244 protein-coding genes, 1 tRNA gene and 7 pseudogenes (1 of these 252 only partly in view) are annotated in these 230686 nt (G+C 37.8%); 131 read left to right on the top strand and 121 right to left on the bottom strand.

Features of this window, described 5'->3' with window-relative positions:
- From Q9M50_05195 to Q9M50_05155, 9 genes are all read right to left on the bottom strand, one after another.
- Nucleotides 1-197 carry the 5' portion of a glycosyltransferase family 1 protein gene (locus Q9M50_05195; protein MDQ7090024.1) on the bottom strand. Its footprint begins 1036 nt before the window's first position, so the window shows 197 of its 1233 coding nt (coding positions 1-197); the start codon lies at nt 195-197; its stop codon lies beyond the left edge, outside the window.
- The gene (locus tag Q9M50_05190; GenBank protein ID MDQ7090023.1) at nt 197-1084 is read right to left on the bottom strand and encodes a GDP-mannose 4,6-dehydratase; all 888 of its coding nucleotides are present in this window, start codon (nt 1082-1084) and stop codon (nt 197-199) included. The genes Q9M50_05195 and Q9M50_05190 overlap by 1 nt, the downstream gene beginning before the upstream one ends.
- 16 nt (nt 1085-1100) lie before the next feature.
- Nucleotides 1101-2135, bottom strand: a complete 1035-nt coding sequence (gene gmd / locus Q9M50_05185; protein ID MDQ7090022.1) for a GDP-mannose 4,6-dehydratase — start codon at nt 2133-2135, stop codon at nt 1101-1103.
- 153 nt (nt 2136-2288) lie between these two features.
- Complete coding sequence (locus Q9M50_05180) at nt 2289-3869, bottom strand: ABC-F family ATPase (GenBank protein ID MDQ7090021.1); 1581 nt, start codon at nt 3867-3869, stop codon at nt 2289-2291.
- Between the two features lie 187 nt (nt 3870-4056).
- Nucleotides 4057-6375: a hypothetical protein gene (locus Q9M50_05175; protein MDQ7090020.1), complete on the bottom strand. Its 2319-nt coding sequence runs from the start codon at nt 6373-6375 to the stop codon at nt 4057-4059.
- 192 nt (nt 6376-6567) lie between these two features.
- Nucleotides 6568-7968 (bottom strand): hypothetical protein, encoded by a 1401-nt coding sequence (locus Q9M50_05170; GenBank protein MDQ7090019.1) that lies wholly within the window; start codon nt 7966-7968, stop codon nt 6568-6570.
- A gap of 104 nt (nt 7969-8072) precedes the next feature.
- Nucleotides 8073-8270 (bottom strand): DUF6447 family protein, encoded by a 198-nt coding sequence (locus Q9M50_05165; GenBank protein MDQ7090018.1) that lies wholly within the window; start codon nt 8268-8270, stop codon nt 8073-8075.
- Between the two features lie 74 nt (nt 8271-8344).
- On the bottom strand, nt 8345-9070 hold the full coding sequence (pqqC, locus tag Q9M50_05160; GenBank protein MDQ7090017.1) for a pyrroloquinoline-quinone synthase PqqC: 726 nt from the start codon (nt 9068-9070) through the stop codon (nt 8345-8347).
- Nucleotides 9071-9129: 59 nt separating this feature from the next.
- Complete coding sequence (locus tag Q9M50_05155) at nt 9130-9363, bottom strand: sulfurtransferase TusA family protein (protein ID MDQ7090016.1); 234 nt, start codon at nt 9361-9363, stop codon at nt 9130-9132.
- A gap of 69 nt (nt 9364-9432) precedes the next feature.
- Here Q9M50_05155 and cysG point away from each other — a divergent pair, with 69 nt between their 5' ends.
- The 9 genes from cysG to Q9M50_05110 all read left to right on the top strand — a co-directional run bounded on the left by cysG (nt 9433) and on the right by Q9M50_05110 (nt 19437).
- Nucleotides 9433-10812 (top strand): siroheme synthase CysG, encoded by a 1380-nt coding sequence (gene cysG, locus Q9M50_05150; protein MDQ7090015.1) that lies wholly within the window; start codon nt 9433-9435, stop codon nt 10810-10812.
- Between the two features lie 195 nt (nt 10813-11007).
- Nucleotides 11008-11352 carry a cytochrome c gene (locus tag Q9M50_05145; GenBank protein ID MDQ7090014.1) on the top strand — a complete coding sequence of 115 codons (345 nt, stop codon included), beginning with the start codon at nt 11008-11010 and terminating at the stop codon, nt 11350-11352.
- A 94-nt stretch (nt 11353-11446) separates the two neighbouring features.
- Nucleotides 11447-12025 (top strand): YqaA family protein, encoded by a 579-nt coding sequence (locus Q9M50_05140; protein MDQ7090013.1) that lies wholly within the window; start codon nt 11447-11449, stop codon nt 12023-12025.
- Between the two features lie 386 nt (nt 12026-12411).
- A complete protein-coding gene (tsaB, locus tag Q9M50_05135) occupies nt 12412-13095 on the top strand; it encodes a tRNA (adenosine(37)-N6)-threonylcarbamoyltransferase complex dimerization subunit type 1 TsaB (GenBank protein MDQ7090012.1) in 684 nt (227 codons plus the stop codon).
- Nucleotides 13096-13141: 46 nt separating this feature from the next.
- On the top strand, nt 13142-13762 hold the full coding sequence (locus tag Q9M50_05130; GenBank protein ID MDQ7090011.1) for an L-threonylcarbamoyladenylate synthase: 621 nt from the start codon (nt 13142-13144) through the stop codon (nt 13760-13762).
- Nucleotides 13763-13774: 12 nt separating this feature from the next.
- Entirely contained in the window at nt 13775-14434 is a 660-nt protein-coding gene (locus Q9M50_05125) for a site-2 protease family protein (GenBank protein ID MDQ7090010.1), read from the top strand.
- Nucleotides 14431-15573, top strand: a complete 1143-nt coding sequence (lpxB, locus tag Q9M50_05120) for a lipid-A-disaccharide synthase (GenBank protein MDQ7090009.1) — start codon at nt 14431-14433, stop codon at nt 15571-15573. The genes Q9M50_05125 and lpxB overlap by 4 nt, the downstream gene beginning before the upstream one ends.
- A 44-nt stretch (nt 15574-15617) precedes the next feature.
- Nucleotides 15618-16895 carry a tRNA (N(6)-L-threonylcarbamoyladenosine(37)-C(2))-methylthiotransferase MtaB gene (mtaB, locus tag Q9M50_05115; GenBank protein ID MDQ7090008.1) on the top strand — a complete coding sequence of 426 codons (1278 nt, stop codon included), beginning with the start codon at nt 15618-15620 and terminating at the stop codon, nt 16893-16895.
- 205 nt (nt 16896-17100) lie between these two features.
- On the top strand, nt 17101-19437 hold the full coding sequence (locus tag Q9M50_05110) for a TonB-dependent receptor (protein MDQ7090007.1): 2337 nt from the start codon (nt 17101-17103) through the stop codon (nt 19435-19437).
- 489 nt (nt 19438-19926) lie between these two features.
- Here the strand turns inward: Q9M50_05110 and Q9M50_05105 are convergent, their stop codons facing one another.
- Nucleotides 19927-20406 carry a cytochrome P460 family protein gene (locus Q9M50_05105; protein ID MDQ7090006.1) on the bottom strand — a complete coding sequence of 160 codons (480 nt, stop codon included), beginning with the start codon at nt 20404-20406 and terminating at the stop codon, nt 19927-19929.
- Between the two features lie 125 nt (nt 20407-20531).
- On the opposite strand from Q9M50_05105, the gene Q9M50_05100 reads away from it, so the two are divergent.
- The 3 genes from Q9M50_05100 to Q9M50_05090 all read left to right on the top strand — a co-directional run bounded on the left by Q9M50_05100 (nt 20532) and on the right by Q9M50_05090 (nt 23283).
- Entirely contained in the window at nt 20532-21107 is a 576-nt protein-coding gene (locus Q9M50_05100; protein ID MDQ7090005.1) for a YceI family protein, read from the top strand.
- Nucleotides 21108-21559: 452 nt separating this feature from the next.
- Entirely contained in the window at nt 21560-22333 is a 774-nt protein-coding gene (locus Q9M50_05095; protein MDQ7090004.1) for a helix-turn-helix domain-containing protein, read from the top strand.
- Nucleotides 22334-22686: 353 nt separating this feature from the next.
- Nucleotides 22687-23283 (top strand): hypothetical protein, encoded by a 597-nt coding sequence (locus tag Q9M50_05090; GenBank protein ID MDQ7090003.1) that lies wholly within the window; start codon nt 22687-22689, stop codon nt 23281-23283.
- Nucleotides 23284-23326: 43 nt separating this feature from the next.
- Here Q9M50_05090 and Q9M50_05085 read toward each other — a convergent pair whose 3' ends face one another.
- On the bottom strand, nt 23327-24529 hold the full coding sequence (locus Q9M50_05085; protein MDQ7090002.1) for an acyltransferase: 1203 nt from the start codon (nt 24527-24529) through the stop codon (nt 23327-23329).
- A gap of 551 nt (nt 24530-25080) precedes the next feature.
- Between Q9M50_05085 and Q9M50_05080 the strand changes: the two genes are divergently transcribed.
- Nucleotides 25081-25314, top strand: a complete 234-nt coding sequence (locus Q9M50_05080; protein ID MDQ7090001.1) for a hypothetical protein — start codon at nt 25081-25083, stop codon at nt 25312-25314.
- Nucleotides 25315-25334: 20 nt separating this feature from the next.
- On the opposite strand, the gene Q9M50_05075 is transcribed toward Q9M50_05080, so the two are convergent.
- The 3 genes from Q9M50_05075 to Q9M50_05065 all read right to left on the bottom strand — a co-directional run bounded on the left by Q9M50_05075 (nt 25335) and on the right by Q9M50_05065 (nt 28471).
- The gene (locus Q9M50_05075) at nt 25335-25607 is read right to left on the bottom strand and encodes a transposase family protein (GenBank protein MDQ7090000.1); all 273 of its coding nucleotides are present in this window, start codon (nt 25605-25607) and stop codon (nt 25335-25337) included.
- 149 nt (nt 25608-25756) lie between these two features.
- Complete coding sequence (locus Q9M50_05070) at nt 25757-26260, bottom strand: transposase family protein (protein MDQ7089999.1); 504 nt, start codon at nt 26258-26260, stop codon at nt 25757-25759.
- A 315-nt stretch (nt 26261-26575) separates the two neighbouring features.
- Nucleotides 26576-28471: an adenylate/guanylate cyclase domain-containing protein gene (locus Q9M50_05065; GenBank protein ID MDQ7089998.1), complete on the bottom strand. Its 1896-nt coding sequence runs from the start codon at nt 28469-28471 to the stop codon at nt 26576-26578.
- Between the two features lie 30 nt (nt 28472-28501).
- Between Q9M50_05065 and Q9M50_05060 the strand changes: the two genes are divergently transcribed.
- The 11 genes from Q9M50_05060 (at nt 28502) to Q9M50_05010 (ending at nt 38517) form a co-directional block, all read left to right on the top strand.
- Nucleotides 28502-29107, top strand: coding sequence for a hypothetical protein (locus Q9M50_05060; GenBank protein MDQ7089997.1), 606 nt, complete (start codon nt 28502-28504; stop codon nt 29105-29107).
- A complete protein-coding gene (locus Q9M50_05055; protein ID MDQ7089996.1) occupies nt 29104-29823 on the top strand; it encodes a hypothetical protein in 720 nt (239 codons plus the stop codon). Before Q9M50_05060 ends, Q9M50_05055 begins: the two co-directional genes overlap by 4 nt.
- 97 nt (nt 29824-29920) lie before the next feature.
- A complete protein-coding gene (locus Q9M50_05050; protein MDQ7089995.1) occupies nt 29921-30463 on the top strand; it encodes a CAP domain-containing protein in 543 nt (180 codons plus the stop codon).
- 171 nt (nt 30464-30634) lie between these two features.
- Nucleotides 30635-31531: an NAD(P)-dependent oxidoreductase gene (locus Q9M50_05045; GenBank protein MDQ7089994.1), complete on the top strand. Its 897-nt coding sequence runs from the start codon at nt 30635-30637 to the stop codon at nt 31529-31531.
- Nucleotides 31518-32306: a TIM barrel protein gene (locus Q9M50_05040; GenBank protein MDQ7089993.1), complete on the top strand. Its 789-nt coding sequence runs from the start codon at nt 31518-31520 to the stop codon at nt 32304-32306. The genes Q9M50_05045 and Q9M50_05040 overlap by 14 nt, the downstream gene beginning before the upstream one ends.
- A 2-nt stretch (nt 32307-32308) precedes the next feature.
- Nucleotides 32309-32686 (top strand): peptide-methionine (R)-S-oxide reductase MsrB, encoded by a 378-nt coding sequence (msrB, locus tag Q9M50_05035; GenBank protein ID MDQ7089992.1) that lies wholly within the window; start codon nt 32309-32311, stop codon nt 32684-32686.
- Nucleotides 32683-33984 carry a M18 family aminopeptidase gene (locus Q9M50_05030; GenBank protein MDQ7089991.1) on the top strand — a complete coding sequence of 434 codons (1302 nt, stop codon included), beginning with the start codon at nt 32683-32685 and terminating at the stop codon, nt 33982-33984. Before msrB ends, Q9M50_05030 begins: the two co-directional genes overlap by 4 nt.
- Before the next feature lie 7 nt (nt 33985-33991).
- The gene (locus tag Q9M50_05025; GenBank protein MDQ7089990.1) at nt 33992-35251 is read left to right on the top strand and encodes a restriction endonuclease subunit S; all 1260 of its coding nucleotides are present in this window, start codon (nt 33992-33994) and stop codon (nt 35249-35251) included.
- A 239-nt stretch (nt 35252-35490) separates the two neighbouring features.
- On the top strand, nt 35491-35814 hold the full coding sequence (locus Q9M50_05020) for a replication/maintenance protein RepL (protein ID MDQ7089989.1): 324 nt from the start codon (nt 35491-35493) through the stop codon (nt 35812-35814).
- Nucleotides 35815-36301: 487 nt separating this feature from the next.
- Complete coding sequence (locus Q9M50_05015) at nt 36302-37387, top strand: hypothetical protein (protein MDQ7089988.1); 1086 nt, start codon at nt 36302-36304, stop codon at nt 37385-37387.
- A 380-nt stretch (nt 37388-37767) separates the two neighbouring features.
- Nucleotides 37768-38517 carry a DUF5765 domain-containing protein gene (locus Q9M50_05010; protein MDQ7089987.1) on the top strand — a complete coding sequence of 250 codons (750 nt, stop codon included), beginning with the start codon at nt 37768-37770 and terminating at the stop codon, nt 38515-38517.
- Between the two features lie 38 nt (nt 38518-38555).
- On the opposite strand, the gene Q9M50_05005 is transcribed toward Q9M50_05010, so the two are convergent.
- The 5 genes from Q9M50_05005 to Q9M50_04985 all read right to left on the bottom strand — a co-directional run bounded on the left by Q9M50_05005 (nt 38556) and on the right by Q9M50_04985 (nt 43523).
- A complete protein-coding gene (locus Q9M50_05005) occupies nt 38556-38879 on the bottom strand; it encodes an antibiotic biosynthesis monooxygenase (GenBank protein ID MDQ7089986.1) in 324 nt (107 codons plus the stop codon).
- 110 nt (nt 38880-38989) lie between these two features.
- Complete coding sequence (gene cobO / locus Q9M50_05000) at nt 38990-39526, bottom strand: cob(I)yrinic acid a,c-diamide adenosyltransferase (protein ID MDQ7089985.1); 537 nt, start codon at nt 39524-39526, stop codon at nt 38990-38992.
- Nucleotides 39523-40797: a cobyrinate a,c-diamide synthase gene (locus tag Q9M50_04995; protein ID MDQ7089984.1), complete on the bottom strand. Its 1275-nt coding sequence runs from the start codon at nt 40795-40797 to the stop codon at nt 39523-39525. Before Q9M50_04995 ends, cobO begins: the two co-directional genes overlap by 4 nt.
- A gap of 268 nt (nt 40798-41065) precedes the next feature.
- Nucleotides 41066-42160 carry an anhydro-N-acetylmuramic acid kinase gene (locus Q9M50_04990; protein ID MDQ7089983.1) on the bottom strand — a complete coding sequence of 365 codons (1095 nt, stop codon included), beginning with the start codon at nt 42158-42160 and terminating at the stop codon, nt 41066-41068.
- A 10-nt stretch (nt 42161-42170) separates the two neighbouring features.
- The gene (locus Q9M50_04985; GenBank protein MDQ7089982.1) at nt 42171-43523 is read right to left on the bottom strand and encodes a peptidoglycan DD-metalloendopeptidase family protein; all 1353 of its coding nucleotides are present in this window, start codon (nt 43521-43523) and stop codon (nt 42171-42173) included.
- Between the two features lie 159 nt (nt 43524-43682).
- Here Q9M50_04985 and tyrS point away from each other — a divergent pair, with 159 nt between their 5' ends.
- Nucleotides 43683-44882 (top strand): tyrosine--tRNA ligase, encoded by a 1200-nt coding sequence (tyrS, locus tag Q9M50_04980; protein ID MDQ7089981.1) that lies wholly within the window; start codon nt 43683-43685, stop codon nt 44880-44882.
- 67 nt (nt 44883-44949) lie between these two features.
- Here tyrS and Q9M50_04975 read toward each other — a convergent pair whose 3' ends face one another.
- The 12 genes and pseudogenes from Q9M50_04975 to Q9M50_04920 form a co-directional block, all read right to left on the bottom strand.
- Nucleotides 44950-46479 (bottom strand): alpha-isopropylmalate synthase regulatory domain-containing protein, encoded by a 1530-nt coding sequence (locus Q9M50_04975; GenBank protein MDQ7089980.1) that lies wholly within the window; start codon nt 46477-46479, stop codon nt 44950-44952.
- A gap of 65 nt (nt 46480-46544) precedes the next feature.
- Nucleotides 46545-47450, bottom strand: a complete 906-nt coding sequence (locus tag Q9M50_04970) for a hypothetical protein (GenBank protein MDQ7089979.1) — start codon at nt 47448-47450, stop codon at nt 46545-46547.
- 107 nt (nt 47451-47557) lie between these two features.
- Nucleotides 47558-48277, bottom strand: coding sequence for a formate dehydrogenase accessory sulfurtransferase FdhD (locus tag Q9M50_04965; protein MDQ7089978.1), 720 nt, complete (start codon nt 48275-48277; stop codon nt 47558-47560).
- Between the two features lie 102 nt (nt 48278-48379).
- A pseudogene (mobA, locus tag Q9M50_04960) lies at nt 48380-48967 on the bottom strand (molybdenum cofactor guanylyltransferase MobA).
- Between the two features lie 148 nt (nt 48968-49115).
- Nucleotides 49116-49192: transfer RNA gene (locus Q9M50_04955), tRNA-Pro, on the bottom strand.
- Nucleotides 49193-49279: 87 nt separating this feature from the next.
- Nucleotides 49280-49633: a MerR family transcriptional regulator gene (locus tag Q9M50_04950; protein MDQ7089977.1), complete on the bottom strand. Its 354-nt coding sequence runs from the start codon at nt 49631-49633 to the stop codon at nt 49280-49282.
- Nucleotides 49617-49913, bottom strand: coding sequence for an integration host factor subunit alpha (locus Q9M50_04945; protein ID MDQ7089976.1), 297 nt, complete (start codon nt 49911-49913; stop codon nt 49617-49619). Before Q9M50_04945 ends, Q9M50_04950 begins: the two co-directional genes overlap by 17 nt.
- Nucleotides 49914-49917: 4 nt before the next feature.
- On the bottom strand, nt 49918-52293 hold the full coding sequence (gene pheT / locus Q9M50_04940) for a phenylalanine--tRNA ligase subunit beta (GenBank protein ID MDQ7089975.1): 2376 nt from the start codon (nt 52291-52293) through the stop codon (nt 49918-49920).
- A gap of 95 nt (nt 52294-52388) precedes the next feature.
- Nucleotides 52389-52982, bottom strand: coding sequence for a hypothetical protein (locus Q9M50_04935; GenBank protein ID MDQ7089974.1), 594 nt, complete (start codon nt 52980-52982; stop codon nt 52389-52391).
- A 42-nt stretch (nt 52983-53024) separates the two neighbouring features.
- Nucleotides 53025-53288: a type II toxin-antitoxin system YafQ family toxin gene (locus Q9M50_04930; protein ID MDQ7089973.1), complete on the bottom strand. Its 264-nt coding sequence runs from the start codon at nt 53286-53288 to the stop codon at nt 53025-53027.
- Nucleotides 53289-53291: 3 nt separating this feature from the next.
- A complete protein-coding gene (locus tag Q9M50_04925) occupies nt 53292-53546 on the bottom strand; it encodes a type II toxin-antitoxin system RelB/DinJ family antitoxin (GenBank protein ID MDQ7089972.1) in 255 nt (84 codons plus the stop codon).
- Between the two features lie 136 nt (nt 53547-53682).
- Entirely contained in the window at nt 53683-54108 is a 426-nt protein-coding gene (locus Q9M50_04920) for a DUF29 domain-containing protein (protein ID MDQ7089971.1), read from the bottom strand.
- Between the two features lie 280 nt (nt 54109-54388).
- On the opposite strand from Q9M50_04920, the gene Q9M50_04915 reads away from it, so the two are divergent.
- Nucleotides 54389-55429, top strand: coding sequence for an IS110 family transposase (locus Q9M50_04915; protein MDQ7089970.1), 1041 nt, complete (start codon nt 54389-54391; stop codon nt 55427-55429).
- A 398-nt stretch (nt 55430-55827) separates the two neighbouring features.
- Here Q9M50_04915 and Q9M50_04910 read toward each other — a convergent pair whose 3' ends face one another.
- The 7 genes from Q9M50_04910 to Q9M50_04880 form a co-directional block, all read right to left on the bottom strand.
- Nucleotides 55828-56226: a type II toxin-antitoxin system VapC family toxin gene (locus Q9M50_04910; protein MDQ7089969.1), complete on the bottom strand. Its 399-nt coding sequence runs from the start codon at nt 56224-56226 to the stop codon at nt 55828-55830.
- 5 nt (nt 56227-56231) lie between these two features.
- Nucleotides 56232-56489 carry an AbrB/MazE/SpoVT family DNA-binding domain-containing protein gene (locus Q9M50_04905; GenBank protein MDQ7089968.1) on the bottom strand — a complete coding sequence of 86 codons (258 nt, stop codon included), beginning with the start codon at nt 56487-56489 and terminating at the stop codon, nt 56232-56234.
- A 99-nt stretch (nt 56490-56588) separates the two neighbouring features.
- Nucleotides 56589-57185: a hypothetical protein gene (locus Q9M50_04900; GenBank protein MDQ7089967.1), complete on the bottom strand. Its 597-nt coding sequence runs from the start codon at nt 57183-57185 to the stop codon at nt 56589-56591.
- Between the two features lies 1 nt (nt 57186).
- A complete protein-coding gene (locus tag Q9M50_04895; protein ID MDQ7089966.1) occupies nt 57187-57792 on the bottom strand; it encodes a hypothetical protein in 606 nt (201 codons plus the stop codon).
- A 19-nt stretch (nt 57793-57811) separates the two neighbouring features.
- Entirely contained in the window at nt 57812-58831 is a 1020-nt protein-coding gene (gene pheS, locus Q9M50_04890; GenBank protein MDQ7089965.1) for a phenylalanine--tRNA ligase subunit alpha, read from the bottom strand.
- Nucleotides 58832-59312: 481 nt separating this feature from the next.
- On the bottom strand, nt 59313-59684 hold the full coding sequence (locus tag Q9M50_04885; GenBank protein MDQ7089964.1) for a transposase family protein: 372 nt from the start codon (nt 59682-59684) through the stop codon (nt 59313-59315).
- A 26-nt stretch (nt 59685-59710) separates the two neighbouring features.
- The gene (locus Q9M50_04880) at nt 59711-60229 is read right to left on the bottom strand and encodes a transposase family protein (protein ID MDQ7089963.1); all 519 of its coding nucleotides are present in this window, start codon (nt 60227-60229) and stop codon (nt 59711-59713) included.
- A gap of 469 nt (nt 60230-60698) precedes the next feature.
- On the opposite strand from Q9M50_04880, the gene Q9M50_04875 reads away from it, so the two are divergent.
- Both Q9M50_04875 and Q9M50_04870 read left to right on the top strand, forming a co-directional pair.
- On the top strand, nt 60699-61217 hold the full coding sequence (locus tag Q9M50_04875) for a transposase family protein (GenBank protein ID MDQ7089962.1): 519 nt from the start codon (nt 60699-60701) through the stop codon (nt 61215-61217).
- A gap of 26 nt (nt 61218-61243) precedes the next feature.
- Nucleotides 61244-61615, top strand: a complete 372-nt coding sequence (locus Q9M50_04870; protein ID MDQ7089961.1) for a transposase family protein — start codon at nt 61244-61246, stop codon at nt 61613-61615.
- A 177-nt stretch (nt 61616-61792) separates the two neighbouring features.
- Here the strand turns inward: Q9M50_04870 and Q9M50_04865 are convergent, their stop codons facing one another.
- Entirely contained in the window at nt 61793-62173 is a 381-nt protein-coding gene (locus Q9M50_04865; protein ID MDQ7089960.1) for an ankyrin repeat domain-containing protein, read from the bottom strand.
- A 505-nt stretch (nt 62174-62678) separates the two neighbouring features.
- Here Q9M50_04865 and Q9M50_04860 point away from each other — a divergent pair.
- A complete protein-coding gene (locus tag Q9M50_04860) occupies nt 62679-63107 on the top strand; it encodes a bacteriohemerythrin (protein MDQ7089959.1) in 429 nt (142 codons plus the stop codon).
- A 60-nt stretch (nt 63108-63167) separates the two neighbouring features.
- On the opposite strand, the gene Q9M50_04855 is transcribed toward Q9M50_04860, so the two are convergent.
- Nucleotides 63168-64136: a HAMP domain-containing sensor histidine kinase gene (locus tag Q9M50_04855; GenBank protein ID MDQ7089958.1), complete on the bottom strand. Its 969-nt coding sequence runs from the start codon at nt 64134-64136 to the stop codon at nt 63168-63170.
- 196 nt (nt 64137-64332) lie between these two features.
- Between Q9M50_04855 and Q9M50_04850 the strand changes: the two genes are divergently transcribed.
- Complete coding sequence (locus Q9M50_04850; GenBank protein MDQ7089957.1) at nt 64333-64611, top strand: hypothetical protein; 279 nt, start codon at nt 64333-64335, stop codon at nt 64609-64611.
- The gene (locus Q9M50_04845; protein MDQ7089956.1) at nt 64608-65834 is read left to right on the top strand and encodes a DUF6399 domain-containing protein; all 1227 of its coding nucleotides are present in this window, start codon (nt 64608-64610) and stop codon (nt 65832-65834) included. Before Q9M50_04850 ends, Q9M50_04845 begins: the two co-directional genes overlap by 4 nt.
- Here the strand turns inward: Q9M50_04845 and Q9M50_04840 are convergent.
- Nucleotides 65800-66021: a response regulator gene (locus tag Q9M50_04840; GenBank protein ID MDQ7089955.1), complete on the bottom strand. Its 222-nt coding sequence runs from the start codon at nt 66019-66021 to the stop codon at nt 65800-65802. The two genes, Q9M50_04845 and Q9M50_04840, sit on opposite strands and share 35 nt — an antisense overlap.
- Before the next feature lie 335 nt (nt 66022-66356).
- Nucleotides 66357-66797, bottom strand: coding sequence for an LEA type 2 family protein (locus Q9M50_04835; protein ID MDQ7089954.1), 441 nt, complete (start codon nt 66795-66797; stop codon nt 66357-66359).
- Between the two features lie 180 nt (nt 66798-66977).
- On the opposite strand from Q9M50_04835, the gene Q9M50_04830 reads away from it, so the two are divergent.
- From Q9M50_04830 to Q9M50_04820, 3 genes are all read left to right on the top strand, one after another.
- Nucleotides 66978-67496 (top strand): transposase family protein, encoded by a 519-nt coding sequence (locus tag Q9M50_04830; GenBank protein ID MDQ7089953.1) that lies wholly within the window; start codon nt 66978-66980, stop codon nt 67494-67496.
- A 65-nt stretch (nt 67497-67561) separates the two neighbouring features.
- On the top strand, nt 67562-67744 hold the full coding sequence (locus tag Q9M50_04825; protein MDQ7089952.1) for a hypothetical protein: 183 nt from the start codon (nt 67562-67564) through the stop codon (nt 67742-67744).
- 9 nt (nt 67745-67753) lie between these two features.
- The gene (locus Q9M50_04820; protein MDQ7089951.1) at nt 67754-67906 is read left to right on the top strand and encodes a hypothetical protein; all 153 of its coding nucleotides are present in this window, start codon (nt 67754-67756) and stop codon (nt 67904-67906) included.
- Nucleotides 67907-67989: 83 nt separating this feature from the next.
- On the opposite strand, the gene Q9M50_04815 is transcribed toward Q9M50_04820, so the two are convergent.
- Nucleotides 67990-68826 (bottom strand): SDR family NAD(P)-dependent oxidoreductase, encoded by an 837-nt coding sequence (locus Q9M50_04815; protein MDQ7089950.1) that lies wholly within the window; start codon nt 68824-68826, stop codon nt 67990-67992.
- Between the two features lie 308 nt (nt 68827-69134).
- On the opposite strand from Q9M50_04815, the gene Q9M50_04810 reads away from it, so the two are divergent.
- The 4 genes from Q9M50_04810 (at nt 69135) to Q9M50_04795 (ending at nt 72516) form a co-directional block, all read left to right on the top strand.
- A complete protein-coding gene (locus Q9M50_04810; GenBank protein MDQ7089949.1) occupies nt 69135-70115 on the top strand; it encodes a MoxR family ATPase in 981 nt (326 codons plus the stop codon).
- 66 nt (nt 70116-70181) lie between these two features.
- Nucleotides 70182-71060, top strand: coding sequence for a DUF58 domain-containing protein (locus tag Q9M50_04805; GenBank protein MDQ7089948.1), 879 nt, complete (start codon nt 70182-70184; stop codon nt 71058-71060).
- A complete protein-coding gene (locus Q9M50_04800; protein ID MDQ7089947.1) occupies nt 71060-71524 on the top strand; it encodes a DUF4381 domain-containing protein in 465 nt (154 codons plus the stop codon). Before Q9M50_04805 ends, Q9M50_04800 begins: the two co-directional genes overlap by 1 nt.
- Nucleotides 71521-72516, top strand: coding sequence for a VWA domain-containing protein (locus Q9M50_04795; protein MDQ7089946.1), 996 nt, complete (start codon nt 71521-71523; stop codon nt 72514-72516). The genes Q9M50_04800 and Q9M50_04795 overlap by 4 nt, the downstream gene beginning before the upstream one ends.
- On the opposite strand, the gene Q9M50_04790 is transcribed toward Q9M50_04795, so the two are convergent.
- Nucleotides 72513-72857, bottom strand: coding sequence for a hypothetical protein (locus tag Q9M50_04790; protein ID MDQ7089945.1), 345 nt, complete (start codon nt 72855-72857; stop codon nt 72513-72515). The genes Q9M50_04795 and Q9M50_04790 overlap by 4 nt on opposite strands.
- A 94-nt stretch (nt 72858-72951) precedes the next feature.
- Here Q9M50_04790 and Q9M50_04785 point away from each other — a divergent pair, with 94 nt between their 5' ends.
- Both Q9M50_04785 and Q9M50_04780 read left to right on the top strand, forming a co-directional pair.
- Complete coding sequence (locus tag Q9M50_04785) at nt 72952-73149, top strand: hypothetical protein (protein MDQ7089944.1); 198 nt, start codon at nt 72952-72954, stop codon at nt 73147-73149.
- Nucleotides 73150-73671: 522 nt separating this feature from the next.
- Nucleotides 73672-74562 carry an Rpn family recombination-promoting nuclease/putative transposase gene (locus tag Q9M50_04780; GenBank protein MDQ7089943.1) on the top strand — a complete coding sequence of 297 codons (891 nt, stop codon included), beginning with the start codon at nt 73672-73674 and terminating at the stop codon, nt 74560-74562.
- A 52-nt stretch (nt 74563-74614) separates the two neighbouring features.
- Here Q9M50_04780 and Q9M50_04775 read toward each other — a convergent pair whose 3' ends face one another.
- Nucleotides 74615-75379, bottom strand: a complete 765-nt coding sequence (locus Q9M50_04775) for a DUF4214 domain-containing protein (GenBank protein ID MDQ7089942.1) — start codon at nt 75377-75379, stop codon at nt 74615-74617.
- A gap of 369 nt (nt 75380-75748) precedes the next feature.
- Between Q9M50_04775 and Q9M50_04770 the strand changes: the two genes are divergently transcribed.
- Nucleotides 75749-76267 (top strand): transposase family protein, encoded by a 519-nt coding sequence (locus Q9M50_04770; protein MDQ7089941.1) that lies wholly within the window; start codon nt 75749-75751, stop codon nt 76265-76267.
- A gap of 26 nt (nt 76268-76293) precedes the next feature.
- On the top strand, nt 76294-76659 hold the full coding sequence (locus tag Q9M50_04765; protein ID MDQ7089940.1) for a transposase family protein: 366 nt from the start codon (nt 76294-76296) through the stop codon (nt 76657-76659).
- 146 nt (nt 76660-76805) lie between these two features.
- Here Q9M50_04765 and Q9M50_04760 read toward each other — a convergent pair whose 3' ends face one another.
- The 5 genes from Q9M50_04760 to Q9M50_04740 form a co-directional block, all read right to left on the bottom strand.
- Nucleotides 76806-78266, bottom strand: a complete 1461-nt coding sequence (locus tag Q9M50_04760) for an Ig-like domain-containing protein (protein ID MDQ7089939.1) — start codon at nt 78264-78266, stop codon at nt 76806-76808.
- Nucleotides 78267-78886: 620 nt separating this feature from the next.
- The gene (locus Q9M50_04755) at nt 78887-79531 is read right to left on the bottom strand and encodes a hypothetical protein (protein ID MDQ7089938.1); all 645 of its coding nucleotides are present in this window, start codon (nt 79529-79531) and stop codon (nt 78887-78889) included.
- A 1061-nt stretch (nt 79532-80592) separates the two neighbouring features.
- A complete protein-coding gene (gene lgt / locus Q9M50_04750) occupies nt 80593-81375 on the bottom strand; it encodes a prolipoprotein diacylglyceryl transferase (protein MDQ7089937.1) in 783 nt (260 codons plus the stop codon).
- Nucleotides 81376-81377: 2 nt separating this feature from the next.
- Nucleotides 81378-83795, bottom strand: a complete 2418-nt coding sequence (gene gyrB, locus Q9M50_04745; GenBank protein ID MDQ7089936.1) for a DNA topoisomerase (ATP-hydrolyzing) subunit B — start codon at nt 83793-83795, stop codon at nt 81378-81380.
- Nucleotides 83796-84250: 455 nt separating this feature from the next.
- On the bottom strand, nt 84251-84478 hold the full coding sequence (locus Q9M50_04740; GenBank protein ID MDQ7089935.1) for an addiction module antitoxin RelB: 228 nt from the start codon (nt 84476-84478) through the stop codon (nt 84251-84253).
- 222 nt (nt 84479-84700) lie between these two features.
- Here Q9M50_04740 and Q9M50_04735 point away from each other — a divergent pair, with 222 nt between their 5' ends.
- From Q9M50_04735 to pstA, 3 genes are all read left to right on the top strand, one after another.
- The gene (locus Q9M50_04735; GenBank protein ID MDQ7089934.1) at nt 84701-85684 is read left to right on the top strand and encodes a phosphate ABC transporter substrate-binding protein PstS family protein; all 984 of its coding nucleotides are present in this window, start codon (nt 84701-84703) and stop codon (nt 85682-85684) included.
- An 89-nt stretch (nt 85685-85773) separates the two neighbouring features.
- Nucleotides 85774-88029 carry an ABC transporter permease subunit gene (locus Q9M50_04730; GenBank protein MDQ7089933.1) on the top strand — a complete coding sequence of 752 codons (2256 nt, stop codon included), beginning with the start codon at nt 85774-85776 and terminating at the stop codon, nt 88027-88029.
- Entirely contained in the window at nt 88029-89681 is a 1653-nt protein-coding gene (gene pstA, locus Q9M50_04725; protein ID MDQ7089932.1) for a phosphate ABC transporter permease PstA, read from the top strand. The genes Q9M50_04730 and pstA overlap by 1 nt, the downstream gene beginning before the upstream one ends.
- A 7-nt stretch (nt 89682-89688) precedes the next feature.
- Here the strand turns inward: pstA and Q9M50_04720 are convergent, their stop codons facing one another.
- Nucleotides 89689-90555 carry a TraB/GumN family protein gene (locus Q9M50_04720; protein ID MDQ7089931.1) on the bottom strand — a complete coding sequence of 289 codons (867 nt, stop codon included), beginning with the start codon at nt 90553-90555 and terminating at the stop codon, nt 89689-89691.
- 115 nt (nt 90556-90670) lie between these two features.
- Here Q9M50_04720 and Q9M50_04715 point away from each other — a divergent pair.
- Nucleotides 90671-90880, top strand: a pseudogene (locus Q9M50_04715) (hypothetical protein).
- Here Q9M50_04715 and Q9M50_04710 read toward each other — a convergent pair.
- Both Q9M50_04710 and Q9M50_04705 read right to left on the bottom strand, forming a co-directional pair.
- The gene (locus Q9M50_04710; protein MDQ7089930.1) at nt 90798-91826 is read right to left on the bottom strand and encodes an IS481 family transposase; all 1029 of its coding nucleotides are present in this window, start codon (nt 91824-91826) and stop codon (nt 90798-90800) included. The pseudogene Q9M50_04715 and the gene Q9M50_04710 sit on opposite strands and share 83 nt — an antisense overlap.
- 192 nt (nt 91827-92018) lie before the next feature.
- Nucleotides 92019-93059, bottom strand: coding sequence for an IS110 family transposase (locus Q9M50_04705; protein MDQ7089929.1), 1041 nt, complete (start codon nt 93057-93059; stop codon nt 92019-92021).
- Nucleotides 93060-93246: 187 nt separating this feature from the next.
- On the opposite strand from Q9M50_04705, the gene Q9M50_04700 reads away from it, so the two are divergent.
- Entirely contained in the window at nt 93247-93828 is a 582-nt protein-coding gene (locus Q9M50_04700) for a hypothetical protein (GenBank protein MDQ7089928.1), read from the top strand.
- Nucleotides 93818-94150: a toxin-antitoxin system HicB family antitoxin gene (locus Q9M50_04695; GenBank protein MDQ7089927.1), complete on the top strand. Its 333-nt coding sequence runs from the start codon at nt 93818-93820 to the stop codon at nt 94148-94150. The genes Q9M50_04700 and Q9M50_04695 overlap by 11 nt, the downstream gene beginning before the upstream one ends.
- A 79-nt stretch (nt 94151-94229) precedes the next feature.
- Here the strand turns inward: Q9M50_04695 and Q9M50_04690 are convergent, their stop codons facing one another.
- Complete coding sequence (locus tag Q9M50_04690) at nt 94230-94451, bottom strand: hypothetical protein (protein MDQ7089926.1); 222 nt, start codon at nt 94449-94451, stop codon at nt 94230-94232.
- Between the two features lie 94 nt (nt 94452-94545).
- Here Q9M50_04690 and Q9M50_04685 point away from each other — a divergent pair, with 94 nt between their 5' ends.
- On the top strand, nt 94546-94827 hold the full coding sequence (locus Q9M50_04685; GenBank protein MDQ7089925.1) for a hypothetical protein: 282 nt from the start codon (nt 94546-94548) through the stop codon (nt 94825-94827).
- 59 nt (nt 94828-94886) lie between these two features.
- Here Q9M50_04685 and argA read toward each other — a convergent pair whose 3' ends face one another.
- The 3 genes from argA to Q9M50_04670 form a co-directional block, all read right to left on the bottom strand.
- The gene (argA, locus tag Q9M50_04680) at nt 94887-96176 is read right to left on the bottom strand and encodes an amino-acid N-acetyltransferase (GenBank protein ID MDQ7089924.1); all 1290 of its coding nucleotides are present in this window, start codon (nt 96174-96176) and stop codon (nt 94887-94889) included.
- Between the two features lie 98 nt (nt 96177-96274).
- On the bottom strand, nt 96275-96574 hold the full coding sequence (locus Q9M50_04675; GenBank protein MDQ7089923.1) for a hypothetical protein: 300 nt from the start codon (nt 96572-96574) through the stop codon (nt 96275-96277).
- A gap of 190 nt (nt 96575-96764) precedes the next feature.
- Nucleotides 96765-97580, bottom strand: coding sequence for a hypothetical protein (locus Q9M50_04670; GenBank protein MDQ7089922.1), 816 nt, complete (start codon nt 97578-97580; stop codon nt 96765-96767).
- 185 nt (nt 97581-97765) lie between these two features.
- On the opposite strand from Q9M50_04670, the gene Q9M50_04665 reads away from it, so the two are divergent.
- Nucleotides 97766-98209 carry a hypothetical protein gene (locus Q9M50_04665; GenBank protein ID MDQ7089921.1) on the top strand — a complete coding sequence of 148 codons (444 nt, stop codon included), beginning with the start codon at nt 97766-97768 and terminating at the stop codon, nt 98207-98209.
- 5 nt (nt 98210-98214) lie between these two features.
- Complete coding sequence (locus Q9M50_04660; protein ID MDQ7089920.1) at nt 98215-98559, top strand: hypothetical protein; 345 nt, start codon at nt 98215-98217, stop codon at nt 98557-98559.
- Nucleotides 98560-98633: 74 nt separating this feature from the next.
- Here the strand turns inward: Q9M50_04660 and Q9M50_04655 are convergent, their stop codons facing one another.
- A complete protein-coding gene (locus Q9M50_04655; GenBank protein MDQ7089919.1) occupies nt 98634-99131 on the bottom strand; it encodes a transposase family protein in 498 nt (165 codons plus the stop codon).
- A gap of 219 nt (nt 99132-99350) precedes the next feature.
- Here Q9M50_04655 and Q9M50_04650 point away from each other — a divergent pair, with 219 nt between their 5' ends.
- The 5 genes and pseudogenes from Q9M50_04650 to Q9M50_04630 all read left to right on the top strand — a co-directional run bounded on the left by Q9M50_04650 (nt 99351) and on the right by Q9M50_04630 (nt 101769).
- Nucleotides 99351-99869 (top strand): transposase family protein, encoded by a 519-nt coding sequence (locus Q9M50_04650; GenBank protein MDQ7089918.1) that lies wholly within the window; start codon nt 99351-99353, stop codon nt 99867-99869.
- A 66-nt stretch (nt 99870-99935) separates the two neighbouring features.
- Nucleotides 99936-100196, top strand: a complete 261-nt coding sequence (locus Q9M50_04645; protein MDQ7089917.1) for a transposase family protein — start codon at nt 99936-99938, stop codon at nt 100194-100196.
- A 644-nt stretch (nt 100197-100840) separates the two neighbouring features.
- Nucleotides 100841-100972, top strand: coding sequence for a hypothetical protein (locus tag Q9M50_04640; protein ID MDQ7089916.1), 132 nt, complete (start codon nt 100841-100843; stop codon nt 100970-100972).
- Between the two features lie 57 nt (nt 100973-101029).
- Nucleotides 101030-101359: pseudogene (locus Q9M50_04635) on the top strand (transposase family protein).
- Between the two features lie 26 nt (nt 101360-101385).
- The gene (locus Q9M50_04630; GenBank protein MDQ7089915.1) at nt 101386-101769 is read left to right on the top strand and encodes a transposase family protein; all 384 of its coding nucleotides are present in this window, start codon (nt 101386-101388) and stop codon (nt 101767-101769) included.
- On the opposite strand, the gene Q9M50_04625 is transcribed toward Q9M50_04630, so the two are convergent.
- From Q9M50_04625 to rpmH, 11 genes are all read right to left on the bottom strand, one after another.
- A complete protein-coding gene (locus tag Q9M50_04625) occupies nt 101743-102423 on the bottom strand; it encodes an Arm DNA-binding domain-containing protein (protein MDQ7089914.1) in 681 nt (226 codons plus the stop codon). The two genes, Q9M50_04630 and Q9M50_04625, sit on opposite strands and share 27 nt — an antisense overlap.
- 250 nt (nt 102424-102673) lie before the next feature.
- A complete protein-coding gene (gene mnmE / locus Q9M50_04620; protein ID MDQ7089913.1) occupies nt 102674-104014 on the bottom strand; it encodes a tRNA uridine-5-carboxymethylaminomethyl(34) synthesis GTPase MnmE in 1341 nt (446 codons plus the stop codon).
- The gene (locus Q9M50_04615) at nt 104007-104459 is read right to left on the bottom strand and encodes a hypothetical protein (protein MDQ7089912.1); all 453 of its coding nucleotides are present in this window, start codon (nt 104457-104459) and stop codon (nt 104007-104009) included. The genes mnmE and Q9M50_04615 overlap by 8 nt, the downstream gene beginning before the upstream one ends.
- A gap of 120 nt (nt 104460-104579) precedes the next feature.
- Nucleotides 104580-104852: a transposase family protein gene (locus Q9M50_04610; protein MDQ7089911.1), complete on the bottom strand. Its 273-nt coding sequence runs from the start codon at nt 104850-104852 to the stop codon at nt 104580-104582.
- Nucleotides 104853-105001: 149 nt separating this feature from the next.
- The gene (locus tag Q9M50_04605; protein MDQ7089910.1) at nt 105002-105280 is read right to left on the bottom strand and encodes a hypothetical protein; all 279 of its coding nucleotides are present in this window, start codon (nt 105278-105280) and stop codon (nt 105002-105004) included.
- Nucleotides 105253-105507, bottom strand: coding sequence for a hypothetical protein (locus tag Q9M50_04600; GenBank protein MDQ7089909.1), 255 nt, complete (start codon nt 105505-105507; stop codon nt 105253-105255). The genes Q9M50_04605 and Q9M50_04600 overlap by 28 nt, the downstream gene beginning before the upstream one ends.
- 234 nt (nt 105508-105741) lie before the next feature.
- The gene (locus Q9M50_04595) at nt 105742-106788 is read right to left on the bottom strand and encodes an AAA family ATPase (GenBank protein ID MDQ7089908.1); all 1047 of its coding nucleotides are present in this window, start codon (nt 106786-106788) and stop codon (nt 105742-105744) included.
- Between the two features lie 97 nt (nt 106789-106885).
- Entirely contained in the window at nt 106886-108586 is a 1701-nt protein-coding gene (yidC, locus tag Q9M50_04590) for a membrane protein insertase YidC (GenBank protein MDQ7089907.1), read from the bottom strand.
- Nucleotides 108579-108812, bottom strand: a complete 234-nt coding sequence (yidD, locus tag Q9M50_04585; protein ID MDQ7089906.1) for a membrane protein insertion efficiency factor YidD — start codon at nt 108810-108812, stop codon at nt 108579-108581. The genes yidC and yidD overlap by 8 nt, the downstream gene beginning before the upstream one ends.
- Nucleotides 108797-109162, bottom strand: a complete 366-nt coding sequence (rnpA, locus tag Q9M50_04580) for a ribonuclease P protein component (GenBank protein ID MDQ7089905.1) — start codon at nt 109160-109162, stop codon at nt 108797-108799. Before rnpA ends, yidD begins: the two co-directional genes overlap by 16 nt.
- A 7-nt stretch (nt 109163-109169) precedes the next feature.
- Nucleotides 109170-109304, bottom strand: a complete 135-nt coding sequence (gene rpmH, locus Q9M50_04575; GenBank protein MDQ7089904.1) for a 50S ribosomal protein L34 — start codon at nt 109302-109304, stop codon at nt 109170-109172.
- Between the two features lie 227 nt (nt 109305-109531).
- Between rpmH and dnaA the strand changes: the two genes are divergently transcribed.
- Together dnaA and dnaN are read left to right on the top strand one after the other, a co-directional pair.
- Complete coding sequence (gene dnaA / locus Q9M50_04570) at nt 109532-110857, top strand: chromosomal replication initiator protein DnaA (GenBank protein ID MDQ7089903.1); 1326 nt, start codon at nt 109532-109534, stop codon at nt 110855-110857.
- A gap of 76 nt (nt 110858-110933) precedes the next feature.
- Complete coding sequence (gene dnaN / locus Q9M50_04565; protein ID MDQ7089902.1) at nt 110934-112034, top strand: DNA polymerase III subunit beta; 1101 nt, start codon at nt 110934-110936, stop codon at nt 112032-112034.
- A 249-nt stretch (nt 112035-112283) separates the two neighbouring features.
- Here dnaN and Q9M50_04560 read toward each other — a convergent pair whose 3' ends face one another.
- The 8 genes from Q9M50_04560 to Q9M50_04525 all read right to left on the bottom strand — a co-directional run bounded on the left by Q9M50_04560 (nt 112284) and on the right by Q9M50_04525 (nt 120360).
- On the bottom strand, nt 112284-112604 hold the full coding sequence (locus Q9M50_04560) for a hypothetical protein (protein MDQ7089901.1): 321 nt from the start codon (nt 112602-112604) through the stop codon (nt 112284-112286).
- Between the two features lie 37 nt (nt 112605-112641).
- Nucleotides 112642-113379, bottom strand: a complete 738-nt coding sequence (locus Q9M50_04555) for a 16S rRNA (uracil(1498)-N(3))-methyltransferase (protein ID MDQ7089900.1) — start codon at nt 113377-113379, stop codon at nt 112642-112644.
- Nucleotides 113379-114728, bottom strand: a complete 1350-nt coding sequence (locus tag Q9M50_04550; GenBank protein ID MDQ7089899.1) for an adenosylmethionine--8-amino-7-oxononanoate transaminase — start codon at nt 114726-114728, stop codon at nt 113379-113381. The genes Q9M50_04555 and Q9M50_04550 overlap by 1 nt, the downstream gene beginning before the upstream one ends.
- A gap of 62 nt (nt 114729-114790) precedes the next feature.
- The gene (gmk, locus tag Q9M50_04545; protein MDQ7089898.1) at nt 114791-115411 is read right to left on the bottom strand and encodes a guanylate kinase; all 621 of its coding nucleotides are present in this window, start codon (nt 115409-115411) and stop codon (nt 114791-114793) included.
- Between the two features lie 123 nt (nt 115412-115534).
- A complete protein-coding gene (locus Q9M50_04540; protein MDQ7089897.1) occupies nt 115535-115996 on the bottom strand; it encodes a transposase family protein in 462 nt (153 codons plus the stop codon).
- A complete protein-coding gene (locus tag Q9M50_04535; GenBank protein MDQ7089896.1) occupies nt 115959-116462 on the bottom strand; it encodes a transposase family protein in 504 nt (167 codons plus the stop codon). The genes Q9M50_04540 and Q9M50_04535 overlap by 38 nt, the downstream gene beginning before the upstream one ends.
- 166 nt (nt 116463-116628) lie before the next feature.
- Nucleotides 116629-119424 carry a hypothetical protein gene (locus Q9M50_04530; protein ID MDQ7089895.1) on the bottom strand — a complete coding sequence of 932 codons (2796 nt, stop codon included), beginning with the start codon at nt 119422-119424 and terminating at the stop codon, nt 116629-116631.
- Between the two features lie 594 nt (nt 119425-120018).
- A complete protein-coding gene (locus tag Q9M50_04525) occupies nt 120019-120360 on the bottom strand; it encodes a hypothetical protein (GenBank protein ID MDQ7089894.1) in 342 nt (113 codons plus the stop codon).
- Nucleotides 120361-120445: 85 nt separating this feature from the next.
- Here Q9M50_04525 and Q9M50_04520 point away from each other — a divergent pair, with 85 nt between their 5' ends.
- The 4 genes from Q9M50_04520 to Q9M50_04505 all read left to right on the top strand — a co-directional run bounded on the left by Q9M50_04520 (nt 120446) and on the right by Q9M50_04505 (nt 122036).
- The gene (locus tag Q9M50_04520; protein ID MDQ7089893.1) at nt 120446-120922 is read left to right on the top strand and encodes a hypothetical protein; all 477 of its coding nucleotides are present in this window, start codon (nt 120446-120448) and stop codon (nt 120920-120922) included.
- A gap of 139 nt (nt 120923-121061) precedes the next feature.
- Complete coding sequence (locus Q9M50_04515) at nt 121062-121505, top strand: hypothetical protein (protein MDQ7089892.1); 444 nt, start codon at nt 121062-121064, stop codon at nt 121503-121505.
- A gap of 118 nt (nt 121506-121623) precedes the next feature.
- Entirely contained in the window at nt 121624-121854 is a 231-nt protein-coding gene (locus tag Q9M50_04510; GenBank protein ID MDQ7089891.1) for a hypothetical protein, read from the top strand.
- Between the two features lie 47 nt (nt 121855-121901).
- A complete protein-coding gene (locus Q9M50_04505; GenBank protein ID MDQ7089890.1) occupies nt 121902-122036 on the top strand; it encodes a hypothetical protein in 135 nt (44 codons plus the stop codon).
- A 62-nt stretch (nt 122037-122098) separates the two neighbouring features.
- Here Q9M50_04505 and lspA read toward each other — a convergent pair whose 3' ends face one another.
- Both lspA and ileS read right to left on the bottom strand, forming a co-directional pair.
- A complete protein-coding gene (gene lspA / locus Q9M50_04500) occupies nt 122099-122572 on the bottom strand; it encodes a signal peptidase II (protein ID MDQ7089889.1) in 474 nt (157 codons plus the stop codon).
- A complete protein-coding gene (gene ileS / locus Q9M50_04495) occupies nt 122565-125390 on the bottom strand; it encodes an isoleucine--tRNA ligase (protein ID MDQ7089888.1) in 2826 nt (941 codons plus the stop codon). Before ileS ends, lspA begins: the two co-directional genes overlap by 8 nt.
- 155 nt (nt 125391-125545) lie before the next feature.
- On the opposite strand from ileS, the gene Q9M50_04490 reads away from it, so the two are divergent.
- Both Q9M50_04490 and Q9M50_04485 read left to right on the top strand, forming a co-directional pair.
- Nucleotides 125546-125884 carry a type II toxin-antitoxin system HigB family toxin gene (locus tag Q9M50_04490; GenBank protein MDQ7089887.1) on the top strand — a complete coding sequence of 113 codons (339 nt, stop codon included), beginning with the start codon at nt 125546-125548 and terminating at the stop codon, nt 125882-125884.
- Nucleotides 125847-126137: a transcriptional regulator gene (locus tag Q9M50_04485; GenBank protein ID MDQ7089886.1), complete on the top strand. Its 291-nt coding sequence runs from the start codon at nt 125847-125849 to the stop codon at nt 126135-126137. Before Q9M50_04490 ends, Q9M50_04485 begins: the two co-directional genes overlap by 38 nt.
- Nucleotides 126138-126281: 144 nt before the next feature.
- Here Q9M50_04485 and Q9M50_04480 read toward each other — a convergent pair whose 3' ends face one another.
- Both Q9M50_04480 and purT read right to left on the bottom strand, forming a co-directional pair.
- Nucleotides 126282-126953, bottom strand: coding sequence for a lytic transglycosylase domain-containing protein (locus Q9M50_04480; GenBank protein MDQ7089885.1), 672 nt, complete (start codon nt 126951-126953; stop codon nt 126282-126284).
- A gap of 11 nt (nt 126954-126964) precedes the next feature.
- Nucleotides 126965-128164, bottom strand: coding sequence for a formate-dependent phosphoribosylglycinamide formyltransferase (purT, locus tag Q9M50_04475; protein MDQ7089884.1), 1200 nt, complete (start codon nt 128162-128164; stop codon nt 126965-126967).
- A 506-nt stretch (nt 128165-128670) separates the two neighbouring features.
- Between purT and Q9M50_04470 the strand changes: the two genes are divergently transcribed.
- The 5 genes from Q9M50_04470 to Q9M50_04450 all read left to right on the top strand — a co-directional run bounded on the left by Q9M50_04470 (nt 128671) and on the right by Q9M50_04450 (nt 132359).
- Entirely contained in the window at nt 128671-129399 is a 729-nt protein-coding gene (locus Q9M50_04470) for a hypothetical protein (GenBank protein MDQ7089883.1), read from the top strand.
- A gap of 187 nt (nt 129400-129586) precedes the next feature.
- Nucleotides 129587-130075 (top strand): dihydrofolate reductase, encoded by a 489-nt coding sequence (locus tag Q9M50_04465; protein MDQ7089882.1) that lies wholly within the window; start codon nt 129587-129589, stop codon nt 130073-130075.
- On the top strand, nt 130075-130680 hold the full coding sequence (locus Q9M50_04460) for a 5-formyltetrahydrofolate cyclo-ligase (GenBank protein ID MDQ7089881.1): 606 nt from the start codon (nt 130075-130077) through the stop codon (nt 130678-130680). The genes Q9M50_04465 and Q9M50_04460 overlap by 1 nt, the downstream gene beginning before the upstream one ends.
- 36 nt (nt 130681-130716) lie before the next feature.
- On the top strand, nt 130717-131889 hold the full coding sequence (locus Q9M50_04455) for a M20 aminoacylase family protein (GenBank protein ID MDQ7089880.1): 1173 nt from the start codon (nt 130717-130719) through the stop codon (nt 131887-131889).
- The gene (locus Q9M50_04450) at nt 131889-132359 is read left to right on the top strand and encodes a hypothetical protein (protein ID MDQ7089879.1); all 471 of its coding nucleotides are present in this window, start codon (nt 131889-131891) and stop codon (nt 132357-132359) included. Before Q9M50_04455 ends, Q9M50_04450 begins: the two co-directional genes overlap by 1 nt.
- Nucleotides 132360-132384: 25 nt before the next feature.
- Here the strand turns inward: Q9M50_04450 and Q9M50_04445 are convergent, their stop codons facing one another.
- From Q9M50_04445 to mrcB, 3 genes are all read right to left on the bottom strand, one after another.
- Nucleotides 132385-133422, bottom strand: coding sequence for an RnfABCDGE type electron transport complex subunit D (locus Q9M50_04445; protein ID MDQ7089878.1), 1038 nt, complete (start codon nt 133420-133422; stop codon nt 132385-132387).
- A gap of 1 nt (nt 133423) precedes the next feature.
- Complete coding sequence (rsxC, locus tag Q9M50_04440; protein ID MDQ7089877.1) at nt 133424-134758, bottom strand: electron transport complex subunit RsxC; 1335 nt, start codon at nt 134756-134758, stop codon at nt 133424-133426.
- Nucleotides 134759-134860: 102 nt separating this feature from the next.
- Complete coding sequence (gene mrcB / locus Q9M50_04435; GenBank protein ID MDQ7089876.1) at nt 134861-137200, bottom strand: penicillin-binding protein 1B; 2340 nt, start codon at nt 137198-137200, stop codon at nt 134861-134863.
- Nucleotides 137201-137383: 183 nt separating this feature from the next.
- Between mrcB and Q9M50_04430 the strand changes: the two genes are divergently transcribed.
- Entirely contained in the window at nt 137384-138232 is an 849-nt protein-coding gene (locus Q9M50_04430; protein ID MDQ7089875.1) for a quinoprotein dehydrogenase-associated putative ABC transporter substrate-binding protein, read from the top strand.
- 75 nt (nt 138233-138307) lie between these two features.
- Here Q9M50_04430 and Q9M50_04425 read toward each other — a convergent pair whose 3' ends face one another.
- Both Q9M50_04425 and Q9M50_04420 read right to left on the bottom strand, forming a co-directional pair.
- Nucleotides 138308-139006: a dihydrodipicolinate reductase C-terminal domain-containing protein gene (locus Q9M50_04425; protein MDQ7089874.1), complete on the bottom strand. Its 699-nt coding sequence runs from the start codon at nt 139004-139006 to the stop codon at nt 138308-138310.
- Nucleotides 139007-139181: 175 nt separating this feature from the next.
- On the bottom strand, nt 139182-139652 hold the full coding sequence (locus tag Q9M50_04420; GenBank protein MDQ7089873.1) for a flavin reductase family protein: 471 nt from the start codon (nt 139650-139652) through the stop codon (nt 139182-139184).
- A gap of 522 nt (nt 139653-140174) precedes the next feature.
- On the opposite strand from Q9M50_04420, the gene nagZ reads away from it, so the two are divergent.
- From nagZ to Q9M50_04395, 5 genes are all read left to right on the top strand, one after another.
- Entirely contained in the window at nt 140175-141158 is a 984-nt protein-coding gene (gene nagZ, locus Q9M50_04415; GenBank protein ID MDQ7089872.1) for a beta-N-acetylhexosaminidase, read from the top strand.
- Complete coding sequence (locus Q9M50_04410; protein ID MDQ7089871.1) at nt 141151-141699, top strand: hypoxanthine-guanine phosphoribosyltransferase; 549 nt, start codon at nt 141151-141153, stop codon at nt 141697-141699. Before nagZ ends, Q9M50_04410 begins: the two co-directional genes overlap by 8 nt.
- Nucleotides 141696-142433: an S-methyl-5'-thioinosine phosphorylase gene (locus tag Q9M50_04405; GenBank protein ID MDQ7089870.1), complete on the top strand. Its 738-nt coding sequence runs from the start codon at nt 141696-141698 to the stop codon at nt 142431-142433. The genes Q9M50_04410 and Q9M50_04405 overlap by 4 nt, the downstream gene beginning before the upstream one ends.
- A gap of 32 nt (nt 142434-142465) precedes the next feature.
- Entirely contained in the window at nt 142466-143314 is an 849-nt protein-coding gene (locus tag Q9M50_04400) for an ATP-grasp domain-containing protein (protein ID MDQ7089869.1), read from the top strand.
- A 69-nt stretch (nt 143315-143383) separates the two neighbouring features.
- Nucleotides 143384-143845, top strand: coding sequence for a chemotaxis protein CheW (locus Q9M50_04395; GenBank protein ID MDQ7089868.1), 462 nt, complete (start codon nt 143384-143386; stop codon nt 143843-143845).
- A 314-nt stretch (nt 143846-144159) separates the two neighbouring features.
- On the opposite strand, the gene Q9M50_04390 is transcribed toward Q9M50_04395, so the two are convergent.
- The gene (locus tag Q9M50_04390) at nt 144160-145104 is read right to left on the bottom strand and encodes a MoxR family ATPase (protein MDQ7089867.1); all 945 of its coding nucleotides are present in this window, start codon (nt 145102-145104) and stop codon (nt 144160-144162) included.
- Nucleotides 145105-145127: 23 nt separating this feature from the next.
- Nucleotides 145128-146804 carry a BatD family protein gene (locus tag Q9M50_04385; protein ID MDQ7089866.1) on the bottom strand — a complete coding sequence of 559 codons (1677 nt, stop codon included), beginning with the start codon at nt 146802-146804 and terminating at the stop codon, nt 145128-145130.
- Between the two features lie 236 nt (nt 146805-147040).
- On the opposite strand from Q9M50_04385, the gene Q9M50_04380 reads away from it, so the two are divergent.
- The 7 genes and pseudogenes from Q9M50_04380 to Q9M50_04350 all read left to right on the top strand — a co-directional run bounded on the left by Q9M50_04380 (nt 147041) and on the right by Q9M50_04350 (nt 153346).
- Nucleotides 147041-147421: a hypothetical protein gene (locus Q9M50_04380; protein MDQ7089865.1), complete on the top strand. Its 381-nt coding sequence runs from the start codon at nt 147041-147043 to the stop codon at nt 147419-147421.
- A 374-nt stretch (nt 147422-147795) separates the two neighbouring features.
- A pseudogene (locus Q9M50_04375) lies at nt 147796-148356 on the top strand (alginate export family protein).
- A 32-nt stretch (nt 148357-148388) separates the two neighbouring features.
- Nucleotides 148389-148940 (top strand): 16S rRNA (guanine(966)-N(2))-methyltransferase RsmD, encoded by a 552-nt coding sequence (rsmD, locus tag Q9M50_04370; GenBank protein MDQ7089864.1) that lies wholly within the window; start codon nt 148389-148391, stop codon nt 148938-148940.
- Nucleotides 148941-148975: 35 nt separating this feature from the next.
- On the top strand, nt 148976-150025 hold the full coding sequence (argC, locus tag Q9M50_04365; GenBank protein MDQ7089863.1) for an N-acetyl-gamma-glutamyl-phosphate reductase: 1050 nt from the start codon (nt 148976-148978) through the stop codon (nt 150023-150025).
- A gap of 27 nt (nt 150026-150052) precedes the next feature.
- Nucleotides 150053-151327: a phosphoribosylamine--glycine ligase gene (gene purD, locus Q9M50_04360; GenBank protein MDQ7089862.1), complete on the top strand. Its 1275-nt coding sequence runs from the start codon at nt 150053-150055 to the stop codon at nt 151325-151327.
- 178 nt (nt 151328-151505) lie between these two features.
- Nucleotides 151506-152252: a hypothetical protein gene (locus Q9M50_04355; GenBank protein ID MDQ7089861.1), complete on the top strand. Its 747-nt coding sequence runs from the start codon at nt 151506-151508 to the stop codon at nt 152250-152252.
- Entirely contained in the window at nt 152252-153346 is a 1095-nt protein-coding gene (locus Q9M50_04350; GenBank protein MDQ7089860.1) for an amidoligase family protein, read from the top strand. Before Q9M50_04355 ends, Q9M50_04350 begins: the two co-directional genes overlap by 1 nt.
- Before the next feature lie 24 nt (nt 153347-153370).
- On the opposite strand, the gene cobD is transcribed toward Q9M50_04350, so the two are convergent.
- The 3 genes from cobD to Q9M50_04335 form a co-directional block, all read right to left on the bottom strand.
- Entirely contained in the window at nt 153371-154354 is a 984-nt protein-coding gene (gene cobD / locus Q9M50_04345) for a threonine-phosphate decarboxylase CobD (GenBank protein MDQ7089859.1), read from the bottom strand.
- A 45-nt stretch (nt 154355-154399) separates the two neighbouring features.
- Nucleotides 154400-155575: a phosphoglycerate kinase gene (locus Q9M50_04340; GenBank protein MDQ7089858.1), complete on the bottom strand. Its 1176-nt coding sequence runs from the start codon at nt 155573-155575 to the stop codon at nt 154400-154402.
- 488 nt (nt 155576-156063) lie between these two features.
- Nucleotides 156064-156573, bottom strand: a complete 510-nt coding sequence (locus Q9M50_04335; GenBank protein MDQ7089857.1) for a hypothetical protein — start codon at nt 156571-156573, stop codon at nt 156064-156066.
- Nucleotides 156574-156859: 286 nt separating this feature from the next.
- Here Q9M50_04335 and Q9M50_04330 point away from each other — a divergent pair, with 286 nt between their 5' ends.
- Entirely contained in the window at nt 156860-157465 is a 606-nt protein-coding gene (locus Q9M50_04330) for a peroxiredoxin C (GenBank protein MDQ7089856.1), read from the top strand.
- A gap of 63 nt (nt 157466-157528) precedes the next feature.
- Here the strand turns inward: Q9M50_04330 and Q9M50_04325 are convergent, their stop codons facing one another.
- Complete coding sequence (locus Q9M50_04325; GenBank protein MDQ7089855.1) at nt 157529-157777, bottom strand: hypothetical protein; 249 nt, start codon at nt 157775-157777, stop codon at nt 157529-157531.
- Between the two features lie 161 nt (nt 157778-157938).
- Here Q9M50_04325 and Q9M50_04320 point away from each other — a divergent pair, with 161 nt between their 5' ends.
- The 5 genes from Q9M50_04320 (at nt 157939) to Q9M50_04300 (ending at nt 164035) form a co-directional block, all read left to right on the top strand.
- A complete protein-coding gene (locus Q9M50_04320) occupies nt 157939-160002 on the top strand; it encodes an AsmA family protein (protein ID MDQ7089854.1) in 2064 nt (687 codons plus the stop codon).
- Between the two features lie 37 nt (nt 160003-160039).
- Entirely contained in the window at nt 160040-160978 is a 939-nt protein-coding gene (locus tag Q9M50_04315; protein ID MDQ7089853.1) for a hypothetical protein, read from the top strand.
- 89 nt (nt 160979-161067) lie between these two features.
- Nucleotides 161068-161454 (top strand): VOC family protein, encoded by a 387-nt coding sequence (locus Q9M50_04310; GenBank protein ID MDQ7089852.1) that lies wholly within the window; start codon nt 161068-161070, stop codon nt 161452-161454.
- 48 nt (nt 161455-161502) lie between these two features.
- A complete protein-coding gene (zwf, locus tag Q9M50_04305; protein ID MDQ7089851.1) occupies nt 161503-162987 on the top strand; it encodes a glucose-6-phosphate dehydrogenase in 1485 nt (494 codons plus the stop codon).
- Between the two features lie 241 nt (nt 162988-163228).
- Nucleotides 163229-164035 carry a hypothetical protein gene (locus Q9M50_04300; protein MDQ7089850.1) on the top strand — a complete coding sequence of 269 codons (807 nt, stop codon included), beginning with the start codon at nt 163229-163231 and terminating at the stop codon, nt 164033-164035.
- 4 nt (nt 164036-164039) lie between these two features.
- Here the strand turns inward: Q9M50_04300 and Q9M50_04295 are convergent, their stop codons facing one another.
- The 7 genes from Q9M50_04295 to alaC all read right to left on the bottom strand — a co-directional run bounded on the left by Q9M50_04295 (nt 164040) and on the right by alaC (nt 171441).
- Nucleotides 164040-164687 carry a DUF4126 domain-containing protein gene (locus Q9M50_04295; protein ID MDQ7089849.1) on the bottom strand — a complete coding sequence of 216 codons (648 nt, stop codon included), beginning with the start codon at nt 164685-164687 and terminating at the stop codon, nt 164040-164042.
- Between the two features lie 171 nt (nt 164688-164858).
- Nucleotides 164859-166256, bottom strand: coding sequence for a redoxin domain-containing protein (locus Q9M50_04290; GenBank protein ID MDQ7089848.1), 1398 nt, complete (start codon nt 166254-166256; stop codon nt 164859-164861).
- A 58-nt stretch (nt 166257-166314) separates the two neighbouring features.
- Entirely contained in the window at nt 166315-166914 is a 600-nt protein-coding gene (locus Q9M50_04285; GenBank protein MDQ7089847.1) for a DoxX family protein, read from the bottom strand.
- A 69-nt stretch (nt 166915-166983) separates the two neighbouring features.
- A complete protein-coding gene (locus tag Q9M50_04280; protein MDQ7089846.1) occupies nt 166984-167520 on the bottom strand; it encodes a hypothetical protein in 537 nt (178 codons plus the stop codon).
- 264 nt (nt 167521-167784) lie between these two features.
- Nucleotides 167785-168855 (bottom strand): threonine synthase, encoded by a 1071-nt coding sequence (gene thrC / locus Q9M50_04275; protein ID MDQ7089845.1) that lies wholly within the window; start codon nt 168853-168855, stop codon nt 167785-167787.
- 51 nt (nt 168856-168906) lie between these two features.
- A complete protein-coding gene (locus Q9M50_04270; protein MDQ7089844.1) occupies nt 168907-170217 on the bottom strand; it encodes a homoserine dehydrogenase in 1311 nt (436 codons plus the stop codon).
- A gap of 39 nt (nt 170218-170256) precedes the next feature.
- Complete coding sequence (gene alaC / locus Q9M50_04265; protein ID MDQ7089843.1) at nt 170257-171441, bottom strand: alanine transaminase; 1185 nt, start codon at nt 171439-171441, stop codon at nt 170257-170259.
- Between the two features lie 439 nt (nt 171442-171880).
- Between alaC and lepA the strand changes: the two genes are divergently transcribed.
- The 6 genes from lepA to Q9M50_04235 all read left to right on the top strand — a co-directional run bounded on the left by lepA (nt 171881) and on the right by Q9M50_04235 (nt 177580).
- Nucleotides 171881-173683 (top strand): translation elongation factor 4, encoded by a 1803-nt coding sequence (lepA, locus tag Q9M50_04260; protein ID MDQ7089842.1) that lies wholly within the window; start codon nt 171881-171883, stop codon nt 173681-173683.
- A gap of 34 nt (nt 173684-173717) precedes the next feature.
- Nucleotides 173718-174494: a signal peptidase I gene (lepB, locus tag Q9M50_04255; GenBank protein MDQ7089841.1), complete on the top strand. Its 777-nt coding sequence runs from the start codon at nt 173718-173720 to the stop codon at nt 174492-174494.
- Nucleotides 174495-174533: 39 nt separating this feature from the next.
- Nucleotides 174534-174911, top strand: coding sequence for a DUF4845 domain-containing protein (locus Q9M50_04250; GenBank protein ID MDQ7089840.1), 378 nt, complete (start codon nt 174534-174536; stop codon nt 174909-174911).
- The gene (gene rnc / locus Q9M50_04245) at nt 174908-175588 is read left to right on the top strand and encodes a ribonuclease III (protein MDQ7089839.1); all 681 of its coding nucleotides are present in this window, start codon (nt 174908-174910) and stop codon (nt 175586-175588) included. Before Q9M50_04250 ends, rnc begins: the two co-directional genes overlap by 4 nt.
- Nucleotides 175585-176466, top strand: coding sequence for a GTPase Era (gene era / locus Q9M50_04240; protein ID MDQ7089838.1), 882 nt, complete (start codon nt 175585-175587; stop codon nt 176464-176466). Before rnc ends, era begins: the two co-directional genes overlap by 4 nt.
- Before the next feature lie 205 nt (nt 176467-176671).
- Nucleotides 176672-177580: a hypothetical protein gene (locus Q9M50_04235; protein MDQ7089837.1), complete on the top strand. Its 909-nt coding sequence runs from the start codon at nt 176672-176674 to the stop codon at nt 177578-177580.
- Between the two features lie 547 nt (nt 177581-178127).
- On the opposite strand, the gene Q9M50_04230 is transcribed toward Q9M50_04235, so the two are convergent.
- Together Q9M50_04230 and Q9M50_04225 are read right to left on the bottom strand one after the other, a co-directional pair.
- Nucleotides 178128-178784, bottom strand: a complete 657-nt coding sequence (locus Q9M50_04230; GenBank protein ID MDQ7089836.1) for a reverse transcriptase domain-containing protein — start codon at nt 178782-178784, stop codon at nt 178128-178130.
- Nucleotides 178771-179046: a hypothetical protein gene (locus tag Q9M50_04225; GenBank protein MDQ7089835.1), complete on the bottom strand. Its 276-nt coding sequence runs from the start codon at nt 179044-179046 to the stop codon at nt 178771-178773. The genes Q9M50_04230 and Q9M50_04225 overlap by 14 nt, the downstream gene beginning before the upstream one ends.
- Before the next feature lie 1029 nt (nt 179047-180075).
- Between Q9M50_04225 and Q9M50_04220 the strand changes: the two genes are divergently transcribed.
- The 6 genes and pseudogenes from Q9M50_04220 to Q9M50_04195 all read left to right on the top strand — a co-directional run bounded on the left by Q9M50_04220 (nt 180076) and on the right by Q9M50_04195 (nt 184217).
- Nucleotides 180076-180555, top strand: a complete 480-nt coding sequence (locus Q9M50_04220) for a hypothetical protein (GenBank protein MDQ7089834.1) — start codon at nt 180076-180078, stop codon at nt 180553-180555.
- 414 nt (nt 180556-180969) lie between these two features.
- The gene (locus Q9M50_04215; protein ID MDQ7089833.1) at nt 180970-181374 is read left to right on the top strand and encodes a reverse transcriptase domain-containing protein; all 405 of its coding nucleotides are present in this window, start codon (nt 180970-180972) and stop codon (nt 181372-181374) included.
- A 625-nt stretch (nt 181375-181999) separates the two neighbouring features.
- Nucleotides 182000-182548 (top strand): transposase, encoded by a 549-nt coding sequence (locus Q9M50_04210; protein MDQ7089832.1) that lies wholly within the window; start codon nt 182000-182002, stop codon nt 182546-182548.
- A gap of 138 nt (nt 182549-182686) precedes the next feature.
- On the top strand, nt 182687-183157 hold the full coding sequence (locus Q9M50_04205; protein MDQ7089831.1) for a transposase family protein: 471 nt from the start codon (nt 182687-182689) through the stop codon (nt 183155-183157).
- Between the two features lie 26 nt (nt 183158-183183).
- A pseudogene (locus Q9M50_04200) lies at nt 183184-183615 on the top strand (transposase family protein).
- A gap of 227 nt (nt 183616-183842) precedes the next feature.
- A pseudogene (locus Q9M50_04195) lies at nt 183843-184217 on the top strand (transposase).
- Between the two features lie 27 nt (nt 184218-184244).
- Here Q9M50_04195 and Q9M50_04190 read toward each other — a convergent pair.
- Nucleotides 184245-184445 carry a hypothetical protein gene (locus Q9M50_04190; GenBank protein ID MDQ7089830.1) on the bottom strand — a complete coding sequence of 67 codons (201 nt, stop codon included), beginning with the start codon at nt 184443-184445 and terminating at the stop codon, nt 184245-184247.
- A 106-nt stretch (nt 184446-184551) separates the two neighbouring features.
- Between Q9M50_04190 and Q9M50_04185 the strand changes: the two genes are divergently transcribed.
- Genes Q9M50_04185 through Q9M50_04170 form a run of 4 tightly spaced genes read left to right on the top strand, consistent with a single transcriptional unit; the run spans nt 184552 to nt 190602 of the window.
- A complete protein-coding gene (locus tag Q9M50_04185; protein MDQ7089829.1) occupies nt 184552-185163 on the top strand; it encodes a TetR/AcrR family transcriptional regulator in 612 nt (203 codons plus the stop codon).
- Nucleotides 185153-186430 carry a TolC family protein gene (locus tag Q9M50_04180; GenBank protein MDQ7089828.1) on the top strand — a complete coding sequence of 426 codons (1278 nt, stop codon included), beginning with the start codon at nt 185153-185155 and terminating at the stop codon, nt 186428-186430. The genes Q9M50_04185 and Q9M50_04180 overlap by 11 nt, the downstream gene beginning before the upstream one ends.
- A 54-nt stretch (nt 186431-186484) precedes the next feature.
- Nucleotides 186485-187531 (top strand): efflux RND transporter periplasmic adaptor subunit, encoded by a 1047-nt coding sequence (locus tag Q9M50_04175; GenBank protein MDQ7089827.1) that lies wholly within the window; start codon nt 186485-186487, stop codon nt 187529-187531.
- Between the two features lie 11 nt (nt 187532-187542).
- Entirely contained in the window at nt 187543-190602 is a 3060-nt protein-coding gene (locus Q9M50_04170) for an efflux RND transporter permease subunit (protein MDQ7089826.1), read from the top strand.
- 22 nt (nt 190603-190624) lie between these two features.
- Here Q9M50_04170 and Q9M50_04165 read toward each other — a convergent pair whose 3' ends face one another.
- The gene (locus tag Q9M50_04165) at nt 190625-190783 is read right to left on the bottom strand and encodes a hypothetical protein (protein ID MDQ7089825.1); all 159 of its coding nucleotides are present in this window, start codon (nt 190781-190783) and stop codon (nt 190625-190627) included.
- A 306-nt stretch (nt 190784-191089) separates the two neighbouring features.
- On the opposite strand from Q9M50_04165, the gene Q9M50_04160 reads away from it, so the two are divergent.
- The 5 genes and pseudogenes from Q9M50_04160 to Q9M50_04140 all read left to right on the top strand — a co-directional run bounded on the left by Q9M50_04160 (nt 191090) and on the right by Q9M50_04140 (nt 197193).
- Nucleotides 191090-191221 (top strand): hypothetical protein, encoded by a 132-nt coding sequence (locus tag Q9M50_04160; GenBank protein ID MDQ7089824.1) that lies wholly within the window; start codon nt 191090-191092, stop codon nt 191219-191221.
- A gap of 57 nt (nt 191222-191278) precedes the next feature.
- Nucleotides 191279-191608 (top strand): annotated as a pseudogene (locus Q9M50_04155) (transposase family protein).
- 26 nt (nt 191609-191634) lie between these two features.
- The gene (locus Q9M50_04150) at nt 191635-192018 is read left to right on the top strand and encodes a transposase family protein (GenBank protein MDQ7089823.1); all 384 of its coding nucleotides are present in this window, start codon (nt 191635-191637) and stop codon (nt 192016-192018) included.
- 31 nt (nt 192019-192049) lie between these two features.
- A complete protein-coding gene (locus Q9M50_04145; GenBank protein MDQ7089822.1) occupies nt 192050-194086 on the top strand; it encodes a type I polyketide synthase in 2037 nt (678 codons plus the stop codon).
- On the top strand, nt 194029-197193 hold the full coding sequence (locus Q9M50_04140) for an SDR family NAD(P)-dependent oxidoreductase (protein MDQ7089821.1): 3165 nt from the start codon (nt 194029-194031) through the stop codon (nt 197191-197193). The genes Q9M50_04145 and Q9M50_04140 overlap by 58 nt, the downstream gene beginning before the upstream one ends.
- On the opposite strand, the gene Q9M50_04135 is transcribed toward Q9M50_04140, so the two are convergent.
- Complete coding sequence (locus Q9M50_04135) at nt 197086-198267, bottom strand: transposase (GenBank protein ID MDQ7089820.1); 1182 nt, start codon at nt 198265-198267, stop codon at nt 197086-197088. The genes Q9M50_04140 and Q9M50_04135 overlap by 108 nt on opposite strands.
- Complete coding sequence (locus tag Q9M50_04130; GenBank protein ID MDQ7089819.1) at nt 198213-198800, bottom strand: hypothetical protein; 588 nt, start codon at nt 198798-198800, stop codon at nt 198213-198215. Before Q9M50_04130 ends, Q9M50_04135 begins: the two co-directional genes overlap by 55 nt.
- Before the next feature lie 141 nt (nt 198801-198941).
- On the opposite strand from Q9M50_04130, the gene Q9M50_04125 reads away from it, so the two are divergent.
- The 3 genes from Q9M50_04125 (at nt 198942) to Q9M50_04115 (ending at nt 203091) form a co-directional block, all read left to right on the top strand.
- Nucleotides 198942-201011 carry a sulfotransferase gene (locus Q9M50_04125; GenBank protein MDQ7089818.1) on the top strand — a complete coding sequence of 690 codons (2070 nt, stop codon included), beginning with the start codon at nt 198942-198944 and terminating at the stop codon, nt 201009-201011.
- Entirely contained in the window at nt 201008-202150 is a 1143-nt protein-coding gene (locus Q9M50_04120) for an iron-containing alcohol dehydrogenase (protein ID MDQ7089817.1), read from the top strand. The genes Q9M50_04125 and Q9M50_04120 overlap by 4 nt, the downstream gene beginning before the upstream one ends.
- A gap of 125 nt (nt 202151-202275) precedes the next feature.
- A complete protein-coding gene (locus Q9M50_04115; protein ID MDQ7089816.1) occupies nt 202276-203091 on the top strand; it encodes a phytanoyl-CoA dioxygenase family protein in 816 nt (271 codons plus the stop codon).
- Between the two features lie 84 nt (nt 203092-203175).
- On the opposite strand, the gene Q9M50_04110 is transcribed toward Q9M50_04115, so the two are convergent.
- The 3 genes from Q9M50_04110 to Q9M50_04100 all read right to left on the bottom strand — a co-directional run bounded on the left by Q9M50_04110 (nt 203176) and on the right by Q9M50_04100 (nt 205504).
- The gene (locus Q9M50_04110) at nt 203176-204231 is read right to left on the bottom strand and encodes a transposase (GenBank protein ID MDQ7089815.1); all 1056 of its coding nucleotides are present in this window, start codon (nt 204229-204231) and stop codon (nt 203176-203178) included.
- Nucleotides 204232-204549: 318 nt separating this feature from the next.
- The gene (locus Q9M50_04105) at nt 204550-204888 is read right to left on the bottom strand and encodes a hypothetical protein (GenBank protein ID MDQ7089814.1); all 339 of its coding nucleotides are present in this window, start codon (nt 204886-204888) and stop codon (nt 204550-204552) included.
- A 139-nt stretch (nt 204889-205027) separates the two neighbouring features.
- Nucleotides 205028-205504 carry a hypothetical protein gene (locus tag Q9M50_04100; protein MDQ7089813.1) on the bottom strand — a complete coding sequence of 159 codons (477 nt, stop codon included), beginning with the start codon at nt 205502-205504 and terminating at the stop codon, nt 205028-205030.
- 85 nt (nt 205505-205589) lie between these two features.
- Here Q9M50_04100 and Q9M50_04095 point away from each other — a divergent pair, with 85 nt between their 5' ends.
- Complete coding sequence (locus Q9M50_04095) at nt 205590-205931, top strand: hypothetical protein (protein MDQ7089812.1); 342 nt, start codon at nt 205590-205592, stop codon at nt 205929-205931.
- Between the two features lie 334 nt (nt 205932-206265).
- Here the strand turns inward: Q9M50_04095 and Q9M50_04090 are convergent, their stop codons facing one another.
- Nucleotides 206266-206424, bottom strand: a complete 159-nt coding sequence (locus Q9M50_04090; GenBank protein MDQ7089811.1) for a hypothetical protein — start codon at nt 206422-206424, stop codon at nt 206266-206268.
- 70 nt (nt 206425-206494) lie between these two features.
- Here Q9M50_04090 and Q9M50_04085 point away from each other — a divergent pair, with 70 nt between their 5' ends.
- The 7 genes from Q9M50_04085 (at nt 206495) to Q9M50_04055 (ending at nt 209829) form a co-directional block, all read left to right on the top strand.
- On the top strand, nt 206495-206632 hold the full coding sequence (locus Q9M50_04085; protein MDQ7089810.1) for a hypothetical protein: 138 nt from the start codon (nt 206495-206497) through the stop codon (nt 206630-206632).
- A 150-nt stretch (nt 206633-206782) separates the two neighbouring features.
- A complete protein-coding gene (locus Q9M50_04080; protein MDQ7089809.1) occupies nt 206783-207013 on the top strand; it encodes a helix-turn-helix transcriptional regulator in 231 nt (76 codons plus the stop codon).
- A 5-nt stretch (nt 207014-207018) separates the two neighbouring features.
- Nucleotides 207019-208056, top strand: a complete 1038-nt coding sequence (locus tag Q9M50_04075) for a hypothetical protein (protein ID MDQ7089808.1) — start codon at nt 207019-207021, stop codon at nt 208054-208056.
- Nucleotides 208057-208085: 29 nt separating this feature from the next.
- On the top strand, nt 208086-208526 hold the full coding sequence (locus Q9M50_04070; protein MDQ7089807.1) for a hypothetical protein: 441 nt from the start codon (nt 208086-208088) through the stop codon (nt 208524-208526).
- A gap of 59 nt (nt 208527-208585) precedes the next feature.
- Nucleotides 208586-208927, top strand: coding sequence for a hypothetical protein (locus tag Q9M50_04065; GenBank protein ID MDQ7089806.1), 342 nt, complete (start codon nt 208586-208588; stop codon nt 208925-208927).
- Entirely contained in the window at nt 208921-209586 is a 666-nt protein-coding gene (locus tag Q9M50_04060) for a DUF6399 domain-containing protein (protein ID MDQ7089805.1), read from the top strand. Before Q9M50_04065 ends, Q9M50_04060 begins: the two co-directional genes overlap by 7 nt.
- Nucleotides 209587-209646: 60 nt before the next feature.
- A complete protein-coding gene (locus tag Q9M50_04055; protein ID MDQ7089804.1) occupies nt 209647-209829 on the top strand; it encodes a hypothetical protein in 183 nt (60 codons plus the stop codon).
- A gap of 10 nt (nt 209830-209839) precedes the next feature.
- Here the strand turns inward: Q9M50_04055 and Q9M50_04050 are convergent, their stop codons facing one another.
- The 3 genes from Q9M50_04050 to Q9M50_04040 all read right to left on the bottom strand — a co-directional run bounded on the left by Q9M50_04050 (nt 209840) and on the right by Q9M50_04040 (nt 215249).
- A complete protein-coding gene (locus Q9M50_04050) occupies nt 209840-211546 on the bottom strand; it encodes an N-6 DNA methylase (GenBank protein ID MDQ7089803.1) in 1707 nt (568 codons plus the stop codon).
- 490 nt (nt 211547-212036) lie between these two features.
- Nucleotides 212037-213539, bottom strand: a complete 1503-nt coding sequence (locus Q9M50_04045; protein ID MDQ7089802.1) for a DUF6399 domain-containing protein — start codon at nt 213537-213539, stop codon at nt 212037-212039.
- Nucleotides 213540-213746: 207 nt separating this feature from the next.
- Nucleotides 213747-215249: a DUF6399 domain-containing protein gene (locus tag Q9M50_04040; GenBank protein ID MDQ7089801.1), complete on the bottom strand. Its 1503-nt coding sequence runs from the start codon at nt 215247-215249 to the stop codon at nt 213747-213749.
- 235 nt (nt 215250-215484) lie between these two features.
- Here Q9M50_04040 and Q9M50_04035 point away from each other — a divergent pair, with 235 nt between their 5' ends.
- From Q9M50_04035 to Q9M50_04000, 8 genes are all read left to right on the top strand, one after another.
- Nucleotides 215485-216270, top strand: coding sequence for a hypothetical protein (locus tag Q9M50_04035; GenBank protein MDQ7089800.1), 786 nt, complete (start codon nt 215485-215487; stop codon nt 216268-216270).
- A 221-nt stretch (nt 216271-216491) separates the two neighbouring features.
- Nucleotides 216492-216638, top strand: a complete 147-nt coding sequence (locus Q9M50_04030) for a hypothetical protein (GenBank protein ID MDQ7089799.1) — start codon at nt 216492-216494, stop codon at nt 216636-216638.
- A gap of 138 nt (nt 216639-216776) precedes the next feature.
- Nucleotides 216777-217295, top strand: coding sequence for a transposase family protein (locus tag Q9M50_04025; GenBank protein MDQ7089798.1), 519 nt, complete (start codon nt 216777-216779; stop codon nt 217293-217295).
- Between the two features lie 65 nt (nt 217296-217360).
- A complete protein-coding gene (locus tag Q9M50_04020; GenBank protein ID MDQ7089797.1) occupies nt 217361-217555 on the top strand; it encodes a hypothetical protein in 195 nt (64 codons plus the stop codon).
- The gene (locus Q9M50_04015; protein MDQ7089796.1) at nt 217552-217704 is read left to right on the top strand and encodes a hypothetical protein; all 153 of its coding nucleotides are present in this window, start codon (nt 217552-217554) and stop codon (nt 217702-217704) included. Before Q9M50_04020 ends, Q9M50_04015 begins: the two co-directional genes overlap by 4 nt.
- Nucleotides 217705-217726: 22 nt before the next feature.
- Entirely contained in the window at nt 217727-218131 is a 405-nt protein-coding gene (locus tag Q9M50_04010; GenBank protein MDQ7089795.1) for a transposase family protein, read from the top strand.
- Between the two features lie 135 nt (nt 218132-218266).
- Nucleotides 218267-218539, top strand: coding sequence for a transposase family protein (locus Q9M50_04005; protein ID MDQ7089794.1), 273 nt, complete (start codon nt 218267-218269; stop codon nt 218537-218539).
- Nucleotides 218540-218741: 202 nt separating this feature from the next.
- On the top strand, nt 218742-219578 hold the full coding sequence (locus tag Q9M50_04000) for a hypothetical protein (protein ID MDQ7089793.1): 837 nt from the start codon (nt 218742-218744) through the stop codon (nt 219576-219578).
- A gap of 149 nt (nt 219579-219727) precedes the next feature.
- Here the strand turns inward: Q9M50_04000 and Q9M50_03995 are convergent, their stop codons facing one another.
- From Q9M50_03995 to aroE, 8 genes are all read right to left on the bottom strand, one after another.
- Entirely contained in the window at nt 219728-220090 is a 363-nt protein-coding gene (locus Q9M50_03995) for a helix-turn-helix transcriptional regulator (protein MDQ7089792.1), read from the bottom strand.
- 664 nt (nt 220091-220754) lie between these two features.
- Nucleotides 220755-221051 carry a hypothetical protein gene (locus tag Q9M50_03990; GenBank protein MDQ7089791.1) on the bottom strand — a complete coding sequence of 99 codons (297 nt, stop codon included), beginning with the start codon at nt 221049-221051 and terminating at the stop codon, nt 220755-220757.
- 480 nt (nt 221052-221531) lie between these two features.
- Entirely contained in the window at nt 221532-222578 is a 1047-nt protein-coding gene (purM, locus tag Q9M50_03985; protein ID MDQ7089790.1) for a phosphoribosylformylglycinamidine cyclo-ligase, read from the bottom strand.
- Nucleotides 222579-222640: 62 nt separating this feature from the next.
- Nucleotides 222641-223891 carry a heme biosynthesis HemY N-terminal domain-containing protein gene (locus Q9M50_03980; protein ID MDQ7089789.1) on the bottom strand — a complete coding sequence of 417 codons (1251 nt, stop codon included), beginning with the start codon at nt 223889-223891 and terminating at the stop codon, nt 222641-222643.
- A gap of 18 nt (nt 223892-223909) precedes the next feature.
- Complete coding sequence (locus Q9M50_03975; protein MDQ7089788.1) at nt 223910-225247, bottom strand: uroporphyrinogen-III C-methyltransferase; 1338 nt, start codon at nt 225245-225247, stop codon at nt 223910-223912.
- Nucleotides 225216-226013 carry a uroporphyrinogen-III synthase gene (locus Q9M50_03970; protein MDQ7089787.1) on the bottom strand — a complete coding sequence of 266 codons (798 nt, stop codon included), beginning with the start codon at nt 226011-226013 and terminating at the stop codon, nt 225216-225218. Before Q9M50_03970 ends, Q9M50_03975 begins: the two co-directional genes overlap by 32 nt.
- Before the next feature lie 9 nt (nt 226014-226022).
- Complete coding sequence (gene hemC, locus Q9M50_03965; protein MDQ7089786.1) at nt 226023-226949, bottom strand: hydroxymethylbilane synthase; 927 nt, start codon at nt 226947-226949, stop codon at nt 226023-226025.
- A gap of 87 nt (nt 226950-227036) precedes the next feature.
- The gene (gene aroE / locus Q9M50_03960; protein MDQ7089785.1) at nt 227037-227870 is read right to left on the bottom strand and encodes a shikimate dehydrogenase; all 834 of its coding nucleotides are present in this window, start codon (nt 227868-227870) and stop codon (nt 227037-227039) included.
- Between the two features lie 88 nt (nt 227871-227958).
- Between aroE and birA the strand changes: the two genes are divergently transcribed.
- Genes birA through Q9M50_03945 form a run of 3 tightly spaced genes read left to right on the top strand, consistent with a single transcriptional unit; the run spans nt 227959 to nt 229859 of the window.
- Entirely contained in the window at nt 227959-228948 is a 990-nt protein-coding gene (birA, locus tag Q9M50_03955; protein MDQ7089784.1) for a bifunctional biotin--[acetyl-CoA-carboxylase] ligase/biotin operon repressor BirA, read from the top strand.
- Complete coding sequence (locus Q9M50_03950) at nt 228949-229683, top strand: type III pantothenate kinase (protein MDQ7089783.1); 735 nt, start codon at nt 228949-228951, stop codon at nt 229681-229683.
- Complete coding sequence (locus Q9M50_03945; GenBank protein ID MDQ7089782.1) at nt 229680-229859, top strand: hypothetical protein; 180 nt, start codon at nt 229680-229682, stop codon at nt 229857-229859. Before Q9M50_03950 ends, Q9M50_03945 begins: the two co-directional genes overlap by 4 nt.
- A gap of 12 nt (nt 229860-229871) precedes the next feature.
- On the opposite strand, the gene Q9M50_03940 is transcribed toward Q9M50_03945, so the two are convergent.
- Nucleotides 229872-230534 carry a hypothetical protein gene (locus tag Q9M50_03940; GenBank protein MDQ7089781.1) on the bottom strand — a complete coding sequence of 221 codons (663 nt, stop codon included), beginning with the start codon at nt 230532-230534 and terminating at the stop codon, nt 229872-229874.
- Between the last annotated feature and the right edge of the window lie 152 nt (nt 230535-230686).

Here is a 230686-nt window from a genome sequence, read left to right as displayed (position 1 = left end):
CTAGTTTCAGCTGTTTGCTCATTAGCAACAGATTTTGTTTTAACAAATTCAGAGCTATCAATCCACCGAAGTCCGCCAAAACATGAAACCTTATCAACGTCATCACTTTTTAACAAACCTTCTAATAAGTATTGGGTATAACGTCCAATCCCGCCACTGGGCTTTAATAAACTTTCAACATTGAGAATAATGTGCATTAATCGTTCCCTGCTAAATACATCCCGCGTAAGGTTTCAACAAAAGGAATGGAAGGAACTACTCTTAATAAGTCCTGCATTTTTCGATTATCCCCACAGAGTATTTTAATTTCATTTTTACGTACAAAATCAGGATTAACCGTTACCTCAATTTCATAACCTGCAAGGGTATTCATCCACTGAATCATATCGGCTAATGTCACCGTATTGCCCGAACAAAAATTAACCACATCCGATTGCACGGAGGATTCAAACAAATTGAAATAGGCGGTGGCTATATCACGCACATCAGAAAAATCACGCGCAACGTCTAAATTTCCCAGTTCAATGGTTTTTTTATTTTGAGCATAATGACTAACAATCTTAGGAACCAGAAATTTTTTATCCTGCCCGACTCCCGTGTAATTAAAGGGTCTGACGACGGCAATAGGAAAACGTTCGTACCATGTTTTTACCATTGCCTCCATCGCCAATTTACTTGCCGCGTAATGACTAATCGGGTTTAAGGGCATGGTTTCCGAAACAACATCAACCGTTGGATTGCCATAAACATTCGCACTGCTGGCAATAATGATTTTTTCAGGATTTAATCCAGCGGTATCAACCGCTTGTAATAGATTAGTTGTGCCAACAGTATTAATTTGATAAAACGCACTTTCATCCCCATGCGCGACAAATGACATCGCGGCTAAATGGATAATTCCTGTTGGTTTTGTTTGTACCATTAAATCATTAACGGCTGTTTTATCGGTTAAATCACATTGTACCTCATTTGCGTGAGGTTGGGTTGTGACACTACGAATGACCTTATAACCCGCATTTTCAAAATGATTCGCGACATACACCCCTGTAAACCCACGGCTTCCCGTAATTAAAACTGTTTTCACACTTTATCCCTTAATTTTAGAAAGAAAAACCTTGTTTGTTACGACGTAAATCCGCCTCAACCATCATTTTACAAAGCTGCTCTAACGTGGTTGTCGGTTCCCACCCTAGTTTCTCTTTAGCTTTGGCTGGATTACCAATTAATAACTCAACTTCCGCAGGACGGTAAAATTTTGGATTCACTTGGACTAAGGTTTTACCCGTGGCGGTATTCACGCCAATTTCTTGCTCATTCTCACCTTGCCATTCAATATTAATATCGACCGCTTGACAGGACATCGTAACAAAATCACGGACAGTTTCAGTTCGGTTAGTCGCTAACACATAAGTATCAGGCTCATCGGCTTGAAGCATTAAATACATGCCTTCAACGTAATCTTTGGCAAAGCCCCAGTCACGTTTCGCATTCATATTGCCCAATTCTAATAAGTCGTGTTGACCTAATTTAATTTTAGCCATCGTATCGGTGATTTTACGGGTAACAAATTCTTGTCCCCGCAATGGCGATTCATGGTTAAACAAAATACCGCTGGTGGCAAAAATATCGTAAGACTCACGGTAATTAATCGTCATCCAATGAGCATATAATTTGGCCACCCCGTAAGGACTACGCGGATAAAAAGGAGTCGATTCTTTTTGTGGAATTTCTTGAACATTACCAAACATCTCAGAGGTTGAGGCTTGATAAAAACGACACTGTGGATTAACAATCCGAATCGCTTCTAATAAATGCACAGGCCCTAAGCCTGTGATTTCTGCAGTTGCTAATGGTTGATCGAAGGAAACCCCGACAAAACTTTGGGCTGCTAAGTTATAAACTTCGCTGGCTTCCGTATTTTCAAGTAAACGAATGCTTGAACTTAAGTCCGTTAAATCATATTCGACTAAATGTAAATTAGGGTGATTTTTAACGCCTAATTCTTCAATACGCCAAAAATTAACCGAACTGGTCCGTCTGTAAGTTCCATAAACTGTATGCCCCTTATTTAAGAGTAACTCCGCCAAATAAGCGCCATCTTGCCCTGTAATTCCCGTTATGATTATATTTTTCACGCAATAAAACCTGTTTGTTAAACAATAAAATGGTTGACATTGTAACATGGTTTAAAAATTTAACGGTTTTCGAGCAATGCGGTGCTTATGTTAAAAATCGCCAAAAAGACGATTTTAGTCTGCTAAGTTATTAATTTTACGCTTTATTTCGGGTTACTGTGAAAGTAAGTAGTCATCATAACGGCCCTTAAAATCAATAATTTCTGTGGGGGTAATCTCAATAATACGTGTCGCCAGTGAGGAAACAAATTCGCGGTCATGGCTGACAAAAATTAAGGTTCCAGGGTAATTTTCAAGGGCTAAGTTTAATGACTCAATCGACTCCATGTCTAAATGATTTGTAGGCTCGTCTAATAGCATCATATTGGTACGCTGTAGCATTAACTTACCAAAAATCATCCGACCTTTTTCACCCCCTGATAAAACGCTCACCTTTTTATGAATATCATCTTGAGAAAATAATAATCGCCCTAATGTTCCTCGAATCGCCTGATCGTCATCACTTTTTGATCGCCATTGCTCCATCCAGTCAAATAAGGACATATCAGTGGCAAAATCAGCCCCATGATCTTGCGCACAGTAGCCTAGTTCTGAGTTTTCAGACCATTTAATCTGTCCTGAATCCGATTCAAGATCCCCTGCGAGACATTTTAATAAGGTCGTCTTACCCACACCATTTTGCCCAATAACCGCAACGCGTTCGCCAACTTCAATGGTTAAATTAACGTTTTTAAGTAAATCAGATTCATAACCTTTAGTCAGCCCCTCGACTTCTAAGGCTAATCGATGCAGTTTTTTAGATTGTTCAAAACGAATAAACGGGTTTTGACGACTCGAAGGCTTTATTTCAGCCAAATCAATTTTAGCGAGTTTTTTAGCACGGGAGGTCGCTTGTTTCGATTTTGAAGCATTGGCTGAAAACCGACTGACAAAGGCTTTTAAATCCGCTATTTGAACTTGTTTTTTAGCATTTTCAGACTGTAATTGCTCAATAACCATCGTTGAGGCGGTCATATAATCATCATACGACCCTGGGTAAAGGCGAATTTCCCCGTAATCTAAATCGGCCATGTGCGTACAAACACTGTTTAAAAAATGCCGATCATGCGAGACAATCACCATCGTACAATTACGCTCGTTTAAAATCCCCTCTAACCATTGAATGGCATGAATATCAAGGTTATTGGTCGGCTCATCCAGTAACATGATATCGGGATTTGAAAATAAAACCTGCGCTAATAACACCCGTAATTTCCAACCGGGGGCCACTTGACTCATTAAACCGTAATGTTGCGCTTCAAGAATACCCAATCCCGCTAATAACTCACTGGCTCGCGCCTCCGCCGTATAGCCATCCATTTCCGCGTATTCCGACTCTAACTCACCCGCTCGCATTCCTTCTTCTTCGGTCATTTCAGGATTGGCATAAATAGCGTCCCGCTCCGATTGTATCGCCCATAATTCTTCATAACCCATGATGACCGTATCAATAACACGACAGTCTTCATAAGCAAATTGATTTTGGTTTAATTTACCTATCCGTTGATTAGGGTCTTTGGCAACATTTCCCGAGGTGGCCTCTAAATCACCGCCTAATATTTTGATAAAGGTTGATTTTCCGCACCCATTCGCGCCAATCAAGCCATAGCGATTACCATTACCAAATTTAACTGAAACGTTTTCAAACAAAGGTTTTACGCCAAATTGGATCGTGATATTTGCAGTTGTGAGCATGTTTTATTCCAAATAGAGAATCAAGCGATTGTAAGCGTACAATCGTTAAAAAGGGGGATAATTATACGCGTTTTCAATAACATTCGTTGACTATTGTCGTTAAATTTAAACGTTAAAAAAACAACGAAGAATTCAAGCGCGGTTCTTCTAGCCATTAAGACTCTTTAGATCCCGCGCTTCCAACTCATTATTGACGGGAAGGAACCAACGATTTAGGCTTATTTTTTTCAGCCGCTCGACGCAATAGTTTATTCAGCATTTCTGAGTGCATTGTGTCATTCAGCACTTTTTCTGAGCTCACTTTTTGCCATAACTCGGCATTACTCATTTCTTTATGACAAGCCATACAGACTTGAGTCCGTTCCATTTTGTCGCGCTGTGCTTGGGATAAAGGCCCCGTTAATGGCCAATGCGAACCCACGGTAACGAGCTGTTTACCTTCGCGAGTAATAATTTGTGATAAATCCCATTGTAAATCAGGAATCGCGGGCATTTGTACTTGAGCATTCGCAGGAATTATTTGGCCTGTTGCGGTTTCTAACTCAATGTAACGCGGCTGACTCATACTTGTAAAACGTCCGCCCTCAATCCCATAACCCAACGTTTTTGGATTATTATGACAACTTTCACAGCTTCGGGCTTTTCGTCCAGTCGTATGCGGTTGAACAGCGGCCATATCTAACCCAGGCCCTTCCGGTGTATTCCATATTTTGTTTTTAACAACGGTTTTACCGTCTTTATCAATTACCGTGGTAATCACCTGACAACCTGGCATCATCGGGGTCACGCGCCCTTCCCCATTAATGCCTAAAATAGGCGTTTCCCAGCGTAAATAAGATCTTGTTTCAGAAACTTTCCCTTCACTGTGATTCTTTTTGAGATTGGGGTCTTGAACTAAACCGTCGTCACCCAATGAATTAGCGGTTTTAATCCAATCAACACTGGTTTTTCCTTTTGAATAATCAACGGTAATATGGCAGCCGTAACATTGAGGAACCCAATCGGCATGACACGCATAACATTCCATATTCTCTAAATGCCCTTTTACTTGTGCCATCGCAACATGACCGTCTACGGACTTCCAGCTCTTATCCTTACTGATTTGTTTCAATATCGGTATTTTAAAATCTAACCCCGATGCGGAGTGAATAATAACCTCTTTACCTTTTTTAACGACATTTCCGAATGGGTTTCCACGAGCGGTTAATAAATATCCCTGTTCAGGTTCATAAACCGTTCCCCATTTCATATAATCAGGAAGTTTTTGAGCCAAACCCCGTGCTTTAGTGGTTAGTTTTTTATCAAACTCCTCACCATAACCCAACGGTAATTCCCATGGGAATTTATCAGGGGTGCCATGACAATCGGAGCACTCAATTTCAACTTGCGCGAGTGTGGTTCCTGCAATGTTACCATCGCCGTGTATATCAATTGAAGTATGACAATCCTGACATAATAATCCCCCTTGAGGATTTCCTTCACGACTGACCATTTGATGATGTAAATCATCTTTGATGAATAAATATTTTTTAGTATGCAAGGGCGGTTGTTTTTCACCTTTATCATTATAAGGACCACCATAAGGAAACTCCATTAAGCCTTGATAACTCACACCAATCCGCTTACCTCGGTTATGACAAGTATTACAGGTTTCGGAAGGAATCCCTGAATAATTAACCTTTCCGACCTTAACTTTAGATTTTCGCGTCGCCTGAAGTTTATGAACTAAAAGATGTCCTGCTTCCTTTTTATTAATCGTTGGATCATTACCTTCATATAAGCCTTCATTACTGTAGGGAACATGACACGCACTGCAACCTGCTCCGCGATAATCACCCCGCCGTTTACGTCCATTTGAGCCGACATGACAACGCTGACATTCTTGTCTGGAATAGGTAATACCCGCCCGATTCGGATGTTTTGAAATAGCATTAACATCCACATCAGGGACTTGTTTAAGTTCATTGGGAAATTGGTCAGGATGGGCGGCGATCATGTCTACCATATACGCTTTATAAGCATCCGTTCCAATTTCAGGAATAGAGCCATCTTCATCCTTAAGGTTGTAATTACCCCATACGACTTTCATGTCATTTTGAATCCCCCAACTCCAAAAATTTCCCTGTAATTTCCCTGCTTCGGTGTTCATTAACGATTTTTTAAGGCGATTAGCAACCCCTTGATGACACTGCCCACAGGTAAACTCATTAATCCATATACTTCCTGGATCAGGATAAAATAGTTGAGGGCCAGCGGATTCTTTCAAGCGTGCAGGTGAACCTTGATGAGCTTGTTTTTTAGTGGTGGCTTGAGGTGTTCCGCCATGACAAATAACACAACCTCCAGGGTCTCCATAAGGTTTTGCCATCCCTTTAATCGTGGTCATCATTAAACCATCGGTAAAGGCTTCAATGCCTTGATGACAAGAAAGACACCCTTGTTGATTTTTAGGCGGTGTTTTTAGGGGGAGATCATTGGCTGCTAAGACGGGGTTAAAGCAAACCAAAATGAACCCTACGATTAAATAAAGAAGAAGTTTTTTCATGGTGACTATGTTAACGCAGTCCTTATGCCGATAAAAATAATAAAATAATTAAGGTATAAGAATTTAAGACCTCAACTCACCCAACCCGTTTTTATTTTACAGACTATTTTCAGACATTTTTCATCACTTACGTTTAAGGTAAGATGAAATAGTTTAGTGATTCGAGCTAACGGTTATCATTGTTTTAAAGGGTTCAAATCCATTTTCTTCAAACCAACAAATATTTTCTTTAACCAAGGTTAAAATTAAATAATAAGACCCTACCTCCAAAGGGGCGGATACCTGCATAGTCGCGGTTAATGATTGCCCATGAGGTAGACCTAAGGTAGAAAAAGAGCTTCGTAACCCTTCAAAAATAAGCATCTCGCCTGATTTTTGTTGCCAATGATAGGATAAATAACTGGGGTTAAGTCCTTGTGATAGCCAATTAAAATCACTGTCATTGAATAATTCAATGGTTAATAACGTTTCCTTCCCCGCAATCAGGGTGTCAGGAATCGCCACGCCTTCAAGCCTTCCGATAAACGGAGGACAGGTTAATTCATCATCCGTTTTAACTTCGGGTACAAGCGGGGGGGTAAATTCACGCGGGTTACAAATAACCTCAGCGATCGAATCCATAAAATCGGATGAAAATGTAGGGCTTATCTCGGTAGCTTGATTTTTTTCAGCGGCTATAAACGCAATTGAAAAATTTTCCCGTAAATAATCACTATGCTCATTTGCATTAGAATAAACATCCCTTAATTGTTCAGAATTTAGGGTATACGGTACCCCTTTAATTTTTTGTAAAATAGAGGCATATCGCCAACTAAATTCCGCTTCAGGAATCTGCTCTTGTTGACAACGTGTGCGTAACGCTTGCGCAATGCTAATCGCTTCATAACAGAGCGATCTATTTTCACCAGCGGTCGATAAATTTAAAGCCTTTGGATCATTAAACTTAATTTGTTCAAAAAAATCCTGTCGAACATCGCCAGCGACTAATTTATTTTTGGAAAAATCACGAACAATCATGTTTTCTTTTCCAAAAATAGAAACAAATTTTTCACAAATAGGCTTGTAAAGCTGAATCGGCGCATTTCCCCACAACGCACTCATACTAATTGCTCGCTGACTCACCGCACTGATCGCATAAGACACGGGTTCACGACAATAAAGAATAATTTTAACTTGCTTGCTAATACCCTGTAAGTAATCGCGCATTTTTTCAAGAGTTTCACCCTCTAAAAAGGCAAAACCTTCATAGGATAACACCATCGTTTTAGCATTTGTTTGTTGAATTTTTTGTTCTAAATTACGAATATAATTTCTATCTTCGGATTGAATAACCGCCAATGCCTTCTGACTGCGACCAATGGCTTGATTATAGGCATAAGTTTTTGGATCCTGATGAAAAAAAGAAGCAAATTCAGCGTGCCAAACCGTATCAGGCGTAACAGGATAAAAAATACGAGCTGAACTTAAATGGGCCGCATTTTCACAGCAAGCAAATTGAATCGCTTTAGAACCTGTTTTATCAAGTCCTATATGCAAATAAATAACATCGAACATAAAAAATTATCAGGTTAAAGGATCAGAAGGGATTAAGGGCGAGAACTCGCCCCCGAATTAGGCCACATAAGGGGGTATTTACCCGCCTTATGTGATTATTAGCATTACTCAGGAAGTAAGTCTTTTAACGCGTTTTGATACGCTAATTTAGCCGTATTGGTAATCGCTAATTTTGCATTTAATCGTGCAATTTCAGTTTCAACAAATTGTAAGCTTTGAATTTGTGCTTTCGCATCATCACTTAAATCACTAAAAAGATAGTCTTTACCATCAATATTTACTTTTGCGGGGGCCTCTGCCATGGTGAATCCTTACAGTTATAATTAAAATATGAACTTCTAATATTGGAGCATACCTTTGATTTTTCAATAGGGATTTAGTTTTCAACGTTAAAATAAGGCGGCTTATTGTTAATGTACGCCATATACATCGCATCGGCCATTGACCATAAGACATCTAATTTAAACTGTAAAATTTCAACCATTCGCTGTTGTTGTTTACGCGTTTGATACCAATCTAGCGTAATTTCTAACCCATGCTCAACATCTCGACGGGCTTCTGATAACCGTTTTTTAAAATAAATATAGCCTTCATCATTAACCCACGGATACATTTCTGGCCAATAACTTAAACGTTGTTGATGAATTTTAGGGGCAAACATTTCGGTTAACGACGAACTGGCCGCCTCATGCCATTCTGCCCGTCGAGCAAAATTAACATAGGCATCCACCGCAAAACGTACCGCAGGTAAAACATGCTCTAAAGACGTGACTTCTTCACGGGTTAAACCGACGGCAATTCCTAATTGTATCCACGCTTCAATACCACCTTCATCATCAGGATGGCCATCATGATCTAAAATTCGTTGAGTCCAAAGAGACCGCGTTTTACGGTCAGGGCAATTGGCTAAAATATTAGCATCTTTAATCGGAATCATAACTTGATAATAAAAACGATTCGCCACCCACCCTTGTAATTGCTTTTTAGTGAGTTTACCCTCATTCATCAACGTATGATAAGGATGGTGGATATGATAATATTTTTCCATACTGCGTAATTCGGCTTCAAATTCTTCGCGTGTCCAAGCGGGTTGTTCACTCATGGTATAAACCTTTCGTAATTTGTGCGTTTAAAGATAAATTTTTTAACAGGGCAAGTCTCTTATTTTTTTTTAATATAAAAAACTTGCCGGCCGTCCTCTTTTTTTAAAAATTCAAGTAAGTGATGACCCGATTGCTCGCTATAAACCCCAATATCCAAATGAGCCGCAGGATCGGTTGCTGTCATTTTAATCACCTCTCCTTGTTCAATCTCAAGCAATGCTTTTTTCAGGCGTAATAAAGGCAGCGGGCAATGTAATCCGATCGCATCCACTTCTAAATTAAATTCAATCATATTTTTTCTCAACGCTTAAAACAAGGCTTATAATAGCATTCTCAGTAAAAATTAAAAATGATAACAACAATGGACTATTTCCCTATTTTTTTAAGCTTAAAGCAACAACCTTGCCTTGTTATTGGCGGAGGTGAAATTGCAGCGCGTAAAATAAAATTACTCGTAAAAGCCGAGGCTAAGATTACCGTCATTGCTGAACAATTCTGCGATACCGTAATGGCAATGGAAAAAAAACAAAACCTCACCTTGTTAAAAAAAACATTTGCTGCAACGGATATAGAGACCTATCGTCTGGTGATTTCCGCAACCAATAATAAATCATTAAATCAAACCATCGAAAAAATTTGTACTCAAAAAAATATCCTCGTTAATGTCGTTGATAACCCTAAATTATGTAGTTTTATTTTTCCCGCTATTATTGATCGCTCACCCGTAATTGCAGCGGTTTCTACTGGAGGGGCCTCCCCTGTTTTAGCCCGCTTATTAAGGGCAAAAATAGAAACCGTTATTCCCACTCAATTTGGACAACTGGCTCAATTAGCTGAAAAATTTAGAGAAACGGTTAAACAACACATTACCCACGCGCCTCAACGACGAATTTTTTGGGAAAAAATATTACAAGGGGCAGTCGCTGAATTAGTGTTTACAGGTAATACAAAACAAGCCGAAACGTTGTTTCAACAACAGTTAAAAAATTGTGATAACGCAAAAGAAAAAGGAGAGGTTTACCTTGTCGGCGCAGGCCCAGGTGATCCCGATTTATTAACGTTTAGAGCCTTACGTTTAATGCAGCAGGCGGATGTGGTTGTTTACGACCGCTTAGTTTCTCCTGAAATTTTAGAACTCGTTCGTCGTGATTCCCAACAAATTTATGTCGGCAAACAGCGTGATAATCATAGTTTACCGCAAGCGTCCATTAACGAACTCCTCGCAAAATTAGCAAAACAAGGGAAGCGAGTTGTGCGTTTAAAAGGAGGGGATCCGTTTATCTTTGGTCGGGGGGGGGAAGAAATTGAAACGCTCATGGCACAAGATATTAGCTTTCAAGTGGTTCCAGGGATTACAGCCGCCTCTGGCTGTGCAACCTATGCGGGAATCCCACTGACCCATCGAGATCATGCTCAATCCTGTACCTTTGTCACAGGTCACCTTAAAGACGGATCAATTAACCTAAATTGGCAACAACTGGCGGCCCCCAATCAAACGGTTGTTATTTATATGGGATTAATGGGATTAGCACAAATTTGTGACCAATTAATTAAACACGGTGCTTCCAAAGATCACCCCATTGCGTTAGTTCAACAAGGGACAACCCCGCATCAACACGTTATTACAGGAACGCTAGAAAGCTTACCCGAAATGATTAAAAATAAAGAAATAAAACCGCCGACCTTGATTATTATCGGAACCGTGGTCAGTTTGCAACAAAAACTTGCGTGGTTTAAATAGACTAAAATTCAGTAAGGGTTCAGCTTTATTTAGTAAAAATAGCCCTGTATTACACAGTAAAATCAATTAAATTTAAGCGACAACAACAAATTAATTATGAAAGCTGTTGAATTTATTTGCTAAATTATCTATTATTGATCGGTTTATGCTAGAACGGGGCTATCCCCCATTTAACACTATAAAAGAGAGAATAAAATGAAAAAAATATTAATTACCGCAGCGATGATTACTTTAATCGGTTTAAGCTCACCTTCATTCGCAGCATCTGATGCTGATTTAGAAAAAATAGGTAAAAAAATCTATGATCGTGCGTTCGGTCGGGGTTGTGGTACGTGTCATGATATTGCATCAAACCCTCAGTTAGCGGCTCTCATTAAAGGGGGTAATTTAGATAAAGCTAAATTTGCAAAAATTCTTAGAGAAGGCAAAAACGGAATGCCTGCTGCATTGAAAAATATCATGGGAATAAAACCTGTCATTAAAGCAGGTTTAAGCGAAGATGAAGCGATTGATGCGGTTTATAAATTTTTAAGCAAATAATCGTTATAAACACAAATACGTTTTTATAAGGCTGTGTTGAGTGGGAAACCCCCATCCTACACGGCTTTTTTTATTTAAGACTGGGCTTTTTACCATGTTTCAAAAACTTTATGATAAAGCTCTAACCTGGGCTAAACATCGTCATGCAACTAAATACTTATTTGCCTTAAGCTTTGCTGAATCGTCTTTTTTTCCCATTCCTCCTGATGTGATGCTGGCCCCTATGGCCTTAGCACAGCCTAATAAAGCATTTTCGTTTGCACTCTGGACGACGATTGCCTCCGTTTTAGGCGGAATGCTGGGCTATGGCATCGGTTATTTTTTATTTGATTCCTTTGCACCTTGGTTACAAGAAACGCATTATTGGGGAAAATATTTACAAGCGAAAGAATGGTTTGAAAACTGGGGATTTTGGGCCGTTTTTATTGCAGGATTTTCACCCATCCCCTATAAAGTTTTTACGATTGCAGCGGGGGCCTTACACATGTTTTTTTTGCCCTTTATTGCCGCCTCTATTGTCGGTCGGGGCGCTCGATTTTTTTTAGTGGCGATGTTACTCGCGGCTGGCGGTGAAAAACTGGAATCAAAGCTGCGTCAATATATGGACATCATTGGCTGGGTAACGGTTTCTTTAGTCGTTATAGGTGTTTGTATTTATAAATATTATCCCTAAAAAATAAATTTAAGTGAGCTTTCCTTATAATTTAAAAATAATAATTTCTGGTTGTTAGAGAGCGGTATTTTATCTATATTTATGGCTGTCTTTTCTTATCGTTACCCTCTTCTTAATTTTTCTATTTCAAAATCCTAACCCGCCTTTACTTTAAATAAAAAAAAGACTATTATAATTCGCAATAAGACCCTTCAAACCTCTCTAGGACACTCAAACCTGAAAGGTTTATTTTTTACAGAGCAAGTAATAAGCCGCCTCGTAACTATCAAAAAACACCCTTATCAATTTCTGAACAAGCAACGCGAGACTAATAAAGAGCGATCTTGTTTGTAATCACAAAAATGTTTCGTTCAATATGCGCAATTAACCCAAATAGCAGTGAAAAAATGAAACTACTCGCCATAGAAACCTCGACCGAAGCCTGTTCAGCCGCGCTTTATCTTGATAATGAAATTCATGAATCGTTTGAACTTGCCCCACGCGAACATACCAAACGCATTTTGCCGATGATAGATAAACTGATGGCAGAAGCCCAATTAACGCCCCACCAATTAGATGGCATCGCCTTTAGTTGTGGCCCAGGCTCTTTTACAGGCGTGAGAATTGCCACAGGCATTACGCATGGAATTGCGCTAGGGGCTGATTTACCCGTTGTTCCCGTTTCAACCCTAGCCGCCATCGCTCAAACATTTTTTAATCAAAATCCTGAAACCCTCGCTTTTACAGCAATGGATGCTCGAATGAGCGAAATTTTTTGGGGGGTTTATCAAAAAGATCATGAGGGTTATGCCCAATTAATCAATAAAGAGGCAGTAACTCCCGCAACGGACATTAAATTTCCAATCGAGTCAGGGGTCGGAATAGGCACGGGATTTTCTCTTTATCATACCGAACTCAATCATGCGCTAGGTGAATTGCTTCAACGCTATGAAACCGATAATTTACCTCGAGCCAGTGCAATTGCCCAACTCGGTGCTTTAGGTTTAAAAAATAACCAAGGCGTGTCTGTTGAATTAGCACAACCCACCTATTTACGTGATAAAGTCGCAAAAAAAGAATCCGAACGATAATCAGTTATATAATGATGTTATTATTTAATTTTATCTCCCGTCTACTATGGCTCAATATTTTGAAATTCACCCCGAATCACCTCAAGCCCGTTTAATTCATCAAGCGGTTGAAATTATTCGTAAAGGCGGGGTTATCGTTTACCCAACGGATTCTTCTTATGCTATTGGCTGTCATATAGGGGATAAACAGGCCGCTGATACTATTCGTCGTCTTCGTCAATTAGATGCTAAGCATGACTTCACCTTAGTTTGCAAAGATTTAACCCAAGTCTCCACCTTTAGTAAAATGGCCAATGATGCCTACCGACTGATTAAAAACTTAACTCCGGGAGCCTTCACCTTTATTTTAGATGCCACCCGCGAAGTCCCCAAACGTTTACAACATCCTAAGAAAAAAACCATTGGCATTCGGATTCCTGATAATGCCATTGTTCATGCTTTATTGACCGAATTAGGGGAACCGTTACTTTCATCAACCTTAATTCTACCTGATGACGAACGCCCTTTATCCGATCCTTATGACATTAGAGCGCGTTTAGAACATGAACTCGCCCTCGTTATTGATGGTGGAATTATTGGGGATGAACCCACGACTGTGATTAATTTAGTCAACGGTCAAACAGAAATTACCCGACAAGGCAAAGGGCTTGCCCCCATGCTAACTTAAGGACGCTTAATTATGATGGATGAATTAACCCTAATCCAACGCATTGTTGTTTGGATATTACCCGTTATATTTGCTATTACGGTTCATGAAGTCGCCCATGGGTGGGTCGCTAAAAAACTGGGCGACAATACCGCCTCTGATTTAGGTCGCTTAACCTTGAATCCGATAAAACATGTGGATTTAGTCGGAACTATTATTCTACCTGCCTTATTACTGATGTCCTTCACAGGTTATATTTTTGGCTGGGCAAAACCTGTCCCTGTCGTTCCTCAAAATTTTAAAAGTCCACGGAAGATGATGGCACTAGTGGCCTTAGCGGGTCCCGTTTCTAATTTATTGATGGCGACGGCATGGGCTTTAATTATGCGTTTAGGAACGATCGTTTCTGTTCATAGCGAAGTCATTGCACTGCCCTTAATTTATACAGGGGTTGCAGGGGTTAGCATTAATTTAGTGCTTGCCTTGATTAACCTCATTCCCTTACCGCCCCTTGATGGTGGACGTATTGTTGCGGGAATTTTGCCTGAAAAACTCGCCTTTTATTATAATTATTTAGAACGCTTTGGGTTTATCATTTTATTGGTCTTATTGTTTACAGGTGGACTCAATATTATCTTAGGCTACCCTTTATTTGTTCTTCAGAAAGTTTTTTTTAGCTTGGGGGGAATATGAGTTCACCCCGAACTATTTTATTCAGTGCGGGCGAATCCTCTGGCGATCAACATGCCGCGAATATGTTTCTCGCCCTAAAAAAACGGGACTCCACACTAAAAGGCATTGGCATGGGAGGGGTGAAAATGCGTCAAGTCGGTATTCAGACGCATTATGACTCGACAAATATAGGGGTTATTGGCGTTGTTGAAGTCTTAAAACAGTATACTGAAATACGCCGCGCCTTAAAAAAAATACAACAACTCATCCTTAATCAACAACCTGATTTAATTGTTTGTGTCGATTATAAAGAATTCAATTTAAAATTAGCTCAATTTGCCAAACATCATGGATTTAAAGTCCTATTCTATGTAAGTCCCCAAGTTTGGGCATGGCGACCCAAGCGCGTTATCACCTATGGAAAAGCCATTGACATGATGGCGGTTATCTTCCCTTTTGAAACCGCTTATTATGAGGCAGAAAACGTTCCTGTACGTTATGTCGGTCATCCATCTGTTGATAAAGTCCAGCCCCTACGCACTCAAGCTGATGACCTGAAATTATTTAAATTAAACCCAAATGCGCCTATTGTTGGCATTCTACCGGGTAGCCGTACCGATGAAATTAAGCGCATCCTACCCGTCATGGTGGCCGCTGCAAAAAAAATACGCCATAACCACCCGACCGTGCAATTTATTTTACCTCAAGCAGATTCCATCAGCGATGCGTTATTAGCGCCCTATGTTGAAAATACCGACATTCAGGTTATCAAAAATCAACCCTATGATGTTATTCAATGCTGTGATGCCATTATCACCACATCAGGAACAGCTACTCTTGAAATTGCCTTACTGACGATTCCAATGGTGATTGTTTACAAACTATCACCACTCACTTATTTTTTAGGGCGATTACTGGTTAATATTAAAATGATCGGTTTACCAAATATTATTGCCGATAAAAAAATTGTCCGAGAATTAATCCAACATCAAGCAACCTGCGAAAACATAGCCGCTGAAATTAATAAAATTTTAACCGATCATTCCTATACTCAATCCATTCGCACTGAATTAACCCAGATAAAAGAAAAGCTAGGAAATGGTGGGGGATCTGAAAATATGGCCACCCTCGCCTTAGAAATGTTAGCTGAAACCCATTAATATTTATGGGATAATGCTCTATTTTGTAGAGTTTATAGTTACTAATGTTGATACATCTTAGAGCTTTAGGTTGCCGTCTTAACGAAGCTGAGCTTGAAATATGGGCGCAATCGTTCCAAAAAGCAGGTCATCAAATCAGCCCCGAATTACATCACGCCAATGTCATTATTCTCAATTCATGCGCGGTCACTCAAGAGGCCGCTCGTAAATCACGCCAACTTATTCGCCGATTACATCACCAAAACCCAACCGCAAAATTAGTGGTCAGTGGCTGTTATGCGACTTTAAATGAAACCGAGGTCGCTCAACTATTAGGCGTTGATTTAGTGATTAGTAACGCCGATAAATCTCAACTGGTTGAAAAAACACTCTCAGAATTAAATTTTGATACCATGCCTGCGATGTCAACAGAAGCGGGGGCGCATTCCTTATTTACACGCGGTCGGCAACGTGCTTTTGTAAAAGTGCAAGATGGCTGTCGTTATCGCTGTACATTCTGCATTGTCACCATCGCTCGCGGGGAAGAAGTGAGTCGGCCCCTCACCGCGATTATTGATGAAATTAATCAACTTCATCAACAAGGCATTAATGAGGTTATTTTAACAGGGGTTCATTTAGGCGGTTACGGTACCGAAATTCAATTAGATTTATCCACACTCATTGAATCTATTTTGCAAGAAACAACGATTCTTCGCTTACGGCTAGGCTCATTAGAACCGTGGGATTTACCTGACGATTTTTTTAACCTGTTTCAAAACCCAAGACTCATGCCGCATTTACATTTACCGTTACAAAGTGGCTGTGACCGTGTTCTTAAACGGATGGCTAGACGCTGTAAAACACAGGAATTTGCAGACATTGTGACAAAAGCTCGTCAAAAAAATGCTGATTTCAATATCACAACCGATATTATTGTCGGCTTTCCTGATGAAAGTGAGGAGGAATGGCAACAGAGTTTTGATTTTATTAAAAAAATTGGCTTTGGCGGCATTCATATTTTTAGCTACTCCCATCGTGAAGGCACAAAAGCGGCCACGCTTGCGAACCCTATTCGTAAAGAAATTAAAAAACAACGCAGCAAGCAATTACATCAATTAGCAGCGGTTATGAAACAGCAATTTATTGAAACTCAATTAAATAAACAAGTTTCTGTTCTTTGGGAAACCCCTCAAACTGACTCACTAACGGGCAATTTATTAAATGTGGGTTATACGCCCAATTATTTACGCGTAGCCTGTGAGCATTCCCTCGATAATCCACTTGAAAACACCCTTTCATCGGTCACCTTAAAAACAATCGCGCCGAATTACATACACGCTTAAGAAATAAAAACCTGAGATGCAACTTATTTGCATCTCTACTTTTTATTTAATAATCACATGAGCTTATCTTTACCGTTAAAGGCGTTCGACTCATATTCAACGTCATGACTCAGGAAAAATTCCTTTTTTTCTCAAGGTCACCAATCGTCTTATAAAAAATGCTATCTTACTGTGCTTATTAGAAACAAAGAATATGAGATTTTCAATGAAAAAAATTCGACTGGGTTGGTCTCCCTTACTGTTCATTCTCTCATTCAATACGGTGAATGCCGAAAATGCACCTGTTGAACTAAAGGACTTTGACGTAATTGGGGTCACACCGCTATCAACGAATGGACTTCCTTTAAAAAAAATACCCGCCAATGTGCAAACGGTCTCCTCAGACGAATTGCAAGCGGCACAAAGCATTTCCCTTGCTGATTATATGAATCGTTACTTAGGCAGCGTACATATTAACGAGGCGCAAAATAACCCCTTGCAACCTGATATTTATTATCGCGGCTTTGTGGCCTCACCACTATTAGGACTCCCCCAAGGTTTATCCGTTTATCTGAATGGGGTTCGATTTAATGAACCGTTTGGCGATACGGTTAACTGGGATTTAATTCCTCAAGGGGCGATTGATTCCATGAGCCTAATTCCTGGGTCGAATCCTTTATTTGGTTTAAATACGCTCGGCGGGGCTGTTTCATTACAAACCAAAACAGGATTTTCAGCACCAGGGCATCAATTAGAAGTCTCAGGCGGTTCATGGGAACGCCATTCCGAAGAATTAACCAGCGGCTGGAATGATGGAACATGGGGTTACTTTATTGATTTACATCATTTTGAAGAAAATGGCTGGCGTGATTTTTCACCAACCGAAGCCAATCAAGTCATGGGAACCTTAAGCTGGCGTGGCGATCGCGGTGAACTGGATTTAACCCTTGCGGCAAATGATAATAATATGCGAGGAAATGGTGCCGTTCCGACTCAACTTCATGACCAACAACGTAAAGCCATTTTTACCCATCCCGATCAAACCGTTACACGACTATTTTTCTCGGAACTGTCAGGCGCATTTGATTTAACCGATAGTGTCGAATTAAGCGGTAATGTTTATTTTCGTCAAAATCGAATCAAATCTCTTAATGGCGATGACAGTGATTTTGAGCCTTGTTTTTTTAATGACAGCTTACTTTGTGATGAAGAAAACGAAACCGTGGCTAACCTCAGTAATAATGAAATTTTAACTACCGATGTTTATGGTAATCAAGATCCTGAAAATGTATTGGGAGCCACTAATAATACCAGTCAAACCCACATGAGAAGCACAGGCGGAACCTTACAAACGCTATTTAGTGAGAATTTATTCGGCCATGAAAATAATCTTATCGTTGGAATTTCCTATGATAATGCCAATGTTCATTTTGAATCCGATACCGAACTGGGTTTATTAACCGACAAGCGCGGCGCAACGGCGAGTGGTGCATTTGTTGAAGAAGCTCATGTAAGATTGAATACTTTAACAAAAACCTATGGCATTTATCTTAGTGAAAGTTTTTCTGTCACTGATGATTTAACGATTACTTTAGCAGGGCGTTATAATTACAGCACCATCATCATGCAAAATCAATACTATAATGGGGAAGATAAGCTCAGTGGTAAGCATCGTTTTAATCGTTTTAACCCGTCCGCAGGCTTTACCTATCAAATCATGGACAATCTAGGCATGTATGGAAATTACAGCGAATCGTCTCGAATTCCAACGCCTATGGAATTAAGCTGTGCCGATGAAAATGATCCCTGTAAATTACCCAATGCGTTTCTCGCTGATCCGCCTTTAAATCAAGTGGTTGCCAAAACATGGGAAGGCGGATTTAGAGGAAATTTAGATAACCTAATGAGTCAAGGGGATTTGAAATGGAATGTCGGCTTTTTTCATACCACCAATCATGATGATATTATTTTTAACCGTGGCGGAACCAGTGTTAGTGAAGGTTTTTTCAGTAATATTGGTAAAACCTTACGTTATGGCGTTGAAGCGGGAGTAAGCGGGCATATTCCTCAACTCTTTAGTTCCATTGATGATTGGCATTTCTCCACCAACTACACTTATTTAAATGCCCGTTTTCAAGATGGCTTTACGATTCAAAACCCGTTAGATTTAGAAGGTGACAATGGGGTTAATGTTGAACGAGGGGATCGGATTCCTGGTTTACCTGAACATATTTATAAAGCGTCATTAGGCGTGGATTTATGGAAACGTTGGACAATTGGAATAGATGCTCAATACAGTGGCGATCAATTTCTTCGCGGCGATGAAGCCAATATAACGAATCCTTTAGGCGGTTACTGGACTTTTAGTGCTAAAACAGAATTAAAAGTCACTGAAAATATTGCATTTTTTGGACGTATTGATAATATTTTTGATCGTGACTATAAATCGTTTGGAGTTTATGGGGATGCAACAGAGGTATTAGGTGAATCATACAATGATGGTCGCTTTGTCGCACCAGGCGCACCGAGAGCGGGCTGGATAGGTATTCGACTTTCTATATAAACCATAATAAGGCGTGAGTTTTACCGTTGCAAAACTCACACTATCCTGTATTTTTAAAATTATTTGTGAGTGAGCGCGTAATTAGTTAACTGATGATGTTACGCAAAAATTAGGTGACCGACTTAAGACGGGGCAAGTTGAGGTTAAACCGTTCGTGCTGAGTATGAACAGCTTAACCGTCCGCCCTTCGACTAGGCTCAGGACGAACGGTTAAGCCTCGCTCCCTAGGAGTTTGTCAGACTTAGGTTTATGTAGAAAAAATAACTTACAAACAAATCATTTTACTTTGAAAGTTAGGGTTGGTAATTGTTCTTCTTTCAAACATTAATTAGAATTTTTTAAAATATAATTAATTTATTATTCAATAACTTATAAGACCAACAAGCTCCTAGTATCCTGTCTTAAGTTGGTCGCCAAAAATTATAAATAGCCAACGAATAGGCCATAACTATTTTTCACTCCTCTGCGAAACATCGCTTACGTCTAACTTTATTTTACAGTCATCGCAGGTAACAAGGTATAGACATAATCATTCGCTTTCATCGGAGAATGACAGCTAAAACATGTTTTTGTTGTTTCTGCCGAGTGCATTTCAAGCTTACCTTTAACCCAATGCCCAAAACCCCAGCCCCCTGTTTTTGCATATTTTTTACTGTCTTTAATCATCGCTTCTGCCGCTGCAAATTCCGCAGGAACAATAGCCGCCGCCCAATTAGGATGCGCTCGTTCTTTCCAAACAACTTTAGCAATCATCGTTCCATCAGGCCAAGGGGTTACTTTATTGGCACGGGCGGCTTTAATCGCAACATCATTCCCTAAAATAGCGCGTAATGTTTTTTTATCCGTACGATGTGAAACCGATATTAATCGCCAATCTAAATACTCATTATCTACTTTTTTTTCTGCAAAGGCAGCAGGAGCAACAAAGCTCGCGGCTAAAATAAGGGCTAGGCTGTGTGTTTTTTTCATTGTAAATCCTTAAGGCTATGGTTGTTATTTTAAATCCATGTTTCATCTTAATTTTACTTGAACCCTTAATCAGAAAAGGGGTCTTATCGCTTTCATATTATCAATTACACCCAAGGAAAACAAATATGCGTAAATTTCTTTCAATTCTAGTGATCACTCTATGCACCTCCTCTTATGCGATGGCCGATTGGTCACTGGTTAATGATGAGTCAACCTTGAGTTTTATTTCAACCAAAAAATCAGCCGTTAGTGAAGTTCATCACTTTAAAACAATGAGTGGAACGCTTGATGAAAAGGGCGGTTTAAAACTGTCCGTTGATTTAAGTAGTGTTGAAACTAATATTCCTATTCGTAATCAACGCATGATGGAACTGCTTTTTGAAGTCAGTCAATATGCGAATGCAACGCTAACAAGCACACTTGATTTTCAAAAAATAATGAATCTGAAAGAAGGCGATACTTATCTTGAGACACTCACTTTTGATGCGTCATTACATGGAATTGCACAAAAAATTAAGACCCCTGTAAAGTTTATTAAGTTATCTAATAATAAATTAATGCTGATGTTAGAGAAGCCTGTGGTGATTAATGCCAGTCAATTTGGTTTAGGTAAAGGCCTTGAGAAATTACAAGCGATTGCAAAGTTACCGTCGATTAGTACCGCCGCCCCTGTTACGTTTAGCTTAACTTTTACGCAATAAAAAGATCTAAGTTACCCTACGAGCTATTCTTCATCCGAAGGAATAACTCGCCATCGAACAAAACAAAATCACAGCAATCTTAAAATTTATTTATTATACTTTTAACCCCGTTATACAGAACCCTACATTATTAATTTATCCTATTGATATTAAACCTAAAATAACGTATGTGTTCGACCTATAATGGGGTTGCAAGGGAAACAAAAAAATTGACAAGCCCCACCAAAAAAGGTAATCTTATTAGTTCAGCTTCAAATAACTTTGAAGTTACTGTTTTAGAACTACAGTTAAAAAAGATGCATTGTAAGCGCACCGTTCGGTTACGCGCTTTTTTTATGCCTAAAATCTACCCTTATGGTGGGTTGTCTTGGAGACCTTAGGGTCGCTGATTCCTTTTTTTCGGTAGTTCTAATCCAATTCAACCTACCACCCGTATTTAGAACTTACGGCTGGTGGATTACAATTTAAAAAAGGTAAACACCATGAGCTTTAAAGCTATCACATGGGCATTCAACCAAAGCCCTAATAAACCCATTCAAAAACACCTTCTTTTTATCCTAGCCTATCGAGCGGATAAGAATTATCAATGTTACCCATCCATTTCATGCTTGATAAGAGACACAGGCATGGGACGTAGAACGATTCAAGAGCATTTACGTGAACTCTTAGCCCAAGAATTAATCACCATTACTGAGCGCATTGGTTCATCAAATATCTATACTTTAATCCTATCTAATGAAGGGGAAAAGGGTGACAAAATAAAGCCATTTTTTCAGCACCACCGTAAGAAATCTGCACTCCCCTTGTGCGAAACCCGCATACAGAATCAGTCAATTAAAACCTCTTCTCTCTCTACGGAGGAAGTTAAACAAATAATGATCCCTGTGGATAACTTGACTGCCGAAATGAAAGCCGCTTACAACTGGGCAAAAAAAGAACCTTTTTGGTCACCCAGAATTGAACAAATAAATAACTTCATTCGCTTTTACACCACAGGCGATCTGAAAAACCAATACCTTCATACTTTAAATAAAAAAAATAAAGCCACAAAACCGATAAGTTACAGCAAACCGTCAGAACCTGAAGCTCACCCTTGGAATCAAAAATCGAAACCCATTGATAAAATAGAAAATATCATTCATTTCAAAAATTTATTAAAAAAATTCGGCGAAACAGCTTTAACCAGTATCCCCGTTGAATATCATTCACAATTGCAGGGTATTTAAAAAATTTCATTCCCAAATTCTGTTTGGTTTATCCATAAACACGCAAGCTGGACTAAGGTTTGTAGGCTGGATTGGAGCTAAATTTTTTTCGCTAACGCTCTACCCAACCTTGTATCTATAAATACTAAAAAAGAAAGTAAATTATTGCTGAGTTATGAAAGCAGAGTATGATTGAGCAGACATGAAAAGTAGGAAGAATCCTTTTTCTGCACAGTTAAAGCAGCAAAGTATTGAGTGACAAGTAGCTGCAGATCTTTGATGTTTTGAAAACCTCAACGGTTTTTATCGGTTTGGTATTTGATTAAAGTGACTATGTGGTTAGAAAACCCAAGTTACTCCGACCCCTTTGGTCTTTGGTCTTTGGTCTTTGGTCTTTGGTCTTTGGTCTTTGGTCTTTGGTCTTTGGTCTTTGGTCTTTGGTCTTTGGTCTTTGGTCTTTGGTCTTTGGTCTTTGGTCTTTGGTCTTTGGTCTTTGGTCTTTGGTCTTTGGTCTTTGGTCTTTGGTCTTTGGTCTTTGGTCTTTGGTCTTTGGTCTTTGGTCTTTGGTCTCTTGGTCTCTTGGTCTCTTGGTCTCTTGGTCTCTTGGTCTCTTGGTCTCTTGGTCTCTTGGTCTCTTGGTCTCTTGGTCTCTTGGTCTCTTGGTCTCTTTGGTCTCTTTGGTCTCTTTGGTCTGCTTTGGTCTCTTTGGTCTGCTTTGGTCTCTTTGGTCTGCTTTGGTCTGCTTTGGTCTGCTTTGGTCCTCGACCCCTTTGGTCCCGACCCCTTTGGTCCTGTTATCTATTCCTGAAAACATTCGTGAACGGGTGCTTGAGAGCCATTTAATTACCCAAGAAGCATTTAAAGCATTAGAAGCAGATCAGCCAGAAGAATTTATTAAACTCAGAGCGGCTGAAATGGAGCGTAAAGAGATAGAGTTTATGAAAAAATTTGGAGGAATTATAAATGATTAGTCATGTAAATACTCTCTTAAAACATACCATTAGCCCCTGCGTTTTATTTACGCGAAAACTGATTATTCCTAAGCTCAAGCGCAGGCTTTTCTACCCAGAGATAAAGCAGCAATGAAATGATTAATGTTAAGATAATCATTAAAGCGATTAAGCTTAAAAGTGGCCATAAATCTAAGCTCATTGTGGCATATAAAAAGTCTGCATACAGTCCAATAACCATCAAATGTAATAAATAAGCCGAATAAGAAAGCTGTGCGATAGGGTACCAAAAAGCACTGCTTAAAAATCGGACGATCAAACTCTCCCGCCCCATACTTAAGCTATATAAAACCAAAAACCCTATGGCTAATGAAAAAATATTTCTAACCCCTGCAATTAAATAAGCGGTTTGTATAACATTCGCATTAAGTTTTGATACGGGTATAAAAATATAAATCAGCAATAATAATAAACTGAGACTCCATAAACTGCGGCGCAAAGTATGATGATGCTTTAAAAACTCAACCGCCTTGGTATAAACACTTAAATACGCCGCAATCACTCCCACCATTAATCCCCCATAACGGGTGTAACTTTTATCGTAGATTAAATTAAAATAAGAATACATCTTCTCTTTATCAACCACACCATGCGTTACTATAGGTAATTGAATTTGATGTGAGTAAGACAATACGAAACGAATCACAAATGAGATTAAAAAAAGCATTACCAAAATCGACAACATGCGTTTAGTTTTGCCCATTAAAAGTATTAAACAAGGAAAAATCGTATAAAATTGCTCTTCTATGGCTAAGGACCAAGTCCATCCCATGAATTGCTGTTGTAGGGGTAAGAAATTATTGACGTAGACTATATTTGCCCAAATTGTGTTTAAATTATGCGGGTAGGCCACAGCAACAATCAGCATGACCACAAAATATGCGGGTAATAAACGCAAAGCGCGACGAAAATAAAATTGTTTTAGATTAATGGTTTGATGTTGTTGGTATTCACTGAATAAATAATAACCTATTAGAAATCCGCTGATCACAAAAAAAGTATCTACCGCAAGATGTCCTTGAAAAAAAGGGGATAATTCTATGCGAGAACTGAGCTTTATATAAGTCTGTTTATCCAGATGATAACCAAACATCCATAGCGTATGCATTGAAATAATCCATAAAATAGACAGAGCGCGTAAGCCATCAATAAAGGGGAATAAGGGGCGTTTTTCTGGTTTAAAAAGTTTTTTTAATGAGGATGACATAAATCAATTTATCTTTTTGGTGGCGTATAAAGTCTCGTAGGGTCGGCATAGCATACCAAAAACCGCATAAAACGTAGGATGGTATGCGAATAACTGGCGGAATAACGGGGGATAAGAAAATTTAAATTTACGCTGATTTCAGTTATTTCTACTGCGATACGTTAACGATCAATTTAAGACGGAACACTATGAAGCGAGGCTTAACCTTAATTTGTCCTAATCTTAAGTTGATAGCTAAAATCTCGAAGATCTGAATTCAACTGTCCGCCTTAAATTGGTAGCTGATAAGTTGATGCGATGAACAAACTCAAAATGATAAAATAAGGTCTCAATTTAAAAACTATTCTCATTTTAATATCGTACAATGAGTGAACCTATGATTAAAGTCACGGGTTATAAACATCAATCTAAACTCTCTTCTAAATGCGAAATAATCAAAAATAGGATTACTTGTTATGACTTCATCTCATCAGGCTACCAACTTAAGGCGGGACAGCTGTAAATACAACTACTGCGGAGACATTATCTTTCATTGAACTACGATGTTAAAAGTGTCCCGTCTTAAACTGGTAGCCCAAATCAGGCGCATTAATTATTCATATTATCTTATCTTAGCGCATACCATGCTTTTAAGCAGTATAGAACTAGGCGCGCGATTTTATTTGGTGGGCGTTTTTTTATTTGCGACAGCGGCGGAAACAATTCTTTTAGAAGGCGCATTTGCTATAGATTTAGCCATCATGATTCCTGTAATTTGGATTGGGATATATATAGAAAAACAATAGACTTGTTCTTTAAGAAGAAGTTAATATATCATGTTAAAATTCCATAGGATAGCCGCTAAAAAAGAAAATAAATCTTTTACACCTTCTTTTTTATTTCTAAACTTGTCAACTAGACATCTATATCTTTTCATTCCACCGATTACATGCTCAACAATGACTCTTTCACGACTCATCTCTTTGTTTTCTTTTTTTTGTTTTTCAGTTAATGTTGGGTTTGGATTATGCTTAGATTTATTTGGTTTTTTATGAGGAATATTTACCGAATTAGTTTTATATTCATTATTAAACCCCAAATAACCTAAATCAATAAATATATTAAAATTACTAAACCAATTTAATTCTGGATTAAATTCTTTTTAAACATTCCATAATCATGATTTTTACCGGAAAACTAACCCCAATATATAAAATTAAATGACCTAAAGAAGCTATAGTGGTATTTTTAATTGTATGCTGTTTTTTTACCACTGTAAAATTCATTTTGTTCTTCATAGTCACTAGGGCGTTGTACAGCACGCTCTGTAGCATCTATTATCAATGTTTGAACTCCGCCAAAAGCCTGCTGCATTTCTTCAGGGGTTGAAAAACTTGTTGCAGGTAAAACATTAAATATATCTAACGTCTTTATTAAAATTGGAAATAATTTGTATACATGAGTATGAGCGCATGATTTATTCATATTAAAAGAAAACCCTAAGTGATCGAAAGTAGAATAACACTTCATATAATTTAATATAAATAATAATTTGTCTGCGGGTGTTTTTAATGTGCTATCTAAACCACTACCGTATTTTCTTTCTTTATTTTCATGTTTTTCTTTTTGATCTTCAATAAGGGTCTTTTCAAATAGAGATAATAGTAAAATAAAATGTTCTGTTTTTAATCCTGTTAAAGCTCTTAACTGTCTATCATCATAAATTCTTGGTAAAATTTCTTTTATTTTCATGTTATACTTTGATTTTTATTTTTTATAGAAATTTATTATAAAGCTTATTTATTATTTTTAATAATTTAATTTAAAGTTTATTTATTAGGCTGTATCAACTGATTGTGAATGTTATCAAGTATATATAAGCAATTGATTTTAATATATTTTATTTAGAAGAACAAGTCTAATATTTATTCCCTGTTTTAAGAAAAACGCATCAATCTAACAATAATAAATAACGAGAATCAGAGTCAATGCCAATATGAATACACCCCCATAAACAGAAGTCATAACAATATTTTTGGTGGATGACACTATCGCTTATCCACCCGACTATTTATCGAGCATCGAATGAATCCCCTCCCAGTTTTCGGGGGGATACTGTTGTAAATATAGACAACGTTTAAGCATTATTTGACTGGGGGCATCCTCATTCAACGCGGTAAAAATAGTTGCAGCCGCCCTAAACTTTGCTTGGCGATAATACGTAAGTCCTTGATGATACGCGCTCAGGGTTTCACGCCTTAATAAATCGACTTCCCCATCAACCCCCACTAACTCATAAATATTTTCACCCTCTTTACGGCCCTTAACTCTAACCGTATCTAACTCCCTAATCACAAATCCCTCAATATTTTCAACCGTTTCCTGATCTATCATAATTTGAGTGCGATAATGCTTATTTAAACTTTCAAGACGTGAACTGTAATTCACCTTATCCCCGATACAAGTATAGCTTCGAGCTTGTTCAGAACCAATATTACCGACAATCATTTCACCTGTCGCAATCCCAATACGAATCGTTATGTGAGGCCCATAGTGTTCTTCCCATAATGGCCGCAAATGAATCAAACTTTTCTGCATATTTAAAGCCGTTTGACAGGCTCTCTGGGCATGTTGATAATCACACAATTGAGGACTCCAAAAGGCCATAATCGCATCCCCAATAAACTTATCCAAAATGCCCTGCTGTAAACTAATTTCTTGCGTCATCGCGGTTAAATAATTATTTAACACCTTCACCAAAATTTCAGCGGGTAATTTTTCACTAAAACCTGTAAAACCTGCAATATCTGAAAATAAAACACTTTGCTGTTTACGCACCCCACCTAATTTATGATCATCGGGGTTATTCAATAGTTCTGACACAATCGTCGGATCAACATATTGATTAAACGTACGCCGAATCCGTTCTTTTTCTTCTAATCCTTCAGACATAATATTAAAGGCGGTGGCTAATTGCCCAACTTCATCCTCACTTTTATAATCAATACGGTGTTGGTAATCGCCTTTTTCAATCGCTAACGTTCCTCTGGTTATTAAGCGTAACGGCTGGGTAATTCGTCGAGAAACCCATAAAAATAAAAGTGAACCCAGTAATAATATCCCTCCCCCTGTGATTAAAATTTGTTGCTGCAATTGTTTAAATGCGGCCAACGTCTGATCCAAATTAGCACTTAAAATATAGCCTGCATCAGAATCACCTGCGTTAAATAAAACTTGTTTACCAATGAACCGTTGCTGATCAAATAAAAATTGTCCTGAGTCTAAAATCGTTTGCCGATTCGCTAAAATAGTCGTCGCTAATTCAGCCGTCGTATTACTAGCAACCACCTGCTTATCACTAAAAAAAACCGCTTGAAAGAAAGCGTTTGTGGTTAAAAAGGTGGTCATCCACGCATTATTCACTTGATTAATCACAATAATTAACCCAACCGCATAATCATCCATACGATTTTCTTTTAGTGGAATAAAGTGACTACTATAGACCTCCGTTTCCAGATGAATCATTTTGGACTTTTTTAAACCCGACTCTAAATAGGCTTCGATTTCAAACTCAGCGAAATGCGGTTTTAAAGCTAAAGTTATGGAATCATGCTTGGAATAAACCGCCCTAATTGAGGGAGCATCATCAATCATAAAAACAAAATCAGCGCGGGTATCCCGACCAATTTCAGCGGTGAAGGGGTAAAAATTATCTTTAATCTGCGATAAGAAAGAGCGAAATTTTTGATCTGAGGTAATAATGTGACTTAAGGTTTGAATATGTTGTTGCCGTGTTTCTAAATCATGCTGAAATTTTGCTTGAGTTTTATTGAGATCCGCAATAATTCGATCAATTTCTAGTTTTTCAGCTTGTGTATCAATTAGATACAAAGTAGTGCATAATAAAGTGGTGACTGAAATAAAGAAGGTTATAAATATTTTTTGATTAAGCGTCATACGCATTCATTTATCGAACTTAGCACTGACAAGAAGATGAAAAAAAAGACATCAACAGGATTATTAATTAGTTTAGTTTATTTCCTATTGCTTACCCCTTTATCAGCAAACTCGTTATCTGGAAATATTGAAGCCCCCGCGCGGGTTAAAAAATTAATTATTTACCTCACCCACGAATCCAGTATTCAAAAAAATAAAACCCCAATAGTCCATCACGTTTCACAAAAAAACACACGCTTTAGCGAGCCTTTACTGATTGTTAGATCGGGTGATACCATCGAATGGTTAAACAATGAAGCCAAAGAAATTGACCATAATATTTTTTCACTCAGTCCGTTAAACCGTTTTGACTTAGGACTTGGGGTTAAAGGTTCAACGCTGTCACACGTTTTTAAAAAAACGGGGGTTCTCAATTATTACTGCTCCGTTCATAAAGAAATGGAGGGAAAAATTGTTATTTTACCCAGTCGCCATTATCAACTTTTAACCCAACCCGGTCATTTTAAAATAGATAATATTCCTGAAGGTCAATGGACATTGAAGGTGATTGTTTTTCACCGTCGCTATCAAGTTAAAACCATGCAGATAACCGTTGTTAACAATCAGCCGAACACCGTCAATCTGAAGGTGATAAAACGATGAACTATTTATATTTATTACCCCTATTTTTATTAAGTGCCTGTGTTCAGCAACCTAAAATTATTGCAGGAAAAGGAGCTGTTTATGGGGTTCTATCGGCGGATGCTCACCCTGCGTTTAAAAATAAAATTCAAAATGCAACGAATGACACTGCATCTGCCTACGGTGACAGTACTTATAATGAGATAAATTATAAAAACAACATGGTTAATTACCCAAGCCTTAAAGCCTTATATGTGGGCTTAGTCACCCCTGACCACAGCCCCCAGTCGCATCATTTATCGGTTAATCCACAAGGTATATCGCCTTATTCATTGGCCTTATCCCCTGATGATACCTTACATATTCATAATAAGACCCCCAATACGCAACATTTTTTTATTACAGCAACCTTGGGAAAAGAAGGTTTTCAAAGTTTCCCCGCGCTTAAGGCAGGTGAAAAGGCGGGGTTCACGGTAAAACTTGAAGGAAATTTAGACTTATTATCGTCTGACAATGACAAACTGAAAGTTCATCTTTTTCCAAAAAAAAATATGCAGAGTAAACCACTCTCAAGTGGTCAATCTTATCAATTTGAATTACTCAATCCAGGCGATTATCAATTGATTTTTTGGTATTGGCGACTAGGTAAGATTCAACAGCACATTCATATTAACGCAGAAGAAAACCGTCAAGTAAACCAAGTCTTAACCGTTAAAAGCGTTATGCAGGCCGATTAAATTTTTCGTATCAAATAATGATTATTGCTGAAAACTGTGTATTTCGTTAGACTATTTTAATTTAAACCTCTAATTTTTTAACCAAATTTATACCCCTATGAACAAACTATTTTTAATTCCTGCCCTCTTAATCTCAATGACAGCGACCGCCAATGACCTTGTCACACAGGATATGCTTGATGCTCATAACACATGGCGGAAAAAGGTGGGAACCCCTGCTCTAGCATGGTCAGCTCATTTACAAACGCAAGCACAAGCGTGGGCCAATGAATTAAAAAATAAAGGCTGTGCCATGAAACACAGCGATTCAAAATCAACGGGCGAAAATATATTTTGGGCAAGCTCTAAAAAAACCGCGAACAGTAAAGATGCAAATGGGGAATGGATTTGGAATAATACGGTACAAACCATAAGTCCATTGAATGTGATCGATATCTGGGGCAGTGAACAGCAATGGTATACCCTTGAAACCAATGAATGTAATGCTCCGTCAGGAGACGCTTGCGGACATTACACCCAAGTTGTTTGGAAAAAAACCACCGAAGTCGGCTGCGCTAAGGCCATTTGTGATGATTCCTCTCAAGTTTGGGTCTGTAATTATTCGCCCGCAGGTAATTTTATCGGTGAAAAACCTTATTAATTGATGTTACTCAAAAAGTGTCAATAGCCAAATAACGACTCCCCATTTAAGGCTTAACCTCACGTTGTCTCGGCTTATGTTGGACTCCGCTTTTATATAAAAATGTGAAAAAACGGTTTTTTTCACTCCAGATCCCCTGTTATTTAAACTTTATTCCTTAGATTACTTATTATGACCCAACTCAATGAACAAAAACGCCTTGGATTTATCGGTATTGGTTTAATGGGGAAACCCTTAACCTTACGGTTATTACAAGCGGGGTTTCAAGTTAATGTTTGGAATCGTAGCGTTGAAAAGCTTACCGCAGTAACCGATCAAGGCGCGGTTGCTTGTGACTCCATTACTGACTTAGTTCAGGCTTCGGAGGTAATTATTTTATGTCTTGCCGATAATCAAGCTGTGCGTGAGGTTATCGAACACGGTATTTTAAACAGCACGGCTTCCCATAAATTAATTATTGATTTATCCAGTATTCATCCTGAAACCACGCGTGAATTAGCCTTAAAATTACAGAAAAAATGTGCTATTTCTTGGGTCGATGCGCCTGTTTCGGGGGGAACCATCGGTGCAGAACAAGGCACATTAGCGATTATGGCGGGGGGACGTGAAGAGGATATTGCGATTGCCCGTGCGGTGTTAAAACCGTTATATCAACAATTAACCCACATGGGTGAACTGGGAACGGGACAAATCACTAAAATTTGCAATCAAATGATTGTCAGTTGCAATGTCTTGGTGATTGCTGAAATGATTGCCTTGGCGAAAAAAGCAGGCGTTGATGCCGCAAAAATACCTCTCGCTTTAGCGGGGGGCTTTGCGGATTCTATCCCCTTGCAAAGAGTGGCTCCTGAAATGGTTGCTGAAAAATTTGAACCTGTAAAATGGCGGGTCAAAACCTTATTAAAAGACTTAACAATGGCCGTAGATATTTCCTCTCAGCAAGGAAATTCGATTCCAATGTCAGCTCTGGCCGCACAACTGATGCAGCTACATGGCTCACAGGGATTTTTAGAGCAGGACCCCTCAACACTGATTAAATTATTTACCGAAAACAATGCTGAAATTTAGTGCTAATTTAAGTTTATTATTTACCGAACTGAGTTTTATGGATCGCTTTGAAGCCGCTAAAACCTGTGGTTTCGAGGCGGTCGAGATTCAATTTCCTTATGAATTATCGGCGGAAGCGATTCAACAGCAGCTCGAACAGCATCATTTAAAACTGGTTTTATTTAATGTCGATGCGGGTGATTTAATGCTCGGCGGTGAAGGATTAGCCGCTGTTCCTGAAAAAAAAGATGACTTTAAACAGGCGGTGAAACAAGCGGCTCACTATGCTAAAATTTTGAAACCTGAGATGATTAATGTGCTTGCGGGGCGTTGTTTTGATGACACGAAAAAATCACTTTATTTAGAAACCTTTAAAGAGAATCTTGAATACACGTTATCCATACTTTCACCGTTAGGGGTGAATACTGTTTTTGAAGCGATTAATGGCTATGATATGCCTCACTTTATCGTTGACAATAGCCCACAAATGCGAGCGATACAGCTTGCCATCAACCATCCTGATTTGTTGATGCAGTATGATATTTATCACATGCACCGTATGGGGGAAACCTGTGCGGAAATGATTCGTGCCTACGCCCCTTATATGGGTCATATTCAATTTGCCGATTCACCGAAACGAGGACAACCCGATACGGGTGAAATTAATTTCAAAGAACTTTTTGACGCGATTGAGCAGTCTACTTATCAACATTGGTTAGGGGCTGAATATAATCCCATTGGAACCACACAAGAAAGTTTAGGGTGGTATCCCCCTGCAAAATACAAGGAAAAATAATAATGACGTTAGATGATTGGCAAAAAAAATTAACCCCTGAGCAATTTAATATCTGTTGGAATCAAGGGACTGAGCCTGCTTTTTCAGGCGACTATCTGAATAATAAACAAACGGGAGTTTATGCCTGTGTTTGTTGTGAGCAAGCTTTGTTTGATTCCAGTACTAAATATGATTCAGGCAGTGGTTGGCCGAGTTTTTGGGATGTGATTGCTAAAGCCCATGTTAATGAAATCGTGGATAGTCGTCATGGAATGCGTCGTGTTGAAGTGGTTTGTCAGCATTGTGAGGCTCATTTAGGTCATGTTTTTGAGGATGGTCCGCAACCGACGGGGTTACGTTATTGTATTAATTCTACCGCCTTACGGTTTAAAGCCTTATGAAAACGGCTCATCAACACGTTTCTGATTTATTAACTTTTATTGATGAAAGTCCAAGTCCTTGGCACGCAGGTCATTCGGTTAAGAAACGATTATTAGCCGAAAATTTTAAAGAATTGAAAGAAACCGAGCCGTGGCAATTAGAAAAAAATGGACGTTATTATATTCTGCGTGATGATTCGTCCATTATCGCGTTTATCATTGGTCATCAGCCGTTATCGACAACGGGTTATAAGATTATTGGTGCGCATACCGATTCCCCAAGTCTTCGAGTCAAGCCGAAAGCGGCGCATTATGAATCGGGGCTGTTACGTTTGGGTGTTGAGGTTTATGGCGGGCCGATTCTTGCTACCTTTAGTGATCGTGATTTAAGTTTAGCAGGGCGATTAAGTTATAAAGATAATAACGGGGTGATTACAACGCGGCTCATTGATTTTAAACAGCCCTTATTGCGCTTACCCAATTTGGCTATTCACATGAATAGAAAGGTGAATGAGGAGGGGTTAACGTTTCATAAGCAAAACGAGTTGCCGTTATTGTTAGCGTCTGCGAATGAGCAGTTACCTGAACAACGTTTTTATCATTTATTAGAGCAGGCGAGTGGTTTAGAGGCGAAGCAAATTTTATCATGGGAGTTGAGTGTTTATGATACGCAAAAGGGCGCGTTTTGGGGAGCGGAGAGTGAGTTTTATGCGAATAGTCAGTTAGATAATTTGACCTCGTGTCATGCGGGAATCACGGCGTTATTAGATAACGAAGTCGATCAACCTGAAGCTACTTTAGTGTGTGCTTTTTTCGATCATGAGGAAATTGGCAGTGAAAGTTATAAGGGCGCTGATGGGCGTTTTTTGAGTGATTCATTAGCGCGTATTGCCTTTAGTTTGGGGCAGGATACGGAGGATTATCAACGGGCGTTAGCTCAGAGTTTTATGATGAGTGTGGATATGGCTCATGCGTATCAGCCTAATTTTTCTGCGGCTTATGAGCCTAATCATAAGGTGATGGTGAATCAAGGGCCGGTAATTAAGGTGAATGCGAATCATCGTTATACCAGTGAGAGTATTTCTGAGGCGATTTTTATTAATCATTGTCAGCAAGCGGGTGTGCCGTATCAATTTTATAGTCATCGTTCGGATATTCCTTGTGGGAGTACGCTGGGGCCGATGAGTTCGGCTAATTTGGGGGTTCGATCGGTGGATGTGGGGAATCCGATGTGGGCGATGCACAGTATTCGTGAGAGTGCGGGGGTTGAGGATCATCTTTTTATGATTAAGGTGTTGCAGAATTTTTTTGTGTCTTAAGATGATGGTGAATAGAGAAGTACCCGTGTTGCGGTTTCCTGAGTTTTCGGGGGAGTGGGCGGTTAGGAAGTTAAGTAGTTTCATTGAAAGTCTTGATGCTGGTGTTAGTGTTAATTCTATTGATAGAAAAGCAAAGTCAAATGAGAAAGGTATATTGAAAACAAGTAGTGTTTCTTTTGATGTCTTTAAAACTGAAGAAAATAAAGCTGTTATAGAAAATATAGAAATTCAGCGACTTAAAGAACCAGTACAAGGAAATACTATAATTATTAGTCGAATGAATACTCCCGCATTAGTTGGTGCTAATGCTATTGTTTATCAGGATATGCCTAATATATTTTTGCCTGATAGGCTTTGGTCTGCAAAAATTAACCCAGATTATTCAGTTTTTTGGCTTGGAAAATTGATGTCATCAAAAAAATTTAGAACGTTGTTATCTTCAAGGGCAACAGGAACAAGTGCTTCTATGAAAAATATCACTAAAACAGATGTTTTATCATTGCTGATTGCCTCACCTTTGCTGAGAGAACAACAAAAAATAGCGAATTTTTTAACCCAAATTGACCGAAAAATAGAGCTACTAACTAAGAAAAAACAGCTTTTAGAATGTTATAAAAAAGGGGTTATGCAGCAGCTTTTTTCTCAAAAATTGAGATTTAAAGATGATAATGGCAATGCTTACCCTGATTGGGAAGTTAAGAAGTTGGGGGACTTCAAAAATTTAATTCATGGTGATGGAGACTGGATTTTATCAAAAGATATTTCCAAGAAGGGAATGTATAAAATTGTCCAGCTTGGAAGTATAGGAGTTGGAAAATATATTTATAAAAATTTAAAAACTATATCTAAAGATAAGTTTAAAGAATTAAAAGGAACTCAAATAAAAAAAGGTGATTTACTTATAAATAGAATGGTTGATAAAAATATAAATAGTTGTATTTTCCCATGCAATGGAGATTTTATTACAAGTGTAGATGTTTGTTGGGTAAGGGAAAACTCTTATTTCAATAACTATTTTTTTATGGCATTGATTAATGTAGAAATAAGTCAAAATAAACTCTTAAGTTTATCAAGTGGTTCAGGTAGAGTAAGAATAAGTAAAAAAAATTTATTTGAAAAATTTAAGTTTTTACTCCCATCCCTTGAAGAACAAACCAAAATCGCCAATTTTCTAAGTGAAATAGATAACAAAATAAACCAAGTTGAAGAACAGCTAAACGGTACAAAGGATTATAAAAAAGGATTACTGCAACAGATGTTTGTGTAACTTTAAATAGTAATACTAAGGGGTGTATGAAAATACAAGTAAAATCAGCTTGTTACTTAATAGTCATGTAACACTCTAAGAAGTTACATGTATGAACATCCTATAGTGTTATAAGCATGTAACATCATAGTAAGTTACACATATGTAACTTTAAAGGTTATAATGCAATTTATTACTTTTTCGCTGGAGTAACTAAAATTGCAAATGACAACAAATATATTTTTAGGAGCTTTCATATTGTGAATAATGAAATTGAAAACCCACTCTTGGGATTTACCCGACCTAATGCAAAAATGAAACTTTGGGATTATCTGGTTAGAAATATGACGGGGTGGAATAAAATTACCTTGATTCAGTCCCAATTATGTAAACAGTTAGGTATGACTAGACAGCATTTAGGGCGAACACTTAACTATTTTGAAGAAAACCTATTAATTGTTAAAAACGGGAAAAGTCAAAGTAACAATATTTATATGATTAACCCGTTAAAAGTCTGGAATGGTTCGGCTGAAGATCATATAAAAGCGAATGCTAAATTTTGCGCCTTGCGTGACAAGAAATAAATTTCTCGTACCCAAACTCCAGAGGCTGTGAAAGTACTAAACGGTACAAAAGACTATAAAAAAGGACTCCTTCAGAAGATGTTTATTTAACCCCCTATAAAAGATAAGAAGGGGAATGTTTCTATAAGCCAGTAAACACAAGCTATCTTGATTATTTTTTTACTCATAGAACGCGATTTTTACTTGTAGGTAGTTATTTTTACTCACAGAACCCTACTTTTTACTTAAATATGAGTAAAAACAGCCATGTAGGTCGGGTTACGTTATCTCGCTACGCTCAATAAGCTAACCCGACCTACCTAGCTATTAAATCTTCAAATGCGTCGCCACTCCACGTTGTTTCCTATCCCGATAAAATAGAAAAATATGGATATTAAGACATACAAATAAATAACAACTAAATCTTAATAAATTTAAATGAGGTAACTCTTAAACTTAATAAACAAAAAACTTACTACTTAAAAAAAACAATATTATAGGTACATTTATGCGTAAACATCTCATCCTACTTTTAACCTCAATAGTATTACTATCAGGTTGCCAATCCAGCTTTGGTCCAAGCGGCTTATCCAATACACACCCCGCTTACAACCAAACCATCATCAATACCTTAAACCAACAAATGCTCCTTAATTTGGTGCGTTTAAAGTATCGTGATGAATCCTACTTCTTAACCATTAGCAGTGTCACTTCATCGTTAAATTTTACAGGTAACATCGGCGTGAATGCGTCAATGAACCTACTCGGAAGTAACTCAATCAGCCCACAATTAGGCGTTTCTTACAGTGATTCCCCTACAATTTCATACCAACCGTTACAAGGTGAAGACTTTCTAAAAGGAATTTTATCCCCTATTTCATTAGAATCAATCTTAGTCATGTCTCAATCAGGGTGGGATATTAAACGTATTTTTGGCATCTGTATTGAACGTATTAATAATATTTTAAATGCGCCAAGAGCATCAGGCCCAGCTCCTGCTATTGAACCCGAATACAAAAAATTTAAAGCCTTATTAGATTTATTTAAAGAATTTCAGTACAAAGGTCGTATCGAAATAGGACCGAGTGCGTTTGATAATAAAAAATTGGTGATGATGTTTAAAACAAACACCGCAAATAAAAACATGTTAAGCCGACTTGCCAACTTATTAAATTTTACCATCACCGATAATGGGAAAGTGTATATCGAATTAACCAATAATTTCATCAATACCGATACCGATAAAATGGCCATTCGGACACGTTCAATTTCCAGTGTTTTATTCTATTTATCACAAGGTATTGATATTCCTGAAGATCATATTGAAGAGGGCCTAGTCACCATAACTAAAACAAAATCAGGCTCAAACTTTAATTGGGCAAATACACCCGCAGGCTCCGCATTCAAAGTAAAAGTAAGCTATTTTTACCCTGACAATGCCTTTATTGCCGTTAACTATCGTAACCATTGGTTTTATATTGAAGACAGTGATTTAAACTCTAAATCAACCTTCATGTTATTAACCCAATTATTTGATTTACAAGCAGGACAATCAAGCTATTCAGCACCAACTTTAACCTTGCCTGTTCGTTAATATTAAATGACTTAGAAATAGAGGCATCCTTCACTTAGCTCAAAAATAGTTTACACTTTATTCTTAAAAAAGAGGACGGCGTAAAATAGCTTTAGCTATTTTCGTAACTCGCCAATAGCTAAAGCTATCGAAAGGGCTAATTTAAACCCTTTATCATTAAGAAACAACCTCGCATTGTCACAAGGTTAGCTCCATTATTAACAGGGCCTATTAGGGGGAATGTTGACGAATATTGTGCAATTATAATCGTCATTATACAATAAGCTCGCAGAACATCTAAACAGCGTCATCTAATGTAGATCCGTTGCTTAAAAAATAACCGCGTTAAGCATAACCATGTTTAAGGCGATAAAAAATAATAAAAATAGGAAGATTAATTTATGTGTTGGAGTGGAGAAGCATCAGGGGTTCTCGCCGTTGCGGGGCTGGGAACAGCTCTTTATGTCGCGATCAAAGGAGAGTCTAAAGAATTATGGATTCCATTAACCTATTTTGCCTTAATGGAACTATTGCAAGCGGCAACGTATGTTTATATTGATTTATGTGATAACCCCAATAATCAAATACTGACCCTGTTTGGGTATTTACATATTGCCTTTCAGCCCTTTTTTGTCAATATGGTGGCCATGTACTTTGTTCCCGAACCGATTAAAAAGAAAATAAGCACCACAGTTTACACCATTGCGGCCATGGGATCAATCGCAATGTTGGTGAAAATGTTTCCTTTTGATTGGGCAGGCTCATGTAATATCGGCATTGAAGGGTTTTGTGGAACGCAAACCTGTTCGGTTTCAGGTGCTTGGCATATCGCGTGGCAAATGCCTCTCAATGGAATTATGTCGGAACCTGTTGCATGGTTATTTAATTTTAACTGGGGCTTACATGCACTGGTTTATATCTTAGTCGCGTTTGTGATGCCTTTAATTTATGGCTCATGGCGATTTGTGGGCTTTCATTATTTAATAGGCCCTTTAATTTCAGACCTTCTAACCGATGACCCGAATGAATACGCCGCCGTATGGTGCTTATTCTCAATTGCCTTATGTGTTTCGGTGATTAAAACCCCCATTAGGAAACATTTGCATGTTGAGAAATGGCCCTTTTACCCCAAAGCTGTAACCCGCGAATAAAAATGAATCGACAGGGGCTGCGCCGCCCGTATCCCCTGTCATTTACCCTCTGATTTTTCTTGTAAAACCACAGTAAGCCCTTCAAAAACAGGTTGACTGGCAAATAAAGCACTAATATCACCAAACTGCGTATGGGCTTTAACAAAAGAATCCGATTGCGTCCAACGATCAAAATCGTCTTTACTGTTCCAAATAAAATGTGAAATGTATAAGGTATGCACCTCTTCCGTTTCACCGCGCAATAAATACAATCCACGATAACCGTTCACACAACCCAAATAGCTTTTACGCTTTTTCCAAGCCGATTCAAATAATAATTCTTGCCCTAATGAAACCTGAAAACGTGTCATTGCCATATACATGAGAATTAAAACCCTAGACTAGAAAATATAATGCGGTTAAAAACAAAAAAATAAAGTCGAAAAACGATCATTTTTTAAGCAACAAAGCGTCATTAATCGAATCGTACTCTTTAAAATTCGATACCTTGAGTGGCTTTTATTCCCTGACTAAAGGCGTGTTTAATTGGTTGCATTTCCGTGACTGTATGAGCGATATTAATAAGTTCTTCAGGGGCATTCCGACCTGTTAACACTAAGTGCATCCATGCTGGTTTTTTATCGTTTATAAATTCTGCAATTTCTTCGCCTGAAATCCAATCATAACCACAACAATAGTTAATTTCATCAAGTAACACGAAATCAAATTCTTCCGAGGTAATTTTTTGTTGAGCAAATTCCCATATTTCACGACTGGTTTTAATGTCTTGTTCTGGGTTTTTAGTGTCCCACGTAAAGCCGTCACCCAAAGTATGCCATTCAATATTTTCAAATTTTTCAGCCGCTTTTTGTTCGCCTGTTTGCCATTGTCCTTTGATAAATTGAATCACACAAACTTTCATCCCCCAACCCGCCGCTCTAAAAACCATGCCAAATGCACTGGATGATTTTCCTTTGCCTTTACCTGTGTGAACTAAAACCAACCCTTGCCGATTCTCTCTTGCTTTCATGATAACCATCCTGCGATAACGTTAGGCGCACTAGCAAAATACCAGTGAATATAAGATGCACGTACCTTTTTATAGCGGATTCCCTTATCCCCTCGATTCAGCTCAAAACACGAGGGTAAGTTTTCTGCATTAATACGTGCGGAATGATGAAATTCATGCCCCCTAATCCCGCTGTTTTCTTGTCGATAACCCAACGAAACTAAGCGATCTTTCATCACGGAACCATAGGGTAAACTGTTCGCCATCGGCCATGATTTGCCATCAAGATCAATAATAAATTCACCTAAAAGCATGGCTCCACCACATTCCGCTAATACGGGTTTATCCGCCGCAATGAATTGATTAATGGATACCCAACTAGAGGATTCCGAGAGGGCTTGTGTATATAATTCAGGATAGCCTCCTGGTAACCAAAGTGCATCACTATCAGGGGGAAGGTCATCCCCTTTTATTGGCGAGAAAAAATGAAGTTTAGCCCCTTGGGCGATTAACCAATCAAGGTTAGCAGGATAAATAAAACAACAAGCGGCATCGTTGGCAATGGCGATGGTTTTTCCCGCTAATAAGGCGGGCGATTGATTCGGTGTGATCGTGGGCGAATTAAAAGGGGCTAATGCTTTTAATAAATCTCTTTTTTTAAGTGTAAACTCTGCTGAAAAATCAGGAACATTGGTTTCTTCAGGTGGCGTTAATCCTAAATGCCGCTCAGGTAACACAGGCGCATTTTTTTTCATCCAGCCTAATAGCGGTGATAACTGATGATCGCTTAATAACCCATCCAATAAGGTGGCATGATGGTCACTGCCCACCCGATTAGCGATAATGCCTGAAATCTGAAAGCCGAGTTTATCCGCATAATCACAAAAACCAGCCACTAAAGGTACGATTGACCCTGACATACCTTTCGCATCGACAACAAGAATCACGGGAACGCTTAAAGTCGCCGCAAGATGCGCGCTTGACCCCAGTTCACCCACCCCTGTCGCCCCATCAAACAAACCCATCGCCCCTTCAATTAAGGCCACATCAACCGTTTCTGTTTGTGTGCTGAGTTGATGACGACAGGCTTCAACGCCCATCATTTTGGTATCTAAATTATAAGAGGGGGATTGGGTTATCACTTGATGCCAGAAAGGATCGAGAAAATCAGGCCCTGCTTTAAAAGCTTGAATCGTTAAATTTTGATTTTTTAAGGTCTGTAGAAGAGCGAGCATCACCGTGGTTTTTCCACATCCTGATTGCGTCCCAACAATAAATGCTGTTTTTAACATGGTTTTTAAAGACTACATGAGTGAAAAGGGGAAGTCACAAGGTAAGAGGGTTATGGTCATTAATAATTCATTTCAAATGACGACTAATCTTAAGCTTTAAGAAAATATACCCATAATTCGGAGTGAAAAACACGTTTTTTCATGTTTTTTTTCACTCCATTTGGGTGATTATATTTTTCAATTTTCTAGCTACCAACTTAAGACAGGACACTATGGTGCAAGGCTTAACCTCAACTTGTCCCATCTTTAAGTGGGTCGTCAATTTTCTTTACGCTAAATAAATTCCACCCAAAATAACAGGTGAACTTGCGCCTGTCACTTTAGTAAGATTTCCTGCCAAATGATTCATGGTTTGTTTAGCCAACCATGCAAACGCCGTGGCTTCAACATAATCAGGATGCACCCCTTCTGTTAAGGTTGACTCGACTTGATAACCCTCTGCCGCCAATAAAGATAATAAATAATGATTATGGACCCCCCCCCCACAAATTAATAACGTCTCAATTTGTTCACCATGTTGTCGAATGGCATCAATAATACTATCGGCTGTCAATTGGCATAATGTTGCTTGAATGTCTTCAGCAGGCGAGGAAGTAAAGCCATCTAAATGCTGCATTAACCAATCCCTTGAAAAATATTCTTTTCCCGTACTTTTAGGCGGTAACTGTTTAAAATAATTAGCGCGTTTAAAATTTTTCAGTAAAGCAGGAATCACATGGCCACTTTTTGCCCAATTCCCCTTGTTATCATAAGGTTTATTCAAGTGCTGTTGACACCAATAATCCATTAAAGTGTTGCCTGTTCCCGTATCAAACGCAATCAACTCTTGATTAGACAATAGGGTAATATTAGCAATTCCACCAATATTAACCACACAGGTTTTTTTTTGTAGGGATTTAAAAATAGCTTGATGAAAAGCAGGTGCAAGCGGCGCACCTTGACCATTGACCGCTATATCACGACGACGAAAATCCGCCACGGTGGTAATCTGCGTTTTCTCTGCAATAATATTAGGGTCGCCAATCTGTAAAGAAAAAGGGTGTTGACTCTCAGGATAATGAAGTAAGGTTTGCCCATGACTCCCGATCGCTCTAATATCAGAATGCGAAACTCCTGATTGCTTAAGCAACCGATTAGCCGCTTGGGAAAATAAATGCCCGAGCTGACAATCCAGCTCACCATAATCTTTGAGCAATAACGATTTATTTGTGCTTAAGGTTTCAATTTGATCTTTAAGTTTCGCCGAAAAAGGCGTGCATTCCGAGGCTATTAAGGTAGGGTGTTGCTGACTAAAGTCAACTAAACCGGCATCAATACCATCAACGCTGGTTCCAGACATGAGTCCGATATAAAGTTCTGCCATCAAAAAAGTACTAAAGTTTTTTAGTTTTTTTACTAAATAGTTTATTAACGTTAATTTTTGCAGTATCACTCATTGCGCTATTAAGCTGATCCACATACGGCTGGGCTTGCTTTTTAAAACGCGCAATAAAAACATTATTGCTCTTAATTTGTGTACGCGGTAATTTTACGGTGAGTGGGTTTTTATGAACCCCATTAACTAAAAATTCATAATGTAAATGCGCGCCTGTCGCGAGTCCTGTTTTTCCAACGTAACCAACCACCGTGCCTTGTTTAATGGTACTGCCTAATTTGTATTTACCATTAAATTTAGACATGTGGGCATAAAGGGATTTATATTTTTTACTGTGTTGAACAATAACTACATTACCATAACCGCCTTTACGACCTCTAAAGATAATTTTACCATCCCCAGTCGATTTTATCGGTGTGCCGCTTCTTGCTGCATAATCAACGCCTTTATGCGCGCGAATACGGTTTAAGACGGGGTGTTTTCGATGAAGGTTAAAGTGAGAGCTGATTCGCGCAAAGGCAATCGGGCTACGTAAAAATGTTTTACGTAGTCGGCGAGCAACATTTTTGCCTTGAGGGGAATAATACTCAACATTTCCCTCTTTATCTTTGTAGCGAATAGCCGAGTAGGACTTTCCACTAATTACAAATTCTGCGGCTAAAACTTCGCCTGTTTTTACGCGTTCGCCTTCAACAAGGGTTTCTTCATAAATAACGGTAAATTTATCATTGGGTTGAAGGTCTTTATTAAAATCTATATCCCAAGCAAAGATTTTATCTGCAAGCTTATTAATAATACCAACAGATAACCCAGCTTTTGCACCATCGGCGGAAAGACTGGTTTTAATCGTTCCTTTTGCTAAGGCTTCATGTTGTTTTAGTGGACGGCTTTCTTTACGAACATCAAAGCTATCGCCATTACGCGTTGCAATAATCGTGTTAACAATATCTTGTTTATACGATAATTGTTGAAGTTGATAGGTTTCATCAAGCTCAATCATTAAGATTTTATTGACGGTCAATTTTGCAAATTGCGCGCCAATATCATTGGATTTGGTAATTTTTTCCAGCGTTGCGCTATTAATCTTATACAGTGGAAAAATGGATGATAGGGTTTGAGCCGGTAAAATCTTATGTTCAATACTACGTTGACGTACTGGTTTTTCTAATTCTGCAGTTTGTCCTAAAAAATTTGCAGTAGTTTCATACAGCGAGGGGAGTGCAATCGTGGGAGCCAAGTTTTCCATACTAGCCTGTGTCTCATTTTGTGGCGTAATCAGGGCGTAACTAGCACTGGCTGCGATTGCGGAGGTAATTCCTAAAAATAAAGATTGGTACAGTCTATTTTTCACGAGTTTTTTTAGGTAGTTAAAAAAAATAGGCACAAACAAAAATATAACAAATCGTCCAGCCTTATCGAATTATAGACTATTAACAAGTTATTTTCCCAGCAATTAACCCTAACTCACTTTATAATAACGCTATTATTGATTAATTTATGGGAAAAAATAATGTCAGATGATGTTCTGAAAACCTTGATGAGAGGGACGGATGAGGTTTTAATTGAAAAAGAATTGATTGAAAAATTACAACTTAATCGTCCATTGCGAATTAAGGCAGGTTTTGACCCTACTGCTCCTGATTTACACCTAGGACATACCGTTTTAATTAATAAATTAAAGCAGTTTCAGGACTTAGGCCATCAAGTTTTATTTTTAATTGGTGACTTTACGGGCATGATTGGTGATCCAACGGGAAAAAATGCGACGCGTAAACCCTTAACCCGTGAGCAGGTTTTAGACAATGCCAAAAGTTATCAAGATCAAGTTTTTAAGATTTTAGATCCCGATAAAACACAGGTGATGTTTAATTCAACATGGATGAGTGCGATGTCTTCTGCGGATTTAATTCAATTAGCCGCGAAACATACCGTGGCTAGAATGTTAGAACGCGATGATTTTAGTAAACGTTTTAAAGGCAGTCAGCCGATTGCTATTCATGAATTTTTATATCCTTTAATACAAGGGTATGATTCGGTAGAAATGCAAGCCGATGTGGAATTAGGCGGAACCGACCAAAAATTTAATCTCTTAGTCGGACGGCAATTACAATCCGTTTATGGACAAAAACCTCAAGTCGTTATCACGATGCCTATTTTAGAAGGCTTAGATGGGGTTCAGAAAATGTCAAAATCACTTAATAATTACATTGGTATTTCAGAACCAGCGGATGAAATATTTGGTAAAATCATGTCAATTTCAGATGAATTGATGTGGCGTTATTTTGAGTTGTTAAGTTTTAGACCGATGACTGAAATTGAGCAATGGCACGATGAATGTAATCAAGGGGCGAATCCTCGGGGCTATAAAGTATTATTAGCCCAAGAAATTATTGAGCGTTTTCATGATAAGCAAGCCGCTATAAAAGCCTTGGAAAATTTTGAAGCTCGCTTTCAACGGGGCGCGATTCCTGATGAAATGGATGAAGTCACTCTAAAGACTGATCTTGATGGGTTGGCAATTGCCAATATTTTAAAAGAGGCGGGGTTGGTCAAGGGAACCTCGGACGGGATGCGAATGATTAAACAAGGCGCGGTCAAAATTGATGGTGAAAAAGTGACTGACCCTAAATTAATCATTGCGGTTAACACTCAACAGGTTTATCAAGTCGGTAAACGAAAATTTGCTCGTATTGAAATTATTAAAAACTAATTTTTAAATTTACCTCATCAATCAACAGGCTTTCGTGATGATCAATAAAATCATTACGAAAGCTTTATTAACGCTCGTGTAATTGAATATTAATAATTCTAAGGGCCGCTAATACGGCGGCAAAAACCTGATTAGAATGCACGCCCCGCGTTTTTCTTAATTTATTTTTACAATCCCACGTAATCACACATTCAGTAATCGCATTGGTGTGGCCGCCCCTAGGAATTCTCACTTCATAATCTAATAATGCAGGTAAGGTATAGTCATGCAATTTCATGACTTTATTAATCGCGTCAATAAATGCATCAAAGCCGCCATTTCCTGAACCCGATGACACGTGCATTTCACCTTTGACTTCAACACGTAAACTCACGGTAGCCTCTAAATTAAACCCACTGGTAATCGTGCAATTTAACAGTTTAATATGTTTATATTTTTTACTTTCTAAAACATCCGCAATAATAAAAGGCAAATCATCGGTTGTAATCGTTTGTTTTAAATCACCCAGCTTTACGATGCGCGCCAAGACCTTTTTTTGATTTTCTTCCGATAACTCCAGTTCGAGTAATTCTAGATTCTTTTTTAAGGAAGCCTTGCCACTCATTTTACCTAACGCGTAACTGTGTATTCGTGAAAAACGTTCAGGAACCAACTTACTTTTATATAAGCCGCCTTTTTGATCACCATCCGCATGAATCCCTGCGGTTTGAGTAAACACATCACTTCCAATAATTGGGGTATTAGCCGCCACGCGTTTACCTGAAAAATTTTTCACCATGTCACTTAATCGCATTAAATGACTTTCATCAATGGATAATTTTTTATTCATTTTATCGCGCAAAACCACGCTCACTTCGGCTAACGAGGCATTTCCTGCTCGTTCACCTAAACAATTGATCGTACAGTGAATTGACTTAACCCCCGCACGAACGGCTGCCATCACATTCGCCGTTGCCAGCCCATAGTCATTATGTGGATGAAAATCAAACTCAAGTTCAGGATAACGCGAACACATATCATCCAAACTGTTAAAAACTTCCTCGGGCGACATCACCCCTAACGTATCAGGTAACATAAAATGACTAATACCCGTTCGCTGTAAACTATCCATCAATTCAAAAACATAATCACGATTATCTCGATAACCATTTGACCAGTCTTCTAAATAAACATTCACCGATAAACCTTTACTCAAGGCATAACTAACCGTTTTAAGAATATCATTTAAATGTTGATCCAACGTTTTTCTCAGTTGTTCACGGCAATGTTTTTCACTCCCTTTAGTCAGAAGATTAATAACACTGCCACCTGTTTCCAAAATCCAATCAACACTCCGCGTATGATCGACAAAGCCTAAAACTTCAACCCGACCATCAAATCCTTCTTGACGCGCCCATGTGTTAATGCGACTCACAGCTTGTTTTTCACCCTTGGAAACCCGTGCAGAAGCCACTTCAATGCGATCGACTTGTAACGATTGTAATAAAGCTTTCGCGATATTAACTTTTTCATCAGGTGAGTACGAAACCCCTTGTGTTTGTTCACCATCGCGTAGCGTGGTGTCCATTAATTGAATGTAATTTTCTTGATTGGACATAATGTATAAATAACGTTAAAAAGTAATCGTTTAGAGCGTTTAATGATAAACGGGAATTAGAGGCGTTAATTATTCGATAAATAGGCTTTAATTTCTTCTTTTGATAAGCCCGCTAATATTTTTTTATGGTCAACTTCTGATAATATAGCATCAACTTCTAATCCCTCTAAACGTTCTTTTGCATCTAACCCCACCATACGCTCTTTTGCATTCAATCCTGCTAACTTATCCACTGGGTTAATTTTATCTAAAAGTTCTTGTGCATTGAAATAAGGTAAAATATCTTCAACTTCTAATGAAGTTAAAAAAGTATCTCCCCAAAAATCACTCATGGCGGCTAAATCTTTTTCTGTCAATTCGATACGCATTTTACTTTCCTCTCGGTCTTTAAACCAATATCCCCATAAACTTGATAAAAATAACTTTAATCGTAACGAGGCTAAATTGAGTCCTGTTTGATTTAATAATGCAAAGGCTTTTTGTTTCTCTAATCGTCTACTAGCAAAACATTTTATCCACGCATTATGTTCTTTTCCTGACAATTCATTTAAAACAATCAAGACCACTTGCCGTAAAACCCGTGTTTGAGTGATATAAATTCCTTTATATTGACTTTGTTGATACGAAAATTGAGCTAACGTATCTGCTTTCGGGGTTCGAGCACTGATTAAAAAACTTTGTACTTGGGAATCATTTAAATGATGACTTTTTTTATAAAAATAATCATAACCCAAGGTTTGTTGCATGGCCTTTTCGTTAACCGATTCGCTGTATTTAAATTCTAATAAAATATGACTTGCCGTACTATCACGAATTCCATCAGGAAGACGTAATCGTTGCTCATCAGTCCAGTACTTAGTTTTTCGTCGCAACAACAGAATATCAGCTTCGGGTGGGTTCGCCATAATTTTAACATCACATAAGACAGTGATGCCCACAGACGTTAATAATTGTTCTAGCAAGGTTCCCAATAAACGATGCCAACGTGTTTTAGGGGGTTTTTATATTTTTGTCATCGTTAAAACAATAACAAACCTAACGTGATTCTTCAAGCAAAATTTTTACGGTGGGAGGGCTATTATTCCAATGCGTCAAAGATCATCGACTTAACCCCATTAAGCACTAAAAAATGCCGACCTTTCGCTCTTGAAATTAAAATAACCCCCGACTGTTTGGCCATTTCTAAACCCATTTGAGTCGCCCCTGAACGCGATAATAAAATAGGAATCCCCATTTGCGACACTTTAATAACCATCTCAGAGGTTAATCGGCCTGTGGTATAAAAAATTTTATCATCGCCTTTAATTTTATTAAGCCACATGTAGCCTGCAATCGCATCAACCGCATTATGTCGCCCGACATCTTCAATAAAAAAATCTATCGTCGCGCCTGAACACAACGCACAGCCATGAACGGCCCCTGCTTTTTTATACACTTCATTGTGTTCTTTTAACGAGGTGAGCATGGCATAAAGAATCGACTGTTTTATATGCGTCTCGGGAAGATTAATTTTTTTTAATTTATCCATTAATCGCCCAAAAACAGTGCCTTGTCCACACCCTGTTGTCACTGTTCGCCGTGCCATTTGTTCTGAAAAATCACTTTTTTCATGATGGGTCACAACGGCAACAGCCTCGGTTTCCCAATCAACTTGTACCGCTTTAATCTCAGTCAAGTTTTCAAAAAAACCTTGATTCTTTAAATAACCTAACGTTAACAACTCAGGATGTGTTCCCATCGTCATTAACGTTACAATTTCTTGTTTATCAACATAGAGCGTTAAAGCGCGTTCACCCACCAATTGTATTTCTCGTGACAGCCCTCTTTCATCGGTCACCACCACAGAATTTGAAAGTTCGATACCTTCATGACTCAATTCAGGCAGATAAGTCGATGAATTTTCCAACGCCAATAATTCATCTAAGGTATTAATATTTAAAAAAATCTCAGCTTGCTGACTAAAATCCACCTTAACTAACTTATGTTGTTGTAACCAGCGATCAATTTTACGTTCACCTGCGTTTAAATACGCCTCTAAACTCGTTTTTAAATGTGTTTTTAACGCTAAAAAAACAGGATGCAAACGTTCACCATCAAAGGCCACTGCAATTTCAGCTTGATTTTCTTCTAACGACGTTAATAGCTTTCTTAAATGCTCAGGCGTAATTAAAGGCGAATCACAAGGAATGACTAATAAAGTAGCGTTGTCTGTTGCCAGCATAGCGGTTAAAACCCCCGCCAAAGGCCCGTCAAACTGTTCGGTTTGATCGGCAATAACAGGAAAACCCCAGGCTGAATAACGCGCATGATTACGATTAGCATTAATTAACACCGTGCTAACTGTCGTCTTCATCGCCTGAATGGCATAGGAAATTAAAGGCTGCCCCTTATAAGAAACTAAGCCTTTATCTTGATGATTCATTCGTCGCGCTAATCCGCCCGAAAGAATGACCCCTGTTACGTCTGTTACGTCTGTGAACAATTCCATAATTAATTTTGAAATAGGCAGGAAAGTATCTGTATTATCGCGATAAAGCGGACCGCATAAAGACGAATACAGGAAAAAAAGCTGAATACTTAAAGAGGAGGGTCACGATAACGTATAAGAAACGCATTATCTGAATGACTATTTCAACTGGTCGGGGCGAGAGGATTTGAACCTCCGACCCCTACAACCCCATTGTAGTGCGCTACCAAGCTGCGCTACGCCCCGACAATTGAATAAACACGGATAAGAACCGAAAGACTCAGTTCTAAAATAAGAGAGCGAATTATACGTTATTCGCTCATCAAATTATAGTTATTTTAACAGTAATAACATTTCTTCTAGCTCACCAATCATTTGATGGATAAGTTGATGACGTTGATTTGAGTCATCTTTATTATCATCACTTTCAAGATGCGCCCTTGCCCCCCCGATGGTGTAACCTTTTTCATATAATAAGGCACGAATCTGGCGAATAATCAAAATATCCTGTCGCTGATACGAACGACGATTTCCTCGCCGCTTAACGGGATCTATTTGACTAAATTCCTGCTCCCAATAGCGAAGCACATGAGGCTTTACCCCACATAACTCACTGACTTCACCAATCGTAAAGTACTTTTTTGCAGGAATGGCTGGCAATTCATTATTATTACTCGGCTCCAACATACGCTTCGACTCTTCCTCTTAATTTTTGACCCGAACGAAAGGTCACTACCCGTCTTGCTGTAATAGATACCTCCTCTCCCGTTTTAGGGTTTCGACCAGGACGTGGGCTTTTATCTCGTAATTCAAACTTACCAAAACCCGATAATTTAACTTCATTACCCGCTTCAAGAGAACTTTTAATTTCTTCAAAAAATAATTCGACCATTTCTTTTGCTTCGCGTTTATTTAATCCTAATTCATCAAATAATTTTTCAGAAAAGTCAGCTTTTGTTAATGCCATTTAATTAATCTCTCAGTTTTGCACCGATTTTATCGGTTAATGTCGTTAATACAGTGCTAAATATAGCATCTATTTCAAACTCTGCTAGCGTTTGTGCAGAATCTTGCAATTGTAAGCTTAAAGCCACGCTTTTATAGCCTACGTCTACGCCTTGGCCTCGATAAATATCAAATAAATGAATTTCTATTATCGCGGCTTGTTCGCATTGTTCAATACACTGTGTAATTTGTTTCGCCGTAATCTCTTCCTTAACTAATATCGCCATATCACGACGAACAGAAGGGAATTTAGAGAGTGAACGAAAACTCGGAATCATTTTATTGAGTACTTTTTCAAGCTCAAGTTCAAATAAAAAAACCTGCGTTTCAAAGCCTAATTTTTTTTCTAATGTGGGGTGTAACATCCCCAGCCAACCTATCAATTCACCCCGCTCATTACTAATCTTAGCACTTTGCCCTGGATGTAAAGCGGCGTGTTGTTCTGCTGTGAATTCAAGGCTTAAGTTTGATAATGAAAACAAGGCTTCTAAATCCGCTTTCACATCAAAAAAATCCACTTTACGAATTTTTTCACCCCATTGTTCAGCTTGAACCGAACCTAAAGCTAATCCAGATAAGCGTTTAGTTTGTATCGTTTCACCTTCAATCTCCACAAACGATAAGCCTGTTTCAAATAAACGCACTCGATTTTGTTGACGATTGGTATTATACAAAGCCGCTCGTAATAAGCCGCCCCATAAGGTGCTGCGCATCACTGATAATTCAGATGAAATTGGATTTTTAAGTTTAATAACTTTATCATTAGGCGCGATTAATTGCTGAATTTCCTCATCAACAAAACTATAGGTAATGGCTTCTTGATAACCTTTAGCGACCAATAAATCTTGCGCTTGTTCTAAAGGCAATAAAGCTTCGGGGGCCTTACCTAATTCGGACCGCATCAACAGGCTGCTTTGAGGTAAATTGTTATAGCCATAGATTCGAGCAATTTCTTCAATTAAATCGGCTTCAATGGCAATATCAAAACGCGCCCCTGTTGGCGTGACCGCCCAACTTTCTGTTGAGGTTTCAACGCTCATTCCTAAACGCTTGAAAATAGCCGTGACCTCGTCATCCACCATTTCAATGCCAAGCATTTTGTTAATACGTTGTTTTCTTAAGGTAACCGCAGGACGTGTGGGTAAACATTCATCACTAGCCACTTCATTAATAGGCCCGACCGACCCTCCTGCCATCTCAACAATTAATTGCGTTGCTCGTTCAATGGCTTTCTGTTGTAGAAAAGGATCAACGCCCCGTTCAAAACGATGCGATGAATCCGTATGTAAACCATATTTTCGAGCCTTACCCGCAATCGCCGTTGGGATAAAAAAAGCACATTCTAGGAAAACATCGGTCGTTGTTTCACTCACCGCTGTTTCACTTCCGCCTATAATTCCAGCTAAAGCCAAGGCTTGTTTATCATCGGTAATCACTAAAGAATCGGTTTCTAACTTAATCTTTTGGTCATTCAGTAACGCCAGTTCTTCTTTATCTTTAGCATAACGAATGGTAATTCCATCGGTTAATTTTGTTGCATCAAACGCATGTAAAGGCTGTCCTAATTCTAATAAGACATAATTAGTGACATCGACTAAGACACTTAAACTTCGTAAACCGCCACGTCTTAAACGTTCTTGCATCCATAACGGCGTTACCGCTTGTGGATTGATCCCTTTAATTAATCGACCTAAATAACGAGGACAGGCTTCTGGCACATCGACGTTAATACTTAAAGTTTCATCATGACTTATTTTAACGTTTTCAAAAGCAAGCGGCTCAAAATCCATTTGATTCAGCACCGCAACTTCTCGCGCAACACCTTCAACACTCAAACAATCGGCTCGATTTGGGGTTAAGTCCAATTCGATAATATGATCATCTAAACTTAAATACTCTCGAACATCGGTACCGACAGGTGCATCATCGGCTAATTCCATTAAGCCATCCGCACTGTCTGCAAGTCCGAGTTCCGTCTCTGAACACAACATTCCAAATGATAATACGCCGCGTAATTTGGATTTTTTAATTTTAAAATTTCGAGGTAAAATTGCACCGATTAAAGCGGCTGGAATTTTTAAACCGACACGAACATTATTTGCCCCACAAACAATTTGTAATGGCTCATCCTCGCCTACTTCAACGGTACAAACGTTTAATTTGTCAGCATCAGGATGTTTTTCAATGGTTAAAATTTCACCGACCACGATTTTAGAAAATTCAGCCGCCGCAGGTTCAACTGAATCGACTTCTAATCCAGCCATTGTTAATTGTTCAACTAATTCATTGGTAGAAACCGCAGGATTAACGCGTTCTCTTAACCATGCTTCACTTATTTGCATAATTTAATTTTAAAAAAGGTTTTTGTTAAGGTTTTAGTTACACGCATCTTTATCTGTGCGGATTAGTATTCTTTTTTTATGATTTTAACGTTTATTTAAGAGACCGTTTTAGATAGTACACCGAGTAATAAGTCGATTGAGTCAATAAAATAAGTTTTTTTATCAATATAAATTTTATTTTTTTCTAACTTTAAGAAATGCCAAATACTACCCGTAGAAACGATTCCATAAATAGTCCGTTCAACATTTTCTTGTTGGTTAAAAATTTGTGCGGCAACCATTTCTGCCATACATTGCCCTAAGCCACTATTAATATTATCATTTTTTGCTTCGACAAGGGCTAAAACAGGCGCGGTTAAACTGTATTGAATCGGTGATGCACTAATTAAAAAATCACAACGTCCTGATAAGCCATGTTGTTTATCGACTGTAAAATTAATCCCCGAAAACAAACTAATAGAATGATTGGTTATTTCAGTTAATTCAGCCAATAAAGGCGCGATAATAAACTCAGAGCGTGCTTTTTCTGTGCCAATCGCGTGAGCTAATGGCAAATACTTTTCCATTAATTCAATTAAAAATGGACTAGGTTCAATGTGTTTAACATCTTTAAATAAAACTTCATTGTCAATTAAGTCTAAATTAAAAGTTTTTATGACCTTTTGTACGGTGAATTTATTGTATGCCATATTTTTTGATTAGACTTATAGTTTGTGTGTATTTCTTAATATTTAAAGACCTAATTTGGAGTGAGAACCTAGCCTTACTAGTTGGAGACAGTCTATATTTTGTTTTCGATAGATTAAAATCAAATCAGGTTGAATATGACAGTCTCGAAAATCTTTCCATTCACCTGTTAAAGAATGATCACAAAAATTTTCTGGCAAGGACTCATCATTGGCTAGTTTCCATAAAGCTTCGATAAAATTTGATTCAAACGTGCCTATTTTTTTAAAATCCCGTTTAAAGGCTGTTGTCCACTCTATTTTTCTCATGGACTATTGAATTACCTGCATAAATTGCTCTATAGTTTGAGCAGATTGCAATTGACCTATTCGTGCCTCTTCCATTGCGGCAATGGTTTCTGCATTAGGAAGCAGGGGGTCAAAAGGGAGTTTATGCTCACGAGCGACTTTAATCAACATGAGGCGAATAGCATCGGGAATAGTTAGTCCCATTGTTGCCAGCACAGTAGCCGCTTCTTTTTTTACCGTATCATCAATTTGAGTTTGTATTAAAACATTAGTTGTCATTTCAAAACCTCGAAGAAATTATGTAAAATTTTATTTAATTGGTTCTAAATCGCTTGCAGAAAAATTTGCAGACCTACGCATTACATCCACTTAAAACTGATTCTAGTTAGTTATTTTTGTGAGTTACCTTAAAACCCTAATTAGGATAAAACTCAGAATCCATAATTTCTTCCCAGTTCCAAGGGCAAATACTTGGAAAGTCTTTTTTACTCAGTTTTGTTTCTTTAGCGGCTTTAACAATAGCTAAACGATAAGCATCTTCTAAAATATCATTTAAGCGTGGTTTTAAGCTGGGGTTTTCTTTTAACACATCTAAAAACTGAATCCGTTGCTCATCAATACTTAATCTCCAACTTCTACTTTTTTTTGAGGGTTGGAATTTCCATTTCAATAAATGCAGTAATAATATTGTTAATCGACTTTGTAGCTCGCGCTTTTCCGACCGCCCCATGCTCTCAATTTCCTCAATAATATTAGTCAAATCAAGCAAATTCAATCGACCGTCTTTAAGTAACGCCGCTTGTTGTTGTGTCCAACCATAAAAGTCTGTTTCGTAAATCATATTCATTTTCAATCACCCAGCTAAATAAAATGTACAAATTAGTCACTCATTTTAAATTTTATAGCCTCAATATCCAAAGGTGTCGCCTTACCACTATCTATACCTTGTTGAATTTCTTTTAAGTTGCAACTTATAAAGTTGGTCGCGTTCCTCTAATAAAGATAAGGCTTCTTGAATAATGTCATTAGCTAATGGAATGGTTCGTCCCACTTTTACAACCGCCCTAAAAGGGATGATAATAACCGTTATTCATTTTCAGCACAAGTGTGAGGTCATAGTCATGAGCAAAGTTAATTCAAACAAAAATATCGCCGTCTTAGGGATTGATTTGGCGAAGAATAGTTTTCAGCTACATGGCGTGGATGAAGACGATAACGTGTGTCTGAAAAAGAAACTCACACGCAACAAGCTGAGTGCCTTTATCGCTAATCTGCCGCCGTGTTTAATTGGCATTGAAGCCTGCGGCGGCGCGAATTATTGGAAGCGCATTTTCTCTCAATTTGGGCATACGGTCAAAATTATGGCTCCACAATTTGTGAAGCCGTATGTGAAATCAAACAAAAGCGATGCCTTGGATGCGGAAGGAATTTGCGAAGCTGTGCAACGGAAGTCGATGCGCTTTGTCCCCAGTAAAAGTGTTGAGCAGCAGGATATTCAATGTATGCATCGCATTCGTAGCCAGTTGATTGGGCGACGCACTGCGCAAGCGAATCAAATTCGCGGCTTGCTGATGGAATATGGCATCATCATTGCGCAAGGCATTCACTCGGTCAGTAAGATTATTCCTGAGTTGCTAGAGGATGCAGAAAACCAACTTTCACCGATATTTCGAGAATTATTGCAAGAGCTTTACGATGAAATGAAGCACCTCAATGAGCGGATTGATTCGATCGAAATCAAGTTAAAACAGGTCTGCGCTCAGAATGAAAACTGCCAACGATTACTCACTATTCCCGGTGTCGGACTGTTAACTGCCACGGCTTTAATCGCTGCGATTGGCGACATCAATGTGTTTAAAAATGGACGCGAACTCGCGGCATGGCTAGGGCTGGTGCCGAGGCAACATTCCACAGGCGGCAAGCCGACATTATTAGGGATTAGCAAACGCGGCGACACTTATCTGCGCACCTTGCTGATTCACGGTGGACGCTCGATGTTACGGGTAGCGCATAAATACGAAGACAAGCGTAATAAATGGATTGTCAGTTTAAAGGAACGACGCGGCGAAAATATTTCCACAGTTGCCATCGCCAACAAAAACGCGCGTATCGCATGGGCGGTATTGAGCAAGCAAGAAGATTACTGCATCAAGAGTACTTAGGATTTTAGTTAGGAAAAATCGAATCCACTTTTTAAAGACGAGCAACAGAACAAACGATCAGTTTACAACGAATTGCGTAGATAAAGTTTAAGTGATGGCATAAAAGGTAACACCTGCATTTCCAGCAACCTGTAGCGGACGGAGACCTTCGAGGTCGTTTAGCTGATGAGGAGAAAATGCGCGGATTCCATCAGGGCTAGAGGGCTTTCAGCGCCTCATTTAAAAGCCGGATATATGGCTGCACTATTTTTTTATGTCACGAAAAAACTTTACTTGCAATACGGGACGAACCATATATGTCTCATAAAGTCCACTCGCAAGCTTGTTTTTAAGCACCGCTTCATAATGTGTATTTAATGTAACTTGCATAATCTACCTCTTTAAAAATTTACTTTTATTTAATCAACCCAATTCTCAATTTTTAAACCAGAAACTCTTTTAAATTCACGAACATTATTAGTCACCAAAACAGCCTGACAAGCCAATGCATGACAGGCAATCCATAAATCATTTCCACCAATCGGCGTTCCTGCTAATTTTAATTTTGTAAAATGAATCGCGTAGTAATGACAAATATCAGCCTTTAAATCAAATTTAACGGGAATAATACGAATTAACTGCTCAATTTGTTTTAATACTCGTTCTTTGCGAGTGCTACGTTCTGCTCCTTTTAGCAATTCGGCATAAGTCACAAAAGACATACACAACTCCGCACCTGCATCCAATTCATTAACACGTTGCGCCACTTCAGGTGGTTTATTTTTAAGTAGATAAATAAGGATATTAGTATCCAACATATAAATCATAAATTGACTCTATCTTGCATAAGTAACGATTCTTGCTGATTTTTTTCCAATTCATTAATAAATATTTCATCATCAAAGCTTGTCAAAACCGATAATAAAGCATCACCACGTTTATTAAAAACAGGGTGAATCAAGAGGTCGCCATTTTCAGTGCGACTAATTTCAACTTCCGTGGTATTTAATTTAAAAACATTAGGAATATTAATGGCTTGAATATTATTACTATTTAAAACAGAGGACATTAAAGCAGACATAATTTTATCTCCTAATTATATTAGTGAATTGAAAAATTTTCTCGTTTGTATCATTAATACACCTGATGAATTTAATTTTTTAAGTTCAAGAACTCCATTTTATTCAAGCATAGATAAAATAATCTCCAAAATAATATTAATATCTTTAATATAATACTCTTCAAGATCAATAAACACTTGGCTTTGTTCTAGCTTAAGAAATTTCCAAACCGTTCCCGAGGTTACAATGCCATAAATAACAGGGGTAACATTACTTTCTTGTAAATTGAATTGCTGTGCCGCCACCATTTCAGCAATACATTGACCTAAGCCAGCCATGATATTCTCATTTTTAGCTTCAACTAATGCAATAACAGGTGAATCAATAAATAACTGTTCAGGCGATGCACTAATCATAAAATCACAAAAGCCTGTTAAATTTCGCTCCGCATCAACATCAAACTTAACGCCTGAAAATAAACTGATTTGATGCTTTAATTTTTTACGAATTTCAATTAATACATTCACAATAATTAATTCAGAACGGGCTTTTTCAGTTCCAATTGCCAAGGCTAATGGTATATTTTCTGCCAACGCTTCTTTTAAAAAAATACTTGCTTCAACAGGTGATTCTGAAACAAACAAATTTTGTTGTTCAATATGCTTTAAATCAAAGGTTTGTAAAACTGTTTTGAGAGTAAAATCGCTATAAGCCATCTTAATTTTGTATCTGTAAATCTGCAATAAAAATACCCAAAATTTTAGACACAGAATCTAAATAATATTCTTGAGTATCAACATAAATAACATCGTCAACTAATTGCATAAAACGCCAAATACTTCCTGTGGTCACACAACCATAAACCACTTTTAAAGGTTTTTGTTGCTGCTGATTATAAAGCTGTGCGGCAACCATTTCCGCCATACATTGTCCAAAGCCTGAATTAATATTATCATTTTTTGCTTCTACCACTGCGATTACAGGGGCAGATAAAGATAACTGATTACTGGAAAGAGAAAACATAAAATCACAAAAACCATTTAAGCCTTTTTCTTTATCGACATCAAAACGCGTGCCTGAAAATAAACTGACTTGATTCCCTAATCGTTTTTTTATCTCTGCTAAAATCGGCGCAATAATAAATTCAGAACGGGCTTTTTCCGTACCAATCGCACTGGCTAAAGGAGTCAAATCTTCAAGCAGTGAAGTTAATCTCTCCGATGGTTCTATGGATGAAATTTCAGAAAATAAATCTTTTTGGCTTTGAATAGTCACCGCAAAATCTTTTTCAATCGCTTCAATGGTAAAACTTTCGTAACTCATTTATTTTGCAATCCAAAAATTAATTAAACTGCTGTAAAAACTTCAAATCATTTTCAAAAAATAAACGTAAATCATTAATTCCATAACGCAACATGGCTAAACGCTCAACGCCCATTCCAAAAGCAAAGCCTGTAAATTGATCGCCATCAATATCGACTGACTTAAAAACTTCAGGATGAATCATTCCACAGCCCATAACTTCTAACCAACCCGTTTGACCACAAATACGACAGCCTTTACCTTCACACATCACACATTCAATATCGACTTCGGCAGAAGGTTCTGTGAACGGAAAATAAGAAGGGCGAAAACGTACGCCTATATCTTTTTCAAAAAAGGCACGCAGAAATTCATAAATCACGCCTTTTAAATCTGCAAAACTGACATCCGTATCCACTAAAAACCCCTCGACTTGATGAAACATCGGGGTATGAGTAATATCGGAATCACAACGATAAACACGACCCGGTGCAATCACTTTCAATGGTGGCTTTTCAGCTTCCATTGCGCGAATTTGCACGGGTGAGGTGTGGGTTCTTAAGACCGTATGCGCGTCAAAATAAAAGGTATCGTGCATTGCGCGAGCAGGATGATGTTCTGGAATATTTAACGCTTCAAAATTGTGATAATCATCTTCAATTTCAGGGCCTTCAACCACGTTAAAGCCCACACTCGCAAAAATCTTGTTGATACGTCTTAACGTTAAAGTAACAGGATGCAAACCAGCGGGGGATTGCCCTCGTCCAGATAAGCTAACATCAATAGCTTCACTGGCTAAACGCTCATCTAAGGCCGCTTGCTGCATTGCGTTTTTACGTTGCTCCAATTGCTGTTGAAACTCAGCTTTAGCAGTGTTAATCGCTTGCCCAACACTGCGGCGTTGATCGGGTTCAAGTTTTCCAAGTTGTTTCATCTGTAGGGTAAAAGCCCCTTTTTTTCCCAGATAGGAAACACGTACTTGGTCAAGTTGATTTAAGTCGGTTGTCGCCGTAAGCTCTTTTAAAGCCTCGGCTAAAATTTCATCTAAAGTTGTGGACACAGGTTAGTTTGGTTATCGTTAATAAAAAATAAAATCTATCTTAGCCCACTATTATACGGTATTCGTTTGCTAGATAAAACACTCATTAATACACGACCCCTTTTTATTTTTATTTAAAATCAAGGTATTAATGCGATTAAAAGGTGATCTTTACACTTTAGAGTAAGTAAACGTCAAAAAATGAAGGTTAGAGAGGTCACCACGGTTTCTATTTTAGAATAATGCTAAGTCTCGAAATGCAAGGCTACCAACTTAAGACGAGACAAGTTGAGGTTAGCTGAGCTTATCGAAGTATGAACGGTTAAGCCTCGCTCCATAATCTCCCGTCTTAAGTGGGTAGCCAGATGCAAAACAGGGTCTATTTTCCAATTATTTATGGTAGGTTACCCCACCCCAGTTTAAAATTGATCGCTATAAAATTCATTTATTTAACAAATAATTTTAATAGACTTGTTCTTTAAGAAGAAGTTAATATATCATGTTAAAATTCCATAGGATAGCCGCTAAAAAAGAAAATAAATCTTTTACACCTTCTTTTTTTATTTCTAAACTTGTCAACTAGGCATCTATATCTTTTCATTCCACCGATTACATGCTCAACAATGACTCTTTCACGACTCATATCTTTGTTTTCTTTTTTTTTATTTTCTGTTAATGTTGGGTTTGGATTATGCTTAGATTTATTTGGTTTTTTATGAGGAATATTTACCGAATTAGTTTTATATTCATTATTAAACCCCAAATAACCTAAATCAATAAATATATTAAAATTACTAAACCAATTTAATTCTGGATTAAATTCTTTTTTAAACATTCCATAATCATGATTTTTACCTGGAAAACTAACCCCAATATATAAAATTAAATGACCTAAAGAAGCTATAGTGGTATTTTTAATTGTATGCTGTTTTTTTTACCACTGTAAAATTCATTTTGTTCTTCATAGTCACTAGGGCGTTGTACAGCACGCTCTGTAGCATCTATTATCAATGTTTGAACTCCGCCAAAAGCCTGCTGCATTTCTTCAGGGGTTGAAAAACTTGTTGCAGGTAAAACATTAAATATATCTAACGTCTTTATTAAAATTGGAAATAATTTGTATACATGAGTATGGGCGCATGATTTATTCATATTAAAAGAAAACCCTAAGTGATCGAAAGTAGAATAGCACTTCATATAATTTAATATAAATAATAATTTGTCTGCGGGTGTTTTTAATGTGCTATCTAAACCACTACCGTATTTTCTTTCTTTATTTTCATGTTTTTCTTTTTGATCTTCAATAAGGCTCTTTTCAAATAGAGATAATAGTAAAATAAAATGTTCTGTTTTTAATCCTGTTAAAGCTCTTAACTGTCTATCATCATAAATTCTTGGTAAAATTTCTTTTATTTTCATGTTATACTTTGATTTTTATTTTTTATAGAAATTTATTATAAAGCTTATTTATTATTTTTAATAATTTAATTTAAAGTTTATTTATTAGGCTGTATCAACTGATTGTGAATGTTATCAAGTATATATAAGCAATTGATTTTAATATATTTTATTTAGAAGAACAAGTCTAATATAATGAAAATGAAGGAATCATTGAAGAGTTAATACATTTAGGGGCTAATATTAATGATAAAAATAAACAAGGAAAAACAGCCCTTGATTTAGCAATTAGAAATAATAATTTTGTAGCTGAAAAATCATTAGACTTGTTCTTCTAAATAAAATATATTAAAATCAATTGCTTATATATACTTGATAACATTCACAATCAGTTGATACAGCCTAATAAATAAACTTTAAATTAAATTATTAAAAATAATAAATAAGCTTTATAATAAATTTCTATAAAAAATAAAAATCAAAGTATAACATGAAAATAAAAGAAATTTTACCAAGAATTTATGATGATAGACAGTTAAGAGCTTTAACAGGATTAAAAACAGAACATTTTATTTTACTATTATCTCTATTTGAAAAGACCCTTATTGAAGATCAAAAAGAAAAACATGAAAATAAAGAAAGAAAATACGGTAGTGGTTTAGATAGCACATTAAAAACACCCGCAGACAAATTATTATTTATATTAAATTATATGAAGTGCTATTCTACTTTCGATCACTTAGGGTTTTCTTTTAATATGAATAAATCATGCGCCCATACTCATGTATACAAATTATTTCCAATTTTAATAAAGACGTTAGATATATTTAATGTTTTACCTGCAACAAGTTTTTCAACCCCTGAAGAAATGCAGCAGGCTTTTGGCGGAGTTCAAACATTGATAATAGATGCTACAGAGCGTGCTGTACAACGCCCTAGTGACTATGAAGAACAAAATGAATTTTACAGTGGTAAAAAAAACAGCATACAATTAAAAATACCACTATAGCTTCTTTAGGTCATTTAATTTTATATATTGGGGTTAGTTTTCCAGGTAAAAATCATGATTATGGAATGTTTAAAAAAGAATTTAATCCAGAATTAAATTGGTTTAGTAATTTTAATATATTTATTGATTTAGGTTATTTGGGGTTTAATAATGAATATAAAACTAATTCGGTAAATATTCCTCATAAAAAACCAAATAAATCTAAGCATAATCCAAACCCAACATTAACAGAAAATAAAAAAAAAGAAAACAAAGATATGAGTCGTGAAAGAGTCATTGTTGAGCATGTAATCGGTGGAATGAAAAGATATAGATGCCTAGTTGACAAGTTTAGAAATAAAAAAGAAGGTGTAAAAGATTTATTTTCTTTTTTTAGCGGCTATCCTATGGAATTTTAACATGATATATTAACTTCTTCTTAAAGAACAAGTCTATTGAGCGGCAATGATTAAAGCCGTTTCATTATTATTTACTTTCTTATTAATCGGCTACCAGTTTAAGACGGGACACTTTTAACATCGTAGTTCAATGAAAGCTAATGTCTCCGCAGTGGTTGGATTTACTGCTGTCCCGCCTTAAGTTGATAGCCTATTAATCTGAGCTCCCAGAGAAACTAATTCCCGAAGTATTTTGGGGTGTTTACTATAACCCGCCGCCCCTGTTAATGCCGTTCCTGAAAAAAGTAAATCCGCCTCTGTTACATCGGCACCTCGTTCGACTAATGCTTTAATAATAGCGATATCCGATACACTCATTGCCGCCCACATTAAAACAGGCCCATTTTTATTCCCAATTTTTAAAGCGTCGTCTGGAATATCGTTAACACTTGCTAATGTTGATTTTTCCCAATACTCAGAAGAGCTGTATTTACGATAAGGATTATTTATTTTTAAAAAAGCAACAAATAACAGAGTACAAATAAGCACAGCAATATATATTGGATTAATCGACTTCATAACATCCCTTAATTTATTTTTATATTTTGATAATAGAAACCAGTCTATAGTACTAGACTATTAATACTCCCTTAAGGTTGAATACACGACCTATTATCACATTCTAGCATTTAACTATGTATGTGACAAAACTTAAACATTGCCTCGAATAGGTGATAAAAAATGTTAAGATGACCTTGTTTGCTTCCTAATAGTTATTTGTAGACCCAATAGATAAGGTTCTAAATAATAATTTTAAGATCTTTTCGGAATTCAAAAACATGCTTTATACGCTAACATTTATCGCAAATATGAAACATCTAAAAATTTATGCACAGCGACTTATTTACTTTAAAAGTATAAATTTATAACCGAAAAAACCTATTTTATAATAGATAACGTGCTTATCTTAAACCACGGCTATAACTAACCATCATTTTGCTAAATTTTTTCAAACTCATAAACACTTATTAAATATCTATAAACTGTAAACGTTAAAAAAATAATTAAATTAATGGTGATGTAAATGGATGAAATGAAAATATGTGCGTGGAATCAAAACTATACTGTCGGTGTCCCTGTACTGGATAGGCATCATCAAAAGCTTTTTGATATATTAAATGATCTTTATGTTTTAATGCGAGATGGGTCTGAAGATCAAGCAATTATTCGTGTTATTGATGAGTTGCTGGATTATACCCACTACCATTTTGATGAAGAAGAGAAAGTGATGGAACAAATAAAGTACCCTGAGTTAATCTCTCATCGACAATTGCATCAGAAATTTGTTACGGTGGTCAAAGAATTACACGCTAAATCACATAATGGTATGGCTATTTTTTTAGCCACTAAAGTTTCTAATGCGAGGCTAGGATGGTTAAAAACACACATTCGAGGGGTCGATAAAAAATATCACGACTATATGAAATTACGGGGGGTTGATTTAGACCATTAAAAAATAAAACTTAGCAATAAAACTAAATATGGAGACTATTAACCTATCCTCCATATTTAATTAACTTCCCATTAATTCAGGGGCAAATCGAGGTAATTTCACGATAAACTCAGCCCCTTCATCTAACACACTCTTTACACTCAATGTCCCCCCCAGAAGTTGAACCAGCCTTAATGAAATACTTAAACCCAAACCTGTCCCCTGCGGATTAAGATGCTGTGACTTTTGAATTTGAAAAAAATCACTAAAAAGTTTCTGTTGATTTGCTTCCGAAATCCCAATACCCGTATCTTTAATAGAAAACATAAGCCATTGATCATTATCAAAAGTATCAACACTAATATTAATTACACCATGATCTGTAAAGTTTGCCGCATTAGTAATTAAATTAATGAGTATTTGAGTTAAACCCGCTTTATCTGAAAGCATATCCCCTGCATTAGCCAAATAAGAAACATCTAAATGATTGCTATTCTTAGTGACCAACTCAGTACAATCACCCACTATTTCATCCAACATTTCTGTGACTGAAAAATGGTCAATCACCGTTTCCACTTTACCCGATTCAATTTGTGAAAGTATCTGTAATTTATTAATGATATTTAATAAATGATGGCTAGAATGAACAATTTGATTAACGGAGTCTAAAACGCTTTGATTACCTTGAAAATCCATTTCCAATAACTGAGAAAACCCTAAAATAGAATTTAAGGGCGTTTTTAATTCATGGCTCATGGATGAAATAAAAATTGATTTATCTTGATTGGTTTTTTCAGCTTTTTCTTTAGCCAATTGCAGCTCACGTTCAAGCTTTCGTCGGTCTAATTGTAATTGAACCCGTGCTAAAATAACATTAGGATCAACAGGTTTTGTTACATAATCATTTGCTCCATTTTGCAATGCAATCGTAATGTTTTCAGCATCATATAATGCCGTAATAATAATAATTGGAAGTTCAATCTGAGAAAAATCTTCTCGTAATTTAATTAATGTTTGATAACCCGTCAAGCCTGGCATTAACTGGTCCAGTAACAGGCTACCAACTTAAGACGGGACAAAATAAAGAACTAACTGCGATATTCTTGTATCATAGGTTAATGACTAAAAAAACAGAACAACACAGAAAATACGCGCAGCTAGTCACGCAATTATCGCTGAAATTACAACAACAGGCAAGCAAACTGTTCGTAACTTAGCTTCAATTGTTGGTCGCTCAAAAAGCAGTGTGCATCGTCATCGTCAAGCGCAAACAAAGCGAAATCGACATCCTGAATCATCATTATGGGAAACCGAGGCAGGTAGTTCTTGGCAAAGATTAATGGTGTTTTCCGCCTTGTATGTCTTTGGATTAAAGGCAGGCGTAGGTGCAGAGACTTTATCGCTGTTTTTTAAAATGATACGGATTGACACCCATGTGGGCGTATCACCCGACGCACTACGGACTCAAATCAATAAAATGGAAGTCTTATTGCCGCAGTTTCAGCAAGAATGCGAAAAAGTGTGAAAAAACAAACACGTAAAGTTGTTGCTGGGCTGGATGAGACTTTTTTCGGCAACTTTATGATTTTAGTTTTAATGGACTTACGTTCTGGCTATCTTTTGTTGGAAGATATTAGCGATGATAGGTGCTACGATACTTGGTATAAAAAGGTTTCGCCACGATTAGAATCATTAGGCATTGAGGTTAATCATGCGATTAGTGATCGCGCTAAGGCGTTGATAAAAATGGCAGTGACGGGGTTTAAGTGCGAATCGGGGGCAGATATTTTTCATGCTCAACAAGATATGAGTCGCTGGTTAGGCGCGAAAATCGGCAGGCGTGCAGCAAGGGCTGAAAAACAGCGGCAAGCAGCGCAAACCGCAGAGTCTACTGTTTCTAAAACGGCAACGATGCAGAAAATTATTGGACTTAAAACAACACGGATAACGGCTGAAAAAGAGCTTGAAGAAGCCAAAAAAATACAAACAGATTATCACGAAAACTTACAAGGGATTGCGGATGAAGTTCATCCTTTTTCACTCAATGATAGTCGTAGAAACGATGCGGAACAGGTTGAGAAGTTGCTAGAGTTAAGAGCGCGAGCCTTTGAAAAAATAGCGGAAAAACAAGGGATTAACGATCATAAAGGCGTGATGAAAAAGTTTCGTAATCAAATAAAACCGTTAGCGGTATCCATCAGTTTTTGGTGGCTTTGGGTACGCGAAACCTTGCAAAATTTGGGGCTTGATGCGGATACCGAATATTGGTTGACCACAACATTATTACCCGTTGTTTATTGGCATCAGAAAATGGAACAAACTAAAAGCCGCAGGTCAAAGGAAAACTATCGAAAAGCTTGGGAAACCGCGTCTGATAAGCTCAAATCAGACCCATTTAGTGCAAAGTTATCAATCAGTGAAATGCAGCGATGGCTAACATTGGCGGAGCATATGGCAAGGCAGTTTCAACGCAGTTCATCTGCGGTGGAAGGGCGAAATGGCTGTTTATCGCAAATGTATCGCAATGGGCGAGGTTTGAATAAAAAGCGATTAAACGCGTTGACGGTCATTCATAACTACGGAATCAAACGTGAGGATGGCACAACCGCCGCCATGCGTTTATTTGATACCGAGTTTCCAGACTTGTTTTCATGGCTACTGAATGAAATGGGCGAGTTACCGCTTCCTAGAAATAGTCGAAAGCGTGTGTTTTCTAACCCTTTGAAATTGCTGGATGTCCCGTCTTAAATTGGTAGCCCAGTAACAAACAATCAAACGGTTGCACCTTAACCAATTCAAGAACCTCTTCACCCGTCCCCGCTTGAACAATTTCAAAATCGGGCGATCGAAATGCAAAGGCCAGCATTGCTCTATTGGTTGCCATATCATCAGCAATTAAAATACGTGAAATGCTCGCCTGTTTTGATAATACCATTTTTATTATTGAATAAATAACTAGATTAATAGTTGTTAAATTAAATACCACAAATAAAATTTTGGGTAACTTTTCAGTGTATAAAATAGAGATTTTATACTCCTATACTCATCATAAAGTTTGTTTTTTAACAACTAAATCATTATACTTAACGCAATAAAAATGTAAGTAAAAGCGTAAGAAAAGTAAATTATATTTTCATTATAAACTGTAAGTAAAAAAATAAAAATAAAATAAATATAAAAGTATCGATTTATAACAATACTTACGTTTTAAACTGAAAATTAGGCTAGAAATTTAATGATTCTGACATAAAAATGTGATCTTTATCATGCTTACTTTGTTAGCTTTAAATCCACCTTATCAGCGTACTGAAACGGAAAAGGAATTGCAAAGCTAGTCACTCCAATATCGCCTGTAATTTTATAATCTAATGTACGCTTGGCCAGTGAAAACCATTGTCCCCAGCCATCAATAACGTCTGCCAAATTACTACTAACATCCGTTTCTAAAAACCCTTCTCCCCCTGCTGGAATGGTTACTGCATCATTACTTGTTCCCTTAGCAAATTCTTGATCATTGATAAAAAGTTGATAGTTTAAATTCTGTATCGGCAAAGGAAAAGAATTGGGGTTTTTTATTAATAAACGTAAGCGATAAACTTGTTTAGTAATTCCCATTTTAACCAATTGAACCTTGTCTAAATTAACTTTCGGAGCAATGGCTTGAATTCCTGAAAAAGAATTCCCTGTTGATGAGCAGGCGGTTAAGGTCAATAAAGCAATAATAGACTTGTTCTTCTAAATAAAATATATTAAAATCAATTGCTTATATATACTTGATAACATTCACAATCAGTTGATACAGCCTAATAAATAAACTTTAAATTAAATTATTAAAAATAATAAATAAGCTTTATAATAAATTTCTATAAAAAATAAAAATCAAAGTATAACATGAAAATAAAAGAAATTTTACCAAGAATTTATGATGATAGACAGTTAAGAGCTTTAACAGGATTAAAAACAGAACATTTTATTTTACTATTATCTCTATTTGAAAAGACCCTTATTGAAGATCAAAAAGAAAAACATGAAAATAAAGAAAGAAAATACGGTAGTGGTTTAGATAGCACATTAAAAACACCCGCAGACAAATTATTATTTATATTAAATTATATGAAGTGCTATTCTACTTTCGATCACTTAGGGTTTTCTTTTAATATGAATAAATCATGCGCCCATACTCATGTATACAAATTATTTCCAATTTTAATAAAGACGTTAGATATATTTAATGTTTTACCTGCAACAAGTTTTTCAACCCCTGAAGAAATGCAGCAGGCTTTTGGCGGAGTTCAAACATTGATAATAGATGCTACAGAGCGTGCTGTACAACGCCCTAGTGACTATGAAGAACAAAATGAATTTTACAGTGGTAAAAAAAACAGCATACAATTAAAAATACCACTATAGCTTCTTTAGGTCATTTAATTTTATATATTGGGGTTAATTTTCCAGGTAAAAATCATGATTATGGAATGTTTAAAAAAGAATTTAATCCAGAATTAAATTGGTTTAGTAATTTTAATATATTTATTGATTTAGGTTATTTGGGGTTTAATAATGAATATAAAACTAATTCGGTAAATATTCCTCATAAAAAACCAAATAAATCTAAGCATAATCCAAACCCAACATTAACAGAAAATCAAAAAAAATAAAACAAAGAGATGAGTCGTGAAAGAGTCATTGTTGAGCATGTAATCGGTGGAATGAAAAGATATAGATGCCTAGTTGACAAGTTTAGAAATAAAAAAGAAGGTGTAAAAGATTTATTTTCTTTTTTAGCGGCTATCCTATGGAATTTTAACATGATATATTAACTTCTTCTTAAAGAACAAGTCTAATAAAAAGAATTAGTTTCATAATAAATAGATAAAATTAATGGATTAATCGGTTAGTTAAATTAAATTTTTATAAGTAAATAATCTAACCATGTTGTCGGTAAAATACGTTTTAAATAACCAAATAAATACGTTGGAAAAGTTACATAGTAACGAGCTTTCGGTTTTGTTGATTCTAAAGCATGTAGAACTTTTTTAGCAACCGCATCAGCGGGTAATGTAAAAGGAACCGCATCCCCTTCTTTTTTTAATCGTTTTTCTATTTCTAAATAAGCCTCTTTATGAAAACTAATCTTAGAATTAATATTCGTTTGATACATTAAAAAAGAATTTTTTCTAAAGTTACTTTGGATTGGCCCTGGTTCTATTAACGAAATATAAATTTTTGTTTCCCTTAATTCTAACCTTAATGTATCCGCTAGACCTTCTATTGCATATTTACTTGCATTGTAAGCCCCTCTGTATTTTAAAGCCACCAAGCCTAAAATAGAACTGTTATAAATAATCCGACCATAACCTTGTTGACGCATTATCGGTAAAATAAGGTTAGTTAATTCATGGGTTCCAAAAAAATTAGTTTGGAATTGCTGAATTAAAACATCTCGACTTAAATCTTCTACGGCACCAGGTTGACCATAAGCCGCATTGTTGAATAAAGCATCCAGTTTTCCATCGGTTAATTTAATTAACAACGTCACGGCGTGTTGAATACTTTCGCTATTATTCAAATCCAATTGCAAGGTTTCAAATCCTTCCGCTTCTAATTTCAAAACATCGGATTTTTTTCGTGCTGAGGCAATCACTCGATGACCTGTATTTTTTAAGACATGGGCGGTTCTATAGCCTATACCAGAAGAACATCCTGTAATCAAGACAATTTTATTTTTTTTACTTTTCATTCAAAATTCCTAAGAAATCAATAATAGATAATAATATATATTATTATTATTAAGGGACGCATTTTCTGTGGATAACTCAATATTCCTTTTTAAAATCATTAGCTTATCCTGTGGATAACCCTGTGGATAACCTGTTGACAAATTGTGGATAACTTTTTCCGAATAACTTACCCACAGGTTATCCACAGGGTTATCCACAGGGTTATCCACAGGCTATATTGCAAATTTTACGGCACTTCTTGTACAATATTTATTGCAATTTACCTAAAATATTCGATAATCGCAACCTCAAGGAGAGCTTTTCACTCATGCCTGCTAAGAATAAATCCCTTTTTTCTCTACAAGAGCTTCAAAATCATATTAACCAACAAATCATTGGCCAAGAGGTTTTGGTTGAGCGAATGTTGATTACGTTATTGGCTGATGGCCATCTTTTGGTTGAAGGTGCGCCTGGATTGGCTAAGACTCGAGCGGTGAATGTTTTAAGCCGTGGAATTGAAGCTGACTTTCACCGTGTTCAATTTACGCCCGATTTACTGCCTGCTGATTTGACTGGTACAGAAATTTATCGACCCCAACAAAGTGCCTTTGAATTTCAAAAAGGGCCTTTGTTTCATAATATTATTCTTGCCGATGAAATTAATCGCTCGCCTGCTAAAGTTCAAGCGGCCTTGCTGGAGGCAATGGGGGAGCGACAAATTACGGTTGGGGCCTATACGTACCCTCTGACCCCCTTGTTCATGGTGATGGCCACTCAAAATCCTATTGAGCAAGAAGGCACTTACCCATTACCCGAAGCCCAGCTTGATCGTTTTTTGCTGCATGTGAAAATTGATTACCCTCATGCCGAACATGAAAAATCTATTTTGCATTTAGCGCGAGAAGAGGCGAAAAAAGAATTAAAAGCCGATAGTCCTATCGTGGATCGGGTGTCTCAAGAAACATTGTTTGAAGCCCGCGCTCAAGTGTTGAATGTCCATTTGGCGGATAGTTTGGAAGATTATTTATTACAAATTATTTTAGCCACCCGTGAGCCTAAAGTTTACGGTCAAGATTTAGCGGGTTGGTTGCAGTACGGGGCCAGTCCACGGGCAAGTATTGCGTTGGATCGTTGTTCGCGTGCTAGAGCATGGCTTGCGGGACGTGATTTTGTAACGCCTGAAGATATTCAAGCCTTGGCGTTTGATGTGTTACGTCATCGCATTATTTTGTCCTATGAAGCCGAGGCAGAAGGCATTACCAGTGATTATTTCATTGAGCAATTAATTGCTAGAATTGCTGTTCCGTAGATGTTTTTTAAGAAAATAAACCGAAATCTGCCTGTGGATAACATTGTGGATAACTGGGGGGGGGCTGTGGATAACTCTGACCTGGTGTCGGTAAAATTATCCACTTTGGTTGGTTTAGCCCCGTTTTCAAAAGCGATTAATTTACGTCATCGTCGGATTCGTTCTCTGCAAAGTGGGGGTTATTTATCCCCGTTCAAAGGGCGTGGAATGGAGTTTGAAGAGGTGCGTCCCTATCAGTCAGGAGATGATATTCGGAGCATTGACTGGAAAGTCACCGCACGCACCGATAAACCGCATACTAAAATTTTTCGTGAAGAACGAGAGCGTCCTGTGTTTATTTCTGTCGATAACCGAAAGACAATGCACTTTGCAACACGAGGCGTTTTTAAATCCGTTCAAGCCGCAAAGTTGGCAGGATTAATTGCATGGGCGGCAAAGAATCACGGGGATCGTGTGGGTGGGCAGTTGTTTTCGGATAATTATTGTCAGGAAATTAAACCGCAAAATGGAAAACACGGCGTATTGCGATTTTTAAACACGCTGGTGAATCCTGCAACAACCCCTGCGCATGAATTTTCATTTGAGCGCGTATTATCGCGCCTACAGCATCATATCAAACCAGGCAGCCTGATCTACCTCGTGAGTGATTTTCGAGGCATGAGCGCGAACACAGAGGCGTATATGACGAAATTAGCACGGCATTGTCAGGTGGTCTTGATTTTTATTTATGATCCATTGGAAAAAGCCTTACCTGAGCAAGGTCGTTATCGCTTCACGGATCATCAGCGCGATGTGGTGATCGACAGTAGCGACACGCAAAAATTATCCAGTTATCAGCAGCGTTTTGAAATTCATTATCAAAAATTGGAAGCGTTGGCTAAAAAATTGGGGTTGTTATTAATTCAATGCGATACCACCGCAGATCCACTGGAGTGTTTACGATAATGGCTGAAACTGAACTTGCTTTGCGTGACATCCATCTTCCCGAAGCTCTTAGCAACGCGTCTTTTGCTATCGGCTGGTGGATGTTGTTGATTTTAATTCCGCTGCTTTGCTTTTCTGGCTACTGGTTGTTTAAACGCATTACGCGCAAAACAGCGATTAAAGCGGCTCGAAAATTATTGAAAAATTTAAAAGTCGATGATTCACAAACAAAACGTGAAAAATTAGAAATTGTTTCCGCCTTGTTGCGTCGCGTCGCAATTAGCCTTAATTCGCGCTCAGATTGCGCTGGTTTGACAGGGAAGGCTTGGTTGTCATATCTGGATAGCTTGTGGAAAGAAAACGCCTTCAGCGAAGGCTCAGGACAAATTTTAATTTCAGGCCGATTTCAAAAGCAATCGGATGATTTTGATATGGAGGGCTTAATTGCCATGACAGAACGTTGGCTAAAGGCTCAAAAATTATGATTCATTTTTTCTGGCCGTGGATATTTTTAATACTCCCGTTGCCTTATCTGCTTAGAATTTTATTACCTGCTGAGGTTCACAGTGAACAAGCGGCCCTGAAAGTGCCTTTTTTGGATGATTTTTCCACAGAAGGAGCAAACGTGGTCAGTCAGCCGAATAAGTGGGCCTTATGGCTGGCAATGATTGCGTGGCTTTTGTTGGTTATTGCCTCAGCGAGGCCGCAATGGTTAGGTGAGCCGATTGAGCAAGCGATGAGTGGGCGGGATTTAATGCTCGCTGTCGATTTATCAGGCAGTATGGATGAGCAGGATTTTTTGCTGAATGATAAGCCTGTGAATCGTTTGTTAGCGACCAAAGTGGTGGCCACTGATTTTATTCGTCGACGTATTGGCGATAGAATTGGCTTGATTTTATTTGGTACTCATGCTTATCTTCAAACTCCCTTGACCTTTGATCGTGAGACGGTGATTAAATTACTCAATGAATCATTTATTGGAATCACGGATGATGAGCCTGCAACCTCGATTGGGGACGCAATTGGGTTGGCGGTTAAACGCTTGACGAAGGAAGCTATTAATAGCCGAGTATTAATTTTATTAACCGATGGTGCGAATACCGCAGGGGAGGTAAGTCCTTTAAAAGCGGCAGAACTTGCCGCCAATGAAGACTTAAAAATTTATACAATTGGGGTCGGTGCGGATGAAATGTTAATCCGTAGTTTGTTTGGCTCTCGCAAAGTAAATCCATCAAAAGATTTGGATGAAAAGACGTTAAAAGCGATTGCAGAAAAAACGGGTGGGCGTTATTTTCGGGCGCGAAATACCGAAGAGTTAGGGCAAATTTATCAAATTTTGGACGCGTTAGAGCCTGTGGAAAAAGATAAGCAATATTTTAGACCTCGGAAGGAGTTATATTTTTATCCTTTAGCGTGGGCCTTATTATTGACAGCGGTTATTTGTGGGTATCGGATCGTTGAAAGTAGACGTTTTTAATCGTCGGTTGTTTCGACTTCATCTGCGGGGTGTAAGTTTAAATTGCAACGCATGGCATTGGCGTATTTGAAACCTACGGGTTTTACGGTGCCGATCGGTAAGGTGTTAAGGCTAAGAGCGGTCATAGTTGAGGCTTTTCTAAAGGTATTTGATTTCTTTGCCAGCAGCGACAAAATAAACAAGGCCTCATCCTCGGTTATTTCATTATCCGTCATCATTTTTTGCGCTAAGTTAGTGACTTTGATATAGGCTCGAATGCGTTTATTACGATTGATAAACCCAATAGAGGGCATACTTTTGAGTAATTTTTTATAAACCTCAACAGGGTCTTTTGTATCCATGTTTTTGTTTTTATGATGAGAGAAAATTGTGATTATCAATGATTTTTGATTATTTTCAAAATTTAAGGCTAATTTTAGCGGATGAGGGTTTGGTATGAGTGAGCATTTTTTAACGAATATAGAGGTTAAGCAGTTTAAATGTTTTGGTGATTTTAAGGCTAAGGGGTTTAAGCGCGTTAATTTGATTGGCGGGAAAAATAATATTGGTAAAACAGCGTTTATGGAGGCTTGTTATATCAACACTTCGGACAGTTTTAAAAAAGATAGCGGTCTTAATTCTATAAGCAATTGATTTTAAAGGGTTTTATATTTACGAGATGTGTTGGTAAATTCTTTTTTAAATCAATGCGTTACAAAAACTGTCCGAACTATTGTAACCTTGAAATTAGAAAAATGGGATTTTAGGAGTCTTTAACCTTCTGAAAACTGTTTAAAATAACTACAAAACCTTTCATTTTAATTAAAAAGAATATAAATATTAATGGGTTAGCTTAAGTTACTGGCATTGTGTCTGCCCCCTTATTTCACTTTTTCTTATTTCAAGTATGCAAAATGCAAGACTTGACCCTTTCTTTTTAAAATATAATATAGTTCAAATCATAGACCCTATATTAACTAATTTTAAAAGTCTTTTTTCATAATAGATTCGTAGCCCGTATGGAGCGAAGCGAAATACGGGATTTCGGTATGGTGTTTTATCCTATTCATAACTATAGGGTAGTTTACAAATAAAGTTAACGTAGGGGTTCCCGTATTCTACAAACTCCTTGCTATTCTTGTTATAATTTCAAACAATAATCACTAGGAAAAAACAATGGCAAGAAAACTCATCAGCTTTGATTGGGCAATTAAAAAAATACTCAGAAGCAAAGCTAATTTTGGAATTTTGGAAGGTTTTTTAAGTGAACTATTATTCACTGATATTACAATTTTAGAAGTCTTAGAAAGTGAAGGTAATCAAGAATTTAAAGACAATAAAACTAACCGCGTTGATATTAAAGTCATTGATAGCCATCAACAAATTATTATTGTAGAAATTCAATATTCACGGGAATTAGATTATTTACAGCGCATTCTGTTTGCCACCTCCAAAACCATTAATGAACATATGTTAGAAGGCGATGCTTATGCCAATGTCAGCAAAGTAATTTCTATTAATATTCTCTATTTTGATTTTGGTAAAGGGGATGATTATATTTATCATGGTAAAACAAAATTTATAGGTTTACACAATCACCATGAACTCCAATTAAGCGATGAACAGAAAAGACTTTATACCGTTAATACGGTTAGCGATATTTATCCTGAATATTATTTAATTGAACTGCGTAATTTTAATGACATTGCCAAAAATAGTTTAGATGAATGGATTTATTTTCTTAAAAATGAAAAAATTAGTGATAATTTTCACGCCAAAGGGCTTAAACAAGCACAACAAACCTTGGATGTGCTTAAAATGGATGAAAAAGAACGTTTTCAATATGAACAACACCAAAAGCAGTTGCATCATGAAGCAAGTTTGTATCAGTCAACTTATGTATTAGGAAAAATGGAAGGGATGGAGAAAGGGATAGAAATTGGAGAGGAACGAGGCATGGCAAAAAATAATTTATCAACGGCAAAACGACTAAAAGAGGTGGGGGTTGCTATCGAAATCATTATGTTAGCAACCGATTTATCAATAAATCAAATAGATGAATTATAACCTTAAGTAAAATGATAGAGATGCAATATTCTGCATCTCTACAAATTAACCATTATATTGCAAAATCCCATTCTGATGTCGATGCATAATGAGATTTCATTTCAGGAGATGAAATAATTTGAGTTGCTAAATCCTCAAGCGTTAATGTTTTATTTTCTAAATGATTAACCCAAAAATCTTTGCCTACTGGATTAGAAGGTCGTCCTAAAAAACTTTTATAAAATTGCTCAACTTGCGTTGGAATATCAGCTTCAGTTATATCAAAACCAATTTTTTGTTGTTGTTCTTCCGAGTTCATAAAAAATAGTGCCATGCCACCTAATGTTAAGCCTTTATTAATAATGGAGTCAGCCCAATATTGTTCACCATTCATATCAGCTTGTCGTCCAAACATTTGAGAATAAGTTCCTGAAATTGCACTTATTTCTAGGCTATGTTCATAATTGATGATTATAGCCTCATCAGCAAATTGTAAGTTTTCAGCATTTACTAAGGTGACAACATCGTTAGAGTCTGTAATAGAGGTAATCGTTATTTTTGCAAAATCTTGTTTGATTGTATAATCACTTTTATTACCTTCAAAGTTGATTAAATCTGTATTTAAGCCGCCATGTAATAAATGCGCCCCTTTACCCACATAAAATAGATCATCACCGCCGTTTCCAAATACTCGTTGTTCAGTTTGAGTTTCACCAATGATTAAAGTATTATCTTCATCACCCGCTTCAATTGAAACCTCCCCTGTTATCGCTGCAAAATCAATTTGTTTTAATTGTAATAAACTATTTGCAGGTAAAGTGCTTGCGTCAATAACCAACGCATTAATAACAGGACTACTGCTGTTAGATTCATTCTGTGTCCCTTCAATAATAATCGGCTTATTGGCTGAATTATCATTATTGCTCGTTAATATTATTTTTTGCTCAAAGAATGACTGAGACTCTTCATTAAAAAGGTCTAAAAATTGTTCACCACCAAAGACAGGTTGCTTTTGATTTGTAGTAAATATGGCTTTAATAGACTTGTTCTTCTAAATAAAATATATTAAAATCAATTGCTTATATATAATTGATAACATTCACAATCAGTTGATACAGCCTAATAAATAAACTTTAAATTAAATTATTAAAAATAATAAATAAGCTTTATAATAAATTTCTATAAAAAATAAAAATCAAAGTATAACATGAAAATAAAAGAAATTTTACCAAGAATTTATGATGATAGACAGTTAAGAGCTTTAACAGGATTAAAAACAGAACATTTTATTTTACTATTATCTCTATTTGAAAAGACCCTTATTGAAGATCAAAAAGAAAAACATGAAAATAAAGAAAGAAAATACGGTAGTGGTTTAGATAGCACATTAAAAACACCCGCAGACAAATTATTATTTATATTAAATTATATGAAGTGCTATTCTACTTTCGATCACTTAGGGTTTTCTTTTAATATGAATAAATCATGCGCCCATACTCATGTATACAAATTATTTCCAATTTTAATAAAGACGTTAGATATATTTAATGTTTTACCTGCAACAAGTTTTTCAACCCCTGAAGAAATGCAGCAGGCTTTTGGCGGAGTTCAAACATTGATAATAGATGCTACAGAGCGTGCTGTACAACGCCCTAGTGACTATGAAGAACAAAATGAATTTTACAGTGGTAAAAAAAACAGCATACAATTAAAAATACCACTATAGCTTCTTTAGGTCATTTAATTTTATATATTGGGGTTAGTTTTCCAGGTAAAAATCATGATTATGGAATGTTTAAAAAAGAATTTAATCCAGAATTAAATTGGTTTAGTAATTTTAATATATTTATTGATTTAGGTTATTTGGGGTTTAATAATGAATATAAAACTAATTCGGTAAATATTCCTCATAAAAAACCAAATAAATCTAAGCATAATCCAAACCCAACATTAACAGAAAATAAAAAAAAAGAAAACAAAGATATGAGTCGTGAAAGAGTCATTGTTGAGCATGTAATCGGTGGAATGAAAAGATATAGATGCCTAGTTGACAAGTTTAGAAATAAAAAAGAAGGTGTAAAAGATTTAGGCTACCAACTTAAGGCGGGACAGTTTTAAATCCCCAATATTTACAAAGTGAGGAAAATCAACAATCGTGCAGTAGTTGATTTTACTGGATGTCCCGTCTTAAGTTGGTAGCCTATATTTATTTTCTTTTTTAGCGGCTATCCTATGGAATTTTAACATGATATATTAACTTCTTCTTAAAGAACAAGTCTAATATCTGTAATTAAATTATTTTTAATTTCAGAAAGTGGTTGAAACTCTGTAATTCCCTTAGCGATAAACTCTATATTAGCAGGTAGGCTTATATTAACCCCCGACCCATCAATAGTTTTTTCAGTTACGATAGAAACTGGTGGTGATGGGACAACGGTATCAACAGTCATGGTTAATTGCGTGGCAGCGGTATTATTATTGCCTGCGGCATCGGTAAATTTATTGGCGGTAATATCAACAGTCGCTGCCGTAGTGCTATTTGCGGTTGGGGTGAAATCAACGGTATAGCTTTTGCCAGTGCCAGAGAAGTTACTTAAAGTGCCTCCACTAACATTAATGTCATCCACGGTAAAATCAGTTGCCGACTCGCTTAATGTAATAGTTAATCCTGCCACATCACCCGTTTTTAATGCCGCGTCATCCGCATCCGAGCTAATAGAAACTGTTGGGGCAGTAGTATCAGGAGCTGCTGGTGGTGGTGGTGGTGGGACAACAGTATCAACAGTCATGGTTAATTGCGTGGCAGCGGTATTATTATTGCCTGCGGCATCGGTAAATTTATTGGCGGTAATATCAACAGTCGCTGCCGTAGTGCTATTTGCGGTTGGGGTGAAATCAACGGTATAGCTTTTGCCAGTGCCAGAGAAGTTACTTAAAGTGCCTCCACTAACATTAATGTCATCCACGGTAAAATCAGTTGCCGACTCGCTTAATGTAATAGTTAATCCTGCCACATCACCCGTTTTTAATGCCGCGTCATCCGCATCCGAGCTAATAGAAACCGTGGGTGATATTGTATCAGAAGTAGAAAAATTTAGTGTTGTGGCATTACTAATTCCAGCATAAGCATTGCCCGCACTATCATTAATCACCCCACTGGCTAATTGAACGTTATAACTGGTATTCGCATTAAGATCAGCCGTTGGATTAATGGTCACCGTTTTACCGCTAATAGTGATTTGAGTTGAATCGTCAATAGCAATCGTTCGTGTATCACTACTATCATTTTCATTGGTAATTACAATATTGCCTGTGCCAGCAACTACATTTTCGCTAAAGGTTAAGACTCCAGAACCATCAACTGGAACAGACGTTGAGTTATCAGAGGGCGTACTGCTGGTTAGCGTTGGTGCAATAACATCATCTGGGTCAGCAAAATCAATGCTTAAATCAGTTTTAGTGGCATTCGTCACTTCGGATGCAGTGCTATATGTAAAATCACTATCTGAAAATGTTACGGTTAGATTGGATATATCATCTGCATTGGCGTGAGCGTCGGCTGTGCCTGTGAAACTCAAGGTTGCCGTGGTATTGCTGGCACGGACTAAAACGGCGGTTAATCCTGATGGGACATTGGTTACTGCGCCTAATGCGGAACCATTAACACTTGTGAAGGTTTCATTAACTAAAGTAATGGTTACTGGTAGTCGTAATAGAGCCATCATTAGCCGCAGCTTCTGTAAACGTACTACTACTGTAAGAGATATTAATATTTCTGGGCGGCATTATGGTCATGGCGGCAAAGGAAATGGAAAGAGGGAAAGGGAAAGGGAGGACGACAACGCCCTCCAATGGAAATATATTGAGTTGAGTTTCCCCATTGTGATTTATGAAAAATATCCAAATCTCTCAAAGGAAACGCAATTTTCATCAATTGCTCTGTTTTCATTTTTTAACTAGTTTTCATTTAAAAAATGAATTTAACATTTTAAATTCATTTTTGCAACTATAAGAGATTCATAAATACAAGGAGTTAAAAATCAAGGGTTCAGAGAAAATACCAGTAAGTTAATTACAACCAATTGATTGTATTAGGTTAAATTACCTTGAAATATTTTATTCTCAAGCTGAGGTTAAGGAATAATGTAAATACCAAAAGGTTTAGTTACAACTTACACAAAAACACTCAAAAAAAATCACCCGAACAGGTTATTTTTGATAAAACTTAAAAAATATTTCACATCACTCAACTAACCCTGAATCACTGAATCAAAGGGTTGGCCGCATTTTTCAAACTACCTAAATAATCATGATAGTGTTGTTGTTCATTCATTTTGAAACCCTATTATTTAGCCGAAACCATCAAGCGTGTTTTAATAATTTGTTTTAAGGCTTTAAGCATTTTGAAAATTGCAAATACCTGTTTATTATCCGCGCTGTAATTTTTACTAATGCAATATTCATGTCCGTCTAATATCACAAAATTCCAGATTAACCCAACGATAAACAAACCATAAATGGGTTTGCTATTCTGATTTATTTCTCTGGCAACCAACATCGCTGCTAACACTTGCGCGTCTGGTGTCCCTTGATTTTCCACACTGCGTTTATATTCATGAAAACAAAAATAGGGCGTGTGCGGATTACGGACACCCGTCGCAATTACGCCATCAACAATGCCTGATAATTGGTAATCACCCACTATACCGACAAATGACCTCTCCAAAAAATAACCAATTTGCTCATCATCAATATCTGCCACCATAATTAAAGGACTGATAAATTTATTTTCCAATTCCGTTTCATTCCAAGCTCTACCACCGCGAACAAGCGTTTTTTGAAGTTGTATCACATTGCGTTTTTCAAAATCATCTATTTCTTGCGTGTTATTTTCCCATTCGTCTAACGTCGTATTGCTCCAGACTTGTTTTAACTTAAATGCCGCATCTAAATCATCTAAATCCCATTCTTTAAAAGTCGCTGTTTTCATAAATTATCATCCTGTTGCTTGTCAAATTGCAATCAAGCAATCAAGGGGTCGGAGTTGTTGGTTTCACCCCTTTGTCTTGCAAACAAGGGGTCAGCCAGATTTTTTTCAATAACTCCGACCCCTTGAAAACAGGATGTACTGAGGCACGAAGCGCATTGATCTGTCTTCATCTTATCACTCCTCAATATTAGGGTATACCATGATTATTATACTTAAATGGAGTGAGTAAATGAATATTATTACACTTTATTATTGTGGTAATAACTAATACTCAATAATTAAGGGTTATAAACTATGTTTGCGTACTTGTATCAAGGGTAATTAAAAAGGAACAAAAGAGGGCGACAAGTTAAGCTTGTCATTTCTTGAAAAACAACTTTTTTCGAGTAAAATAACACGAATGATGCGCCTCCTATCGTGTTGACAACCTTGATAAATTCTCTGGTTTTCTTTGATGATAAAAAGTGTGTTATGTTAATTGGAGGCCGATCCTCCATTATTCGTTGCTTGTTGCCTATTGAAAATAGCTGAGTTAAGTTTCCCCATTGTGATTTATGAAAAATATCCAAATCTCCCAAAGGAAACGCAATTTTCATCAATTGATCTGTTTTCATTTTTACAACTATAAGAGATTCATAAATACAAGATAAACTTGATAAATAAAAGAAGCAGGTAGATACTTTTTTAAAAAGTAAGTCTAATTTTGTAAAAAATCATAAAAATTTTATGAATTTATTTCAATAGGTAGCGTATAAAAACGTGTCCCATCACATTCTGTTTTAGCTCTCAACATGCCATAAATGACGTGTAACAGCCAAGTAGGGTGGGCAAGCGTATTAAAACGCCGCCCAATACGTTATCTTCAGCATGGAAACAAAATATCTAAATCCTCGATACTCTCATTAACAGGGTGTTGAATAGCCTCAGCATAAGTAACCCTTCCTATGATAAAAATAATCTAACACCCCATTTTTTCAGGTAATCGAGTAATGACTCAATTTAACTTTATTTCAAGCAAAAAAAACCGTTCACTTTTATAAACGGTTTCAGATGAAATACGTTTAAACTCTTTTTTTATGCGCCCAATAAAACAAACCCGCCCCAATCACAATCATCGGGACTGATAATAGTTGCCCCATCGTAACCCAATCTAAGGCCAAATAACCCAAATGAGCATCAGGTAAGCGAAAAAATTCAACAAAAAATCGAAAATCCCCGTAGAGAAATAAAACCAATCCCGTAGCGGCCATCGTTGGACGTTGCTTATTTGTGTAAATCCAAAGAATCACAAACAACACCAGCCCTTCTAAAAATGCCTCATAAAGTTGTGAAGGATGTCGTGGCAAATCCCCGCCATTCGGGAAAACCATTCCCCATGAGACATCCGTAACCCGTCCCCATAATTCAGCATTAATAAAATTACCTATTCGTCCTAACCCTAATCCTATTGGGACTAACGGAGATAATAAGTCGGTTAATTGCAGCATGGTGCAGTTCTGCTTTTTAGCAAAAAACCACATTGCGACAAAAACCCCCAACATCCCCCCATGAAAAGACATTCCGCCTTGCCAAATTTTGAATAAAATTAAAGGATCGTCTAAAAATAAACCAAAATTATAGAATAAAATATAGCCAAACCGCCCCCCAATAATTACCCCTAATGCCCCAAAATAAACAAGGTCCTCAATGGCTTCAGGCTTAATCACGGAATAGGATTGTTTAGCGCGATACTGCCCTAAAAAATAAACCCCCGCAAAACCTAAGAGGTACATTAAGCCATACCAGTGAACTTTAATAATGCCTAAATCTAAGGCAACGGGATCAATATTAGGATAAGTCAACATAATTATACGTCCAAGTTACTCACGTCTAAGGCGTTTTTAACAATAAAATCACGACGAGGTTCAACTTCATCGCCCATTAAGGTGGTGAAAATTTCATCGGCAGCAACCCCATCTTCAATGGTAACTTGTAATAATCGCCGATTATCAACATCTAACGTGGTTTCCCATAATTGGTCAGGGTTCATTTCACCTAAACCTTTATAACGTTGGATATGCTGTCCTTTTTTAACTTCTTTCATCATCCATTCGTAAGCCTGCTTAAAATTACGCACGGGATAGTCACGCTCACCCATTCGCATCAGTGATTTTTCAGTAAATAAACCTGCGGTATCATGAGCATACTGAGCAATTTTTTTGTAATCATGACTATTAAAGAAACTCGGCTTAATCACCAAGGTTTTATCAATACCATGTAAACGTTTATTGACGACTAATTCGTAATCATCAGCGGCTTGATACGTTAACTGAATCTTAAAGACAGCGGGCATATCGCCATCATTATTTAATTTTTCTTCTAATAGCGCAGTCCATTTTGAAAATTCAGCCTCATTGTTTAATAACGCTTCATCAACAACGGTCATATAGGTTAAATAGTCTAAAAACAAGCCATCATAACGCGGGGTTAAATGTTTAATAATCGTACTAACCCGCGCAAATTCTTGAGCTAATTTTTCTAAGCCCGTGCCTTGAATAACAGGAATATCGACATCGGTTTGTAACTGCGCTTTATCTAAGGCCATTTGCAGCAGATACTGATTTAACTCATTATCATCTTTAACATAATGCTCTTGTTTCCCTTTTTTAACTTTATATAACGGCGGTTGTGCAATATAAATATAACCGCGCTCAATGAGTTCACGCATTTGTCGATAGAAAAAGGTCAGTAATAAGGTACGAATATGCGAGCCATCGACATCCGCATCGGTCATAATAATGATGCGGTGATAGCGTAATTTATCGGGATTGTATTCTTCTTTACCAATTCCACAGCCTAACGCGGTAATTAATGTGCCGACTTCTTCAGAGGAAATCATTCGATCAAAACGCGCGCGCTCTACATTTAAAATTTTTCCTTTCAAGGGTAAAATAGCTTGTGTACGTCGATCACGTCCTTGTTTCGCCGACCCCCCCGCAGAATCCCCTTCCACAATAAATATTTCAGATAATGCAGGGTCTTTTTCTTGGCAATCGGCTAATTTTCCTGGTAATCCTGCAATATCTAAAGTTGTTTTGCGGCGAGTCATTTCTCGTGCTTTTCGCGCTGCATCTCTTGCTCGTGCGGCATCAATGATTTTATTAACAATCGTTTTAGCAATTTGCGGTTGCTCTAATAAAAACTCTTGAAGCTTCTCGTTCATCGTGGATTCGACCAGCGGTCTAACTTCCGATGAAACTAATTTATCTTTAGTTTGTGAAGAAAATTTAGGATCAGGCACTTTAACCGATAACACGGCGGTAAGTCCTTCCCGCGCATCATCGCCTGTGGTGGAAACTTTTTCTTTTTTAGCCAAACCACTGCTTTCAATGTATTGATTAATGGTTCGAGTTAATGCTCCACGAAACCCCGCTAAATGCGAGCCGCCATCGCGTTGAGGAATGTTATTGGTATAGCAAAAAATATTTTCTTGATAGGAATCATTCCATTGCATCGCTACTTCAACAGTCACATCTTCTTTATCCGCCGTAAAATGAAACACATCAGGAAATAACGGGGTTTTATTTTTATTTAAATGCTGAACAAATGCACTAATCCCGCCTTCAAATTCAAACACATCTTCTTTTTCGGTGCGTTCATCTTTTAAAGAAATCCGTACGCCCGAATTTAAAAACGATAATTCCCGCAAACGTTTGGCTAAAATATCATAATGAAATTCAACGCCAGAAAAGGTTTCAGTACTGGGTTTAAAATTAATTTTAGTCCCCGAACCCGTCGTATCACCCATTAATTTTAAAGGGGCTTGCGGTTCACCCATTTTATAAACCTGATGATACAGTTGACCGTTTTTACGAATTTCTAAGGTCATTATTTCTGATAAGGCATTAACCACTGAAATTCCAACGCCGTGAAGTCCCCCTGAAATTTTATAAGCATTGTCATCAAATTTCCCCCCCGCATGAAGGACGGTCATAATCACTTCAGCCGCCGAACGACCTTCTTCAGCGTGAATATCAACAGGAATTCCGCGACCATCATCAGCCACACTGACGGAGCCATTGCTATGAATAATGACATCAACGCCTTTACAAAATCCTGCTAAGGCTTCATCAATCGAATTATCAACAACCTCAAAGACCATGTGATGCAAACCTGTGCCATCATCGGTATCCCCAATATACATCCCAGGGCGTTTTCTTACTGCATCCAAGCCTTTGAGAACGGTGATATTAGAACTATCGTATTCGTTATTGTTTTCTACCATGCTGTTTCCAGTTATTCCGTTATGAATGCTTCATGTGAAACATTACCATTGCATTATGCGAATCAGGGGGTATTTTACCATAATAAAATAGGTAAAAAATGGCTCAACTCTTTTTAACACACAGTCAAAAATTAACGAAAAAATACGAGGTAACTATTTTATTCATTTAAATTTTACGTTGCCAGTATGAAGGTTGCCTACGCGGGTGCATAATGGCAATAATATAAACGGATGTATTCCTTAATTCATAAAGGATATAATAAGGAAAGCGTTGAATTGTTTTTTACAGATTTCTTTAACAACAATAGCCGATATTTCAGGATAATCTACGATTTGATCAACATTTCGATAAACGTCATTAAGAAAACTATCGCCCAAATTTTGGGTTTGTTTTTCATAAAAAAAAGCGGCATCTAGCAATTATTTTTCAGCAAGATAATGAAATAAAACGCCTTTCATTGATGAATAATTTTTTTTATAAACGAAAAAATCGCCTCCGTAGAACGGACTTGCGAATCATCCTGATCTAATGCGCCACTTCGATGCAAAGCCTCATCAAGCCAAAGCGGTTTATTTTCAGTAACTGTTACCTCATTTAAACTTAATAGCAATTTTTGGGTTAATTCAGCACGAAATTCATAGGATAAATTTAACGCCTCATGCTCTACAAGTTGAAAATCCATACGACTCCCCTCATATTTTTTAATTTCTTAATTTAAGTTAACGTTTAGCATTAACCTAAATAAACGGCCTTGTTAGTCCTTCCTACTTTTCAACAAGACAGCAATAATAAATAGGTTTCACTGGAAACATTCGCCTTTGTCATAAAATTGTCACATTAACGTCATACTATTGTCACTCTAAATTAAGACAATATCTCCCACATTATCTTAAAAGAGGTTCGTATGAAAACGTTTAAAATAAAATCATTAGTGCTGGCACTGGGGTTTGTTTCAACATCTTTGTTAAGTGGTACTGCCGCCGCCATTCAAACCGTTGATGCTAAAATTCCAACCTATATAAAATCCAGTGGCATTTCAGGAAATTTATCCAGTGTCGGTTCGGATACTCTTGCGAATCTAATGACCCTTTGGGCCGAAGAGTTTAAGCGTGTTTATCCTAACGTTAATATTCAAATTCAAGCCGCAGGTTCATCAACCGCGCCCCCTGCATTAACCGAAGCAACCTCTAATTTAGGCCCGATGAGTCGGAAGATGAAGGACAAAGAACTCGATGCTTTTGAAAAGAAATATGGGTATAAACCCGTCGCGATTCCTGTCGCTATTGATGCGTTAGCTGTTTTTGTTCATAAAGACAACCCTATTACAGGGTTAACCGTTCCTCAAGTCGATGCCATTATGTCCTCAACGCGCAAGTGCGGTTATGCTACGGATATTTCAACATGGGGCGCAGCAGGTTTAACAGGTGATTGGACGGCAAAACCGATTCAATTATATGGTCGTAATTCAGTGTCAGGTACTTATGGTTATTTTAAGAAAAAAGCTTTGTGCAAAGGCGATTATAAAAATAATGTCAATGAGCAACCGGGGTCAGCGTCTGTGGTTCAATCCATTACCTCTTCTTTAAATGGGATTGGTTATTCAGGCATTGGCTATAAAACATCAAGCGTTAAAGCCGTCCCTTTAGCAAAAGAAGCGGGTCAAGACTTTATTGCCGCAACCCCTGAAAATGCAGTGACTGGAAAATACCCCTTAGCCCGCTTTCTGTATGTCTATGTGAATAAAGCTCCGAATAAAGCCCTTGCACCTTTAGAACAAGAGTTTATTAAATTAGTCTTATCGCAATCAGGTCAGCAAGTGGTTATTAAAGATGGTTACATCCCATTACCCGCCTCTGTCGTGAAAAAAGCATTAGCAAACATTCAATAACGTTTGCCTAATATTTAGAATGCAATCGCTATCAAGATTGCATTCGTTAATAAAAAATAGTCACCCTATTTGTCTCCATTCATCTTCTTATGCCCGAAACCAACTCACAACTTCCAACCTCTGCGTATTATCAACAGTGGCGACGAATAAAAGACAAGCTCGCACAATACAGTGTCGTTGCGGGCGGCTTAGGGGTTATTGGAGCGATTGTCCTTATTTTCTTTTATTTACTCTATGTGGTTTTCCCATTATTTTTAACCGCTGAGTCGCATTCTCTTACGCGTTATCAGGTCCCTGCGCCGCAATCAGGAAAAACCTTATTACTGGCGAATGAAGAACAAAATGAAGTCGGTGTCCGTTTTACCGACCAAGGACTTGCTGTTTTCTTTTCAATGGCGACGGGCAAAACCTTACGCATTGAAAAAATCGCCATTCCAGACGCTCAGACATTCACCAGTTTTGCCCAAGGGAATCCTGCTTCAGGTGTTGTGGCCTATGGTTTAAATAATGGACAGATTATTGTTGCCAAACATGAATATAAAATTACCTACCCCAATGATGTTCGTTTAATTACCCCCTCTATTAGTTATCCGCTCGGAAAAGAACCATTAACCCTAAAAGAAACCACCCAAGCGATTACTAAATTAGCCATCAAAGTCGATGAAGAACAAACCACGCTGGTGGTTAAAACGGCGGATAATCATATAATTTTAACGAACTTTAAAAAACAAGACTCTCTGTTTGATGACAATGCTCGCTTAGAACAAACCTCAACGCTACTCGATATTGCAGGCACTGACGTAAGTGATATTTTATTAGATAAAGAACACCGTAATTTATATTTAGCCACCTCCAGCGGTCGTTTAAGTTTTTTTGATATTAGCAAAAAAAATAAACCGATTATTCGTCAGCATCTTAATGTGATTGAAGCGGGACTAAAATTAACGCGTATCGTATTTTTAAATGGGGACTTATCCTTATTAATAGGCGATTCAGGCGGTACGGTTTCCCAATGGAGCATGGTACGCGATGAACAAGGTCGTCCTGCGTTAAAAAACCTTCGTCACTTTAAGGTATCGGATAACCCCATTACCGAAATTAAAGCGGAACAACGGCGTAAAGGCTTTATTACCGTGGATAATACCGGTGAAGTCGGAGTTTATCATTCAACCGCTGAACGCGAATTAATTAAAAAACAAGTCGCTAATCAAACCCCTATTGCCTTAAGTTTATCCCCTCGTGCTAATAATTTCATGTTGGAAACGGCTGATAATCAACTGCATATTTGGGCCCTTGAAAATGAACACCCTGAAGTTTCCTTACAATCACTTTGGCAAGAAGTCTGGTACGAAAGTTATTCTAAAGCCGATTATATTTGGCAATCCTCTTCGGCGAGTAATGATTTTGAACCTAAAATGAGTTTAACGCCGTTGGTTTTTGGCACCTTAAAAGCATCCTTTTATACAATGTTGGTGGCGATTCCGCTGTCATTAATGGGTGCGATTTATACCGCTTATTTCATGTCGTCATCATTACGCGGTTATGTGAAACCCAGTATTGAAATGATGGGCGCGTTACCCACAGTCATTTTAGGTTTCTTAGCAGGATTATGGTTAGCCCCGATTATTGAAAACTATTTAGTTGGAATTTTAAATTTACTGCTTATTATTCCGATAGCGGTGGTGTTATTTGCTTATAGTTGGCAATATTTACCCAAAAAATTTCGCCAAAAAATTCCCGAAGGCTGGGATGCTATTATTTTAATTCCTGTGATTTTACTGGCCTCGTGGTTAGCCTTTTCATTAAACACCCCTTTTGAGGATTTATTTTTTAATGGCGACTTACAAACATGGTTAAATAAAGAATTTGGGATTAGTTACGATCAACGGAACTCCTTAGTGGTTGGGATTGCAATGGGAATTGCAGTCATTCCAACTATTTTCTCGATTACCGAAGATGCCATTTTCAGCGTCCCTAAACATTTAACCATCGGTTCCCTTGCGTTAGGCGCAACGCCTTGGCAAACGATGACTAAAGTAGTGTTATTAACAGCCAGCCCTGGGATATTTTCAGCCATTATGATTGGTTTTGGACGAGCTGTTGGCGAAACAATGATTGTACTGATGGCAACAGGCAATACACCCGTGATGGATTTCAGTGTCTTTGAAGGCATGAGAACCTTATCCGCTAATATCGCGGTGGAAATGCCCGAATCCGAAGTCGATAGCACCCATTATCGCGTCTTATTTTTAGCGGCCTTAGTGTTATTTTTATTTACCTTTGTCTTTAATACCCTCGCCGAAATCATTCGTCAACGATTACGCGAAAAATACAGCTCCTTATGATAATAAAACAGTGGTTTAAAAGTGGTTCTCCGTGGATTTGGATGAATGCCGCAGCGGTTAGTATTTCACTCATTTTAGTGATTGGTTTATTGTTCTTGATCGCGGTACGGGGTTTAGGTCATTATTGGCCTGCTCAAGTGACTGAATATACCTATCAGGATTCAAACCAATCGACAAAAATTATGGGGGAACTGGTGGATAGCACGGTGATGTCAGCACGACAAGCCCGCGCGTCTAATTATCAACTTGAAGCGGGAGCGGATCACTTAGTCCAGCATTTATTAAAAGTCGGTAATCGTGATTTAACAGGAATGGATTTTCGTTGGGTTGACGCACCTAAAATAAACGCCGAACAGGTTCCTGAAAATGCCCTTGTTATTGAACGTCGTGAATGGGGGAATTTTTACGGTTACTTAGTCGCCCTTAAATCCGAGGGTAAAATTATTGCAACGGGGACGCAAGCATGGAATGAACTGCAACCGCGTTTGGAAAAGGCATTAGAAACCTTTGAGGAAATAAAGCAATTACAAAACGGTGCGGTCGGTAAAATAAATTATGCTTTAGAAAAATTACGCTTAAAACAACGGCGATTAGAAATAGATCACCAATGGGATAAAGCCGCTGAACAAGACATTACCCAACAAAAAAATCGCCACAATGAAGATTATAAAATCCTACAACAAGACTTAGCGGTTTTATACCAAAAAATTAGAGTAGATAGTTTGGTGGTCAAATCGGCTAATGGAAAAGAAATTGAGATTCCTTTAGAAAAATGTGTACGAATTTATCAACCTAATGCGATGAGTCTTGCGGCTAAAATCGGGCATTATGGGGAAAAATTCATTGAATTTATTATTGAAGAGCCTCGTGAAGCGAATACCGAAGGGGGCATTTTCCCCGCTATTTTTGGTACGGTTATGATGGTGATGCTAATGGCAGTGATTGTGACCCCTTTTGGTGTGATTGCGGCCGTGTATTTACGCGAATATGCCAAGCAAGGATTTACCACACGTCTTATTCGGATCGCCGTTAATAATTTAGCGGGTGTTCCTTCCATTGTTTATGGAATCTTTGGACTCGGATTTTTTGTTTATATTTTAGGCGGAAATATTGACGAATTATTTTACCCTGAATCGGCACCCTCGCCTGTTTTTGGAACACCGGGTTTAATGTGGGCCTCATTAACACTGGCCTTATTAACCTTACCTGTCGTGATTGTTTCAACCGAAGAAGGTTTATCACGGATTCCAAAGTCTATTCGAGAAGGCAGTTTAGCGTTAGGGGCGACTAAAGCCGAAACCTTATGGCGAACGGTGTTACCGATGGCAAGCCCTGCGATGATGACGGGTTTAATTTTAGCCATTGCCAGAGCCGCGGGTGAAGTTGCGCCGTTAATGTTAGTTGGGGTGGTTAAACTCGCGCCGACCTTACCATTAGATGGTAATTTTCCTTATTTGCATTTAGAGCGTAAATTTATGCACTTAGGTTTTCATATTTACGATGTTGGTTTTCAAAGCCCGAATGTTGAAGCCGCACGGCCTTTGGTGTATGCGACTTCATTATTATTAGTGGTGGTGATTATTTGTTTAAATATGTTTGCGATTAGAGTGCGTAATAATTTGCGAGAAAAATATCGAGCATTGGAAGGCTAATGGCAAATTACCTTTTCTTAGCCTTAAAACGTGTGACCTGATAACCCCGTGCTTTAAGTTGTTCCAGCACGCCCTCTTTCCCCACAAGATGTAAAGAGCCGACTAAAACCAGTTCTTTTTCTGTTGTGGCTAATAGTTTTTCAAGTTTGGGTATCCAGTTATTATTTCGTTCCACTAAAATGAACCGATAAAGAGCGGGGTATTCATGACGCATAGAGCTAATGCCCATTTCCTCTAGTTGAGCTAAATCACCTTTACGCCACGCACTTTTTAATTTCGTCATCGTTTCTGATAATTCATTTAAATCGTTTAAGGTACTTAAAATTAAATCATCTTCGTGACCTTTCGCCATATTTTCTAAAAGCGAGATTTGTTTTTCGACACTTTCTAAATAGTCGCGTTTTTTATTTTCGGCGGATGCTTTTTGATTAAAAAACAGATCAACCCCCGTGCCTGCCATGCCTAAATTGTCTAAAGCGAGCATCGTTAAGGTAATGATAACCATTGAGGGTTTAAATGAGTTAAAAACCGCAATTGGTATTTTTTGGCTATTTAAGTAGTCGGTTAATAATTGGTAGGTTTCTGCTTTTAACTCATTTTTTAAGCTACCGCTGTCACCATACCTCATCTTTTTTGCCAATTGCATTTGTATCTTTGGATTACTCAATGCATCCATATCGGTTTCTAAAACCAGTATTTCGGCTTGGTTGTAAGCCTGTTCAAATTCGTTAGGAAGTGGATAGTCTTTTGGGCTTAAGACATGAATAGTCCCGCCGATAAACAACTCGTTGCCTGATTTACTTACTCGCCAAACGGAGGAGTCAGAAATTGCGGGCAAAGGGATTAATAAGCAAAGTAAGATTAGGTATTTCATAGATTACGCCGACTGAATAAAAATTATTTTGTTTTTATTTTACATTATCAAATTCCCGTTTGGTAATGCTTACTTTTAAGATCCGTTTCATGATAAGCCAAACCGAGGGACAAGAAATAAACAAGCGGCGGCATTGGTCGGCGTTGCACCGATGAATCGAGAAAAAGCCAAATACAAGCAATTAGTGGCGATGGGAAAACCCAAAAAAGTAGCGATAATTGCTTGCTTAAGAAAGATGATTATTATCCTAAATTCGATGGTGCGAGACGGCGTACATTGGGACTTAGAGCATTGTCAAGACCCGTATGATTATGTACGGTTTTAGTAAAAATATCGGGGGTTGTTTTTTGCCATTCCATTAATGCCTGTATTGGTGTTTGATGGTTTAAGGCACGTTGCGGAATTTGGTGGTTGTAAACTTTCAAATAGGCATATAAAGTAGCTTCAAGTTCAGCCGCACTGGTGAAGTGGGTTTGTTTATTTAGTTCGCTGATGCGTCCATTAAATCGTTCCACCATACCGTTAGTTTGTGGGTGGCGTGGCGGAATGAGTCGATGTTCAATTGCGTGTTCGGTACAAGCCTTATCAAACGCATGATTGCCTGTAGCTTGCTTTTCCTTGCTGGTAAAGCGATCAGTAAATTGAGTACCATTATCCGTCAATATTTTATTAATGTGAACGGGGCAAGCTTCAGTTACCCGCCGTAGGAAATCAACGCTACTGACTTGGGTTTGGTCAGCATAAATACGAAAGTAAACCCAACGTGTGGCTCTATCAATGGCGACAAATAAATAACGATGATGGGCTTCGTCAGGCATTTTGGGTAAATATTTGATGTCGATATGAATAAAGCCAGGCGCGTAATTTTTAAACGCTTTTTTGGAGACTGTTTTCTCTTCACTTGGGTTCTGTTCGGCTCTTAAAGCCCTGATATTACCTACGCCATGACGGGTTAAGCAGCGTCCTAATCCAGAGCGAGAAACATCGAGGTTAATAAACTCGCGGGTAACAACTAACAAATCATCAATCGGTAACAGTAAAAAGCGGCGCAGCTCAACGACAATATCTTCCTGAGCCTCGTTCAAGGTGGTATTAAGTTTGTGTGGACGATGCGAACGATCTTCAACCTCATCGCGTCCACGCCATTTTAAAGCGGTTGCTTTGGTGATATTGTATTTTTTAGCTAACTTTGTCAGACCAAGTGTTGAGGCCTGAATTTCAGCTCGAATCTTGGGTGTTGTGCGTGCTTCAGAATGTAGTTGATAAGCCATAGGATTTGGTTAATTTTTAATAGCGTTGAGAACTTCCGACATTATGCTTTTTGCTTGGAATAAAGACCCGCTTCTTGTCGGTATATAATCACACGGTTCCTGACAACTTTATCTACGCAATTCGTTGTAAACTGATCGTTTGTTCTGTTGCTCGTCTTTAAAAAGTGGATTCGATTTTTCCTAACTAAAATCCTAAGTACTCTTGATGCAGTAATCTTCTTGCTTGCTCAATACCGCCCATGCGATACGCGCGTTTTTGTTGGCGATGGCAACTGTGAAAATATTTTCGCCGCGCCGTTCCTTTAAACTGACAATCCATTTATTACGCTTGTCTTCGTATTTATGCGCTACCCGTAACATCGAGCGTCCACCGTGAATCAGCAAGGTGCGCAGATAAGTGTCGCCGCGTTTGCTAATCCCTAACAATGTCGGCTTGCCGCCTGTGGAATGTTGCCTCGGCACCAGCCCTAGCCATGCCGCAAGTTCGCGTCCATTTTTAAACACATTGATGTCGCCAATCGCAGCGATTAAAGCCGTGGCAGTTAACAGTCCGACACCAGGAATAGTGAGTAATCGTTGGCAGTTTTCATTCTGAGCGCAGACCTGTTTTAACTTGATTTCGATCGAATCAATCCGCTCATTGAGGTGCTTCATTTCATCGTAAAGCTCTTGCAATAATTCTCGAAATATCGGTGAAAGTTGGTTTTCTGCATCCTCTAGCAACTCAGGAATAATCTTACTGACCGAGTGAATGCCTTGCGCAATGATGATGCCATATTCCATCAGCAAGCCGCGAATTTGATTCGCTTGCGCAGTGCGTCGCCCAATCAACTGGCTACGAATGCGATGCATACATTGAATATCCTGCTGCTCAACACTTTTACTGGGGACAAAGCGCATCGACTTCCGTTGCACAGCTTCGCAAATTCCTTCCGCATCCAAGGCATCGCTTTTGTTTGATTTCACATACGGCTTCACAAATTGTGGAGCCATAATTTTGACCGTATGCCCAAATTGAGAGAAAATGCGCTTCCAATAATTCGCGCCGCCGCAGGCTTCAATGCCAATTAAACACGGCGGCAGATTAGCGATAAAGGCACTCAGCTTGTTGCGTGTGAGTTTCTTTTTCAGACACACGTTATCGTCTTCATCCACGCCATGTAGCTGAAAACTATTCTTCGCCAAATCAATCCCTAAGACGGCGATATTTTTGTTTGAATTAACTTTGCTCATGACTATGACCTCACACTTGTGCTGAAAATGAATAACGGTTATTATCATCCCTTTTAGGGCGGTTGTAAAAGTGGGACGAACCATTCCATTAGCTAAAAGCGTCATAAATTTTGCAAAAAGACGCAAAATTTATGCCCCTTTTATCCGCCGCTTATTTTGGCGTTATATGTAAAAGAAACTCATGAGCATGAAAATAGTAAATACATTATTAGTTATACTATCTATTGTATGTGTTTTCCTTAGTGCAGCTCCATTCACTTCTGCCATCTTTCTTTCAATACTGTTAATGTGTGTTGCTGGTATTTATGGTTTTTATCACAAAACTAATATAGCTTTATTTTTATTGTGTTTTTCTACACTAGCAATAATTGCAAGCCCATGGGATATTACTGTAATAAATGTAGGTTACATTTTAATCCCATACTTTATAGGTTTTGGTGGGACAATTTTAGGATTAAAAAAATATAAGGTTTCTGAATTGATAAGTAGTATCAATAATGATATTATTGAAGGCATGGATAGCATAGCAAAAATTGTAAAAGAAATGAAAGCGAACTCGAAGGAAGTTCGTTTCAATGATCTACAGAAAGTTTGTGAGTTTTATTTTGGCAAAGTTCGCCAAACTGGAAGTAGTCACTGTATTTATAAGACACCTTGGTCGGGTGATCCGCGTGTAAATATACAAAATAGCAAAGGAAAAGCTAAGTCTTACCAAGTGAAGCAAGTCCTAGGTGCTATAGAACAAATTGAGGTGAAAAATGGCTCTTAACTTTGAAAAATACACTTACCGAGTAACATGGTCAGAGGAAGATGAGGAGTTTGTGGGGTTATGCTCTGAGCTGCCTAGTCTTAGTTGGCTTGATGCTACGTCTGAAAAAACACTTAAAGGTATTCATCTAGTTGTGGAAAAGTGTTTAGAGGATATGCTTCAAAACGGAGAAGAAATTCCTTTACCTATTTCTTTGCGAGATTACAGTGGAAAATTTATGGTGCGTATTCCCCCAGAGGTACACCGACATTTAGCTTTAGAGGCAATAGAAGCTGGAGTTAGTTTAAATCGTATTGCTAGTTCAAAATTAGCACATTACTAAACATATAATCGGGTAGCCAGGGGTATCTCACCCTCAGCCCCCACAACACCCTGCATGCGGATCCGCACAGGGCGTTTCACTAACCGTAGTGATATTTAATCCAGCCATCTCGGAGTGAGAATAGCCCTTGCTGTTTCAGGTATTCTTTCCCCAACCCCTTATTAATGCAAGGGGTTTTCGCGTTTCTCCAGTAGGATTTACTGCTTAATCCAGCCAATATTGCGGCGTGTTTTTCAATCCCTAATTTCATTAAATTGCGAGCCAAGAAGAAAAACGTTACTATTGCTTTGGCTTGAACCAAGAAAGAACAGGCGTTTTAACTGTTCGGTTCACCTATCGTTTGGAACGCATCAGAATTTTTGGTGCTGGTTATTAGCGCAAAGGTAAAAAAATATATGAGCAAAGTAATTCAATACAGTGATAAACCGATTGGAGAGGTAAAGTTAGTAGCTGACTTTTTGCCTTCCCCTTCTGAGCTTGCACTTAAAAGCCAAAATACAAAAATCACCCTTTCTCTAAGTTCAGAAAGTGTTGATTATTTTAAAGAAATGGCTGAAAAACATCATATGCAATATCAAAAAATTATTCGTCAATTATTGGATGAATATGTAATGCATCAAAGAAAAATACTAACAAGTGACCATGGTGTCAAGAACTCATTTTTTGACATGTTCTGAGTCCCAATGTACGCCGTCTCGCACCATCGAATTTAGTAATTCCTCTGAATCCTTACTCCTTACTCCTTACTCCTTATCAACGATTTAAACAATATCTGTGAATTTCGCTGATAATTGTATAGTGATTTCTTGTTCGGAGAGAGCTCTTCAATTGTTCCTTTTGTAAATCCACGCTCCCGAAACCAATCGATGGTATGGGTGGTTAGTACCAGAAGCTGGGTTTTTCCCTGTGTTTTCGCCAGTTGGGTAACGTGTTTAAGCAGCTTGTCGCCACGGTTGCTGCCACGATAATGTGGGTGAACGGAAAAGCAGGCAAATTCAGCAACTTGTGGGTCATCAGTATTGTAAAGAGCGGCACAGGCAATGATTTTTTGGTCACGAGTAATAATGTGGAAGTTGCCGATTTCCAGTTCCAGTTGTTCGCGGGAACGTTTAATTATTATTTCTGCATTTTCCAGCGGGCGGATCAGGTCGAGAATGCCACAGATATCTTCAATGCTGGCTGCTCGAAGGCATTCGAATTGCTCGGAAGAAATCATGCTGCCTATGCCGTCGCGAGTGTAGAGTTCCAGTAATAGGGCGCCGTCGGTCTCGGCGTTGAGCAGATGAATACGTTCTACATCTGTTTTCAGCGCTTCAATGACAGCAGACAACAGTTCATTTTTTAGGGTATGGGTTCTGGCTTCTTCCAGTGTTAGTTCGTGTGGCAAGTTCAGTGGCTGATGACTGAGGAAAATCAGTTTGTCAGCCTTGAGAGCTTTGGCAGCGGCAATGGCTGTCTGCTCGTAACGCAGATTATAGGTTTCTCTTGTTGGTGAGCAACCCATCGGTGACAGCAAAACAATATTGTCTGCGGCGAGTTGTTGCTGGATGAGATTGTGATTAATCTTGCGTACCAGTCCAGTAAAACCATAGTCGATACCGTCGTGGATTCCCAACGGGCGTGCAGTAATAAAGTTGCCGGATACAATACCAAGATTATTGCTGGAAAGCGAAAGCCTGTTCAGTGCATGTGTCATAAGGTTTTCAATATGGATACGCAGGAAACCGATGGCTTCCTGCGCTACCAGCAGGGCAATGTGGTCAGTAATACGGATGCCCTTGTGAAGACGAATCGGAATATTGCTGTGATGCAGACGTTCATTGAGTTGTGGCCGATTTCCATGCACCAGTATCAGTCGTGCGCCTAGGCTGGATATAATGGCAAGGTCCTGCACAATTTTCTGAAACTGGTTGGTGGCAATGACTTCACCCGAAAAAGCGATGACGAAGGTTTTACCGCGATGGCTGTGGATGTAGGGGGCTGCTTCGCGAAAGAATGAAACGCTATTGCAATCTTTTTCTTGCATCATGTCGATACCTTAATTCTATGGTTGGATTCAGCAGCATTTAGCCAAGAAGTCAAAGCTGACTATTCTTCTATTTGGAGGATGTGGAGAATACACAACTAGGATTCTAAACGGTATAGACGGATTACACGGTCATTCTCAAAGACATCAGGGAACTTCGCCATCAGCTCCTTTCCCTTTGAATCGGTTTCAAATTTTTTAAAAACTTTATCAAGGGTGCTCAGAGACTCATGATATCCTATAAAGTGTAATTGGTTTGACGCGCCACTGCAGTTACTCAGGACTTCTGCTTTGTGAGTGTAATTTTCCATCACATGAGCTGCAACATCTAGAAGTAGTTGACGTGCTTCTATCACTTTCCCGGGTTTTGCCGTCATGCTAAGGATACGATAAATCATTTTTTTCTCCTTTGAATTATAGAGGATCTGTGTGCGCGGCTTATCACGCTATAAACTAATCCAGTAACCAGAGTACTCAAGGGGGAAGGAGAGTATGCTTCCCACAAATGTCGCCATCGGGTTGAAGGATCCTGACACAGTAAGTTGTGAAGATAAATTAAGCCTGTTCGGGCTTGGTGATGAACAATGGTCATTTAATTAGCGCTTGCAAGATTTCGTAAGGTAAATCTTTAAAACGACCCATCTTTGGATCTAAGGTCAAATTCAAGTAACGTGCACTGAGCCAATATAAGACTGTATCTGCGGGAATAACTGGGCATTGCGCAATCGCTTCTAATTCACATAGTATTGCCAGTGTTCTTACTCCAGTCCCTGTAATAACAATTGCCTCGGCCTCAGGGGCTGCATCCTTAATTAATCGGACCGATTCCTTGATCATATCTGAAGGATTATTCCATGCATATTTGAACAGATTTTCTTCATTTTCCGCCTTAACCAGACCCTGTTCAGAAAAACTTGCCGCCTGTAATACTTTAAAACCGCATAACGCCAAAAAAGAAGAAAAACATTCTTTCCAACTTAATGTGTAATACGTGCAGATGGCAACCTTTTTAATTCGATGGACCCGTAAAGCATCCACGATCGCGAGGGAGGTCATTATACTTGGGATATTAGCTGCCTTTTCTATCCGGGTATTTCGTTGACGAGCTTGTGCTTCCAACCCTGATTTTGCCCAGGAAAAAGGGCTTCCTACCTGGACAAGCAAGTCACACCCTGCGGCTTGTAGACTCCTTGCGCAAAGGCAGAATCTTTCTTCGACGAGTTCAGATGTAATATTATCCAGAGAGTAATCAAAATCAGGTAGTAGTGGAAAGGCTTGTTGCGTAATAATCTTTTCTTGAACAGCTGTTGTAAATTCGTAAGGTGCTGGGTCAGACCAGGCTGGAGCACTGATGAAACCAATCGAAGGAAGTTGATTATTCCGCTTGTTACTGTCATTTATCATAAAAATACCTGAAACACGTGAGCGGACAAATATGGCTGCTTGACCTCCAAAACTCCTCATTTTCTGATCAATATCGAAAAATGAGGAATAACATCGTAACGTATCTACTTTAAATCTCAGGGTAAAGATAAAATTTCTAAAATAGATTTGACAACATATCATAAAAGAACGAACATTTACATACTTTGAATATCCACGACCTACAGGCTGAAACTAACGTCATTTATCAAGCAATCGCTCAAATGGAAAGTAGCGAAGCGCAGGATATTGTCAAAAAAATATTCAATCTTATTGAACGCTTAGCCAGTGATAAATTGTCTTTAGAAACTGAATTACAGCAACTTCGTGACGAGGTTAATCGCTTGAAAGGTGAGCAGGGAAAGCCTGATATCAAACCCAATAAAAATAATAAGGGTGATGATATTTCATCCGAAGACGAACGTAAAAAAGCACAAGTTGACGCGCAAAAAGAAACTAATAACGACACTGAAAATACGGACTCGGATAAGAAAAAACGCCGCCGTAAACCCAAGATCCCACGAGTTAAAATCGACCAAACGCTAAAATGCCTACTCGACAAAACTGGCTTGCCTAGCGACTTAGTATCTAAAGGCTTTTTCGTAGCTTAATTCCCATGCTTAAGTCTCAGGAAAAAAGCGAGCTTTATCGCTGCGGTATTCTCAACAGTGATTACGGGCAGATTGATGATACCAGTGCGCGAGTCAACGGTGATAACCACTATTGTCAGGTGGTCTGCAATGACTTGTTTACCGCTTATTTCACCCCTAAAAACAAAGACCGTTTATCGGTTCTGGACGTGCTGACCGATTATGCGCCACGCCATTATATCTACAATCAACAAGCTCAATCCTTGCTTGACGAGTTCAAGTTAGCTGATAAAGCGCGGGTAAAAGTTGATGCTCAAATACCTGTTAATACAGTGATGAATCAAGAAGACAAGCGCGTGCGTGAGACATAAGCTTCCAGACTCGAAATGAGAAAGGCACGAAAATCAAAGACAGTTTTATGAGTCTTGCTGAAACGGCTAAAAAACTAGCCGTGAGTTTTTATGATTATGTTTATGACCGAGTTAGTGGTGAATTCAAAATGCCGTCTATGGCGAATCTTATCGCTCAAAAAGCGCAAAGTTTGCAGGTCTGATATTTGTTTTACCCTGAAATTTAAAGTAGATACAATAATGGCTTGTTTTTCACCTGACTTAAGCGTGCCACGCATGATTTTGCCATCAATAGCAACCCATTCATTGGCAATAATATGAGCTGTTTTTTCATCAAAAAAGGCATTAATTAACTGATTTAAGTCCTGCCAATCCAAATTTTCCAACATTCGTGGAAAATGCGCGCGAGAAACCAGAGGGGCATCTTTAATCCCAGTTACTTCACGCAGCCAGACAATTTTATGAGTCATATAACGATGAATACTGAATACTTTTGAGCGTCCAACCAGCATGGCAAAAACAACAGTGACGATAAAAAAGGTCAGTGAATGCCACTTGCCGCGATTATCACGATAATCGGAGAGTCCTTTCAAAGCATCAATGAATTTTCTTTCATTTATTTCTATTGTAATTTCAGGTTCATTAGACTTGTTCTTCTAAATAAAATATATTAAAATCAATTGCTTATATATACTTGATAACACTCATAATCAGTTGATACAGCCTAATAAATAAACTTTAAATTAAATTATTAAAAATAATAAATAAGCTTTATAATAAATTTCTATAAAAAATAAAAATCAAAGTATAACATGAAAATAAAAGAAATTTTACCAAGAATTTATGATGATAGACAGTTAAGAGCTTTAACAGGATTAAAAACAGAACATTTTATTTTACTATTATCTCTATTTGAAAAGACCCTTATTGAAGATCAAAAAGAAAAACATGAAAATAAAGAAAGAAAATACGGTAGTGGTTTAGATAGCACATTAAAAACACCCGCAGACAAATTATTATTTATATTAAATTATATGAAGTGTTATTCTACTTTCGATCACTTAGGGTTTTCTTTTAATATGAATAAATCATGCGCCCATACTCATGTATACAAATTATTTCCAATTTTAATAAAGACGTTAGATATATTTAATGTTTTACCTGCAACAAGTTTTTCAACCCCTGAAGAAATGCAGCAGGCTTTTGGCGGAGTTCAAACATTGATAATAGATGCTACAGAGCGTGCTGTACAACGCCCTAGTGACTATGAAGAACAAAATGAATTTTACAGTGGTAAAAAAAACAGCATACAATTAAAAATACCACTATAGCTTCTTTAGGTCATTTAATTTTATATATTGGGGTTAGTTTTCCAGGTAAAAAATCATGATTATGGAATGTTTAAAAAAGAATTTAATCCAGAATTAAATTGGTTTAGTAATTTTAATATATTTATTGATTTAGGTTATTTGGGGTTTAATAATGAATATAAAACTAATTCGGTAAATATTCCTCATAAAAAACCAAATAAATCTAAGCATAATCCAAACCCAACATTAACAGAAAATCAAAAAAAAGAAAACAAAGAGATGAGTCGTGAAAGAGTCATTGTTGAGCATGTAATCGGTGGAATGAAAAGATATAGATGCCTAGTTTAGGCTACCAACTTAAAGCGGGACACTTTTAACTTCAAGGTTGAATGAAAGTTAATAACCATGCAGTAGTTGAATTTACTGCTGTCCCGCCTTAAGTTGGTAGCCCAAGTTTAGAAATAAAAAAGAAGGTGTAAAAGATTTATTTTCTTTTTTAGCGGCTATCCTATGGAATTTTAACATGATATATTAACTTCTTCTTAAAGAACAAGTCTATTATTATTTGAGGTTGGAATTGGCATGTTGTGGTAAATTTAAATAATTGTATTTTACCAAATATGTCAATGTTATTTTTTATGAGAAAGCCGTGGGGGTAGACCTGAGTTTAATAAAATGCTCTTCTCAATACGAGGAGCTTTGTAGCTTCGGGGTTATCTCGCATTAAAACTGTCCGAAGTGTTGGCACCATGCAAAGAATAAGTAAATGCACAGCTAGCTTGTTATAACGGCTTATAGACGATTTATTGACAGATTTTAATAATAGACTTGTTCTTCTAAATAAAATATATTAAAATCAATTGCTTATATATACTTGATAACACTCACAATCAGTTGATACAGCCTAATAAATAAACTTTAAATTAAATTATTAAAAATAATAAATAAGCTTTATAATAAATTTCTATAAAAAATAAAAATCAAAGTATAACATGAAAATAAAAGAAATTTTACCAAGAATTTATGATGATAGACAGTTAAGAGCTTTAACAGGATTAAAAACAGAACATTTTATTTTACTATTATCTCTATTTGAAAAGACCCTTATTGAAGATCAAAAATAAAAACATGAAAATAAAGAAAGAAAATACGGTAGTGGTTTAGATAGCACATTAAAAACACCCGCAGACAAATTATTATTTATATTAAATTATATGAAGTGCTATTCTACTTTCGATCACTTAGGGTTTTCTTTTAATATGAATAAATCATGCGCTCATACTCATGTATACAAATTATTTCCAATTTTAATAAAGACGTTAGATATATTTAATGTTTTACCTGCAACAAGTTTTTCAACCCCTGAAGAAATGCAGCAGGCTTTTGGCGGAGTTCAAACATTGATAATAGATACTACAGAGCGTGCTGTACAACGCCCTAGTGACTATGAAGAACAAAATGAATTTTACAGTGGTAAAAAAAACAGCATACAATTAAAAATACCACTATAGCTTCTTTAGGTCATTTAATTTTATATATTGGGGTTAGTTTTCCAGGTAAAAATCATGATTATGGAATGTTTAAAAAAGAATTTAATCCAGAATTAAATTGGTTTAGTAATTTTAATATATTTATTGATTTAGGTTATTTAGGGTTTAATAATGAATATAAAACTAATTCGGTAAATATTCCTCATAAAAAACCAAATAAATCTAAGCATAATCCAAACCCAACATTAACTGAAAAACAAAAAAAAGAAAACAAAGAGATGAGTCGTGAAAGAGTCATTGTTGAGCATGTAATCGGTGGAATGAAAAGATATAGATGTCTAGTTGACAAGTTTAGAAATAAAAAAGAAGGTGTAAAAGATTTATTTTCTTTTTTAGCGGCTATCCTATGGAATTTTAACATGATATATTAACTTCTTCTTAAAGAACAAGTCTAATATAGCTAACTCATCACTGCTTAATGATCTATCACGGCTTTTAGCGGTGGCAATATATTGGGCATCAATTTTGGCGGCTGGATTCGTTTGCACTTTGTCACGTGTAATCGCATAAGAAAATAAGCGTTTTAAAATTCCTCTTGCATCTAAGGCGATAGAATCAGAACCACGTGCCTTTATCCTATCGGTTATCCTTAAAATATCGGAAACAGAAACATCCTTTAAAAGCTTATCGCCAATAATAGGCATTACATCCTTGGTTAAAATACGCTGAATGGCTATAGGCTTCTTGTTATTGGGAATAACCATGTCTTGTACCCAAAGCTCTGCAAATAAAGCCACGGTATCAGGTTCTTTTAATACTTTATTTTTTTGTTTCTCTTTCATTGGCGAACGACCGTGAGTAATCATTTCTTTAAACTCATGCCGCTTGGCCCTGGCTTCTGCCAATGTAATAAAAGGATATTCGCCAATCGTTACCCGTTCCTTTTTTCCATCAAGCCTGTAACTCATCCGCCAAACTTTCTTACCACTTTTTAATATCTCAAGTGATAACCCGCCCCCATCGGCTACTTGGTAAAGCTTATCTTTTTTAACTAAATTCCGTATCTTGGTATCTGATAAAGCCATGTTTACCCCTTTATTTGCAAGAATGTACCCATCTTAAATACTACTGAATAACAATAGCTTAGGGTTAAATGTACCTATTTACAGGGTAAAAATGCTATTTTGTACCCATCGGTTATAAGCAATATTAGCATCATGGGTACATTTATAGGGGGTTTTATGGGACTAACTGAAATGTAGGGGGATAGTAATACCTTAATAACAGAGGCTTTAAGGTGTTATTTGGATGCTATGGACGTGTTGATTTATGATTTTACTTTCCAATACAAAAACTAGAAAAAATCTTCCCTAATAAATCATCTGAACTCACTGTTCCTGTAATTTCCGCCAAACTAGTTTGTGCTTGACGTAAATCTTCGGCGACTAACTCACCCGCTAGTGTGGTTTGTAATTGGTTTAACGCATTCCCTACATATTCATTAGCACGATTTAAAGCTTCAACATGACGACGACGGGCAATAAAAACCGTATCACTACTTTCTATGTAACCCATGTTTTTCTTTAATTTATCTTTAAGTAAATTTAATCCCCTTTCTGGTTTTAAGGATAAATAAATTTCACAGCCCGTTGGGGTTTCTTTGCTTTCGGGTGAGTGATTAATTAAATCAATTTTATTATAGAGGGTGATAAGCGGAATAGAGGGCGGTAAACTATTTAACAGTTCAGCATCGGGCTTCCCTTCTCTGGAATCCACTAATAAAACAACACAGTCGGCTTTTTTTAATTCTTCACGCGCTCGACGGATACCTTCTTGTTCAATTGGATTATCACTTTCCCGTAAACCTGCGGTATCAATAATGTGTAAGGGCATTCCTTCTATTTGAATCCGTTCTCTTAAAACATCCCGTGTCGTGCCTGCAATTTCAGTCACAATCGCGGCATCATGACCTGCCAGTGCATTTAATAAACTGGATTTTCCTGCATTGGGTTTGCCGACTAAAACCACGGTCATGCCATCGCGTAATAAACGACCCTGTTCCGCTGTTTTTTGGATGGTTTGAATTTTTTCAATTAAGGTGGTTAATTTCGTTTCAACCACGCCATCACCTAAAAAATCAATCTCTTCATCAACAAAATCAATTGCCGCTTCAACATAAATTCTTAGCTTGGTCAGATCTTCAACTAAGGCGTTAATTTGGTCTGAAAAAACCCCTTGCATTGATTTTTGTGCCGAGCGTACCGATTGCTCGGTACTGCTTTCAATTAAATCGGCAATCGCTTCGGCTTGGGTTAAATCTAATTTATCATTTAAAAAAGCACGTTCGGTAAATTCGCCCGCATTAGCGAGTCTTGCCCCTAAAGAGAGAACTCGACGTAAGAGCATATCTAAAACCACTGTTCCGCCGTGAACTTGCAATTCAACCACATCCTCGCCTGTATAAGAGGCAGGGGCGGGAAAATAAAGACAAATTCCTGAATCTAAGACTTGGTTCTCCTTTTCATAAAAAGAACTGAAATGGGCAAAGCGGGGTTTGAAGGTTGGATGTTGCGTCAGGATTAAGGCAATAGCCTTGGCTTTTTTACCCGATAATCGAATAATGCCTACGCCTCCATTTCCTGCGGCGGTGGCGATTGCAGCTATAGTATCAGTCATTTTTTAAATTAGTTTCTAAGAATTCTTTTAAAGGATTTAAAGGATTTAAAGCCTGACTGTCTAAATCCCAATGCTTAGGCTCTAAAAAATTTCGCTGGTGATCTTTAATTTTATCTTTTTCACTTCGGGAGTTTCCAACCAACGTTTCAAGATAACAATATATTTTTGACTTTTTAGCGGGGGTCGTTAAATTTTTATTATGATGCTCTAAACAGCGTTCATATTTTTCCCAGCATTCAAAAATCACTTGGTTTTCAGGGACTATAATTTTTTCAAGTAAATCTTCTAATGCACCTGTACTTTTTTCGTGATTGAGAGGAAAAAGAAATAATTCAAATTGACAATCTAGTTCCCATTGATTTATTTCGGTTTGTCGTTTTATAAAATTTAAGTCCGTATCAAAAATAATTAAATTTATACCCCCTTCCGCCGTATTTCTATTCATCTGAAGCTTCAGATTTCTTCCTTTTTCAGTTGAGCTTGAAATAGTTGTCCATCCTCTAGTCTGTATAATAGTTGGTTTTACCCTCAAATCTAAATAATAGACTTGTTCTTTAAGAAGAAGTTAATATATCATGTTAAAATTCCATAGGATAGCCGCTAAAAAAGAAAATAAATCTTTTACACCTTCTTTTTTATTTCTAAACTTGTCAACTAGGCATCTATATCTTTTCATTCCACCGATTACATGCTCAACAATGACTCTTTCACGACTCATATCTTTGTTTTCTTTTTTTTTATTTTCTGTTAATGTTGGGTTTGGATTATGCTTAGATTTATTTGGTTTTTTATGAGGAATATTTACCGAATTAGTTTTATATTCATTATTAAACCCCAAATAACCTAAATCAATAAATATATTAAAATTACTAAACCAATTTAATTCTGGATTAAATTCTTTTTAAACATTCCATAATCATGATTTTTACCGGAAAACTAACCCTAATATATAAAATTAAATGACCTAAAGAAGCTATAGTGGTATTTTTAATTGTATGCTGTTTTTTTACCACTGTAAAATTCATTTTGTTCTTCATAGTCACTAGGGCGTTGTACAGCACGCTCTGTAGCATCTATTATCAATGTTTGAACTCCGCCAAAAGCCTGCTGCATTTCTTCAGGGGTTGAAAAACTTGTTGCAGGTAAAACATTAAATATATCTAACGTCTTTATTAAAATTGGAAATAATTTGTATACATGAGTATGGGCGCATGATTTATTCATATTAAAAGAAAACCCTAAGTGATCGAAAGAGTAGAATAGCACTTCATATAATTTAATATAAATAATAATTTGTCTGCGGGTGTTTTTAATGTGCTATCTAAACCACTACCGTATTTTCTTTCTTTATTTTCATGTTTTTCTTTTTGATCTTCAATAAGGGTCTTTTCAAATAGAGATAATAGTAAAATAAAATGTTCTGTTTTTAATCCTGTTAAAGCTCTTAACTGTCTATCATCATAAATTCTTGGTAAAATTTCTTTTATTTTCATGTTATACTTTGATTTTTATTTTTTATAGAAATTTATTATAAAGCTTATTTATTATTTTTAATAATTTAATTTAAAGTTTATTTATTAGGCTGTATCAACTGATTGTGAATGTTATCAATTATATATAAGCAATTGATTTTAATATATTTTATTTAGAAGAACAAGTCTACTGAACATAATCTTCTATAAACTTTTGATCCGCTATTCCTTCAACAAATATTTGAGTATTCATATTTAATACCGCATTTCTTGGTTTAGTTCAATCGCTTCTTTAATTCCCTCAAAAGAGTATTGATAAGCTTTTAAGCCATATTTTTTTGTATTAACTAAATTAAAAATGGCCATTTCATTTTGCATAGATTGATATTCATCTAATTCTAAAACTTCTTTAAGCGAACTCAACGTTTCAATATTATGCGTGGTTATAAAAAGTTGAGTGTTTAAGGTTTTACAGAGTGCAAAAATACCCTTCCATAGTTCACTATGCGCTGAGTAATGCAGCCCTGTTTCTATTTCATCAATGAAAATCACGTTAAAGTCTTCATTAGCAATCTGCGTGATAATATTAAAGGCTTGCTGTATTCCTCCCCCTAAGATTTGGATAGGGACTAATTCATTCATCTTATCGTAGATAAAAAATATTCCCTCAGGTAATGCCTGTATACCTTGTATCTTCGGTTCTATTTTTTGTAATATTTCTAAAATAACGGCTTCTTTTCTTTTTTTTATGAGTTCAGAATAACAAGTTAAAGCAAATCCACCTAAGAAAATAGGTGGGATAAAAGCAGCAGTTATGTTGCTTTGATAATCAGATAAGATATTTTTTTGATTGCCTTCATCATCAAGCATATAACTGGCTTTATAAATTTTTTCGGAAGATAGTTTTAATTCTAAATTAATCCCGATGACTTTTTTAGAAACTGAACTTGAAAGACGAGTGATCGGTTTTTCATTTATAGTTGCAATATTATAATTGGGGGATAGTTTTAATTCCGTATTTCTTTGGTCACTAAAATTAATTTTCAATATAGGGGCGGTATTTAAATCAAAATTATGAAAAAGATATTTTAATTGCTCAGAAGAATAACCTAAACCACGAAGATTATTCAGACCAGCGGGCATAAGAGGATTAGCATCAATAGCAATAAATAAGCTTTCTAATAAGCATGATTTTCCACTATTACTTTTCCCAACTAATACATTAATTGTTTTAAAGTCGCCAATTTCAAATTTTTCAAAGCATCGAAAATTATTGATCTCTATCTTTTTTATATGTGACATTTCATTAACCATTATTTTAATAGTTCATAAAAAATGCCGAATACATTTTAAATATATTCGGCATTTTTATGATAACTGATAAGACTTAGACTTAGACTTAATTTTCAGCCGCAATCCTTTTGGTAATAAACCATTGCTGAATAATAGACAAGGTGTTATTACAAATCCAATACAAAACCAAACCTGATGGGAAAAACAAGAAGAAAAAGGTGAACATGATTGGGAACATCTGCATCACTCTTGCTTGTACAGGGTCTATCGGAGGCGGATTCAAACTTTGCTGAATCTTCATCGTAATCCCGTATAAAACAGGCAATAAGAAAAAGGGATCTTGTGCCGATAAATCCATCAACCAGCCTAAAAATGGGGCTTGACGCAATTCAACGGTTTCAATCAATACCCAATAAAGTGAAATAAAGACGGGGATTTGTACCATAATCGGTAAACAACCACCCAACGGGTTCACTTTTTCTTTTTTATACATCGACATCATTTCAGTGTTGAAACGTTGTCTATCGTCTGCATATTGTTCTTTTAATTCTTTTAACTTCGGCTGAATTTTACGCATTCTTGCCATAGAACGGTAACTGGCTTGCGATAAAGGAAAGAATAATAATTTAATACAAAAGGTGACGCAAAGAATAGACAAGCCCCAGTTATGAATGTGTCCATTAAACCAGTTAAGTCCTGCGTAAATATATTTTCCAAAAAAAGTTAACCAACCATAATCAACGGTTAATTCTAAACCCGGTGAAACTTCTGCCATCATCGGTTGAATTTTAGGGCCGACAAATAATTGGGCTTTTAATTCGGCTTGTGTGCCTGCGGCAACCGTAATCTCTGGGGAGTACGAACCGATAACATAACGCCAATCTTTTAATTCTTTACTGTAAAAATTATTTTCTTGCTCAGCGGGTGGAACCCATAATGCGCCAAAATAGTGCTGAATATAACCACTCCAACCTCCCAGCGTGGTAACTTTTAGGCTTTCTTCGGCCATGTCTTCAAAGTTAATTTTCTGGTATTTATCTTCTTCAGTATAAAACACGCCGCCCGTATAGGTTCGGATAAAAGTGTTCTTTTTCTCTTCTTCGTAGGGACGTTTTTGGAACTGGCTATATTGTCTACCCGTCCAAATTTGATCGCTGGTATTATTTAAGGTTTGTGATAGTTTGATATTATAACTACCCCGAGTAAAAGTTAATGTTTTTGTAACTTTTAAACCTTGACCGTTATCCCATGTCAACGGAACGACTAATGTTTCTTCACCAATCGCCATTTTATAGCTATTTTTTTCAACGGTAAAAAATTGATGATGATCAGGGGCGGTCGCTGAGTTTGTGCTTGCAATTAAACCACTTTGGGCTAAAAACAATTTCTCAAGACTGCTGTCAAATAAGCGCATGGGGCTAATGTCGGTTTCATCAGCCTCGATTCCAATCATTTTAAGTAGCTTTGTAACAACGGTATTTTCTTTTTCAAGTGGATATTTGATTAAATCAAGATTACGTAACGTACCCCCTTGTGTATCAACTTCTAAAGAAAAAACATCGGTCTCAACTTTAACTAAATTACCTGAATCAACCTGTGCTAAAGGAACGGAAGAATCAATTGTAGTTTTATTATTAGTTTGTGCAGTGCCGCTATTAAGCGGCAACTCCTCTTTATTATCAACGGTGGGTAATTCTATTGCGTTAATATCGGGTTTTGGGTAAACATAATCTATCTGCCATGATTCCCACATCATGTAACCAATCATTGCTAAAGCAAGCATTAGTATAAATCTAATATTATCCATTTTTTTTACCAATTTTTTCGGGAACAGGGTCTAGCCCCCCTGGGTGAAAGGGGTGGCATTTTAATAAGCGTTTAAGTGTGAGATAAGACCCCTTAAAAGCACCATGCAGTTGAATGGCTTCTAGGGCATAACCTGAACAACTTGGATGAAATCGACAATGATTCCCCAACAAAGGACTTATAAAAATTCCATAGAATTTTATAATGGCTATCAGCAATTGTCGCATTTCTTGACCAATTTTTGCCAATGCCTTTCGAGTGATGTTGCTAATTGAGTGGATGTGGCATTAGCCGCATCTCTGCGCGCTAACACGACAATATCGATTGCTATGCGCTGATGCGGTTGTAATCTAAAACTTTCTCTGGCTACTCGCTTGATTTTATTTCGATCAACAGCCCGTTTTATATTTTTTTTTGCAATCGCAAGCCCCAGCCGAGAATGTTCAAGCGGATTTTTTATTGCTAACAAGGTAAAATACCGATCGGTGGATTTTACAGGGCAGGTAAAAACATGTTTAAACTCAGCTGGGGTTTTTAAGCGTGAAGCCGGAGGAAAGTTAAAATGTTGACTTGTCAACGGTCAACTACACGGTTAATTTAGCACGGCCCTTAGCACGACGCGCTTTGATCACATTACGACCCGCTTTAGTCGCCATTCTTGCACGAAATCCGTGAGTACGAACGCGTTTGATTTTACTGGGTTGGTAAGTTCTTTTCATGAGTCTTGAGACCTAAAAGTTATGTTTAATAAAAAACGGATAAAAAAGACGAAGGATGATATGATAAAGCATGTCTATCTGTCAATGTTATTGATTAAACACTGCTTTTAATCTGTGTTGATAATGATTAAAAGCCCTCTTCGATTTTTAATGCCCCACAATTTTATAGATAAAAAGCTAATGCTGTTGATTTTTACTTTTTGCGCGACTTATAGTCCTAGAAAACTATGAGTATGACTTGGAATAATTGCCTTTCCCGACTTGAGAACGAAATCCCATCGTCTGATTTTAGTACTTGGGTTAGACCTTTGCAGGCAGAAGAAAATAATGAGCGGGTAAAATTACTTGCCCCCAATCGTTTTGTTCTTGACTGGGTTAAGCAACATTATTTTAATAAATTTGAAGATGTTATTTATGAGTTTTCTAATGGTACGTTAGAGCTTTCGCTTGAAATTGGCTCTAAATCTCAAAAATCTATTTTCACTCAAAAAACTAAAAAAAGTTTGGCTGCGAAGGCGGTACAAAAAAAACACCCCAGTTTTTTAAATAAAGCGTTTACTTTTGACCGTTTTGTTGAGGGTCAATCGAATCAATTAGCTAAAGCCGCAGCCTTTCAAGTGGCTGAAAATATGGGGAAATCTTATAACCCTTTATTTATTTATGGTAATTCAGGTTTGGGGAAAACACATTTAATGCACGCTATCGGTAATGCCATTGCTGAGGATAAGCCCCAATTAAATGTAGTCTATTTACATTCTGAAAAATTTGTTGGAGATATGGTAAAAGCCCTGCAACAAAATAGCTTTGCAAAATTTAAAGATTATTACCGTAGCATTGATGTTTTATTAGTCGATGATATTCAATTTTTAGCGGGTAAAGAACGGTCTCAGGAAGAGTTTTTTCATACCTTCAATACGCTTTTAGATAAAAAGCATCAAATTGTTTTGACCTGTGATAAATACCCAAAAGAAATTGCAGGACTTGAAGACCGTTTAAAATCTCGTTTTGGCTGGGGCTTACCTGTTGCCATCGAACCTCCTGATTTGGAAACTCGAACGGCGATTTTAATGAAAAAAGCCAGTATTATTGGGGTGGATTTATCTCAAGAAGTTGCTTTTTTTATTAGTAAACGGGTGCCGTCTAATGTCAGAGATTTAGAAGGCGCGTTACGTCGCGTTCTAGCGAATGCTCAATTTACAGGCCAATCCATTACCCTAGAGTTTACCAAGGAGTCGCTTCAGGATTTAATCTCTTTGCAAGAGCGGCGTGTTAACATTGATAACATTCAAAAAACGGTTTCAGAATATTTTAAACTTAAGGTGATTGACTTATGTTCTAAAGCCCGAAAACAAACGATTGCCCGACCTAGACAAATTGCAATGGCCTTAGCCCGCGAATTAACCACCCACAGTTACCCAGAAATTGGTCATGCTTTTGGTGGTCGTGACCATACAACGGTGATTAGCGCGTGTAAACGGGTTAATGAACTTAAGGCCAGTAACATCAAGTTTAATGAAGATTATATGAATTTACTCCGAACACTTTCCCATTGATTTAAACGTAAAAACAGCCACCCTTCTTCATTTATTTTTAATTTTTTATTACCTACCTTCTATCTTACTATTTCTTATGAAATTTACTATCAACCGCGAACAAATTCTAACCCCGTTACAGCAAATTGTCAGCGTCATTGAAAAAAGACAAACCTTACCGATTTTGTCCAATGTACTCATTGGGGTAACGAATAACCAATTGATGCTTACAGGAACAGATCTTGAAATTCAAATTGTTGCTAAACTCCCTTTAGATACTTTTGAAGAGGGTGAAATTACGGTTCCCGCTAGAAAATTTCTTGATATTTGTCGGTTATTACCTTCGGAATCAGAAATTAGGGTTGAGCTGAAAGAAGATAAAGTTAAAGTGGTCTCAGGAAAAAGCCGTTTTTCACTTTCATCGTTAGATGCTGAAGACTATCCTGAATTTTCAGAAGCAAAATTAGCCCATCGTTTTGTCATCAATGCAGGCAATTTTAAGAAAGCATTAAATAAAACCTTGTTTTGTATGGCCAATCAAGATGTGCGCTATTATTTGAATGGTTTAATGTTAAATATTTCAAATAGCAAGTTAAAACTGGTTGCCTCGGATGGGCATCGTTTAGCCATTTATAAAGGTGAAATAGGCACGGAAACAGGCTTTGAAGAACGTATTATTATTCCTAGAAAAGGGGTGATTGAATTAAACCGTTTACTTGATGATCCTGACGCGGAATTAGACATTGAATTTTCAACCAGTAATATTCGTATTATTATTAAAAATCTAATTTTTTCAGCAAAATTAGTGGATGCTAAATACCCTGACTTTAGCAAAGTATTTGATCAAGATTTTTTTGAGGCGATTCAAATCCCTAAACAGCGTTTTAAAGAATCGTTAAACCGAGTGTCTATTTTAGCGAATGAAAAATTTAAAGGGGTTAGTTTTGATATTAATGAAGATCTTTTAAAAATTTCAACCCATAATCCTGAGCATGATGAAGCGGAAGAAGAGTTAAGCATTGATTATCAGGGAGAACCGCTGTCGATTGCCTTTAATGCTCAATACTTATTAGATGCAATTGGTAATTTAGGGTCGGAGCAGGCACAATTAACGATTGCTAAAAATGCGAGTAGTTGTTTTATTGAAGATCCTAGTGATGCAACCTTTAAGTTTATTGTTATGCCGATGCGTTTATAAAATTAGGCGTATTTAAATATAAATTTTCCTAGTATCAGGACTCTTAACTAGTTTATAAAAAGCGTTAGAATATGAAATATAGTTTGGCTACTAATTTAAGACGGGACACGTTGAGGTTAAGTCGTTCGTACTGAGCTTGTCGAAGTTGAACGGCTTAACCGTTTGCCCTTTGACAGGCTCTCACGAACGGTTAAGCCTCGCCCCGTAGTGTCCCATCTTAAGTTGGTAGCCCATTTCAATAAAGTGATACTAGTGATAACCCGTCTGAGTAAGTAAAAACACACAGCCTATAATGAGTACAAAGGGCATCCCTAACGTAACACGAGCCAATGACCATAATAGATGACTCTCTTCTTCTGTTTTTTGGATAAAGTGATTTAGGCTTAAATACAAAGTGATAACCTGTGTTATCACAACCAGTAAAATTAAAAGGCTGCCGATAATATAGGCTGTATCGGTCATAATCTCTATAAAAAAACCAATATAAACGAAACTTAATATCAGTCCTATTAACCAAAAAATCCAGAAAAAAAACTTGAATCCGAGGGTATATTTTTGATCTATTGGCATCTAACTCACCTTCTTGATAAATAAGAGTAATCGTAACCTATTCCCCCAAATCACCCCATAACAATTGCACGGCCGAAAGCGCGGCTAAGGATGCGGTTTCTGTTCGTAAGATTCTTGCCCCTAAACGAATGGGAATAAAACCATGCGTGATGGCGTGTTGTTTTTCTTGTTCACAAAATCCTCCTTCTGGACCCGTTAATAAAACCACCTGAGTAGGCGTATTTTTAACCTGTGTCAACGGTTGTTCAGAAAACGGGTCTAAAAATAATTTTAAAGTTGCATCAAACGAGCGTTCAACCCACGATGAATACGAAACAATCGGTTCAACGTCGGGAACCTGCGTTCGCCCACATTGTTCAGCGGCTTGTTGAGCTATTTTTTGCCAGTGTTGACGTTTATGTTCGGCTTTATCGGCTTTTATAACGACATTACAACGCTGAGTAATAATCGGGTTAATGCGATTAACGCCGAGTTCCACTGATTTTTGTACCGCCATATCCATGCGATCCCCCCGTGAAATTCCCATACCCATTGAAACATGAAGCGGAGATTCAACCGAACGTGCTATTTTTTTATCTATATGTACACGGACTCTTTTCCGACTCACCTCTAATAAAATCGCCGTATATTCCCCCCCTTGGCCATTGAATAGAATTACCTGAGCGTCTTTTTTTAAACGTAAAACCGTTCTTAAATAATGGCCGCTTTCTTCGTTCAATTCCAGTGTCTGTCCTGTGTTTAAAGGCAGATCAACAAATAATCGTGAAACGCGCATTAGTTGGCCACCGCTAATTGAATCCCTTGCCACGCAACATCCGCTAGTTGTTGAATTTGTTCCGCTGTAATCACATAAGGTGGAATAAAATAAACCACATTCCCAATCGGTCGCATTAAAATACCTTGTGTCAGTGCATAGTGATAGATTTTTAAACCTCGGCGTTCTTGCCAAGGAAAGGCTTCTCGCGTTTGTTTATTTTTAACCAGTTCAATCGCTAACACCATGCCTGTTTGCCTCACTTCACTAACATTAGGATGGTCAATAAAATGCGCCGTTGCTTGTTTCATCACCTTAGCCAACTGTTTATTTTTTTCAATAATCCCCTGCTGTTGAAAAATACCTAACGTTGCAATCCCAGCACGACACCCTAAAGCATTCCCCGTATAGCTATGAGAATGAAAAAACCCCGTTAATTTTTCATAATCATCATAAAAACTTTGGTAAATTGCATCGGTTGTTAAAGTCGCGGCCAAGGGTAAATATCCTCCTGTTAAGCCTTTAGCGACACATAAAAAATCGGGGGTTATATTGCCTTGTTCACACGCAAATAAAGTCCCTGTTCGTCCAAAGCCGACCGCCACTTCATCCGCGATTAAATGAACCTCATATTTATCACATGCTGCTCTTAATAACGTTAAATAAATGGGGTGATACATTCGCATATTACCCGCACATTGAATTAAAGGCTCAATAATAACGGCACATAATTCATCGGCTTGTTCGCTTAGTATTTTTTCCATTCCTTCAAATTGACGAATAGAATAATCTTTCCATGTTTCGCCCTGTTCACGATAATAACAATCAGGACTGGGGGCAGTAATAACATCCATCAATAAAGGCGCGAAGGTTTGTTTGTATAACGCGACATTACTGACCGCTAATGCCCCCAACGTTTCACCATGATAACTATTAGCCAAGGAAACAAATTTAGTTTTTTTGAGATTTCCTTGATTACGCCAACTTTGAAAGCTCATTTTTAAAGCAATTTCAACCGCTGATGAGCCGTTATCGGAATAAAAACATTTATTTAAACCTTCGGGAGAAACGGCGACTAATTTTTCAGATAAAACAACCGCCGCTTCATGGGTAAATCCGCCCATCATCACATGCTCTAGCGTATCTAATTGTTCCTTAAGAGCGTTGGTAATAATCGGGTTACAATGACCAAATAAATTAACCCACCAAGAGCTAATCGCATCAAGATAACAATTGCCTTTAAAATCTTCAAGAAAAACGCCCTCACCGCGTTTAATTGCAATAACAGGACTGTTTTCATGGTCTTTCATTTGAGTACACGGATGCCAAAGTACAGAAAGATCGCGTTCTGAAAAGGAGGAATGAGTCATAGGTAAAAATGAAGTAAAAGTAAGAGAGTAATCAATGTTAAGCGAAAATCATAACAAGGCTGTTAAGGACGATAACCTAACTGATCTAATAATGGTTTTAGTTTCGACTGCTGGCGCGACCTAAGTAAACGTTGACTTAAAATAATACTTTTTAACGCCGATAACGCCTGTTCAAAGTCATCATTAACAATGAGATAGTCAAATTCATGATGATGGCTAATTTCAATCACCGCATCTTGCATTCGCCGCGTAATAATTTCTTGACTATCTTGCCCCCGATTTTTTAACCGTTGCTCTAATACATCAATAGATGGCGGTAAAATAAAAATAGAATGGCAATCAGGTAACATTTTTCTAATTTGTTGCGCCCCTTGCCAATCAATTTCTAAGATAACATCCTTTCCTTGTGTGAGATTATCGACAACACCTTGTTGAGAGGTTCCATAAAAATGATCGAACACTTGTGCAGATTCCAGAAAATCAGGGTGTGCTTGCATCTGTTTAAACTGCTCAATGGAGACAAAAAAATAATCAATGCCTTGTTGCTCACCTTCTCGCATAGCGCGTGTGGTGTGGGAAACAGAAACATTAAGATCGTTTATTTCGTTGAGAAGCCGTTTCACTAAACTGGTTTTCCCCGCGCCAGAAGGGGCGGAAATAATATAAAGTTTACCTTGGGTCATTGTAATTTTAAATCAAAAATAGGTTTGAAAATGGGTTCCATGATAGCAAATAAGGGCAAATGCGTTAAATGATTGAGGGGAAAGGTTGTAAATTTTTTATTAGACTTGTTCTTTAAGAAGAAGTTAATATATCATGTTAAAATTCCATAGGATAGCCGCTAAAAAAGAAAATAAATCTTTTACACCTTCTTTTTTATTTCTAAACTTGTCAACTAGGCATCTATATCTTTTCATTCCACCGATTACATGCTCAACAATGACTCTTTCACGACTCATATCTTTGTTTTCTTTTTTTTTATTTTCTGTTAATGTTGGGTTTGGATTATGCTTAGATTTATTTGGTTTTTTATGAGGAATATTTACCGAATTAGTTTTATATTCATTATTAAACCCCAAATAACCTAAATCAATAAATATATTAAAATTACTAAACCAATTTAATTCTGGATTAAATTCTTTTTTAAACATTCCATAATCATGATTTTTACCCGGAAAACTAACCCCAATATATAAAATTAAATGACCTAAAGAAGCTATAGTGGTATTTTTAATTGTATGCTGTTTTTTTACCACTGTAAAATTCATTTTGTTCTTCATAGTCACTAGGGCGTTGTACAGCACGCTCTGTAGCATCTATTATCAATGTTTGAACTCCGCCAAAAGCCTGCTGCATTTCTTCAGGGGTTGAAAAACTTGTTGCAGGTAAAACATTAAATATATCTAACGTCTTTATTAAAATTGGAAATAATTTGTATACATGAGTATGGGCGCATGATTTATTCATATTAAAAGAAAACCCTAAGTGATCGAAAGTAGAATAGCACTTCATATAATTTAATATAAATAATAATTTGTCTGCGGGTGTTTTTAATGTGCTATCTAAACCACTACCGTATTTTCTTTCTTTATTTTCATGTTTTTCTTTTTGATCTTCAATAAGGGTCTTTTCAAATAGAGATAATAGTAAAATAAAATGTTCTGTTTTTAATCCTGTTAAAGCTCTTAACTGTCTATCATCATAAATTCTTGGTAAAATTTCTTTTATTTTCATGTTATACTTTGATTTTTATTTTTTATAGAAATTTATTATAAAGCTTATTTATTATTTTTAATAATTTAATTTAAAGTTTATTTATTAGGCTGTATCAACTGATTGTGAATGTTATCAATTATATATAAGCAATTGATTTTAATATATTTTATTTAGAAGAACAAGTCTATTCTAACCCATCAATCAATTCTTGATAACGTTCAAACAAAAAGGCAACCCGTGCGGCATCGTCTTTTTTGCCTTTATATCCATAAGCGGCATCGACTACTTTATCTAGAGCGTTGTGGGCTTTGACTAAATCGGCGGGCATTCCCTCTTTAGCGTATAACATCGCTAATGAGCATTTTTGATTTTGTTCTGCACATAAATCTTCTTCAGCTTTTCGGGCATCTAAAATTTGTTGTGCGGCGGTTTCTATTTTTTTTATTTGTGCCGATTTTAGGTTTTCAGGAAAAGGATAATTGTTATAAACAACGGTGTTTGAATAACGATAACGACTTTCTAATCTTCCACATACAGCTCTCATCCAAGCATTATGAAAAGTTGAGCAAAGTAAGCCAAAATTATATAGACTGGCATTAGGCATCATAAAATTGGCATATCCGCAAATTACATCGGCATTAATATAGCCAATCGGTATAAATCGGCGTGTTTCAGAAGAGACAACTGGAATTAATAAATACGGTTGGTCAGTTTGACGAATTTCACCAAATAAATAGGGTGTCTCAGCTAACTTATTTGTTACTATGCGATTGCTTTCTAATCGCCATTTTTTAACCAATTCAGTACGTTGTTTTATTTCGGGTGACTTAAGTCGGTCATTTACAGTGCTTTCTTTTAACCATAAACAATAACGAGGTAAATTATTAATAAATTCAGCAGCCCCTAAAAACTGGCGAATATATTTACTAGCAATGCTATCATTTTGTTTGATAAACTTAGCTTCTTCTTGAGATAACAAAAAATTTCCATCATCAGAAGGAGGTGTTCCTTTTGTCATTTTTGGTGTGTCAGAGATTAAAGGGGTTCGACGTTTTTCAATAAAAATAGTCGAAGCATCCACTAAATAAGGGTTAATTTGTTGTGCTTTTATTTCAATTGGCTCACCACTAATATTATCCCCATAATCAAATAAGCGATAAGACTCTAATTCTTGCAACCCAAAACCCATAATGACGCAATGGACAGCCGCAACGCCTTTACCTTCATTACTCCAACGAAAAGTACGATGAGCAAAATAAAGCCGAATATTTAATCTTAATAATTCTGTCCATAAAATAGCGACTTGTTCACCTTGCGTTAAACTATTCGTTGAAACAAAAGCAACAGCAGTATTATTATTTGTTTGAATATAACGTGCCGCTTTAACATGCCATGCGGTCACCAAATCTAAAACACCCGCCCCTTTCATTCCTTTAAAAATTTTGGCGCAATCCGCTTTTTGTGCTTTAGTTTGATATTTATAACCCACAAACGGCGGATTACCCATAATAAAACTACACTTTTCAGGCGCAATCACTGTTTTCCAATCAATTTGTAAAGCATTCGCATGAACAATATTCGCCTTTTTAACCAACGGAATCCGATTAAAATAATTACCCAATTCCTGCACTTTTAAATTCATTTGATGATCCGTCAACCACATTGCCACCGTCGCAATATTTACCGCACTGCCATCAATATCAATCCCATGAAACTGGTCAACATCACATTTAATTAAAGTTTCAACCGATAATTGTGCCGATTTCGCCTTACTAAACTGTGCATGAATAACGTCCAATTCTAATAACCGTAACTCCCGATAAGCAACAATCAAAAAGTTACCACAACCACAGGCAGGATCAAAAAAATTCAAAGCCGCTAACTTTTGATGAAACACCGCCAACTTAGCCGTCTTAACCTTACCAACACGACTACCTTTAGGACTAATATGCTCAAATTCAGCCCGTAAAGCATCCATAAATAAAGGATCAATCGTTTTTAAAATATTCTCTTCACTGGTGTAATGCGCCCCAAATTCACGACGTTTCTTAGTCTTTCCGCCCGCTTTCTCATCATCAAAGTGCATAATCGCTTGAAATAAAGAACCGAAAATCGCGGGGCTAATCTCGCTCCAATCCAGTTCACAACACTCAATTAAAATAGTCCGCACTTCCTCATCAAAATAACAATCCTCCAATGCGCCCTCAAACAAAGAACCGTTAATATAAGGAAAAGCGGCTAAATGTTCGGGCAAGTTTTTTAAGCGTTTCTTAGTCGGTTGATTGAGTACCTTAAATAACGTTTGTAAGCGTTCGTGTAAATTTTCACCGTCAACCTGCGTATAATTTTTTAAATAATCCAAAAAAACAGTGTTTTCACCAAACAGATTGGTATTATCCGCAAACAAGCAAAATAACAAACGTACTAAATAGGTTTCTAAATCTTTACTGTTATAACCTGTGGCTTTAATGACATCATGTAAGCCTGCCATTTTTTCCGCCGCATCCTTATTAATCCGCTCTTGACGTTCATTAAATAACTTTTCATAGCCTGTTATAAAACGAAAACTCTCAATATATTGCGGTAATTCTGCTAACTTGATTTTTAAGACTTCGCCTTTATTTTCTTGGTTATATAAATGCAGGTTTTGAAAATCACTGACCAAAACACAGCGCGGCAACTCCTCATTTTTTAAACCATGAAAATAATCGGTTGCTTGAAGGTAGGCTTTATCTAAATCTTTCCCCTCTGATTTCATTTCAACTAACAATAAGCTAGGAAAAAAAGCATCTATACGACCACTGCCCTTTAACTTTTTAACCCGTGCTTCAAAACGAACCGAACGGCGATAATTTAAGTTAAATATTTCACATAAATCACGGATAAAATTTTGTGCCTCACCCATTTCATAATGAGAGTTTGCGTAATTTTTAACAAACTTCGTCGCGCGTTTTCTTAAGGTTTCAATCGTTAAGGTCATAATACAAGATACGTTTATAGGTTAGTTTCAAATCAAAAAAATCCATGTGTTATTTTTGTTTATTTATTATAAAATCTAAATTCATTGTCTTTATAAAATCAGTCACTCATTGAATGAAATTAAGTAGCGTTATTTGATGGAGAGGAGGCAGCCAGTTTAAGAGCAAAACAAGGGGTCAGCCAGCTTGATTTTTCGACCTTTAAACAAGGAAACAAGAAAAACAAGGGGTCTATACAGGTTTCTTATCGACTGCCTGTTAAGCAGACCTCCCCAGATAAGAACATGAACTGTCACGCCACAACCTCATCATTTACGTTATCTCACAAACCTTGGGTTTCGTTGTCTTGTGCCAACTCACCTCAGAGACTACGCCTAATATGATATTTCTGTTCGTAGGCTTGTCGTTTTGCGCTTAGGTTTCCTTCTCACAACACTTCCAGCAACTCCCGCCCCAGGTATTATTTTTTTATTTTAAAATGAGTACAAAATTTTATGAATAAGTCACCCTTCGGCAAGATAAACCGACTAAATTTACTAGGTAAACTATTTTATATTAATACGCAAGAAGAAGAAATTATATAACCTTTAATTATTTTATGAGCTATCAAAACCCTCTTTTATATCAATATTAGGTTCTAATATATACGGCTTATGTTTATTTATAATTGATAAATAAAAAATTTCCCAATCTGGAATAAAATAAGACAGGAATAAAGCTGTCATTTTATGCCATAAATAAGTTTTTGTTCTAAATTTTTTTCTAGCGTTTTGAAATAATTCACAACATTCTTCTTGTACTTGATCAATTAGAAAAGCTAACATCATTAGCATTGAAAATACTGTTGCTAAATGAATTTTTCCATGACCATAATTATGTTCAAAGTTATAACCTTTATTCTTCAGCGTATTATGGAATGCGGATTTAATAAAACCCAAAAATTAATAAATTATATTAGTTGGTAACAAGCTTTGAATCAAGTATGCTCTATTGTTATGAAAATACAAAATTATCCAGTAAACATTGAAGCGCAAATGCGCAATTTTTATAATAGCTTATCGGAAAAAGACCGTCGCCGTTACTCGCGGTCAACAGGAATTAAAAACCGACCTATCTAATGAAAAGCAACGCATTCGCAAATCAGGAGGAGGACGTAACTTTTTACTGCCAACCCTTGATGGAATAGATGAGGTATTTTTAGACGTATTGAAAAATAACACGGCGGGATCTCCCATGGATGAAACGATAAAATGGACAAATTTATCGCGCCCTGCTATCGCGAAAAAGCTTGGGGAACAAGGCTTTCCAATGAGTGTAACGGTTGTTGATAGACTGTTGAAAAAACATAATTTTCGTCCACGGCAAGCTTTTAAAGCCGAGGCAGGAAAGTCTAATATCCCTTATCGAGACGAACAATTTAAGAATATTGAACGCCTCAAGCAGGAATATACAACACAGGGAGATCCTGTTTTGAGTATGGATGTTAAAAAAAAGAATTAATCGGTAATTTCTTTCGTGCAGGTACGCTTTACACACAAGAAATTATCAATAATGGTATCTACTTTAAATCTCAGGGTAAAGATAAAATTTCTAAAATAGATTTGACAACATATCATAAAAGAACGAACATTTACATACTTTGAATATCCACGACCTACAGGCTGAAACTAACGCCATTTATCAAGAAATCGCTCAAATTGAAAGTAGCGAAGCGCAGGATATTGTCAAAAAAATATTCAATCTTATTGAACGCTTAGCCAGTGATAAATTGTCTTTAGAAACTGAATTACAGCAACTTCGTGACGAGGTTAATCGCTTGAAAGGTGAGCAGGGAAAGCCTGATATCAAACCCAATAAAAATAATAAGGGTGATGATATTTCATCCGAAGACGAACGTAAAAAAGCACAAGTTGACGCGCAAAAAGAAACTAATAACGACACTGAAAATACGGACTCGGATAAGAAAAAACGCCGCCGTAAACCCAAGATCCCACGAGTTAAAATCGACCAAACGCTAAAATGCCTACTCGACAAAACTGGCTTGCCTAGCGACTTAGTATCTAAAGGCTTTTTCGTAGCTTAATTCCCATGCTTAAGTCTCAGGAAAAAAGCGAGCTTTATCGCAGCGGTATTCTCAACAGTGATACGGTCATATTGATGATACCAGTGCGCGAGTCAACGGTGATAACCACTATTGTCAGGTGGTCTGCAATGACTTGTTTACCGCTTATTTCACCACCAAACACAAAAACCGTTTATCGGTTCTGGACGTGCTGACCGATTATGCGCCACGCCATTATATCTACAATCAACAAGCTCAATCCTTGCTTGACGAGTTCAAGTTAGCTGATAAAGCGCGGGTAAAAGTTGATGCTCAAATACCTGTTAATACAGTGATGAATCAAGAAGACAAGCGCGTGCGCGAGACATAAGCTTCCAGACTCGAAATGAGAAAGGCACGAAAATCAAAGACAGTTTTATGAGTCTTGCTGAAACGGCTAAAAAACTAGCCGTGAGTTTTTATGATTATGTTTATGACCGAGTTAGTGGTGAATTCAAAATGCCGTCTATGGCGAATCTTATCGCTCAAAAAGCGCAAAGTTTGCAGGTCTGATATTTGTTTTACCCTGAAATTTAAAGTAGATACTCGGGTGAGCGATGCCCACCCGACCATCATTACGTTTCTTCTTTAGGCCGTCCAATACCAAAATTTTCTAACAGCATTAAAAACACCCCCACACAAATTGCAGAATCAGCCACATTAAACGCGGGCCAATGTTTATCCTGATAATAAACATCTAAAAAATCAATCACATAACCATACGCGACACGATCTATTAAATTACCCACCGCGCCCCCTAAAACCAGAGACAAGGCCACCGCTGATAATAATTCTTGCTGTTTTAAACGCACAATCCAAGCTGTAATCAGAATGCTCATAGCAAAAGCGAGTCCTGCAAATAACCAACGTTGCCAACCCCCTGCCTCACTTAAAAAACTAAAGGCCGCGCCTTCATTACGCACGTAGGTTAAATTAAAATAGGGCATAATTTGAATCGACTCATAGAGCTGCATTGTCGCTGTCACCGACAACTTACTCCATTGATCTAAAATTATAATCAGTATAGATAATCCAAACCATTTAAGCATAGTGCCGAACCTCACCTTCTCCTGCAATATTTTCTACACAACGACCACACAGTTCAGGATGTTCTGTATGTGAACCGACCGTTTCTTGATGATGCCAACAACGAACACATTTTTCATGATTTGAAGCCACGGCTTTTAATTTCAAACCCGCTAAATCAGTCTGCATCGCCTCTTCAGGGGCATCATTTAGTGGTTTGATAATCGCACTGGAAGTAATAAAAATAAAATGTAATTCCGATTCAATCGGTTTTAAACTTGAAAGCATTGCATCATCACAATAAAGCTCTACTTCCGCATTTAAAGATGAACCAATTTTTCCATCTGAACGTAAGGTTTCTAATTCTTTACTCAGGATGGTTCGAGTGACAATCAATTGATCCCAAAACTCTGTGGTTAAAGGTGTATCTGAATCTAAGGTAAATAACCCCTCATACCATGTTTCTAAAAAGATAGAATCACGACGCTCACCTGGAATATAGTTCCAAATTTCATCAGCCGTATAACTAATGATTGGAGCTAGCCAACGTGATAAGGCTTCGATGATATGATAAATGGCCGTTTGTGCTGAACGGCGAGCTAATCCATCAGCTTTAGCGGTATATTGACGATCTTTAATAATATCTAAATAAAAACCACCTAATTCCATTGCACAAAAATGATGAACTTTTTGATAAATATGTTGGAATTGATAAGTCTCATAATCGGCTTTAATTTCTTCTTGTAAGTGATAGGTTTTATCAATCACCCAACGGTCAAGGGCTAATAAATCATTCGGTGCGACTTTATCGGTGGTGGGATCAAAATCCGTTAAATTGGATAATAAAAATCGTGCCGTATTGCGTAAACGCCGATAGCCATCGGTGGTTTGTTTGAGAATATCCAGTGATACATTCATTTCACCGCGATAATCCGTAGCCGCTACCCATAAACGTAACACATCCGCGCCTAAGTCTTTCATCACCGTTTGCGGTGCAATCACATTACCTGCGGATTTAGACATTTTTTTGCCTTCCGCATCCACGGTAAATCCATGCGTTAACACTTGTTTATACGGGGCAACGCCATTTATCGCGGTTGAGGTTAATAATGAGGATTGAAACCAACCCCGATGTTGATCTGAGCCTTCTAAATATAAATCAGCAGGAAAGGTTAATTGCTCACGACGATTAACGACAGCTTCATGCGTCACACCTGAATCAAACCAGACATCTAAGGTATCGCTCATTTTATCGTAGTGTTCAGCGTCGTCCCCTAAGAAATCGGCGATGTCTAATGAAAACCACGCTTCAATACCTTTTTCTTCAATTTTTAATGCGATTTCTTCAACTAATTCATGAGTCCGTGGGTGTAATTCCCCTGTTTCTTTATGTACAAAAAACGGTATCGGCACGCCCCAAGTTCGTTGTCGAGAAATACACCAATCAGGACGACCTTCTAACATGGACTCAATGCGTGCCATGCCCCAGTCAGGAATCCATTGGACTTTTTTCGCTTCGGCTAAGGCTTGTTCACGCAGTTTATTTTTATCCATAGCAATAAACCATTGCGGGGTGGCTCTAAAAATAATTGGGGTTTTATGTCGCCAACAATGTGGATAACTGTGTAATAACGCATGGTGATGAATTAACGCGCCTTTTTCTTTTAATACCTCGACCACATGGGCATTCGCATTAAAAACATGCTCACCAGCAAAAAATTCGGTATTCGGTAAAAATACGCCATTATTTCCGACTGGATTATCCACGGGTAATCCATAACGTTGACCCACAATATAATCGTCTTGACCGTGACCGGGTGCGGTATGTACTGCGCCTGTTCCTGCGTCCGTAGTCACATGATCGCCTAAAATAATCGGAACTTGGCGATCATAAAAAGGATGCTGTAATAACTGATTTTCTAACGCATCGCCTTTACAATATGCGAATACATGATAATCATCAATGCTGTAGCGCGACATCACGTCTTTTAATAAGGCTTCGCCAATCACTAAACGTTCTTTAACGCCTTCATTTTCAACTTGAACGAGGGCATATTCTAATTCAGGATTAACCGCAACTGCTTGATTAGCGGGGAGTGTCCACGGGGTGGTTGTCCAAATAACCACTGATAAAGGGCCTTCGCCTTCATGATCTTTCACATGATGACAGCTTTCAATGAATGCTTTAGGGTTTGAAACTTTAAAACGCACATCAATGGCAGGTGAATGTTTATCTTCATATTCGACCTCTGCCTCGGCTAATGCAGAACCACAATCTGTACACCAATGAACAGGCTTCGCGCCTTTTTCAACGTGATTATTGGCATGAATTTTACCTAATGAACGCACAATATCGGCTTCAAATTGATAATCCATCGTTAAATAAGGCTGATCCCATTCCCCTAAAATTCCTAAACGAATAAAGGCTTCTTTTTGGAGTTTGACTTGCTTGGCTGCGTATTTTCGACATTCTTTACGAAAAATTTCAGGGGAAACTTTAACCCCTGCTTTACCAATTTTTTTCTCGACTTGTAACTCAATCGGTAAGCCATGACAATCCCAACCAGGAACATAAGGCGCATTAAAGCCCGATAAGGTTTTGGATTTAAGAATAATATCTTTGAGAATTTTATTTACCGCATGACCAATATGAATTTCACCATTGGCATAAGGAGGGCCGTCATGCAAAATAAATTTAGGGCGATCTGCGGTCAGGTCTCTAATTTGTTGGTATAAATCCGCTTGATTCCATTGCTTTAAACGCATCGGTTCGCGTTGGGCTAGATTGCCTTTCATCGGGAAAGCGGTTTTGGGTAAGTTGAGCGTTTTTTTGTAATCCATGATGGGTATTTAAAAGGTGTAAAAAGAGAAAAAATCAGTTACGAATTATTTTAACAGGCAACTATAAATTATGTAGAATATTAAAAAAAATCATTGTTTCCATTTTGGTAACTAATGTGTGATATACTTTATTCTTCTAAGAAAAGAGACTTTATATGAGGATAATATCTAACAAAACACTTAAAAATTTTTATGAACTAAATTCTGAATATAAAGATTCAAAAGTTCCTCTTGAAGTATGGTACTTAGAAACTCTAAAGGCAAACTGGAAAAAACCACAAGAAATAAAAGCGAAATTTCGTTCAGCAAGTATATTGAAAAACAGTCGAGTTGTGTTCAATATTGCAGGAAACAAATACCGACTTATTGTTGCAATTGATTACAATAGACAAGTTTGTTTTATAAAATTCGTTGGAACACACAAGCAATACGACCTTATTGACGCAGAGATTTATAATGGATATTCAACCAATAAAAACCGAACAGGATTATGAAAATAGTCTTCATAGAATAGAACAATTATGGGGAAGTCCTGAAAATTCAGTAGAAGGGGATGAACTTGATATTCTTTTAGTACTTGTTGAAGCGTATGAAACCAAGCACTATCCTATTGCACTGCCTGACCCAGTAGACGCCATAAAGTTTAGAATGGAGCAGTCGGGATTAACCCGTAAAGATTTAGAACCTTTTTTAGGCTCAAGAGGAAGAATTTCTGAAATATTTTCTAAAAAAGAGATTTATCGTTAACCATGATTCGAGCCTTACATAAAAATCTACAGATTCCTTTGGAAAGCTTAATTCATTGACGTTCTTAGGGTAAAAAATACCTATTAAAGGGGGTAGAGGCGCGAAGCATCACGCCTCTATCGTGTGTTATTCCATTATAAAATATTACCCTTGATAATAAGCCAAGACCTTTTTGACATAATTACGGGTTTCTTTATAAGGTGGAATGGTATTATTGTATTTTCTAACCGCTCCTTCCCCTGCGTTATAACCCGCAACGGCGAGGCGCATATTTGAATTAAACATTTTCAATAATATTTTTAAATAATGCGTTCCTCCATCAATACTTTGTTGTGGATCATTTCGATTCGTCACGCCAAAGCGTCTTGCTGTGGCAGGCATTAATTGCATCAATCCCACTGCCCCAACGGGTGAAACCGCATTAGGGTTATAAGCGGATTCAGCTAAAATAACCGCGTGAACCAATTTCTGATCAACATTGTATTTTTTAGCCGCATTCGCAATAAAATGGGAATATTTTTTTCTATTGGCTTTTGCTGAATGTGATATTCGGCTGTACCGTGCTTTTTCTTTACGACTTAAGCTGCCTTTTTTTGAAAACCCTTTTTTTGAAAAACTACTTAAACGTCCTAGCGTGTTATCATTATTTCTAAGTCGAACTACCACTTTAGTCCGAATAATGCGTTTATAGTTTTTATTAGGCGGGCTGTCGGTATAGTGAATTTTACCACTCTTATCTTTATACTTATAAACATCAGCATTCGCAAATTCTGAAAAAATAAAAGCGACTAAAAAAACCATTAGAAGTTTGATCATATATCCTCCCCTTATTCGTTGATAATTTTTATTAACTGAGCCGCTTTGATGGCATTGGCTTTTGCATCCTCCGTATTTTCTGCCACACTAATCGCGACCCCCATTCGTCGGGAGACAAAGGCTTCAGGCTTTCCAAATAAACGGACTTCGGTTTCAGGAATACTAAGGGCTTTATCTAATCCCTCATAAACCACAGATTGGCTGTCTATTCCCCCTAAAATCACCGCACTCGCCCCTGCTGTTTGCAAGGTGGTTGAAATAGGCAGTCCTAAAATAGCACGGGCATGTAAATCAAATTCACTTTGTCGTTGACTTAATAGTGTAACCATTCCCGTATCATGAGGTCTGGGACTTACTTCACTAAACCAAACATTATCCGCTTGGATAAATAATTCGACTCCAAAAAGACCTAAGCCCCCCATTTCATCGGTTATTTTTTGTGCAATTTCATGTGATAATTGAATCGCCTTTTCACTCATTCGTTGAGGCTGCCAACTTTCACGATAGTCTCCGTCTTCTTGTCGATGACCAATCGGTTCACAAAAAGAGGTTTCGACTTGACCTTCGCTATTTAAGGCACGAACGGTTAATAAGGTAATTTCAAACTCAAAATCAATGCTTGCTTCAACAATGACTTTACCTGTTTTCGCTCGACCGCCTTCTTTTGCAACCCCCCATGCCGCGTCTAATTCAGCCTCTTTCGTTACTCTTGATTGGCCTTTTCCTGATGATGACATCGTTGGCTTAATAAAACAAGGGTAACCGATTCCATTATCAATCGCGGCTTTTAATTCATCAAACTGCGTTGCAAACGCATAAGCGGATGTGGGTAATCCAAGTTTTTCTGCGGCGACCGTTCTAATGCCTTCACGATTCATAGTTAATTGCACGGCTTTTGCATTAGGAATAACCTTATGCTGCCCTTCCGCTTCAATTTCAGCTAGAGCATCGGTAGCAATCGCCTCAATTTCAGGGATAATAAAATCGGGATTTTCGTCGCGCACTAATTTTTTAATCGCCTCGGCATCGGTCATATCAATCACATGCGCTCGATGGGCGACTTGATGAGCGGGTGCATTCGGATAGCGATCCACCGCAATCACTTCAACACCATAGCGTTGTAAAGAAATAGTTAGTTCCTTACCTAACTCCCCACTCCCTAAAAGTAAGGCTCTCGTCGCGTTGTTCGTTAATGCCGTTCCTATTTTCATATCAAATTTTATAAATAATAATTAATACGTCGCATTCTTCATTTTTTAAATTTAAAGTTCACTCGTTTTGACGACTGTTCTATTTTTGGGCGTTATGAAAATAATTTCATTGCTCACAATTTTTTTAGAAAAGTGTAAACTACCGTTAAAACTCAATAAAGAATGCGTCAGATTTTAAAAAAACCGATGTTTTATTATTCCATCGGGGATTATAAGTCGTTAAATATAATCAATTATAGTGCTGTTACTTGAGTTGTGTAACCTTGTTTTTGTTTTCTCCGCTATTTATTAAAATAATTAATTATAAAACGGCTATTCTTCACGACTAGCGTCCCAATAGTTCGTAATAGAACCCACATTAATTAAGGTTAGCCATTGCTTAAGTATTTCAAAGTATTCTAAAATCAACCCTTAAAAACTTGAATTATGACTTAGAAAATAGCCATTATTTTTTAAATCTTAGCTAAAAATGCGACTTTCCAGCGTTATCAATCAGGGGGAAAACCATGTTAAAAAAATTAATCGTTATCGTCTCTATCAGTTTATCTTTATTTGCCTGTAGTACCTATAACGAACGGGTAACCCCTGTTCTGTTACCGAGTTTACAAAATGATGCCATTGATGTTGAGGGTGTTTTATTAGTCGCGCAGTCTTTTGTTGATGAAGATAAAGCAGAAACGGCCTTTGGTTTTGATATTCGTGGGGCGGGTTTATTACCGATTAAAGTGGTTATTGATAATCAAAGTAACCATGTGGTGAGTTTAGTGGGGCAACAAACTTTTTTGCTCGATCAAAAAGGACAAGCGTGGCCATTATTAAGCGCACGTCAAGCGAATGAACGCGCGAGTGATGAAGTTCAAATCACCGAAACCGCATTAGGAGCAGGCGTTCCCAGTATATTAATGGGGACAGCGGGGGCAATTGCAGGGTTAGCGATTGGGGTTTTAACCGGAGATAATTTAGGCACGGCAGCAATGAAAGGCGCGGTTTTAGGCGGGGCGGTCGGGGCTATTTATGGCGGGGCGGCCAAGCACGATGAAATAGAAGGGGATATTGCTTATAATCTGGCCGATAAATCCTTACATAATCAACAGATCACACCAGGGTCATTAGCTCACGGTTATTTGTTTTTTCCTGGATTAGATGAAGCCGAGTCGGCACAAACCTTACGTTTATCCCTTATTATTAACGGCCATACGCGTATTGTTAATATTGGCTTAGACGGCTATTATTGATATTTTTAAGGCATCCTTCATTTAGCTAAAAAGTAGTTTACACTTTATTCTTACAAAATAATGTGGCGTAAAATAGCTCAAGCTATTTTCGTGACTCGCCAATAGCTAAAGCTATTGGACTCCAATTTAAACTGCAAACCGAAAAATGAAAGATGCCATTTTTAACTTTCTTATTTTTATTTAATCAATGACTCTCTCTCTCATTGTTGCAATGGCAACGAATCGTGTAATTGGTCTTAATCAACAAATACCGTGGCATTTATCGGCGGATTTAAAACGATTTAAACAAATTACGCTTGGGCACCCTATTTTAATGGGACGAAAAACCTATGAATCCATTGGTAAACCCCTCCCCGGTCGAAAAAATATTATTATTAGCCGTAACCTCGATTACCAGCAACAAGGGTGTGAAGTTTTTAATGAATTCACCACCGCGATGGAAAGCTGTTCTGAGGCTCAAGAATTATTTATTATTGGCGGGGCGAGTTTTTATGAGTCAACCCTCGATCAAGCGGATGTTATTTATTTAACTGAGATTCATCAAACATTTGAAGGGGATACTTATTTTCCTAAGATTAATCCCCTTGAATGGCAGGAAGTTGAACGCGAAACGATTAATAATGATCCCAAGGTTAATTTTTCTTATAGTTTTGTTAAATTACAACGCATAACGTAATGTCATTGATTAAAAAGTCGCAACGTCAACAGGCTTATGCCCGTAGAAAGGCGCAATGCCATAAAGATGAATTAAGTCGAGTTATTTGCCAGCAATTTTCTCAACACGCGGCTTATCAACACGCGACGACTCTTTTGGTTTATTTGCATTGTCGTTCGGAAGTAAGAACGCTTGAGTTTGTAAAAACACAGCTTAAAAATGATAAAAAAATAATTATTCCTTATTGCACTCACGATGAACACGGGCATCCTAAATTGGGATTATGGCGATTAACTGACTTAAATGAATTGGTCGCAGGAACATGGGGAATTTTAGAACCCCCAAAAGAACACTGGTTAAATCCATTAAAAACGATTAATCCGCAACAACTTGATCTAATCATGGTTCCTGGTGTTGCTTTTACTCAACAAGGGGCGCGTTTAGGCAATGGTGCGGGGTATTATGATCGTTTACTTAATCAGGTACGAACGGATTGTATTTTAATGGCCATCGCTTATGAATCCCAAGTCGTTAAAGTGCTTGAAATGAATCCACATGATGTTTACATGAATTTTGTTTTAACTGAAAAAAAATGTTACACGGGATGTTTTTCAAGAAAATGCTAAGCTAAATTTTTCTCATTACCGATAGGCATTGTATTCATGAGTATTCCAGAAAAAATGACACGATTAGATCCGCAAATGCGTCAATGGCGGCATCATTTACATCAGTTTCCTGAAACCGCTTATCAAGAAGTAAAAACAGCGGCTTATGTGAAACAAATTTTAAATGACTTAGGTTTACAGGTACATTCAGGGTTAGGAAAAACAGGACTGGTGGCTTGTTTATCAAGGGGAGAGAGTACTCAAAAAATTGCATTACGAGCCGATATAGATGCTCTCCCTATTAATGAAAAAAATACACTCCCTTACAAATCCCAACATTCGGGAAAAATGCACGCCTGTGGACACGATGGACATACGGCGATGCTTTTAGGGGCTGCGGCTTATTTGGTCAACGAAGGAGATTTTAACGGCACGGTTTATTTTATTTTTCAACCTGCCGAAGAAGCACATGCAGGAGCGAAAGCGATGATTGATGAGGGCCTCTTTGATCTTTTTCCAGCGGATAGTGTTTATGGATTACATAATTTTCCAGGTTTTCCACAAGGACATTTTGGGTTCAAAAAAGGAGCGGTAATGGCTTCGTTCGATTGCTTTGAAATTACACTAACAGGACAGGGAACCCATGCGGCCATGCCACATTTAGGGGATGATCTAATTGTCGCTGCGAGTCAATTGGTCGGTGCCTTACAAACCATTGTAAGTCGTCAAGTTGACCCGACACAGGCGGCTGTTGTCAGTATTACTCAAATTCATGCAGGGGATACTTGGAATGCGTTGCCAGATAACGCGGTTATTCGGGGGACTTTTCGATGCTTCACCCCGTCTTTGCAAAACCTTATCCGTGAACAAATTACTCAAATAAGCGATGCAATGGCTTTGGCTCAAAAACTCAGCGTTGAGGTTGTGTTTAATCCCGATAATGTGGGTTACCCCGTTACGATTAATACCGCTGAAGAGACCGCGATTGCAAAAACAGTCGCTGAAGAATTAATTGGAAAAGATAAAGTTTTTCAACCCACACCAAGTATGGGGTCGGAAGATTTTGCCTTTATGTTACAACAAAAACCAGGCTGTTATGCGTGGATCGGGAATGGATCAACCGAAGGCGGCTGTTTATTACACAACCCACATTATGATTTTAATGATGATAATTTAATACTGGGGGCGAGTTATTGGGTTAAATTAGTGCAAAAGATATTGGCGGTATGATGATAAAAAGTAAAATTTTTGGAGGGTTACGGTCAAAAAAAATTTCTTTTTGTTACGCATTGCTTGCTATAGCATTGTTACTAATGCACTTTATGGGTCAACATCAATATACGAGTTTTGGTGTTGACCATGATATTCGTCAAAAAAATCACTTTTTACATTTATTCGTTCGTCTTCGTTATCCTGGTGATGGTAGTGTTTGGGTCGGAGGAAGTGGCCGATTTCGATCATTGTCATCTTCTATAATAGAATCTTTTGATCTAGCAGGGGCATTTTTTAAAAAGCCACGTCCTCCTCAGCCAAAAACAATAGCCAATCATTATGGATTTTGGTTGATAACAAACGCGCAAGACAATCCTTTTACATCGACAAACCCATGGAGCTTTTGGCTAGCCGTCCCAGGCTGGTTGCCTGTGTTAGTTTTAATCATGATGCCAGTATATTCTATTAGATCAAAAAATCGTGAGTAAAAAGTTTTCGGTATCTAACGGCTGATTATTTACGCGCCCCATAAATTTTAGGTTGGGTATACGATTCAATTAGAGGGGTTGCGGCATTACCAAATAAAATAGCGTACATCACCGCTTCGGTCATCGCCCCATATAATCGAATTAAAACGGTTAAAAATCCCACTAAAACGCCAAATACAAAAATTCCCATTGGGGTTACGGGAGAGGCAACCATGTCACTGGCCATAAAGACGGCGGCAAACATTAAACCGCCTGATAAAATCATAAATAAGGCACGGGGCGCATCAGGATCAATTAAGTGAAAAAATTCCGCTGAAATCGCGGTTCCAAAAATAACAGCCGCTGGGATTCGCCAATCCAGCATATTTCTAAAAACTAAGTAGCCACCACACAATAGAATGAGTAATGCGGAGGTTTCGCCAGCAGACCCAGTTACCGAACCTAAAAATAAGGAGGTACTGTCGGTGATAACCTGTTGAAACTTCATTAATGCTAATGGCGTTGCGCCACTAAAACCATCGGTTGCCACTTGAGCGGTCCATTGTGCCGTTTCTTCTGGGCGCATAAAAGGCAGAGCTAAGGTCGATGGAATAAAGTCAACAAACCGATCAGCTACCTGTGTGGGTGTCCATGTTGTAATCGAAACAGGAAACGCCGCTTGTAAAAAAGCACGTCCGACTAAAGCAGGATTAAAAACATTAAAACCAATCCCCCCAAAGAGCGTTTTCCCCATGGCAATGGCAACAAAACCACCTACCGCCCCCATCCATAAAGGAAATCCAGGCGGTAAGGTCATCGCTAATAAAAGTCCTGTTATCACTGCACTAAAATCGGTAACGGTTGTTTTCTTAGCCGACATTTTACAAAAAAAATGTTCTGTCGCAACACAGGATAAGGGGACGACTAAAATTAAGGCAAACGCACTGATTCCAAAATGAATCACCGAAAATATAATTAAAGGAATTAAAGCATAAACCACATTCCGCATAATTTGGGGAACAGAGGGGGCGCGTCGAATATAGGGCGAAGTACGAAGATCTATTTTAGGGGGTTTAATCGCCATGTTATTGATGCCTTTGTCTATTGAGGGTTTTTGCGATTCTAAAGTACTGAACAAGCGGAATGTTTGAGGGGCAAACGTAACTACAACAGCCACAATCAAAGCAATCATTTAAGTTATATTTTTCTTCCATGACATCATATTGACGTTTTGCCGCTAACAATCCTAATTCAGACGGGTTTAAATTGATAGGGCAGGCTTGTAAGCATCGGGAACATTTAATACAGGGCATAATGTCATCATTTTTGGTTGCCCGTTTATCCAGCACTAATAAGCCGCCCGTTCCTTTGGTTGTCGGGACATCTAACGAGGCCGCCGACATGCCCATCATTGGCCCGCCTAAAATTAACTCGGCTTCATCCCCTGTGAATCCTGCATATTCAAGAATATGGCCTAAAGGCGTGCCGATGGGGACTTGGTAATTTCCTGGTTTTTCTAAATCATCCCCTGTCACCGTCACAATACGCTCAATTAACGCTTGCCCTTGAGGTAATAAACGCCCTATTTCAGCTAAGGTGGTCACATTGAAAATAGCGAGGCCTATTTCAGAGGGCAGTCCTTTCGATGGAATTTCAACCCCTAAAAGCGCGGTCGCTAACATTTTTTCCGCACCTTGTGGGTACTTAGTCACAACGGCCTCAATCGTAATTGAACCATCCGTAGGTAGATGCGGTTTAATGGCTTCTAAAACGTTGAGTTTATTGCTTTCAATTCCGATGATTGCTTTCGGCGCATCCACCGATTTCATCGCAATTTTAATCCCTCGAATTAAATGATTAACCTGTTCTAACATCACTCGATGATCGGTGGTTAAAAAGGGTTCGCACTCACAGCCATTAATTAAGACCGTATGAATGTTACAGTCTTTCGGAATACTCATTTTGACGTGAGTCGGAAAAGCCGCGCCTCCTAAGCCCACCATTCCCATAGTACAAACGGCTTTAATTAAATCTTGCCGTGATAAGGTGTCAAGATCACGTTGAACCCCATCTAATTGACGTTGCCCTGAACTGAGCATGGTTTCAATAATAATCGCAGGTTCACGCGTTCCTCTTGCGGTTAAAACCAATTCTATGCCCTTTACCGTTCCTGTGACTGACGCATATAAAGGCACAGAAACAAAGCCATCGGCCTTGGCGATTAACTCACCCCGTTCAACGTGTTGACCTTTATGAACAATCGACACCGCAGGTTTGCCAATGCTTTGCCCTAGCAACAAGATCACATGAGGCGGAAAGGGTAATCGACGCGTTTCTTTGTAATGGGTTTCTTTATATTCAGGGGGATGAATCCCGTGAGAAAAGGTTTTTTTTCTTCCAAAAAATTGTAAAAAATTCACTAAAAATAATCCTTGATAATTTCTAATTGGAGATTAAAATCGAGTATAAAGTTCATTTTTTGACGCTATCGTTATTCGGTTTATTTTTTCGGGGAAAAAAAATTAAAATAAGGCATCATCATCTTGAAGAGCTGGCTTAGAATTAAGGGGTTGCCCATCCTTATCATACAAAGGTTCCGCTTGAATGACTTTCATGGTCGCAATACACGGCGATAATTTGGTTGGAACAGAGCCTTTTATAAAGGGGTATTTTTTAGCCCCTTGACAATAATAATCGGCTAATAAACCTTGGTTGTCTATCCACGCCATTTCAATCCCATCGGGAGCAATTAAATTAACGGGTTGTGTTGCAATTTTTCGCATTAAATTAATCCATAATTGTAATGCCCCTGATGATCCACTTAATCCTGATGGTTTATTATCATCTCGACCGATCCAAACTACGGATAAATAATCCCCACTAAAGCCTGCAAACCAACTGTCTTTTAATTCATTACTCGTGCCTGTTTTTCCAGCCAAGGCTAATTTTTTAGGCAAATATTTATACGCTGAACGCCCTGTTCCTTTCGTCATGACCTTTTGTAGTATCGTGTTAATAATATAAGTGGCCGCAGGATCTAAACGTTGCTCAATCGTAAAGGGAACATGTTGCAACGGTTTACCATCCATCGCAACGACGGTATGAATCGTTTTTAATTCCGTCATAAAACCATCCCCCGCTAAGGTTTGATACATTTGGCTGACTTCAAACGGTGTTAATTGGAGCGCACCAAGGAGTAAGGATGGAAATAAATTAATTTTCCGACTAACCCCTAATTTTTTTAATGTGCTTTCAACCGCCTCTAAACCCACGTCCATCCCAACACGAACCGTCGCTAAATTATAAGAATAGGTTAAGGCGTTATGCAACGGAACGAGACCATGCTCTTTATGATCGTAGTTTTTAGGTGACCACACTTGTCCCCCACTTTTTACATGAATCGCGGCATCACTGACAGGGGTGACCATCGTAAACCGATCTGTTTGCATTAACGCGGTTAAAAACACCGCAGGCTTGACTAAAGAGCCAATCGGTCTAACCGCATCTAAAGCACGGTTAAACCCCGCCTCTGTTGATTTCTTCCCGCCCATTAACGCAATAATTTCACCACTTTCACGACGCGTTACAATAACTGCGGTTTCTAACTGACTACTTTTAGGTCGTTTTTCAAATGACGCTATTTTTTTAGCCACCGTTTTTTCTAAGCTATTTTGTACTTGCGAATCCAAGGTGGTAAAAATTTTCAACCCTTCCGTAGTTAAATCTGCTTCTTTATATTGTTGCGCTAATTCACGCTTAACTTTATCTAAAAAGGCAGGGTAACGATTAACAGAACGATGTTTATGTTGAATAACCTCCAGAGGTTTAGCAATCGCAGCGGTCATCACTGGTTTTTTAATATAGCCTTGAGCAAACATTTCTCTTAAGACCATATTGCGCCGATCTAAGCCTGCTTTAGGGTGTCGCCGTAAATCATACATTGAAGGCCCTCTTACCAGCGCAATTAACGCAGCGGATTGATGCAGTGGTAAATCTTTTAATGGACGACCAAAATAAAATTGACTGGCTAATCCAAACCCATGTACCGCATTCGCCCCATCTTGCCCTAAATAAATTTCATTTAAATACGCTTCTAAAATTTCAGATTTTTCATAATGAAATTCTAATAATAACGACATAAAGGCTTCATTCACTTTACGCTTTAAACTTCGTTCGGAGGTTAAATAAAAGTTCTTAACCAATTGTTGCGTTAGCGTACTGCCACCCTGAACCAATCCCCCTGCGCGCAAATTTGACCACACCGCCCGCGCTACGCCCCGTAATGAAACGCCATAATGTTGATAAAAATTTCGATCTTCGGTTGCAAGTAAACCTTGAGTTAAAAAATCAGGCGCATCATCCAGTTTAATTAAAATTCGATCTTCTTTTCGCTGAGGATAAAAACTACCAATTTGCACGGGATCTAATCGTGTAATTGCAACGTTTTGTTTCAGGGTTAAATCGGTAATTCGAGTAATACTGTGCTTAGAAAATTGGATTTGTAAATGCTGACTCAGTTGCGGCCCATCCCAAAAATCAAAATAACGACTTTTTAATTCAATTTTATTCGGTAACGACTTATACGCCCCTTCCGAAGTTAATTTCATTTCTTGACGATAATGTAATTGCTGTAATAAATCTTCCAATTCAGTTTGTTTTAAAGCGAGTCCCACATAGAGATCTAAAGGGTTGGCATAAATACGCGCTGGAATATCCCAGCGTTTACCATTAAAGGTGGTCACCACTTCGGTGTTTAATTTTATAAGATACGGCGTTAAAAAAAAAGCTAACCCTAAAATAGCAATAACAATAGAGCGTTTAAGCCATTTAAAAAAAAATGAGCGTGGAGAATCGTCTGTCATTGAATTAGAATTGAATTGAGAGATAAGGTGAGTATTTTATAGTAAACAGGCTTTAGTACGATAAAATAAATTTGCAATGGATACTTATTTTTAACCCAGAGAACGCTATAATACTAGCCACACTTGATTGCTTGGTGATGACATAATTGAGCAAACACTGTTTTTAAATTTAGGACAAAATAAATGAAACGCTTTACACTGATAACGACTTTATTGTTAGCTGCAACAAGTTATACGCTTAATGCCGCTGATAAATTTAAAGTCTGTGCAGATCCTTTAAATCCTCCGTATTCAACCAAAAAACAAACAGGTTTTGAAAATAAAATTGCCGCTTTATTTGCTAAAAAATTAGGTCAAGAAATTGAGTACATGTGGTTTCCACAACGGATTGGTTTTATTAGAAATACATTAAGAGTTGAATTAAAAGAAGGCAGTGGTGAATATAAGTGTGACGTTGTTATGGGTGTTCCCGCAGGTTATGAGCTGACGATGACCACACAACCTTATTATCATTCCCAGTATGTGTTATTAATTGCCAAAGGACGAGGCTTTGATGCCATTACTCAACCTAAAGACATTTCAAAATTACCCTTGGTTAAACAAGAACACTTAAAAATAGCGATGTTTGATCGAGGTCCTGGGACCACATGGCTACAACAGCAAGGGTTATTAGATCAGGGAATTCCTTATCAAACCATGACTGGGGATGATAAGAATAATCTTGCAATGACCATTTCTAAAGATTTAAAAGCCAAAAAATTAGATATGGCGATTCTTTGGGGGCCAATGGCGGGTTATGTTTTATCACAAGCCGCTGCCGATACCTATAGCGTCTTACCGATGGTTTCAACAAAGGCGATAAAATTTGATTTTTCAATCGCGATGGGGGTTCGTTATGGCGATAAGGCGCGTAAAGAGGTTTTAACTCAATTAATTACGGAGAATCAAGCAGAAATTAATGCTCTCATCAAAAGCTATCAGATTCCTTTGCTCCCCATTCCTGAACAAAAGCCGCATGAAGCGGATGATTAAATTAAGTTTAAGGACGCGTCTGTAACGGATGTAACCTATTGGAGTGAAAAAATTCACTCCAATAGTCGGTGTTAATTAGCGGTAAACTTCATCAACTTCATAATATCCACAAGGTTTATCAGCAAGCCATGAAACGGCTTTCTTAACGCCCTCAGCAAAAACTTCTTTATTAAACGATTCGTGTGTTAAGGTTATTTTTTGATTATTGACCGCTAAAACAACCTCATGATAACTCACAATATCACCCGCTCGGACACTATGAATAGGAATGTCTTTATTAAACGTCGTCGCTATTTTTTTCGCCGTGCCACTGGGCCAATCTTTTTTATGTTTAGAATGCTGTTCAATAATTTCAACATCCGCATCATGCCATGATTTATTAAAGACCTTACACGCTTCAATTAAAAGATTGATTCCATCAGAAATACACGGAGCGTAAAGAACGGTTAACTCAGGGTACTCTTTTAACTTTTCTAATTGATCCGCTGTAAACCCCGTTGTAGCAATAATATAAGGCGTTTGGGGCGGTAATTTTTCAATCGTTGAAAGAACGGCTTCGGCGGTGCTAAAGTCCACAACCACATCGGGACTGTGTTTTTCTATTAATCGGTTAAGGTGTTTTTTTGATTTAACTTTAAAATCAAATTTATCCGATTTATCGACTTTATTTTTTAGAGCAAAAACCAGTTCAAAGCGGTCATCTAAATGAATATTTTGAGCAACTACTTTACCTGTTTTGCCTAGACCTAAGAAAGCTATTTTAAATTTTTTCATATAAATTATTTTTTGTTCTGTACACGACAAACTAAATGGAAAAGATAAATCAGGAGAGATTAAAGAGCATTAATTGTCGTGTACAGACCGTAAAAATATGTCTAAATGCTATTTTAAACTAAAACGAAACCATTGACTTAACCTAAAAATAACGATTAAGGTAACACGTTACTCACTAAGCTAGACGACTGTACTCTGAATTATAATAAAGTAAGGGATCCCCAGAATGACACTTTATTTGTTCAACATTACCAATAATAACCCAATGAGTCCCTGCTAATATTTTTTCAGCCACCGTGCATTCAATAGAAACCAGTGCCTTATCAAAAACGGGCATCCCTGTTTTGCCTTCATGCCATGAAACATTTGCAAAACGCTCTTCCTGACTCGCACCCCCTGCAAATTGATTTGAGACCGTTTCTTGATTTATGGTTAAAACATTAACAGCAAAGGCTTGCGCTTCAAAAACGCCTGCTTGGGTTTCTGTATTTTGGTTTAGGCACACTAAAATTTGATGAGGCTCTAAAGAAACACTGCTAAATGAAGTGACCGTCATTCCTTGAACACCGAGTTTTTCACTTTTTGTCGTAACGACCGTGACACCACTTGCCCATAATTTTAGAGCTTTTTTTAAATTCTTCATCATTGACAGACATAACCTTCTCCTTCTGTTATAAACACTGAAAATTTTAATTTTTCAATTTGTTTGATACAACATTAACTGATACTGTTCTTTAAAACTTACTCACATAAGTTGAGTGTGGTGTCTTATCCCGTTTCTAGTTTCACTTAGTAAACTAAGTCAGAGCTTAAAAGGCAATAAGCTAACCCCGTAGAACCGACGGTTTAAAAGCAAGAAAGACAAGGAACATTTATATGAAAATCTAGTTTTCAACCCCTTTATTTGTTATGCTTTTAACTAATTATACATCAATACCTTCGCCAATTTGGATTTTGAGTCAGAATTATTCAAAACCTAACGTTAGACTTTAATAAAAAAAAATACGTTTTAAACTGACTTTTTACGTTTAACGAAGGGATTGATTCATAGTGATCGATAAGAATGACAGAACCGTTGCGAGTGCCATCACACTTTTCTATTCTTAATAAAATAACCCTTGATTTTAAAAATTTAATGATGCTTCAAAAAATGCCCCTAGGTTCTGTCATGATTGATGTTCAGAGCTTAACCTTAACTGCGCTTGAAAAAGAAAAAATTCAACACCCGAATACGGGCGCGGTAATTTTATTTGCGCGAAATTATGAATCTCCCGAACAAGTGAGCGCGTTAATTAAAGAGATTCGTCAGTCTCGAAACGGCCCAATTTTAATTGCCGTCGATCAAGAAGGCGGACGAGTTCAACGCTTTCAAACAGGATTTACCCGCCTGCCTCCTGCGGAAAACTTTAAATCGCAACCTGAATTAGCGGAACAAGCAGGTTGGTTAATGGCCGCAGAATTATTAAGTTGTGGGGTTGATTTCAGTTTTGCACCTGTTTTAGATGTTGATTGCGGAGTCAGTGAAGTTATTGGGGACCGTTCTTTTTCATCCGATGCTCAACAAGCCGCCGTGTTAGCTGCAGCCTTTAGTCGAGGCATGAGAACAGCAGGAATGGCTTCAACAGGGAAACATTTTCCAGGTCATGGGGCCGTGAAATTAGACTCACACCGTGCATTACCCATTGATAACCGTGATTTAGAAACCATTCGCCAACACGATTTAATTCCCTTTAAACAACTTATTGAACAAGGGCTTGAAGCGATCATGCCCGCTCATATTGTTTACCCCCAAGTCGATGATAACGCTGCTGGTTTTTCCTCACGCTGGTTACAGACTATCTTACGTAATGAATTGGGCTTTGACGGGGTTATATTCAGTGATGATTTAAGCATGGAAGGTGCGGCAAGCGTGGGGAGTTTTACCGAAAGAGCGCGGCAAGCTTTAGATGCAGGCTGTGATATGGTTTTGGTCTGTAATAATCCAAGTGCCGCCTCTGACGTATTAGACACCTTAACGATAACGCCCTCGACGGAAAATCAACGCCGATTGACGAGCATGATAGCCACCAAACAGATCAATCGTAACGACTTATTAACTTCAGCCCGTTGGCAAAAAATTTCTTCACAACTTAATGAACTCAATCATGATTAATGAAATTGAACAGGTCAAATCCTCGGCTAAATTACTTTACAGTGAAACCGAAGTTGAAGCCGCGATTAATCAAATGGCCCATAATATTACGTTGTTACTTTCGGATCGCGATCCCTTAATTCTATGCGTTATGAATGGCGGCGTGGTGGTTGCAGGGAAATTATTGACCCGCTTAAATTTTCCGCTCACATTTGATGGAATTAATGCAAGCCGTTATCATAACGAAACATCAGGCGGCGACATTAAATGGTTATTGAAACCAACAACCCCACTGAAAGATCGTACCGTGTTAATTATTGATGACATTTTAGATGAAGGATTCACTTTAGAAGCGATTTATCAATACTGTCGTGAACAAGGGGCCCGTTCTATTTACAGTGCTGTTTTAGTTAATAAAAAATTAGACCATAAAAAACCCATTATTGCCGATTTTACGGGGCTTGAAACGGGTAACCATTATTTATTTGGCTATGGGATGGATTACAAAGGCTATTTGCGTAATGCAGCGGGTATTTTTGCCTGTCATGAGGAGGAATTATGAGTATAGGAATTATAGGCGGGACAGGGTTGGCGGATATTAAAGGCTTAAAAATTATCGCTGAAAAAAAATTAAAAACCCCGTTTGGATCGCCATCAGCCCATTATATAATCGGTAAATTGAAAGAGAAAAAAGTTATTTTTCTCGCCAGACATGGCAATCCTCATTGTATTCCTCCGCATAAAGTTAATTATCGCGCTAATATTTGGGGATTTCAAAAGCTAGGGGTGACGCATATTATTGCGATCACCGCCGTCGGGGGAATTACAAAAAAAATGCAACCCGCACACATAGTCATTCCCGATCAAATTATTGATTATAGTTATGGTCGCGAGCATACTTTTTTTGCCGATGATTTAGACGACGTGACTCACATTGATTTCACTTACCCCTACACTCAAAAACTTCGACAACGACTTATTACGATCGCGGCTGAAAAAAAAATAGCCATTAGTTCGGTTGCAACCTATGGTTGTACTCAAGGGCCTCGATTAGAATCCGCCGCTGAAATAGTACGATTAGAGAAGGATGGCTGTGATATTGTGGGGATGACAGGAATGCCAGAGGCGGGACTGGCTAGAGAATTAAATCTACCCTATGTCGGCATTTCGGTGGTGGCCAACTGGGGCGCGGGAAAAGTAGCGGGTGAAATTACGATGGAAGAAATTCATCAGCATTTAAACAATGGAATGGGTAATGTGATGCAATTACTCACGGCCTTTATTAAAAAAACATAAGCTTTAAAGCCTTAACGCGTTATAGATAGATAATGAATAAAAACATTCGCGCCTTAGTTGAAGCCTGTGACGAGCTGGCTATTAAGTATGAGATTGCCTCAAAGACAGGGAATTTAATAAATTTATTAATTAATCATAAAAATTATCTTTTTATTAATTGGTCAACCCCGCTTGATAATGTGTCTGGTTCTCAGCTATGCCAAGATAAGGCCTATTTTTATGAATTTTTTAACGCCATTATCTCAATACCTACAACAGCAGTTATTTTAGATCCTGATTGTAATAAAAATTATCATCATTATTTGATAGATAACAATCTAAAATCAATGATTTCTACTATTGAAACCTCCCTAAATTATCCTTTAATCGTCAAGCCGAATAAAGGCTGTGGCGGTCAAGGGGTTTTTAAAGTAACCCGTCAAGAAGAATTTATTCAAGCCGTAACGGTTATTTTTAATAAAAATCATAGAGTTTATGACTACATTGCATTGGCTCAACAGTATATTATGGCCCAACATGAATATCGGGCTATTTTTGTAAATTCAACCTTAGTTTTTGCTTATGAAAAGAATTGTTTGAATGCCGATTATAAAGAAAATTTAAGCCCGCTACATTGGGAAGGTTCAAAAGCAGAACTTGTAACCGATCAGACGATTCTTGATACACTTCAATTATTTTCTAATCCCCTCTTTGATAAATTAGCCATCCCTTATTGTGGGCTTGATATTTTAGTGGATTCACAGCAAAACTATTGGCTTATTGAAGCAAATAGTTCACCGAGTTATGATTTTTTTATTCGTGATAATGGCGTGAGTGAATTAAAGAAAATGTATTTAATCATAATTAGGTCACTTATTAACGGATATGATTTAAAGGCGTGAAAAAACATGTTTTTACGCCATGATGTAACCTCCATAATTATTATTTTTTAGCTACTTTTCATCTATTCTATGAGTAAATTATTAACTAGAGAGACCCAAGAAACGTACATGCTAGAAGTTGATTTACCTAATATTTATTGTTGTATTGATGCGCACTCTATTGTTAGAACATTACCTTTTGTTAGCTTACAGCCCATTCCACAAACAGATACTTACATAAAAGGGTTTTGTAATTTATATGGTAAATCCGTCATTGTTATTGATTTAGCTAATTATCTAGGATTAGAACAAGAAATTAACTATTCACTTGATACCCCCTTAATTATTTGTTCTCATCATCAAAAGTATCTAGGGATTATTGTTGAAAATATTAATGGCATTATTAAAATAGATCCCAATAAAGTCCAGCTAGCCAATGAATTTAAACATAAGAGTCCTATTTTTTCGGGGACGATTGTAACGGATAAAGAAACCCGAATTATTTTAAAAATAGATCTATTATTTGAGCATTACATGATTCATAGCGGCTAAAAAATAAGGCGACCCATATAATTATTGAATGAAAAAAAATAAGTTTTTTCATAGGTCTCGAGTACTGTGATAGTCAAGTTTTATGATGGCGTGTTAGGAAACAATGCGCAGTAAAAATGCTTAAGAAAATAGGGCTACATTTGATTTTAAAAATACAGCTACCAAATCTAAAACCTAAGATGGGACACTACAGATCGAGGCTTAACCTTAACTTGTCCCGTCTTAAGTTGGTAGCCTTTAAGTGAGATATTTCATATTTAAATAATCATTCTAAACGCTAATTTAAAAATATCAACAAATAATAACCTCTGTTATCACGTCGGAATAGGCAACTTATCCACCAACTCTTTCACTAAGGTCGTCGCCTCAATCCCTGAAAACTGACTTTGTGATTCCAAACTCAAACGATGTGCAATCACAGGAACCGCCAGCTCTTTAATACTATCAGGGGTGACAAACTCAAAACCATCCAATAACGATAAGGCTTGTGCTGATTTCATTAAGGCTAAGGAGGCCCGTGGACTTGCGCCTAATTTAATTTCGGGATGATTACGTGTAGTGGCAATAATATCGACAATATAATGTTTTAACTCATCACTAATGCGAACCTGCTTAACTTGCTGCTGTAAAAACTGCAATTCATCCGCATTAATACAAGGCTTTAAATGAGTTAACGGGTGATCTTGACCTTGTGAATTTAAAATAGCCACTTCATCCGCATGAGAAACATAACCTAAATTAAACTTCATCGCAAAACGATCTAATTGTGCTTCGGGAAGCGGATAAGTTCCATGAAACTCAACAGGGTTCTGAGTGGCAATCACAAAAAAGGGCGAGGGTAATAACCGAATTTGACGCTCAATACTCACTTGATTTTCAGCCATCGCTTCTAATAACGCCGATTGAGTTCGCGGTGAGGCGCGGTTAATTTCATCCGCTAATAAAATATTACAAAAAATAGCCCCTTTTTCAAAACGAAAACTTTGCTTTTGAGGGTTGAAAATAGAAATCCCTAAAATATCCGAGGGTAATAAATCAGGTGTAAATTGAATGCGCTGAAATTCAGTTTCACAGGAAATCGCCAACGCTTTCGCTAAGGTGGTTTTTCCCGTCCCTGGAACATCATCCAATAACACATGACCGCCACTGCTTAACGCGGCTAATAACCATTGTAAGGTTCGAGATTGCCCTAGCATGACCTGTGCTAAGTTTGCATGAAGTTTTTCAAAAATATGTTGTGCCGTCGCAAAATCAGTCATCGCTCGTCCAGATTAGTGTTTACTTAAATACGATAAAGCGGTTCAAGTGCGTCATCGGTTGTTTTTGAACGTATTTTTTCACGGGCTTTATGCTCACTAAAGCCTTCAAATAATAATTTTCCCTGCCACCCACCTGTTTCTTGACTGTATAAATGTTGATTTAAGTTTAAAATTTCATCGCGTAATCGAGCCTCACAATGATTCGCTAACGCCCCTAAACTGGTGGTTGCATAAGTTAATTGCCCCCAGATTAATAAGGCTTCTTTGGCCGATTGAGCCTCGTCCGCCTGACACGCATGTTTTAAGGTTTTGATACACGCTTTTAAGCTGACAGCCTTATCATCGGCTTTAGGTTCGTCGATGACGTTGGTTTTTTTAGTGAACAATAAATATAAGGTAACAAGCCAAGCCATTGCAAAGAAGATTGTTAACCCTTGCCATAAGCCTGCATTCGCTGTTTCAGATACGACTGTTTGAGCCACGGGCGCAGGCGTTGAAACATTGGCTTGTGCGGTAGGCGTTATTACTGCGGTTTGTGTTTCGGCAACTCCGCCGATTGCGGTTACCACTGTTTCAGGGATAAGGGCGGCTTCCATTTTCCCTGTTTCAACATTAAACCAATCAATTTTAATTTCAGGTAAAGTATAAGTCCCGTTTTTAGACGGAATAAACGCCACTTTTTCTTCCCTAAAAGCAATCACTCCCGTGGGGGTTTTATTTTCTTTTAAATTAGGTTGATCGGGGTAATTTTTTAATCCCTTATTGATTAAGGGTTGCTGTAATTGCGGCAGTTGACTCATCGTTGCCCCATTAACCATTAAGGTTAAGGTTCGAGTTAACGGTTCGCCGACTTGTATTTTTTGAGGATCACCTGACCATTGTTGAGTAAGATTGACATTTTTGGCAACTAACCAATGTTTTCCCGTAAAGTCAGCGGGGATAGGGCGTACATCTAAGGTTATGGCTTTGGATTCGACGCGTTCACGTTTGGTACTTTGTGTGCCAAAAAGGCTATTCATTCGAGAGCTATTGCCCATTAAAACGGCCGCCGTGAGTTTTAAGGGGTTAATCACCATTTTACCGCTTTTTTGAGGGAAAATAGCATAGTTACGTTCAGTGACAGCGTAGACCATGCCACCGCGTTCAGTTTGATAATTTTTATCCTCTCCTAGTTTTTCGACTACCGCATCGTTTAATTCAGGGTCAGTCAACCGTGCTTCGACAATATTGACCCGTCTAAAAAACCGTAAACGATAAATTACTTGGGATTGTAGGTAAGGATTAATCGGCGTGGCTTCGACCTCTAAAAATATCGGCGCGTTAATTTCATACGATTCCGCAGGCAGTGGTTTAATTTTATTAACGGTAATTGAAACGGCGGGACTGGTTTCACTGCCAAAACGCAAGGCTGGAATTTGTAATTCCCCCTCTTTTTTGGCGATAACGGTAAAGGTCCACTGAATGTTCATTGAGCGTTTTCCATTCACCCATGATAATTTACTCCCATGATTTTTATGGATAATTTCAAAGTCTTTTTCTAGCGGACTAAAGTCGGGATTAGCATCGGGGTCTTCCGTGGTTGAAAAGTTAATTTCAAAAGATTCATTCACCGCTATTAAAGTGCGGTCAACACTGACATTGATCGGGGCAGCTGTTAAAAATGAGCTGTATAAAAAGAGTAGAGCTAATAAAAATCGCATTTAAATTAAGGGAAGTTAATAACGAAAATAAAGACCATTGTAAAATAGAACGAGAGGCTTTAAAACCTGTTCCTCATCCGTTATTCGCTTTATTCTTTCCCTCATGGCTATTAACCTAAGCAATGAGACTTTATAATATTTATTTAATAAGCAATGAATAGCCACAAAAATGTACGTTAACTCCATTTTGAAGTCCTGTTTTATAATAATTTGTTTCGCCCTTTCAGCCCCCGTAAATGCGGAAGAAAAACCTTGGCGACTTAATCACGCCCTTAATTTACCCGCTTGGTTATCTATTTCAGGGGGAACATCGCTTACGTTATGAAACCTTAGATGAGCAATTTAGAGCAAAAACCAATAGAATAACAGGGAAAGGCGGCGATCAAGCGTTGGTTTTTAGAACCTTATTGCACGCTAAAATTGATTTAGACTTTATTCGTTTCGGGGCTGAAATGGAGGATTCGCGTATTTTATTATCCGATAGCGGAACGGCAAGTTCTAGCAATAAATTATCGACTTCAATCGTCAATTCATTGGAATTACTGCAAGCGTATTTTGAAATTCCTGTGAATGATTTATTTGAAAAAGGCAGTCAAAGTGCTCTTCGTGGTGGATGAATAACAATGGATGTGGGCAGTCGGCGTTTTGTCGCACGGAATCGTTTTCGTAATACACTGAATGCGTTTACGGGGGTTGATTGGCAATGAAAGTCGAAAGATCGTAAATTACGGGCGTTTTATACGTTACCGATTCAACGTTTAAATGGCCAGCATAATGAGGATAATCATCAACAACTTGATCGAGAAGATACCAGCGTTCGGTTTTGGGGCGTTTATTATAGCCAGTCTTTATTGAGTGAGTTTGATAAGGCCGAGGCTTTTTTATTCGGCTTGGATGAAGAGGATTCTGAGGAACGAAAAACGAAAAACCGTCATCTTTATACCTTTGGAATGCGATTTTGGCGTAACGCAAAAAAGGAGAGTTTGACTATCAACTAGAAGCCGCTTATCAATTAGGGCATTCTCGAATTTCCACTAAGGCGACTGAAAATTTAAACCATTGGGCGCATTTTCATCATGCTGAAATAGGCTACAGTTTTGATAGTCACAGGTCACCAAGATTGATTGTTCAATATGATTATGCCAGTGGGGATGACGATGCTAATGACGGTGAAAATAATCGTTTTGATACCTTATATGGAGCGCGTCGTTTTGATTTTGGTCCAACCAGTACCTATGGGCCATTTGCGCGTGGAAACTTAAATTCCCCCGCGCTACGGTTTACCTTTAAGCCCTATAAAAAAGTATCAACGATGATTGCCTTGCGTGGGTTTTGGTTGGCTTCAACGGCGGATGCGTGGACAGGGGCGGGGATTAAGGGGGCTGATTCTTATATTGGAACACAAATTGAAGCTCGTTTACGCGGGGATATTTTACCTAAAAATATTCGCTTAGAAGCTGGAATTGCTCATGTTTTTGCAGGGGATTTAATGGATGGGGCGGATAAAAAAGAAACGACTTATGCTTATACCCAAGCGGTGTTTAAATTTTAATCTTAAATTTAGAATATTAACTTAAAAAAATCATGCAAAATAAAATTAGACTTATTGGCGGCGATTGGCGAAGTCGTCAAATCCTCTTTGATGACTATGAAGGCTTGCGCCCTACGCCTGTCAGAGTTCGAGAAACCTTATTTAACTGGTTACAGTATGATGTCATCGGCAGTCGCTGTTTAGATTTATACGCAGGCAGTGGCGGTTTGAGCTTTGAAGCCGCCTCACGAGGGGCAAAATTCGTATTACAAGTTGAACTTAGCTCACAAATTTGCCAACAATTACACGCGAATACAGTAAAATTAAAGGCAAAACAGATTAAACTCGTGTGCAGTGATGTCTTTCGTTTTTTAGCCTCTACGACTGAAACGTTTGATTTGGTTTTTATTGATCCGCCTTTTGACAAAAAATTAGCGATTCAAACCTGTCAATGGTTGGAAGATAAAGGGGTCTTATCTGACCATGCAAAAATTTATTTAGAGGTGGAACGTCAATTGCCACTTGAAGGGATTCCAGTGAATTGGGTTTGTTTAAAAAACAAGTCCGCAGGTGAATTGGATTATTATTTATTTCAGCGTCAATAAATAAGGACGCTATTTTATTTTGGAGAGTTAACCCTATGATTAAAATAGGTATTGTTGGTGGAACAGGGTATACAGGCGTGGAGCTATTAAGAATTTTAGCTTTGCACCCACAGGTTGAAGTCACTGTTGTTACCTCACGCGCGGATACGGATAAACGGATTGATACGGTCTACCCCAACTTAACGGGGATTTATGATCTTGTGTTCACCGCGCCCGATGTCAACGCCTTGATGCAATGTGATCTGGTTTTTTTCGCCACACCCAATGGAATTGCAATGACGATGGCACGGGCATTACTCGATAAAGGGGTTAAGGTTATCGACTTATCGGCGGATTTTCGTTTACAGGACGTTGCTGTTTGGGAAAAGTGGTATGGAATGACCCATGCGTGTCCCGATTTAATCGCTCAAAGTGTTTATGGGTTAGCGGAAGTGAACCGTGAGCAAATGAAAAATGCGGATTTAATTGCGTGTCCTGGTTGCTACCCAACGGCGGTTCAATTAGGGCTGTTACCGCTTGTTGAAGCAGGGGTGATTGACTTAAAGTCGATTATTGCCGATGTTAAATCAGGAGTCAGTGGCGCAGGACGTAAAGCGGCTTTAGGGACGTTAATGAGTGAGACGGGCGAGAGTTTTAAATCGTATGCGGTTGAAGGCCATCGCCACTTGCCTGAAATCAAACAAGGCTTACAAAAAATACAAACATTACATCCTACCGAAGAGACTGAGATTGGATTAACCTTTGTGCCTCATTTAGTCCCGATGATACGCGGAATTCACGCCACCTTATATACCCAAACCGAGGCCTCGTTAACGGAGATAGAAACGCTTTATCAGCAGCGTTATCAAAATGAGCCTTTTGTACAGGCCGTGGCTACGGGTATTTCACCTGATACACGTAATGTTCGAGGGAGTAATCACTGTCAAATCGGGTTATTTAAACCGCAAGGGGAAAATACGTTAGTGGTTTTATCGGTGATTGATAATTTAGTCAAAGGGGCAGCAGGGCAAGCGGTACAAGCGTTAAATATTCTTTATAATTTTGACGAATCACTGGGCTTAAAAACCGTTGCTCTATACCCTTAATTTTTTATTATTTATTAGGCATTATTTATGAAAATTCTTATCGTAGGCAGTGGTGGGCGTGAACATGCGCTGGCTTGGAAAGTAAAGCAATCGGCTGATGTTAATCAAGTTTTTGTCGCACCTGGGAATACAGGAACGGCCTTAGAAGAGTCGGTTGAAAATATTGCGATTGCGGTTGATGATCTGACGGGTTTAATTGCATTTGCAACCGAGCAGGCCATTGACTTAACGATTATTGGCCCTGAAGTTCCTTTAGTCATGGGGATTGTCGATCAATTTGAAGCGGCTGGGTTAGCTTGTTTTGGTCCAAGTGCGAAAGCCTCTCAATTAGAAGGCTCGAAAACATTTTGTAAGGATTTTATGGCACGACATAATATCCCTACGGCTGCTTATGAAACCTTTACTGAAATTGAACCCGCGATTACTTATCTTAAAAATCAAGGGATGCCCATTGTGATTAAAGCCGATGGTTTAGCGGCTGGAAAAGGGGTGGTTATTGCGGAATCTGAACAACAAGCGATTGAGGCTGTTGAAGAGATGCTTGAGGGTAATCGTTTTGGCGAAGCAGGGCATCGTGTCGTTATTGAAGAATTTTTAGACGGAGAAGAGGCCAGTTTTATTGTCATTGCGGATGGTCAAACTGCGTTACCGATGGCGAGTTCTCAAGATCATAAAGCACGTGATAATGGTGATAAAGGGCCTAATACAGGCGGCATGGGAGCGTATTCACCTGCACCGATTGTAACGCCTGAAATTCATCAGCGGGTGATGGATGACGTTATTAATCCGACCTTAAAAGGAATGGCAGCGGAAGGTTATGACTATACGGGATTTTTATATGCAGGGCTGATGATTAATAAGGAGGGCTCTCTCAAGGTTTTAGAATATAACTGTCGTTTGGGTGATCCTGAAACCCAGCCGATTATGATGCGATTACAAAGCGATTTAGTTGAATTATGTCAGGCGGCATTAAATAAGCGTCTGCATTTATCAACGACACAATGGGATCAGCGCGTGGCGTTAGGGGTTGTTTTAGCGGCAGGGGGCTATCCTGATGCGTATAAAAAAGGGGATACCATTACAGGGTTACCGACAGCAGACGATAAAAAAAGTAAAGTTTTTCATGCAGGAACCGCGCAAAAGGAGGGGGAAATTATTACCGCTGGCGGGCGTGTTTTATGTGCTTGCGCATTAGGGGATACGATCGCAATGGCTCAGGCAAAAGCGTATCAACTCACCCATCAAATTAAATGGGATGGGGTTTGTTATCGTGATGATATTGGTTTTAAAGCGATTACTTAAGTGCGATTTATTTTTATCGGAGTTAATTAAAAATAGGACGGTTAACGCATAAACAATCATTAGGAGAACCGTTGTTCTGTTGGCTTACAGCTCGCTTGAAAGTGAGTTCTCCTATGGGTTTTATTGTTTTAGTGATGACTATAATTCGTAAAAATTTATTTACTTTGGAGTAATGGGGATGACCTTTATTAAAAAAGAAAACCTAACGTTAACACTGGCTATTTCAGCCCTATTGAGTGTGCCTGCTTGTCAAGATTCTGATACAAATAGCGTTCAAGAAGAGCCAAAAATAGAAAGCCAGAATGAGTTGCCAACCCTAGAAGAGCAACAAGTGAATACGTTACCTCGTCAAGTCATAAAGAGTGCTAAAGAACAACACATAGAGGCTTATTCTAATAGCAAATATACCTATGATGATGCGGTTTTATTAGCGACCTTTTGGGGAAAAGAAAATACATGGGATGCCAAGCTTAAAATAGGTAGCCTATTAATCGCGGCTAATAATCAATATATTCAACAATCACTCACTAGTGCCAGTAATAATCAAACGATTGTTGTCAGAAAATCCCCAAAAGAACAACAAATAAATGCTTTTTATAACAGTCGCTATACCTATAAAGATGCCGTTTTATTAGCGACTTTTTGGGGAGAAGAAGAGACATGGGAAGCTAAACTTAAAATAGGTGATTTATTAATAAAAGAGAAGAATACAGCCATTCAAGACGCGTTAACGAAAGCTAAAAAAAATGAAGATGCACAAAGAGAGGCTTACATTCAGAGTACATACAACTATGACGATGCCGTTTTATTAGCGGAGTTTTGGGGGAAATCATCACCGTGGGAAGCGAAACTTAAAATAGGTCGGTTACTCATCAATAATGAGCGCGAAACCATTGATCAAGCGATAAAACACTTTTTAGGCTAATGCAACTTAATTGGAAAATCGGTGTTGAAATTGAATTGATCGCGCCAAAAGGACGGAGTCGGCGAGATTTAGCCGAAGCGATTGCTAAACAAAAAGGGGGATCTGTTCGCCCTTTTTTTCATCCTCAAGTTGAGCCGAGTAAAGTTTCAGGGCACTCTTTATTTAATAACTTGACCCAAGCCTTTGAGGTTGTTGATTCCAATGGCGTTGTTATAGCTTACTGTGTGGATGATTTAACCCTTCAAGATGATTGTGATAAATCTCATCCTCCTCAAATGGACTGGTATCGTATTGTCAGTGATGACGGTCGTCTTCTACAGTTAATTTTACAACAGAGCAACCCTAGTGATTCTATTTCAGAGGTGTTAACCCCGATTGCTGATTTATTTGGAACAGAAGTTCAACACAGTCAAGGTAAAATGGTTCGTGTTATTGATCGTACAGGACGTTCGATTGCCATTGCGGCTCCACTTCCCGGTGAGCGTGAACGTCCCTGTGAATTGATTACAGCCCCCATAAAAAAAGATCATTTAGATTACTTAGAATCCTTACTTTCTATTGCTCGAACATTAGGGTTTACAGCACCTATCGAAGGGGCAACGCATCTACATTTTGATGCAACCCCCTTACAATCAACATCGACGCTAGCCAATTTAATGCGTTTATTATGGGCATTTAATGATGATTTAAACCGATTGGTTGAAACGAACCCGCGCTGTCGAAGGCTGGGAAAATGGCCACAAGAACTTTATGATTGGGTACAAACCCCTGAGTTTAGTGAATCCACGTGGGAACAGGGAATGCAATCACTGGCTCAATTTGAAGTGACTAAGTATTGTAATTTCAACTTAAAAAATATGATTGAATTTACCGCCGATAAATATACATTTGAAGTTCGTATCTTCCCCGTTTGGCGAGAAGGACAACGTATTATTGAGGCGGCGGGATTATTTGAAGGGATACTTTATTGGGCAATTAATTCGCCAAAAAATGCGATTTTACCCTGTAATATGAAAACATTATTGAATGAATTGCCGATTTCTACGGAGCTTTGTAATCTTTGGCAACAACGTAGATATTCTCTAAAAAATTAAATTTTTATCAAAAAAATACGAGTATTAAATTTTCAATAAAGCCCGTGTTAATTTTTGCCATTCCGCGTCATTTTTAGGCAAACCCACGCGCAAACTTTCAGGTTGCGTAAATAATCGGACTAAAACACCTTGTTGGGCTAATATTTGATAAAGTTGTTTCGCTTTAGGGGTTTTAACCCATTGAAACAAGGGATGACCGCCACTAATCATCAGTCCGTGTGACTGTAATAATTGTCGTAACCGCTCACCTTGTTGAGGAAGATCTATCAACGTTTGTTGTTGCCAGTGACTATCCATTAAGGCTTGAGTCGCAAGATAACGACTCGGGTGACTCAGAGGCCATACGCCTAATTTTTGTTCCAATACGGTTAATAGAGTCCGCTCGGCGATCACAAAGCCACAACGAATCCCTGCCAAGCCAAAAAATTTTCCGATTGAGCGTAAAATAATTAATCCAGATCGTGGACTCAGCGAGCATAAACTATTCTCAGGGCAGGTATCAATAAAAGCCTCGTCAATAATCAAAACGCCTTGATGACGTTGCAATTTTTTATGCCACTCTAATAATTGCTGCGGGGAAAATAAATGGCCCGTCGGATTATTCGGGTTAATAAGGATTAACACCTTTAATTGATCTAATTGTGCCTCAATCGTAGTTGGAGTAAGTTTAACCAGTTGATGCCCAGCTTGTTGCCAACATGCCGCATGTTCTGCATAAGCAGGCGCTAAAACACCGACCTTTGAGGGCGGGTAAAGTAGGGGTAAACCTTGAATAGCCGCTTGAGAACCTGCAACCGCTAATAGATCTTCCGCTTGATAATAGTGCTGGGCAACCTCTAGTAGCCCATCATTACTTTCGGGTAAACGCTGCCAACAGCTCAATGGAATCGTCGGGATAGGAAAACCATTAGGATTAATACCTGTTGAAAGGTCTATCCAGTTTTCAAGGGGAATTTTAAAGTGTTTAACTGCTTGGCGCAGTTGTCCGCCGTGTTCTAACATAGTCATTAAGCAGTTAAAGTAGGTCAAAAAAGCCTACTTTAACGTTATTTTTTACGCGCCGCGTTTTTCAAGCATATCAACCGCAGGTAACGTTTTCCCTTCTAAAAATTCAAGGAACGCTCCGCCGCCTGTTGAGGTGTAAGAAACTTGGTCATTAATCGCATATTTATCAATAGCGGCCAAGGTATCGCCGCCCCCTGCAATAGAGAACGCACTACTCGTTGCAATCGCAGCGGATAAGGATTTAGTCCCTTCTGCAAATTGATCAATTTCAAAAACGCCAACAGGTCCATTCCAAACAATTGTTTTGGCTGTTCTTAAAATTTCAGCATGTTGCTTTGCTGTTTCAGGCCCTATATCTAAAATTAAGTCATCCGCTTCAACATCCGCTACGTTTTTAATCGTGGCTACCGCCGTATCAGAAAATTCTTTAGCGCAAACAACATCAACAGGTACAGGAATATCCGCGCCTTTTTCTTTTGCCGCTGCCATTAAACGTTTCGCTTCATCCACTAAATCAGCTTCATATAATGATTTCCCAACAGGAAACCCAGCGGCGGCAATAAACGTATTTGCAATGCCTCCGCCCACAATAAGCTGGTCAACTTTAGATGATAAGGTTTCCAAAACGGTGAGTTTAGTTGATACTTTAGACCCCCCTACAATCGCAACTAAGGGTTTTTCAGGGTTATCTAACGCACTAGCAAGGGCTTCTAATTCATTGGTTAATAAAGGCCCTGCACACGCAATGGCGGCTTGTTCACCGACGCTATGGGTAGAGGCTTGCGCTCTATGAGCTGTTCCAAAAGCATCCATGACAAAAATATCACACAGTTTAGCTATTGTTTTACCTAAATCAGCGTTATTATTTTTTTCACCAATATTAAAGCGGACATTTTCACACAAGACCACTTCACCCGCATTAATTTCAACGCCTGCTAACCAAGATTTTTCTAAACGAACAGGTTGGTCAAGTAATTCAGCTAAACGCTCAGCCACAGGTTGTAAACTAAATTGAGCATCATACTCGCCTTCAATAGGACGGCCTAAGTGAGACATGACCATAACAGCTGCCCCAGATGCTAATGCTTTTTTAATCGTTGGGAGGCTAGCTTTAATGCGTAAATCGCTGGTCACTTTACCATTTTTAACGGGGACATTTAAATCTTGGCGAATTAAGACTCGTTTGTTGGTTAAGTCTAAATCAGTCATTTTTATAATAGCCATGGTAGTTCATTTCCTGTAAGTTTGGAGTTAAAAGAAGAAGCCTAACTTTAATAAAACTAAAATTCAATAGGGGGAGTAAATTTATAGGGTGTAAAGAATGATTAAGGCATAAAAACTTAATCATTTTGGCGACACAACATAAGACAGGACACTAAGCCTCGCTTCATAGTGTCCGATCTTAAGTGGGTAGCCAATTTGTCGTACGTTTTCTTAAAAATAAAGCCACCTTACGCTTAAAGAAAAATAGCGGTAACTAATGGGGAACACACTATTTTATACCTCTAGCGAACGCATTTAATTTTTATACAACACAACCCATAAGAGATAAGCCCCTTATTTCTAGCTATTTTTATCCCATACCAAGTGAATTATCAAAAATAAAATGAAAGCATCTAAAATCAGTAGCAGGTAATATAAAAAATTAGAATTAATTAAATGTGTGAGCAATTTCTCTTTAATATATTGTTTTTTACGTTATAATGCGAAGCCTAAGTTGCATTTAAATTTGGGTTTTCATAGAGGCGTAACTTTTTCCAACCGACAAACTTAGTATCATAAAAAGGGATGTCATGGTCAATAGAATGCTCGTAACAATGTCTAAAAATCTTTGCGGTTCTAAACGCATGTAGCTCATCATTAGCCGTAATCGTATCAACATTACCTACTTGAAACGTTTTGTTTTTAGACTTACGATCTTTGACCCAAAAAACGGTGTAGCATAAATAACTTTTATCTTTACGATGATCGTATTTTATGGTTCTTGAAACGCCTGTAACCCCTGTTGTTGTTTTGTTTTTAGGCGGTTTAAGAAACCGTGTTCGGCTCCCTTTTAAGACCACTAACATTTGGTCGCGCCAAGCAATAGCAGCTAGCAGTGATTTAGATTTATTGCCCCAAAGTTTATGTGAAAAATAGCGGCTTGTCTCTTTACCGCGCCTGACGATACGAACTTGAAAACCAAAGGTGTCGGGTTCGGTGATGTGTTTATGTTTAGCCATTGTAATTACTCTTTAAAAAATAGAAAAAGCCTCTTTAACAGCAAAAATAGGCGGCTGGTAGACCCTCAAAAACCGCAGATGTTAAAGATACTAAAGCTTACAACATTTTTTGTAAGCGAATGCCTACAGATTATCCTCGTCAATTTTTAGAAAAGCAAGTAAAATATTTAATAATTATTAAACAAATCCTGAGTAATTTAGTGTAGAATGAAGAAACTCCGCTGCAAAGTGGTTTTACTTTGAATCGAATAAATATTTGATTTACAACAAATTTTGGAGATATAAGATGAGTGTATTAGTAGGTAAGCAAGCCCCTGATTTTACCGTGCCTGCTGTTTTAGGTGATGGCCAAATTGTGGATTCATTTAGTTTGTCGCAGGCAACACAAGGCAAATATACGGTCATTATGTTTTACCCTTTAGATTTTACCTTTGTATGTCCGAGTGAGTTGATTGCTTTAGATCATCGTATGGATGAATTTACTAGTCGGGGTGTTGAAGTTATTGCTGTTTCTATTGATTCACATTTTACCCATAACGCATGGCGCAATACGGCTATCAAGGACGGAGGAATTGGTCCTGTTCGCTATACCATGGCGGCTGATATTTCACATAGTATTTGTCAAGATTATGATGTTGAAGCTGAAAACCCAGCGGTCGCTTATCGCGGTAGCTTTTTAATGGATAAAAATCGTATTGTTCGTCATCAAGTAGTTAATGATTTGCCTTTAGGTCGTAACATGGATGAAATGTTACGTATGGTTGATGCGTTACAATTTTTTGAAGAACATGGTGAAGTTTGTCCTGCTGGTTGGAATAAAGGCGATACAGGAATGAATGCAAGTCCTGATGGCGTTGCAAAATATCTTGATGAAAATGCGGATAATTTATAAGCGTTAAGCAAGTCTTAATTTTAGTTAAGAGCACGTCGTGTCCTGACACGACGCGCTTTTTATTTAAGCCTTATTATTGTTCTTTTTTTCAGAATCATAGATTAACTTTTTCCTAATTAAATAGGCGACGGCTAATGCTGCAAATGTAGGAAGAACAGGGATTGACAGGGTGAAGTAAAGTAAAAACCAAGTAAGCCAATAACCAATTAACCCCACAAGAGCCCACCTAAGCCAATATTCTTTTTTTGCTTGTGCCGTCATTGCAAACCATACGAGCACAGCAATACCTACCATTTTTGCCAAAATAAACATAGTCTTGTCCTTAATTTATAATGATTTAAGTTACGCTGAGGTTAGTCCATAGTTTAACGGTCACTAACTGTAATAATAAGCGGAATCATTTTAAAAATTGTGATAAAGTTCTAATCATATTCGATATTTTTCTTCATAGCACCTAAATTCCTGAGATAACGATGAAAAAATCGCTCAAAATCATCTTATATGTTTTTACAGCGCTGGGTACAATAACCCTTATAACTGCTTTGTGTTTACCTTTTATCGTTAATCCCAATGATTTTAAAGCGCAGATAGAATCGGCAGTTAAAGCACAGACGGGACGAACGTTGACGATTAACGGAGATTTGAAATTATCTATTTTTCCGTGGATAGGAATTTCAACAGAACAAATAAGTTTGGGCAATGCCGCTGGATTTAACACGCCCTATTTTGCCCAAATACAGCAAAGTGAAATTAACGTTAAGCTGATCCCTTTGTTTTCAAAGCAACTTGATGTCAGTGAGATTACGATCAAAGGCTTGCGTTTAGCATTAAGTAAGAATAAGCAAGGGGTTAATAATTGGGATGATTTTAAATCTCAGCCTCAAAGTGATACAACAACCGTCAACCCTTTGGCTTTATTAGCCGTTGCGGGACTGTCCATTGAAGATGCTGAAATTACGTGGCAGGATTTACAAGCAAACCAACAAAGCGAAATTAAAAACCTCCAAATAAAACTCGGTAGGCTCGCCTTTGATCAAAAAGTTCCTCTAAAAGCCTCTTTAAACGTAAGCAATCAACAGCCTTTATTTTCCCAGATAATTGATTTTTCAGGCGATTTAATGATTAATTCGGCACTGGATACATTTCAATTAAAATCCGCTAAATTGAACGTTGAAACCACGAGTTCGGCCTTACCGACGGGATCATTGACGGTTCATTTATTTACTGATGCCTTGTTTAATAAAGCTGAAAATACGTTACATTTGCCTGAGTTAAAAATAATCAGTGGGGCATTTAAGTTTCATGCCGATGTAGAGGGGCATTTTAAAGAGCCTTCAAAAATAGCCTTAACCGCATCGGTTGAAACGCTGAATCTCATAGATTTTTTGCATAAAGTGAATCTTGAAATACCTAAAATGGCCGATGAAAATGCACTCACGTCATTGGCGTTCGATTTTAAATTACACGCTGATAAGCAGCAACTTAAAGTCGATGCGCTTAGGCTTAAAGTGGATGAAACAACCCTAAAAGGTTCTGTTGTCGTAACAAATTTTAATAAGCCTACGGTTCAATTTGATTTAAACGTTGATAGAGTGAATATTGATCGCTATTTACCACCTAATACGAATCATAAGTTAGATAAAATAGCGACCCCTGCAAGTATCGCGGCGATAGGGGTTTCCCTTATTCCTGTTGAGCTGTTAAAAAAATTAGATGCGTCAGGGAAAATTGTAATTGAACAGCTCAAAGTGAATGACCTAAAAATGCAGGGCGTAAGCCTAAATCTTGATGCTGAAAAAGGAATTGTGCAAAGTAATCAAACGATTAAATCGTTTTATCAGGGGGATTATAAGGGAGGATTTAATCTCAATGTTAATGCACTAGAAACGGTTTTTATTTTAAATGAACAGTTTAGCCATGTTCAAATTGCAGCCTTATTAAATGATATAAACGGTGAAGAAACACTCAAAGGTTGGATTGATATGGATGCTCAATTAACAGGGCGAGGGAATACGAAAGAGGCCATCAAATCTTCACTGAAAGGTCAGATTAGTTTTTTATTGAAAGATGGGGCTATTAATGGCTTCAATATTCAAAAATTTATTAATCAAAGTAAAGCCGTATTAAAAGGATCTATCCCTATAGAAAATACGACAGAGGATGAGCAACGTCTCTTTTCTAAAATTAGCGCAACCGCTTATATCAGTGAGGGGTTAATCCAAAATAATGATTTAATTGGAATCTCACCTAAAATTAAGCTCTCAGGACGGGGTTATGCAAACTTAATGACCGAAAAATTGGACTATCAAATTAAACTCTTAAGGATTAAGCAGCAAGCGACCGCTGACTCGCCTGAAGTGATCAGTAGTCAGCCGATTGTTATGAAGGTAGCGGGCAATTTTTCAAAACCGAGTTATAAACTTGATATCGCATCCATGTTGTTAGAAAAGAACTCAGGGAAAATAATTGAAACCTTAGAACGTTTAGATAAAAAACTTCCTAAAAAGCTGGAACGTTTTTTTAAGCATCTTCTTTGATTATTCATAGCGAGTGTTTCGCAGGAAGGAAAATAGGATGACGACCTTTAAAGTAAAAGATTATGTAAAAACCGCTGAAAATCTTTATTTCGCCGTTATCAAAGAAGGCGTAGAGAAAGGGCGAGTCTTAGTTTGTTTGCGCTATATTTTTCAAAGTGGATGTTGGGAAAAATTTGAAACCGCAACGGCAACTTTATTTTTACAACAAAATTACCCTGATTATCTTTATTATTCGCCGTCTATTGATGTGGAGGTTCATGCCCTTCCTGTTGAGGCGATTGTTAAACATTATCAACCGCATGATTGCTTACAAACCCTGTTGCAGCAACCCACCGAAAATGCGGTGATTAATGACTTAATCGCTGTTTGCACTATTTTTTCAGACAATGGGTTGGATATAACGCAACTCGGCATAACAGGTTCTTTATTAATTGGGGCGCAAAAATCCACCTCGGATATTGATTTAGTCTTTCATGATCGGGCTATTTTTCATCAAGCACGTCAGCTCGCTCGCCAATTAATCGCACGTAATCAGTTACAGCCCTTAACGCAGGCGGATTGGCAGCACGCTTTTATACGGCGGGGGTGTGAATTAAGTTTTAATGAGTATCTTTGGCATGAAAAACGTAAATATAATAAAGTACTCATCCATAATCGCAAGGTTGATATTAGTCTTTCACAACCTGCAATCCATGATCCTCGAACCTATTCTAAACAAGGGCCGATTGTTTTAACGGTCAAAATAACAGAGGATAGTCATGGGTTTGATTACCCCATTCGTTACTCAATAGACCACCTTGAAATCAGTACTATTATTTGTTTTACAGCCACTTACAGTGGTCAAGCTAAAGCAGGTGAGTGGGTGGAAGTCTCAGGACAACTGGAAAAATCAGAGACGGGTTATCAGCAAATCGTTGTGGGTTCTGATCGTGAAGCAAAAGGTGATTTTATTCGCGTCATTAATTCCCCGTCATAATTAACCATAAAAATAATAACGTATAATTCTGACATCAATAATTCCATTTTCATTTCATTTCATTTCCTTTCATTACCCCTCATTTTCGTATGCACTCAACTACAATTAATTTTTTAAGAATAGATCATCACAGTGTCATTTCTTCTGACATTGAAAAATCAAAGTTTTTTTACCATAATATTATTGGCTTAGAAATAGACTTAGAGCGACCTCCATTAAAATATGATGGTGCGTGGTTTAAAGTAACCGAAGACACCGCGCTTCACTGTTTGTGCTTACCTAATTATGATCCTGTTAAAGGGCGACCTGAACATGGGGGTCATGATCGGCATGTGGCTTTAAAGATTAATGATCTTTCACCTTTAATTTCACAATTAGACAAACATGCTATTTTTTATAGTCGAAGTATATCAGGACGGCAGGCTATTTTTTTTAGAGATCCCGATGGTAATGCAATAGAGGTGATTGAAAACTAATGAGCTGTTAAAATCCTCTTGTTTTTAAACTTTTTAGTGGAGCTGTGAATGTCGAATAAAGCGTGTACCTATGTCATTTTTGGAGCAACGGGAAATTTATCCCGTGTGAAATTAATGCCCGCTCTTTATCACTTAGAGATGGAGAATCGTTTGCCAGAGAACAGCAAGATTCTCGCCATTGGGCGACGTGATTGGGATAATGAAGTTTTGATTACCGAAGTACGAGAAATGATTGAAGAGAAGGCAAGAGGGGGCTTAGATGAAATAGTTTTTAAGCGTTTTTCTGAACGACTTTCTTATGCTAAGGTTAATATTGATGTCGCTGATGATTATGTAACGCTTGCAAACGAATTAAATAATAGCCATCACTATCCGAGTAATATGGCTTTTTATTTGGCCATTAGTCCTGAGTATTTTGCTAACGTCATTGAAAAATTGAGCCATGCTAAATTGCTAGAAGAATCCAGCGGTTGGCGACGAATGATTATTGAAAAACCCTTTGGCTATGATTTGGAAAGTTCTCAAGCCTTGCAGCAGCGAATTTCACGTTATTTAAAAGAGGAACAGATTTATCGTATCGACCATTATTTAGGTAAAGGAACGGTACAAAATGTGTTGGTTTTTCGTTTTGCCAATATCATGCTAGAACCGTTATGGAATCGTCATTATATTGATCATATTCAAATTACTCATTCAGAAGAAATGGGCATTGGGAGTCGGGCCAGTTATTATGACGATGCAGGGGCGATGCGTGATATGTTGCAAAGTCATTTATTGCAACTAATGGCCCTTGTCGCTATGGAGCCTCCTGCGTCAATGGATGCTGAATCCTTGCGTGATGAAAAAGTTAAAGTCTTAAAATCTATTCGCCCTATTGCAAAACAATCGGTGAATGCCTGTGCTTTTCGCGCACAATATTCCGAAGGGGTTGTTGACGGTAAAAAGCTAAGTAGTTATTTGCAAGAGGACAATGTTCCCGCGGATAGTGTTACGGAAACCTATGCGGCAATGAAGCTTTATGTGGATAATTGGCGTTGGCGTGATGTTCCATTTTATTTGCGAACAGGTAAACGGATGGCGAAAGGTCAATCAAGCATCTCAATTTGTTTTAAACAGCCACCGTTACAGTTTTTTCAAGACACTCAAGTGCAGAGTATGAACCCCAATTGGTTATTATTAGGCATACAACCTGAAGAATGTATTCGTATGGAAATGACCGTTAAAGAACCGGGGTTAGAAATGCGAACCCGTGTGCGGAGTTTGGATGCGAGTTTTAGAAATGATAATGAAAGTCATACCGATGCGTATGAAGACTTATTACTGGATGTGATTGAAGGCGATCGCTCTTTATTTTTACGTTTTGATGAAGTGGAATATGCATGGAAAATTGTGGATCCTATTTTACAAAAATGGGCCGTTGAGCGTGATTTTATTACAACGTATCCTGCGGGTTCTTGGGGGCCTCAAGAATGTAAGCGTTTATTTGAAACCGATCAACAGTATTGGCGTAGTTCACTTACACCGTGTAAATAAAAATAAATTTTGTAACAGGGCATCAATTATAGTGTAATGACCGATGGTTATCATTCGCTATCACGTTATCTATTTTTCTAAAAATAAGGGATATGACTTGTTTGTTTAAGGCATATCTCTTATGTTAGGCATTTATCGCTATTAATATCCCCCTAATTCAATAGTACCCTCTACTCTACAAAGAAATTTCTTTTCCCGTGTTAGCGGGATTTTGTCATGCGACATTTTGTCACGCGGCAATATGTCACATTTTCAAAGTCTACAAAAGTCTTTACACTTGCTGCATCTCTTAGATACGCGGCACGATCATTTTCTAGGGATAAGCAGAATCCTTCCTTTTTATGCGGTCGTTATGGCCGCATTTTTTTTAATAGTGATTGCGATGAAAAGAAATTATTATATTAATGATTTAAATCCTCAGAATTTTAAAAAATTAGCCACTCAGGTTGCCTTCCATGAAGCGGGACATGCCGTTGCTATTTACCTTTATAATAAACAACAACAGTTACCCTCAATATTTTTTCAAATTCATTTGAATAGTTATGATGACGTGACCTTGTTGACAACCGATGACTCACAAACGGCTTATGTCGCAGCATCCATTGAAGGGGGGTGTCTCATAGAAAATTTAGCCCTTAATTTATCGGTTGGTTCCAGTGAAATTTATCCCGAGGAAAAAGAAGAATATCATCGGGCGTTAAATGCGGATGTGATTAATTTATTAGCAGGGTCGATTGCGGAACAACATTACCTTATTTTGCGTGACAACGAAGTGATTGATGTTGATTTAATCAGTATTAAAAACTTAGGACGTTATGGTAATTATTCAGATATGCAAAAAATTAATAATTATTTGCGATTTTTTAGTGATGACCCACGCGAGCAACAAGAAAAATTAACTGAATTATTGAAAAAGTCATTTTTATTTATTACCGATCGACAAACCTGGAAATCGGTTACCGCCGTTGCTTATTACTTGTTAAATTCACAAGAAAAAGACGTTCACTGTGAAGATATTTTTAACGTTATTGATCGCGTTACCGTTTAAAATTTTAGCGAGGGGGGGGAGTAGACGAATGCTCTTCATCACTTGAATGCCCACCAAAAAGATTAAAAATAAATCGGAACACTTTTTTAATGCCTGTCCAAATTTTAGGTAATAACCAGATCATGAAGAGTATAAAGACAACCAACAGGGCTAAAAATAAGACGGGTTGATTTAAGCACAGCCAAATTCCGCCAATAACAGTGACATCTTCGCCTATTGATGCGCCCCAATTCGTAAAGGGTTCGGGGGAGGTATTAATTAAAACGCGCGTCCCCGCCTTTGTTGCATGAGTACCCGTAGCTAATCCGCCACCCACAATTCCCGCCGCCACTTCCATTGCAGGACTTATATCGCCAACAGCGGCCGCCGCTAATAAAGCCCCCGCAGGAATTCGAATAAACGTATGTATTCCATCCCAAGCTGTATCCACCCCTGGTATTTTATCGGCGAAAAATTCGATCACATACATTAAGCCAGCGGCTCCAATAACCCAAGGATTCGCGACAATATCTAAATTAGGCGGCAAGTGAATTTGCTCACCATAAGAAAGTAGCCCTAGGGTTACAATTGCGGCATATAAATTAATTCCACTCGCCCACGCAACTCCCATTGTTAATGCTAAAGTTGCCGAGAGTTGTTCTAATCCTTCCATAATAAAGCCTTTTTAGAGTTAACTTAAAATGGATACTTTATCATCGAAATAAGGTCATGAATAGTCACAGCGTATCTCATCATTAGGCGAATAAATTATAACTAATGAGACCCGTTTAAACCGTCTTTTAGAGGGGATGGATCGATTCGTTACTCATTTTTTGTGAGGTCGTTACGTTTTGCTAATAGGTAATGAAAAATAAAACTCAGTGCCATGATTTTCTTCACTCTTACAGCCTATTTTTCCGCCATGATTTTCTATAATATTACGACAAACATCTAAGCCTAATCCCGTTCCCTCATCGCCCTTAGTGGTAAAAAAAGGTCGCCATATTTGATCCAAAACCTCTTTTTTCATTCCTATCCCATTATCAATAATGGAAACCGTTACCGAATCATGATCTAACTGTGTTTTAAGAGTGATCTCTCCTTTATTTACGCGGTTAGTTAATGCGTGAGCAGCATTACGAATTAAATTGAGCAACACTTGAATAATTTTATTTTTATTAATTTCGACATCCCCTTGATAATCAAGGACTAAATGAATCGATTTATTTTTAACATCCGCATCTAACTGTGATAATTTAACCGCTTCATTCATTATTGAAACCAACGAATAAGGCCGTGTTTTGTAATGAACCTCTTCTTCTTTCGCTAATAACCGAACCTCGTCAATTAATTCTAAAATTCGTGTGCGACTATCATAGATGTAGCCTGCATATTGTTGATGTTTACTGGAAAGATCATCCGTCATTAAATCCAAAAAGCTAATAGGGTTTAATAAATTTTTAATTTCATGAACGAGTCCTGCGGTTAAATCACCAATGATCGCTTTTTTTTCTTTACGTAATAATTGATCTTGCGTTTGACGAAGCTCAGTTAAGGTGTTGCGTAATATTTCATTTTTACTGTGCAAATACGATGAAAGTGCCTCATCTTTACCGAGTAATCGTTCTAAGGTTCCAATAATTTCAAGAGGCTCCATTCGTGTTAAAAAATCAGCAGAAACATAGCGTCCGCAAACAGTTCCCTGTTGATTTAAGACAAAGGTAGCAGGAATCGGTAAATTCCAAGACCCATTAATATCATCTTGTTGGGTTAAATACTGATGAACTTGTCGCCAATCTTGGGGAACTTCAAATTGCAACTGATAATTTTTAATGACTTTTTGCTCAGGGTCACTTAATAATTCAAAATCTAACCCCATTTCTTGATATAACTGAAAGGCTTGTTCCGAGGTTTGTGGTGCAATAGCGAGTAAGCATCCCCCCATCGCGGTTATTTCTTCTAATGCTTCCTGTTGGGCTTTTAATTCAATTTTACAAATAGGACACCAATCTCCCCTATAAAAGGATAAGACAACGGGGCCTTTTTGTAATAGTTGGTTTAAATTAACCTCATCGCCTTGATGATTTTTTAAAGAGAAATCAGGGGCTTGTTCACCTAAAGCAATGCCTGTGGCAATTGCTTCATCGTCTAATTGTTGGCTAATGTGATCAACCAATAAGATATAGTCTTTTGATAAGCTTAACTCAGTAACTAAGGTTGCAATTCGGTTATTAGTAATCATTTTGTCCCCTAACTTCAGAAATAGATACGTACTCTACTGCGATATAATCATAATAGTCTTACTCATTTTTTATAAACTTTTGAGCTAACCAGTAATCCACACTAACATAGCGTCCCGCTCCGATAAAGAATAATACGATTAACATAAGACTATAAGTGGCTGCAAACTCAATTCCATTATTAAGAATGACTAAACTACCCTGTTCCGTTAGCCATTCATAATTACCATGGGTTTGTAAAATTTCTTTAGCTTTCGCTAATCGGGTGGCCGCCTCAATGGTTCGTTCATTGGCAAAAAAACCACTGGGTTCTGCGATAGCTAACCAACCATTTTTCCAATGAACGGTTAAGGCCGCCCCAATCATCGTAAAAAAAAGAGGGATAGAAATCCAGCGAACTGCAAACCCAAAGAGTAAAAAAATAGCTCCCAGTATTTCGACACTGGTGACTAATGAAGCCAGTAGCGTTGGAAAGGGTAAGCCTAATCCCCAGTCACTATTTCCAAACCATTGTACCGTACTGTCAAAGCTTGCAAATTTTTTAGTGCCTGCCATCCACATAATGGGGACTAAATACAGTCTTAATATTAAGGGGGCTAAAAAATCAACGCGCGTGCTTAAATTAAGTATTCGCAGCCCGTTGTTAAAAATTGTTAACATGATGATTCTCCAAATTTGTAATTTAACATCGTGGTCAGTACACTCATGATGGGGGTAATTTAAGGTGTTTTATGGCGTTACAGAACTATTCGTTGTATTAACGTTTTCAATATGTGTAAGCTCAAAGGCTAAGGGGGCTGAATTTAAGAGCGGTGTCATTTCAGCTTTCCATTTAAGCGTAATATCGCCCTTTTCATCTTCTAAATAAATAGTAGGCAATGATAATTTAGCCGAATTTATAGAATAAATAGTGGGAAGTGTTTTTTCAGGAAATCCCAGTGCTTGCCAGTTTTTTAAGGCTTGTTTTTGTTCATCATTAAGGAGAGAAAGAGGGCTAAAGGAGGGCGGCATGTTCATTTGAATGACCCCGCGATTAACGGCTGCGGTACCCCGTGATAAAGCGGTAGTATAGGTATCAAAATCTGCCCCCGTAGGCGCACCATTACGATTTTCTACGGTTAACTCAGAGGAATGGCAAGCGAGACAATTCGTTAAAAAAACTTGAGCGCGAATCCCATTTTCTCCCTCATAAACAGGGTCAATGGCAACGGCTTGATGCATAAAACAAGAAAACGGCAGCGCGATAAAAAGAATTATTTTTTTCATAAAAAATGACCTGAAATTTAAACGTTTATTGATAATTCGGTTAGATGATAACTAACGAAATACTATTTAATAACCCCTGCCTTTATTTCATTGCATGGGTATTAATTAGTCGTTTAAGCGGCCTATTCCTTACATATTAAAGTAAACGTTAGCTTATTGATGGATAAGAGGCTGTTTGCTTAATTTTTGTTTAGCAGGGGGATATTCGATCAGATAGGGAGGCCATGATTCCTCCCTACGATTGTGTGAAAAGTTTTTTAAAAACTACATGTTCGCTAAAATTGCTTTTTTAACCGCGTCTAAATTGGCCTCAATGGTCACAGGATGAGTCTCTTTACACTGTGCTATAGCGGTATCAGGGTCTTTTAATCCATTCCCTGTTAACGTACACACTATTTTAGAGCCTTCTTTTATTTTTCCCGTACTTAGGTCATGCAATGCCCCCGCTAACGAGGCCGCTGAGGCAGGTTCACAAAAAATACCTTCATGAAGGGCAAGCATTTTTTGCGCGGCTAAAATTTGGTTATCCGTAAATTTATCAAACCAGCCGCCTGATTCTTTTTGAGTCTTCCATGCAAAGTCCCATGATTGTGGCCGACCAATACGAATGGCTGTTGCGACGGTTTCGGGGTTATCAATCATTTCACCCTTAACAAAAGGCGCGGCCCCTGCGGCTTGATAACCACACATTATAGGCCGTTTAGTGGCTATGTTATCCGTTGCATATTCGCTATAGCCTTTCCAATAGGCGGTGATATTACCTGCATTGCCCACGGGAAGACAGTGATAATCAGGAGCATCGCCTAAATCATCTACAATTTCAAAGGCGGCCGTTTTTTGTCCGTCAATTCTAAACGGGTTAATTGAATTAACAATCGTCACGGGCGCGTGATCGGCAACCTCTTTAACCAAACTCATCCCTTGATCAAAATTACCGTTAATTTGAATAATTTCTGCGCCATACATTAAGGTTTGGGCAAGTTTTCCTAACGCAATTTTTCCATCAGGAATGAGAACAAAAGCACGAATCCCTGCGCGAACCGCATAAGCCGCCGCTGAGGCTGACGTATTTCCTGTTGAGGCACAGATAATCGCTTGACTTCCTTCTTCAACCGCTTTGGTTACCGCCATCGTCATTCCACGATCTTTAAAGGATCCTGTTGGATTGAGGCCTTCATATTTCACATAAATTTCAACATCTTTACCTATTAAATTTGGAATATTTTCCAATTTAATGAGAGGCGTATTACCTTCACTCAAGCTGATAATGCGCGTACCCTCATTAACTGGTAAACGATCCCGATAACGATTAATGAGTCCTGTGTAGTGAGCCATGTTATTTCCAGTTATTTTGTAAGCACGCGTTAAATTAAAATTTCAACGCGGTTATTTGAGTATTTCCATTCTAATTTTAACGACATCGCCATTAATAGAGTCTAAGGCTTCAATTTTTTTAATCGCCGCATTCATTTCTTTTTCTATTGTGGATTGCATCAGCATGATGACAGGAACTTTAGTGGTTCCTTGATGCGGTTCTTTTTGAATCATGGCCTCTATACTGATCTGATGATCGGCAAAAATACCCGTTACTTCGGCAATAACACCGGGTTTATCATCGGCATCTAAGCGTAAATAATAGGACGTTTCCATTTCCTCGGCATCTAAAACAGGAATATTGGCAATAGAATTCGCTTGAAAGGCTAAATGTGGAACATGATTTTCGGGATCGGTTGTTAAGGTTCGCACGACATCAATAACATCCGCGACAACGGCCGATGCAGTCGGTTCTGCACCTGCGCCCGCACCATAATAAAGTGTTGGCCCAACCGCATCCCCTTGAACTAAAATCGCATTCATGATGCCATCAACATTCGCAATTAAACGTCGATGTGGAATTAACGTGGGGTGGACGCGTAACTCAATGCCTTTTTTTGTTTTGCGAGCAATCCCTAAATGTTTGATGCGATAGCCTAACTCTTCGGCATAATTAACATCTTCGCGGGTAATTTGAGTAATCCCTTCAATATAAATTTTTTCAAATTGTAATGGAATACCAAAAGCAATGGCGGCTAAAATGGTTAATTTATGCGCGGCATCAATTCCTTCGACATCAAACGTAGGATCGGCTTCGGCATAACCTAGGGCTTGTGCCTCGGCTAAGACATCTTCAAAATTGCGTCCTTTGTCTCGCATTTCGGTTAAAATGAAATTTCCTGTGCCATTAATAATGCCTGCGAGCCATTCAATTTGATTGCCGCTTAAGCCTTCTCGTAAGGCTTTTATAATAGGAATTCCCCCCGCAACCGCCGCTTCAAAAGCAACCACAACGCCTTTAGCACTGGCTTGTTCAAAAATCTCATTACCATGTAAGGCAATTAAGGCTTTATTGGCGGTGACAATATGCTTTCCTTTGGAAATAGCAATTAAAACAAGGTCTTTCGCCAGTGTATCGCCACCGATTAACTCTAAAATAATCTCAATATCAGGATCATTAATAATTTCTAACGGGTCGGTCGTTAATTGAATCCCCTGCGTGTCACAAATACGTTCCCGTTCTAAATTTCTAGCACAGGCTCGCGTAACAATGATTTCGCGCCCTGCACGACGGGCAATTTCAGCGGCATTGCGTTTTAAAACATTAATTGTGCCGCCGCCAACAACGCCCAATCCTAATACACCCACTTTTACTGGTTTCAACTCTAGCTCCTTAATGCTTAAACTAATTGGTTATGACTATTATACCGCGTTGTCTTTTTTTAACATATATCGAATTCCTTTCAAGGCTTGACGAATTCTGTGTTCGTTTTCGATGAGACTGAATCTAACATGATCATCCCCATATTGCCCAAACCCGATTCCAGGGGATACGGCCACCTTGGCATCAATAATCATTTTTTTACAAAATTCCAAGGACCCCATAGCTTGGTAGGCTTTTGGAATCTGAGACCAAACAAACATCGTAGCTTTCGGTTTTTCAACGGCCCACCCTAACGCATTTAAGCCGTCACACAACGCATCTCGACGACTTTTATACATGGCACAAATTTCTTTAACACAGTCTTGAGGGCCTTCTAAAGCATGAATCGCGGCGACTTGAATCGGGGTAAAGGTTCCGTAATCTAAATAAGATTTCATCCGTGTTAAGGCCGCGACTAAATCAGGATTTCCACACATAAACCCGACACGCCATCCTGGCATATTATAGCTTTTAGATAATGAAAAGAATTCAACAGCAATGTCTTTTGCGCCCTCCACCTCTAAAATAGAAGGGGCTTTATAGCCATCAAAAACAATATCCGCATAGGCAATATCATGAACAATCCAAATATTATGCTCTTTTGCGACTTTGATAATGCGTTCAAAAAAATCCAGTTCGATACATTGCGTGGTTGGATTGCCTGGAAAATTTAGAATTAACATTTTCGGCTTAGGCCATGAATCAATAATGGCTTTGTGCAGCTCTTCAAAAAAATCAACACCAGGGACGAGCGAAACATGACGTAAATCCGCGCCTGCAATGACGACCCCATAAGGATGAATGGGATAGGCGGGGTTAGGGACTAAAACAACATCACCCGGTCCTAAGGTCGCTAAGGCAAGATGAGCAAGCCCCTCTTTTGAACCAATGGTGACAATAGCCTCCGTTTCAGGGTCTAAATCAACATCGTAGCGTTTTTTATACCAGTTACAAATGGCTTGCCTTAACCGAGGAATCCCTTTGGAGACAGAATAGCGATGGGTATCATCTCGCTGTGCGGCTTCCACCATTTTATCAACAATATGTTTAGGTGTTGGCTGATCGGGATTACCCATGCCAAAATCAATAATATCCTCCCCATTGGCGCGCGCTTTTGCTTTTAATTCGTTAACAATATTAAAAACATAAGGGGGTAAACGGCTGATTCGATGAAATTCTTCCATTGGTAACTCTTGACAGATTAGAAGCTAAAACCATTTAAACTACGGGGGTTAAACATTTATGTCAATGGGGATTACGACCTCATCCTGATTTTATTTAACCGTTATCAACCCTTATTTCTTAAAAAAATCACGCTGATTGCCCTTTAAATTTCAATAAAGTACACGGTATCGAATCATTAATTTTAAATAAAGGATGAAATTATAAGAAAGGGGAGTCTTTTAAATTTTTAGCGTCATTGATTAACCAAAATAAGAGGCGATTTTTTTCGTATCGCAAAATGAAATAGAAACCTGGTCTAAGACTAATTTCTGTTACAATGAAAGGTTTGAAATTCAGAGAAATTTTTCCTAAACTGTCTATTAAATTAATAGTTTGACTAAATTTTAGAAACTTGAATTTCATTTCTTTGTAACCGCCTCACAAATAACTGAAAATTAAGTGGATTTAAAATATATACGAAATTTCTCCATTATCGCGCATATCGATCATGGAAAATCAACCCTCGCTGACCGCTTTATACAGTTGTGTGACGGTTTAAGTGACAGAGAAATGGCCGCTCAAGTCTTAGATTCAATGGATATAGAACGAGAGCGAGGCATTACCATTAAAGCCCAGAGTGTTACGTTAGCGTATAAATCCGATGATGGACACACGTATCAGCTCAATTTCATTGACACTCCCGGTCATGTTGACTTTTCTTATGAAGTCTCACGCTCACTAGCCGCCTGTGAAGGGGCGTTATTGATTGTGGATGCCGCCCAAGGGGTTGAAGCCCAAAGTGTCGCTAATTGTTATACCGCCATTGAGCAAGGCTTAGAAGTTATTCCCGTTTTAAATAAAATTGATTTGCCTTCGGCTGAACCTGAACGCGTGATGCACGAAATTGAGGATGTTATTGGTATTCCTGCGGATAATGCCCTTAAAATCAGTGCTAAAACAGGGATTGGCATTAAAGCGGTTTTAGAGCAACTGGTTCAAGAAATCCCTGCCCCCAGTGGTGATCAAAACGCGCCGTTACAAGCCCTAATTATTGACTCTTGGTTTGATAATTACTTAGGCGTGGTTTCATTAGTTAGAATTGTTAATGGTCGCCTCCAACGCAAACAAAAAATAACGATTATGTCGACGGGGAAATCTTTTTTAGCTGAAAAAGTAGGCGTATTTACCCCTAAACGATTGGAGAAAGACGCGCTAGGAACGGGCGAAGTGGGCTTTATCGTTGCAGGCATTAAAGATATTTTCGGCGCACCAGTCGGGGATACCATTACCCTAACCAGTGATCCTGCGGTTGATAGTTTAAAAGGCTTTGAAAAAGTACAACCGCGCGTTTTTGCAGGGCTTTACCCTGTTAGCTCGGATGATTATACCAACATGCGTGAGGCGTTAGATAAATTACATCTTAATGATGCCGCCTTACAGTTTGAACCTGAAACCTCACAAGCCTTAGGGTTTGGATTCCGTTGTGGTTTTTTAGGGATGTTGCACATGGAAATTGTGCAAGAGCGTTTAGAGCGTGAATACGCGATTGATTTAATTACGACTGCGCCCACCGTTATTTATGAAGTTGAGACGCAAAAGGGGACCATATTAATGGTTGATAACCCTGCAAGATTACCTGATGCGGGCGTTATTACTGAAATTAGAGAGCCGATTATTCAGGCCAACATTTTAGTCCCTCAAGATTATTTAGGCGGTGTGATTAGTCTTTGTGTTGAAAAACGCGGCGTTCAAAAAAATATGCAGTACACAGGCTCTCAGGTTTCATTAAGTTACGAATTACCGTTGAGTGAAGTCGTTTTAGATTTTTTTGATCGCTTAAAATCTATTTCACGAGGCTACGCATCGTTTGATTATGAATTTTTGCGCTTTCAAGAAGCCGCTTTAATAAAACTGGATATATTAATTAACGGCGATAAAGTTGATGCCTTATCTATTATTGTTCACCGCGATTTAAGTCAAACACGCGGGCGTGACTTAGTTGAAAAAATGAAAGAATTAATTCCGCGTCAAATGTATGAAGTGGCGATACAAGCGGCTATTGGCTCTAAAATTATTGCCCGATCTACCGTTAAAGCCTTGCGTAAAAATGTGACTGCAAAATGTTATGGCGGTGATATTAGTCGTAAGAAAAAACTGCTTGAAAAACAAAAAGCGGGGAAAAAACGGATGAAACAAGTCGGTAGTATTGAAATTCCACAAGAAGCTTTTTTGGCCGTGTTACAAGTCAATAAAGACGCATGAGTCTATTTTTTAACCTTATCTTATAATTCAAAGTATGGACATTGATTTTTCTTTTTTTTTAGTGATTGCAACCCTCGTAACAGGTGTTATTTGGGGGGCTTATTTAGTCTATTTAAAATCTATTGATACCCCGTTTAGTGAAGAAGACGAACCCTTATTAGTTGAATATGCACGTTCATTCTTCCCTGTTGTCTTGATTGTTTTACTGCTACGTTCTTTCTTAGTTGAACCGTTTCGTATTCCTTCTGGCTCAATGATGCCTACCCTCTTGATTGGCGATTTTATTTTGGTCAACAAATTTGTGTATGGGGTGCGATTACCCGTCATCAATACGGAAGTCCTTAAACTAGATACGCCTAAACGCGGAGATATTGTTGTTTTTCGTTACCCAAAAAACCCGACTGTTGATTATATTAAGCGAGTCATTGGTTTACCTGGTGATAAAGTGGCTTATTACAACAAGAAAGTTCATGTCAACGGTGAACCGATGGCACAGACTTCCTTAGAAATTTATAAAGGTCTAGGTCAAGGTGATACCATGACAGGTGCCCTGCATTTAACGGAAAATTTAAAAACGGTTGAGCATAGTATTTTAATTCGACAAGGACAACCTTCCATTGAATCTGTTTATATTGTACCGAACGGACATTATTTTGTAATGGGCGATAACCGTGACAATAGTAATGACAGTCGTTATTGGGGAACTGTTCCTGAAGCTAATTTAGTTGGAAAAGCTTTTTTTATCTGGATGAACTGGGATTGGCAATATAAAGGCATTAATTTTGAACGTATTGGCACTTTATTAAAGTAAGCGATATACTTACAATTTATAATTTTTAGGAAAATCAAAATGATCTATTCACCTAGAAAGCAACAAGGTTTAACCATGACCAGTATTTTAATGGTGGTTATTTTCATTTGTGGTGTGGCCTTATTACTTTTAAAAATTGTCCCTATTTATATGAATCACGGCAAAGTACAAAGTGCCATTGAATCCATTACCACAATTTCAGAAGTTGAGCTAAAAAGTAAAAGCCAAATAAAAGCACTGCTCTCTAAACGATTTCGGGTTAATTCAGTTAATTCCTTGCCTAAAGATGCCGTAAAAGTCTTTAAACGAGGTAATTATGTAAAAATAGTCGCTAAATATCAAATAGTTGAACCTCTTTTTAGTAACTTAAGCGTTTTAGTTGAATTTGATGAATTTGTTGAAGCAGGTAGGAAGTGATCAAAGAACCGAAGCAATTATCTCAGCAGCTTGGCTTAGTTTTTAAAGAACCTGAGCTTTTTAAGCGAGCATTAACGCACCGAAGTATGGGAGCCAATAATAATGAACGCTTAGAGTTTCTGGGAGATTCTATTTTAGGTTTTGTGGTTGCACAAAAGCTTTATGATGATTTTCCCAGCGCGAGTGAGGGCGTGTTAAGTCGTTTGCGAGCCAGCCTCGTTAATCAAGACTCCTTAGCGATGGTGGCAAGAGAACATAATATAGGTGATTATTTAATTTTAGGGTCGGGTGAGCTAAAGAGCGGAGGTTATCGACGTGATTCAATTTTATCGGATGCCGTTGAGGCCATTATAGGGGCTTTATTTAAAGATCAAGGGATTCTTATCTGTGAAAAATGGATTTTGCGTATTTTTGCAAAAAAAATAGCGGAATTGGATATAAAAAGTGAACAAAAAGACCCTAAAACTCGCTTACAAGAACTCATGCAAGCACGAGGGGTTATTTTACCGCATTATGATTTAGTGAGCATGTCGGGACTTGCTCATACGCAAACCTTTAAAATTGATTGCACGGTTTTAACGGATAAAAAATGCAGAGGCGAAGGGAGTTCGCGTAAAAAAGCAGAACAAGCGGCTGCTGAAAAAATGTTACAACTATTACAAAGAGAAAAACAATGAATTGTGGTTATGTTGCCTTAATTGGGCGGCCCAATGTGGGTAAATCGACCTTAATGAATCATCTATTAGGGCAAAAAATTAGTATTACCTCGCGCAAACCACAAACGACTCGGCATCGTATTTTAGGGATTGATACGAATGAAAAAGGTCAGGCTATTTATATGGATACGCCTGGAATGCATAAAAATGAAAAAAAAGCCCTGAATCGTTATTTAAACCGTACCGCAGATTCAACCTTATTAGGGGTGAATGTTGTGGTTTGGTTGATTGATGGTTTAGTGTGGCAAGACTATGATGAAGTCATCTTTAAAAAGTTGGAACGTGCTAATTTACCGGTTATTTTAGCGGTCAATAAAGTGGATCGAATCAAAGAGAAAGAAGCGATTTTTTCTTTTTTTGATGACGCGAAAAAAAAATACCCGTTTAAAGAATTAATTCCTGTTTCTGCGTTGAAACGAATTAATTTAGACGCGTTGGAAACTTCAATTTTTTCATTATTACCTGAAAGTGATTTAATTTACCCAAAAGATCAAATAACCAATAGATCAACTCGTTTTTTAGCGGCTGAAATTGTGCGTGAGAAATTAACTCGCCGATTAGGGGATGAACTGCCTTATGCGATAACGGTTGAAATTGATCGTTATGAAGAGTCGAAAAAAATCACTAAAATTTATGCGACGATTTTAGTTGAGCGAGACAGTCAAAAAAATATTGTGATTGGTAAGCAAGGCGAGATGTTGAAAAAAATTGGAACGGATGCCCGTGTTGATATAGAAAACTTGATTAATCAAAAAGTTTATTTACAACTTTGGGTTAAGGTTAAAAAAGGCTGGTCAGACAGTGAGCGGGCCTTGAAAAGTTTGGGATTTAATGATTAGATGAATTAAGGGGCTACCAACTTAAAACAGGACACGTGAGGTTAAGCCTTGCTCCATAGTGTCCCGTCTTAAATGAGTAGCCAATTAAGGGGGCTGAATTGTTGATTCATTACTGAGTTCGTTGGTTTAAGCCTAAAACTCAAAAAAGACCGTTTATGATTGATTGAAATGTGGTCGCTAATAACGTCTAATTGAGAAAATAAAAATGAAACCTAAAAAAAGACTGTTAATAATTAAGATAATAACTCTAAGTAGTTTTTTTTCACTCTTTTTTATAGGCGCAAATGCTCATGCAAAATCAGAGTGTTTGGCTCAAACAAAACTTGATCCGATCAAGAATGCTCTAAAAAAACTCTCTGATTCTTATGGTGATGTGCCTTCATCAATCGACTGTCAGTCGGTCGATAACAAGGACGTTGAAACGTTAACCTGCTCTAATGATTTATTGTCCATTATGGAACGTTTGGATACTCAAGCTTATGTTTATGCGTATGAAAATGCGACAAAGCAAGCGGCTAATCATAAAACACGGATTGATTCAGACTGGGTAGCGGAAACGAGAGACAACGCTAAGAGTGAAAATGATTTGTGTAATCTATATAAAGAACATACAACGAATAGCCTTGGTGACGCATCATCGCCCTATGTTAAAAAAGAAGAAAATACAGAGCCTGAAGAGATAAACGATAAGGTTGCCGGGCCTTCTTTTTCAGTGAAAATTAATTTGTCAAAAAAAGCAAAGGCTAAACTGTCTAAAATTAATGAAAAAATCATTATCAATAGTATGTTTAATGGCAATGGGGAAGGAAAAAAAGAGACAGAAGGCGACCCTCAAGAAGTTAATTTAGGTGATTTTGAAGTTGAAGTCGATCTTGATGAAACTGCAACTTTTAATAAGATTTACTTTCCTAAAGAAGCGGTTAATCGTTTAACACACTCACAAAATTATCAATTAACCCTGAATATTGTCTCTGCTCGAAAAGCGGATGATTTTAACTTGCTTGATTGCAGTTTTGTTTCTGAAGAGGTTCAATCAATTGAAGGAAAAACAATAATTGTTCCCTGTAAATTAATTGGAAAGTATGCAGTTTCTTCAAAGTATGAGATTAAATAATAAATTAAGCCGCACTTGTTAGGTTTGTGACGACCACTGTATTTGTAATTTACGATGATGGACAGCACTACTGGTGGTTGGTTAAACCTTATGAAATCAATCCGTTGATTTACCCAGACAAGGACTTTCACCTTGCAAGATAGGGGTCGGGGAGACCCTCCGAACCGTGCGTGCGATTCTCCCGCACACGGCTCTCCCGTCAAGAATTTCCACATCGGGATTGACATGCCATTATATGAGCATCTTTTAAGGCGAAAAGCCCACATTTAGCAAAATACGAATTTGGCATTAATCTGTGTAAACGTTGTGTTCTCCCAAAACTGGAGTATCCTTTCATTTGCTTATCCTTTAAACTACGCAAACGCCGTCTTATAAATCCATCTAAATTAGGAAACCTCCATTTATAAGCGTGTTTAAAATAGTTAAACCAGCCTTTGATCATTGGATTCAGGTCTTTAATAATGCACTCCATGCTATCACCTCTCGAATGTTTGGTTTTGCGACGAATTTTATCTTTTAAAGCTTTCAGGCTTTTACTTTTGACAAATCACTTACCTGCTTCAAATCGATAACCTAAAAACTCAAACCCCTGCCCTTTTATCAGACAGTTACCTAATTGCGTTTTCTCTGGATGCAAAATTAATTCTCTCTCATCAACCCAGTGTCGAATTAATGTTAAAGCTTCTTTTGCTTCCATTTGACTATCACACAGTATTACAAAATCATCCGCATATCTGACCATTATGTAACCTGCCTGCCTCATGGTTTTATCCAGTTCATGCAGGTACAAATTAGCTAATAATGGGCTGATAATAGCACCTTGCGGTGTACCCGTTATGGGTGTCCATTGTTCAAGTCCATTGACTATATCCTGTTTTAAATAAGCTTTTATCAAGTCCAAAACTTTACCGTCACTAATGTATTTTTTTTCAACTTCGAGCATTAATTTAGTATGAGAAATAGTGTCGAAATAACTCTGCATATCGGCATCTACCACCCACGTTTGTCCCATTTTCAAATGCTTATCGACTTTCCACAACGCATTGTTACAACCGCGCTTAGGTCTGAAACCGTAACTACTTGATACAAACTCATTCTCAAAAATAGGCTCAATGACCATTTTCAATGCCGCTTGCACAATACGATCTTTTACCGCAGGAATACCCAACGGACGCTTACCGCCTCCCGCCTTAGGAATTAACACCCTTTTTAACTGGCAACGGTTGATAGCGACCTTCTTTTAACGCTTCATGAAGCTCTTGTAAATATAACGCTTGCGATGCCCCGAAACGTTCCACACTTACGCCGTCTATACCATGACACCCCTTATTGCGCTTGACCTGTTTCCAAGCTTGTTGCAAGGTAGAAATTTTATAAACTTTGTCCCACAAACTAAACCATTTACCGCCTTTCACACCGTTATCCAGTTCTGCCAACATAGGTTTTGTCCACACCGATGCTTCCACCCATGACCAATGGGCATAAGTTTCTGTTTCTTGTTGTGTGTCTCCAACACTGACGAAATAACGTGCTGTTGCATTAGTATAAACTCCTCCTATTTCTCAACCTGCCATCCTTCCCTATTGCAAGCTTTGCTAACTTGCCGTTTCCACTGTTAGATTCAAGGTTTAGGCTCACGTTTATCTTTCAAGTTATGACATTTTCACGCCAATTTCATGATAAATCTTACCCTACGCTAAATCCATTACAGCTTTCGGTACTATGAAGGCTCTGACTACTGTTTACGATCACCTTAGCAAACAGCTCTCCCCACTTACCTCAATTTACCTTCCTAACATTCCGCTCCCAACCACTTGGTAGACTCTGTTATCGTTTTGCACCACACAAGCGAACATTTCGCAACGTAACAGATGATTTTCAGGCTTCGTCAATCACTCGCAGACTCGCCGCCTTGCCCTGCCGAATCAGATTCGTTATCCTACGGACTGCTATTTCGCTTTCAGTTACTCCCCACCCCACTTCGCAATGACGCAGTTACTTTCAAGCTACAACGTTATGGTATATGCCGATAGGGACTTTTACCCTACTGATAAATTGCCCTCGTGGGCGTACGAGTAGTAAAATTTTTATCTATAGGCATATAATAACTAAATGATTTATCACTAATTTCTTTAAATTTTGAAAAATCATTCGCCTCTATCCATTTATATTTATTTTCAAATTATTGTAAATAATTTATGCTTCGTTCTTTTGCACTTAAACCTTGCTGATGAAATGTCTCACCCATTATTTCTCGTCGTGGTGGTCTAAAAAATATCTCAATTTTATCAATGTAACTTTGCATAGGAGATGATCTAAAGTTTTTCGCACGCACAAATTCAAATTCAGGCCAACTCATATAAATCAATACTTCGGACAGTTTTAAAAGTAGAGGAAATCTTCAATTCATAGGAAAATGTAGTTTCTAAAGCAACAATTTCCTGAAAAGAAGATTTCCATGCAACTAATAGAAACGATTTTAGAAAAAATGTCTAGTGGTTCTAAACCACCGTTACAATGAGTTATCAGAAAAAACCTATCGTCGCTGGTTTAATAAAAAGTTAGATTTTCTTAAATTTAATCAGGTAGGTAATAATGAAATTCTTTCAACGTCGGGACAAAAAATAGCGGCTTTAGAGTGTAGCTTTGTTAACAAAAGTGGTGAAAAAACTTACGGTTTAGCTAAGTTTTGGGATTCTAAACAAAAGTTTACCCATGGCGTGATCGCTAAAGGTTACCATCAAATTGGAAAATTACGTTATGATGCTAATTTACGTTTACTCTACGAAGGTGTGCAAAAAGAAAAAGGTCGCCATAAATGTTATGACAGTAAGTGGATTGTGGGTGAGACGAGAAAATTAGAATTAGCAGGTAAACAGGGTGGTGTTAAGATTTATACAGCAATCGTTAATTCTGTCTCATTGAAATGTAATATTCGCATCGCTTATTTAGTTCAATACTTCGGACAGTTTTAAAAAAGATAGCGGTCTTAATTCTATAAGACATTGATTTTAAAGAGTTTTATAATTACGAGATGTATGGGTAAATTCTTTTTAAATCAATGGGTTACAAAAACTGTCCGAACTATTGGTTTTCTAAAGTTAAGTAAAAAGAGGATTAGTGTTGGAAAATTAAGAATACGAGTGCGAGTAAAAGCTGTTTTTGAAAGACGATATTTATCCATAAATAAACAACTATTTATGGTATTATTTAGTTCTTCACAGATATTTTTTATTGTGTTTTCCATTGTTTTATGCTTGTCTTTTATTTAAGAGATATTGGATTTTATTATAGCATAATCAATTGGTTACTTTAACTTACTGGCATTGACTCCGACCCCCTTGATTCCCGACCCCCTTGATTCCAATAATATAAATCATGATGCGTTGATGGCTATGTTAGAACTGCGAATAGATGACAAAGCGTTTCTAAATCTAATTCGTAAATGGTTAAAAGCAGGCATACTTGATAAAGGGCAGGTTTATTTATGCCGTTATGCCGATGATTTTGTTTGTGCTTTTGAATATGAAAAAGATGCTCAACGTTTTTATAAAGCGTTGAAGTTAAGGCTTAATAAATTTGGCTTGGAAGTTGCGGAAGATAAGACCAATATCATGGTATTTAGTCGTCGTAAATTAAATCGGAAAACAAGAATCCCGATTATTAAGCGACGAACCTCACGAGAGAAAATGCGGGCATCATTAGCGACAACAAAGATTGGCTTAAGCGAAATTGTCGATTACCAAAGGAAATCCTCGTTGATAGCATTAATAGATTGTGCGTGGATATTATAATTATTACGGAATTATTGGTAATTGCAAAAGCTTGACTACCTTTATTTATCGGATTATACTCCTGCTTTTCAAATGGCTCAATCGGCATTCACAACGCAGAAGCTATAACTGGAAGGGGTTTAATGAACTGATAAAGTATTTTGGAATAGCGAAACCACGAATTTGTCATAATTTCTAAGAACTGAATAATAAGAACCGTGTGCAAAGCGAGCAGTTTTGAAGAGCCTTGTGCGGTAATTCCGCACGCAGGGATCTGTGAGGGGGCACTCGGGTGACTGGCTGTTCTACCTCGATCAGCCAGCTTGATTAATCAAGGTAGAACAGTTCTTACCCGATTACCCCTCTTGATTATGTAAAATCAACAACTCTTGTATCTTAGATTCCAGTGTTAATTTAGTTAAATAAATGGCACTATCCAATGACGGTTGGATGAGAGATAGAGACACTGTAAGTACTCTTGATTAGAAAAATCGTGGGTCAGATTAGTGCCTACCTCTCTTTAATAACGCCTTCAAATGCGAACAGTATCTTGTGCCTGCAACTAAGCAAGAGCACGAATAGTTACAAGAATGCCATGACGTTATTTTATCCAATCTTTAGTTTACACTTAACTGGGGATAATACGATGATTTTTATTGGAATTGATATTTCTAAACTTACCTTTGATGCGGCTTATAATCTTAATTCACGCACTCTTCACAAACAGTTTTCTAATAGCACCAAAGGGTTTGAAGCATTTCTTTTATGGGTGAATAAAAGTAACGAAAAGATTTATACCTGTCTCGAAGCAACAGGTGTTTATAGCTTTCATTTAGCGGAATATTTATCCCAGAAAAAAATAAACGTGATGGTTGTTAATCCAATGGTTACTCATGCTTTTTTTAAGATGGAATTAAATCGTAATAAAACAGATAAAGCAGATGCTCAGCTTATTGCCAGATATTGTGAATATGCTGTTTCAACAGGTGATTACAAAAAGAAATCATACCAACCTAAAGGCAAAGACTATGAAGCAATACAACGCTTAGTCACTCGCTGTGACCAATTAGAAAAGTCTAAAACACAAGAAAATAATCATTTAGAAGCTAGTGTAAATAAACAGACATCGCGTTCTATCAAACGATTACAAAAAGCGATTAATAATAGACTTGTTCTTCTAAATAAAATATATTAAAATCAATTGCTTATATATACTTGATAACACTCACAATCAGTTGATACAGCCTAATAAATAAACTTTAAATTAAATTATTAAAAATAATAAATAAGCTTTATAATAAATTTCTATAAAAAATAAAAATCAAAGTATAACATGAAAATAAAAGAAATTTTACCAAGAATTTATGATGATAGACAGTTAAGAGCTTTAACAGGATTAAAAACAGAACATTTTATTTTACTATTATCTCTATTTGAAAAGACCCTTATTGAAGATCAAAAAGAAAAACATGAAAATAAAGAAAGAAAATACGGTAGTGGTTTAGATAGCACATTAAAAACACCCGCAGACAAATTATTATTTATATTAAATTATATGAAGTGTTATTCTACTTTCGATCACTTAGGGTTTTCTTTTAATATGAATAAATCATGCGCCCATACTCATGTATACAAATTATTTCCAATTTTAATAAAGACGTTAGATATATTTAATGTTTTACCTGCAACAAGTTTTTCAACCCCTGAAGAAATGCAGCAGGCTTTTGGCGGAGTTCAAACATTGATAATAGATGCTACAGAGCGTGCTGTACAACGCCCTAGTGACTATGAAGAACAAAATTAATTTTACAGTGGTAAAAAAAACAGCATACAATTAAAAATACCACTATAGCTTCTTTAGGTCATTTAATTTTATATATTGGGGTTAGTTTTCCAGGTAAAAATCATGATTATGGAATGTTTAAAAAAGAATTTAATCCAGAATTAAATTGGTTTAGTAATTTTAATATATTTATTGATTTAGGTTATTTGGGGTTTAATAATGAATATAAAACTAATTCGGTAAATATTCCTCATAAAAAACCAAATAAATCTAAGCATAATCCAAACCCAACATTAACTGAAAATCAAAAAAAAGAAAACAAAGAGATGAGTCGTGAAAGAGTCATTGTTGAGCATGTAATCGGTGGAATGAAAAGATATAGATGCCTAGTTGACAAGTTTAGAAATAAAAAAGAAGGTGTAAAAGATTTATTTTCTTTTTTAGCGGCTATCCTATGGAATTTTAACATGATATATTAACTTCTTCTTAAAGAACAAGTCTAATGAAATTGATCGGGTTAAAAAACACATTGCGGACATTGTTAAAAAAAACGAATGTCTCAGTCAGGGCTACCAACTTAAGACGGGACATCCAGTAAAATCAACTACTGCACGATTGTTGATTTTCCTCACTTTGTAAATATTGGGGATTTAAAACTGTCCCGCCTTAAGTTGGTAGCCTCAGTCAGCAAGTCAAATTATTAACAAGCATTAACGGTATTGGTGAGCGTACTGCATGGAGTATTTTAGCGTATATTGGTGATATTAATTTCTTTTCAAGTTCAAAACAAATTGCCAGTTATGCGGGATTAACGCCTAAGATCATACAGTCAGGTACAAGCATTGATAAATCATCCTTATCTAAGCTTGGGCATAAACGATTGCGTAAATCGCTTTATATGCCAGCACTTGTCGCTATTCGATACAACCCAATGCTGAAGCTTGTTTATGAGCGTTTAGTTAATAATGGTAAGCCTAAAAAAGTAGCGATAATCGCTGTCATGAGAAAATTATTAATTTTGTCCTATGGTGTCTTAAAGTCAGAAAAACCATTTGATATAAATTACCAAATTAAGAGCTAGGGTTTTAAAGAGTAAATCAAAATAAGCTTAATTTTTAATAAATAAAAGTAAAATAGAGTTGCTTTTTAAGACAGTATCTGACCCCTTGAATTTTGTTGTGCTTTCTTTCTTGTGACCCTTTCTTTTCTTTCCTTTCTTTCTGGCAATATTACGCATAGAAACACCAGAAAAACCGCTTTTGGCAAATAATTTTTTTGCTTGTATTAATATTTTTTCTTTTGAATTCAAAATAGTTACCTTAAATAAATGATGATTTAGTTCATGCTTTTTATTGCTAAACTAAACTGTTTAGTTTAGCATAAGCTTTTTTTAAAATCAGACTATTCATAGGCTAATGACTTTAGAAGTAGTAAATATAAAACGACAATCCATTATTGAAGGTGCGACACGCATGTTTCTTCAATATGGTTTTAATGCCAGTAGTATGGATAAAATCGCCCAAGCTGCCCCAGTTTCTAAAGCCACTTTATACAAATATTTTGACAGCAAAGATGCGCTGTTAGCCGCTGTTATTGAAAATTTATGCCTGAATTTATTTCAGGTCGTTGATGAGGCTTCAACAGAAAACGAAAGCATTGAAAATACGCTTAAAAAAATTGCATCGGCTTTTGTTGAGTTGATTTTTTCTGATGATGCTTTGGGCATCTATCGTTTGGTTGTTGCTGAATGCCGTGATTTTCCTCAATTAGGTCAGCTTGTTTATGACAGCGCACCTAACATAGTGAATACACAGTTAATAGCTTATTTAGACGCTTTAAATCAGCGAGATGAAGTGACTGTTTTAAATATTAATTTTGCGGCGGATGCGTTTATCAGTTTGCTTAAAGGCGAATTGCATTTTCAATGTTTGCTGGGAATTAGAGCAATACCCACCTCTGAGGAAAAAAAAGCGCATGTAGAACAGGTTGTTAAACTTTTTATGCAAGGTTTTGTTCATGTTCATTAATAAATACAATTTCTTATTAATCTTGCTTATTTTTTCCAAGCAAGTGATGGCTGCGGAGACTTTGGAGCAAGTCTTTGCTGAGGCACTGAATAAAAATCAGCTTATACATGCTGCTAAGGCGAATACTCAGGCTTCTGAACAACAACTTTTTGCCGCAGAAGGGCAGTATCTTCCAAAACTTAGTGTGTCCAGTGGTTATACGCAATTTGATGAAACGCCTTCAGCAAAAGCAAATTTTGGTGGGCAATCCGTACAATTTCCAATGGGTCAAGCAGGGAGTTTTAATGCTCAGGCAATGGTTTCTATTCCTGTTTTTACCAGTGGTAAAATTGAGCATGGTATTGATGCGGCAAAAGCGGTTAATCTAGCTACGCAACATAATGAGGTCGCAACCGCTTTAAATATTAAACTAAAAGTTGCTAATGTCTTTATTGCGATATTACGGAGTCAAAAAGGCTTAATGGTTGCACAAAGTCATGTCACTAATCTTGAAGCGCATGTTAAGGATGTAAACAACCTTTATCAGCAAGGCGTGATTGCGCGTAATGATTTATTAGCCGCCAAAGTGGAATTAAGTAATGCAAAGCAGCTTGTGATTCAACAAGACAATCAGTTAGATATTGCAAAAGCTCAGTTTAATCAACTATTAAATCGTAATTTAAGCAATGAAGTTGAGCTTGTTGAGGCATTTCCCGAAGTCTCAGCCGATGATTTAGCCGCGTTATTTAAACAAGCTTTAAAACAACGCCCTGAGCTTGAAGTTTTGGCTGAACAAATATGGTCATTAGAGGCTCAGGCGCAAAGTGAAAAAGCCAACTTATTGCCCCAAGTCAACCTTAATGGCGGGTATCAATATCAAGAAAATGAGTATCAGGCGTTTGAAGGTTTATGGATGGCTAATGTGACTCTAAACTGGACGTTATTTGATGGCTCAACCAATCATCGAAGCCAAGCAGTCAAGCGACAAGCACTTTCTTTAAAATCTCAACGTGATGATTTCATCAGTAATATTCATTTACAAGTTCGCCAAGCTTGGCTTGATATTCAAGAAACCCTGAAACGGATAGAGGTTGCTAAACAAGCAATTGAACAAGCCGATGAAAACCTGAGAGTGAGTACCGAACGTTATCAACAAGGGCTAGCGGTACACACCGAAGTCCTTGATGCAGAAGATTTGCGAACTCAAATTTACAATAATTTTCATAACGCTGAATATGATTCAGCAATGGCTAAATTAAATTTACGTTATGCTCTGGGGATTTTATAAATGTTCTTATCTTCTTACTCATCCGCAACACAGTATCCAAATAGGAATAAGCTCATGATTAAGTCCTTATTAGGGTTAATTTTATTATCTGTCTTAGTTGCTTGTGATAACGGTGTTGAATTAAAGCCTGAACCTATACGCACCATTCGTGTTGAAATGGTTTCAAAGAGTAATCCACTTTCTCAAAGACGTTTTGTTGGGCGTATTGATGCGATTAGTACGGTTGATTTGTCCTTTCAAGTGTCAGGTCGCTTGATTAAATTACCTTTACAAGAAGGCAAGGCAATTTCTAAAGGCAAGTTAATTGCCGCGCTTGATTCAAACGATTATCAGTTGGCGGTACAACAAGCTCAGGCGCAATTTAATCTGGCTAAATTAGATGTTACTCGAAAACGGAATCTTTTTAAGTCGGGGTCTTTGCCTAAAGCATTGCTTGATGAGGCAGAAACCAGTATTAAATTACACCAAGTAGCCTTAAAAGCCGCGCAAAGGAATTTATCTTATACGCGCATTACAGCCCCTTTTAATGCCTTAATCAGCCAACGCTTAATTGATAATTATACCAATGTCGCGGCGCATCAAGCGATTGTTCGCATACAAAAATTAGATGAATTGCGAGTACGCATTAATATTCCTGAAAATATGATTAAGTTATTGGATAAAAAAGATAACTTTAAAGCGGTTGCGGTTTTTAAAGACCGCCCTAAACAATATTTTCCCTTAGTTTATCGTGAACATATTACTGAGGCGGGCAGTGTCGCACAGACTTATGAAGTTATTTTTGGACTATCACGCAAACATAACCAGCATGTTTTATCGGGTATGACCGTTGGGGTTATTATTGAGAGCAAATTAGCTACTCAAGCTATTAATATTTCAATTCCTATTTCTGCTATTGATTATGATGAACAAGGAGAAGCTAGAGTATGGTTGTTTGACTCTCAAACAGAAAAAGTTTCGCCTCAAACCGTTACTTTAGGCGCGGTTAATCAAAATAATATTTCCATACTCTCAGGGCTTAAAGCAGAAAATAAAATTGTCACCGCAGGGGTGCATTTATTGCGAAAAGGCATGACTGTAAAGCGTTTTACTTCATTTTAAAGGACGATTCGATGAGTTTTGAAATTGCGCGTAGTGCGATAGAACGTCCTGTTAATACATGGCTATTGGTTTTAATTTGCTTTATTGGTGGTTTATGGGGATTAGAAAGTGTGGGACGACTCGAAGACCCCGCTTTTACCATTAAACAAGCATTAGTGGTCACAACTTACGCAGGTGCAACGGCTCTGGAAGTTGAGCAAGAGGTAACAGAATTATTAGAATCAAAAATTCAACAATTACCGCAAATAAAAAGGATTACTTCAAAATCAAAAGCAGGTGTTTCAGAAATTACCGTTGAAATTAAAAATACCTACGATAAAAATACCATGCCGCAGGTTTGGGATGAGCTAAGGCGTAAAGTGACTGATGCACAAAAAAGCTTACCTAGCGGTACTCAGCCCTCCATTGTTAATGATGATTTTGGTGATGTGTACGGTATTTTTTACGCCATTACTGCGCCTGAGTTTTCATACAAAGAAATTCAAGACATCTCTACCTTTTTACGCAGAGAACTATTAACCGTTCCCAATGTAGCGAAGGTAGAAACGGCTGGCGAGCGTACAGAAACCATTTATATTGAGTTAGGCAGTGACCGTATCACTCGCTTAGGCTTATCTACGCAACAAGTTCTTGCGATTGTGCAATCTGAAAATACGGTAACAGATGCGGGAGCGATTACCCTTGATGGGCGACGTATTCGCATTGTATCAGGTGAAGGTTTTGATTCATTAGCCCATATTGAATCTCTACGCATTGGTAAAGCTGGAACAACCGAACAAGTTAGCTTAATAGATATTGCAACCATTACTCGTGAAGCTACTGAAATCCCTGAGCATCTGGTTCGTTTTGATGGTAAAGATGCTTTTACGTTGGCAATTTCTGGAATTTCTGATGCCAATATTGTCACTGTAGGAAAAGCGGTTGAAGCGCGTTTAAAAGAACTCAAAGCACGAATTCCGCTTGGGGTTGAAATTCATCCTATTTATGAACAGCACAAGGTCGTAGAACACGCCATTGATAGTTTCATTAATAGCCTCACTGTCTCAGTGGCTATCGTTATTGCGGTCTTATGTTTAATGATGGGCTGGCATATAGGGTTGATTGTCGGAGCAACCTTATTGCTTACTGTTTTAGGGACGTTATTATTTATGAGTCTGTTTGGCATTGATATGGAGCGTATCTCTCTAGGTGCTTTAATCATTGCGATGGGGATGATGGTTGATAATGCTATTGTAGTTGCAGAGGGAATGCTCATTAATATGCAGCAGGGAATGGCAAAGAAAAAAGCGGCTTGTCTTGCAACGAATCGTACTCAAATTCCATTACTTGGCGCAACAGTCATCGGTATTATGGCATTTTCGGGAATTGGTTTATCGTCTGATATTACAGGTGAATTTCTATTTTCTTTATTTGCGGTTATTTGTTTTTCTTTATTATTAAGCTGGGTTTTAGCGATTACTGTCACTCCTCTATTTGGGTATTTATTTCTTAACGTCAAAACAACTAATAGCGAAATAGACCCCTATGCTGGCTTGCTTTACAATGCTTACAAATGGGTTCTTAAAGCGGTATTACATACTCGATTACTCACCCTGACTATTTTAATTGCTATAACCATTGCCTGCTTTGCAGGATTTGGAATGGTTAGACAAGCCTTTTTCCCAGACTCTAATACCCCATTATTTTATATCAATTATCAACTTCCAGAAGGGACAGATATTCGCACAACTGCGCGTGATATGGCGGAAATTGATAGTTTAATTCGAGCTAAAACAGGGGTTGTTTCGGTCGCAAGTTTTGTCGGGCGTGGAGCAAGTCGCTATATGCTCACTTATGTTCCTGAGCAACCTAATACTTCGTATGGACAGTTTATTGTTCGCGTCACTGAACTTGAAATCATTAATGATATTGCCGCCGAGTTAAAACAAGAACTAAGTGCCGCCTACCCTAACGCAGAAATACGCACCGAACGTTTAGCCTTTGGTTTAGGAACTGCCGCTAAAATTGAAGCCCGTTTTTCAGGTTCAGACCCTAAAATATTACGCCGCCTTGGTACAGAAGCGACGACTATTATGGCGGCTAATAATGCACTAATTGATGTTCGCAACAACTGGCGACAAAAAGAATTAGTGTTATCGCCTGTATTCAATGCTGAACGCGCTAGAATAGCAGGTATTGGACTCGATGAAGTTGCCTTGAGTTTGAAATTTTTTACAGAAGGGGTGCAAGCCAGCACTTATCGTGAAAAGGATAAGTTAATTCCTATTGTCGTTAGACCACCAAAAAGTGAAAGACAAAATACCAGTCGTATAAAAGATCGTTTAGTTTATAGCTCGGTAGCCCAAACCTTTACCCCGATTACTCAGGTGATTGATTCCATAGAGATGCTCAGTGAAGATGGTTTAATTCATCGACGCAATCGAATACGCACACTTGCCGCGCAATCTGACCCCGCCATAGGCTTAACGGCTGACGAAGCTTTCCGACAAATTAAACAGCAAGTTGAAGCGATTAAATTACCCCTCAATTATCAACTAGAATGGGGCGGCGAATACGAAAGCTCGCGTGATGCACAAACTGCCCTTAATTCAAAATTGCCTACTAGTATGTTAGTGATGCTGCTTATCAGTATTTTACTGTTTGGAAAAGTACGTCAACCTTTGATTATCTGGCTGGTTGTACCCATGTCAGTCTGTGGTGTTGTCATCGCCTTAATCGTTTCGGGAAGCCCTTTTACCTTCATGGCATTACTGGGTTTATTGAGCTTATCAGGTATGTTAATGAAAAATGCGATTGTTCTAGTCGATGAAATTGATACGCAAATTGCAGAAGATAAAGACCATTACGAGGCTATTTTACATGCCAGCGTTAGTCGTATTCGACCTGTATTTTTAGCGGCTACCACCACTATTTTAGGCATGTTACCGTTATTAAATGATGCTTTTTTTGCCAGTATGGCAGTCACCATAATGGGTGGATTAGCCTTTGCAACGCTGCTAACTTTAATTGCTGTTCCTGTGTTATATGCATTGTTTTTTAAAATAAAACCGCCTAAACATAAAAAAGCCTAAACCAAAGGGTCAAACCAAAGGGTCAAACCAAAGGGTCAAACCAAAGGGTCAAACCAAAGCAAACCAAAGCAAACCAAAGCAAACCAAAGCAACCACAAAGCAACCACAAAGCAACCACAAAGCAACCACAAAGCAACCACAAAGCAACCACAAAGAGCAACCAAAGGGTCAAGTCTTGCATTTTGCAATCACCCGACTTACCGTTGAATAATGACACCCAAAATAATTTGCAATAGCTTCCATTGTATATCCACCTGATTGATAAGCTTCTACAATAGCATTGTTTCTATTACCACTCATTTTCTGATATTCATCTATTAGACTTGTTCTTCTAAATAAAATATATTAAAATCAATTGCTTATATATACTTGATAACACTCACAATCAGTTGATACAGCCTAATAAATAAACTTTAAATTAAATTATTAAAAATAATAAATAAGCTTTATAATAAATTTCTATAAAAAATAAAAATCAAAGTATAACATGAAAATAAAAGAAATTTTACCAAGAATTTATGATGATAGACAGTTAAGAGCTTTAACAGGATTAAAAACAGAACATTTTATTTTACTATTATCTCTATTTGAAAAGACCCTTATTGAAGATCAAAAATAAAAACATGAAAATAAAGAAAGAAAATACGGTAGTGGTTTAGATAGCACATTAAAAACACCCGCAGACAAATTATTATTTATATTAAATTATATGAAGTGCTATTCTACTTTCGATCACTTAGGGTTTTCTTTTAATATGAATAAATCATGCGCTCATACTCATGTATACAAATTATTTCCAATTTTAATAAAGACGTTAGATATATTTAATGTTTTACCTGCAACAAGTTTTTCAACCCCTGAAGAAATGCAGCAGGCTTTTGGCGGAGTTCAAACATTGATAATAGATACTACAGAGCGTGCTGTACAACGCCCTAGTGACTATGAAGAACAAAATGAATTTTACAGTGGTAAAAAAAACAGCATACAATTAAAAATACCACTATAGCTTCTTTAGGTCATTTAATTTTATATATTGGGGTTAGTTTTCCAGGTAAAAATCATGATTATGGAATGTTTAAAAAAGAATTTAATCCAGAATTAAATTGGTTTAGTAATTTTAATATATTTATTGATTTAGGTTATTTGGGGTTTAATAATGAATATAAAACTAATTCGGTAAATATTCCTCATAAAAAACCAAATAAATCTAAGCATAATCCAAACCCAACATTAACAGAAAATCAAAAAAAAGAAAACAAAGAGATGAGTCGTGAAAGAGTCATTGTTGAGCATGTAATCGGTGGAATGAAAAGATATAGATGCCTAGTTGACAAGTTTAGAAATAAAAAAGAAGGTGTAAAAGATTTATTTTCTTTTTTAGCGGCTATCCTATGGAATTTTAACATGATATATTAACTTCTTCTTAAAGAACAAGTCTAGTATCTATTTGCTGAATAATATTATTCATGATAACCATGTTTATGCTGGTCACTTAACCGACTCTAAAGATGCTGTTGTTTTTGGAGGAAATGTTCCAGAAGCACTAACAACACGAGTTGCGTATAAATTAAATTTAACAGGCCCAGCTGTACATTTTTCCACGGCCTGTTCCACCAGCTTAGTAGCCGTTCATCATGCTTGTCAAAGCTTGTTAAATGGTGAATGTGAAATGGCGTTAGCAGGTGGGGTTTCTTATCTAGGCTCTCAAAATCAAGGCTATTTATATGAAGAAGGTTTAGTGCTGTCTCCCGATGGACATTGCCGTAGTTTTGATGCTAAAGCACGGGGTACTATCTGGGGTAATGGTGTCGGTATTATTGTTCTCAAAATGTTAGACGATGCACTAGAAGATGGAGATTCTATCCATGCTGTAATCAAAGGTTCTGCTATTAATAATGATGGCAACCTTAAAGTGAGTCACAGTGCTCCTAGCATAGATGCACAAGCACGAGCTATTTACCAGGCTCTGGATGTTGCTAATATTGATCCAAAAAGCATTAGTTATATTGAGGCTCATGGTACAGCGACACCTCTGGGCGATCCGATTGAAATTGCGGCATTAACCCAAGCATTTCGTGCCAAGACTGATAAAAAATCTTATTGTGCCATTGGCTCACTAAAAAGCAATATCGGGCATTTGAGTGAAGCAGCGGGGATTGCTGGCTTAATTAAAACCGTATTGTCATTGAAAAATAAACAAATTCCACCTAGTTTACATTTTAAAACACCTAACCCTGAAATTGACTTTGAAAGCACCCCATTCTATGTCAACACCGAACTAAAAGACTGGGAAAGCCCAGATTATCCTCGCCGTGCTGGGGTAAGTTCTTTTGGTTTAGGTGGAACCAATGCACATATTGTGCTGGAAGAATGGAATGCTCCCGCACCATCATACGTTACGAAACGACGACAACAGTTATTATTACTGTCTGCTAAAACCCCAACAGCATTAGAAGCAATAACCGCCAACCTCGCCAATCATTTTAATTATCATCCTGAATTGAATTTAGAAGATGTTGCTTATACCTTAACCTATGGGCGTAAAGCCTTTGCTCACCGCCGTATTGCGGTGGTCTCCAATCAATCAGAAGCAGCAGCTAAAACATTATCACCGCGTGATAATCAACGGGTTCTCACCAATTCTGGCGAGGTCAAGCCACGCTTGGTTGCCTTTATGTTTACAGGACAAGGTTCACAGTACGTCAATATGGCGCGTGAGCTTTATGAAACCGAAGCCGTTTTCCAAAAATACGTAGACAAGTGTTGTGCTTTATTACAAATCCATCTGGATTTCGACTTACGAACCATTCTTTATCCTGCGCCAGAAAACATTGAAGCGGCAACGGAGACACTCACGCAAACCTCAATGACTCAGTCAGCCTTGTTTGTGACCGAGTATGCGCTTGCGCAACTATGGATATCCTGGGGAGTTAAGCCAAGTGCCTTGATTGGTCATAGTATTGGTGAATATGTGGCGGCAACATTGGCTGGTGTCTTTAGCCTAGAGGATGCATTGCTATTAGTCAGTGTGCGTGGACAACTCATGCAGTCCATGCCAGCAGGTACCATGATGGCTGTTCCTTTGCCAGAGTATGAGATAAAACCGTTATTAGAAGGAACACGATTAGAGATTGCAACTATTAATAGCCCAGCTCTTTGTGTTGTCTCAGGTGCAACCAATGACATTGAGGCTTTTGCCAAAAAATTAGCCCTTCAAGATATTGAAGGGCGACAATTACACACTTCACATGCTTTCCATTCATACATGATGGAACCTGTATTAGAAGCATTCACCCAGCAGGTAAGGAAAATTAAACTCAATGCTCCTTCCATTCCATTCCCTTCATTTCTAATATTTCAGGCACCTGGATCACCGACGACGAAGCAACCAGTCCTGAATATTACGCACAGCAATTACGTTCTAGTGTGCGTTTTGCAGAGGGTATCAAGCAATTTTTCAATGACCCTGACCAAGTTTTATTAGAAGTGGGTGCAGGGCGGACATTAAGCAATCTGGCTAAACGTCATCCTGATAAACCTGCTGATCAATTGACCTTTACATCAGTGCGCCCTCCCCATGAGGCAATCTCTGATGTCACGTTCTTATTGAAAACCTTAGGGCAATTATGGCTTCATGGTGTTGATATTGACTGGGGCAGTTATTATGGAGAAGATAGGCATTCGCGTATCCCACTTCCCACCTATCCTTTTGAACGTCATCGTTACTGGATGGATGCCAAACGCTTAGTGAGTTTAGAGTCAACTTATACAGGAAAAAAATCAGATACTGCGGATTGGTTTTATGTAACTTCATGGAAGCGTGTTAATTTACTTGTTAGCCAACAAAAACCATTGGAAGCCCCTGTTTTAGTCTTTATTGATGAACTGGGTCATGGTGATCAGCTGATTGAAAAATTAGCAACACAGGTGAATCCACTAGACATTATTGCCGTCAAAGCAGGGGAATCATTTGAGCAATCAAGTCCTCGGCTTTTCAGTATTAACCCTGGATATGCTCAAGACTACCAAAGCCTGATTCAAGCACTGCAAGCACAAGCATTAATCCCTAAAAGCATTATCCATTGTTGGAATGTAACCGATGCGGATGCTGCAGCACTTGATATTAGCTTAATTGATGCAAGCCAAAATACTGGTTTCTATAGCTTGCTACACCTCGCGCAGGCACTTGGACAACAAAATATTGATAGTGAGATTGAGTTATTAGTTGTTTCCAATCAATTACAAAATATCATGGGTGAGGAAATTGTTTTACCGTTAAAAGCAACACTGATTGGTCCAGTACGAGTGATCCCACAAGAATATCAAAATATTCGTTGTCGTAGCGTGGATACGGTTATCAATCAGCAAAATAGCGCGAGAGTTATTGCTCAGATCATCAGTGAGTTACAGCATGAGTCTGATGACGACATTATTGCTTATCGGGGTAATGCGCGTTGGGTAGAAAGCTTTGAACCACAGCACCTACCAAAACCAGCGGATGCAGTGACTGAATTGCCCTTTAAACCGCAAGGCGTTTATTTGATTACGGGAGGTATGGGCGGCATGGGATTGGTGTTTGCCGAATACCTGGCAAAAACAGTTCAAGCTAGGCTGGTTCTCATCGCTCGCTCCACCTTACCCGAACGTGAAGTCTGGAAACAGTGGTTAGCCAGCCATGCAGAAGAAGACCCGACAAGTATTAAAATAAACAAAATCAAACTAATGGAGGAGATGGGAGGCAAGATCCTGGTCTGTAGTGCGGATGTAACGAATCAGGCACAAATGGCAGAAATTCTTACTCAGGCGCAACAGCAATTTGGACAAATCAATGGTGTAATCCATACAGCCGGTGTCGCAGGCGGTGGGGTAATTCAGTTAAAAACCCGTGACACTGCCCACAATGTACTTGCACCTAAAGTAGATGGAACTATTATCCTGGATACTCTCCTTAAAGAGAATGCTTTAGACTTCATGGTGGTTTGTTCTTCAATGGAAGCTGCCCTGGGAAGCCCAGGACAGGTGGACTATTGTGCAGCAAACAATTTTCTGGATGCGTATGCGCAGTCCAAGGCAAGTGACTCTAATCGTTTAACTCTAAGTATCAACTGGGATGCGTGGCAAGAAGTAGGCATGGCGGTTGAAACGGCAAAATATGGATTAGATAACAAAGTCCTTGAAGTCAAAAAGCTTGATCACCACCTGTTTGATAAATGCATCATTGAGAAAACACGGGAAATCTATATTAGTACACTGATTCCTGATAAACACTGGATCATAGGTGAACACATTGTCTTGAATACACCTAGCCTGGTAGGGACAGCTTATCTGGAAATTGCCCGCTCTGCTTATGAGTGTCATAGTGGTAAGTCCACTATGGAATTACAGGATGTCTACTTTCTGAAATTCCTGTTTGTTGAGGAAGATGAAGAAAAAGAAGTTCGCACTATCTTGACTCCCACCGAAAATGGTGCTAATTTTTCCATTCAAAGCTTAGATGCGGACTCGAGTGAATGGTCTGTGCATGCACAAGGTAAAGTGGTACCTAAAGACTTCCCTGAGCAGGTGAAATATAATATTGATGAACTGGAAACAAGTTGTGATCAGGACATTGCTGTACCTGATCTGCAAGCCTTACCAGATTACACGCGCTATGGCTCACGATGGTTGAACAATATTCAATGGCGTAAAGCGAGTGAACACCATAATTTAGCTTTAATGGAGCTGCCACAAGCCTTTGCAGAGGATGTAGAGGTTTATAAATTTCATCCCTCCTTGGTAGATACTGCGACTTATGTTGTTGCTGATGTTCTACCGAATGAGTTAGCGAGCCAATTTGATTTCTTTACTGAATCCAGTGCTTACCTGCCTTATTTCTATGAAAGAGTCACCATTAAAGGGGCACTGCCTACCAGGTTCTATTCTTATACAACAAGAGAACTCCAAGGACATGACTGGAGTATTAATCTGTCATTCTTAGATTCCAATGGTATTGAACTGGTTTCCATTAAAAATTACCTACTCAAGTACATTGACTCCGCTTATACACTCAAAGATGATCAAAAGTCCAAAGAAACCCAGCAGCGTCAAACACAACTTATAGACACCTCATTAAGCCATGCCGTCTTACCACAAGAAGGCATTGATAGTCTCGAACGTCTCCTACAAAGTCGCCTACCCCAAGCCATTGTATCAACAACAGATTTTGACTACCAAAAGCAATTACTAAAACAACAGCCAGAAGATACAGAGGATGAAGAAATATTATTTGATCGCCCACAATTGAGTCAGGATTATGAGGAGCCACAAAGCCCTACCGAACAAGCCATTGCCAAAGTTTGGCAGCGAGTTTTAGGTATTAAGAACATTGGAGTTCATGACAACTTCTTTGATCTAGGTGGTGACTCATTGATTGTCGTACAAATTCTGCTAGAGCTAAGACAAGCACTCAAAGTATCTACTTTAAATTTCAGGGTAAAACAAATATCAGACCTGCAAACTTTGCGCTTTTTGAGCGATAAGATTCGCCATAGACGGCATTTTGAATTCACCACTAACTCGGTCATAAACATAATCATAAAAACTCACGGCTAGTTTTTTAGCCGTTTCAGCAAGACTCATAAAACTGTCTTTGATTTTCGTGCCTTTCTCATTTCGAGTCTGGAAGCTTATGTCTCGCGCACGCGCTTGTCTTCTTGCGCCAAGTTCGGCTGCATTGTTATGGAGTGGTAATTGTGGAAGCTCCAAAACTCGCAATAATTCAGTCTTTTTCGCCAGTGTTTTGGCGATGCGATCATTGAGGTCTTCATAATCGCTTGTGGTTGCAAACAATTCATTAAATCGCGTTAACAACCATGCCTTTTTATCGGGGCAGGGATTTTTTTGATAGTTAAGCAACTCCTTATAATACTCCCAATAGTGCCCTCGAAAATCGGCTAATGCTTGCTGATGTATTTCCAGAATTGGACGGAGTTTTTTGTAGTGGCGAGCATCGTGAACCCAGCATAACCCCAAATGTTCCGTCAGTAATTTGAATTGCGGCGCATCGTCTGCAAGCAAGGTTTCAATAACAGGAAAATCCGTTTGTTGCTGATAATAGGCAATGGCACAAGCTTCGGTGACATGCGCTACCTGTCTCACGCCTAAGGTATTTAAGATCGCTAAGTGCAACTTAAATTGCGCTTCATTCATCACTGTATTGACAGGTATTTGAGCATCAACTTTTGCCCGTGCTTTATCAGCTAACTTGAACTCGTCAAGCAAGGATTGAGCCTGTTGATTGTAGATATAATGGCGTGGCGCATAATCGGTCAGCACGTCCAGAACCGATAAACGGTTTTTGTGTTTGGTGGTGAAATAAGCGGTAAACAAGTCGTTGCAGACCACCTGACAATAGTGGTTATCACCGTTGACTCGCGCACTGGTATCATCAATCTGCCCGTAATCACTGTTGAGAATACCGCTGCGATAAAGTTCGCTTTTTTCCTGATGCGCCCAGTCATAACCGCCTGTCCATTGCTGAGAAACATAAGTCGGCGACACCACAATGCCAATATTTTCAAAAAAACCGACCATGGGTTTTTCGGTCACGCCCATCATCTTAAGCATGGGAATCAAGCTACGAATTCCAATACCAAATTCGCCCTGACCTCGAACGCCTTCAGGCAATTGGGCGCGGTAATACTTATTTTCAGAAGGTGAATAAAAATCTCACGGAGATACTTAATATTATTGGTTTTGATGACAATGTCTTGAATCACCACTTCCGCAAAGCCTTTAGATACTAAGTCGCTAGGCAAGCCAGTTTTGTCGAGTAGGCATTTTAGCGTTTGGTCGATTTTAACTCGTGGGATCTTGGGTTTACGGCGGCGTTTTTTCTTATCCGAGTCCGTATTTTCAGTGTCGTTATTAGTTTCTTTTTGCGCGTCAACTTGTGCTTTTTTACGTTCGTCTTCGGATGAAATATCATCACCCTTATTATTTTTATTGGGTTTGATATCAGGCTTTCCCTGCTCACCTTTCAAGCGATTAACCTCGTCACGAAGTTGCTGTAATTCAGTTTCTAAAGACAATTTATCACTGGCTAAGCGTTCAATAAGATTGAATATTTTTTTGACAATATCCTGCGCTTCGCTACTTTCCATTTGAGCGATTTCTTGATAAATGGCGTTAGTTTCAGCCTGTAGGTCGTGGATATTCAAAGTATGTAAATGTTCGTTCTTTTATGATATGTTGTCAAATCTATTTTAGAAATTTTATCTTTACCCTGAGATTTAAAGTAGATACCACTCAAAGAAGACCTGACCATTAATGATCTGCTCAATGCAAATACCATTGCCGAGTTGGCACAGATCATAGATCCAACAGCAGAGGAAGTACATAACTTGCCTGCTTGTCTAGTTAAGTTCCGTGAAGGTAGTCATCATATTCTCCCCATTTTTTTAGTACACCCTATTGCAGGTAATACGCATAACTATGTCAACTTACCCAATGTACTTGACCCTGAACAACCCATTTATGCCTTACAACATCCTAAATGGATCAATGAAAACCGAAGCTTTACCCGTATTGAAGAAATAGCAGCCTACTACCTTGAAGCTGTTCGCCAGGTTCAACCCAGAGGTCCCTATAATATTGGTGGCTATAGTGGTGGTGTTTATATCAGTTATGAAATGGCACAACAGTTGACCGTACAAGGAGAAGAGGTCGGTTTCTTGGCCTTAATTGACAAGCCCCATTGGGAAACTGAAGCTGACAAACCTAATTGGAACAAGTCTGAGTTTGGTACGCCACTCGAAACTATGATTTATTTCGCAGATTTGCGTACACCAAAGAGGAATGGTGAAAGCCATTTAAGTGAGTATCAGCAATTTAACAATTTTGATGAGCAATTAAGATATTTCATTAAAAACTCACCTTGGATTGGTGACATGCTACCTACAGATGCGACCCTTGATGACTGGAAAAAGTTTTGGGACGTTTTCGTAGAGCTACGTGTTATGAATGTGAGCTATTCACCTAAAATATATCATGGGCTCACGGTTTATTATGCAGCCGCAGAGCGCGACATCTATTATCCACGACTTAATGAAAAACCCTGGTTTAAATTTGTTCCCAACTTAATTTTTGAAGAGGTGCCTGGTGATCATGTCACTATGTGGCACCATCCGAATGTACAAGTCCTTGCACAGAAAATGAAACACTATTTCTGCCAGGCACCAAAAACTCAAAGCACTAATGAAGGTGCTCAAGTTGCAACCATAAATCAAACCGATCTCAGCAAAGATTTCCTTTTAGAAACCGCACAACAAAAAGCAGGTCTGGATGACTTTGGCAATCAACGCTTCCTGATTGGTTTAGAGCAGCTTATTGAATCAACTAATAAAGAAGCGCAGCTGCATGCAATGGGTAAGAACCTTGTTCAACAATTGATTATCAGATTATTAGTCAATCGTTTACAGATGCAGAATGATTTTAAACAACATCCTGACATTTTACAGACCCCGATTAAACAACCTTTATTTATTATGGGTTTGCCAAGAACGGGTTCCACACACCTACATAATCTATTGGCTCAAGACCCGAATAGCCGATGGTTACATTTATGGGAGGCATTTACACCATCACCATCACCTGATCCAAAAACGGTAGCCACTGATTCTCGAATCAAGAAGACTCAAGAAAGCTTTAAGGCATATGAAATGTTTAATCCTGAGTCAACAGCAATGCACAAGTATAATGCCAATGCACCTGAAGAATGTCTCTGGCTATTACAACATGATTTTATGTCCATTAGTTTTAGCTTCTTAATGTCTATTCCATCTTATACCGAATGGCTTAAAACTCAGGATATGACACCAGTTTATGACTACTATCGTCATCAACTGCAACTGTTAAGCTGGAAATGGTCAGCAGATCATTGGGTACTAAAAAATCCATTCCACATGGGTGATTTATCTGCATTGACAGCCGTATTTCCTGATGCTCACTTTATTCAAACACACCGAGAACCGTTGAAAGTCACTGCATCCTATAGTCGCTTAATCGAGAAACTGCGTCCCGCTTATTCAGACAAAGTTGATTCTCAAATAATAGGCAAAGAAACCCTGGATATATTGTCCCACCAGATTGAACAGGGAATGAAAGCACGAACAGCAATCTCTGATGGGCAGATTTGTGACATACCATTCGATAATCTTGTCAAAGATCCCGTGGGTACAGTCCAGCAGATTTATGATCATTTCGGTTACGAATATAGTCAAGTCATGGCTAATAACCTGGATAAATATATAACTAATAACCCCCGATATAAACATGGTAAATACAGTTATTCCTTAGAAGAGTTTGGGCTTGATGCCAGTGTGGTAAATGAGAGATTCAATGAATATTTAAAGAATAATGGAGCACTATGATGGAGAATTTTACAGCCTTTAATCCGACCAGACTTCATTTTGGTCACGACGTAGTTCATGAAATTGGAAATCATGCTTCACGGATTGGAAACCACGCTTTACTTGTGTATGGGCGTGGTTCAGTCCTTAAAAATGGAAGCTACCTGGATACTATTGGTAGCCTTAAGCAGCACAATATTAAAGTTACAGAATATAGTGGCATCAAGCCCAATCCATCGGTAAATGATGTAATGGAAGCTACGCAAATAGGCAGGGAAAATGAAGTGGATATGGTCGTGGCTGTGGGGGGTGGCAGCGTCATAGATTCAGCCAAGCTCATTTCCATCTGTATTGCAGAGAATTGTGATGCTTGGGAGGTGATGACGAAAGAATATGAGCCGAAGTTAGCAGTCCCCATCCTTGCCGTATTAACACTAGCTGCTACCGGAACGGAGATGAATTCGACGGCAGTACTTCAGAACCGCCTAAACAAGCAGAAATTAGGATTCAAACATGAACTGATGTTTCCGATGCATTCATACCTGGATCCCGCTTATACGCTTTCGGCTCCAGAAAACTATACTGCTTACGGAATAGTGGATCTAGTGGCTCATTGCCTCGAAGCCTGGTTTGGTAAAGGTGACGCTTCTCTTTCTGATCGATTCGTGATATCCATCATTAAGGAAGCCATGGAATATGGTCCAGCTTTAATGAAAGATCTGGGGAACTTCAAACTTCGGGCAAAGATTATGTGGGCGGCCACCAATGCTTTGAATAGCCTGACAATATATGGCAGAACTTCCGGTGATTGGGGTGTTCATATCCTTGGTCATACCCTTTCCGTTCTCTACGATACCCCGCATGGAGCCACACTTTCTATCATTTACCCCGCCTGGATGAAGGTAATGCGTAACAGGGCTGGTGAAAGAATTTCAGAACTGGGACAGGAGTTATTTGGGAACCCTTCGGTGGAAGACACCATAGTATCGTTCGAGAAGTTTTTCTCTGACCTGGGTTGTCCGATCAAATGCCAAGATGTCGGTATCGAGTCCTCAAGTAAGAAGGAAATCCTGCACCTTATGAATAAGAATCCAGTACAGAGTCTGAATTACAAACTTTCCGATGCAGAGCGGGAAGAAGTCTTAGTCGACATTTTTTAAACAAAAAGATAAGTAAGTAAGTAAGTAAGTAAGTAAGTAAGTAAGTAAGTAAGTAAGGAGAAAAGATATGAAACAAAAACCTGTATCTGAAAAACGTTCAATTCGTCCTTTAACCCAGGATGAGATTGCCTTTTTTTCGGAAAAATGGATACGTGGTTGTTCGCGCATTATTTGATGATGAAGAGATGAAACTGGTTCAGGCAGTTTGTCAGTCAGACCCCAATCTTGCCGTTTCCCTAAAAACCGTGGTTGATAATACAGAACATACTTGGGGTGCATCTGTTTGGACTGGTTTAAACGACAGTCTGGTCAGCGCCATAACCCGGACAGCACGCATGGTCGAGATTGCTGAAACCATTGCAGGCGGGGAATGTTATCATATGTATTCTAAAATTGTGCAAAAGCCACCCCATGATAAAAGTATCGTTCGTTGGCATCAGGCCTTTCCTTCCTGGTATGACGATGGTGTTCCTTTTCCGGACAAAGCGACAGACTGTTCGATTGCTGTCACCGAGAACACCAAGGCTAATGGATGCCTTCAAGTCATTGAAAAATCTCATCTGTTGGGGCGTATTGACCGTATTGAGATAGGCAATACAGTCGAGTCTGATCCAAAACACATAGAAAGAGCCTTGAGGGATCTAAAAATCGTCGACTGTGAAATGGATATTGGTGATACCGTATTTTTCCACCCCAATACAGTCCATGGTTCTCAACAAAATACAACTGACAATACTCGTATTCTAATGCATTGTCATTACAATGCCATGTCGAACCGACCTTTTGCAGAAGGTCTGGAGGCTCATTCCTGTCTACCTTTAGAGAAACTGCCAGATTCTGCTATTAAGGATGGAATTTACACAATAGGATTCGATCCCAATGCTAAAGACTGGAATTGGTACAACAAAGATCCTGAGGAGTATCTAAAAGCAATTGCTTAATAAAAATAGTTAAACTTGGTTTGTCAAATACTATCGAGTCAACGTTACGATGTATCTACTTTAAATTTCAGGGTAAAACAAATATCAGACCTGCAAACTTTGCGCTTTTTGAGCGATAAGATTCGCCATAGACGGCATTTTGAATTCACCACTAACTCGGTCATAAACATAATCATAAAAACTCACGGCTAGTTTTTTAGCCGTTTCAGCAAGACTCATAAAACTGTCTTTGATTTTCGTGCCTTTCTCATTTCGAGTCTGGAAGCTTATGTCTCGCGCACGCGCTTGTCTTCTTGCGCCGAGTTCGGCTGCATTATTATGTAATGGTAATTTCGGAAGTTCCAAAACTCGCAATAATTCGGTCTTTTTCGCCAGTGTTTTGGCGATGCGATCATTGAGGTCTTCATAATCGCTTGTGGTTGCAAACAATTCATTAAATCGCGTTAACAACCATGCCTTTTTATCGGGGCTGGGATTTTTTTGATAGTTAAGCAACTCCTTATAATACTCCCAATAGAGCCCTCGAAAATCGGCTAATGCTTGCTGATGTATTTCCAGAATTGGACGGAGTTTTTTGTAGTGGCGAGCATCGTGAACCCAGCATAACCCCAAATGTTCCGTCAGTAATTTGAATTGCGGCGCATCGTCTGCAAGCAAGGTTTCAATAACAGGAAAATCCGTTTGTTGCTGATAATAGGCAATGGCACAAGCTTCGGTGACATGCGCTACCTGTCTCACGCCTAATGTATTTAAGATCGCTAAGTGCAACTTAAATTGCGCTTCATTCATCACTGTATTGACAGGTATTTGAGCATCAACTTTTGCCCGTGCTTTATCAGCTAACTTGAACTCGTCAAGCAAGGATTGAGCCTGTTGATTGTAGATATAATGACGTGGCGCATAATCGGTCAGCACGTCCAGAACCGATAAACGGTTTTTGTGTTTGGTGGTGAAATAATCGGTAAACAAGTCGTTGCAGACCACCTGACAATAGTGGTTATCACCGTTGACTCGCGCACTGGTATCATCAATCTGCCCGTAATCACTGTTGAGAATACCGCTGCGATAAAGTTCGCTTTTTTCCTGATGCGCCCAGTCATAACCGCCTGTCCATTGCTGAGAAACATAAGTCGGCGACACCACAATGCCAATATTTTCAAAAAACCGACCATGGGTTTTTCGGTCACGCCCATCATCTTAAGCATGGGAATCAAGCTACGAATTCCAATACCAAATTCGCCCTGACCTCGAACGCCTTCAGGCAATTGGGCGCGGTAATACTTATTTTCAGAAGGTGAATAAAAAATCTCACGGAGATACTTAATATTATTGGTTTTGATGACAATGTCTTGAATCACCACTTCCGCAAAGCCTTTAGATACTAAGTCGCTAGGCAAGCCAGTTTTGTCGAGTAGGCATTTTAGCGTTTGGTCGATTTTAACTCGTGGGATCTTGGGTTTACGGCGGCGTTTTTCTTATCCGAGTCCGTATTTTCAGTGTCGTTATTAGTTTCTTTTTGCGCGTCAACTTGTGCTTTTTACGTTCGTCTTCGGATGAAATATCATCACCCTTATTATTTTTATTGGGTTTGATATCAGGCTTTCCCTGCTCACCTTTCAAGCGATTAACCTCGTCACGAAGTTGCTGTAATTCAGTTTCTAAAGACAATTTATCACTGGCTAAGCGTTCAATAAGATTGAATATTTTTTTGACAATATCCTGCGCTTCGCTACTTTCAATTTGAGCGATTTCTTGATAAATGGCGTTAGTTTCAGCCTGTAGGTCGTGGATATTCAAAGTATGTAAATGTTCGTTCTTTTATGATATGTTGTCAAATCTATTTTAGAAATTTTATCTTTACCCTGAGATTTAAAGTAGATACCATTATTGATAATTTCTTGTGTGTAAAGCGTACCTGCACGAAAGAAATTACCGATTAATTCTTTTTTTTAACATCCATACTCAAAACAGGATCTCCCTGTGTTGTATATTCCTGCTTGAGGCGTTCAATATTCTTAAATTGTTCGTCTCGATAAGGGATATTAGACTTTCCTGCCTCGGCTTTAAAAGCTTGCCGTGGACGAAAATTATGTTTTTTCAACAGTCTATCAACAACCGTTACACTCATTGGAAAGCCTTGTTCCCCAAGCTTTTTCGCGATAGCAGGGCGCGATAAATTTGTCCATTTTATCGTTTCATCCATGGGTGATCCCGCCGTGTTATTTTTCAATACGTCTAAAAATACCTCATCTATTCCATCAAGGGTTGGCAGTAAAAAGTTACGTCCTCCTCCTGATTTGCGAATGCGTTGCTTTTCATTAGATAGGTCGGTTTTTAATTCCTGTTGACCGCGAGTAATGGCGACGGTCTTTTTCCGATAAGCTATTATAAAAATTGCGCATTTGCGCTTCAATGTTTACTGGATAATTTTGTATTTTCATAACAATAGAGCATACTTGATTCAAAGCTTGTTACCAACTAATATAATTTATTAATTTTTGGGTTTTATTAAATCCGCATTCCATAATACGCTGAAGAATAAAGGTTATAACTTTGAACATAATTATGGTCATGGAAAAATTCATTTAGCAACAGTATTTTCAATGCTAATGATGTTAGCTTTTCTAATTGATCAAGTACAAGAAGAATGTTGTGAATTATTTCAAAACGCTAGAAAAAAATTTAGAACAAAAACTTATTTATGGCATAAAATGACAGCTTTATTCCTGTCTTATTTTATTCCAGATTGGGAAATTTTTTATTTATCAATTATAAATAAACATAAGCCGTATATATTAGAACCTAATATTGATATAAAAGAGGGTTTTGATAGCTCATAAAATAATTAAAGGTTATATAATTTCTTCTTCTTGCGTATTAATATAAAATAGTTTACCTAGTAAATTTAGTCGGTTTATCTTGCCGAAGGGTGACTTATTCATAAAATTTTGTACTCATTTTAAAATAAAAAAATAATACCTGGGGCGGGAGTTGCTGGAAGTGTTGTGAGAAGGAAACCTAAGTGCAAAACGACAAGCCTACGAACAGAAATATCATATTAGGCGTAGTCTCTGAGGTGAGTTGGCACAAGACAACGAAACCCAAGGTTTGTGAGATAACGTAAATGATGAGGTTGTGGCGTGACAGTTCATGTTCTTATCTGGGGAGGTCTGCTTAACAGGCAGTCGATAAGAAACCTGTAAAAGGCGCAGGGTTAGAAAATGTCTTGGCTTTTTGGAATCCATCAACCAAAGAGAGCGAATGTGATGGAAAATCGACGGCGGTCAATTCAGTAATGGATTGATTGTTTAAGCAGAAGTCAGCAGAAGCCATAGTAATCAAACGCCCATCGTAATGGTTGGGACACGGTGAAGGGCTGAACATTAACCAAAAGGTAAGAGGAATGTTTAACTTGAAGAAGCCCTATTTTCCGACAGGAAAAGGTCATCGTCAGCGTGAAAACATAACCCCAACCTTTGATGAAAACTTGTCTAAACGACAAGGGCTATTCTATGTAAGTAATAGCTGGATTAAGTGTTAGTAACACTGGGTTAATGAACCGCCCTGTGCGGATCCGCACGCAGGGTGGTGTGGGGGCTGAGGGTGAGATACCCTTGGCTACCCGATTAGCTGCTTTTTTGCTACTCATAGTCTGTAGACTTATAAGCATCAAAATACTTATTATACTCGCATGAGAAAACCAAGCCAAATTTTAACAAAAACATTATCCAATAACATCAAAAAGCTTCGCAGTGATATGAATTTATCACAAGAAGAGCTTGCCGATAAATGTGGACTTCATCGTACTTATGTTGGGGCGGTTGAACGTGGTGAACGGAATGTAACATTAAGCTCATTAGAAGTTTTGGCTTTGGCTTTAAATGTGGATGTACCTACTTTATTAACCGATAAAGCGAAGTGATTAATATGGATGCAAGATTGAAAATACCACCAAGTAACAAGAGTCTTTTAACCTCTCTACAAAATTTAGCAATAAAACTTGAACCATTGATAAATGCAAAATTTGTTCTAACAGGAAAATCCAGAACAGATGGTTCAAATATTCGCAAATTGATAGCTGATAAATTAATCAATTCTAATCCACCAGAAACTGCAAATAACAATATTTATGATGTGATTCCGCCAAAAGGTGTTCCTAAAATCCTTTTAGAATATGTCGACACATATATCGTAACAACTGGCAAATCGTATAATCTTCAAGTTTGGAATAGAAACCCGTCATCTGAATCTGTTCAAATCCAATATTCAAATGGTGAAACTCTTCAGTCTGGCGAAGTTAGATTTATTTTGGTAAAAGTTGACCCAGAGAATCACATTATTTCTGCTATTGCAGTACTAACACCTGAATACATTGTAAATAAATTTGGTGCATTTGGTAAACCTACAATAAAAAATCAGCTGATTATTTCCTCAACATTGCGACAGTTCGTGTTAGAAGAGCCAAGTTCAATATTATTTTATGATGATGCTATTGGGCATGAACTTAATTTAAAAAACCTATCACGTTTTAGCATTCACGACCAACCAACTTCTGAATCATTGCTACCACTTTCAATTATTAAGGATATTGTCATAGACAAAATAATTGGTAGAAATATTGCGCCAGCAGCAACTAAAAATAGAGGTCAAATGCTTGAAGAAATATTTGCCGATGCACTTGGCTATAGTATTAGGGATGATGAGTTACTTGCTGGTGGTTATCCTGATCTTCGCAATCAAGCTTTGGAGGTTAAAATTCAAGACTCACCAACGGTTGATTTGGGTAAATTCAGTCCAGAATTTGGCTACCAACTTAAGACGGGACAAAATAAAGAACTAACTGCGATATTCTTGTATCATAGGTTAATGACTAAAAAAACAGAACAACACAGAAAATACGCGCAGCTAGTCACGCAATTATCGCTGAAATTACAACAACAGGCAAGCAAACTGTTCGTAACTTAGCTTCAATTGTTGGTCGCTCAAAAAGCAGTGTGCATCGTCATCGTCAAGCGCAAACAAAGCGAAATCGACATCCTGAATCATCATTATGGGAAACCGAGGCAGGTAGTTCTTGGCAAAGATTAATGGTGTTTTCCGCCTTGTATGTCTTTGGATTAAAGGCAGGCGTAGGTGCAGAGACTTTATCGCTGTTTTTTAAAATGATACGGATTGACACCCATGTGGGCGTATCACCCGACGCACTGCGGACTCAAATCAATAAAATGGAAGTCTTATTGCCGCAGTTTCAGCAAGAATGCGAAAAAAGTGTGAAAAAACAAACACGTAAAGTTGTTGCTGGGCTGGATGAGACTTTTTTCGGCAACTTTATGATTTTAGTTTTAATGGACTTACGTTCTGGCTATCTTTTGTTGGAAGATATTAGCGATGATAGGTGCTACGATACTTGGTATAAAAGGTTTCGCCACGATTAGAATCATTAGGCATTGAGGTTAATCATGCGATTAGTGATCGCGCTAAGGCGTTGATAAAAATGGCAGTGACGGGGTTTAAGTGCGAATCGGGGGCAGATATTTTTCATGCTCAACAAGATATGAGTCGCTGGTTAGGCGCGAAAATCGGCAGGCGTGCAGCAAGGGCTGAAAAACAGCGGCAAGCAGCGCAAACCGCAGAGTCTACTGTTTCTAAAACGGCAACGATGCAGAAAATTATTGGACTTAAAACAACACGGATAACGGCTGAAAAAGAGCTTGAAGAAGCCAAAAAATACAAACAGATTATCACGAAAACTTACAAGGGATTGCGGATGAAGTTCATCCTTTTTCACTCAATGATAGTCGTAGAAACGATGCGGAACAGGTTGAGAAGTTGCTAGAGTTAAGAGCGCGAGCCTTTGAAAAAATAGCGGAAAAACAAGGGATTAACGATCATAAAGGCGTGATGAAAAAGTTTCGTAATCAAATAAAACCGTTAGCGGTATCCATCAGTTTTTGGTGGCTTTGGGTACGCGAAACCTTGCAAAATTTGGGGCTTGATGCGGATACCGAATATTGGTTGACCACAACATTATTACCCGTTGTTTATTGGAATCAGAAAATGGAACAAACTAAAAGCCGCAGGTCAAAGGAAAACTATCGAAAAGCTTGGGAAACCGCGTCTGATAAGCTCAAATCAGACCCATTTAGTGCAAAGTTATCAATCAGTGAAATGCAGCGATGGCTAACATTGGCGGAGCATATGGCAAGGCAGTTTCAACGCAGTTCATCTGCGGTGGAAGGGCGAAATGGCTGTTTATCGCAAATGTATCGCAATGGGCGAGGTTTGAATAAAAAGCGATTAAACGCGTTGACGGTCATTCATAACTACGGAATCAAACGTGAGGATGGCACAACCGCCGCCATGCGTTTATTTGATACCGAGTTTCCAGACTTGTTTTCATGGCTACTGAATGAAATGGGCGAGTTACCGCTTCCTAGAAATAGTCGAAAGCGTGTGTTTTCTAACCCTTTGAAATTGCTGGATGTCCCGTCTTAAATTGGTAGCCCAGAATTTGAACTTAAAGTTCCAGACTGTAGAGGTTTTACAACTAGAAATATGCGTTACTTTATTGCTCTTTCCAACCCAAAAACCAACATAGTTGAAGGAGCTATATTATGTCAGGGAAGTAAGCTTGGCTTGCATTTTACCTATGTAGCAGAAGAAAGTTATAAATGTCAGCGGTCAATACCAATGGGGTTTTTTGAAGTTATTCAAGGGCAATCTGTCTTTAACCCATAACTGTTGTTTATTATGCAACATTAAAAACTAACCAAACTATTTCATCAATTTCATTTTCGATAATAATTTGTTTTTTAGCATCCGTTTCTTTGTAGCATTTTTTAGCTAAAGCAATTAATGCCTTGGATTCTATATGATCTGGATTTGGTACAGGGAATTGTTCAACATACTGAGTAATAAATCTCCGTCTGTTTGAGTACAGTTTATTCTGAAATTTTATATCATAAAATTTCTCTATAAAACCTGAATTGGCTATAGCCAATATTAGCCACAAAATATCATCAGGCATTTCTTTATTATCGCGTAACAACCAATAACAATCTCCATTTACAACAGTTCCTTCTTTATCTAACCAGAATGTTGGGCGTTCGCTAATGTCACGAAAGATTACTTTTTCCTGCTTCCAAAATGATGGGTTTTGTGGAACCCATATTTCAAACCAGCTTCTATTTGCTTTAATCACATACTTCCGATTACTAAGTTGCTCTTTGTTTTTTTCAAGATAGCGTTTAGAAAGTGGGAACTGATTAATTTTAAAAGTCTCTCTTTTCCCATCTACCATGGTATGGGTATAAAGAATTGCCTTTTTTGCGTTTTCATTACACTTGAATCTGCTAGCAACATGGTGAGTTGTTAATGGTCGCAATAACTCAGGCTCATAGCCAACTTCGTTTTGCCAATCTGATCGAATAAAAACATTGTCAGCTGTTGTTTTTATGCCAACTCGAACTTTTCCTATATCTTTAAATAAGCACCAAGTCTTAGACTCAACCATATCAAGCCATTTTTCAGATGTCGAATTTTGAAGCCTCCACAAATCAGATGGACTTGAATCAAATGTTAAATATCCATTTTTAACGTAATAATTTCCTTGTTTAGAAGAAACAACACCATCATGTTTTAGGGCTTGAATTTGGCTTTCAACAAAAGGAATGTCTCCTTCATGATTTTCACTATCTACCATGTAGATAGACGAAAAAGGGATATTGGAATTTCTATTTTTATTTTGGGGTGTAAGAATCATCACTGCTGGTAAAACAGCCGCTTCAAAAACTTTGGTGTCACCAAAATCCCATATTCCTTTAATTGAATATTGATTATGAATTATTTCCCTGAATTTCCCTGCCCCTTTAGTTGTTAGAAAGCGATTAGACACAATCACACCAGCAACACCATCTGGTTTTAAGACTGATTTCATTGCAACCAAAAATGCTTGATAAATATCGACACGTCCTTTTAAACCAAAGTTTTTACTTAATAGCTGTGCTTGCTCTGCACCTAAAACTTGTGTCCGTATATATGGAGGATTCGCTATTAACAAGTCAAAATTTGGTATATCACTTGAATAAAATAAATCCTGTGAATCAGATAGATTGCCTTTTTCTATACAAACTTGCAAAAAGTCTTTATTTTGTAATATTGGTGTAATGTCTGGGTATAGTGTTTTTAATCTATTTCTAGTGATTACAATTGACTCAGGATTTGTATCAAAGCCGTAAACATCAATATCATTGAAGGATTGGTTTTTTAAAGCTTTTATCAAACTTATAAGTAATTCGCCATCCCCAACTGCTGGATCAACTATCCTTATAGATTTTTTGAGGCTCGCATTAAAAATAATATTTTCAGATATAAAGTCGGAAAAAACAGCTGGCGTGTAGTGCGCACCTTCTTGTTTTCTTGATTCTACATGGTTATACCGCTCAACTACTTGCATTAATACTCTCCTCAATAATGCTACTTATAGTATTCATTTTATTGAGGGATGTCAATAGTTGAGATGCACTATATTTTGAGGCAGCTAACGCGGTGCTGACCCGCAGCCTGTGATATGTGGAGCTTGTGTAGCAAGGTTTTCATATTATGGGGTGACGGGTCTAGTAGCTTGTTCTGGTGCAAGGCGACAGAACAAGGTGCTTGACGAAGTCAGCACCGCGTTCTCGGCGGCTCAGTCGCCGAGAACGCTTGAGCTCACCGGCTAATTACGAGCGCCAGCGAGTAATTAGTCCGGTGCAGCGATTTGTTATATTTTGTATGCTTGATTCGTGTAGACGATAGATATACAAAATAGAACTAGTTGCAATTACAAGATAACAGACAAAATCTATTATTTGATTTGCTTCTATAGATTGCATTTCACTTATCTCACTATATCCCTTCGTAATCACGCTAAAAACTATGAGGCATGGAAAGAATAGGCTACCAATTTAAGACGGGACATCCAGCAATTTCAAAGGGTTAGAAAACACACGCTTTCGACTATTTCTAGGAAGCGGTAACTCGCCCATTTCATTCAGTAGCCATGAAAACAAGTCTGGAAACTCGGTATCAAATAAACGCATGGCGGCGGTTGTGCCATCCTCACGTTTGATTCCGTAGTTATGAATGACCGTCAACGCGTTTAATCGCTTTTTATTCAAACCTCGCCCATTGCGATACATTTGCGATAAACAGCCATTTCGCCCTTCCACCGCAGATGAACTGCGTTGAAACTGCCTTGCCATATGCTCCGCCAATGTTAGCCATCGCTGCATTTCACTGATTGATAACTTTGCACTAAATGGGTCTGATTTGAGCTTATCAGACGCGGTTTCCCAAGCTTTTCGATAGTTTTCCTTTGACCTGCGGCTTTTAGTTTGTTCCATTTTCTGATGCCAATAAACAACGGGTAATAATGTTGTGGTCAACCAATATTCGGTATCCGCATCAAGCCCCAAATTTTGCAAGGTTTCGCGTACCCAAAGCCACCAAAAACTGATGGATACCGCTAACGGTTTTATTTGATTACGAAACTTTTTCATCACGCCTTTATGATCGTTAATCCCTTGTTTTTCCGCTATTTTTTCAAAGTCTCGCGCTCTTAACTCTAGCAACTTCTCAACCTGTTCCGCATCGTTTCTACGACTATCATTGAGTGAAAAAGGATGAACTTCATCCGCAATCCCTTGTAAGTTTTCGTGATAATCTGTTTGTATTTTTTTGGCTTCTTCAAGCTCTTTTTCAGCCGTTATCCGTGTTGTTTTAAGTCCAATAATTTTCTGCATCGTTGCCGTTTTAGAAACAGTAGACTCTGCGGTTTGCGCTGCTTGCCGCTGTTTTTCAGCCCTTGCTGCACGCCTGCCGATTTTCGCGCCTAACCAGCGACTCATATCTTGTTGAGCATGAAAAATATCTGCCCCCGATTCGCACTTAAACCCCGTCACTGCCATTTTTATCAACGCCTTAGCGCGATCACTAATCGCATGATTAACCTCAATGCCTAATGATTCTAATCGTGGCGAAACCTTTTTATACCAAGTATCGTAGCACTTATCATCGCTAATATCTTCCAACAAAAGATAGCCAGAACGTAAGTCCATTAAAACTAAAATCATAAAGTTGCCGAAAAAAGTCTCATCCAGCCCAGCAACAACTTTACGTGTTTGTTTTTTCACACTTTTTTCGCATTCTTGCTGAAACTGCGGCAATAAGACTTCCATTTTATTGATTTGAGTCCGCAGTGCGTCGGGTGATACGCCCACATGGGTGTCAATCCGTATCATTTTAAAAAACAGCGATAAAGTCTCTGCACCTACGCCTGTCTTTAATCCAAAGACATACAAGGCGGAAAACACCATTAATCTTTGCCAAGAACTACCTGCCTCGGTTTCCCATAATGATGATTCAGGATGTCGATTTCGCTTTGTTTGCGCTTGACGATGACGATGCACACTGCTTTTTGAGCGACCAACAATTGAAGCTAAGTTACGAACAGTTTGCTTGCCTGTTGTTGTAATTTCAGCGATAATTGCGTGACTAGCTGCGCGTATTTTCTGTGTTGTTCTGTTTTTTTAGTCATTAACCTATGATACAAGAATATCGCAGTTAGTTCTTTATTTTGTCCCGTCTTAAGTTGGTAGCCCTATTCGGCTACCAATTTAAGACGGGACATCCAGCAATTTCAAAGGGTTAGAAAACACACGCTTTCGACTATTTCTAGGAAGCGGTAACTCGCCCATTTCATTCAGTAGCCATGAAAACAAGTCTGGAAACTCGGTATCAAATAAACGCATGGCGGCGGTTGTGCCATCCTCACGTTTGATTCCGTAGTTATGAATGACCGTCAACGCGTTTAATCGCTTTTTATTCAAACCTCGCCCATTGCGATACATTTGCGATAAACAGCCATTTCGCCCTTCCACCGCAGATGAACTGCGTTGAAACTGCCTTGCCATATGCTCCGCCAATGTTAGCCATCGCTGCATTTCACTGATTGATAACTTTGCACTAAATGGGTCTGATTTGAGCTTATCAGACGCGGTTTCCCAAGCTTTTCGATAGTTTTCCTTTGACCTGCGGCTTTTAGTTTGTTCCATTTTCTGATGCCAATAAACAACGGGTAATAATGTTGTGGTCAACCAATATTCGGTATCCGCATCAAGCCCCAAATTTTGCAAGGTTTCGCGTACCCAAAGCCACCAAAAACTGATGGATACCGCTAACGGTTTTATTTGATTACGAAACTTTTTCATCACGCCTTTATGATCGTTAATCCCTTGTTTTTCCGCTATTTTTTCAAAGGCTCGCGCTCTTAACTCTAGCAACTTCTCAACCTGTTCCGCATCGTTTCTACGACTATCATTGAGTGAAAAAGGATGAACTTCATCCGCAATCCCTTGTAAGTTTTCGTGATAATCTGTTTGTATTTTTTTGGCTTCTTCAAGCTCTTTTTCAGCCGTTATCCGTGTTGTTTTAAGTCCAATAATTTTCTGCATCGTTGCCGTTTTAGAAACAGTAGACTCTGCGGTTTGCGCTGCTTGCCGCTGTTTTTCAGCCCTTGCTGCACGCCTGCCGATTTTCGCGCCTAACCAGCGACTCATATCTTGTTGAGCATGAAAAATATCTGCCCCCGATTCGCACTTAAACCCCGTCACTGCCATTTTTATCAACGCCTTAGCGCGATCACTAATCGCATGATTAACCTCAATGCCTAATGATTCTAATCGTGGCGAAACCTTTTTATACCAAGTATCGTAGCACCTATCATCACTAATATCTTCCAACAAAAGATAGCCAGAACGTAAGTCCATTAAAACTAAAATCATAAAGTTGCCGAAAAAAGTCTCATCCAGCCCAGCAACAACTTTACGTGTTTGTTTTTTCACACTTTTTTCGCATTCTTGCTGAAACTGCGGCAATAAGACTTCCATTTTATTGATTTGAGTCCGCAGTGCGTCGGGTGATACGCCCACATGGGTGTCAATCCGTATCATTTTAAAAAACAGCGATAAAGTCTCTGCACCTACGCCTGCCTTTAATCCAAAGACATACAAGGCGGAAAACACCATTAATCTTTGCCAAGAACTACCTGCCTCGGTTTCCCATAATGATGATTCAGGATGTCGATTTCGCTTTGTTTGCGCTTGACGATGACGATGCACACTGCTTTTTGAGCGACCAACAATTGAAGCTAAGTTACGAACAGTTTGCTTGCCTGTTGTTGTAATTTCAGCGATAATTGCGTGACTAGCTGCGCGTATTTTCTGTGTTGTTCTGTTTTTTTAGTCATTAACCTATGATACAAGAATATCGCAGTTAGTTCTTTATTTTGTCCCGTCTTAAGTTGGTAGCCTCAACTTTAAAGACAGTGATGATGCTTTTATGTTGAAAGGTTTTATGTTCAAAGATTTAAATAGTGAGCTAAAATCTTTAATTCTTAATTATGAGATAACAGCTATGAAAGTTCATACAGAAGTTCCAGAAATTGTTACAGAAATATTTTTAGATCTAAATTATCAGCCCATTGCGGTTACTTCAAATGAAATGACAACGTCCATTAGCTATGGAAATATCGTAAAAAAAGCTAAAGAGTTATCTAAAGTTGGATCAGGAAAATTTGTATATAATCCAGAAATATGGAAATTATTTGGACATCAAACTAGATATAAAAAAGATGGGTCTTTTACTATTCCTGCAAAAGATAAAGGCGGGTCTATATCTGTAGAAGTTTTAAAAACAATGTTATCTTTCGTGGATAAGGAAATTGTTTTGAACAAAGATAGAAATTGGATTAGAAAAAAATTAATAAAAAGTAAAGATAATAATCTTTCTGATTATGGTCTAGATAATTTTAAAGAAATATCAACTCACATTTGCAAAATATTTGAAGATGAAATTTTAAGTAATGATAAAAATTTATCTCCATTTTTTAATACTCCAGCAGAAAAAAATAAAGCAGTTTTTGTTTCTGAACTCTCTGAAATTCTATATTTATCATTATCTGAAATTGACATAGATCATATTTCTAATGCTAGTTTAGATGAGAATTATAAAATTTATAAAGAGATAAAAGAACTATTTGTTGATGAAATAAAACCTGCTATTATTTCTCAACTTGAAAATGAATCAGGTTTAAATCAAATTAAAAATCAATTTATTCAAAAGATAAACGCATTATTATAAAAAGGTAACGTTATATGGAAAATCAAAAACCGATGAACCTTGATCTATTTAATAGACTTGTTCTTCTAAATAAAATATATTAAAATCAATTGCTTATATATACTTGATAACATTCACAATCAGTTGATACAGCCTAATAAATAAACTTTAAATTAAATTATTAAAAATAATAAATAAGCTTTATAATAAATTTCTATAAAAAATAAAAATCAAAGTATAACATGAAAATAAAAGAAATTTTACCAAGAATTTATGATGATAGACAGTTAAGAGCTTTAACAGGATTAAAAACAGAACATTTTATTTTACTATTATCTCTATTTGAAAAGACCCTTATTAGACTTGTTCTTCTAAATAAAATATATTAAAATCAATTGCTTATATATACTTGATAACACTCACAATCAGTTGATACAGCCTAATAAATAAACTTTAAATTAAATTATTAAAAATAATAAATAAGCTTTATAATAAATTTCTATAAAAAATAAAAATCAAAGTATAACATGAAAATAAAAGAAATTTTACCAAGAATTTATGATGATAGACAGTTAAGAGCTTTAACAGGATTAAAAACAGAACATTTTATTTTACTATTATCTCTATTTGAAAAGACCCTTATTGAAGATCAAAAAGAAAAACATGAAAATAAAGAAAGAAAATACGGTAGTGGTTTAGATAGCACATTAAAAACACCCGCAGACAAATTATTATTTATATTAAATTATATGAAGTGTTATTCTACTTTCGATCACTTAGGGTTTTCTTTTAATATGAATAAATCATGCGCCCATACTCATGTATACAAATTATTTCCAATTTTAATAAAGACGTTAGATATATTTAATGTTTTACCTGCAACAAGTTTTTCAACCCCTGAAGAAATGCAGCAGGCTTTTGGCGGAATTCAAACATTGATAATAGATGCTACAGAGCGTGCTGTACAACGCCCTAGTGACTATGAAGAACAAAATGAATTTTACAGTGGTAAAAAAAACAGCATACAATTAAAAATACCACTATAGCTTCTTTAGGTCATTTAATTTTATATATTGGGGTTAGTTTTCCAGGTAAAAATCATGATTATGGAATGTTTAAAAAAGAATTTAATCCAGAATTAAATTGGTTTAGTAATTTTAATATATTTATTGATTTAGGTTATTTGGGGTTTAATAATGAATATAAAACTAATTCGGTAAATATTCCTCATAAAAAACCAAATAAATCTAAGCATAATCCAAACCCAACATTAACTGAAAATCAAAAAAAGAAAACAAAGAGATGAGTCGTGAAAGAGTCATTGTTGAGCATGTAATCGGTGGAATGAAAAGATATAGATGCCTAGTTGACAAGTTTAGAAATAAAAAAGAAGGTGTAAAAGATTTATTTTCTTTTTTAGCGGCTATCCTATGGAATTTTAACATGATATATTAACTTCTTCTTAAAGAACAAGTCTATTGAAGATCAAAAAGAAAAACATGAAAATAAAGAAAGAAAATACGGTAGTGGTTTAGATAGCACATTAAAAACACCCGCAGACAAATTATTATTTATATTAAATTATATGAAGTGCTATTCTACTTTCGATCACTTAGGGTTTTCTTTTAATATGAATAAATCATGCGCCCATACTCATGTATACAAATTATTTCCAATTTTAATAAAGACGTTAGATATATTTAATGTTTTACCTGCAACAAGTTTTTCAACCCCTGAAGAAATGCAGCAGGCTTTTGGCGGAGTTCAAACATTGATAATAGATGCTACAGAGCGTGCTGTACAACGCCCTAGTGACTATGAAGAACAAAATGAATTTTACAGTGGTAAAAAAAACAGCATACAATTAAAAATACCACTATAGCTTCTTTAGGTCATTTAATTTTATATATTGGGGTTAGTTTTCCGGTAAAAATCATGATTATGGAATGTTTAAAAAGAATTTAATCCAGAATTAAATTGGTTTAGTAATTTTAATATATTTATTGATTTAGGTTATTTGGGGTTTAATAATGAATATAAAACTAATTCGGTAAATATTCCTCATAAAAAACCAAATAAATCTAAGCATAATCCAAACCCAACATTAACAGAAAATCAAAAAAAAGAAAACAAAGAGATGAGTCGTGAAAGAGTCATTGTTGAGCATGTAATCGGTGGAATGAAAAGATATAGATGCCTAGTTGACAAGTTTAGAAATAAAAAAGAAGGTGTAAAAGATTTATTTTCTTTTTTAGCGGCTATCCTATGGAATTTTAACATGATATATTAACTTCTTCTTAAAGAACAAGTCTAATAAATTTATAGATAAAGAGAAAGATGTTTTTATATCTACAACTAAAGGATTAAAAAAATCTTTTAATCTTCTAAGAAACTCTATTCCAGAAAAAATAAGAGTCGAGAATGTCAAAACAACACCAAACTCTTCTGTAAAATTACTTACAAAAATAAAAAATGAGGGTGATATTTTAGGATTGCTTCCAGCCCCAAAAACACTTATTAAACATTTTGATGGTTTGGATAGTTTAGAAAAATATTCCAATCTCAATTTAAATGATGATGATGAATCTAAATTTCTCCAAAGATTTTATAAGTTTTTTATAAAAGCATCAAAAAATGGAATTTCTAAAGAAAATAAAAATATTCTTTTAAGCGATAGCGAAACAATTAAAGAGATTTATTATTTAGATAAATCTGTTGAGTCTTTATCTGACGATGACTTTAAAGCTATTGTACAAATCTACAAAATGAAAATTGAAAATAAAAATGACGGTGCTTTGAAACTAGCTAAACAATATAAAAAATCGCCCATTTTTAGAAGAAATATTATCAATATAATTATGATTCATAATCTCGCATTTGATAATGGATTTGATTTTAACTTTGTAAATGAGCATATTGTAGACTTGCTTTTGATATCTTATCTAAATAAAAATATTTCAAAAGCAGTTGTAACCAAAAATATACTATTTACGTTACGAAACCTAAAAGATGAAAAAATTACTGATTTAGAAAGTATTTTTAATAATACTAAAACGAGTAAAGGTGAACTTATTTCCCGTATAAATAAAGATATTAATTTACAAAGTTGGTTGTTGATGAAAATCACTATCGGAAATGCAAAAACAAATAAACTATCTTTTGTAAAAGAGGTTTTTAATTTAGATATTTCTAAATATCAAATGGAAAAAGTTCTTGCGTTAAGCAATGGTTCAGTAAAAAATAGAGAAGCTCTATCTAAGTTGGTTTTAAATTTAAACAGTGAAAAAGATAACCTATTTTTAAAAATTAATTCTGCTTTGTCGTCTTAGCCACCAAATGAGCCAACATAACTAATTTTCCTTGATTATCTATGTATATGTACAAAATAACTGGGCTAGGTAAAATTATTACCCAGTTATTGCTATTCCGACCTCTTGATATTCGCTCCTTAATACTTTTAATGGTACACGGCTATTATTTAAGGTGATTCTAAACCTTGTGCATTAATTTCCGTGTAACCGCTTAAATAACTCATTGCTTTTCTTTTAACTTTGGCAACTTCCATTACCGCGTTAGTCATTGCTGCATCTTTGCGTAAAACATCTAAAATTTCGCGTTCTTCTGCACTTATTTCATTTGTTCCCTCTTTTCCAGTCAGTAAATAATCCGCGCTTACATTTAAAACTTCACTAAGTTTAATGAGAGTTGTTTTTGAGGTATATTTTTTGTTTGTTTCTAATCCAGATAGCCCTCCAGATGTAATTCCTATCTTTTCAGCTAATTGTGTTTGACTCCATCCTTTACTTTTCCGTGTTTTTTTTATTCGGTCGCCCATTTCCATTTTAAAATCTCCTAATAAAGTTATTGACAATTTATTACCAATGGTTAAAAATAGTGCAAAATTATTTCTTGGTAGTCTACCTATAAGTAGTCAAGTTAAGCAATACAAAAAATGTAATTGTCGCAAAGGTTGGATTTAACAACTGATTTGCGACCAATAACATGGGTGGCTTGTGTGTCGGTAAGCATATAAACGTATTTAACCTGTAGACGGCAGGCACAAGCTATCTGAATATCATCCGTTACTGTGGGGATTTGCAAAGCGGAACGCTATGAGTGGTTGATTTTTTTAAAATGAATTGGGCATTAAAACAAGTACAGTGTTCTTGGTAGGACATTCCCAGCGATATAAGTCATTATCGGCTGTACCTTAAAAAATCAATAGTATAGAGCGTGCAAAGCGGCGTTATGGTCGTAATCTATACCGTGTGAGGGCATAAACCTAATCACATCCAGATACGAAAGAGCAATTTTTTGCATCGTTTTTCTGGTTTACACTAAATTAGGCTATTTGCCTTCTTTGGGTAAGCTTTGCCAAAATTGAAATAAAACAACGTTTATCATTCAAAAATTATCACTGATATTACAGATAAAGAAATAAAGGGTCAGTGTTAAGGGAAATAAAGGGAAATAAAGAGTCAGTGTTAATTATATTTTCTCTTTCTTCATCCAACAGGTCTCCCTCTGTTTACACTAACCAAATTATGACCTGTTAACACCTTAATCTGTGCAATAAAATCCTCATTATCAATCGCCATGCCCTTATTCGTGATTTTGCGAATGTTATCAATTAGCTTATCATTAAGTCGTTGCTCGAATAATGACCTATAGTTTTGTTGCCTATTTTTATCATCATTACCCAAAAACAAATACTCACTATGTGGCATCCATAAATCAGAACGTTTACCTAAAGTATTAATTTGATAACTGGAGAAACTATAATCAGCAGGATCGTCAACCATAGTAGCACGTACAGGGTTTAACTCAATGTATCTGTAAACTGCTAACAAATAATATTCAGATTGCACTAAACTTGATTTGTACCGACCTTCCCACAAAGTACCTGTTCTCTTGTAACTCTTGTTAAAGTAACCTACATAAAGCCTACCGACATCTTGCATGGTCTTACTTATAGCATTTTTTTTCATTGGAGTACACAGCAGATGTTACATGGTTGGTCATCAATACCCAAGCATGAATTTGGGCTACCAATTAAGATGGGGCAAGTTTAGGTTAAGTCTTGCTTGATAGTGTCCTGTCTTAAGTTGGTAGCCGCAAAATCTACTACCACACTATTTGGTATCCTTTATTTTTCAGTTGATACTTTGAACTTAAATTTTTGGGAAATAAAAAGTGGAATGATGAAAAAAGTATTATAGTCAGTTAATAACTTTTTCATTCACAGTCTCTTTGTTTAGAAACGAAGTGAACGTGAATTGAAGTTACAAATAATTAACTTTTGCAGGGCCTTCACTAGTAACAATTTCTCCAACAGAAAAAGCATTTTCCCCTTGTTCCTCTAAAACTCGAAGCGTTTCTTGTTCATCTTCAGGAGCGACACAAACAATCATTCCCAAGCCGCAATTAAATGTGGTGAGCATATCCGCCTCGGAAATATTACCTTGGGTTTGTAGCCATCCAAACACATCAGGTTGAGTCCATGACGCTAGTTTTACATTAGCATTTAAATTATCAGCTAAAACACGCGGTAAATTTTCAGTAATGCCGCCGCCTGTAATATGAGCAAGGGCGTGAACATTAACTACTTTTAATAATGAAAGTAATGGTTTAACGTAAATACGTGTCGGTTCTAATAAAAGCTCCCCTAACGTTGTTCCATTCAAGGTTTCATTCAAAGAAATATCATTCATTTCAATGACCTTACGAATAAGTGAATAGCCATTAGAATGCGCGCCAGAGGAGGCGATACCAATTAATTTATCACTCGCTTTAACCTGACTGCCATCAATAATTTTTGATTTTTCAACAATACCGACACTAAACCCTGCAAGATCATACTCACCGTCCGCATACATTCCAGGCATTTCAGCCGTTTCCCCGCCAACTAATGCAGCTCCTGCGAGTTCACAGCCTTTGCCAATTCCTTCAATAACCGAGGCTGCAGTTTCGATGTCTAATTTTCCTGTCGCAAAATAATCCAGAAAAAATAACGATTCGGCTCCTTGAACAATAATGTCATTAACACACATCGCCACTAAATCAATGCCAATCGTATTATGACGGTTTAATTCAACCGCTAATTTTAATTTAGTTCCAACACCATCCGTACCTGAGACTAAAATAGGCTGCTGATAACGCTCTAAAGGAAGTTCAAATAAAGAACCGAAACCCCCCAATCCTGCCATAACGCCTGGAATACGCGTTTTAGCGGCAATAGGTTTGATTCGGTCAATTAATTGATTTCCCGCTTCTATATCAACGCCTGCACTTTTATAATCAAGGCCTTGAGGGTGTTTTTGATTCGCCATGTATCTCTTTTACTTTAATGTGAAAATAGTCTGAGTTTAAAGACTAAGTAGGGGGGTTATGTTTATAATGTGGCATCGGAATAAATCCCTTCAACATTATTTTCGATTTTTTTAGAGGCTAATTCTAAGCCGTATTTATAACATTCACTGGCTTTATTTTTATCATTTTTATTATAAAATAAATCACCGAGTAATTGATACGCGGCAACGGTCGGCTCTAAGGTAATACTTTTTGATAAGTAATCATTCGCTTTATCAGGCTGATCGCATTTTAAACTTAATTTTCCTAACATCCGTAATAACACAGGGTTTTCTGGGTGAGAGGCGACCCATTTTTCAGCGGTTAATAGTTGATTCACATAATGATTCGATTTAATATTACCGAAGATAACCAATAAGGTTTCATTCCAGTCATCCGTAATCGCATCAACAACCGCTGTTTCAATTTCAGCCCCGCCACTGGCAATAATCATTGCAGAAAAATAAATCGTTTTAATTTCATTCAGCTTTTGAATGTGGGAAGGGATGGTTTTCCATAAGGTCTGAATATCAACTACTTTTGCTTTTTCGGCCGCTTGTTTTAATAAACGACTGTAGGTTTCGGTTTCAACCAGCTTTATTTCAGCTTCCATGAGTACTTTATGCTTATGTAACGCAGGAATGAGTTTTCTCAATCCATCCCAGTCACCTAAATTTTGATAGGCTTGATGTAATAATTTTAAAACGCTGGCATGGGTGGGATCAATAGCGTTTAATTGGGTTAAGGTCTTTACTGCATCAGAAAATTGATGTTCTGATAAGTTTAATTCGGCTTGTGTAAGCCCGACTGCAATATCAACATTTGTGCTTTGAGCCGCCGCTTTTTTAAGGTATTCATCCCGTTTATCAATCGCACCCCGTGATTGTGCGGCCCGTGCCGCAGTTAAATAATGCAGTAACGGCGCACCACTATTAGAGGCATGACGAATTAATACTTTTTCGGCATTTTCCCAGTTTCCTGCCGCAGAATCGACTAATCCTTCAATCAGCGCGTGTTGAGACCGATCTGATTTACTGTGTTGACGACGTGTAATAACATTACTCGGCCAGCGTAATAACAAGCCTAATAATCTAAAAGTCGTGTATAAAACGGCAAAACTAATGAGTAAAGCAATTGTAAAAACAACGGTTGTTGTTTCTAGCGACCAATGACCGAAACCGATTAAAACATAACCTGGGTTTTCTTGGCTGCTTAGCCAAGCATAAATAAAATACAGCGGTATTGCTATTATAAAAGCTAAGCTTAGAAAATAAATAATCTTTTTTTTGTTCATTATTGAGTCTCTATTTTATTACTTAGGTGTTGTTTTGGGCGTAACGGTTGTTTTTTCGGGAGTCACGGGTTCGGTTGTCTTTTTCGTCTTATCCGTAGTCGCTTTATTATCGGTTTTACTTGGCTTCTTTACGCTGGGATTAACAACTGATTTTTTTAATTTTTGTTCAAGTTCAGTCGCTTTTTTAACATCCTCGTCGGCTTGTAACGCTTTATCTGTTTCAATTCGAAGCTTGGTAATATCACGTAACATTTTTAATGAAAGGCTGATATCAGGTAATTTGGCATGGACTTGAATTTTATTAAGCTGATTTAATTCGGTTACAAAAAACTTCGCACTTTTATTTTGGGTAAAATTAAGCTTTAACCAGTTTAATGCGTCGTGAACACTGGTCTCATAAAGTGATTTGTTTTTCTGTACCAAGGTGATTTTAATCATTTCTAACTTGATGCTTAATTGTTGTTTAATCAATTTAGCTTCTTCTGCGGTTAATATTTTATCAACCACATGATCTGAATGGCGAATCGTTGCATAACCATCTAATTGTTTTAAGACTTGATTCGTTAGGCTATGCGTATCGGCTGCCCCTTCTTTATGCCCACTCACTACTTTAGATCCAACCAGTGGTTTGGCGGCATACGGTAAAATAAGAGTTAAGGTGCCAACCTTTTCAATTAATAATTGTAACCGCGCATAACTCCCAACAACATCATTCACCGTGATTTCTTTGAGGGAGGCAATTTCTTTTGCAATTTGTTCTCTGACTTTAAAGGCCGCCGCATCCCCACTTTCACGCAACCGTTGATCGGCGGCCGTTAAAGCTTCATGCGAGGTGTTTAAATCATCCATTAAATACAGTCTTTGGTTGGCAACACTTAATAAGTATTCCGCGTCGGCCATTAGCCAGTCACCGCGTGTCTTACCTAATTGCCGTTGTAGCCGTAAAATAGTTTGTCTTAAATCGGCATGAGTCGCTTCTAATTTTTCATCATTACGTTTTGAAAATTCAGACAATCGTTTATTAAAGACATTATCCGTATCGGTGACATCGGCATCAACAGAGGTCAGCTGTGATTGTGTGGACGCGAGTTGCGATTGAATGCTATTCAATTGCTTCGTTAACTCAAAAATTCGTAGGTTTTCATTCCCTATTTTTAGCTGCTGATCGTCTTGCTTAATGCCTAACTGTTGCAAAAAATAAAAACCTATAAACGTTATAATTACAATCAGCAATACAATAAGTACTGATCCAATCCATGCGTTGGATTTTTTTTCTGCTACGGTAACGTGTTCTGTTACGATTTCATCTTTTTGTTGTTTTTCTTCAGTTACTTTTTCGGCCACAGTCTTCCCCATTGCACACTGTTATTACTGTCTTAATAATTGCTGTATTAGCTGGACTTGCGCTCACAAGTACGTCTCTAAATCCTAATTTGATTGCCATTTCTTTTAATCGAACACTGATAACAATCAGTGGTACTTCTAATAGTCGTGTCTCTATTATACGTCCTGCTAATAGTGCTATTAAATTATTTAAGGCTTCGCCACTGGTAATTGTAATTGCGGTCAGTTTCTTTTGGTTTAATAAGCTAACGACTTCACTATCATCCGTTGATTTGGGCTTAACACGTCGATAAACTTCTAAATAGTCAACGATGGCTCCCCGTTGTTTTAATGTGTTTGCTAACGTTTCTCGTCCACCTTGCCCGCGTATAATTAAAAAACGTTGCCCTTTAATGGCGTGTAAAATTGGCCTTTTTAATAAGGCTTCGCTATTAAAACCTGAGTCAGGCGTTAAGTCCACGCTTAAGCCTTTATTTTTTAATGCTTTTGTGGTCGCCTTGCCTATGGCGGCAATTTTAAGTCGTTTGAAATTTTCTATTTTGCCCTTATTGGCTTGATGAGCAAAATTTACGGCATTCGCACTAATAAAAACAAGCCATTGATAACACGCGATATTTTCTAAACGTTTTTCGACTGAAATGACATCCTTTAAAGGTTCAATCGCTAAGGTTGGAAAAATAACCGCGTGGCCTTTTTGTTGTTCAATTAATAAAGCAAGGTCGTTTGCTTGTGGAACGGGGCGCGTTACCAGTATGTTTGAATCCCGTAAACCCGCCATAATATAAGACTATGAATAGAGGGCGGCTAACACTTTATCCGCGCCCTGCCTTAATAAATCATCTGCAATTTCTATCCCAATTTTAGCTGCATCCTCAATAGACCCTGTTCGCTCGGCACGATAAATAAGAGAGCCATCAGGACGACCGACTAAACCGCGCATAAATAATTGTTGATCTTTGATTTCAGCAAAGCCTGCAATCGGTACTTGGCATCCGCCTTGTAACCGCGCGTTCATCGCTCTTTCAGCGGTTAAACGAATGCTGGTTGCATCATCCTTGAGTGTTTGTAAAATCTGGTTAATTTCTTTATCATCACTACGGGCCTCAATTCCAATAGCCCCCTGCCCAATCGCAGGCAAACTAAGGGTACTATCAAGGCATTCCGTAATTCTATCCGCCATTCCAAGCCGTTTTAATCCTGCGGCGGCTAAAATAATCGCATCAAACTCACCCGCATCTAATTTGGCTAATCGGGTATTAACATTGCCGCGTAAAGGTAAAATTTCAGCGTTTGGAAATCGTTCTTTTAACTGGCATTGACGACGAAGGCTACAGGTTCCTATTTGTGCGTTTTCAGGAAGTTCACTCAGTGAATGATAACGATTAGAGACAAAGGCATCTCGTGGGTCTTCACGTTCTAAAATAACCGCTAAATGTAAGCCCTGAGGAAATTCAACGGGGACATCTTTCATTGAATGAACGGCAATATCAGCCAAACCTGCGAGCATTCCTTGTTCTAATTCTTTAACAAATAAACCTTTTCCCCCTATTTTGGCTAAAGGCGTATCTAATATTTTATCGCCTTGGGTCACCATCGTAACCAATTCGGTTTTAAGCTGTGGAAAAGCACTTTCTAATTTAGCCGCAACATGTTTAGCCTGCCATAAGGCTAAGGGACTTTTTCGCGTTGCAATACGAATAACGTGTACCGTCAAAATTAACCCTGTCGATCAATAAAAAAATAGCTATTGTAACCTTTATTAATCATTGAGGTCATGGGTAAATTACAAACACCTTAACCCTTACACAGTCGATTTTTGATTAAGCAGGGCTATTGCAGGGGGGGTATTAGGACGCACGCCACGCCAAACATAAAAGGCTTCTGCGGCTTGCTCAACTAACATTCCACGCCCATCAATGCTGGTAGCGGCTTGGTTTTTTATCCCCCAAAGAACAAAGGCGGTGGGGTCATTGCTATAGGCTAAATCATAACAATCACCGTGTTCGGCTAAGAGTTTGTCCGCTAAGGGAGGCAGTTGATTACTCAGACTGGCAGAGGTGGCATTTATGATTAGATCAAATTGACTGTTAACCAGCGCGTCAAAGCCAACCCCTTTAATATCCCCTAAACTTTGAAACTCAACCGCTAAAGCAATCGCTTTTTCAACCGTACGATTAGCAATCACTAAATGGGCTGGCATTTGCTGCATGATCGGGCTAATAATGCCGCGTGATGCACCGCCTGCGCCTAAAATTAAAATTCGTTTGTCTTTAAGCGTAATTTGATGATTAGTCATTAAATCACTCACTAAACCACAGCCATCGGTATTATCACCTAAAATAGAGCCATCGGTTTGTAAGGCTAGGGTATTAACAGCTTTTGCAAACTCTGCACGGGGGGTTAATTGATCGGCAAATTGATAAGCCAATTCTTTTAAAGGCACGGTACAATTCAGCCCTTTTCCGCCCTGAGCAAAAAAATCACGCGTTGCAGTTTCAAAGCGATCAGCCCCGACTTCTTGCGCATGATAATTTAAATTTTGGGTGGTTTGTTGGGCAAAGAGTGTGTGAATTTGAGGGGATTTACTGTGGCTAATGGGCTGTCCAAAAACAGCATAACGATCAGGGGAACACATAAACAAGGACTCAATAAATAATTTTGAAAAAAGGGGGAAAGGTTTGTTATAGTTCGTGTATTGTCTTATTATCAAACCTATCAGAAATGTGACTTTCACAGATAACCATTTTAAAATTTTAACACGTCTTGCCGATGATTGTTTTCATTCAGGATCAAAATTGTCCGCAGAATTAGGCCTCAGTCGTTCGGCTATTTGGAAATATTGCCAAAGTTTTTCTGAACTGGGTCTGGAGGTCAATGCCGTAAGAGGTAAGGGGTATCGCCTTAACCGCTCCTTAGACTTATTATCCGCCCCACAGATTAAAAAAAACTTAACCCCCGCCGTTCTATCCTCGTTATCCGCCCTTGATATTTACCCACAAATTTCATCAACCAATGATTATTTATTGGACGCTATGAAATTAAGTCCGCAATCAGGTCATGTTTGTTTTGCAGAATCGCAAACCAAGGGGCGCGGACGACGCGGGCGTGACTGGGTTTCACCTTTTGGGTCTAATATTTATTTATCACTGTCTTGGGTTTTTCAACAAGGCTTTTCGAGTCTTTCAGGATTAAGTCTTGCCATCGGTGTCGCCATTATTCGTGCTTTAACGGAACTGGGCGTTGATAATATGGGTTTAAAATGGCCGAATGATATTTATTGGCACGATAAAAAATTAGGTGGAATTTTAATTGAAATTTCAGGTGAATCCAGTGGGGAGTGTACGGCGATCATTGGATTAGGGCTTAATCTTTATTTACCTGAAAAAGAAACGGGGTTGATTACCCAGCCGTGGGTTGATTTAGAAAAAATAATGCCGTCAATGCGCTATTCACGTAATGGTTTATCGGCGTTATTACTCAATCATTTATTACCGATTGTGACCGATTTTGAAACAAAAACCTTTAAACATTACTTAACCGAATGGCGCGATTATGATTGTATGCGTGGGCGTGAGGTGACTATTTATCGTGGGAAACAACAATTTGAAGGCACTATTGTTGGCATTGATGACACGGGGATGCTGTTATTGAAAGAGCTATCCGGTCTGATAACCCCGTTTGCATCGGGTGAAGTCAGCTTTCGACAAACCTAAATGAATTTACTCATTGATATAGGCAATACCCGTTTAAAATGGGCGTTTGGAACCGTCAACAAACTCAAGGATAGTCAAGCGATAAGCCATCAAAATCCAAATTTTAGTCAGCAGTTAATCCATGATTGGCAAGCTTTAGAGTCCCCCGATGCGATTGCTATTTCTTCAGTGAGTTCTGATGCGATTAAATCCATTGTTCTTCGGATATTACGGCAGTTATGGGCGGATAAAAAAGTTATTATTGCGGTAAGTACCGCGAATGCATTTGGGGTGACAAATAGTTATTTACAGCCTCAAAAACTGGGGGTTGATCGCTGGTTAGCGTTAATTGCCAGTTATCATTATTATCAACAAGCCGCATGGGTGATTGATTGTGGAACGGCGATTACACTTGATCTTATAGATGACGATGGACAGCACAAAGGTGGCGTAATTTCATCAGGGTTACAGCTTATGAAATCGGCGTTATCAACGAATACAACCGCCTTAAGCTTTTCCGAAAATAAGTATTCGCTGGGGTTGGCTAATAAAACCGATAAGGCTATTTTCAGTGGGACACTTTATGCCGCTGTGGGTTTAATTGAGCAGCTTGTAAACCGTCAATCCGCCCCTTCGATGTGTATTTTAACAGGCGGCGATGCCCACCTGATTGCTCAAAATTTATCATTTCCCGTCACACTTGAACCCGATTTAGTTTTAAAGGGTTTGGTTATTTTAACAAATAAAAGCGTATGAAAATTTTCTTCTTTTTTCTCTTATTGGTGAACAGTGTTTATTTTTTAGCCCACTATCAACAACCCACTGTCGTCACGACAGTTAATATAGATCCGTTGGCGGAAAAGCAAATTTTATTAGTCACCGAATCCGTGGCTAAAGAAACTAAAAAAACTAAGCGGGTTATAAAATTCTAAGGGATTATACCGCTATTTTTGAGTTGCTTCTATAATTTGAGTCTCAATGTTATCAACAATATCACGTGCAAAACGCTCACTAAATCCTGCAATAAAAGCAATGGCCATAAAAAAATAATTTTCGGTTTCAGGTTTTATATCCAGAGGAACCCAGCCCGATTTAATTAACGCCAATAAAAATAAGGCAAAGGCCATCCCAATAAGGGGTTTAAAGGCCCCTGTAAAATAAAGGATAAAACGATCTTTGACACCAACCGTTAAAAAATCCTGAATTCTAACCATAATACTGACGATACTGCCGATAGCTCCAAATAAAGCCACCGTGAAAAAAAGCGAGGTCGGAATATTAAAAATATAATCTTGGTTCATCAGCATGGGAATAATCGAAGATAATAACGGAATAACACCAAAAAGAAGGGTTACAAGCCCAATCACAACTTGCACGGGCGGTGAAAACTTAGCGCCCCCTTTAAGATCAGCCATGACACTGTCCATAATTTCGTTAGCGAAGATTAAATTTGGATTTTTGATGCTGATGGCTTTAAAGGCGATATTAATACTAGGAATCAAGTCCAATTGATTGGTTTGACGCGCTAAATTAATCGCGTTGATTAAGGTGGCTAATGATTGTTGAACCTCGTCACTCATTTCTTCTGAACAATAATTTTGTATCAAGGTAAAAAGCTCATTAATCTGTTTTTCTATTTCATTTTCATTATCTATTATTGGCTCGTCTCGTTAAAGCGTTTTTAGTTGAAGCGTCGTTGATAAAGTAAAGTAAAGTTAATATTCAAATGATTACGGTTCTATTTGTATACAAAAAACGC

It is taken from the genome of Methylococcales bacterium, assembly GCA_030949405.1.
Taxonomy (GTDB): domain Bacteria; phylum Pseudomonadota; class Gammaproteobacteria; order Methylococcales; family Methylomonadaceae; genus WTBX01.
Note: the sequence above shows the minus strand (reverse complement) of the source record. Positions and strands in the feature narration are given on the sequence as shown.

Excerpts from the sequence above, each read along its gene's own strand:
- Q9M50_05180 (MDQ7090021.1), bottom strand. The coding sequence starts at position 3,869 with ATGCTCACAACTGCAAATATCACGATCCAATTTGGCGTAAAACCTTTG.
- Q9M50_04550 (MDQ7089899.1), bottom strand. The coding sequence starts at position 114,728 with ATGACTCATTCCTCCTTTTCAGAACGCGATCTTTCTGTACTTTGGCAT.
- lgt (MDQ7089937.1), bottom strand. The coding sequence starts at position 81,375 with ATGTTGACTTATCCTAATATTGATCCCGTTGCCTTAGATTTAGGCATT.
- era (MDQ7089838.1), top strand. The coding sequence starts at position 175,585 with ATGAATTGTGGTTATGTTGCCTTAATTGGGCGGCCCAATGTGGGTAAA.
- Q9M50_04600 (MDQ7089909.1), bottom strand. The coding sequence starts at position 105,507 with ATGAAAATAAAAGAAATTTTACCAAGAATTTATGATGATAGACAGTTA.
- Q9M50_03970 (MDQ7089787.1), bottom strand. The coding sequence starts at position 226,013 with ATGGCGGGTTTACGGGATTCAAACATACTGGTAACGCGCCCCGTTCCA.
- Q9M50_04705 (MDQ7089929.1), bottom strand. The coding sequence starts at position 93,059 with ATGAGCAAAGTTAATTCAAACAAAAATATCGCCGTCTTAGGGATTGAT.
- Q9M50_04385 (MDQ7089866.1), bottom strand. The coding sequence starts at position 146,804 with ATGCGATTTTTATTAGCTCTACTCTTTTTATACAGCTCATTTTTAACA.
- Q9M50_04470 (MDQ7089883.1), top strand. The coding sequence starts at position 128,671 with ATGTTAAAAAAATTAATCGTTATCGTCTCTATCAGTTTATCTTTATTT.
- Q9M50_05065 (MDQ7089998.1), bottom strand. The coding sequence starts at position 28,471 with ATGCGTATGACGCTTAATCAAAAAATATTTATAACCTTCTTTATTTCA.
- lepB (MDQ7089841.1), top strand. The coding sequence starts at position 173,718 with ATGGACATTGATTTTTCTTTTTTTTTAGTGATTGCAACCCTCGTAACA.
- purM (MDQ7089790.1), bottom strand. The coding sequence starts at position 222,578 with ATGGCGAATCAAAAACACCCTCAAGGCCTTGATTATAAAAGTGCAGGC.
- Q9M50_04395 (MDQ7089868.1), top strand. The coding sequence starts at position 143,384 with ATGAGTAAATTATTAACTAGAGAGACCCAAGAAACGTACATGCTAGAA.
- msrB (MDQ7089992.1), top strand. The coding sequence starts at position 32,309 with ATGACGTTAGATGATTGGCAAAAAAAATTAACCCCTGAGCAATTTAAT.
- Q9M50_04340 (MDQ7089858.1), bottom strand. The coding sequence starts at position 155,575 with ATGGCTATTATAAAAATGACTGATTTAGACTTAACCAACAAACGAGTC.
- Q9M50_04170 (MDQ7089826.1), top strand. The coding sequence starts at position 187,543 with ATGAGTTTTGAAATTGCGCGTAGTGCGATAGAACGTCCTGTTAATACA.
- Q9M50_04080 (MDQ7089809.1), top strand. The coding sequence starts at position 206,783 with ATGAGAAAACCAAGCCAAATTTTAACAAAAACATTATCCAATAACATC.
- Q9M50_03950 (MDQ7089783.1), top strand. The coding sequence starts at position 228,949 with ATGAATTTACTCATTGATATAGGCAATACCCGTTTAAAATGGGCGTTT.
- Q9M50_04325 (MDQ7089855.1), bottom strand. The coding sequence starts at position 157,777 with ATGTTTATTTTGGCAAAAATGGTAGGTATTGCTGTGCTCGTATGGTTT.
- Q9M50_04810 (MDQ7089949.1), top strand. The coding sequence starts at position 69,135 with ATGCCTGCTAAGAATAAATCCCTTTTTTCTCTACAAGAGCTTCAAAAT.
- Q9M50_04465 (MDQ7089882.1), top strand. The coding sequence starts at position 129,587 with ATGACTCTCTCTCTCATTGTTGCAATGGCAACGAATCGTGTAATTGGT.
- Q9M50_04935 (MDQ7089974.1), bottom strand. The coding sequence starts at position 52,982 with ATGGCATACAATAAATTCACCGTACAAAAGGTCATAAAAACTTTTAAT.
- Q9M50_05010 (MDQ7089987.1), top strand. The coding sequence starts at position 37,768 with ATGTGTTGGAGTGGAGAAGCATCAGGGGTTCTCGCCGTTGCGGGGCTG.
- mrcB (MDQ7089876.1), bottom strand. The coding sequence starts at position 137,200 with ATGACAGACGATTCTCCACGCTCATTTTTTTTTAAATGGCTTAAACGC.
- Q9M50_04460 (MDQ7089881.1), top strand. The coding sequence starts at position 130,075 with ATGTCATTGATTAAAAAGTCGCAACGTCAACAGGCTTATGCCCGTAGA.
- gmk (MDQ7089898.1), bottom strand. The coding sequence starts at position 115,411 with ATGACCCAAGGTAAACTTTATATTATTTCCGCCCCTTCTGGCGCGGGG.
- Q9M50_04560 (MDQ7089901.1), bottom strand. The coding sequence starts at position 112,604 with ATGCCAATAGATCAAAAATATACCCTCGGATTCAAGTTTTTTTTCTGG.
- Q9M50_04285 (MDQ7089847.1), bottom strand. The coding sequence starts at position 166,914 with ATGTTAACAATTTTTAACAACGGGCTGCGAATACTTAATTTAAGCACG.
- Q9M50_05140 (MDQ7090013.1), top strand. The coding sequence starts at position 11,447 with ATGTTTCAAAAACTTTATGATAAAGCTCTAACCTGGGCTAAACATCGT.
- Q9M50_04760 (MDQ7089939.1), bottom strand. The coding sequence starts at position 78,266 with ATGATGGCTCTATTACGACTACCAGTAACCATTACTTTAGTTAATGAA.
- Q9M50_04770 (MDQ7089941.1), top strand. The coding sequence starts at position 75,749 with ATGAAAATAAAAGAAATTTTACCAAGAATTTATGATGATAGACAGTTA.
- Q9M50_04790 (MDQ7089945.1), bottom strand. The coding sequence starts at position 72,857 with ATGGATACAAAAGACCCTGTTGAGGTTTATAAAAAATTACTCAAAAGT.
- Q9M50_04785 (MDQ7089944.1), top strand. The coding sequence starts at position 72,952 with ATGAGTGAGCATTTTTTAACGAATATAGAGGTTAAGCAGTTTAAATGT.
- Q9M50_04485 (MDQ7089886.1), top strand. The coding sequence starts at position 125,847 with ATGGATATTCAACCAATAAAAACCGAACAGGATTATGAAAATAGTCTT.
- Q9M50_04160 (MDQ7089824.1), top strand. The coding sequence starts at position 191,090 with ATGAAAATAAAAGAAATTTTACCAAGAATTTATGATGATAGACAGTTA.
- Q9M50_03980 (MDQ7089789.1), bottom strand. The coding sequence starts at position 223,891 with ATGAACAAAAAAAAGATTATTTATTTTCTAAGCTTAGCTTTTATAATA.
- Q9M50_04120 (MDQ7089817.1), top strand. The coding sequence starts at position 201,008 with ATGATGGAGAATTTTACAGCCTTTAATCCGACCAGACTTCATTTTGGT.
- Q9M50_04830 (MDQ7089953.1), top strand. The coding sequence starts at position 66,978 with ATGAAAATAAAAGAAATTTTACCAAGAATTTATGATGATAGACAGTTA.
- Q9M50_04900 (MDQ7089967.1), bottom strand. The coding sequence starts at position 57,185 with ATGGCTTATAGCGATTTTACTCTCAAAACAGTTTTACAAACCTTTGAT.
- Q9M50_04455 (MDQ7089880.1), top strand. The coding sequence starts at position 130,717 with ATGAGTATTCCAGAAAAAATGACACGATTAGATCCGCAAATGCGTCAA.
- purD (MDQ7089862.1), top strand. The coding sequence starts at position 150,053 with ATGAAAATTCTTATCGTAGGCAGTGGTGGGCGTGAACATGCGCTGGCT.
- Q9M50_04685 (MDQ7089925.1), top strand. The coding sequence starts at position 94,546 with ATGAGCAAAGTAATTCAATACAGTGATAAACCGATTGGAGAGGTAAAG.
- dnaA (MDQ7089903.1), top strand. The coding sequence starts at position 109,532 with ATGAGTATGACTTGGAATAATTGCCTTTCCCGACTTGAGAACGAAATC.
- Q9M50_04355 (MDQ7089861.1), top strand. The coding sequence starts at position 151,506 with ATGACCTTTATTAAAAAAGAAAACCTAACGTTAACACTGGCTATTTCA.
- Q9M50_04330 (MDQ7089856.1), top strand. The coding sequence starts at position 156,860 with ATGAGTGTATTAGTAGGTAAGCAAGCCCCTGATTTTACCGTGCCTGCT.
- Q9M50_05015 (MDQ7089988.1), top strand. The coding sequence starts at position 36,302 with ATGCGTAAACATCTCATCCTACTTTTAACCTCAATAGTATTACTATCA.
- Q9M50_04675 (MDQ7089923.1), bottom strand. The coding sequence starts at position 96,574 with ATGATTTATCGTATCCTTAGCATGACGGCAAAACCCGGGAAAGTGATA.
- alaC (MDQ7089843.1), bottom strand. The coding sequence starts at position 171,441 with ATGGAAGAATTTCATCGAATCAGCCGTTTACCCCCTTATGTTTTTAAT.
- cobO (MDQ7089985.1), bottom strand. The coding sequence starts at position 39,526 with ATGAAAGCAAGAGAGAATCGGCAAGGGTTGGTTTTAGTTCACACAGGT.
- yidC (MDQ7089907.1), bottom strand. The coding sequence starts at position 108,586 with ATGGATAATATTAGATTTATACTAATGCTTGCTTTAGCAATGATTGGT.
- Q9M50_04210 (MDQ7089832.1), top strand. The coding sequence starts at position 182,000 with ATGATTTTTATTGGAATTGATATTTCTAAACTTACCTTTGATGCGGCT.
- lpxB (MDQ7090009.1), top strand. The coding sequence starts at position 14,431 with ATGAGTTCACCCCGAACTATTTTATTCAGTGCGGGCGAATCCTCTGGC.
- Q9M50_04425 (MDQ7089874.1), bottom strand. The coding sequence starts at position 139,006 with ATGAAAAAATTTAAAATAGCTTTCTTAGGTCTAGGCAAAACAGGTAAA.
- Q9M50_04280 (MDQ7089846.1), bottom strand. The coding sequence starts at position 167,520 with ATGAAAAAAATAATTCTTTTTATCGCGCTGCCGTTTTCTTGTTTTATG.
- Q9M50_05100 (MDQ7090005.1), top strand. The coding sequence starts at position 20,532 with ATGCGTAAATTTCTTTCAATTCTAGTGATCACTCTATGCACCTCCTCT.
- Q9M50_04075 (MDQ7089808.1), top strand. The coding sequence starts at position 207,019 with ATGGATGCAAGATTGAAAATACCACCAAGTAACAAGAGTCTTTTAACC.
- Q9M50_04295 (MDQ7089849.1), bottom strand. The coding sequence starts at position 164,687 with ATGGAAGGATTAGAACAACTCTCGGCAACTTTAGCATTAACAATGGGA.
- Q9M50_04995 (MDQ7089984.1), bottom strand. The coding sequence starts at position 40,797 with ATGTTAAAAACAGCATTTATTGTTGGGACGCAATCAGGATGTGGAAAA.
- mnmE (MDQ7089913.1), bottom strand. The coding sequence starts at position 104,014 with ATGACTGATACTATAGCTGCAATCGCCACCGCCGCAGGAAATGGAGGC.
- Q9M50_04740 (MDQ7089935.1), bottom strand. The coding sequence starts at position 84,478 with ATGGATTTTCAACTTGTAGAGCATGAGGCGTTAAATTTATCCTATGAA.
- Q9M50_05110 (MDQ7090007.1), top strand. The coding sequence starts at position 17,101 with ATGAAAAAAATTCGACTGGGTTGGTCTCCCTTACTGTTCATTCTCTCA.
- Q9M50_04320 (MDQ7089854.1), top strand. The coding sequence starts at position 157,939 with ATGAAAAAATCGCTCAAAATCATCTTATATGTTTTTACAGCGCTGGGT.
- Q9M50_04480 (MDQ7089885.1), bottom strand. The coding sequence starts at position 126,953 with ATGATCAAACTTCTAATGGTTTTTTTAGTCGCTTTTATTTTTTCAGAA.
- Q9M50_05005 (MDQ7089986.1), bottom strand. The coding sequence starts at position 38,879 with ATGTATATGGCAATGACACGTTTTCAGGTTTCATTAGGGCAAGAATTA.
- Q9M50_04650 (MDQ7089918.1), top strand. The coding sequence starts at position 99,351 with ATGAAAATAAAAGAAATTTTACCAAGAATTTATGATGATAGACAGTTA.
- Q9M50_04905 (MDQ7089968.1), bottom strand. The coding sequence starts at position 56,489 with ATGTCTGCTTTAATGTCCTCTGTTTTAAATAGTAATAATATTCAAGCC.
- Q9M50_03995 (MDQ7089792.1), bottom strand. The coding sequence starts at position 220,090 with ATGGAAATGGGCGACCGAATAAAAAAAACACGGAAAAGTAAAGGATGG.
- cysG (MDQ7090015.1), top strand. The coding sequence starts at position 9,433 with ATGGACTATTTCCCTATTTTTTTAAGCTTAAAGCAACAACCTTGCCTT.
- Q9M50_05155 (MDQ7090016.1), bottom strand. The coding sequence starts at position 9,363 with ATGATTGAATTTAATTTAGAAGTGGATGCGATCGGATTACATTGCCCG.
- Q9M50_04535 (MDQ7089896.1), bottom strand. The coding sequence starts at position 116,462 with ATGAAAATAAAAGAAATTTTACCAAGAATTTATGATGATAGACAGTTA.
- Q9M50_04015 (MDQ7089796.1), top strand. The coding sequence starts at position 217,552 with ATGAGTCGTGAAAGAGTCATTGTTGAGCATGTAATCGGTGGAATGAAA.
- Q9M50_04860 (MDQ7089959.1), top strand. The coding sequence starts at position 62,679 with ATGGATGAAATGAAAATATGTGCGTGGAATCAAAACTATACTGTCGGT.
- Q9M50_05055 (MDQ7089996.1), top strand. The coding sequence starts at position 29,104 with ATGAACTATTTATATTTATTACCCCTATTTTTATTAAGTGCCTGTGTT.
- Q9M50_04730 (MDQ7089933.1), top strand. The coding sequence starts at position 85,774 with ATGCCCGAAACCAACTCACAACTTCCAACCTCTGCGTATTATCAACAG.
- Q9M50_04720 (MDQ7089931.1), bottom strand. The coding sequence starts at position 90,555 with ATGAAATACCTAATCTTACTTTGCTTATTAATCCCTTTGCCCGCAATT.
- Q9M50_05045 (MDQ7089994.1), top strand. The coding sequence starts at position 30,635 with ATGACCCAACTCAATGAACAAAAACGCCTTGGATTTATCGGTATTGGT.
- Q9M50_04505 (MDQ7089890.1), top strand. The coding sequence starts at position 121,902 with ATGAGTCTTGCTGAAACGGCTAAAAAACTAGCCGTGAGTTTTTATGAT.
- Q9M50_04165 (MDQ7089825.1), bottom strand. The coding sequence starts at position 190,783 with ATGCAAGACTTGACCCTTTGGTTGCTCTTTGTGGTTGCTTTGTGGTTG.
- Q9M50_04625 (MDQ7089914.1), bottom strand. The coding sequence starts at position 102,423 with ATGGCTTTATCAGATACCAAGATACGGAATTTAGTTAAAAAAGATAAG.
- Q9M50_04530 (MDQ7089895.1), bottom strand. The coding sequence starts at position 119,424 with ATGACCTTAACGATTGAAACCTTAAGAAAACGCGCGACGAAGTTTGTT.
- Q9M50_04915 (MDQ7089970.1), top strand. The coding sequence starts at position 54,389 with ATGAGCAAAGTTAATTCAAACAAAAATATCGCCGTCTTAGGGATTGAT.
- Q9M50_04990 (MDQ7089983.1), bottom strand. The coding sequence starts at position 42,160 with ATGGCAGAACTTTATATCGGACTCATGTCTGGAACCAGCGTTGATGGT.
- mtaB (MDQ7090008.1), top strand. The coding sequence starts at position 15,618 with ATGTTGATACATCTTAGAGCTTTAGGTTGCCGTCTTAACGAAGCTGAG.
- Q9M50_04290 (MDQ7089848.1), bottom strand. The coding sequence starts at position 166,256 with ATGATTACTAATAACCGAATTGCAACCTTAGTTACTGAGTTAAGCTTA.
- Q9M50_04390 (MDQ7089867.1), bottom strand. The coding sequence starts at position 145,104 with ATGACTGATTTTGCGACGGCACAACATATTTTTGAAAAACTTCATGCA.
- Q9M50_05030 (MDQ7089991.1), top strand. The coding sequence starts at position 32,683 with ATGAAAACGGCTCATCAACACGTTTCTGATTTATTAACTTTTATTGAT.
- Q9M50_05070 (MDQ7089999.1), bottom strand. The coding sequence starts at position 26,260 with ATGAAAATAAAAGAAATTTTACCAAGAATTTATGATGATAGACAGTTA.
- argA (MDQ7089924.1), bottom strand. The coding sequence starts at position 96,176 with ATGCAAGAAAAAGATTGCAATAGCGTTTCATTCTTTCGCGAAGCAGCC.
- cobD (MDQ7089859.1), bottom strand. The coding sequence starts at position 154,354 with ATGACTATGTTAGAACACGGCGGACAACTGCGCCAAGCAGTTAAACAC.
- Q9M50_04820 (MDQ7089951.1), top strand. The coding sequence starts at position 67,754 with ATGAGTCGTGAAAGAGTCATTGTTGAGCATGTAATCGGTGGAATGAAA.
- Q9M50_04205 (MDQ7089831.1), top strand. The coding sequence starts at position 182,687 with ATGAAAATAAAAGAAATTTTACCAAGAATTTATGATGATAGACAGTTA.
- Q9M50_04085 (MDQ7089810.1), top strand. The coding sequence starts at position 206,495 with ATGTTTAACTTGAAGAAGCCCTATTTTCCGACAGGAAAAGGTCATCGT.
- Q9M50_05105 (MDQ7090006.1), bottom strand. The coding sequence starts at position 20,406 with ATGAAAAAAACACACAGCCTAGCCCTTATTTTAGCCGCGAGCTTTGTT.
- Q9M50_04615 (MDQ7089912.1), bottom strand. The coding sequence starts at position 104,459 with ATGAATAGAAATACGGCGGAAGGGGGTATAAATTTAATTATTTTTGAT.
- gyrB (MDQ7089936.1), bottom strand. The coding sequence starts at position 83,795 with ATGGTAGAAAACAATAACGAATACGATAGTTCTAATATCACCGTTCTC.
- Q9M50_04840 (MDQ7089955.1), bottom strand. The coding sequence starts at position 66,021 with ATGGTATTATCAAAACAGGCGAGCATTTCACGTATTTTAATTGCTGAT.
- dnaN (MDQ7089902.1), top strand. The coding sequence starts at position 110,934 with ATGAAATTTACTATCAACCGCGAACAAATTCTAACCCCGTTACAGCAA.
- Q9M50_04930 (MDQ7089973.1), bottom strand. The coding sequence starts at position 53,288 with ATGAGAAAAATAGAGTGGACAACAGCCTTTAAACGGGATTTTAAAAAA.
- purT (MDQ7089884.1), bottom strand. The coding sequence starts at position 128,164 with ATGAAAATAGGAACGGCATTAACGAACAACGCGACGAGAGCCTTACTT.
- ileS (MDQ7089888.1), bottom strand. The coding sequence starts at position 125,390 with ATGGATTACAAAAAAACGCTCAACTTACCCAAAACCGCTTTCCCGATG.
- Q9M50_04315 (MDQ7089853.1), top strand. The coding sequence starts at position 160,040 with ATGACGACCTTTAAAGTAAAAGATTATGTAAAAACCGCTGAAAATCTT.
- pqqC (MDQ7090017.1), bottom strand. The coding sequence starts at position 9,070 with ATGAGTGAACAACCCGCTTGGACACGCGAAGAATTTGAAGCCGAATTA.
- Q9M50_04175 (MDQ7089827.1), top strand. The coding sequence starts at position 186,485 with ATGATTAAGTCCTTATTAGGGTTAATTTTATTATCTGTCTTAGTTGCT.
- Q9M50_04815 (MDQ7089950.1), bottom strand. The coding sequence starts at position 68,826 with ATGAAAAGTAAAAAAAATAAAATTGTCTTGATTACAGGATGTTCTTCT.
- Q9M50_04920 (MDQ7089971.1), bottom strand. The coding sequence starts at position 54,108 with ATGATTTACGAAACAGACTTTTATGGTTGGACACAACAACAAGCGGCG.
- Q9M50_04405 (MDQ7089870.1), top strand. The coding sequence starts at position 141,696 with ATGAGTATAGGAATTATAGGCGGGACAGGGTTGGCGGATATTAAAGGC.
- Q9M50_04310 (MDQ7089852.1), top strand. The coding sequence starts at position 161,068 with ATGCACTCAACTACAATTAATTTTTTAAGAATAGATCATCACAGTGTC.
- Q9M50_04335 (MDQ7089857.1), bottom strand. The coding sequence starts at position 156,573 with ATGGCTAAACATAAACACATCACCGAACCCGACACCTTTGGTTTTCAA.
- Q9M50_04215 (MDQ7089833.1), top strand. The coding sequence starts at position 180,970 with ATGGCTATGTTAGAACTGCGAATAGATGACAAAGCGTTTCTAAATCTA.
- Q9M50_04670 (MDQ7089922.1), bottom strand. The coding sequence starts at position 97,580 with ATGATAAATGACAGTAACAAGCGGAATAATCAACTTCCTTCGATTGGT.
- Q9M50_04090 (MDQ7089811.1), bottom strand. The coding sequence starts at position 206,424 with ATGGCTTCTGCTGACTTCTGCTTAAACAATCAATCCATTACTGAATTG.
- Q9M50_04020 (MDQ7089797.1), top strand. The coding sequence starts at position 217,361 with ATGTTTAAAAAAGAATTTAATCCAGAATTAAATTGGTTTAGTAATTTT.
- Q9M50_03990 (MDQ7089791.1), bottom strand. The coding sequence starts at position 221,051 with ATGGTTGACGATCCTGCTGATTATAGTTTCTCCAGTTATCAAATTAAT.
- rpmH (MDQ7089904.1), bottom strand. The coding sequence starts at position 109,304 with ATGAAAAGAACTTACCAACCCAGTAAAATCAAACGCGTTCGTACTCAC.
- Q9M50_04035 (MDQ7089800.1), top strand. The coding sequence starts at position 215,485 with ATGTTCAAAGATTTAAATAGTGAGCTAAAATCTTTAATTCTTAATTAT.
- Q9M50_04945 (MDQ7089976.1), bottom strand. The coding sequence starts at position 49,913 with ATGGCATTAACAAAAGCTGACTTTTCTGAAAAATTATTTGATGAATTA.
- Q9M50_04025 (MDQ7089798.1), top strand. The coding sequence starts at position 216,777 with ATGAAAATAAAAGAAATTTTACCAAGAATTTATGATGATAGACAGTTA.
- Q9M50_05130 (MDQ7090011.1), top strand. The coding sequence starts at position 13,142 with ATGGCTCAATATTTTGAAATTCACCCCGAATCACCTCAAGCCCGTTTA.
- Q9M50_04030 (MDQ7089799.1), top strand. The coding sequence starts at position 216,492 with ATGAAAATAAAAGAAATTTTACCAAGAATTTATGATGATAGACAGTTA.
- Q9M50_04430 (MDQ7089875.1), top strand. The coding sequence starts at position 137,384 with ATGAAACGCTTTACACTGATAACGACTTTATTGTTAGCTGCAACAAGT.
- Q9M50_04975 (MDQ7089980.1), bottom strand. The coding sequence starts at position 46,479 with ATGTCCAATCAAGAAAATTACATTCAATTAATGGACACCACGCTACGC.
- Q9M50_04490 (MDQ7089887.1), top strand. The coding sequence starts at position 125,546 with ATGAGGATAATATCTAACAAAACACTTAAAAATTTTTATGAACTAAAT.
- Q9M50_04645 (MDQ7089917.1), top strand. The coding sequence starts at position 99,936 with ATGTTTAAAAAAGAATTTAATCCAGAATTAAATTGGTTTAGTAATTTT.
- argC (MDQ7089863.1), top strand. The coding sequence starts at position 148,976 with ATGATTAAAATAGGTATTGTTGGTGGAACAGGGTATACAGGCGTGGAG.
- Q9M50_04780 (MDQ7089943.1), top strand. The coding sequence starts at position 73,672 with ATGGCAAGAAAACTCATCAGCTTTGATTGGGCAATTAAAAAAATACTC.
- Q9M50_04700 (MDQ7089928.1), top strand. The coding sequence starts at position 93,247 with ATGAAAATAGTAAATACATTATTAGTTATACTATCTATTGTATGTGTT.
- Q9M50_04555 (MDQ7089900.1), bottom strand. The coding sequence starts at position 113,379 with ATGCGCGTTTCACGATTATTTGTTGATCTGCCTTTAAACACAGGACAG.
- Q9M50_04055 (MDQ7089804.1), top strand. The coding sequence starts at position 209,647 with ATGCGTTACTTTATTGCTCTTTCCAACCCAAAAACCAACATAGTTGAA.
- Q9M50_04420 (MDQ7089873.1), bottom strand. The coding sequence starts at position 139,652 with ATGATGAAGAATTTAAAAAAAGCTCTAAAATTATGGGCAAGTGGTGTC.
- Q9M50_05145 (MDQ7090014.1), top strand. The coding sequence starts at position 11,008 with ATGAAAAAAATATTAATTACCGCAGCGATGATTACTTTAATCGGTTTA.
- zwf (MDQ7089851.1), top strand. The coding sequence starts at position 161,503 with ATGTCGAATAAAGCGTGTACCTATGTCATTTTTGGAGCAACGGGAAAT.
- Q9M50_04880 (MDQ7089963.1), bottom strand. The coding sequence starts at position 60,229 with ATGAAAATAAAAGAAATTTTACCAAGAATTTATGATGATAGACAGTTA.
- tyrS (MDQ7089981.1), top strand. The coding sequence starts at position 43,683 with ATGTCAGATGATGTTCTGAAAACCTTGATGAGAGGGACGGATGAGGTT.
- Q9M50_04640 (MDQ7089916.1), top strand. The coding sequence starts at position 100,841 with ATGAAAATAAAAGAAATTTTACCAAGAATTTATGATGATAGACAGTTA.
- Q9M50_04450 (MDQ7089879.1), top strand. The coding sequence starts at position 131,889 with ATGATAAAAAGTAAAATTTTTGGAGGGTTACGGTCAAAAAAAATTTCT.
- Q9M50_04895 (MDQ7089966.1), bottom strand. The coding sequence starts at position 57,792 with ATGAGTTACGAAAGTTTTACCATTGAAGCGATTGAAAAAGATTTTGCG.
- Q9M50_04950 (MDQ7089977.1), bottom strand. The coding sequence starts at position 49,633 with ATGTTGGAGCCGAGTAATAATAATGAATTGCCAGCCATTCCTGCAAAA.
- Q9M50_04695 (MDQ7089927.1), top strand. The coding sequence starts at position 93,818 with ATGGCTCTTAACTTTGAAAAATACACTTACCGAGTAACATGGTCAGAG.
- rsmD (MDQ7089864.1), top strand. The coding sequence starts at position 148,389 with ATGCAAAATAAAATTAGACTTATTGGCGGCGATTGGCGAAGTCGTCAA.
- Q9M50_04595 (MDQ7089908.1), bottom strand. The coding sequence starts at position 106,788 with ATGTCACATATAAAAAAGATAGAGATCAATAATTTTCGATGCTTTGAA.
- Q9M50_04875 (MDQ7089962.1), top strand. The coding sequence starts at position 60,699 with ATGAAAATAAAAGAAATTTTACCAAGAATTTATGATGATAGACAGTTA.
- Q9M50_05040 (MDQ7089993.1), top strand. The coding sequence starts at position 31,518 with ATGCTGAAATTTAGTGCTAATTTAAGTTTATTATTTACCGAACTGAGT.
- Q9M50_05050 (MDQ7089995.1), top strand. The coding sequence starts at position 29,921 with ATGAACAAACTATTTTTAATTCCTGCCCTCTTAATCTCAATGACAGCG.
- Q9M50_04795 (MDQ7089946.1), top strand. The coding sequence starts at position 71,521 with ATGATTCATTTTTTCTGGCCGTGGATATTTTTAATACTCCCGTTGCCT.
- Q9M50_04710 (MDQ7089930.1), bottom strand. The coding sequence starts at position 91,826 with ATGGCTTATCAACTACATTCTGAAGCACGCACAACACCCAAGATTCGA.
- aroE (MDQ7089785.1), bottom strand. The coding sequence starts at position 227,870 with ATGTGTTCCCCTGATCGTTATGCTGTTTTTGGACAGCCCATTAGCCAC.
- Q9M50_04235 (MDQ7089837.1), top strand. The coding sequence starts at position 176,672 with ATGAAACCTAAAAAAAGACTGTTAATAATTAAGATAATAACTCTAAGT.
- lspA (MDQ7089889.1), bottom strand. The coding sequence starts at position 122,572 with ATGCTTAAATGGTTTGGATTATCTATACTGATTATAATTTTAGATCAA.
- Q9M50_04445 (MDQ7089878.1), bottom strand. The coding sequence starts at position 133,422 with ATGGCGATTAAACCCCCTAAAATAGATCTTCGTACTTCGCCCTATATT.
- tsaB (MDQ7090012.1), top strand. The coding sequence starts at position 12,412 with ATGAAACTACTCGCCATAGAAACCTCGACCGAAGCCTGTTCAGCCGCG.
- Q9M50_04660 (MDQ7089920.1), top strand. The coding sequence starts at position 98,215 with ATGCTTAAGTCTCAGGAAAAAAGCGAGCTTTATCGCTGCGGTATTCTC.
- Q9M50_04180 (MDQ7089828.1), top strand. The coding sequence starts at position 185,153 with ATGTTCATTAATAAATACAATTTCTTATTAATCTTGCTTATTTTTTCC.
- Q9M50_05125 (MDQ7090010.1), top strand. The coding sequence starts at position 13,775 with ATGATGGATGAATTAACCCTAATCCAACGCATTGTTGTTTGGATATTA.
- thrC (MDQ7089845.1), bottom strand. The coding sequence starts at position 168,855 with ATGGCTCACTACACAGGACTCATTAATCGTTATCGGGATCGTTTACCA.
- pheT (MDQ7089975.1), bottom strand. The coding sequence starts at position 52,293 with ATGCAAATAAGTGAAGCATGGTTAAGAGAACGCGTTAATCCTGCGGTT.
- Q9M50_04065 (MDQ7089806.1), top strand. The coding sequence starts at position 208,586 with ATGGCAGTGACGGGGTTTAAGTGCGAATCGGGGGCAGATATTTTTCAT.
- Q9M50_04800 (MDQ7089947.1), top strand. The coding sequence starts at position 71,060 with ATGGCTGAAACTGAACTTGCTTTGCGTGACATCCATCTTCCCGAAGCT.
- Q9M50_05165 (MDQ7090018.1), bottom strand. The coding sequence starts at position 8,270 with ATGGCAGAGGCCCCCGCAAAAGTAAATATTGATGGTAAAGACTATCTT.
- Q9M50_04910 (MDQ7089969.1), bottom strand. The coding sequence starts at position 56,226 with ATGTTGGATACTAATATCCTTATTTATCTACTTAAAAATAAACCACCT.
- Q9M50_04185 (MDQ7089829.1), top strand. The coding sequence starts at position 184,552 with ATGACTTTAGAAGTAGTAAATATAAAACGACAATCCATTATTGAAGGT.
- Q9M50_05060 (MDQ7089997.1), top strand. The coding sequence starts at position 28,502 with ATGAAAAAAAAGACATCAACAGGATTATTAATTAGTTTAGTTTATTTC.
- Q9M50_03945 (MDQ7089782.1), top strand. The coding sequence starts at position 229,680 with ATGAAAATTTTCTTCTTTTTTCTCTTATTGGTGAACAGTGTTTATTTT.
- Q9M50_04300 (MDQ7089850.1), top strand. The coding sequence starts at position 163,229 with ATGTCACATTTTCAAAGTCTACAAAAGTCTTTACACTTGCTGCATCTC.
- Q9M50_04050 (MDQ7089803.1), bottom strand. The coding sequence starts at position 211,546 with ATGCAAGTAGTTGAGCGGTATAACCATGTAGAATCAAGAAAACAAGAA.
- Q9M50_04735 (MDQ7089934.1), top strand. The coding sequence starts at position 84,701 with ATGAAAACGTTTAAAATAAAATCATTAGTGCTGGCACTGGGGTTTGTT.
- Q9M50_04410 (MDQ7089871.1), top strand. The coding sequence starts at position 141,151 with ATGATTAATGAAATTGAACAGGTCAAATCCTCGGCTAAATTACTTTAC.
- Q9M50_04380 (MDQ7089865.1), top strand. The coding sequence starts at position 147,041 with ATGCGGAAGAAAAACCTTGGCGACTTAATCACGCCCTTAATTTACCCG.
- Q9M50_04250 (MDQ7089840.1), top strand. The coding sequence starts at position 174,534 with ATGATCTATTCACCTAGAAAGCAACAAGGTTTAACCATGACCAGTATT.
- yidD (MDQ7089906.1), bottom strand. The coding sequence starts at position 108,812 with ATGCGACAATTGCTGATAGCCATTATAAAATTCTATGGAATTTTTATA.
- nagZ (MDQ7089872.1), top strand. The coding sequence starts at position 140,175 with ATGATTGATGTTCAGAGCTTAACCTTAACTGCGCTTGAAAAAGAAAAA.
- Q9M50_04925 (MDQ7089972.1), bottom strand. The coding sequence starts at position 53,546 with ATGACAACTAATGTTTTAATACAAACTCAAATTGATGATACGGTAAAA.
- Q9M50_04865 (MDQ7089960.1), bottom strand. The coding sequence starts at position 62,173 with ATGAAGTCGATTAATCCAATATATATTGCTGTGCTTATTTGTACTCTG.
- Q9M50_04755 (MDQ7089938.1), bottom strand. The coding sequence starts at position 79,531 with ATGAAAACAGCGACTTTTAAAGAATGGGATTTAGATGATTTAGATGCG.
- Q9M50_04400 (MDQ7089869.1), top strand. The coding sequence starts at position 142,466 with ATGAATAAAAACATTCGCGCCTTAGTTGAAGCCTGTGACGAGCTGGCT.
- Q9M50_04350 (MDQ7089860.1), top strand. The coding sequence starts at position 152,252 with ATGCAACTTAATTGGAAAATCGGTGTTGAAATTGAATTGATCGCGCCA.
- Q9M50_05085 (MDQ7090002.1), bottom strand. The coding sequence starts at position 24,529 with ATGTCATCCTCATTAAAAAAACTTTTTAAACCAGAAAAACGCCCCTTA.
- Q9M50_04540 (MDQ7089897.1), bottom strand. The coding sequence starts at position 115,996 with ATGAATTTTACAGTGGTAAAAAAACAGCATACAATTAAAAATACCACT.
- Q9M50_04825 (MDQ7089952.1), top strand. The coding sequence starts at position 67,562 with ATGTTTAAAAAAGAATTTAATCCAGAATTAAATTGGTTTAGTAATTTT.
- Q9M50_03975 (MDQ7089788.1), bottom strand. The coding sequence starts at position 225,247 with ATGGGGAAGACTGTGGCCGAAAAAGTAACTGAAGAAAAACAACAAAAA.
- Q9M50_05170 (MDQ7090019.1), bottom strand. The coding sequence starts at position 7,968 with ATGTTCGATGTTATTTATTTGCATATAGGACTTGATAAAACAGGTTCT.